At 66.7% G+C, this 226,993-nt stretch carries 202 protein-coding genes and 2 tRNA genes (2 of these 204 running past the window's edge); 75 read left to right on the forward strand and 129 right to left on the reverse strand.

Annotation, left to right across the window (positions count from 1 at the left end):
- The 10 genes from METRZ18153_RS0116985 to METRZ18153_RS0117030 form a co-directional block, all read left to right on the forward strand.
- Positions 1–888, forward strand: the 3' portion of a protein-coding gene (locus METRZ18153_RS0116985; protein WP_020165871.1) for a glycosyltransferase family 2 protein. Its footprint begins 75 nt before the window's first position; the window shows 888 of its 963 coding nt (coding positions 76–963); its start codon lies beyond the left edge, outside the window; it ends in the stop codon at positions 886–888.
- Positions 885–1,829, forward strand: a complete 945-nt coding sequence (locus METRZ18153_RS0116990) for a glycosyltransferase (protein ID WP_020165872.1) — start codon at positions 885–887, stop codon at positions 1,827–1,829. The genes METRZ18153_RS0116985 and METRZ18153_RS0116990 overlap by 4 nt, the downstream gene beginning before the upstream one ends.
- Before the next feature lie 16 nt (positions 1,830–1,845).
- The gene (locus tag METRZ18153_RS0116995) at positions 1,846–2,745 is read left to right on the forward strand and encodes a glycosyltransferase family 2 protein (RefSeq protein ID WP_020165873.1); all 900 of its coding nucleotides are present in this window, start codon (positions 1,846–1,848) and stop codon (positions 2,743–2,745) included.
- 10 nt (positions 2,746–2,755) lie between these two features.
- Complete coding sequence (locus METRZ18153_RS0117000; RefSeq protein WP_020165874.1) at positions 2,756–3,706, forward strand: sulfotransferase family protein; 951 nt, start codon at positions 2,756–2,758, stop codon at positions 3,704–3,706.
- Positions 3,703–4,596 carry a glycosyltransferase family 2 protein gene (locus tag METRZ18153_RS0117005; protein ID WP_020165875.1) on the forward strand — a complete coding sequence of 298 codons (894 nt, stop codon included), beginning with the start codon at positions 3,703–3,705 and terminating at the stop codon, positions 4,594–4,596. Before METRZ18153_RS0117000 ends, METRZ18153_RS0117005 begins: the two co-directional genes overlap by 4 nt.
- A gap of 7 nt (positions 4,597–4,603) precedes the next feature.
- Positions 4,604–5,455, forward strand: coding sequence for a glycosyltransferase family 2 protein (locus METRZ18153_RS0117010; RefSeq protein WP_020165876.1), 852 nt, complete (start codon positions 4,604–4,606; stop codon positions 5,453–5,455).
- Positions 5,452–7,077 (forward strand): asparagine synthetase B family protein, encoded by a 1,626-nt coding sequence (locus METRZ18153_RS0117015; protein ID WP_020165877.1) that lies wholly within the window; start codon positions 5,452–5,454, stop codon positions 7,075–7,077. The genes METRZ18153_RS0117010 and METRZ18153_RS0117015 overlap by 4 nt, the downstream gene beginning before the upstream one ends.
- A 99-nt stretch (positions 7,078–7,176) precedes the next feature.
- Positions 7,177–8,403 (forward strand): glycosyltransferase family 4 protein, encoded by a 1,227-nt coding sequence (locus tag METRZ18153_RS0117020; protein WP_020165878.1) that lies wholly within the window; start codon positions 7,177–7,179, stop codon positions 8,401–8,403.
- A gap of 55 nt (positions 8,404–8,458) precedes the next feature.
- Entirely contained in the window at positions 8,459–10,327 is a 1,869-nt protein-coding gene (locus tag METRZ18153_RS0117025) for an asparagine synthetase B family protein (protein ID WP_020165879.1), read from the forward strand.
- Complete coding sequence (locus tag METRZ18153_RS0117030; RefSeq protein WP_020165880.1) at positions 10,308–11,498, forward strand: glycosyltransferase family 4 protein; 1,191 nt, start codon at positions 10,308–10,310, stop codon at positions 11,496–11,498. Before METRZ18153_RS0117025 ends, METRZ18153_RS0117030 begins: the two co-directional genes overlap by 20 nt.
- Positions 11,499–11,512: 14 nt before the next feature.
- Here the strand turns inward: METRZ18153_RS0117030 and METRZ18153_RS0117035 are convergent, their stop codons facing one another.
- From METRZ18153_RS0117035 to METRZ18153_RS0117130, 20 genes are all read right to left on the reverse strand, one after another.
- Positions 11,513–12,376 carry an ATP-grasp fold amidoligase family protein gene (locus tag METRZ18153_RS0117035; RefSeq protein ID WP_020165881.1) on the reverse strand — a complete coding sequence of 288 codons (864 nt, stop codon included), beginning with the start codon at positions 12,374–12,376 and terminating at the stop codon, positions 11,513–11,515.
- Between the two features lie 16 nt (positions 12,377–12,392).
- On the reverse strand, positions 12,393–13,748 hold the full coding sequence (locus tag METRZ18153_RS0117040; RefSeq protein ID WP_020165882.1) for a putative O-glycosylation ligase, exosortase A system-associated: 1,356 nt from the start codon (positions 13,746–13,748) through the stop codon (positions 12,393–12,395).
- 15 nt (positions 13,749–13,763) lie between these two features.
- Complete coding sequence (locus METRZ18153_RS0117045; RefSeq protein WP_020165883.1) at positions 13,764–15,125, reverse strand: phenylacetate--CoA ligase family protein; 1,362 nt, start codon at positions 15,123–15,125, stop codon at positions 13,764–13,766.
- Positions 15,118–15,948 (reverse strand): sulfotransferase domain-containing protein, encoded by an 831-nt coding sequence (locus METRZ18153_RS0117050; protein ID WP_020165884.1) that lies wholly within the window; start codon positions 15,946–15,948, stop codon positions 15,118–15,120. The genes METRZ18153_RS0117045 and METRZ18153_RS0117050 overlap by 8 nt, the downstream gene beginning before the upstream one ends.
- Entirely contained in the window at positions 15,941–17,188 is a 1,248-nt protein-coding gene (locus METRZ18153_RS0117055) for a glycosyltransferase (protein WP_020165885.1), read from the reverse strand. Before METRZ18153_RS0117055 ends, METRZ18153_RS0117050 begins: the two co-directional genes overlap by 8 nt.
- Positions 17,185–18,399 carry a TIGR04063 family PEP-CTERM/XrtA system glycosyltransferase gene (locus METRZ18153_RS0117060; RefSeq protein WP_020165886.1) on the reverse strand — a complete coding sequence of 405 codons (1,215 nt, stop codon included), beginning with the start codon at positions 18,397–18,399 and terminating at the stop codon, positions 17,185–17,187. Before METRZ18153_RS0117060 ends, METRZ18153_RS0117055 begins: the two co-directional genes overlap by 4 nt.
- A 17-nt stretch (positions 18,400–18,416) precedes the next feature.
- Entirely contained in the window at positions 18,417–20,330 is a 1,914-nt protein-coding gene (locus tag METRZ18153_RS0117065; RefSeq protein ID WP_020165887.1) for an XrtA/PEP-CTERM system amidotransferase, read from the reverse strand.
- Between the two features lie 13 nt (positions 20,331–20,343).
- Positions 20,344–21,492 (reverse strand): TIGR03088 family PEP-CTERM/XrtA system glycosyltransferase, encoded by a 1,149-nt coding sequence (locus METRZ18153_RS0117070; protein WP_020165888.1) that lies wholly within the window; start codon positions 21,490–21,492, stop codon positions 20,344–20,346.
- Positions 21,489–23,006, reverse strand: a complete 1,518-nt coding sequence (gene xrtA / locus METRZ18153_RS0117075) for an exosortase A (protein ID WP_020165889.1) — start codon at positions 23,004–23,006, stop codon at positions 21,489–21,491. Before xrtA ends, METRZ18153_RS0117070 begins: the two co-directional genes overlap by 4 nt.
- Complete coding sequence (locus METRZ18153_RS0117080) at positions 22,993–24,255, reverse strand: TIGR03087 family PEP-CTERM/XrtA system glycosyltransferase (protein ID WP_020165890.1); 1,263 nt, start codon at positions 24,253–24,255, stop codon at positions 22,993–22,995. Before METRZ18153_RS0117080 ends, xrtA begins: the two co-directional genes overlap by 14 nt.
- Before the next feature lie 5 nt (positions 24,256–24,260).
- Positions 24,261–25,316, reverse strand: coding sequence for a FemAB family XrtA/PEP-CTERM system-associated protein (locus METRZ18153_RS0117085; protein ID WP_020165891.1), 1,056 nt, complete (start codon positions 25,314–25,316; stop codon positions 24,261–24,263).
- Entirely contained in the window at positions 25,306–26,160 is an 855-nt protein-coding gene (locus METRZ18153_RS0117090; protein ID WP_020165892.1) for an XrtA system polysaccharide deacetylase, read from the reverse strand. The genes METRZ18153_RS0117085 and METRZ18153_RS0117090 overlap by 11 nt, the downstream gene beginning before the upstream one ends.
- A 1-nt stretch (position 26,161) precedes the next feature.
- On the reverse strand, positions 26,162–27,310 hold the full coding sequence (gene wecB / locus METRZ18153_RS0117095) for a non-hydrolyzing UDP-N-acetylglucosamine 2-epimerase (protein ID WP_020165893.1): 1,149 nt from the start codon (positions 27,308–27,310) through the stop codon (positions 26,162–26,164).
- The gene (locus METRZ18153_RS0117100; protein ID WP_020165894.1) at positions 27,307–28,425 is read right to left on the reverse strand and encodes an XrtA/PEP-CTERM system-associated ATPase; all 1,119 of its coding nucleotides are present in this window, start codon (positions 28,423–28,425) and stop codon (positions 27,307–27,309) included. The genes wecB and METRZ18153_RS0117100 overlap by 4 nt, the downstream gene beginning before the upstream one ends.
- 82 nt (positions 28,426–28,507) lie before the next feature.
- On the reverse strand, positions 28,508–30,010 hold the full coding sequence (locus tag METRZ18153_RS0117105) for a TIGR03016 family PEP-CTERM system-associated outer membrane protein (RefSeq protein ID WP_020165895.1): 1,503 nt from the start codon (positions 30,008–30,010) through the stop codon (positions 28,508–28,510).
- A gap of 18 nt (positions 30,011–30,028) precedes the next feature.
- Positions 30,029–31,015 (reverse strand): XrtA-associated tyrosine autokinase, encoded by a 987-nt coding sequence (locus tag METRZ18153_RS0117110; RefSeq protein ID WP_020165896.1) that lies wholly within the window; start codon positions 31,013–31,015, stop codon positions 30,029–30,031.
- Between the two features lie 9 nt (positions 31,016–31,024).
- A complete protein-coding gene (locus METRZ18153_RS0117115) occupies positions 31,025–32,644 on the reverse strand; it encodes an XrtA system polysaccharide chain length determinant (protein WP_020165897.1) in 1,620 nt (539 codons plus the stop codon).
- 42 nt (positions 32,645–32,686) lie between these two features.
- Positions 32,687–33,313, reverse strand: a complete 627-nt coding sequence (locus METRZ18153_RS0117120; RefSeq protein ID WP_019916726.1) for an XrtA/PEP-CTERM system exopolysaccharide export protein — start codon at positions 33,311–33,313, stop codon at positions 32,687–32,689.
- 84 nt (positions 33,314–33,397) lie between these two features.
- Entirely contained in the window at positions 33,398–34,609 is a 1,212-nt protein-coding gene (locus METRZ18153_RS0117125) for an ABC transporter permease (RefSeq protein ID WP_020165899.1), read from the reverse strand.
- 5 nt (positions 34,610–34,614) lie between these two features.
- On the reverse strand, positions 34,615–35,844 hold the full coding sequence (locus METRZ18153_RS0117130) for an ABC transporter permease (RefSeq protein ID WP_020165900.1): 1,230 nt from the start codon (positions 35,842–35,844) through the stop codon (positions 34,615–34,617).
- A 110-nt stretch (positions 35,845–35,954) separates the two neighbouring features.
- Here METRZ18153_RS0117130 and METRZ18153_RS0117135 point away from each other — a divergent pair, with 110 nt between their 5' ends.
- The 3 genes from METRZ18153_RS0117135 to METRZ18153_RS0117145 all read left to right on the forward strand — a co-directional run bounded on the left by METRZ18153_RS0117135 (position 35,955) and on the right by METRZ18153_RS0117145 (position 39,120).
- On the forward strand, positions 35,955–36,830 hold the full coding sequence (locus METRZ18153_RS0117135; protein ID WP_020165901.1) for a ThiF family adenylyltransferase: 876 nt from the start codon (positions 35,955–35,957) through the stop codon (positions 36,828–36,830).
- A 24-nt stretch (positions 36,831–36,854) separates the two neighbouring features.
- Positions 36,855–37,925 (forward strand): nitroreductase family protein, encoded by a 1,071-nt coding sequence (locus METRZ18153_RS0117140; protein ID WP_020165902.1) that lies wholly within the window; start codon positions 36,855–36,857, stop codon positions 37,923–37,925.
- Between the two features lie 181 nt (positions 37,926–38,106).
- Positions 38,107–39,120 carry a PEP-CTERM sorting domain-containing protein gene (locus METRZ18153_RS0117145; protein ID WP_020165903.1) on the forward strand — a complete coding sequence of 338 codons (1,014 nt, stop codon included), beginning with the start codon at positions 38,107–38,109 and terminating at the stop codon, positions 39,118–39,120.
- A gap of 106 nt (positions 39,121–39,226) precedes the next feature.
- Here METRZ18153_RS0117145 and METRZ18153_RS0117150 read toward each other — a convergent pair whose 3' ends face one another.
- Genes METRZ18153_RS0117150 through METRZ18153_RS0117165 form a run of 4 tightly spaced genes read right to left on the reverse strand, consistent with a single transcriptional unit; the run spans position 39,227 to position 43,727 of the window.
- Entirely contained in the window at positions 39,227–40,522 is a 1,296-nt protein-coding gene (locus tag METRZ18153_RS0117150) for a glycosyltransferase (RefSeq protein WP_232416077.1), read from the reverse strand.
- The gene (locus METRZ18153_RS0117155; protein WP_020165905.1) at positions 40,429–41,562 is read right to left on the reverse strand and encodes an NAD-dependent epimerase/dehydratase family protein; all 1,134 of its coding nucleotides are present in this window, start codon (positions 41,560–41,562) and stop codon (positions 40,429–40,431) included. The genes METRZ18153_RS0117150 and METRZ18153_RS0117155 overlap by 94 nt, the downstream gene beginning before the upstream one ends.
- An 18-nt stretch (positions 41,563–41,580) precedes the next feature.
- Complete coding sequence (locus METRZ18153_RS0117160) at positions 41,581–42,978, reverse strand: DUF1302 family protein (protein ID WP_020165906.1); 1,398 nt, start codon at positions 42,976–42,978, stop codon at positions 41,581–41,583.
- On the reverse strand, positions 42,975–43,727 hold the full coding sequence (locus tag METRZ18153_RS0117165) for an ABC transporter ATP-binding protein (RefSeq protein WP_020165907.1): 753 nt from the start codon (positions 43,725–43,727) through the stop codon (positions 42,975–42,977). The genes METRZ18153_RS0117160 and METRZ18153_RS0117165 overlap by 4 nt, the downstream gene beginning before the upstream one ends.
- Before the next feature lie 53 nt (positions 43,728–43,780).
- Here METRZ18153_RS0117165 and METRZ18153_RS0117170 point away from each other — a divergent pair, with 53 nt between their 5' ends.
- Positions 43,781–44,593 carry an outer membrane lipoprotein-sorting protein gene (locus METRZ18153_RS0117170; RefSeq protein ID WP_020165908.1) on the forward strand — a complete coding sequence of 271 codons (813 nt, stop codon included), beginning with the start codon at positions 43,781–43,783 and terminating at the stop codon, positions 44,591–44,593.
- A 60-nt stretch (positions 44,594–44,653) separates the two neighbouring features.
- A complete protein-coding gene (locus METRZ18153_RS0117175) occupies positions 44,654–45,406 on the forward strand; it encodes a PEP-CTERM/exosortase system-associated acyltransferase (protein ID WP_029143847.1) in 753 nt (250 codons plus the stop codon).
- Between the two features lie 83 nt (positions 45,407–45,489).
- Here METRZ18153_RS0117175 and METRZ18153_RS0117180 read toward each other — a convergent pair.
- The 7 genes from METRZ18153_RS0117180 to METRZ18153_RS0117210 form a co-directional block, all read right to left on the reverse strand.
- Positions 45,490–45,565 (reverse strand) — tRNA-Phe (locus METRZ18153_RS0117180).
- A gap of 55 nt (positions 45,566–45,620) precedes the next feature.
- Positions 45,621–45,932 carry a hypothetical protein gene (locus METRZ18153_RS0117185; RefSeq protein ID WP_020165910.1) on the reverse strand — a complete coding sequence of 104 codons (312 nt, stop codon included), beginning with the start codon at positions 45,930–45,932 and terminating at the stop codon, positions 45,621–45,623.
- A gap of 8 nt (positions 45,933–45,940) precedes the next feature.
- Positions 45,941–47,419, reverse strand: a complete 1,479-nt coding sequence (locus tag METRZ18153_RS0117190) for a sensor histidine kinase (RefSeq protein ID WP_020165911.1) — start codon at positions 47,417–47,419, stop codon at positions 45,941–45,943.
- Entirely contained in the window at positions 47,406–48,080 is a 675-nt protein-coding gene (locus tag METRZ18153_RS0117195) for a response regulator (RefSeq protein ID WP_020165912.1), read from the reverse strand. Before METRZ18153_RS0117195 ends, METRZ18153_RS0117190 begins: the two co-directional genes overlap by 14 nt.
- Positions 48,081–48,462: 382 nt before the next feature.
- Positions 48,463–50,109 carry a chaperonin GroEL gene (gene groL, locus METRZ18153_RS0117200; protein ID WP_020165913.1) on the reverse strand — a complete coding sequence of 549 codons (1,647 nt, stop codon included), beginning with the start codon at positions 50,107–50,109 and terminating at the stop codon, positions 48,463–48,465.
- Between the two features lie 44 nt (positions 50,110–50,153).
- Positions 50,154–50,444 carry a co-chaperone GroES gene (gene groES / locus METRZ18153_RS0117205; protein WP_020165914.1) on the reverse strand — a complete coding sequence of 97 codons (291 nt, stop codon included), beginning with the start codon at positions 50,442–50,444 and terminating at the stop codon, positions 50,154–50,156.
- Between the two features lie 165 nt (positions 50,445–50,609).
- The gene (locus tag METRZ18153_RS0117210; RefSeq protein WP_029143848.1) at positions 50,610–52,298 is read right to left on the reverse strand and encodes a sensor domain-containing diguanylate cyclase; all 1,689 of its coding nucleotides are present in this window, start codon (positions 52,296–52,298) and stop codon (positions 50,610–50,612) included.
- A 145-nt stretch (positions 52,299–52,443) separates the two neighbouring features.
- Between METRZ18153_RS0117210 and tal the strand changes: the two genes are divergently transcribed.
- Together tal and METRZ18153_RS0117220 are read left to right on the forward strand one after the other, a co-directional pair.
- The gene (gene tal / locus METRZ18153_RS0117215; RefSeq protein ID WP_020165916.1) at positions 52,444–53,388 is read left to right on the forward strand and encodes a transaldolase; all 945 of its coding nucleotides are present in this window, start codon (positions 52,444–52,446) and stop codon (positions 53,386–53,388) included.
- Positions 53,385–53,609 carry a DUF1289 domain-containing protein gene (locus METRZ18153_RS0117220; RefSeq protein WP_020165917.1) on the forward strand — a complete coding sequence of 75 codons (225 nt, stop codon included), beginning with the start codon at positions 53,385–53,387 and terminating at the stop codon, positions 53,607–53,609. Before tal ends, METRZ18153_RS0117220 begins: the two co-directional genes overlap by 4 nt.
- Positions 53,610–53,616: 7 nt before the next feature.
- Here METRZ18153_RS0117220 and METRZ18153_RS0117225 read toward each other — a convergent pair whose 3' ends face one another.
- Complete coding sequence (locus METRZ18153_RS0117225) at positions 53,617–54,543, reverse strand: catechol 2,3-dioxygenase (protein ID WP_020165918.1); 927 nt, start codon at positions 54,541–54,543, stop codon at positions 53,617–53,619.
- Between the two features lie 218 nt (positions 54,544–54,761).
- Between METRZ18153_RS0117225 and METRZ18153_RS0117230 the strand changes: the two genes are divergently transcribed.
- Positions 54,762–56,483: a sigma-54-dependent Fis family transcriptional regulator gene (locus METRZ18153_RS0117230; RefSeq protein WP_020165919.1), complete on the forward strand. Its 1,722-nt coding sequence runs from the start codon at positions 54,762–54,764 to the stop codon at positions 56,481–56,483.
- Positions 56,484–56,688: 205 nt separating this feature from the next.
- Here the strand turns inward: METRZ18153_RS0117230 and METRZ18153_RS0117235 are convergent, their stop codons facing one another.
- The 17 genes from METRZ18153_RS0117235 to METRZ18153_RS0117310 form a co-directional block, all read right to left on the reverse strand.
- Complete coding sequence (locus tag METRZ18153_RS0117235; RefSeq protein ID WP_020165920.1) at positions 56,689–57,666, reverse strand: VTT domain-containing protein; 978 nt, start codon at positions 57,664–57,666, stop codon at positions 56,689–56,691.
- Positions 57,667–57,789: 123 nt separating this feature from the next.
- Complete coding sequence (locus METRZ18153_RS0117240) at positions 57,790–58,872, reverse strand: aromatic ring-hydroxylating dioxygenase subunit alpha (protein ID WP_020165921.1); 1,083 nt, start codon at positions 58,870–58,872, stop codon at positions 57,790–57,792.
- Positions 58,873–58,945: 73 nt separating this feature from the next.
- Positions 58,946–59,908 (reverse strand): PDR/VanB family oxidoreductase, encoded by a 963-nt coding sequence (locus METRZ18153_RS0117245; RefSeq protein ID WP_020165922.1) that lies wholly within the window; start codon positions 59,906–59,908, stop codon positions 58,946–58,948.
- Between the two features lie 406 nt (positions 59,909–60,314).
- Positions 60,315–61,616 carry a DUF1329 domain-containing protein gene (locus tag METRZ18153_RS0117250; protein ID WP_020165923.1) on the reverse strand — a complete coding sequence of 434 codons (1,302 nt, stop codon included), beginning with the start codon at positions 61,614–61,616 and terminating at the stop codon, positions 60,315–60,317.
- A gap of 53 nt (positions 61,617–61,669) precedes the next feature.
- The gene (locus METRZ18153_RS0117255) at positions 61,670–63,667 is read right to left on the reverse strand and encodes a DUF1302 family protein (RefSeq protein ID WP_029143849.1); all 1,998 of its coding nucleotides are present in this window, start codon (positions 63,665–63,667) and stop codon (positions 61,670–61,672) included.
- A 95-nt stretch (positions 63,668–63,762) separates the two neighbouring features.
- Positions 63,763–66,183, reverse strand: a complete 2,421-nt coding sequence (locus tag METRZ18153_RS0117260; protein WP_020165925.1) for an efflux RND transporter permease subunit — start codon at positions 66,181–66,183, stop codon at positions 63,763–63,765.
- Positions 66,180–66,647, reverse strand: coding sequence for a YCF48-related protein (locus tag METRZ18153_RS21185; RefSeq protein ID WP_232416078.1), 468 nt, complete (start codon positions 66,645–66,647; stop codon positions 66,180–66,182). Before METRZ18153_RS21185 ends, METRZ18153_RS0117260 begins: the two co-directional genes overlap by 4 nt.
- Positions 66,632–67,159, reverse strand: coding sequence for a WD40/YVTN/BNR-like repeat-containing protein (locus tag METRZ18153_RS21190; protein ID WP_232416079.1), 528 nt, complete (start codon positions 67,157–67,159; stop codon positions 66,632–66,634). Before METRZ18153_RS21190 ends, METRZ18153_RS21185 begins: the two co-directional genes overlap by 16 nt.
- A 68-nt stretch (positions 67,160–67,227) precedes the next feature.
- On the reverse strand, positions 67,228–67,458 hold the full coding sequence (locus METRZ18153_RS0117270) for a 4-oxalocrotonate tautomerase (RefSeq protein WP_332308879.1): 231 nt from the start codon (positions 67,456–67,458) through the stop codon (positions 67,228–67,230).
- Positions 67,449–68,237, reverse strand: a complete 789-nt coding sequence (dmpH, locus tag METRZ18153_RS0117275; RefSeq protein WP_020165927.1) for a 2-oxo-3-hexenedioate decarboxylase — start codon at positions 68,235–68,237, stop codon at positions 67,449–67,451. Before dmpH ends, METRZ18153_RS0117270 begins: the two co-directional genes overlap by 10 nt.
- A gap of 3 nt (positions 68,238–68,240) precedes the next feature.
- Positions 68,241–69,281 (reverse strand): 4-hydroxy-2-oxovalerate aldolase, encoded by a 1,041-nt coding sequence (gene dmpG, locus METRZ18153_RS0117280; protein WP_020165928.1) that lies wholly within the window; start codon positions 69,279–69,281, stop codon positions 68,241–68,243.
- Positions 69,282–69,298: 17 nt separating this feature from the next.
- Positions 69,299–70,216: an acetaldehyde dehydrogenase (acetylating) gene (locus tag METRZ18153_RS0117285; RefSeq protein ID WP_020165929.1), complete on the reverse strand. Its 918-nt coding sequence runs from the start codon at positions 70,214–70,216 to the stop codon at positions 69,299–69,301.
- The gene (locus METRZ18153_RS0117290; RefSeq protein WP_020165930.1) at positions 70,213–70,827 is read right to left on the reverse strand and encodes a carboxymuconolactone decarboxylase family protein; all 615 of its coding nucleotides are present in this window, start codon (positions 70,825–70,827) and stop codon (positions 70,213–70,215) included. The genes METRZ18153_RS0117285 and METRZ18153_RS0117290 overlap by 4 nt, the downstream gene beginning before the upstream one ends.
- 10 nt (positions 70,828–70,837) lie before the next feature.
- Positions 70,838–71,623 carry a 2-oxopent-4-enoate hydratase gene (gene dmpE / locus METRZ18153_RS0117295; protein ID WP_020165931.1) on the reverse strand — a complete coding sequence of 262 codons (786 nt, stop codon included), beginning with the start codon at positions 71,621–71,623 and terminating at the stop codon, positions 70,838–70,840.
- Between the two features lie 106 nt (positions 71,624–71,729).
- The gene (locus METRZ18153_RS0117300) at positions 71,730–72,557 is read right to left on the reverse strand and encodes an alpha/beta fold hydrolase (RefSeq protein WP_020165932.1); all 828 of its coding nucleotides are present in this window, start codon (positions 72,555–72,557) and stop codon (positions 71,730–71,732) included.
- A gap of 11 nt (positions 72,558–72,568) precedes the next feature.
- Complete coding sequence (locus tag METRZ18153_RS0117305; RefSeq protein ID WP_020165933.1) at positions 72,569–74,029, reverse strand: 2-hydroxymuconic semialdehyde dehydrogenase; 1,461 nt, start codon at positions 74,027–74,029, stop codon at positions 72,569–72,571.
- 27 nt (positions 74,030–74,056) lie between these two features.
- Positions 74,057–74,494 carry a GlcG/HbpS family heme-binding protein gene (locus METRZ18153_RS0117310; protein WP_020165934.1) on the reverse strand — a complete coding sequence of 146 codons (438 nt, stop codon included), beginning with the start codon at positions 74,492–74,494 and terminating at the stop codon, positions 74,057–74,059.
- A 190-nt stretch (positions 74,495–74,684) separates the two neighbouring features.
- Here METRZ18153_RS0117310 and METRZ18153_RS0117315 point away from each other — a divergent pair, with 190 nt between their 5' ends.
- Positions 74,685–75,425 carry a GntR family transcriptional regulator gene (locus METRZ18153_RS0117315; RefSeq protein WP_020165935.1) on the forward strand — a complete coding sequence of 247 codons (741 nt, stop codon included), beginning with the start codon at positions 74,685–74,687 and terminating at the stop codon, positions 75,423–75,425.
- Between the two features lie 95 nt (positions 75,426–75,520).
- Here METRZ18153_RS0117315 and METRZ18153_RS0117320 read toward each other — a convergent pair whose 3' ends face one another.
- The 10 genes from METRZ18153_RS0117320 to METRZ18153_RS0117365 form a co-directional block, all read right to left on the reverse strand.
- Positions 75,521–76,258, reverse strand: coding sequence for a PaeR7I family type II restriction endonuclease (locus tag METRZ18153_RS0117320; protein ID WP_020165936.1), 738 nt, complete (start codon positions 76,256–76,258; stop codon positions 75,521–75,523).
- A gap of 6 nt (positions 76,259–76,264) precedes the next feature.
- Positions 76,265–77,971 (reverse strand): Eco57I restriction-modification methylase domain-containing protein, encoded by a 1,707-nt coding sequence (locus tag METRZ18153_RS0117325; RefSeq protein WP_081629109.1) that lies wholly within the window; start codon positions 77,969–77,971, stop codon positions 76,265–76,267.
- A gap of 126 nt (positions 77,972–78,097) precedes the next feature.
- Complete coding sequence (locus tag METRZ18153_RS0117330; protein ID WP_020165938.1) at positions 78,098–78,433, reverse strand: 2Fe-2S iron-sulfur cluster binding domain-containing protein; 336 nt, start codon at positions 78,431–78,433, stop codon at positions 78,098–78,100.
- A 2-nt stretch (positions 78,434–78,435) separates the two neighbouring features.
- A complete protein-coding gene (locus METRZ18153_RS0117335; RefSeq protein WP_029143852.1) occupies positions 78,436–79,494 on the reverse strand; it encodes an NADH:ubiquinone reductase (Na(+)-transporting) subunit F in 1,059 nt (352 codons plus the stop codon).
- Complete coding sequence (locus tag METRZ18153_RS0117340; protein WP_020165940.1) at positions 79,494–79,853, reverse strand: phenol hydroxylase subunit P4; 360 nt, start codon at positions 79,851–79,853, stop codon at positions 79,494–79,496. Before METRZ18153_RS0117340 ends, METRZ18153_RS0117335 begins: the two co-directional genes overlap by 1 nt.
- Before the next feature lie 13 nt (positions 79,854–79,866).
- The gene (locus METRZ18153_RS0117345; RefSeq protein WP_020165941.1) at positions 79,867–81,420 is read right to left on the reverse strand and encodes an aromatic/alkene/methane monooxygenase hydroxylase/oxygenase subunit alpha; all 1,554 of its coding nucleotides are present in this window, start codon (positions 81,418–81,420) and stop codon (positions 79,867–79,869) included.
- 80 nt (positions 81,421–81,500) lie between these two features.
- Complete coding sequence (locus METRZ18153_RS0117350) at positions 81,501–81,770, reverse strand: MmoB/DmpM family protein (protein WP_020165942.1); 270 nt, start codon at positions 81,768–81,770, stop codon at positions 81,501–81,503.
- Positions 81,771–81,779: 9 nt separating this feature from the next.
- Complete coding sequence (locus METRZ18153_RS0117355; RefSeq protein ID WP_020165943.1) at positions 81,780–82,772, reverse strand: aromatic/alkene monooxygenase hydroxylase subunit beta; 993 nt, start codon at positions 82,770–82,772, stop codon at positions 81,780–81,782.
- A 42-nt stretch (positions 82,773–82,814) separates the two neighbouring features.
- Complete coding sequence (locus METRZ18153_RS0117360) at positions 82,815–83,078, reverse strand: phenol hydroxylase subunit (RefSeq protein ID WP_020165944.1); 264 nt, start codon at positions 83,076–83,078, stop codon at positions 82,815–82,817.
- A gap of 10 nt (positions 83,079–83,088) precedes the next feature.
- Complete coding sequence (locus METRZ18153_RS0117365) at positions 83,089–84,015, reverse strand: catechol 2,3-dioxygenase (RefSeq protein ID WP_020165945.1); 927 nt, start codon at positions 84,013–84,015, stop codon at positions 83,089–83,091.
- Positions 84,016–84,420: 405 nt separating this feature from the next.
- Here METRZ18153_RS0117365 and METRZ18153_RS0117370 point away from each other — a divergent pair, with 405 nt between their 5' ends.
- Positions 84,421–86,115, forward strand: a complete 1,695-nt coding sequence (locus METRZ18153_RS0117370) for a sigma-54-dependent Fis family transcriptional regulator (RefSeq protein ID WP_020165946.1) — start codon at positions 84,421–84,423, stop codon at positions 86,113–86,115.
- Between the two features lie 10 nt (positions 86,116–86,125).
- Here METRZ18153_RS0117370 and METRZ18153_RS0117375 read toward each other — a convergent pair whose 3' ends face one another.
- The 10 genes from METRZ18153_RS0117375 to rsxA all read right to left on the reverse strand — a co-directional run bounded on the left by METRZ18153_RS0117375 (position 86,126) and on the right by rsxA (position 95,271).
- Positions 86,126–87,382, reverse strand: coding sequence for a putative Na+/H+ antiporter (locus METRZ18153_RS0117375; RefSeq protein ID WP_020165947.1), 1,257 nt, complete (start codon positions 87,380–87,382; stop codon positions 86,126–86,128).
- Between the two features lie 85 nt (positions 87,383–87,467).
- Positions 87,468–88,274, reverse strand: coding sequence for an ankyrin repeat domain-containing protein (locus METRZ18153_RS0117380; protein WP_020165948.1), 807 nt, complete (start codon positions 88,272–88,274; stop codon positions 87,468–87,470).
- 41 nt (positions 88,275–88,315) lie between these two features.
- Entirely contained in the window at positions 88,316–89,938 is a 1,623-nt protein-coding gene (locus METRZ18153_RS0117385; protein ID WP_020165949.1) for a nitroreductase family protein, read from the reverse strand.
- On the reverse strand, positions 89,928–90,209 hold the full coding sequence (locus METRZ18153_RS0117390) for an RnfH family protein (protein WP_020165950.1): 282 nt from the start codon (positions 90,207–90,209) through the stop codon (positions 89,928–89,930). Before METRZ18153_RS0117390 ends, METRZ18153_RS0117385 begins: the two co-directional genes overlap by 11 nt.
- 21 nt (positions 90,210–90,230) lie before the next feature.
- A complete protein-coding gene (locus METRZ18153_RS0117395; RefSeq protein ID WP_020165951.1) occupies positions 90,231–90,908 on the reverse strand; it encodes an electron transport complex subunit E in 678 nt (225 codons plus the stop codon).
- Positions 90,908–91,543, reverse strand: coding sequence for an electron transport complex subunit RsxG (gene rsxG / locus METRZ18153_RS0117400; protein ID WP_020165952.1), 636 nt, complete (start codon positions 91,541–91,543; stop codon positions 90,908–90,910). The genes METRZ18153_RS0117395 and rsxG overlap by 1 nt, the downstream gene beginning before the upstream one ends.
- Positions 91,540–92,613 carry an RnfABCDGE type electron transport complex subunit D gene (locus tag METRZ18153_RS0117405; RefSeq protein ID WP_020165953.1) on the reverse strand — a complete coding sequence of 358 codons (1,074 nt, stop codon included), beginning with the start codon at positions 92,611–92,613 and terminating at the stop codon, positions 91,540–91,542. Before METRZ18153_RS0117405 ends, rsxG begins: the two co-directional genes overlap by 4 nt.
- Positions 92,610–94,112, reverse strand: coding sequence for an electron transport complex subunit RsxC (gene rsxC / locus METRZ18153_RS0117410; RefSeq protein WP_020165954.1), 1,503 nt, complete (start codon positions 94,110–94,112; stop codon positions 92,610–92,612). The genes METRZ18153_RS0117405 and rsxC overlap by 4 nt, the downstream gene beginning before the upstream one ends.
- A 3-nt stretch (positions 94,113–94,115) precedes the next feature.
- Positions 94,116–94,652 carry an RnfABCDGE type electron transport complex subunit B gene (locus METRZ18153_RS0117415; RefSeq protein ID WP_020165955.1) on the reverse strand — a complete coding sequence of 179 codons (537 nt, stop codon included), beginning with the start codon at positions 94,650–94,652 and terminating at the stop codon, positions 94,116–94,118.
- A gap of 28 nt (positions 94,653–94,680) precedes the next feature.
- Complete coding sequence (gene rsxA, locus METRZ18153_RS0117420; protein WP_019916661.1) at positions 94,681–95,271, reverse strand: electron transport complex subunit RsxA; 591 nt, start codon at positions 95,269–95,271, stop codon at positions 94,681–94,683.
- A 302-nt stretch (positions 95,272–95,573) separates the two neighbouring features.
- On the opposite strand from rsxA, the gene METRZ18153_RS0117425 reads away from it, so the two are divergent.
- From METRZ18153_RS0117425 to METRZ18153_RS0117480, 12 genes are all read left to right on the forward strand, one after another.
- Positions 95,574–96,782 carry an IscS subfamily cysteine desulfurase gene (locus METRZ18153_RS0117425; RefSeq protein WP_020165957.1) on the forward strand — a complete coding sequence of 403 codons (1,209 nt, stop codon included), beginning with the start codon at positions 95,574–95,576 and terminating at the stop codon, positions 96,780–96,782.
- Between the two features lie 78 nt (positions 96,783–96,860).
- A complete protein-coding gene (iscU, locus tag METRZ18153_RS0117430; RefSeq protein ID WP_020165958.1) occupies positions 96,861–97,265 on the forward strand; it encodes a Fe-S cluster assembly scaffold IscU in 405 nt (134 codons plus the stop codon).
- Positions 97,266–97,276: 11 nt separating this feature from the next.
- Positions 97,277–97,657, forward strand: coding sequence for an iron-sulfur cluster insertion protein ErpA (erpA, locus tag METRZ18153_RS0117435; protein WP_020165959.1), 381 nt, complete (start codon positions 97,277–97,279; stop codon positions 97,655–97,657).
- 10 nt (positions 97,658–97,667) lie between these two features.
- Positions 97,668–97,991: an iron-sulfur cluster assembly protein IscA gene (gene iscA / locus METRZ18153_RS0117440; protein WP_019916657.1), complete on the forward strand. Its 324-nt coding sequence runs from the start codon at positions 97,668–97,670 to the stop codon at positions 97,989–97,991.
- Between the two features lie 31 nt (positions 97,992–98,022).
- Positions 98,023–99,894, forward strand: coding sequence for a Fe-S protein assembly chaperone HscA (hscA, locus tag METRZ18153_RS0117445; RefSeq protein ID WP_020165960.1), 1,872 nt, complete (start codon positions 98,023–98,025; stop codon positions 99,892–99,894).
- A complete protein-coding gene (gene fdx / locus METRZ18153_RS0117450; protein ID WP_020165961.1) occupies positions 99,891–100,223 on the forward strand; it encodes an ISC system 2Fe-2S type ferredoxin in 333 nt (110 codons plus the stop codon). The genes hscA and fdx overlap by 4 nt, the downstream gene beginning before the upstream one ends.
- A 528-nt stretch (positions 100,224–100,751) precedes the next feature.
- On the forward strand, positions 100,752–101,891 hold the full coding sequence (gene nifV / locus METRZ18153_RS0117455; protein WP_020165962.1) for a homocitrate synthase: 1,140 nt from the start codon (positions 100,752–100,754) through the stop codon (positions 101,889–101,891).
- Positions 101,888–102,709, forward strand: a complete 822-nt coding sequence (cysE, locus tag METRZ18153_RS0117460) for a serine O-acetyltransferase (protein ID WP_020165963.1) — start codon at positions 101,888–101,890, stop codon at positions 102,707–102,709. The genes nifV and cysE overlap by 4 nt, the downstream gene beginning before the upstream one ends.
- A complete protein-coding gene (nifW, locus tag METRZ18153_RS0117465; protein ID WP_020165964.1) occupies positions 102,702–103,034 on the forward strand; it encodes a nitrogenase stabilizing/protective protein NifW in 333 nt (110 codons plus the stop codon). Before cysE ends, nifW begins: the two co-directional genes overlap by 8 nt.
- Positions 103,035–103,049: 15 nt before the next feature.
- Positions 103,050–103,499 carry a ferritin family protein gene (locus tag METRZ18153_RS0117470; protein ID WP_020165965.1) on the forward strand — a complete coding sequence of 150 codons (450 nt, stop codon included), beginning with the start codon at positions 103,050–103,052 and terminating at the stop codon, positions 103,497–103,499.
- A 22-nt stretch (positions 103,500–103,521) separates the two neighbouring features.
- Positions 103,522–103,845 carry a (2Fe-2S) ferredoxin domain-containing protein gene (locus METRZ18153_RS0117475; protein WP_020165966.1) on the forward strand — a complete coding sequence of 108 codons (324 nt, stop codon included), beginning with the start codon at positions 103,522–103,524 and terminating at the stop codon, positions 103,843–103,845.
- A complete protein-coding gene (locus tag METRZ18153_RS0117480) occupies positions 103,842–104,330 on the forward strand; it encodes a hypothetical protein (RefSeq protein WP_020165967.1) in 489 nt (162 codons plus the stop codon). Before METRZ18153_RS0117475 ends, METRZ18153_RS0117480 begins: the two co-directional genes overlap by 4 nt.
- Here METRZ18153_RS0117480 and METRZ18153_RS0117485 read toward each other — a convergent pair whose 3' ends face one another.
- The 3 genes from METRZ18153_RS0117485 to METRZ18153_RS0117495 are packed head-to-tail and all read right to left on the reverse strand — an operon-like array spanning position 104,331 to position 106,831.
- Complete coding sequence (locus tag METRZ18153_RS0117485) at positions 104,331–104,933, reverse strand: DUF938 domain-containing protein (RefSeq protein WP_020165968.1); 603 nt, start codon at positions 104,931–104,933, stop codon at positions 104,331–104,333.
- On the reverse strand, positions 104,930–105,466 hold the full coding sequence (locus METRZ18153_RS0117490; protein WP_020165969.1) for a GNAT family N-acetyltransferase: 537 nt from the start codon (positions 105,464–105,466) through the stop codon (positions 104,930–104,932). Before METRZ18153_RS0117490 ends, METRZ18153_RS0117485 begins: the two co-directional genes overlap by 4 nt.
- Positions 105,467–105,484: 18 nt before the next feature.
- On the reverse strand, positions 105,485–106,831 hold the full coding sequence (locus METRZ18153_RS0117495; RefSeq protein WP_020165970.1) for a (Fe-S)-binding protein: 1,347 nt from the start codon (positions 106,829–106,831) through the stop codon (positions 105,485–105,487).
- Between the two features lie 108 nt (positions 106,832–106,939).
- Between METRZ18153_RS0117495 and METRZ18153_RS0117500 the strand changes: the two genes are divergently transcribed.
- A complete protein-coding gene (locus tag METRZ18153_RS0117500; RefSeq protein WP_019916645.1) occupies positions 106,940–107,173 on the forward strand; it encodes an FmdB family zinc ribbon protein in 234 nt (77 codons plus the stop codon).
- 174 nt (positions 107,174–107,347) lie between these two features.
- Here the strand turns inward: METRZ18153_RS0117500 and METRZ18153_RS0117505 are convergent, their stop codons facing one another.
- The 8 genes from METRZ18153_RS0117505 to METRZ18153_RS0117540 all read right to left on the reverse strand — a co-directional run bounded on the left by METRZ18153_RS0117505 (position 107,348) and on the right by METRZ18153_RS0117540 (position 112,789).
- Complete coding sequence (locus METRZ18153_RS0117505) at positions 107,348–107,959, reverse strand: nitrogen fixation protein NifQ (protein ID WP_020165971.1); 612 nt, start codon at positions 107,957–107,959, stop codon at positions 107,348–107,350.
- 16 nt (positions 107,960–107,975) lie between these two features.
- Positions 107,976–108,284: a ferredoxin III, nif-specific gene (gene fdxB / locus METRZ18153_RS0117510; protein ID WP_019916643.1), complete on the reverse strand. Its 309-nt coding sequence runs from the start codon at positions 108,282–108,284 to the stop codon at positions 107,976–107,978.
- Positions 108,285–108,297: 13 nt separating this feature from the next.
- Complete coding sequence (locus tag METRZ18153_RS0117515) at positions 108,298–108,495, reverse strand: CCE_0567 family metalloprotein (protein WP_019916642.1); 198 nt, start codon at positions 108,493–108,495, stop codon at positions 108,298–108,300.
- Between the two features lie 10 nt (positions 108,496–108,505).
- Entirely contained in the window at positions 108,506–108,982 is a 477-nt protein-coding gene (locus METRZ18153_RS0117520; protein ID WP_019916641.1) for a NifX-associated nitrogen fixation protein, read from the reverse strand.
- Complete coding sequence (gene nifX / locus METRZ18153_RS0117525; RefSeq protein WP_020165972.1) at positions 108,975–109,388, reverse strand: nitrogen fixation protein NifX; 414 nt, start codon at positions 109,386–109,388, stop codon at positions 108,975–108,977. Before nifX ends, METRZ18153_RS0117520 begins: the two co-directional genes overlap by 8 nt.
- Positions 109,389–109,418: 30 nt before the next feature.
- Positions 109,419–110,858, reverse strand: a complete 1,440-nt coding sequence (nifN, locus tag METRZ18153_RS0117530; RefSeq protein WP_020165973.1) for a nitrogenase iron-molybdenum cofactor biosynthesis protein NifN — start codon at positions 110,856–110,858, stop codon at positions 109,419–109,421.
- 10 nt (positions 110,859–110,868) lie between these two features.
- The gene (gene nifE / locus METRZ18153_RS0117535; RefSeq protein ID WP_020165974.1) at positions 110,869–112,263 is read right to left on the reverse strand and encodes a nitrogenase iron-molybdenum cofactor biosynthesis protein NifE; all 1,395 of its coding nucleotides are present in this window, start codon (positions 112,261–112,263) and stop codon (positions 110,869–110,871) included.
- A 211-nt stretch (positions 112,264–112,474) separates the two neighbouring features.
- Positions 112,475–112,789: a hypothetical protein gene (locus METRZ18153_RS0117540; RefSeq protein WP_020165975.1), complete on the reverse strand. Its 315-nt coding sequence runs from the start codon at positions 112,787–112,789 to the stop codon at positions 112,475–112,477.
- Between the two features lie 105 nt (positions 112,790–112,894).
- On the opposite strand from METRZ18153_RS0117540, the gene METRZ18153_RS0117545 reads away from it, so the two are divergent.
- Genes METRZ18153_RS0117545 through METRZ18153_RS0117555 form a run of 3 tightly spaced genes read left to right on the forward strand, consistent with a single transcriptional unit; the run spans position 112,895 to position 115,588 of the window.
- The gene (locus tag METRZ18153_RS0117545) at positions 112,895–113,311 is read left to right on the forward strand and encodes a response regulator (protein WP_020165976.1); all 417 of its coding nucleotides are present in this window, start codon (positions 112,895–112,897) and stop codon (positions 113,309–113,311) included.
- Positions 113,312–113,321: 10 nt separating this feature from the next.
- Complete coding sequence (locus METRZ18153_RS0117550; RefSeq protein WP_020165977.1) at positions 113,322–115,034, forward strand: ATP-binding protein; 1,713 nt, start codon at positions 113,322–113,324, stop codon at positions 115,032–115,034.
- 11 nt (positions 115,035–115,045) lie between these two features.
- Positions 115,046–115,588, forward strand: coding sequence for a flavodoxin (locus METRZ18153_RS0117555; protein WP_019916634.1), 543 nt, complete (start codon positions 115,046–115,048; stop codon positions 115,586–115,588).
- 438 nt (positions 115,589–116,026) lie between these two features.
- Here the strand turns inward: METRZ18153_RS0117555 and nifK are convergent, their stop codons facing one another.
- From nifK to nifH, 3 genes are all read right to left on the reverse strand, one after another.
- Positions 116,027–117,586, reverse strand: coding sequence for a nitrogenase molybdenum-iron protein subunit beta (nifK, locus tag METRZ18153_RS0117560; RefSeq protein WP_020165978.1), 1,560 nt, complete (start codon positions 117,584–117,586; stop codon positions 116,027–116,029).
- Between the two features lie 110 nt (positions 117,587–117,696).
- On the reverse strand, positions 117,697–119,151 hold the full coding sequence (nifD, locus tag METRZ18153_RS0117565; protein WP_020165979.1) for a nitrogenase molybdenum-iron protein alpha chain: 1,455 nt from the start codon (positions 119,149–119,151) through the stop codon (positions 117,697–117,699).
- A gap of 109 nt (positions 119,152–119,260) precedes the next feature.
- Entirely contained in the window at positions 119,261–120,136 is an 876-nt protein-coding gene (nifH, locus tag METRZ18153_RS0117570; protein ID WP_029143855.1) for a nitrogenase iron protein, read from the reverse strand.
- 457 nt (positions 120,137–120,593) lie between these two features.
- On the opposite strand from nifH, the gene METRZ18153_RS0117575 reads away from it, so the two are divergent.
- The 3 genes from METRZ18153_RS0117575 (at position 120,594) to METRZ18153_RS0117585 (ending at position 122,176) form a co-directional block, all read left to right on the forward strand.
- On the forward strand, positions 120,594–121,061 hold the full coding sequence (locus tag METRZ18153_RS0117575; protein ID WP_043364310.1) for a group II truncated hemoglobin: 468 nt from the start codon (positions 120,594–120,596) through the stop codon (positions 121,059–121,061).
- A complete protein-coding gene (locus METRZ18153_RS0117580) occupies positions 121,042–121,635 on the forward strand; it encodes a hypothetical protein (protein ID WP_020165982.1) in 594 nt (197 codons plus the stop codon). The genes METRZ18153_RS0117575 and METRZ18153_RS0117580 overlap by 20 nt, the downstream gene beginning before the upstream one ends.
- A 109-nt stretch (positions 121,636–121,744) precedes the next feature.
- Positions 121,745–122,176 (forward strand): ArsC/Spx/MgsR family protein, encoded by a 432-nt coding sequence (locus METRZ18153_RS0117585; RefSeq protein ID WP_020165983.1) that lies wholly within the window; start codon positions 121,745–121,747, stop codon positions 122,174–122,176.
- Positions 122,177–122,204: 28 nt separating this feature from the next.
- Here METRZ18153_RS0117585 and METRZ18153_RS21020 read toward each other — a convergent pair whose 3' ends face one another.
- On the reverse strand, positions 122,205–122,366 hold the full coding sequence (locus tag METRZ18153_RS21020; RefSeq protein WP_198291268.1) for a hypothetical protein: 162 nt from the start codon (positions 122,364–122,366) through the stop codon (positions 122,205–122,207).
- Between the two features lie 22 nt (positions 122,367–122,388).
- Here METRZ18153_RS21020 and METRZ18153_RS0117595 point away from each other — a divergent pair, with 22 nt between their 5' ends.
- Positions 122,389–122,688, forward strand: a complete 300-nt coding sequence (locus tag METRZ18153_RS0117595; RefSeq protein ID WP_020165985.1) for a DUF6156 family protein — start codon at positions 122,389–122,391, stop codon at positions 122,686–122,688.
- Positions 122,689–122,700: 12 nt separating this feature from the next.
- Here METRZ18153_RS0117595 and METRZ18153_RS0117600 read toward each other — a convergent pair whose 3' ends face one another.
- The 17 genes from METRZ18153_RS0117600 to METRZ18153_RS0117680 all read right to left on the reverse strand — a co-directional run bounded on the left by METRZ18153_RS0117600 (position 122,701) and on the right by METRZ18153_RS0117680 (position 133,722).
- A complete protein-coding gene (locus tag METRZ18153_RS0117600; protein WP_020165986.1) occupies positions 122,701–123,066 on the reverse strand; it encodes a ribonuclease HepT family protein in 366 nt (121 codons plus the stop codon).
- A gap of 19 nt (positions 123,067–123,085) precedes the next feature.
- Positions 123,086–123,319: a hypothetical protein gene (locus tag METRZ18153_RS0117605; RefSeq protein WP_020165987.1), complete on the reverse strand. Its 234-nt coding sequence runs from the start codon at positions 123,317–123,319 to the stop codon at positions 123,086–123,088.
- Between the two features lie 50 nt (positions 123,320–123,369).
- A complete protein-coding gene (locus METRZ18153_RS0117610; RefSeq protein ID WP_020165988.1) occupies positions 123,370–123,666 on the reverse strand; it encodes a 2Fe-2S iron-sulfur cluster-binding protein in 297 nt (98 codons plus the stop codon).
- A 32-nt stretch (positions 123,667–123,698) separates the two neighbouring features.
- Complete coding sequence (locus METRZ18153_RS0117615; protein ID WP_232416080.1) at positions 123,699–124,532, reverse strand: SIR2 family NAD-dependent protein deacylase; 834 nt, start codon at positions 124,530–124,532, stop codon at positions 123,699–123,701.
- 21 nt (positions 124,533–124,553) lie between these two features.
- The gene (locus METRZ18153_RS0117620; RefSeq protein WP_024300787.1) at positions 124,554–125,702 is read right to left on the reverse strand and encodes a DegT/DnrJ/EryC1/StrS family aminotransferase; all 1,149 of its coding nucleotides are present in this window, start codon (positions 125,700–125,702) and stop codon (positions 124,554–124,556) included.
- A 14-nt stretch (positions 125,703–125,716) separates the two neighbouring features.
- The gene (locus METRZ18153_RS0117625; RefSeq protein ID WP_029143857.1) at positions 125,717–125,980 is read right to left on the reverse strand and encodes a hypothetical protein; all 264 of its coding nucleotides are present in this window, start codon (positions 125,978–125,980) and stop codon (positions 125,717–125,719) included.
- 1 nt (position 125,981) lies between these two features.
- Positions 125,982–126,197: a putative nitrogen fixation protein NifT gene (gene nifT / locus METRZ18153_RS0117630; RefSeq protein WP_019916619.1), complete on the reverse strand. Its 216-nt coding sequence runs from the start codon at positions 126,195–126,197 to the stop codon at positions 125,982–125,984.
- 30 nt (positions 126,198–126,227) lie between these two features.
- Positions 126,228–127,364 carry a cysteine desulfurase family protein gene (locus METRZ18153_RS0117635; RefSeq protein ID WP_020165991.1) on the reverse strand — a complete coding sequence of 379 codons (1,137 nt, stop codon included), beginning with the start codon at positions 127,362–127,364 and terminating at the stop codon, positions 126,228–126,230.
- Entirely contained in the window at positions 127,361–127,732 is a 372-nt protein-coding gene (locus METRZ18153_RS0117640) for a DUF3024 domain-containing protein (protein ID WP_019916617.1), read from the reverse strand. The genes METRZ18153_RS0117635 and METRZ18153_RS0117640 overlap by 4 nt, the downstream gene beginning before the upstream one ends.
- Positions 127,733–127,746: 14 nt before the next feature.
- Positions 127,747–128,016 (reverse strand): nitrogen fixation protein NifZ, encoded by a 270-nt coding sequence (locus METRZ18153_RS0117645; protein ID WP_029143858.1) that lies wholly within the window; start codon positions 128,014–128,016, stop codon positions 127,747–127,749.
- On the reverse strand, positions 128,009–128,362 hold the full coding sequence (locus METRZ18153_RS0117650; RefSeq protein ID WP_019916615.1) for a nitrogen fixation protein NifZ: 354 nt from the start codon (positions 128,360–128,362) through the stop codon (positions 128,009–128,011). Before METRZ18153_RS0117650 ends, METRZ18153_RS0117645 begins: the two co-directional genes overlap by 8 nt.
- The gene (locus METRZ18153_RS0117655; protein ID WP_232416081.1) at positions 128,355–129,155 is read right to left on the reverse strand and encodes a 4Fe4S-binding leucine-rich repeat protein; all 801 of its coding nucleotides are present in this window, start codon (positions 129,153–129,155) and stop codon (positions 128,355–128,357) included. The genes METRZ18153_RS0117650 and METRZ18153_RS0117655 overlap by 8 nt, the downstream gene beginning before the upstream one ends.
- Positions 129,152–129,712 (reverse strand): hypothetical protein, encoded by a 561-nt coding sequence (locus METRZ18153_RS0117660; protein WP_020165994.1) that lies wholly within the window; start codon positions 129,710–129,712, stop codon positions 129,152–129,154. Before METRZ18153_RS0117660 ends, METRZ18153_RS0117655 begins: the two co-directional genes overlap by 4 nt.
- A 10-nt stretch (positions 129,713–129,722) precedes the next feature.
- Positions 129,723–130,148 carry a HesB/IscA family protein gene (locus METRZ18153_RS0117665; protein WP_020165995.1) on the reverse strand — a complete coding sequence of 142 codons (426 nt, stop codon included), beginning with the start codon at positions 130,146–130,148 and terminating at the stop codon, positions 129,723–129,725.
- A gap of 7 nt (positions 130,149–130,155) precedes the next feature.
- Entirely contained in the window at positions 130,156–130,365 is a 210-nt protein-coding gene (locus METRZ18153_RS0117670) for a 4Fe-4S binding protein (protein WP_019916611.1), read from the reverse strand.
- Positions 130,366–130,418: 53 nt separating this feature from the next.
- Positions 130,419–131,993, reverse strand: a complete 1,575-nt coding sequence (gene nifB / locus METRZ18153_RS0117675) for a nitrogenase cofactor biosynthesis protein NifB (RefSeq protein WP_020165996.1) — start codon at positions 131,991–131,993, stop codon at positions 130,419–130,421.
- A gap of 166 nt (positions 131,994–132,159) precedes the next feature.
- Complete coding sequence (locus tag METRZ18153_RS0117680) at positions 132,160–133,722, reverse strand: flavin monoamine oxidase family protein (RefSeq protein ID WP_020165997.1); 1,563 nt, start codon at positions 133,720–133,722, stop codon at positions 132,160–132,162.
- A gap of 253 nt (positions 133,723–133,975) precedes the next feature.
- On the opposite strand from METRZ18153_RS0117680, the gene METRZ18153_RS0117685 reads away from it, so the two are divergent.
- Genes METRZ18153_RS0117685 through METRZ18153_RS0117695 form a run of 3 tightly spaced genes read left to right on the forward strand, consistent with a single transcriptional unit; the run spans position 133,976 to position 136,209 of the window.
- On the forward strand, positions 133,976–135,487 hold the full coding sequence (locus METRZ18153_RS0117685; RefSeq protein WP_020165998.1) for a protein adenylyltransferase SelO: 1,512 nt from the start codon (positions 133,976–133,978) through the stop codon (positions 135,485–135,487).
- Positions 135,488–135,517: 30 nt separating this feature from the next.
- A complete protein-coding gene (locus tag METRZ18153_RS0117690; RefSeq protein WP_020165999.1) occupies positions 135,518–135,952 on the forward strand; it encodes an Ohr family peroxiredoxin in 435 nt (144 codons plus the stop codon).
- A gap of 14 nt (positions 135,953–135,966) precedes the next feature.
- The gene (locus METRZ18153_RS0117695) at positions 135,967–136,209 is read left to right on the forward strand and encodes a hypothetical protein (protein ID WP_020166000.1); all 243 of its coding nucleotides are present in this window, start codon (positions 135,967–135,969) and stop codon (positions 136,207–136,209) included.
- 32 nt (positions 136,210–136,241) lie between these two features.
- Here the strand turns inward: METRZ18153_RS0117695 and nifA are convergent, their stop codons facing one another.
- Entirely contained in the window at positions 136,242–137,885 is a 1,644-nt protein-coding gene (gene nifA / locus METRZ18153_RS0117700; protein WP_020166001.1) for a nif-specific transcriptional activator NifA, read from the reverse strand.
- A 480-nt stretch (positions 137,886–138,365) separates the two neighbouring features.
- Here nifA and METRZ18153_RS0117705 point away from each other — a divergent pair, with 480 nt between their 5' ends.
- Positions 138,366–138,779, forward strand: a complete 414-nt coding sequence (locus METRZ18153_RS0117705) for a SoxR reducing system RseC family protein (protein ID WP_029143859.1) — start codon at positions 138,366–138,368, stop codon at positions 138,777–138,779.
- 9 nt (positions 138,780–138,788) lie between these two features.
- Here the strand turns inward: METRZ18153_RS0117705 and leuA are convergent, their stop codons facing one another.
- Positions 138,789–140,495 carry a 2-isopropylmalate synthase gene (leuA, locus tag METRZ18153_RS0117710; RefSeq protein ID WP_020166003.1) on the reverse strand — a complete coding sequence of 569 codons (1,707 nt, stop codon included), beginning with the start codon at positions 140,493–140,495 and terminating at the stop codon, positions 138,789–138,791.
- A 468-nt stretch (positions 140,496–140,963) separates the two neighbouring features.
- Here leuA and METRZ18153_RS0117720 point away from each other — a divergent pair, with 468 nt between their 5' ends.
- From METRZ18153_RS0117720 to METRZ18153_RS0117750, 7 genes are all read left to right on the forward strand, one after another.
- On the forward strand, positions 140,964–142,739 hold the full coding sequence (locus tag METRZ18153_RS0117720) for a glutamine--tRNA ligase/YqeY domain fusion protein (RefSeq protein ID WP_020166004.1): 1,776 nt from the start codon (positions 140,964–140,966) through the stop codon (positions 142,737–142,739).
- Between the two features lie 223 nt (positions 142,740–142,962).
- Positions 142,963–143,544, forward strand: coding sequence for a PEP-CTERM sorting domain-containing protein (locus tag METRZ18153_RS0117725; RefSeq protein WP_020166005.1), 582 nt, complete (start codon positions 142,963–142,965; stop codon positions 143,542–143,544).
- A 35-nt stretch (positions 143,545–143,579) separates the two neighbouring features.
- Entirely contained in the window at positions 143,580–144,137 is a 558-nt protein-coding gene (locus tag METRZ18153_RS0117730; protein ID WP_020166006.1) for a flavin reductase family protein, read from the forward strand.
- Positions 144,138–144,200: 63 nt separating this feature from the next.
- Positions 144,201–145,223, forward strand: coding sequence for a S1 family peptidase (locus tag METRZ18153_RS0117735; protein WP_020166007.1), 1,023 nt, complete (start codon positions 144,201–144,203; stop codon positions 145,221–145,223).
- A gap of 106 nt (positions 145,224–145,329) precedes the next feature.
- On the forward strand, positions 145,330–146,865 hold the full coding sequence (locus METRZ18153_RS0117740; protein ID WP_157257253.1) for a ShlB/FhaC/HecB family hemolysin secretion/activation protein: 1,536 nt from the start codon (positions 145,330–145,332) through the stop codon (positions 146,863–146,865).
- A gap of 185 nt (positions 146,866–147,050) precedes the next feature.
- On the forward strand, positions 147,051–165,395 hold the full coding sequence (locus tag METRZ18153_RS0117745; protein WP_029143862.1) for a filamentous hemagglutinin N-terminal domain-containing protein: 18,345 nt from the start codon (positions 147,051–147,053) through the stop codon (positions 165,393–165,395).
- A gap of 11 nt (positions 165,396–165,406) precedes the next feature.
- The gene (locus METRZ18153_RS0117750) at positions 165,407–166,186 is read left to right on the forward strand and encodes a FecR family protein (protein WP_232416082.1); all 780 of its coding nucleotides are present in this window, start codon (positions 165,407–165,409) and stop codon (positions 166,184–166,186) included.
- Between the two features lie 55 nt (positions 166,187–166,241).
- Here the strand turns inward: METRZ18153_RS0117750 and METRZ18153_RS0117755 are convergent, their stop codons facing one another.
- Both METRZ18153_RS0117755 and METRZ18153_RS0117760 read right to left on the reverse strand, forming a co-directional pair.
- Positions 166,242–166,955 carry a DsbC family protein gene (locus tag METRZ18153_RS0117755; RefSeq protein ID WP_020166010.1) on the reverse strand — a complete coding sequence of 238 codons (714 nt, stop codon included), beginning with the start codon at positions 166,953–166,955 and terminating at the stop codon, positions 166,242–166,244.
- A 48-nt stretch (positions 166,956–167,003) separates the two neighbouring features.
- Positions 167,004–168,170, reverse strand: a complete 1,167-nt coding sequence (locus METRZ18153_RS0117760) for a UbiH/UbiF family hydroxylase (protein ID WP_020166011.1) — start codon at positions 168,168–168,170, stop codon at positions 167,004–167,006.
- A 102-nt stretch (positions 168,171–168,272) separates the two neighbouring features.
- On the opposite strand from METRZ18153_RS0117760, the gene METRZ18153_RS0117765 reads away from it, so the two are divergent.
- A tRNA-Met gene (locus METRZ18153_RS0117765) sits at positions 168,273–168,349 on the forward strand.
- A 61-nt stretch (positions 168,350–168,410) separates the two neighbouring features.
- Here METRZ18153_RS0117765 and METRZ18153_RS0117770 read toward each other — a convergent pair.
- The 5 genes from METRZ18153_RS0117770 to METRZ18153_RS0117790 all read right to left on the reverse strand — a co-directional run bounded on the left by METRZ18153_RS0117770 (position 168,411) and on the right by METRZ18153_RS0117790 (position 179,010).
- Positions 168,411–170,933: a chemotaxis protein CheW gene (locus tag METRZ18153_RS0117770; protein ID WP_232416083.1), complete on the reverse strand. Its 2,523-nt coding sequence runs from the start codon at positions 170,931–170,933 to the stop codon at positions 168,411–168,413.
- Positions 170,934–171,149: 216 nt separating this feature from the next.
- Positions 171,150–171,671: a PepSY domain-containing protein gene (locus METRZ18153_RS0117775; protein ID WP_020166013.1), complete on the reverse strand. Its 522-nt coding sequence runs from the start codon at positions 171,669–171,671 to the stop codon at positions 171,150–171,152.
- Between the two features lie 207 nt (positions 171,672–171,878).
- A complete protein-coding gene (locus METRZ18153_RS0117780) occupies positions 171,879–172,400 on the reverse strand; it encodes a hypothetical protein (RefSeq protein WP_020166014.1) in 522 nt (173 codons plus the stop codon).
- Between the two features lie 242 nt (positions 172,401–172,642).
- Complete coding sequence (gene uvrA, locus METRZ18153_RS0117785; protein ID WP_198291220.1) at positions 172,643–178,219, reverse strand: excinuclease ABC subunit UvrA; 5,577 nt, start codon at positions 178,217–178,219, stop codon at positions 172,643–172,645.
- 128 nt (positions 178,220–178,347) lie between these two features.
- Entirely contained in the window at positions 178,348–179,010 is a 663-nt protein-coding gene (locus METRZ18153_RS0117790) for a S1 family peptidase (RefSeq protein WP_020166016.1), read from the reverse strand.
- Positions 179,011–179,127: 117 nt separating this feature from the next.
- On the opposite strand from METRZ18153_RS0117790, the gene METRZ18153_RS0117795 reads away from it, so the two are divergent.
- Complete coding sequence (locus tag METRZ18153_RS0117795; RefSeq protein ID WP_043364320.1) at positions 179,128–180,396, forward strand: dicarboxylate/amino acid:cation symporter; 1,269 nt, start codon at positions 179,128–179,130, stop codon at positions 180,394–180,396.
- Between the two features lie 49 nt (positions 180,397–180,445).
- Complete coding sequence (locus METRZ18153_RS0117800; protein ID WP_232416084.1) at positions 180,446–181,369, forward strand: ZIP family metal transporter; 924 nt, start codon at positions 180,446–180,448, stop codon at positions 181,367–181,369.
- Between the two features lie 136 nt (positions 181,370–181,505).
- Here the strand turns inward: METRZ18153_RS0117800 and mltA are convergent, their stop codons facing one another.
- The gene (mltA, locus tag METRZ18153_RS0117805) at positions 181,506–182,804 is read right to left on the reverse strand and encodes a murein transglycosylase A (RefSeq protein ID WP_029143864.1); all 1,299 of its coding nucleotides are present in this window, start codon (positions 182,802–182,804) and stop codon (positions 181,506–181,508) included.
- A gap of 101 nt (positions 182,805–182,905) precedes the next feature.
- Here mltA and METRZ18153_RS21025 point away from each other — a divergent pair, with 101 nt between their 5' ends.
- From METRZ18153_RS21025 to METRZ18153_RS0117870, 13 genes are all read left to right on the forward strand, one after another.
- Positions 182,906–183,055, forward strand: coding sequence for a hypothetical protein (locus METRZ18153_RS21025; RefSeq protein WP_020166020.1), 150 nt, complete (start codon positions 182,906–182,908; stop codon positions 183,053–183,055).
- Positions 183,042–183,920, forward strand: a complete 879-nt coding sequence (locus METRZ18153_RS0117815; protein WP_020166021.1) for an ATP-binding protein — start codon at positions 183,042–183,044, stop codon at positions 183,918–183,920. Before METRZ18153_RS21025 ends, METRZ18153_RS0117815 begins: the two co-directional genes overlap by 14 nt.
- The gene (locus METRZ18153_RS0117820) at positions 183,920–184,882 is read left to right on the forward strand and encodes a Nudix family hydrolase (protein ID WP_020166022.1); all 963 of its coding nucleotides are present in this window, start codon (positions 183,920–183,922) and stop codon (positions 184,880–184,882) included. The genes METRZ18153_RS0117815 and METRZ18153_RS0117820 overlap by 1 nt, the downstream gene beginning before the upstream one ends.
- A 3-nt stretch (positions 184,883–184,885) precedes the next feature.
- Positions 184,886–185,764: a TraB/GumN family protein gene (locus tag METRZ18153_RS0117825; protein WP_020166023.1), complete on the forward strand. Its 879-nt coding sequence runs from the start codon at positions 184,886–184,888 to the stop codon at positions 185,762–185,764.
- 93 nt (positions 185,765–185,857) lie between these two features.
- A complete protein-coding gene (locus METRZ18153_RS0117830; protein WP_020166024.1) occupies positions 185,858–187,891 on the forward strand; it encodes a methyl-accepting chemotaxis protein in 2,034 nt (677 codons plus the stop codon).
- Between the two features lie 25 nt (positions 187,892–187,916).
- Complete coding sequence (locus METRZ18153_RS0117835) at positions 187,917–189,620, forward strand: diguanylate cyclase (protein ID WP_020166025.1); 1,704 nt, start codon at positions 187,917–187,919, stop codon at positions 189,618–189,620.
- Positions 189,621–189,669: 49 nt separating this feature from the next.
- On the forward strand, positions 189,670–190,515 hold the full coding sequence (locus tag METRZ18153_RS0117840) for a 23S rRNA (adenine(2030)-N(6))-methyltransferase RlmJ (protein ID WP_020166026.1): 846 nt from the start codon (positions 189,670–189,672) through the stop codon (positions 190,513–190,515).
- A 9-nt stretch (positions 190,516–190,524) separates the two neighbouring features.
- Positions 190,525–190,965 carry a DUF2721 domain-containing protein gene (locus tag METRZ18153_RS0117845; RefSeq protein WP_020166027.1) on the forward strand — a complete coding sequence of 147 codons (441 nt, stop codon included), beginning with the start codon at positions 190,525–190,527 and terminating at the stop codon, positions 190,963–190,965.
- A gap of 78 nt (positions 190,966–191,043) precedes the next feature.
- Entirely contained in the window at positions 191,044–192,156 is a 1,113-nt protein-coding gene (locus METRZ18153_RS0117850) for an FIST N-terminal domain-containing protein (protein ID WP_020166028.1), read from the forward strand.
- A gap of 2 nt (positions 192,157–192,158) precedes the next feature.
- Entirely contained in the window at positions 192,159–193,268 is a 1,110-nt protein-coding gene (locus tag METRZ18153_RS0117855; RefSeq protein ID WP_020166029.1) for a sensor histidine kinase, read from the forward strand.
- Complete coding sequence (locus METRZ18153_RS0117860) at positions 193,259–194,365, forward strand: HDOD domain-containing protein (RefSeq protein WP_020166030.1); 1,107 nt, start codon at positions 193,259–193,261, stop codon at positions 194,363–194,365. Before METRZ18153_RS0117855 ends, METRZ18153_RS0117860 begins: the two co-directional genes overlap by 10 nt.
- Positions 194,358–195,485 carry a response regulator gene (locus METRZ18153_RS0117865; RefSeq protein ID WP_020166031.1) on the forward strand — a complete coding sequence of 376 codons (1,128 nt, stop codon included), beginning with the start codon at positions 194,358–194,360 and terminating at the stop codon, positions 195,483–195,485. The genes METRZ18153_RS0117860 and METRZ18153_RS0117865 overlap by 8 nt, the downstream gene beginning before the upstream one ends.
- Before the next feature lie 178 nt (positions 195,486–195,663).
- Positions 195,664–197,052 carry an alkaline phosphatase PhoX gene (locus METRZ18153_RS0117870; RefSeq protein ID WP_020166032.1) on the forward strand — a complete coding sequence of 463 codons (1,389 nt, stop codon included), beginning with the start codon at positions 195,664–195,666 and terminating at the stop codon, positions 197,050–197,052.
- 129 nt (positions 197,053–197,181) lie between these two features.
- Here the strand turns inward: METRZ18153_RS0117870 and recG are convergent, their stop codons facing one another.
- The 4 genes from recG to METRZ18153_RS0117890 form a co-directional block, all read right to left on the reverse strand.
- The gene (gene recG / locus METRZ18153_RS0117875; protein WP_020166033.1) at positions 197,182–199,218 is read right to left on the reverse strand and encodes an ATP-dependent DNA helicase RecG; all 2,037 of its coding nucleotides are present in this window, start codon (positions 199,216–199,218) and stop codon (positions 197,182–197,184) included.
- 41 nt (positions 199,219–199,259) lie between these two features.
- Complete coding sequence (locus METRZ18153_RS0117880) at positions 199,260–199,640, reverse strand: Rid family detoxifying hydrolase (RefSeq protein WP_020166034.1); 381 nt, start codon at positions 199,638–199,640, stop codon at positions 199,260–199,262.
- A gap of 116 nt (positions 199,641–199,756) precedes the next feature.
- Complete coding sequence (locus tag METRZ18153_RS0117885) at positions 199,757–200,506, reverse strand: SPOR domain-containing protein (protein ID WP_020166035.1); 750 nt, start codon at positions 200,504–200,506, stop codon at positions 199,757–199,759.
- The gene (locus tag METRZ18153_RS0117890; protein WP_020166036.1) at positions 200,503–200,961 is read right to left on the reverse strand and encodes a DUF2802 domain-containing protein; all 459 of its coding nucleotides are present in this window, start codon (positions 200,959–200,961) and stop codon (positions 200,503–200,505) included. The genes METRZ18153_RS0117885 and METRZ18153_RS0117890 overlap by 4 nt, the downstream gene beginning before the upstream one ends.
- A gap of 111 nt (positions 200,962–201,072) precedes the next feature.
- On the opposite strand from METRZ18153_RS0117890, the gene METRZ18153_RS0117895 reads away from it, so the two are divergent.
- Positions 201,073–201,822 carry a YdcF family protein gene (locus tag METRZ18153_RS0117895; protein WP_020166037.1) on the forward strand — a complete coding sequence of 250 codons (750 nt, stop codon included), beginning with the start codon at positions 201,073–201,075 and terminating at the stop codon, positions 201,820–201,822.
- Positions 201,823–201,829: 7 nt separating this feature from the next.
- Here the strand turns inward: METRZ18153_RS0117895 and METRZ18153_RS0117900 are convergent, their stop codons facing one another.
- The 8 genes from METRZ18153_RS0117900 to METRZ18153_RS0117935 all read right to left on the reverse strand — a co-directional run bounded on the left by METRZ18153_RS0117900 (position 201,830) and on the right by METRZ18153_RS0117935 (position 208,965).
- Entirely contained in the window at positions 201,830–202,570 is a 741-nt protein-coding gene (locus tag METRZ18153_RS0117900; RefSeq protein ID WP_020166038.1) for an SDR family NAD(P)-dependent oxidoreductase, read from the reverse strand.
- A 19-nt stretch (positions 202,571–202,589) separates the two neighbouring features.
- Complete coding sequence (locus tag METRZ18153_RS0117905; RefSeq protein ID WP_020166039.1) at positions 202,590–203,396, reverse strand: thiazole synthase; 807 nt, start codon at positions 203,394–203,396, stop codon at positions 202,590–202,592.
- Positions 203,397–203,399: 3 nt separating this feature from the next.
- A complete protein-coding gene (gene thiS / locus METRZ18153_RS0117910; RefSeq protein ID WP_019916557.1) occupies positions 203,400–203,618 on the reverse strand; it encodes a sulfur carrier protein ThiS in 219 nt (72 codons plus the stop codon).
- Positions 203,611–204,561: a lipoyl synthase gene (gene lipA / locus METRZ18153_RS0117915; protein ID WP_020166040.1), complete on the reverse strand. Its 951-nt coding sequence runs from the start codon at positions 204,559–204,561 to the stop codon at positions 203,611–203,613. Before lipA ends, thiS begins: the two co-directional genes overlap by 8 nt.
- Before the next feature lie 55 nt (positions 204,562–204,616).
- Positions 204,617–205,729, reverse strand: coding sequence for an acetoin dehydrogenase dihydrolipoyllysine-residue acetyltransferase subunit (locus METRZ18153_RS0117920; protein ID WP_020166041.1), 1,113 nt, complete (start codon positions 205,727–205,729; stop codon positions 204,617–204,619).
- Positions 205,729–206,739, reverse strand: a complete 1,011-nt coding sequence (locus tag METRZ18153_RS0117925) for an alpha-ketoacid dehydrogenase subunit beta (RefSeq protein WP_020166042.1) — start codon at positions 206,737–206,739, stop codon at positions 205,729–205,731. Before METRZ18153_RS0117925 ends, METRZ18153_RS0117920 begins: the two co-directional genes overlap by 1 nt.
- Positions 206,740–206,771: 32 nt before the next feature.
- Positions 206,772–207,746: a thiamine pyrophosphate-dependent dehydrogenase E1 component subunit alpha gene (locus METRZ18153_RS0117930; RefSeq protein WP_029143866.1), complete on the reverse strand. Its 975-nt coding sequence runs from the start codon at positions 207,744–207,746 to the stop codon at positions 206,772–206,774.
- A 139-nt stretch (positions 207,747–207,885) separates the two neighbouring features.
- Entirely contained in the window at positions 207,886–208,965 is a 1,080-nt protein-coding gene (locus METRZ18153_RS0117935; RefSeq protein WP_232416085.1) for an ATP-NAD kinase family protein, read from the reverse strand.
- Between the two features lie 297 nt (positions 208,966–209,262).
- Here METRZ18153_RS0117935 and METRZ18153_RS0117940 point away from each other — a divergent pair, with 297 nt between their 5' ends.
- Positions 209,263–211,374 (forward strand): sigma-54-dependent Fis family transcriptional regulator, encoded by a 2,112-nt coding sequence (locus tag METRZ18153_RS0117940; protein ID WP_020166046.1) that lies wholly within the window; start codon positions 209,263–209,265, stop codon positions 211,372–211,374.
- A 398-nt stretch (positions 211,375–211,772) separates the two neighbouring features.
- On the opposite strand, the gene METRZ18153_RS0117945 is transcribed toward METRZ18153_RS0117940, so the two are convergent.
- From METRZ18153_RS0117945 to METRZ18153_RS0117955, 3 genes are all read right to left on the reverse strand, one after another.
- A complete protein-coding gene (locus METRZ18153_RS0117945) occupies positions 211,773–212,195 on the reverse strand; it encodes a c-type cytochrome (protein ID WP_020166047.1) in 423 nt (140 codons plus the stop codon).
- Between the two features lie 268 nt (positions 212,196–212,463).
- Complete coding sequence (locus METRZ18153_RS0117950; protein ID WP_020166048.1) at positions 212,464–214,155, reverse strand: pyrroloquinoline quinone-dependent dehydrogenase; 1,692 nt, start codon at positions 214,153–214,155, stop codon at positions 212,464–212,466.
- A 78-nt stretch (positions 214,156–214,233) separates the two neighbouring features.
- Complete coding sequence (locus METRZ18153_RS0117955; protein WP_081629110.1) at positions 214,234–215,430, reverse strand: porin; 1,197 nt, start codon at positions 215,428–215,430, stop codon at positions 214,234–214,236.
- Between the two features lie 402 nt (positions 215,431–215,832).
- Between METRZ18153_RS0117955 and thiC the strand changes: the two genes are divergently transcribed.
- Positions 215,833–217,749 carry a phosphomethylpyrimidine synthase ThiC gene (gene thiC / locus METRZ18153_RS0117960; RefSeq protein WP_020166050.1) on the forward strand — a complete coding sequence of 639 codons (1,917 nt, stop codon included), beginning with the start codon at positions 215,833–215,835 and terminating at the stop codon, positions 217,747–217,749.
- 494 nt (positions 217,750–218,243) lie between these two features.
- On the opposite strand, the gene METRZ18153_RS0117965 is transcribed toward thiC, so the two are convergent.
- Complete coding sequence (locus METRZ18153_RS0117965) at positions 218,244–218,813, reverse strand: hypothetical protein (protein ID WP_020166051.1); 570 nt, start codon at positions 218,811–218,813, stop codon at positions 218,244–218,246.
- Between the two features lie 207 nt (positions 218,814–219,020).
- Between METRZ18153_RS0117965 and chrA the strand changes: the two genes are divergently transcribed.
- The 4 genes from chrA to METRZ18153_RS0117985 all read left to right on the forward strand — a co-directional run bounded on the left by chrA (position 219,021) and on the right by METRZ18153_RS0117985 (position 222,289).
- Positions 219,021–220,358: a chromate efflux transporter gene (gene chrA, locus METRZ18153_RS0117970; protein ID WP_020166052.1), complete on the forward strand. Its 1,338-nt coding sequence runs from the start codon at positions 219,021–219,023 to the stop codon at positions 220,356–220,358.
- Positions 220,359–220,729: 371 nt separating this feature from the next.
- Complete coding sequence (locus tag METRZ18153_RS0117975; RefSeq protein WP_020166053.1) at positions 220,730–221,482, forward strand: YkgJ family cysteine cluster protein; 753 nt, start codon at positions 220,730–220,732, stop codon at positions 221,480–221,482.
- A gap of 92 nt (positions 221,483–221,574) precedes the next feature.
- Positions 221,575–221,886 carry a hypothetical protein gene (locus METRZ18153_RS0117980; protein ID WP_020166054.1) on the forward strand — a complete coding sequence of 104 codons (312 nt, stop codon included), beginning with the start codon at positions 221,575–221,577 and terminating at the stop codon, positions 221,884–221,886.
- 28 nt (positions 221,887–221,914) lie between these two features.
- Positions 221,915–222,289: a carboxymuconolactone decarboxylase family protein gene (locus METRZ18153_RS0117985; RefSeq protein WP_019916536.1), complete on the forward strand. Its 375-nt coding sequence runs from the start codon at positions 221,915–221,917 to the stop codon at positions 222,287–222,289.
- Positions 222,290–222,638: 349 nt separating this feature from the next.
- Here METRZ18153_RS0117985 and METRZ18153_RS0117990 read toward each other — a convergent pair whose 3' ends face one another.
- Together METRZ18153_RS0117990 and METRZ18153_RS0117995 are read right to left on the reverse strand one after the other, a co-directional pair.
- A complete protein-coding gene (locus tag METRZ18153_RS0117990; protein ID WP_020166055.1) occupies positions 222,639–224,582 on the reverse strand; it encodes an ABC-F family ATP-binding cassette domain-containing protein in 1,944 nt (647 codons plus the stop codon).
- A gap of 195 nt (positions 224,583–224,777) precedes the next feature.
- Positions 224,778–225,890, reverse strand: coding sequence for a VIT1/CCC1 transporter family protein (locus METRZ18153_RS0117995; RefSeq protein WP_029143869.1), 1,113 nt, complete (start codon positions 225,888–225,890; stop codon positions 224,778–224,780).
- Between the two features lie 181 nt (positions 225,891–226,071).
- Between METRZ18153_RS0117995 and METRZ18153_RS0118000 the strand changes: the two genes are divergently transcribed.
- Positions 226,072–226,993, forward strand: partial view of a demethoxyubiquinone hydroxylase family protein gene (locus METRZ18153_RS0118000; protein ID WP_020166057.1) — the 5' portion only. It continues 11 nt past the right edge of the window; the window shows 922 of its 933 coding nt (coding positions 1–922); the start codon lies at positions 226,072–226,074; the stop codon falls past the right edge of the window.

Raw genomic sequence — 226,993 nt, forward strand, 5'->3', positions numbered from 1 at the left:
CAGGCGCAGACGCGCGGCGACTGGGAACTGATCATCGTCGACGACGGCTCGCGCGACGACTCCTGGCAGGTCATGCAGGCACTGGCCAACGCTGACCCGCGCATCGTGCCGCTGCAACAGACGAACGCCGGCGCGGCCGCCGCGCGCAATACCGGGCTGGCGCGGGCGCGCGGTCGCCTGCTGGCCTTCCTCGACTCGGACGACACCTGGCACCCGGAATTCCTCGAACGCATGTCGGCCGCGCTGGCCGGCCGCGAAGACGAAGCACTCGCCTACTGCGGCTGGCAGAACATCGGCGTCGGCCGCGAGGGCAGCAAGCCCTTCGTGCCGCCCGACTACGAGACACCGGACAAGGTCGAAGCACTGCTCGGCGGCTGCCGCTGGCCCATCCACGGCGCCATGCTCGGCATGGCGGCGATACGCCGCCACGGCGCCTTCGACACCGCGCTCAGTTCGTGCATGGATTACGACCTGTGGCTGCGGCTGGGCAGCGTGCTGCCTCTGGTGCGTGTCCCCGAGGTGCTGGCCTTCTACCACTTCCACGACGGCGAGCAGATCACCAAGAACCGCTCGCGCATCGCCTTCAACCATCTGCGCGCGCAGCGCAAGTTCCTCGCCGCCAACCCGGACATTGCCGACCGTCTGGGCCGGCACAAGGTACGCGACATCACCGACGGCGAACTGCTGCACCGCGCCTACACCAGCTACTGGAAGGGCGACCTGCTGACCGCGCGTCCACTGTTCCGCGCCGTCATGAAGAGCGGCTATGGCGGCGCAAAGGACTGGCTCTACATGTTGCCCGCCCTGCTGCCGCTGCCGCTGCACCGCCTGTTGCTGAACACCCGGCGCCGCCCGAATGCGGCAGATACCCGGAGCAAGTCGTCATGATCAGTTTCGCCTTCTGTACCTACAACCGCTCGGACCGGCTGGAGGCGCTGGTTGCCGCGATGCGCGCGCAGCAGTGTGCCGAGCCGTTCGAAATCCTCGTCATCAACAACAACAGCTGCGACGACACGCTGGCCGTGCTCGAACGTCTGGCCGCCCAGCCGGGCGTGCCGCTGCGCTACGTGACCGAATCGACCCAGGGCATCGTGCCAGCGCGCAACCGCGGCCTGGCCGAAGCGATGGACAGTGACATCCTGATCTACATGGACGACGACGAACTGCCGCATCCCGGGCTGGTCGAGGCGGCGCGGCACGCCATCCGCGAAGAAGGCGCGCAGTGCGCCGGCGGCCGCGTCGAGGTGAGCTTCGCGCCGGGCCAGCGCCCGCGCTGGCTGGAGAACAATCTGCTCGGCTTCCTCGCCGAGGTGAATCACGGCCCGGATGCGTTCTGGATCAAGGACGACACGACGCCGGTGTGGACCGCCAACGTCGCCTACGACATGCGCATCTTCCGCGAGGATCCGACCCTGCGCTTCGACAAGCGCTTCGACCGCGTCGGCAACGTGATAGGCGGCGGATCCGACGCGGTCATGTTCCGCGCCCTGCTCGAACGCAAGCTGAAGCTGCGCTATCGGCCGGACATGGTGGTCGACCATTTCGTCGAGACCTGGCGCCTGAAACGCAGCTACTTCCTGCGTCTGCATTACCGCGGCGGCCTGCGCTTCGGCGAACATCGGATGGAACGCGCGCCGAAGGAACTGTTCGGGGTACCGCCCTTCCTGCTGCGGCAGCTGCTGTCGCACACGGCACGCTGGCTGCGCATGTGGGTGACCGCTCAACCCGGCGCGCTGCGCCAGGGCATGAACGCGGCGCACACCTTCGGCATGCTGCGCGGCTACCGCCGCCGCGGCCGCAGCGGCGCGCCGCAAGGCAGCGCCGTCTGAGGCTTCGCGCTGCGCAATGCCGTCACTGACCATACTGATCTGCACGCATAACCGCCGCACGCTGCTGGCAAAGGCGCTGGCTTCGCTCGACGCGGCACGCCGGCCAGCGGGCTGGACGGTGCGCATCATGGTCATGGCAAACGCCTGCAGCGACGACACGCTGGACTGGCTGGCAACGCGCCAGCACGGCCTGCCACTGCTCGCCGACCACGAGCCAACGCCAGGCAAGTCGCACGCGCTGAACCGCGCGCTGACACGCATCGACAGCGACTGCATCGCCTTCGTCGACGACGACCACCGGGTCGATGCAGGCTATATCGAGGCGGTGTGCGCGGCGTTCGACCGCCATCCGGATGCCGCCCTGCTGTGCGGCCGCATCCTGCCCGACTGGGACGGCAGCGAGCCGGCATGGGCACGCGATACCGGGCCCTACCGCGTCTATCCGCTGCCGGTGCCGCGCTTCGATCTCGGCGACGAAGGCATGGAAGTACCGGTTGGCAGGGCGGTGCCCGGCGGCGGCAATCTGGCGGTGCGAACCGAGTGGGCGACCCGCATCGGCCGCTTCTCGACCGAACTGGGCCCGCAAGGACACGACCTCGGTGGCGCCGAGGACTTCGACTGGGTGACCCGCGGGCTGGCGATGGGCGCACGTCTCGTGTACGTACCCGACATGATCCAGTACCACTATGTCGATGGCGCGCGACTGCGCACCGGCTATGTCGTGCGCAAGGCCTTCATCCGCTCGTCGTCGGTCGCCCACGTCGAAGGCATCCGGCCGGCCGCCTACATGCTGCGCAAGGCGCTGGGCTATCTCGGCGCACTGGCGACCTCGCTGTCGTCCGACCGCCGCCGTCACTATCTCGTGCGTCTGGCCGCCTCGCTCGGCGAGTTGCACGGCGCGCTGAAGAATCGCTGAACGGACCCCGATGCTGAACAAACTGGCCAAGCTGCGCGATCCCGACATCGTCGCCAAGAACATCGTCGAACTGCAGCGCGACGCGCGCGGCCTGTGGTGGGACCTGACCCGCCCGACGCCGCAGCCGCCGGTCTTCCTGGTCGGCTGTTCGCGTTCCGGCACCACGGTCACCTTCGAAACCATAGGCGCGTCGAAACAGCTGGTGAACCTCGGTTTCGAAATCCCGCAGTTCTGGAACGAGCTGTACGGTCCGCTCAACAACGGCTGGCATTCGGAAGCCGCCGGCGCCGAACACGCGAAGCCCGAACACCGCGACGCCGCGCTGCGCTTCTTCTACCGCCGGCTGGGCGGTGGCCGCGTGCTCGACAAGACCTGCATCAACGTGATGCGCATCGGCTATCTGCACGCGCTGTTCCCGGAAGCGAAGTTCGTGTTCATCCAGCGCGACGGCCGCGACAACATCAGTTCGATGATCGATGGCTGGCGGCTCGGCCGCACCGACGGCGACTTCCATCTGTCGCAGTTCCTCGGCGACTTCCCGGAGCCGGTGGCGATCAATGGCGGCGAGTACACCGACTGGGCCTTCTTCCTCGCGCCCGGCTGGCAGGCCTACAACCACGCGCCGATCGAGGAGGTGTGCGCCTTCCAGTGGATCAGCGCCAACCAGCTCGCGCTCGACGCCGCAGCCGCGCTGCCGGCCGACCGCTGGATACATCTGCGCTACGAGGACCTGTTCGAGCGGCCGGTCGACATGTTCCGCGACGTCTATGCGCGGCTCGACCTCGATTTCACGACGGACATCGAACAGCGCTGCCGCACGCTGGACCAGCGGCCGACCAGCATCGTCAAGGGCAAGCCGGCGAGGGCGAAGTGGAAGCAGCAGAACCCGGAACTGATCGAGCGCATCCTCGACCGCATCGCGCCGATGCAGACCCGCCTCGGCTACGACACCGGCGCATGAGCACGCCGCGCGTCAGCATCGTCATGCCGGCGTACAACTGCGCCTGGTGCATAGACCGCGCGATCGATTCGGTACAGGCGCAGACCTTCACCGATTTCGAACTGATCGTCGTAGACGACGGCAGCACCGACGACACGCCCACCCTGCTCGCCCGCCGCGGCGACGCGCTGCGCGTGATCCGTCAGGACAACGCCGGCATGTCGGCCGCGCGCAACACCGGCATTGCCGCCGCACGCGGCGAATTCATCGCCTTTCTCGACAGCGACGACTGGTGGCGCCCGCACAAGCTCGCGCAGCAGGTTGCACTGCTCGACGCGGAACCCGACATCGGCTTCTGCTCGCACGCTACCGAACTGCAGTCGCCGGAGGGCGTCAAGGTCGGCGAATGGGACGGCCCGCCGGATGCCGGGAACCTCGTGGCACGCATACTCGGCGGTCACTCGGCGGTGGCCGGCGGCGCGTCGTCGGTAATGGTCAGGCGCGCGCTCCTCGAGCGCACCGGCGGCTTCGACGCCCGTCTGCGCGGCGCCGAAGACACCGATCAGTGGGTGCGCCTCGCCGCCGCCGGCCGCTACGCCTGCCTGCCCGATCTGCAGGTCGTGGTGACGCGCAATCCCGGCAGCGTCAGCCGCAACCGCGAGGCGATGCGCCGCGGCGCCCTCGACTGCCTGGACAAGAACCGCGCGCTGCTGCCTGTGGCGCAGCAGTCCGCCTTCTGGCGCAGCTGCCGTGCCAGCGTGCTGGCCGACTATGCCAAGTGGCGCTACCGCGACGGCGAGCGCGCGGCCGCGCTGCGCGATCTCGCACAGGCCTTCGCACTGGCACCGCTGGCGCGCGGCCGTCTCATCCTGTCACTGGCGCTGGCCATGCTGACCGGCCGCCCGATCTGACGCTGCCATGCTGAGCGTCGTCATCCCGGCGCACAACGCGGCCCGCTGGATCGCCGATGCGGTCGCCAGCGTGCAGGCCCAGCCGCTGTCGTCCGCACCCGACATCATCGTCGTCGCCAACCACTGCAGCGACAACACCTCGGACATCGCCCGCGCGGCCGGTGCCCGCGTCATCGACAGCCCGGCGCCCGGACCCGCCGCCGCACGCAATGCCGGCGTAGCCGCGGGCAGCGGCGAGTTCGTCGCCTTCCTCGACGCCGACGACCTGTGGCCGGCCGACAGCCTGCCAGCGCGACTCGCGCTGCTGGAAGCGACGCCCGATGCGGCGATGGTGTTCGGCGACTGCCGCCAGTTCGACGACGCCGGCGACGGCACGACTCGGCCACACGCACGGACGCTGTTCGAGCAGGGCGGTCTGGACACCAATTTCTTTGGCGACGCGGCGCGGGTGATCGATCCGCTCGACAAGCTGCTCGACGCCGACTTCGTCACTACCGGCAGCGTCGTGATGCGACGCCACGCCTTCGAGGCGCTCGGCGGTTTCGACAGCTCGCTCGCGCTGGTCGAGGATCTCGACCTGTGGCTGCGCTGCGCCGCACGTTTCCCGCTGCTGTGGCATCCGGGCCTGGCGCTGCTGCGCCGCCGTCATGACAGCAATCTGTCGCGCGACACCACGGCGATGCAGTATGCCTATATCGACGTGCTTGGCCGCCTCGCGCAATGGCCGCAGGCACAGCATCTCAAGGCGCGCATCGATGCGCTGCGCCGGCGCGAACTGCGCTCGCTGGCGCGACAATCCCTGTCCGCCGGTCACCCGCTGAGCGCGCTGCGTCAGTGGCTCAGGGCGGTATCGACATGAACGCGACGGCGCACGGACGTTTCGATCCGCGCAGCGGCCAACTGACGCTGTCGCCGGAATGGTCCCGGCCGTCTGCGGCAGCGGCGGATCTGCATCTCGCCGGCGAACTGTTCCGCGGCCAGACGCTGAACGACCCGCTGCGTGACGGCGTCGCGCCGGACGCCGACGGCCGTTACGCGCTGGTCGCCTGCGACAGCGCACAACGTCGCCTGCTGCTGGCGCGCGACCCGGCCGGCTCGGTGTCACTGTTCTGGCACCGCGACGCGCAGGGCTGCCTGCATTTCGCCACCGGTCTCGACACCCTGCTCGCCCGGTTGCCGACCCGGCCCGGCATGTCGCCGCGCGGACTCGACGAGTTCCTGCGCTTTCTCGACATCGCTGCGCCGAACACGATTCATGACGGCGTCTATGCGCTCGAAGCGGGTGCGGCGCTGTTGTTCGACAGCGACGGCGTACGCGCGCTGCCGCATGCGACAGCGCCGCCTTTGCCGGCCAGCTACGACGCGGCCTGCGACGACATCCACGACCGTCTGCTGGCCGCCATCGCTCGCCGGCTGGACGGCGCGCGCGCGCCGGCCACCTTCCTCAGCGGCGGCGTCGATTCGGCCCTGCTGTGTGCGCTGGCCCGGCACGGCGGTCACGCGATCGAAGCGTGGTCGGTCGGCTTCGACGACGCAACGCTGGACGAATCCGCCACCGCGGCGCGCATCGCCGACCACCTCGGCCTGCGCCACCACGTGCTGCGCCCCGACTTCGACGCACTGGAAGCCGTGTTCGAGCGGGCGCACGCGCAGGCCGAACAGCCCTACTGCGACCCCGCCGGCATGCCGACGCGGCTGCTGTACGAGGCATGCGCGCAGCAGTCCGACCGCGCGCTCGACGGCACCGGCGCCGAAGCACTGGCCGGACTGATGCCGGCGCGCTGGCGACGCATCGCCCACGATCACGTGGCCCGCGTCCCGGCGCCGCTGCGCCGCGCCATCGCCGGCACCGTGCAGGCACTGCCGCTGATCGACGGCTACGCGCGGATGTTCCGCTTCGACGTGGCGCAGGACCTGTTCATCCGCTGGAACGGCTTCAACACCGCCGACATCGCCCGCCTGACCGGTCGCGCGGCTGATCTGTCCGGTACCCGCTTCTACCGCGAGCACGCGGCGCTGGCCGGCAGTTCGCATCTGCAGCGCCTGTCGGTGCTGCAGGGCGAGGCGCAGCCGGACGACCGCATCCGTCAGGCCGCGCTGGCGACCGGCTTGCGTGTCGAGCACCCGTTCGGCGCCGCCGACGTCAGCCGCCTGCTGCAAGCGATGCCGGAGGCGTGGTGCTGGCAGGCAGGACGCGAAAAACGGCTGTTGCGCGACCTGCTGGCGCGGCACGTGCCCGAGGCGATCTGGGATACACCGAAGCGCGGCTTCAATATCGACCTCGTCGCGCTGCTGCGCGGCCACGACCATCGCATGGTGCGACGCCATCTGGGCGACGCGGGCGCCATCGAACGAACCGGCCTCGATCCGGCAGAAGTGGTCCGCTGGCGCGATCGCTTCATCGCCGGAGACGTAGGCGCCGCCCACCGCGTATGGGGGCTGATCAACCTCGCGGCGTGGCGGGCGCGGCACGACAGCTGACCGGGCGAACACCCTGCAGTGCGGCATCTTCCCTCGTCGCCGGGGCACAGGCTCGGCTACAGTAGGCGCCCATTACGCACCCGACCGCCTCCGGCCCGCATGAGCCTGCACAGCGCATCGAGCACACCGTCCCAGCAGGACCTCACGCCCGCCAGTCTGGCTGCGGCGCGGCCGCTGCGCGTGCTCATGTACTCGACCTATTTCCCGCCCGAGTTCAGCGGCGCGGCGCAGCAGGCGCTGATGCTGGCGCGGCAGTTGCGGAGGATCGGCCATCATGTCGAATTCGTGACGGTACGCTGGCGCGACCTGCCCGAGCACGACACGGTGGATGGCTTCCCGGTCACCCGCCTGTATGCCGGGCGCGGCGTGAAGCATCGCGAACTGCGGCTGTGGGCCAATCTGTGCGCCTATGTATGGCGCCGCCGCCACGAGTTCGACGTGCTGCACAGCCATGGCGCCTATTACACGAACGCCATCGTCGGTCCGCTGGCGCGTGCCGCCGGTCTGAAGTCCATCGTCAAGGCCAGTCTGGCCAACGACGATCTGCACGACATCGGCCGCACGCTGAGCGGTCGGCTGCACCGAGCGCTGCTGCGGCAGGTCGACGCCTGCGTCGCGATCAGCCGCGATCTGGTACGCGAATTCAACGACTGCGGACTGCCGGCCGAGCGCATTCACTATCTGCCGAACGGCGTCGACACCGCACTCTTTCACCCGGCCGACGCCGACGCCCGCACGGCGCTGCGCAGTGAGCTCGGGCTGCCGGCCGACGTGCCGGTGGCGCTGTACGCCGGTGTGATGGACGCGCGCAAGAACATCGAATGGCTGGCCACGCAGTGGGTGCAGCAGGACGCCTTCGGCACTGGCGCGCTGCTGGTCGCCGTCGGCCCGCAGAGCCGTGAGGACCCGAACGGCGAACTGATCGCCCGCCTCAACGCACTCGGCAGGCAGGCACCACAGCGTTTCATGCTGCGGCCGCGCAGTGCCGACGTCGAGCGCTATCTGCGCGCCGCCGACCTGCTGGTGCTGCCGTCGCATCGCGAAGGCCTGCCCAACGTGGTACTGGAAGCGATGGCCAGCGGCCTGCCCTGCGTCGCGGCCGACGTGAGCGGCACCCGCGATCTGGTGCAGCATGGCCGCACCGGTTACACCTATTCGCCGGATGATCCGCAGGCGCTGGCGCTGGCCGTCTGCAGCGGCCTGTCACCGGCCGGCCGCGCCTTGGGCGAGAACGGCCGGCGCATCGCCGAAGAGCAGTTCTCGCTTAACAGCGTCGCACAGGGATACAGCCGGCTGTATGACCGCCTGGTTGGAGCACAACGATGAAGACGTACCGCGCAAACGGCACCGGCGAGTGCGTCCGCACTGAAAAGGAAGAACGATGAGCAAGATCTGCGGCTGGCTTGACGGCCCGAATCCGCCCAATGCACCGCTCGACGATCGCACCGGGCTGATCGGCAGCATGGCCGAGCGGCTGGGTGGTCTGTCCGATGCCGGCGTGCAGTTCCGTCTCGGCGGCCGCGCCGCGGTGGCGGTGCGCGCCCGTCCCGGCGATACGGAAGTGTGCAAGGACGGCGACCTGCTGCTGGCGCTGGCCGGCAAGCCGTCGTGGGCGGACGCCGACCTCGCCGCGCGCGCCGCGCACACTGGCATGGCGCAGTCCCTGCTGCAGGCCTGGCGCGAGCGCGGCCCGGCATTGCTCGAATCGCTGCACGGACGCTTCTCGCTCGCGCTGGTCGACGGCGCGCGGCACGAAGCATTGCTCGCCATCGATCGCGTCGGCGCGCAGGAGCTGTGCTACGCGCTGCGCGGCAGCACGCTGGTGTTCGGTGCAACGACCGACGCGGTGACGGCGCACCCGGCGGTGCGCCCGGCGATCGATCCGCAGTCGCTGTACGACTACCTCTACTGCCACATGGTGCCAGCACCGGCCACCATCTACCGCGACGTATTCAAGCTGCTGCCGGCGCAATACGTGCATCTGCGCGACGGCGCTCTGCGCACCGGCTTCTACTGGAGCATGCCCTACGCCGACGACACGCCCGACGACTACGCCCGCTACGCGGCGCAGTTCCGCGAACTGCTCGAAGCGTCGGTGCGCGACGCGACCACCCGCGACAGCGTCGGCGCCTTTCTCAGCGGCGGCACCGACAGTTCGACCGTCGCCGGCATGATGGCCCGTGTTGCCGGTCGAGGCCCAGACACCTATTCCATTGGCTTCGACGCCGACGGCTTCGACGAGATGGAATTTGCGCGCATCGCCGCCGGTCATTTCGGCTGCACCGCCCACGAGTACTACGTCACCCCGGCCGACGTTGCCGAAGCGATCCCGAAGATCGCCGCCATCTACGACGAACCCTTCGGCAACGCTTCGGCGGTGCCGACCTATTTCTGCGCCCGCATGGCGCGCGCCGACGGCCGCACGCTGATGCTGGCCGGCGACGGTGGCGACGAGATCTTCGGTGGCAATGCGCGCTATGCAGATCAGGAAGTGTTCGAGCGCTACGGCCGTGTGCCGGCGCCGCTGCGCGCGCTGCTGAATGGCGTGCTCGGCCATCTGCCCGACGCACTGGCGGTCGGCGTGCTGCGCAAGGGTCGCAACTACGTGCAGCGCGCGAGCATTCCGCTGCCGGACCGGATGGAAGTGTTCAACCACGTCGAACGCGAGGGCGCATCGCGCATCCTGCCCGAGCGGCTGCTGCGCGGCATCGACCCGGATCACCCGCGCGCGATCGCGCGCGAGGTATACGGCCGCACGCGCTCGCAGGCGATGGTCAACCGCATGATGCATCTGGACCTGAAGCAGACGCTGGCCGACAGCGATCTGCGCAAGGTGTCGCGCATGTGCGAACTGGCCGACATCGAGGTGCATTACCCGCTGCTCGACGAGCGGCTGCTGGACTTCTCGGCCATGCTGCCGGCCGACTACAAGGTGCGCAATGGCCAGCTGCGCTGGTTCTTCAAGGACGCACTGAAGGACTTCCTGCCGCAGGCGACGATCACCAAATCCAAGCACGGCTTCGGTCTGCCCTTCGGCCTGTGGATGCAGCAGGACCCGCAGCTCAGCCGCATGGCACACGACGCGCTGGACGCGCTGGCGCAGCGCGGCGTCGTGCAGCCCGCCTTCGTCAAGCATCTGCTGGAGCGCCACCGCAGCGAACACGCCTCCTACTATGGCGTGATGATCTGGGTGCTGATGATGCTCGAACACTGGCTGGCCGCGCATCCGAATGCGCGACTGGACGGGTGAGGCGATGAACACGCCCGACGCACGATTCCTGGTCATCACCGAACTGTTCCAGCCCACCAAGGGCGGGACGGCGGTGTGGTTCGACGAGGTGTACCGCCGCATGGGCGGCGCCGGCACGCACATCCTGACCGCCGACGTGCCGGGTGCGGAAGAGCACGACCGCGCCAGCCCGAACACCATCCATCGTCTCGGGCTCAAGCGCTATCCGTGGCTGAGGCCGGAATCCCTTCCGGTCTATCTGGAGTTCTTCCTGAAGACGCTGAGCGTGGGCTGGCGTCATCCGGTCACCCAGATCCACGCTGGCCGCGTGCTGCCCGAAGGTCTGGTCGCCGTGCGCGCAGGCAGATTTCTGCGTCTGCCGGTCGTCATCTACGCGCACGGCGAGGAAATCACCACCTGGCGCCAGCCGCGTCGGGTCAAGGCGATGCGCGAGGCGTATTGCGGCGCGCAGCTGGTAATCGCCAACAGCGAATTCACCCGCGGTCTTCTGCTCGACATGGGCGTGCAGCCTGAACGTGTGGTCATCATCAATCCGGGTGTGGACACCGAGCGCTTCCGCCCGGGGCTGGATGGCTCGAAGCTGCGCGCCTCGCTCGGCCTGAAGCCGGAAGCCAAACTCATCCTGTCGGTCGGCCGGCTGTCGCGGCGCAAGGGTTTCGACTACGTGATGCAGTCGGTGCCGGAACTGGTGCGCCGCGGGCTGGACGTGCATCACGCGGTGATCGGCAAGGGCGAGGACGCCGAGTATCTTGCCGGCATCCGCGCCGCGTCGGAAATGCCGGAACGCATCCACCTGCTCGGCGGCGTCAGCGCCGACGATCTGCCGCTGTGGTACGCGGCAAGCGATCTGTTCGCGATGCCCAACCGCGACATCGGTGCCGACACCGAAGGTTTCGGCATGGTCTATATCGAGGCGGCGGCCTGCGGCCGGACCTCGCTGACCGGCATGGCCGGCGGCACCGGCTCGGCCGTGCTCGACGGCGAAACCGGCCTGCGCTGCGACGGCAATTCACTGCCCGCGGTGACTGAAGCGCTGTTCACGCTGCTCGACCCGGCAACCGGCTTCGGTGCGGCCTGCGCCGCCCGTGCCGAAACGCGGGCACATCGGGATTTCTCTTGGGCGGCGGTGATGCGGCAGACGGTGGAACACACACGCGACCTGAAACGCTGATACCGAGCCGCTGATCAGTTCGCCTGTTGCCAGAAGCGCCCGACGGTCAGGTCCCATTCGTCCGGACGGAAGCGCATGCGACCACCCAGCGGCGTGAAGGTCATTTCGCCGAAATAGACCTGTCCGTGCACGTTGTACAGATCGACGCGGACGAAATCGAAACCTTCGGCGAGACGGGCGCCGACTTCGAGCAGCCGGTCGAGATTGGCCGGGCGCGGCATGTCGAAGTCCTTCTGGTTGTCGCGGTAGCGGAAGGGCAGCAATGTCCAGTCGCGATCGTAGAAGGCGTTGATGCCATGCCGGCAGTCGTCGACCTGCACGAGCTGCGGCACGCCGTCAAAACACCACAGCTTGTAATCCAGAGGGCCGTTTTCCTGACCATCGTCGAGATAGGCCTCGATCACGACGCGCGGCTTGATCTTCGCGTAGTGATACTCGTGGTCGATCCAGTAGTAGTCCTTGCCCAGCCACTCCGTCAGCCGCGCGATGATTTCATCGCGGTCGAACGCGCCGTCGATCAGGATGTTGCCGCCGGAGCCATTGTTCGTCTTGATGACGCACTTCGGCGGCAGGCGGTCGAAAGGAATGCGCCGCGGGTCGGTGCCCGACCAGATCAGATCGACCAGATGAGCGTCGCCAACCTTCTCGCGCACATAGTCGCGCACCGCGAACTTGTCGCTGAGGCGTGAATAGAGTGCATTGCCGCGCCTGTTCACGACCAGCATGCGCTGCAGCACCTTTTCGGTGAAGCGCTCGACGCGTGCCGGGTCGAATGGGCGCCCGTGCACCTTCTGATAGCGCTTCATCAGTTGCGCTTCGCCGATCGCGCGTCTGTTCAGACGTCGGCGCAGGGTGCGCCAGGCCTCCATCAGATCCATGCAGGGACTCCCGTTCTCAACCCGGAGCACCGGGCTGGGCCGGTTGCGGTTTCGGCTTCCAGGGCCACAGCCGTGGAATGCGGCCGCCGGCGAACAGACCGGCCGGCCGCGCGCGAGCCCAGTCGGCGTCGGGCAGGCCCGAGATGCGCCGGCGGATCAGCCAGGTCGTGGCGACGACGATCACGATGAGGGTGTAGTAGTAATCGAAATAGGCCAGACCGAGGAAGAGGCCGGCGGTCGCGTAGGCGATGAGACTCACCTGGACCATGCGCATCATGTCCGCCACCCAGGCGATGTCGGGCATCTTGCGCGCCCGGCGGGCGCTCCAGCCTGCACTGAGCCAGGTGCACAGCCCCAGGGCAAAGAACAGCCCGAGCCCGATGTAACCGTGTTCGCCCAGCACTTCGAACACGACGCTGTGAACGTCGCGCACGTTCGTCGGATCAGGTGCATACATCGCGAATACCTGTCGCTTCCAGCACTCGAAACCGCCGCCGAAGATGCGGTCGTTCGCCATGTTGAAGCTGGTCCACCAGGCGTTGACCCGCCCCTGTGCAGACTTGTCCTCCTCGTGCGTCTCGATCGTACCCATGCGGTCGTACCAGGACTGAGGCATGAAGTTGGCGATCGCGTAGCCGGTCACGGCCAGCAGGATGGCGGTTTGTATCTTCTTGCGACTGTTCAGCCAGATAAAGACCGTCATCGACGCCATGCCCAGCAGCGCGCCACGCGATTGCGTGCCGATCGCCGCAAAGGCGGTCAGCACCACCCAGGTGGTCAGGAAGGCCTTGAGCAGCGGATTGGCCGCCCGCGAACGCATGAAGTAGAGCAGCGGCACCGTCATCGCCAGCGCCAGACCGATCTCGTTATTGCCGCCGATGAAGGTGCCTTGCGGACCCTGCACGCGGAACACGCCGCCGCGCAGGATGGTGAAGATGCCGCCCTTGAAGCCGTAGAAGCCGATGGACGCTGCCGACACCCAGACCAGCGCCTCGATGCGGTCGAAACTGCGCATCATCATCAGGGCGACGAAAATCATCAGCTGGATCTTCAGCACCTTGTCCAACTGGATCTGCGCATCGGCCGGGTAGATCGCCTGCGTCGTCGTGATGCACATCCAGATGACGAACATCGCGAGAATGATGCTCTCCCGCGTCCAGATGATCTTCTTGATCTCTTTCGAGAACATCAGCGACACCAGCGTGGTCAGCGCCACGATCATCGCGAACGGAAAGCTCAGCGAAAAACCATAGGCCAGCCGGTGCGGGTTCATCAGGCTGAGCCAAGTGAATACAAGGATGCCTATCCACGGCGAGCGCAGGATGAAGGGCAGCATGCCGAATACGGCAATGGTGACGACGATGTCACGCACGGCGTGCCACCTCGATCATGCAGCCACCTTGCTGACGACGTAGCGGAACTTGCCCGAGCCTTCGGCCGCGATCTGCGCGACGTGCTCGACCACGACCTCGACCGATTCGCCGAGCCGCGCCTTCATGCCGGCGCGGATGCGTGAATCGCCGTCGGCCGGGAAGCCGGGCTCGGTGACCACCTTGACGCGGGTGAGATCGAGACTTTCCTGCTCGATGCGGAAGCCGGCGACGCCGGGCATGTCGCGCACGATGTAGATCAAGGCCAGACCGTGCATCACCGTGCCGTCCCGGGCAACGATGAAGTCGGTACTGCGGCCCTGCACTTCCTTCAGTACCGGCAGCGTGCGGCCGCAGGCACAGGGCGCATCGTCTGGCGCCGCCAGTACACCGACGTCGCCGGTGCGGTAGCGCACGAAGGGGAAATCACGGGTGGCCAGATGGGTGACGACAATCTCGCCGGACTCGCCCGGCGGCAGCACCCGACCTTCGCGGTCGACGATTTCTACGATGAGGTCCTCGGCCGTGATGTGCAGCGAGCCGGACGGACACTGGTGGGCGATGAAGCCCGCGTCACGCCCGCCGTAGCCGTTGGCCACCGGCGCGCCGAAACTCTGCTCGATCAGCGTGCGCTGGTGGTCGTACAGCCGCTCCGACGTGACGAACACCACCTTGATGCCGAGATCGTCCATGCGCACACCCTGTCGTTGCGCGTGGCGGGCGATGTGGGCGAACGCCGACGGATAGCCGAACAGCATCCTCGGCCGCAGCGTGCGAATTTCGTCGATGAAGCCATCGACCTTCGCGTCGGACATTTCGAAAGCCGGCAGCAGCCGGGTACGCATCAGGCGATCGCGCAGCAGACGCACGCGGTCCTGCGCGCCCAGTTCGATCGGGCTGCCCCACAGCACGATTTCCGGGTCACCGATATCGACGCCCCACCAGCGGGTGGCCCGCCATTTGGCGGCGACGTCGCGGCTGACGCGTTCGAGACCGATGTAGAAGATGAGCGGCACGCCGCTCGACCCGCCGGTGTTGAAACGCGCCAGACCACGTGCGTCATCGGCCTTCAGCGCATCGGTGTGGGCGCGGATCAGCGGCTTGTCGAGGAAGGGCAGGCGCTGCAGATCGGTCAGGCTGGACATCGCAGCAGGATCGAAGCCGATGCGCGCGAACAGATCGCGGTAGTACGGAACGTGTGAAGCCGCATGCGTCAGCAGCGCGCGCAGCCGCTGCACGCGCAGCGCTTCCAGCCGCTCGCGCGGCCACCACTGGCTGTCCTCCATCGCACGCCGGTCAGCGACCGTGCTGTGCTTCTTCAGCCTTTCCTGCAGCGGAAAGACGAGGCCAGACACCAGACGGGTACGCAGATCAGGCATGCGTCCCCCGCACGGCGGCAAAGCGCGCCATCAGTTCGTCGCACAGCTGGGCAACAGCCGGTTCGACCGGCGGCGGCGCCTTCTTGCTGATCGAACTGGCGAACACCTTGCGCGTGATGAAGGGTGTGAACGGCAGGTCGATGAAGCGGAAGGCGGCTTCGCACTCCTCGACCGGACGGGTCACCAGCGATTCGTAGGACAGCAGCTTCACCCGCGGATTGCGGTCCAGCTTCATCTGGAAGAACAGCAGGTTGCGGAAATACCAGATCAGCGCGGCAGCGGTCGCCTCATTCATGTCGGGACGCCACAGCTCCCGCACCAGACGCAGCGTGTCGTCCGACATGCCGCCGGCGAACCACTCGCCATCGGCCTTGCCGCGCACGATGCGGTCGATCTGCTGCGAAAAGCGGCCGAAGGACACCAGCGCGGAATTCACCGCGTCACGGTATTCGCGCACGATCCACAAGGCCTTCGACGGCTGGAACTCGCTCATCAGCGCCGGCAGGCGGTCGAGTTCGCACAGGCACTTGATGACGAAGTGCGGCGCGCGCGACTGCTCGACCAGCCGACGGATCGCCGGCAGCTCGCGCATCATGTAGTTGTCGAAGGCGCGCGGGTCGCGCTCGTGATAGACGTCGGTCAGCATGCTGCGCTCGATCAGGTCCATCAGCATATTGGTGCCCGAACGCTGCATGCCGGCGACAAACACGTGACGGCGCGCGCCCGCTGCGCGCGGCAGGCGCTGCACGCACCACTTGGACGCAAGCAGGGTCCTGTACTCGATCTGCTCGCGCACGTGCGCCCATTTCGATGCTTCAGCCAACTCGTCTGACTCCTTCGTCGGTGGCGGCGACCGCTCCGCTGCGGTACAGCGCCCTGAACGCGGTGACCAGCGCGGCCACGCGTCCATCCCATTCATTGTCCCGCGCATAGGCCAGGATGGCATCCCGGTCCCAGTCGCGCGCGAGCGCGGCGGACAGCGCGGTCTGCAACGCGGCCGCGTCGCCGAAGGGTACGACGGTACCCAGTTCGTCGCGACAGACGACTTCGCGATTGCCGCCGACATCGGTCGTCACGACCGGCAGCCGGCAGGCCATCGCTTCGAGAAACACATTGGCCCAACCTTCATTGCGCGTCGCCAGTACGAACACATCGGCCGCCGACAGCGGCTGCTTGAGCGCCTCCGGCGGCATCGTGCCGAGAAAGCGCACGCAGTCCTCCAGCCCGAGTTCGCGCACCTGTTGCCTGAGCTGCGGCCCCCAGTCACCTTCGGCGCTGGCGCCACCGATGACCAGCAACTGCAGCTTCGGCACTTCGCGGCGCAGCGCCGGCAGCAGCTCGATCACACGGTGGAAGCCCTTGCGCTCGGTCAGGCCGCCGACGCTGATCAGCACCGTGGCGTCGGCCGGAATGCCCAGCGCGCGCCGCGCCTCGTCGCGGTCGACCGGATGGAACTTGCGCGTATCGACGCCATTGCCCACCACCTGCAGCTTGTCGCGGGCAATGCCCAGACCGGCGGCGATGTCGGCCAGCGACGAAGAGACCGAAAACACGCGGTCGGCGCGTTCGAGCGCGGCGTGCAGGCGCGCGCGCAGCCCCGGCGTACGTGCGTGTCGGGTTTCGGTTCCGCGCAGCGTGATCGTGAACGGCACGCGCAACCAGCGCGCCAGCAGACTGGCCGCATGACCATCGGGATACCCGAAGTGGGCGTCGAGCACATCCAGCTTCCCTTCGCGCCGCAGACGCGCCAGCGTGCCGCGCGCGCCGAGCGCCAGCAGCACGCCGTCGAGATTCTTGAACAGGCCGGGCACCGACAGGAAGCGCGGATGCAGCACCGTGACGCCCTGCTGCACCTCGACCCGCGGCACGTCGGGCCGGAAGTGCGGCCGGATCAGACGCAGCAGCGACTGGAACGGAAACCAGGGCACCGGCGCGACCACGGTCAGCGGCAGCTGTGCGCCTACGCGGAACATGCGCTCACGGATGAACACGCCCGCCTGCGGCTGCGCACTGTTCGGGAACAGCGTCGAGAATACGACGATGTGCGGCCCGTCCTGCGTCATGCAGCGGCACGGCCGGTCAGCCGGCCATAGACGTCGCGATAGCGCGCGACCGAGTTCGTCCAGTTGCGTTCGGTTTCGACATAACGACGGCCCGCCTCACGCAACTGCGGCCAGCGGTCCTGCATGGACAGCAGACGCAGCACGCTGCGCGCCAGATCATCTGCGTCGCCGGCACGGAACAGCATGCCGGTCTCGCCGTCGCGGATCAGCTCCTTGTGACCGCCAACGTCGGACGCCACCAGCAGCAGGCCCTGGGCCATCGCTTCAAGCGGCTTGAGCGGCGTCACCAGATCGGTCAGACGCATCGAATGGCGCGGATAGACCAGCACGTCGACCAGGCTGTAGTAGCGCTGCACCTGGGCGTGCGGCACGCGACCGGTGAATTTCACGTGGTCCTGCAGGCCGAGTTCCTGCGTCATCTTCTTCAGGTTCTCTTCCTGCGGACCACCGCCGGTCAGCAGCAGCGCGACATCCGGTGCCTGCTGAAGGATGGCCGGAAGCGCGCGCAGCAGCAGGTCCAGACCTTCGTAGGCGTAGAAGGAGCCGATGAAGCCGAGCACCCGCTTGCCGGTCAGACCCAGTTCGGCGCGCAGCGCATCGTCGCCGGGCACGCCGAAGGCGAAATTGTCGATGTCCACCGCGTTCGGGATGACGGTGATCTTCGACTCCGGCACGCCACGCGCGATCAGGTCACGCCGCAGGCCCTCGCAGATCGTCGTCACCGCATCGACCGTATGCACGGCGCGCGTTTCCATCGCGCGCGTCGCCCGGTAGCGCAGGCTGCCTTCGGTGGTAGTGCCGTGGTCGACCGCCGCGTCCTCCCAGAAAGCGCGGATTTCATAAACGACCGGAATATCCAGCCGGCGCCCGACCAGCAGCGCCGGAAAGGCATTCAGTACCGGCGAATGCGCGTGGATCACGTCCGGCTTCAGTTCAGTCGCCACCTCGAGCAGACGCTTTTCCAGCGCGCGCATCTGTGCGCGCTCGCGCAACACCGGCACACGGTCGATCGGGCCAGGCGTCCACGGCGTGCGGTGGAAGGTGAGGCCATCAACCTCCTCGACCAGCGGGCCGGGCGCGGTGTGCTTGACGCTGGTGACGTGGTGCGTGTCCCAGCCGAGCTTGCGCTGCTCGCGCAGGATGGCGGCGGTGCGGAAGGTGTAGCCGCTGTGCAGCGGAATCGAGTGATCCAGTACGTGCAGGATGCGCATCGGTATCGGTGTCTCTTTCAGGCGGCGGCACGGATGGCCGACGCTTCCTGGTTGCGCAGGAAGGCGTCGAACATGAGCAGGGTCCACAGCGACGCGCTGTAGTCGCGCAGGCCGGACTGGTGCGCGTCGACCAGGTGTTCGAGATAGGGGCGGTTGAACCAGCCGGTGTCGGCCAGACGGCTGCCGAGCACGGCATCGCGCACGCGCTGTTTCAGCGGGCCACGGAACCAGCGTGCCAGCGGCACCGAAAAGCCCATCTTCGGCCGGTACATGATGTCGTGCGGCAGATGCGGTTCGAGCGATTTCTTCAGCAGGTACTTGCCTTCCTGCCCGCGTATCTTCAGCGAGGCCGGCAGCGTGGCCACCCATTCGACCAGCGGATGGTCCATCAGCGGTTCACGCACTTCGAGCGAATGCGCCATGCTGGCGCGATCGACCTTGGTGTTGATGTCGCCGACCAGATAGGTGTTCAGATCGAGGTACTGCACCAGCGACAGCGGTTCGTCCGAGGTATGGCGCGCCGCGTGGCGGTGGAACACCTCGACCGCGTTGTAGCCACCGAGCGCCGCCTTCATCCGCGGGCTGAACAGCTGGGCGCGCATCGGGTCGCGCAGGATGGACACCGAGTGGAAATAGGCTTCCACCGAAGTGCGCGCCAGCGATTCGAAGGTGCTCTTGGCGCGGAACACACGCGGCGCCCAGTCGGCCTTTGGATAGATCTGACCCAGCGTACCGAACAGCGGCTTGCGCACGCCCAGCGGCAGGCGCGAACGCAGGCGCTCTTCCATCAGGTGCATGCGGTAGCGGCGGTAGCCGCCGAAGCTTTCGTCGCCGCCGTCGCCGGACAGCGCCACGGTCACGTGCTTGCGCGCCAGCTGGCACACGCGGTAGGTCGGCAGCGCCGAACTGTCGGCATAGGGCTCGTCATACAGCCAGGCCAGCGTGTCGATCAGGTCGAAGTCGTCGGACGCGACCATTTCGACGCGGTGGTTGGTGCGGTAGCGGTCGGCCACCTGCTGTGCGAACTTCGATTCGTCGAAGGCCGGATCGTCGAAGGCGATCGCACAGGTGTTCACCGGCGTGTCGGAGGACTGCGCCATCATCGCGACCACCGCCGACGAATCGACGCCGCCGGACAGGAAGGCGCCCAGCGGCACTTCGGAAATCATGCGCAGGCTGACCGATTCGCGCAGCCGGCGTATCAGCTCCTCTTCAGCCTGCACCTCGTCGATCTGTTCGACCTGGCCGAAGTCGACGTCCCAGTAGCGGCGCGGCGCCGGCGGCGTCTCGCCGCGGCGGATGCGCAGGCTGTGTGCCGGTTCCAGCTTGAAGGCGTGGCGGTAGATGGTGCGCGGGTCAGCCACGTAGCCGAGCGCGAAATACTCTTCGACTGCCAGCGGATCGAGATCGAGGTTCAGGCCGCCGTGCGCGGTCAGCGCCTTCAGCTCGGAGCCGAAGATGAGCTGGCCGTCGGGCAGCAGCGAATAGAACAGCGGCTTCACACCGAGGCGGTCGCGCGCGAGGAAAAGCACGTCCTGATTGCGATCGAACAACGCGAACGCGAACATGCCGCGGAAACGCTCGACGCAGGCTTCGCCCCACTGCTCCCAGGCGTGCACGATCACTTCGGTGTCGCTGCGCGTGCGGAAGGTGTGGCCGAGCGCGGTCAGCTCCGGAATCAGCGACTGGAAGTTGTAGATCTCGCCGTTGAACACGACGATGACCGAACCGTCCTCGTTGGCCAGCGGCTGCTGACCGCTCGCCACGTCGATGATGGACAGCCGGCGGTGACCGAGACCGACGCCGGGTTCGAGGTGCAGATCGCCCTCGTCCGGACCGCGGTGATGCTGCGCCTCGTTCATCCGGTGCAGCACGTCGCGACCTACATCACGCCGGTTGCGCGTGTCGAAAATGCCAACGAAACCGCACATGCGGGAAATCCTGTCAGGTGGTGGAGCTGCCGGGGCGACCTTGCTTCGCGGACAGCGCAAGATAGGCGTCGCGATACGCGGCAACCATGGCTTCAATGCTAAAGGAGGCCTCGATTTTCTGCCGTGATGCACTTCCGTGCGCATCCCGCAGCGCCGCATCGGATGCGTATTCCTGCACGCAGGCCGACAGCGCCGCGACGTCGCCGGGCACGAACAGCCGACCGTTGATGCCGTCGTCCACCAGTTCCGGCGTGCCGCCGACCGCAGTGGACACGATGGGCAGACCACAGGCCATCGCTTCGAGGATGGTGTTGGAAATGCCTTCGCCCAGCGAGGGCAGCACGAACAGGTCGAAGGCCTGCATCAGCTCCGGAATGTCCTTGCGCTCGCCAGTGAGCCAGGCGCGGTCGGCCACTCCGGCTTCGTCCAGCAGCGCCTGGCAGCCGGCGCGCTCGCCGCCGTCGCCGACGATGACCAGGCGCAGGCGCTCGCCACCCGGCTGCCGCGCAGCGTCGATGAAAGCGCGCACCAGGGTCGGGTAGTCCTTCACGCCGACCATGCGACCGACGCTGCCGATCACGAAGACGTCACCGCGAAAGGTCTCGGGCAAGACACTGCGTGAGGCATCGACACGCGGCCGGAAGCGCTGCTTGTCCACCCCGTTGTATATCTGCGTAACGCGCGCTGCATCGACGCCGATGGCTTCGCGCAGCCAGTTCTGCAGATCGCGACTGACCGTCAGATAGCGGTGGACGAAGGGACGCACCAGCCGGCGCAGCCGGTTGTAGCGCGTGTTGCTGCCGTCGAGGTCGAACACGTCGCGTCCGTGCTCGCCGTGGATGCGCACCGGCACGCCGGCCAGCCAGCCGATCAGCACCGCTTCCAGCGCCGACAGATTGCGCGTGTGCAGGATGTCGGGACGCAGCGCACGCAGCATCTTCCACAGTCGCAGGTAGTGCGCCGGGTCCTTGCCCGGTGCCTTCTTCACGTCGTGGAAGGTGACCCTCCCGTCGCGGATGCGCTCGACGAAGTGCGAGTAGCCCTGCAGACAGACCACGTGGTGCTCGAAATCACCTGGCGGAAAGTTGTTGAACAGGTTCACCATCCCGTTCTCCATGCCGCCGGTGCCGAAATGATGCACCACGTGAACGACCCGCTTCACGGCGCAGTCGCCTTGCCCAGGTGCGGTTCGATCACGGCGGCGAATGCGGCCAGCCGCGCGCGCGCCGCCGGATCCTCGCCCTGCTGCGGCGTCCACAGCACCACGGCGTAGCCGCTGTCCTCGCCGTCGAGCAGCAAGGACCGGGCGAACATGAGCTTGGCGCGCACGCTGCTGACGGTGGGCTCACCGCCGACGACAAACCAGTCGTGAATCAGCAGGCGCAGCGCGGTCGAGCGCAGGCGCGTCTCGCGCACCGGGTGCGCCGACGTGTCGATCACGCGCTCGCCGACGTTGGACCACGTGTCGTGCTCCTGCCGGATCATGAAGTTGCGCGAATTGATCAGTTCGGCGTCCTGTCGCTGGCGGCCGTACCAGGCCAGGTGAACGGCCACGACCTCGTCGCCGCGACGGTACTGCACGGAGCGCTCGCGGTCCGGGTTCTGGAAGGTGGGCCGCCAGTCGGTCAACGCCGGCCCGGCATCGAGCGCCCAGCCATCGCCCGGTTCGGCCGGCAGCGCCAGTTGCGGCGACGCCGGCAGTTCGCGCTGCGCCAGTTGCGCCGCGTAGAGCGGCGGCAGCAGCAGCACGAGCGCCGCTGCAGCCGCCGTCAGCGCGGTGCGCAGCATAGATACCGGCCGCAGCGCGACCGAGCCGGCGTCGGGCGCGACATCGTCGGCTTCCTTCTCCTGCCAGAACGAACCGACCCAGAACAGCAGCAGCATGATGACGCCGAAGAACACCCAGCCGTAGATGATGTGGTCAACACCAGTCGCCAGCTTCATGTCCGAATAGTGCGCGAGCAGCACGATCATCAACGCGCGGAAGCCGTTGGCAATGATGGGCACGACGAAGGACGCGACGATGAAGGCGGCGCGACGCCACAGCGTGCGATAGCTCAGGTAGGCGAACAGCGCGCCGACGGTCAGCGACGCGATCAGGTAACGCAGTCCGCTGCAGGCCTCGATCACCGACCAGCTGCCGGACGGCAGTTCGAAGAAGGTACCTTCGCGATAGACCGGGAAGCCGAGCAGTTGCAGCGACGCGACGGTGAAGTCGGCCGTGTAGTTCATCAGCGGCACCATCAGGCCTTCGCCCATCGGTACGCCGAGGAAGAGGAAGGCCAGCGGGTAGGCGATGACCCAGGCGACACGCCAGCCGAGAACGGCGACGACCAGCGACGGAATGCTGGCGACGAAGGCCAGCTGGCGCACCACCTGCACGCCGGCGACGTCGGCCACCAGCCAGCCAGCCAGCGACGCGGCCAGCGCAGCCAGCCCCCACGCGCTGGGTTGCGGCACGTGTGCCGCCAGCGCCGCCCGCTTGCGCCACACCAGCCAGAGGAAGATGGGCGGCACGATGAGGCCGTGCGCGAAGGTTTCCGATCGCCACCAGATCTCCGCCATCGATACGGCGGTACCCCAGTAGAGCCACAGCAGCAGTGCGAACAGCAGCAGGAATACCGGCCCGGCCGTCCGCCAGGACGCAGCACTGCGTCCGGTATCAGCCGCGGGCATGGAGGACGTCGGGTTGTACATCGGGTGTGCTTCCGTGTTGGGTTGAACGCGCCGGAGCAGGCGCATCGAGCCAGGCATCGAGCGCAGCCAGAGCGCTGTCCCAGCGGTAGACCAGCTCGATCCGGGCACGCGCCGCCTGGCCGATCGCCTGCGCGTAAGCAGGATCGAACAATGCCAGCACGCGCTCGGCGTAGCTGGCCGCGTCGGCGGCGAGGAAATCGCGCCCCGGCTGTGCGTCGAGGCTGGCCGACAGCGTATGCCAGACGACCACCGGCCGCGCCAGCGCCATCGCTTCCAGCACCTTGTTCTGGATGCCGCGCGCGACGCGCAGCGGCGCCACCGCGCAGGCAGCGTGGGCGACCCAGGGGCGCACGTCGTCGACGCGGCCGGTCACCGTGACGAAGCCGGTCTTCTCCAGTTCGCGCACGGCAGGCGCCGGATTCATGCCGACGACGAAGAAATGCGCGGCCGGCTCGACGGCACGGATGCGCGGCATCACCTCGTTGGCGAACCAGCAGGCGGCGTCGATATTGGGCCAGTAGTCCATCGCACCGGTAAACACGACCGGCTTCACGCCCGAGGCGTACGGGTTCGCGCCGGCGTTCGCCGGGTTGAAGAAGTCGACATCGACGCCATTGGGCAGCGCCTCGACGCGCCCCTTCAGCGTGGGCGCCAGCGATTCGAACAGCGCCACCTCGGCTGGCGTGACCAGCAGGCTGCGGTCGGCGGCGGCAACCACGCCCGCCTCGAAATCAAGCAGCGTGCGCGCTTCGCGCCGGTACAGCCAGGACATCGGCCACCGGTGGCGCGGCGCGTACTCGGACCACTTGGCCGAATCGACATCGACCAGATCGACGATGCGGTGCACCTGCGGATGGCGGTCGAGGTACTGCGCCATGGTCGAGCAGAACACGACCGCCTTCGTGATGCGGTGGCGGGCGATGGTGTCATCGACCCAGCGCTGCATCGCTGCCGACCGGTAGTAGACGACGCTGAGCGCTTCGCGGGTTGCCAGCGCGCGCAGCGACAGCAGCTTGCGGCTGCGCGGGGCGATGGTTTCGGTGTGCAGTTGCACGCACATCGCCGCCAGTTCGGGCAGGTGAGGCAGGTCGGCCGGGTCGTCGACGAAGGTGCCGACGTGCAGCGCATGGCGACGCGCCAGATGCTTCAGCAGGTGGAAGGAGCGGATCTTGTCGCCCTTGTTGGGCGGAAAGGGCAGCCGATGGGCGAGGAAGAGCAGCGGCTCCACGCCGGTCAGCCCAGATTGCGGACGATGAAGGGCCCGATCGTGTTCGCGAAGCTGCGCGGCATGCGGCGCCACACTTCGATCATCAGCCTGTACTTCGGGTTCGACGGGTTGTTGCGCGGCAGGCTGTCGCGCTTGTACAGGCAGTACTCGTAATGCAGCGGCGTCGGTTCGAAGCCCCAGTTCTTCTTGAACGAATAGGAACCGGTGCCCTGCTTGCTGCGACCGTAGTCGAACACGCGGATGCCGCGCTCGCAGGCGTGGCGCATCAGTTCCCAGTACTTGAAGTCGTTTGCCGCGAGGTCGCGCGCCGCCACCGCGTCGCCGGCGTAGTAGGGCAGGATTTCGTCTCGGAAATAGAAGCTCATGACGCTGCTGAGCAGCGCGCCGTCCGGCCCTTCGACCGTCATGACCGAACAGCGCTCGCCGAAGGTGCGGCGCAGCGTGTCGAAATAGCGGCGCGACATCGCCGGCGTGCCGTGGCGATGCACGTTGTCCGAATACAGCTCGAAGAAACGGCTGTTGTCGGCGTCGAACACCGCCTTCAGGCCGTTGTTGATGCCCTTGCGCACCATCGCGCGCTGCTTGCGCGGGATGGCTTTCATGTTCTCTTCGACGTCCGGCGAAATCTGCTTGCGGAAGGTGACGTACAGGTCTTCGGTCGGCCAGTCGGAATGGCGCGCCTCGACGTTGCGGAATTCGAGGTGATCGACGCCGAGCGACTGCGCGATGCGCTGCGCTTCCGTTTCGAGCGCCAGCGCCGCTTCGTCGTCATCCGCCGCGACACCGCCATAGACCCCGAAGGGCAGCGATACCAGCGAGTGGCCGAACAGCCGGCTCTTCACCTGGGCCAGCGGCAGCACGCCGCAGATGCGACCGCCACGCTCAGCCAGCAGGTAGTGCGTCGCGTGACCGAACACGTCGCGCATGATGTCGCGCCACTCGAACAAGTGAAAGAAGCTTGCCGTCGGGCAGGCTTCGACGAAGGCATTCCAGTTCGCGCGATCGGCGTCGGCCGGGGCGCGTACGGTGACTGCAGTCATGAATTCCGCCTCAGGCCGCACGGGCGATCTCCGGAAACACTTCGTCCATCCGGCCCCAGCGGAAATCACGCATCAGGCGGGCAAGACGGCCTTCGGTGCGGTGCAGGTTGATGTAGTGGCGGAAGCGCGACTTGGCATCGACGCCCTGCACGCGCGGCTGGTCGGCGTCGATTTCCCACGGATGGCAGTAGAACATCGCCGGCTTGCCGTCGCGCTTGTTCACCTGGCTCAGCAGCCAGCGCGAGGTGGCATAGGGCAGCAGGCGGAAGTAGCCGCCGCCGCCGGCCGGCAGGTTGCGGCTGCCCATGCGCACGGTGGTGACCGGCACTTCCATCAGACCGTCGCGCGACGCGAACGGGAAACGCGGCGCGTCCGGCATGCCGTAGTGGTCGTGCTTGACCGGATAGATGCTGGAGCTGTAGCGGTAGCCCGCCTGCGCGACGCAGTCGAGCGCCCACGGATTGGTGTGGCCGATCGAGAAACTGGGCGCACGGTAGCCGCGCACTTCGACACCGGTGATGTCTTCCAGCACCTTCTTGGCGCGCGTGATGTCATCGAGAAATTCGGCCGGCGACTGTTCGGTCGCACGCAGATGGGCGGTGCCGTGGCTGGCAATCTCGTGCCCGGCAGCGGCGATGCGCCTGACCATGTCCGGATGACGCTCGGCGATCCAGCCCAGCGTGAAAAAGGTGGCCCGGTTACCGCTGTCAGCCAGCAGCGCAAGGATGCGCTCGACATTGCGCTCGACGCGGCATTCGATCGAATCCCAGCGGCTGCGCTCGATATAGGGCGCCAGCGCCGACACCTGGAAGTAATCCTCGACGTCGACGGTAAAGGCGTTGCGGATATCGGTCCGGGCGCTCATGTCAGTGCGTGCTCCGCTGCAGCAGCCAGTCGTGCAGGTCGGCGGCGATGCGCTGGGCGGCATTGCCGTCCCAGTATTCGGGCACGCGACCGCGCTTGCCGCCGGTGGCGAGGATGTCGTCGAGGCTGCGCACGAACAGCGCCTCGTCGGCGCCGATGACGGTGTTCGTGCCCTGCTCCACCGTGATCGGCCGCTCGGTGTTCTCGCGCAAGGTCAGGCAGGGCACCGACAGCGCCGTCGTCTCTTCCTGCAGACCGCCGGAGTCGGTGATCATGACGGTCGCACCACTCATCAGGCCGAGCATTTCGAGATAGCCGAGCGGCGGCAGCAATGCGATGCGCGGATTGTCGAGCAGCGCACCGAGGCCGAACTTCTCCAGATTGCCGCGCGTGCGCGGATGGATCGCGAACAGCAGCGGCAGCCGTGCCGCCGCCTGCGTCAGCATCGCGGCCAGACGCTTCAGTTGTTCGGGATCGTCCACATTGCTCGGACGATGCAGCGTCACGACACCGTAGCGGCCGTCGGCGATCAGCGCCGGGTCGATGTCGTGCTCGGCCAGCGTCTTCGCCGGCGGCACCGCCAGCGCGCGGCTGGACAGCAGCGAATCGATCATCACGTTGCCGGCGAAATGCACCCACGAGGCGTCGACGCCTTCGCCAGTCAGATTGCCAAGCGCGCTGCGCTCGGTCGTGTACAGACGGTCGGAAATGCGATCGACGAGGATGCGGTTGATTTCCTCCGGCATCGCGCGGTCGCCGCTGCGCAGGCCGGCTTCGACATGCACCACCGGCACGTGCTTTTTCACCGCGACCAGCGCGCAGGCCAGCGTCGAATTGACGTCGCCCACGACCAGCACGCAGGACGGCTTGAGTTCATCGACCAGCGGTTCGAAGCGTTTCATGATCTCGGCGGTCTGCACCGCGTGCGTACCGGAGCCGACTTCGAGATTGTGGTGTGGCGTCGGCAGACGAAGCCCGCTGAACAGTCGCTCGTTCATCGCGTGATCGTAGTGCTGGCCGGTATGCACCAGCACCCACGGAATCGTCGGCACGTGCTCGTCGAAGGCGCGCAGGATGGGCGCCATCTTCATGTAGTTCGGCCGCGCCCCGACGACGCACAGCACCGGAGCGATCACCTGGGCAGCGCTCATTCCGCCTCCTTGTCCGCCTGCTCGGTCGAGCGCTCGGCGATTTCATACAGCAGGGCCAGTGTCTGTTCGAGCGTGCGCTCCATCCGTGACAGGCGTTCTTCGAGATTGCCCGCCTGATGCGCGTTCACGTAGTCGCGCACCCGCTGCGCCGAGTCGGCGTCGAGTCGGAACTGCGACATGTCGAGATCGAACAGCGCCGGCGAACCGCGCAGCCCGGCGCCGTTGAAAGCGGCGTGCGCCGCCGTGTCGGACGGCATCGGGCCGTCCGGCCGCTTGGCCATCGCGGCGGCAGCCGCGGCGTCGCCCGCTTCGTCCTTGATCTCGCTTACCACGCCGGCGACGTCCTGCGCAGTGAAGGCGGTTGCTCCGCCGAGGAAGCCGGCCAGCATCAGGCGGTCACACAAGGTGTTGATGCGCCGCGGCACGCCCTCGGTCGCCTTGAAGATCGCTTCGTGCGCGCCGGCCTGGAAAGCCGGGGACCCGCGCCAGCCGACGTGCTTCAGGCGGTGCTCGATATAGGCCTCGGTTTCGGCCGCGTCCATCGGCCCGAGGTGGTAGGACGCGATAACCCGCTGACGCAGCTGCTCCATGTGCGGGCTCTGCATCGTTTCACGGAATTCCGGCTGACCGACCAGGAAGCTCTGCAGCAACGCGTGCTCGCCGAGCTGGAAGTTCGACAGCATGCGCAGTTCCTCGACCGCGCGCGGTGTCAGGTTCTGCGCCTCATCGACGATGAGCAGTGCGCGCTTGCCGGCAGCGGTCAGCGACAGCAGGAACATTTCGATCGACAGCAGCAGGTCGGCTTTCTTCAGCTGCTTGTTCGGCAGGCCGAAGGCGGCAGCGACCAGTCGCAGCGTGTCTTCGGCGTCGAGGTGGGTGCTGACCAGCTGCGCCGCCACCACCTTCTTCGAATCAAGCTTCTGCAGCAGGCTGCGCACCAGCGTGGTCTTGCCGGCGCCGATCTCGCCGGTGATGACGATGAAGCCTTCGCTCTGATGCAGACCGTACTCGAGGTAGGCGAGCGCGCGCCGGTGGCCCTTGCTGCCGAAGAAGAACGACGGATCGGGATTGAGCTGGAAAGGCTTGCCGGAAAGACCGTAGAAAGACTCGTACATGGATCTCGATCGTTGGGTACCCGCCCCTCAGGGCTTCGGTGGCGCTGCACGGTTCGGCAGCCTGCGCATCACGGCGCCCGCGTCAGAAGAAGCGCGTACTCACCGTGGCGATCAGTGCATTTTCGTCTACATCGCCGGCGGCGACTGTGCCACGCATCATGCGCAGACCAATGGAGCCGCTGGTGTAGGCACCGAGCGCCGTGGAATAAGTCGCATTGAAGACGTTGCGCTCGGTCGTCGTGCGGGAGGTCACACGACCACTGGTGTCGAAAGAGTTCAGCGAAAAGTTCAGCGAGCTGACTGGCGAGAGCCGGTGCGACAGACCGATGGTCCAGCCCTTCTGGACAATGACCGAAGCCTCGGCAAAATCGCCGACCAGGGATCCGCCGACGGAGCCGATTCCGCTGTCGTTGGTCGACTGGTACATCGTGAACGACAGCGTGTTGCGGGCACCGGTATGCACCACGCCGAGCGACCAGCGCGAGCGCCGGTATTCGCGGTCGGTCAGGATGGGCGAATCGAGCGAACCGTAGCCCGGGATACGCCCGGCCAGCGCATCTGCACGGATCGCATCACGCCGCTCTTCCGGATCGGCGATGCTCGCGTAGGGCTCGACGAAGGCCAGCGTCTCGTACAGATCTTCCAGACCCGAACCTTCGAGCAAGGTGTCGATCCGGCTCACGATGTTGCGCGTGTAGGCCGCGTTGAAAGCTGTCCTGGGCAGACGATGCGACAGCTTGTAGTTGGCGGTACTGCCGTACGGCCGCTCGTCGTAATCAAGCGACAGAGCCGTGCGCTGCGACGGACGCCAGTCCAGGCCGCCGCCATAGGTGGCGCCGTCCCGCCGATTGCCTATCGTCGACTTTTCGTAGCCGTAGCGGCCGGTCAGTTCGATCTGGACATCCGGTTTGTAGATCAGCGAACCGACGATGCTCTCACGTTCGCTGTTGTTGGCATTGCCCGAGTCGGTCACGCGCGAACTGAGCACGCCCTTCCAGCTCAGCGTCGCCGGAGCGCCCTGCAGTGTGCCGGAGAACGTACGGGTGGTCAGTGCGCCCTCGCGGCGCGACGATTCACTGCGCGCGATGGTGTAGCTGGATTTCCATGTCGCGATGTCGCCGAGCCGGACCGTGCCGCGCATCGACGGCGACAGCGAGAACACCCGCGTCTCGGTCGAATCGCCCAGCGTGCTGTTCAGCAGGTTGGGCTGGGCGTTGAACACCGATCGCCGACGCTGCGTCTGACTCGCCTTGGCGTCGAGGAAGAAGAGGTCGTCGACGACCTCGAACGACCCGTTCGCGCTCATGTTGTTCGCGATGCGCGACGGGAAGGTGTCGTCCGCGTAATACATCATCCGCGGCGAGTAATTGGCATTGAGCTTCAGGCGCGGACTGCTGCGTCGCAGATCGACGGTCGGCGTGACTTCGGTCAGCACGTCGCTCGACGGCGCAACCGGCGAGAAGTTGATGTTGTCGGACACGATCATCTGTACCGACGCGCTGGTCGACAGGCGCCAGCCTTCGGCATGCGCCGAACCGAAACCGCTGGCGATGCCCAGGATGGCCAGGGAGATCGGGCGAAGCATCGGTCGTCCTGTCCTCATTCAACCCGCCTTGGCCGCGTCGCGATAACCGGTTTCGGAGCCGTAGCCGTAACCGTAACCGTAGTAACCGTAGTAGCCATCGGTACGGGCATAGCGCGCCTTGTTCAACACCAGCATCTTGACCGGGCAGCCCTGTACCTTGGCCAGCGCCTGCTTCACCATCGCGTGCGTGGTGCGCCCGGCCTCGACCACCATGACCAGTTGCCCCATCGATTGCGCAAGCACCGGCGCCTCGGTGGTCACCATCAGCGGCGGCGAATCGAAAATGATGATGCGGTCCGGATAGCGGTGCGCCAGTTCGACCAGCAGCGAACGCATCGCACCGCTGGCCAGCAGTTCGGTCGCGTTCTTGTGCGGCATGCCTGCCGGCAGCAGCGTGAGCTTCTCGACATTGGTACGGAGCAGCACGTCGGGCAGACCGACATCCTCGTCGAGCAGCACGTCCATCAGGCCCTTAGCGGGCGGCAGACCGAGCAGGTTCAGGATGGAGGGGCGCGCCACGTCGGCATCGACCAGCAGGACACGGTTGTCCAGTTCCATCGCGATGCTCATCGCGAGGTTGATCGAATTGAAGCTCTTGCCCTCACCCGGCACCGAACTGGTCACCATGATGAGGTTGCCGTTATCGACCGGCGCTGCACCCTTGCCGTGGGCGTTGGCCAGAATGGGGCGCTTGATCACGCGGAATTCTTCGGCGATCTGCGAACGCGGCGCCGACGGCACGACCAGACCCATCCCGTCGAGCCGCGCCAGATCGAGTTCGACGTAGCGGGATGAATCAATGGACGTTCCGCTCGCCACCTGCACCGGCGCGGCGACTTCACCCGCCGGCGGTACGGCGGCGACAGGTACCGCCGCAGGAGCGGGCGCGAGAACAGGCGCAGCCGCTGGCGGCGCCTCGGGCGCCGCTGCCGGTTCCTCGCCGATATCGACGCCCGCCCGCTTCAGGTGGGCCATTCGTTCGATTGCTTGTTCGATGATGCTCATGATCTATCCTCAGGCGCTGCGCATCACGAGCGACACGAAAGCCAGCATCGCCACATAGGCGGCCACCAGCCCGCCAAGACCGCCGAAGAACACGACGCTGCGGCGACGCTCGTAACGCTTGCGCTCGTTCGCGAGCAGCATGGACACCGAACCCAGCACCGGTACGCCGGCCACCTCGGCCAGCATCCGGCCGTCGTGGAACACCGGTCGCAGTTGCGATACGGCGAACGATGCTGCACCACCGACGACGATGGCCGCAGCCAGCACGACGGTCAGCAGGATGAGCCGGTTGGGCGCCGCCGGCTTGGGATCGACACGCGGCGGCTCGATCAGACGGAATTCCGCCACGCCGGTCGCGTCCATCTCTTCCGAAATCGAGGCCGATTCGCGGCGCGATACCAGGTTGTTGTAATTGGTCCGATGCACCTCGTAGTCGCGGTTGAGCTGGCTGAACTCCGCTTCCAGTTCCGGCACCAGTCGCGACGACTGCTTCAATGCGTCGAGACGCGTCTGATACTCGCCGACCCGCGCGCTCAGCGAGGCAACCGAGGCCTCGGCCGAAGCCAGTGCGACCTTGATCTGCTGGTAGACCGGATTGGGCATCTGCGCACCGCCGGTCGCCGCGGGCTTCGCTTCGGGCTTGGCGTCCGCCGGCTTGCTTGCGGCCTCCTTGGCCGCTTCGGCCGCGTGCTTTTCGATGATCTGCTTGCGCTCATCCTCGAGATTGCGGATGCGCGCGCGCAGTTGAAGAATGTCCGGGTGCTTGTCGGTGTAGCGCTGCAGCAGGCCTTCGACCTCGTTCTTCATGCCGGAGATGCGCATGTCGATCTCGGCGGTCGACGGGCCACCCGGGCCGGAGGGCGCGAAGGTCATGGCCGAATTGTCGGCACTGATGGTCGGTTCCTCGCCCAGCAGCTGGCGCTTCAGCGCATCCCGCGAATTGGTCGCCTCACGCAGGTCGAGCTGCGCCTGATTGAGCTGGGCCTGCACCTCGCCCAGGCTGCCGAAGTAGTCCTTCTGTCCGCCGCCCGGTCGCTCGAGGTTCTTGAGCTTGAACTCCTTCAGCCGGTTTTCCGCCTCCAGAAGCTTGGCCTCGTAGGCCTTGATCTGCTCTTCGATGAACTTGCGCGCCTGGTCCGCATCCTGTCGCTTGCTGCCGAGGCCGGATTCGACGAACAGTGTCACCATGGCCTGCACCACCTTCTGCGCCCGCGCCGGCTTCTGATCGCGATAGGACACGATGTAGAGGTTGTCGCGGCCGGAACTGGTGAGCTTCACGCTGGCAATCAGATCGTCGATCAGCTTTTCGCGTTCGGTCTTGGTCTTGGCCTCCAGATCGAGGTCAGCCATGCGGATCAGCTTCTCGATGTTCGGCCGGCTGATCAGCGTGCGGCTCAGCATGTTGATCTGCTGGTCGAGATTGGGCTGAACGGCGAGGCCTGACATCAGCGGACGCAGGATGGACTGGGTGTCGACATAGATCTTCGCCGACGCCTGGTACTGGTCCGGCAGCACGAGCACCACGCCCATGCCGATGATGCCGACCACCCAGGCGACCAGCAGCCCTATCCAGCGATAGCCCCACGCCGACCTGAGATAGCCAGAAAACTGGCGCAGAAAATCATCCACAGCTACACGATCCTTCCGGCGGACGCCTCATGACTGAGCTGCTCAGAACCAGCTCTGCGGAATGATGAGAATGTCACCCGGCTTGACGTCGACATTGGCCGTCACGTCGCCGCGGCGGACCAGGTCCTTCAGGCGCACGTTGTACTGCTTGTCGCCCTCGGAGGTCCGCAGGATGGTGGCCGCGTTGCCGTCGGCGAATTCGGTAATGCCGCCAACCGCGATCATCACGTCGAGCAGCGTCATCTTCTGCTTGTAGGCCAGCGCCTGCGGCTTGGCCGCCTCGCCGATCACGCGGATCTGCTCGCTGTAGGGACCGATGCCGCCGGCGACGATGACCGTCACGATGGGGTCACGGATGTACTTCGACAGCACCTGCTCGATCTCTCGCGCCAGCGTCGTGGGATCGCGGCCGGCAGCCGGCAGATCCTCGAACAGGGTGCCGGTGATCTTGCCGTCCGGGCGGATGGTGACCGTGGACGAGATTTCGGGATTGCGCCAGACGACGATGTTCACCGAGTCACCGGGGCCCAGGATGTAGTTGTAGTCGTCGCTGTAAGCCTGAGTCGGCGCGGCCGGATAGGGCGACGACGAGCAGGCCGTGAAGGCAAGCGGCACGAGCAGCAGCGCAAGCACGCGCAGTGCGGACATCAGACGGTCAGAACTCAACATTGCATCCTCCACAGGACAGCAGCCAGACAAGCCGCGAATCATAGCCAACGCATCCGGACGCGCGCTCTAATGCGTCACGACCGGTCAGATGTTGTACCGCAACGCATCGACGATGGGCGTACGCGAAACCTTGCGTGCCGGCAGCAAGGCCGCCACCACGGTCGCGCCCAATCCCACCGTGAAGGCCAGCAGCACGGTTTCGGGCAGCACACGTATCGACGCCGTGTACCCCACGTTCGAGTTCGGCGGCGGCGGCATCGGAATGCCCACCTCGCTGATCGCCAGCGCGACGAGCACCCCCAACACCACGCCGATCGCCGCGCCGGTCAGACCAAGCAGGGCATTTTCGGCGAGCACGAGCCGGAATACGTATCCTCGCGAATTTCCGAGCGCCATCAGCGTTCCGAATTCACCGACGCGCTCGAAGACACTCATGTTTACAGTATTGAAGACGCTCAGCAGCACCATGATCAGCACGATCCATTGCAGCACGCCGAACTGGGTGCGGTAGAGCTCCACGGTCTTCGAATAGAAATCCGAAAGCTGCACCCAGTCGCGGATGTCGAATCCCAGCGACGCCAGCTTGGGCACCAGCAGATCCTTCACCCGCCAGGTGTCCGCTGTCCGGTGCAGCAGCAGCACGATGGCGTTGGAACCATCGCGCGCAACCAGATTTCGAGCCGCCGCGATGGGAATCCTTACGGCACGGGCGTCGAAATCTTTCGAAAAGCTCTGGAAAACCCCGACCACCGCAAATTCCGTCGTGTTCAATGCGCCGTCGGCAGTGTTCATGATCAGCGTGACGGTGTCGCCCGGCGCCAGTGCCAGGGCCTTGGCGACGCCATCGCCGATCAGGATGCCGCCGGTGTCGCTGTCGCGCAGTGCCCGGCCAGCGGTGATCCGGACGAAGGTGCCGAGCCGGTTTTCCTTGTCCGGCTCCACACCCTCGCCCATGACCGCCCAGTCCGCCTTGCCGTTGTTCAGCAGGCCAGTGAAATTGACGCGCTGCAGCACCGCATCCGCCTCCGGCATGCGGGCAGCAAACTCGGCGACCTTGTCGGCGTCGTCGATCATGAACTTCTCGGGCGAACGCGCACCCTGCTCGTAGAAGCCGCTGCGGAAGACCTGCACGTGGCCGAGCTGGCTGTGTATGGTCGCTTCGCCCAGCTGCGTCAGCACATCGGCGACGAAGCCGCCGCTCAGTATCAGTCCGGCAACGCCAAAGACGATGGCGGCCAGAGTCATCGCTGTCCGCGATTTCTGCCGGAGGATGTTGCGGAGCGCGAGCTTGAACATGGCGTTCAGCGACTCTGCCGCAGTGCGTCGACGATATTCATGCGCGACGCTCGCCAGGCGGGGTAAAGACTGGACACGAAGGCACTGACCACGGCAATCGCCAGTGCCTTGGCGACGATGCCGAAAGTCAGGCGGATCTCGCCGTCGAACCCCTGCTCCATGCCGGGCGGCGGCGGCAGCGGAATGCCGACCGCCGAGATGGCCAGCGCCAGCGCACAACCGATGACCACCCCGAGCCCGCCGCCGACCAGACCGAGCATCACGCCCTCCGACATGAAGATGCGCCGTATGCGCGCCCGCGTCAGGCCCAGCGCCATGCAGGTGCCGATCTCGCTGACGCGCTCCATCACGCTCATCGACAGCGTGTTGGAAATGCTGAGCACGATGATCATCAGAATGATGAACTGCACGACATTGACCTGGCTGGCAAACAGATCGCGCGTCTTGTTGTAGAAGTCGGACAGGCGATACCAGGGCACCAGTTCGAAGTTCGCGGCCGGCAGCACCTTGCCCAGTTCGGCCAGCTTGGCGTCGGTCTTGTCGGTGTCGTCGAGCAGCACCAGCCACTGCTGCGCGCCATTCACCCGCACCAGTTGCTGCGCCAGCGCCAGCGGCATGCGCAGCGCCGAATCATCGTATTCCTTGCTGACGGAGATGAAGATGCCGACGACCGGCGCCTCGACCGCATTGACGTTGCCGGCGGCGGTCGTCGTCATCAGCACCACGGTGTCGCCGACATTGACGCCCAGGTTGGCCGCCAGTCCCCGCCCCATGATCATTTCGTTGACGCCGTCGGGCGACAGATTGCGCCCGCGCGATATCGTGACCGAACTCGACAGCACTGCCTCCGCCTTTGCAGAGACGCCCTGGCCGAGGAAGGCCAGCGTGTTGTCGCCCTTGCTCGCGAGCCCGTTGAAGCTGAGTCGTGGCGCCACGACCTTGACGCCTGCGCCCTGCTCGACCTTGCGCTGCGCTGCGTCCTCACCATCGATGACGAAACCGAAGGGATCGGAGGTGCCCCGTTCCACATACCCCGGTCGAACCACCTGGACGTGGCCAAGCTGCGACTTGATGGTGGATTCGCGCATGCCCTCCATCAGCCACTCGATGAACCCGGCTGACAGAATCATCGCAATCACGCCGAAGCTCACCGCGCCAATGGCAATCAGCGTGCGTCGCCCCTGGCGGAGCACGCTGCGCATCGCAAGCCAAAGGTCGAGCAGCCAAAACTTCATGCGAATTCAAGACTTCAGATGCTAAGGTATTGCCAGCATAACAGTTTTTACCTCACCATCCGATGTCCCGGAAGCGTGCCCCGCAGCCAACGGACATACAAGGCGACGCCATGAGCTCTGCTTTCAATTACGACGAGGCCTTCAGCCGCAACCTCGGCTGGTTCACCGAGGCCGAACAGGCCAGACTTCGGCGCAGCACGGTCGCCATCGCCGGCCTCGGCGGCGTCGGCGGCGCCCACCTGCTGACGCTGGCCCGGCTCGGCATCGGACGATTCCGTATCGCCGATTTCGATACCTTCGGTGTACACAACTTCAACCGGCAGGTCGGGGCCATGATGAGCACGGTCGACCGGCCCAAGATAGAGGTACTGGCCGAACAGGCGCGCGACATCAATCCCGAGGCCGACATAACGTGCTTTCCGGAAGGCGTGTCGCCGGAGCAGCCGGACGCCTTCCTGCAGGGCTGCGATGTCTATGTAGACGGCCTCGATTTCTTCGCCTTCTCCGCCCGCAGGTCCACCTTCGCAGCCTGCCATCGCCTGGGTATCCCGGCAGTGACGGCAGCCCCGCTCGGGATGGGCACCGGATTGCTCGTGTTTTCGCCGCGCGGCATGACTTTCGAGGACTACTTCCAGCTGGAAGGCCACGACGAGACCGAACAGGCGCTGCGATTCCTGGTCGGTCTGGCGCCTGCCGGACTGCATCGCCCCTATCTGGTCGAGCCCTGGCGCATCGATCTCGCGGCGCGCAAAGGCCCGTCGACGATGATCGGGTGCAATCTGTGCGCCGGCGTTGCCGCCGCTGAAACGGTCAAGCTTCTGCTCGGCCGCGGCGAAGTCCGGGCAGCGCCTTGGGCACTGCAGTTCGACGCCTACCGCAACCGGATGGTGCGCACCTGGCGCCCCGGCGGAAACCGGCACCCGCTGCAGCGGCTCATCCTTGCGCTCGGTCGGCGCCAGTTGCTGAAACAGATCAACGCGCGCTGAACACGCCGCCCACCGGAGAACCGAATGCCCACGATAGACAAGATCCTCGACCTCGCACGCTGGGCGCCGAGCGGCGACAACACCCAGATCTGGCGTTTCGAGGTGCTCGCCGACGATCACGTGCGGGTGCACGGTTTCGACACCCGGCACTGGTGCGTCTATGACCTTGAGGGGCACGCCAGCCAGATTGCGGTCGGCGCGATGCTGGAAACACTGTCCATTGCAGCAACTGCCCACGGCCTTCGCGCCGATATCGTTCGTCGGCCGGACACGCCGGACACTCATCTGCAGTTCGACATCAAGCTGGTCGCCGACCCGTCAGTCACACCCGACCCGCTGCTCCCGTGCATAACGACGCGCTCGGTGCAGCGCCGTGCGATGGGCAGCCGACCGTTGACGGACGAGGAGCGGCAAGCGCTCGAAGCAGCCGTGCTTCCCTACCGCATCGTCTGGTTTGGCGCATTCCGGGATCGGCTGCGCATCGCCAAGCTGAATTTCGACAGCGCGCAGATCCGCCTGACCATTCCGGAAGCCTTCCAGACCCACAGCCGCGTGATCGAGTGGGGCGCACGTTTCAGCGAGGACCGCATCCCCGAAGCAGCTGTCGGCGTCGACCCGCTCACCGGCAAGCTGATGCGTTTCGTCATGGCAAGCTGGAGTCGCGTCGAATTCTTTAACAGGTGGCTCTTCGGCACTTTCGCACCGCGGCTGCAACTCGATCTGATTCCGGGCATCGCCTGCTCGGCGCACGTCTTCATGATCGCCCCGACGCGCCCAGACCGCATCGACGATCACATCGCAACGGGCCGTGCCATGCAACGGCTCTGGCTGACGGTAGAAAAGCTGGGGCTCCAGTCACAGCCCGAGATGACGCCGCTCATCTTCAACCAGTACGCGCGGGCCGGGCGGCGATTCACGCAGAACGGCGACGCACTCGCCCGCGCCGACGATCTGGCGCAAAGGCTGGGCAGCCTGCTGCCGGGAGAGGACGTCGGACGAGCGGTCTGGGCGTGCCGCGTCGGACGCAGCCGAAACATCCCCGGCCGCTCATTGCGCCTGCCTCTTGAACGACTGCAGAACCAGGAAGAGTCTTGAAGCAGGACTGTCGGTGGACTTTACACGCGGCAGCAGAGCGCATCCGCCGACCGCCAGAAACCAGCCAGACACAGATTTTTTTGTTTTAAATTCAAAGAGCTAAAACACCACACAAAAACTGGCCCGCCGATTGCTTATAGCCAACCGTGGTTCTCCCAAGCCAACAAACGGAGTCAATGAAATGATCAAGTTCAAGCAAATTGCAGTTGCAGTGGCACTGGCAGGCACTTTCGCTGCCGCGCACGCTGCGCCGGTTTCGATCACCACGCCGAACGGCAACGTGAATGGCATCACCGCCTTCGACTGGGCACCGTCCCCGGTTCTGGCGCAAGGCGGCAACCAAGCCTTCGTCAACTTCATCAACAACCCCGCTGGTGGCACCGTTGAAGGCCTGAACGGTGGCATGGGTTACGGTTTCAACGTGTTCTCGCAAGGCCGTCTGGCCGTGCTGCAGGGCGGCACCGGTGCCGCTGTGAGCGGCCTGTACAACGGTTCGGGCAGCACTGCCGGCAAGTACGAAATCACCTTCGAACTGGCCTACCAGGAAGTCGTGACCACCGCCGTGAGCGTGCCGGGCGCCAACATCGCCGTGTTCGACTTCGCCAAGGTCCAGACCAACAACTACTTCCGTGTTTACGTGAAGGATCTGGATTCCGACGCAGCCGCCAACTACGCAGCCGGCACCGGCTTCAACACCGGCACGCTGGTGTTCGACGGCACGATCGCTCCGGGCGGTGCTGGTTCGGTGTCGAACTTCAATGCCAACACCGGCGCCCTGGGCACGGTCGGCAGCGATGGTCAGCCGCTCAACGGCACTTCGCCGCTGTCCGGTACGCCGTCGGTGACGGGTTCGGGCGCCACGCCGGAATTCGACCTGCTGACCGTTCTGCCGAACTTCATCGACACGGATTTCTGGAATGAAGAGCTGATCTCCTTCCTGGTGACCAACATCAGCCAGAACCTGCCGTTCCAGTCGGTTGATCCGTCGGCCATCATCGCCGGTGAAGTGCCGAACATCGGTGCAGTGAATGGCGGTACGGTCTGCGGCCCGACGGGTTGCGTTGCAGCCGGCCCGGACATCATCTTCCAGACCGACTTCAACGGTCCGGTGCAAGGCATCCCCGAGCCGGGCACGCTGGCTCTGGCCGGTCTGGCACTCGGTGGTCTGGCTCTGGCCCGCCGCCGCAAGGCCTGATTCAGGTAGTCGAAGCAGCATGAAAAACGGGAGCGAAAGCTCCCGTTTTTCTTTTGTGCGTTCGAAATCGCACGTTCCGAACCCGTTATTGCCCAGCCAGCCCGCTCTATGCCGATGCAACCAGCGCGTTCAGAATCGAGCGGGTATTGAAACTGGCGAAGTCCTGCTGGACCGCCTCGGCAGCTCGCCTGAAGTCCGCAGCTTCATCCCCGACCATGCGCCTGAGTGCGGTCCGCAGCTGTTCGTAGCTCACGTTGCCCGCACGCAATGAAATCCCCGCACCGGCATCGACCACACGCGACATGGTGAGGAACTGATCCATGTTCGAACACAGACCGATGACCGGCGTGCCGGTCGACAAGGCCTGATAGACCGTCGCACTTCCGCCATTGCAGATGACGAAATCTGCGCGCGCAGCGGCTTCGAGCCCCGGCAGATAATCGGCAACGAAACAATGCGGTCCGGGCGAAGCCACGTCCGAGCGCCCCGCCGTAGCCGTCATCGCATTGACCTGCACATCGGCCAGCGCGCGAAATACCTCCGGCAGCAGATCGACCCGCCCGGTGGAACCCAGCGTGACATAGGCAAGCGGCCCGGACGGCATCGACGTCCACCAGTCCGGCAGCGGCATCGAGGGCGACCAGATGATGGGCCCGATGAAATGGTGGTTGGGCGGACAGTCCGGACGCACCGGCACCAGACCCGGCGTGTCGGCGTAAAGCGTCAGATCGCCGTCGGTGTAGGCATGGCGCACATCGGGAAAGCCGCTCAAGCCGTGCTTTCTGCGTACCGCGTTGAGCGGCCCGGCGTGCAGTCGGAAGGCGAGCGGCTGCGCCAGCCGGAAAATCGGCTCTGCCAGCGCGGGTCCGAGCACACGGGTCAGAGTGATGTCCGGCAAGGGAAAGCGAGAATGCGCCGACCACGGGCTCCAGTGTGCATTGCAGAGCGCGAAGTAAGGGATGCCGACCAGGCGCGCCGACACGCTCAGCGACAGACGGAAGTCGCCGATGACCACATCGGGACGTTCGCGCTGCAGCAACGCGATGTCGGCCTCGACATAGCGCTCGAGCTCGGTGCGGGTATAGAGCGGTGCGCCGGCAGCGAGGCGATCGAGAAAGAGCTTGGCCGGAATGCTCTCCAGCCCCAGCCTGCGAAGATCCGTTCCGCGGAAGCACAGATCGAAGGCCGGTGCGGACGCGACCGACACCTCATGATGCGCCGCAAGACCCGATGCCAGCACGACGGGCCGGGCGACATGCGCGAGGGATACCGCCTCCGCCGCGAACAGAACGCGGCGGCGGGTCGACATCAGGCGCCCCCGGCGCGACCGAACAGGCCGAAGCGCGTCAGTTCGGCGACGGTCTGCTGATAGCGATCCTCCGATGGCTGCCCGCCCGCCCAAGCGGCGAACTCCGCCATGCCCTGATCAAGCGTACGCGCCGGCTCGTAACCGAGCACTGCGCGCGAGTGCGCCAGATCGGCAACGCACCCGAAGATGTCGCCGACACGGAACTCGCCCTTGTCCTCCATCGTTACCGGCTTGCCGACTGCACGTGCGAGCGCGTTGGCGATGTCGGCGATCGTGCTCGCCTCGCCGGCGCCGACATTGAAGACGGAGCCCGGCGCCACGTCGGCGACCAGCGCACGCATATTCGCCGCAACCACGTCGGACACATGCACGAAATCGCGCACCGGCAGGCCGCCCTCGTACACCGAGATCGGCTGACCGGCGCAGATGCGCGAATAGAAGATCGATACCACGCCGGTGTAGGGATTCTTCAGCGACTGACGCGAGCCGAAAACGTTGAAGTAACGCAGCACGACCGCCGGAATACCGAACGTGTTCGCCGCGTAGCGCACGTAATCTTCCTGATGCTTCTTGGTGATCGCATAGACCGAGAACGGCTCTGACACCTTGTCTTCCGGCGTCGGTACCGCGTCGAGATCATCGCCGCAAACCGGGCAGGGCATCGCGAACTTGCCCGCCTGCAGGCGCTCGCGCGAGCGAGCACCCGGAAACTGGGCGCCGTGCTCACGGCAGACATAGGCACCCTCGCCGTAGATCGCACGCGACGAAGACAGCACCAGCCGCTTCAGCACATGGCCACCCTTTACGATGCCCTCGATCAGGGTGGTCGTACCCAGCCCATTGACCCGCGCGTAATGGGTCATGTCGTACATGCTCTGGCCAACGCCGGTCAGCGCAGCGAAGTGGTAGACCGAGTCGATGCCGTCGAGCGCGCGCGCGACGTCGTCGGCATTGCAGACGTCACCGACCTGCAGTTCCACCTCAGGCGCGAGATAGGCCGGCCGTTGGCGGCTTTCGCCATGTATCTGCGGATCGAGAATGTCCAGCGCACGCACGCTGTGGCCGGCGGCCAGCAGCGCGTCCGCCGTGTGTGAGCCGATGAAGCCGGCACCGCCCGTGATCAGCACTCGCATGTGGCACCTCCGCCCGAATCAGAAGGAGTAGCGCAGCTCGCCGTAGTAGCGGTCCGAGTTGCCGAAACGCCCGAAATAGCCATTGGAATTGCCGCCGAACAGATCCGCACCGAACTGCGCGCGCCAGTTGGACTGCACGCGCCAGATCAGCTTGGGGCGGAACATGTAGTCGTTGCGTACCAGCGACTGCACCCACAGCAGTTCGCCTTCGAGCCGCTCGTCGAACTTGTGGTTGTACAGCACCGCCATGCCGTTCTCGCGCCGGCTCGCCAGCAGGTCTGGCGCCTTGTCCATGTGGGCGCGCTCGAAGTACTGGAGATTGAGCCGCGACTCCGACATGAAGGGAATATCGATGCCGATCGCGTAATCGACCATGTCCTGACGGACCAGTCCGTCGGGCCGTGCCGACAGCGGCGACACAGGGAGGTAGCGATCGTAGGTCAGCACCGCTTCGGCCTTCAGCAGAAAGCTGCCGAAGTCCTTGGTCAGCGTTGCACCATACTGATGAATCCAGTCGTGTCGCGGCGTGTAGACCACCGCAGTCGGGGCGACGAATCGACGACTGAAGGTCGGATTCACGTCCAGGCTACGGTAGTAGAAGGCAGCCAGATCCCAGCCCTGTACCAGGGTACCGACTCGGAGGCCGTAGTTCGAGTTGCTCAGCTTGCGATCCGGTCGCACCTGCGCGTCATAGGTCGCGCTGATGCCCTGCAGGTCGGGTTGCGTCAGGTAGAAATCGCCGCCGAAGCGGCCGATGTTGTCGACGCTCACGTAGGGCACCCAGATCAGCTCGGCGCGCCAGTCGTTCTTGAAGTACTCGGCGCGTGCCGCCCACTGCGGGATGCGCTGCTGGTCGAATTCCTGCGTGAAGAATTCGCGCATGTCACGCGCCGACACCACGTCGGCGAAGAACAGGCCGACCATTTCGCCCCACACGATGTGCTGGCGACCAAGGCGCAGTTCGACGTCGCCGACCGGCATGTCGAGATAGACCTCGCGCCACGCAAATTCGCTGCGCCGGTCGTCCCGTACCGCGGCCGGGTAGAAGTCGCTCTCCCAACCGTAGGCAAAGTCGTAATCGACGCGGCCCACGGCCTTCCACTTGATGCCCTGACCGAAACTGCCGCTGCGGCCGAGTTCGTTGCGCCAGCGCGCCTTCGACCAGTGGCTGTCGCCAGCCACCGTACGCGCCAGTTCGAATTGGCTGAAGCCGCGCCAGCCCGACATCGACGACGAGGCCTCCTCATCGGCCTTCGGCTTGCCCTGCGCATCGCTGGCTGCTTCGGGCGCCGGTTCGACGAACAGGTCATCGAGCGGATCGGCCGCCAGCGCGGGCCGGGCAACGAGCAGGATTGCCAGCGTCAGCGCTGCCAGGGGCAGGCGGCGCAAGGCGGAAAGTAAATCGAAGTGCGTCATGAAGCAGCCTGCAGAGTGGCGGATTTCGGGGGTTTGACGTAGGCCCATTCACCCGGTGATTTCTGTACGCCGAGCGCGGTCAGTTCGCCGTCCTCGATGCGTACCAGACGGTCGGCCATCGACATCACGCGCTTGTCGTGAGTGGAGAAGATGAAAGTGGTCTTCATCGTGCGGTTGATCTCGCGCATCAGCTCGAGTATCGAATCGCCGGTCTTTCGGTCGAGGTTGGCGGTCGGCTCGTCGGCCAGCACGATTGCCGGCTGCACCGCCAGCGCACGGGCAATCGCCACACGCTGGCGCTGTCCACCTGACAACTGGTTGGGTCGATGATGCATCTTCGGGCCCAGGCCGACGATGTCGAGAAAGTACTTCACCCGCTTCGCGCGCTCGTCCCTGCTGACCTCCGGCAACTGCAGCAGCGGATACTCGACGTTCTCGTAGGCCGACAGGACCGGCAGCAGATTGAAGGTCTGGAAGATGAAACCGATGGTGCGCGCGCGCAGACTGGCCAGTTCGTCCGGCGTCTGCCCCGACACGTCCTGACCGTTGATCAGGATCTGCCCCGAAGTCGGTGTATCGATGCAACCGATCAGGTTCAGCAGGGTCGACTTGCCACTGCCGGAGGGGCCGGCAATGGCAATGAACACGCCGTCCTCGATATCCAGCGTGATATTCTTCAACGCATTGACCTGCTGTCCGCCGAGCATGTAGCTGCGGCTCACATTCCGGATCTGGACGACGTTGTTCATCAGGAAGCCCGGTTCAGAAGACGGGTCATGCGCCCGGTGCTGGAGACAAAAAAATGAATGTTCCGAACACCCCGCTCGGCGTGCGCGAAGCCACCACCACCGGCCCATCGTCGCACCGGCGCAAGACGTTCGCGCGGATCCTTGCAACTGTTGCAGCTCTTGCGGCACCGTTCTGCATCGCGCCGTCCGCCTTTGCCCAAGATGCCGCGAGTATACTTGAAAAGGCCGACACCATCCGCTTCCCGCGGGAGCCCTTCCAGGTCGAGGTCAGCGTCACCTCGACCACGTCCAGCGGCGAAGAATTCCGCAAGTACCGCATCCTGTCCAAGGGCAACGAGAACACCATCGTGCAGACGGTCGAGCCGGCTTCCGAGCGCGGCCAGATACTGTTGATGAAGGCGCGCGACCTGTGGGTGTTCCTGCCCACCGTGTCGCAGCCGGTACGCCTTTCGCTGGCCCAGCGTCTGACCGGCCAGGTCGCCAACGGTGACCTGGCTCGCGCCAACTTCTCGGGCGACTACACGCCCAAGCTGCTGCGCACCGAGAAGCTCGATGGTCATGACCACCACGTGCTCGAACTGACGGCGGTCGATCGCGGCGTCACCTACTCGCGCGTGCTGCTCTGGGTGCGCACATCGAACAACGCACCTCACAAGGCCGAGTTCTATTCCCTGTCGGACAAGCTGCTGAAGACCTGCATCTATGATGAATACAAGACGCTGGGCGGCAAACTCCGCCCGACCCGTCTGGTCATGCAGGACGCACTGAAACAGGGCGAACAATCGACGCTCGAGTACGCGTCGATGCAGTTGCGCGACATACCCGACAAGGTGTTCGACAAGGAATACCTGAAGAAACTACAGTAAAGGTCAGCAGGCCACGCACGCGGGATGCACCCGCGGCGTCATACACGGTCGGACAACATCATGTTTCTGCTTGAAGTCGGAAACCTCAAGGAAAACTTCGCCAAGTACTTCGCGGTGGAAGCCGCGGTCGATGAGGCGATGAAGCACGAGGTCTATCGTGTCCGGCACGCAGTGTACTGCCAGGAACTCGGCTACGAAGCCACCAACCCCGACCTCGAGGAGACCGACAGCTTCGACGCGCACGCGCTGCAGATCGCGTTGCGCGCCCAGGCAAGTGGCCGCATCGTCGGCTGTGTGCGGCTGGTGCAGACAGACCCGGACGACCTCGCGAAACCACTCCCGTTCGAACATCTTTGCGAAACGGCAATCGACCGGAGCATCATCGACCCGGCCCGCGTCGACCGCCGGCGCATGGTGGAGATCTCCCGCCTCGCTGTACTGTCGGACTACCGCAAGCGTAAGGGCGACAGCAGCGGTCCGATCGCCATTTCGGAAGAGGACATGGGAACGCGGGACCAGCCCCGCTTCCCCTACATCCCGGTCGGCCTCTACCTCGGCCTGCTTGCCGCCGCGGAGTTGCACGACATCGAACATCTTTTCACGCTGACCGAGGCGCGCCTCGCCCGGCATCTGAGTGCGCTGGGCTTCCGCATCCACCTGATCGGCCAGGCGGTGGAGCACCGCGGCAAGCGCGTGCCGTCGGTCATCTACCGTAAGGAACTGATGGCACATCTGCCGCCGTTCATGCAGCCGCTGTACGACCAGTTGCTCGAGGAGATGCGCGGAAAATACAGGGCGCGGAACGCCGCATGAGCGCGTAACGTTTCCGGAGGGAGAAAAACAAAAAGGGCCGTCAGGCCCTTTTTGTTTGCGCGCAGAGAGCGCGTCTTGAATTCTGGTGGCCAAGGGCGGAATCGAACCACCGACACGCGGATTTTCAATCCGCTGCTCTACCAACTGAGCTACTTGGCCAAAGAGCCAGCGATATTAGTATCTGATCGCGTTTCTGTCAAAGGTTTTGCGTCGATCATTGCGCGCGCAGCATCGTTTCGGCAACCAGCGATATCTTGGCGATGATGAGCACGAGTTCAATCAGCAACAAGCCGAGGAAAGCCACGAAAGGCAGGTGGCGGTCAGGCACGAAGCGCGGCGTGACGTAACGGAACAGACGGAAAACGCGTGCGCCGACCTGATTGAATGCGCCGTAGATCAGGTTGCCGTGACGACGGCTGCCTGCGAGCAGGTAAAGCGCCGCCTGACCGATCAGCGTCAGCAGCACGATTTCGTTGAGCCCCTTCAGGACGACGACGGCGCGCAGTCCGATATCCAGCGTGTCCATGCCTGCCCTCAGACCGGCCACGGCAGCGCCGCGACGTCGTTCGGCACCGGTTCCACCACGCGCGGAAAGGACACGCGCACGATAAGCCCGCCATTGCCGGGCGCATCGAGCAGTTCGACCTCCGCGCGGTGCAGTTCCGCGATCTCGCGCACGATGGGCAGGCCAAGCCCGGAGCCCTCGACCTGCGTGCCGAGCACGCGATAGAAGCGCTCGAACACCCGTTGCCTGTCCTCGACCGGAATGCCGGGGCCGGTGTCCTCGATTTCCAGGATGGCGCGGATATCCGCCTTCAGTCGCACGGTGACAACCCCGCCGTAGGACGTGTACTTGATCGCGTTGTCGATCAGGTTCTTGAACATTTCGCCGAGCAGGACCGGATTGGCGTCGACGTGCAGCGCGACGTGCGCCCGCTCGAAGCCCAGGTCGATATGACGCCTGCGCGCCGCCGGCACCCAGTCGGCAATCAGCGATTCGAACAGCGCGTTCAGTTCCACCCGTTCGATCGCATGCACTTTCTCCGTGCTCGCTTCGGCGCGCGCCAGCGCGAGGAGCTGATTGATCAGGTGCCCTGCGCCAGTGGCGCTGACCAGTATCTGCTCCATGCAGGCACGGATCTGTGCCGGATCGTTTTCGAGCAGCGCCAGTTCTGCCTGGCTCTTCAGCCCGGTCAGCGGGGTGCGCATCTGGTGCGCAGCGTCGGCGATGAAGCGCTGCTGTGCAGCGAGATTCACCTCCAGCCGCAGCATCATGTCGTTCAACGCGTTGATCAGCGGACGCAGTTCTTCCGGTACGCGACGCACGTCGATCGGTGACAGGTCGGTCGGCCGCCGCTTCTCGATCACCGCCTGCAGCCGCTTCAACGGCCACAGCCCGCGGCCCAGACCGAAATAGACCAGCACGACGGCGATCGGAATGATGACGAACTGCGGCAGCAGCACACCGGACAGGATGCGCGAGGTCAGTGCTTCGCGCTTGTTCAGCGTCTCGGCCACCTGCACCGTCACGTAGGAACCGGGAATCGTGGTGACCGGCTGGAACATGTAGGCGATGCGCACGTCCTCGTTATTCACGCGGCCGCCGCGGAAATAGAGCTCGCCCGGCTTCCACGGCTTGTCGTCCGGTACGTCCGGCACTTCGCTGTCACCGGCCAGCAATTCGCCGGCACCGCCGAGCACCTGGTAGTAGATAATGTCTTCGCCGTCGATATGGAACAGATCGCGCATCTGCGGCGGCTTGACGAAGATGGCGCCGACCGGCGTGAAACGCACCTGCCGGCTCAGTTCGTAGACGCTGTCGCCGAGCACCTTGTCATAGGGCGCGTGCGCGATGTCGTCCGCCACGTTGTGGATGATGGCGATGCTGATCGGCCACACGAACATCAGCGGCGCGAGCATCCAGTCGAGGATTTCGCCGAACAGCGAGTTGTACTCACCAGTCCTTTCGCCGGATTTACCGCGACGGTTCTTCAGCTTGTCACGCGACGGCATCCGGTCTTTCCAGGCAGTAGCCCAGGCCGCGCAGCGTCACGATGCGCAGGCCGCTGTGCTCGATCTTCTTGCGCAGCCTGTGAACATAGACCTCGATGGCGTTGTTGCTCACCTCTTCGCCCCAGCCGCACAGATGGTCGACCAGCTGTTCCTTGTTGACCAGCCGGCCGGCGCGCAGCAGCAGCACCTCCAGCAACGCGGTCTCGCGCGCCGACAGTTCGATCGCCTGGCCATTGACGCTGGCCACGTGATCCGTCTGATCGTAGGCGAGGCTGCCGATCTCGATGCGGGTGGGCATGCCGGTGCCGCGCCGCGTCAGCGCGCGCACGCGCGCCTCGAGCTCGGGCAGTGCGAAAGGTTTGCACATGTAGTCGTCGGCGCCGGCATCGAGCCCGCGCACGCGGTCGTCGATGCCGTCCTGCGCGGTCAGTATCAGTACCGGCGTCGTGCACTTGCGCGCGCGCATGCGCTTGATCACCTCGATGCCGGACAGCTTGGGCAGGCCGATGTCGATGATGGCCAGATCGAAGCCCTGTCCATGCAGCGCCGCATCGGCTTCACCGCCGGTGGCCACGCTGTCCACCGCGTAACCGGCGCGGCGCAAGGCGCGCACCACCGCATCGGAAATGACCGGATCGTCCTCGGCAAGCAGGATATGCATAGCAAATCAGCCTTGCGGCCGCCTCCTCCATGAACGTCTTCTGCGTTCGCATTCGGGTTCGGGGTTTGAATAACCCCACCGGACACCAGTGTAAGGGAGATGTAAGCGCTCAAGAATAGTCTGCGCAGCGCTGTTCTTCTTTTGGTCCTCGGGGGCAAACCGGTCAGTCCGGCGCGCCCCGGGGAGCACCCTTCCCCTGCACGGGGTGCTCCCCACCCATTTTTCGGGCGTCAGTCCGAATCGCTCCCTCAGTTGTACTCGTTGCGCCGTCGCACATCCGTCGCGACTGCAGCCCGTGGACGAAAAAAGCCCGCACCGAAGTGCGGGCTTTCCGTGGTCTGGCAGACCGGGCCCGATCGCCTCTCGGCGACCGGAGCGGACATTACATGTCCATGCCCATGCCGCCCATGCCACCCATGCCGCCCGGCATGCCGCCGGCAGCCGGCTTGTCTTCGGCCAGCTCGGCCACCATGCAGTCGGTGGTGAGCATCAGCGAAGCAACCGAAGCGGCGTTCTGCAGTGCGGTGCGGGTAACCTTGGTCGGATCCAGCACGCCCATTTCGACCATGTCGCCGTACTCGCCCGAGGCGGCGTTGTAGCCGAAATTGCCCTTGCCTTCCTTCACCTTGGCCACGACCACGCTCGGCTCGTCGCCGGCGTTGGCCACGATCTGGCGCAGCGGCTCTTCGGCAGCGCGCATGATCAGCTTGATGCCAGCGTCCTGGTCGGCGTTGTCGCCGTGCAGGTCACCGAGGTTCTGCAGCGCGCGCACCAGGGCGACGCCGCCGCCGGCCACGATGCCTTCTTCAACGGCAGCGCGGGTGGCGTGCAGCGCGTCTTCGACGCGTGCCTTCTTTTCCTTCATTTCGACTTCGGTCGCGGCACCAACCTTGATCAGCGCAACACCGCCGGCCAGCTTGGCCTTGCGTTCCTGCAGCTTTTCACGGTCGTAGTCCGACGTGGCGGCGTCGATCTGGGTGTTGATATTGGCGACACGTGCGGTGATCGCGTCTTCGGTACCGGCGCCGTCGATGATGGTCGTTTCTTCCTTGCCCACTTCGATGCGCTTGGCCTGACCGAGGTCCTGCAGCGTGGCCTTTTCCAGCGACAGGCCGACTTCTTCGGCGATCACGGTGCCGCCGGTCAGGATGGCGATGTCTTCCAGCATGGCCTTGCGACGGTCGCCGAAGCCCGGGGCCTTGACGGCGACGGTCTTCAGGATGCCGCGGATGTTGTTCACCACCAGGGTGGCCAGCGCTTCGCCTTCGATGTCTTCGGCGATGATCAGCAGCGGACGACCGGCCTTGGCGACCTGTTCCAGCACCGGCAGCAGATCACGGATGTTGCTGATCTTCTTGTCGTGCAGCAGCACGAAGGGGCTGTCCAGAACGGCGATCTGGCGGTCCGGGTTGTTGATGAAGTACGGCGACAGGTAGCCGCGGTCGAACTGCATGCCCTCGACCACTTCCAGTTCGTCGTTCAGCGACTTGCCGTCTTCGACGGTGATGACGCCTTCCTTGCCGACCTTGTCCATCGCTTCGGCGATGCGGGCACCGACCGAGGTGTCCGAGTTGGCCGAGATCGAGCCGACCTGGGCGATTTCCTTGCTGGTCGAGCAGGGCTTCGAAATCTTCTTCAGCTCGCCGATGATGCCGGTCACGGCCTTGTCGATGCCGCGCTTCAGATCCATCGGGTTCATGCCGGCGGCCACGTACTTCATGCCTTCGCGCACGATGGCCTGGGCCAGCACGGTGGCGGTGGTGGTGCCGTCACCGGCGACGTCCGAGGTCTTGGAAGCGACTTCCTTGACCATCTGGGCGCCCATGTTCTCGAACTTGTCCTTCAGCTCGATTTCCTTGGCGACCGACACGCCGTCCTTGGTCACGGTCGGGGCGCCGAACGAGCGCTCCAGCACCACGTTACGGCCCTTCGGGCCCAGGGTCACCTTGACTGCATTGGCCAGCACATTGACGCCGGCGACCATGCGTTCGCGGGCGGAATCACCAAAACGTACCTCTTTTGCGGGCATATCTAACTCCTTGAGTATTCAGAAATTCAGAGCAAAGGAGGCGATCAGGCCTCGACCACGCCCATGATGTCTTCTTCACGCATGACGAGGAATTCCTCGCCTTCGACCTTGACCGACTGACCGGAATACTTGCCGAACAGCACGCGGTCGCCAGCCTTGACGGCCATCGGGCGAACCTTGCCGTCGTCCAGGATCTTGCCGGCGCCGACGGCGATGACCTCACCTTGATCCGGCTTTTCTGCGGCTGCATCGGGAATCACGATGCCCGAAGCGGTCTTGCGCTCTTCTTCCAGACGCTTGACCAGCACGCGGTCGTGCAACGGACGGATTTTCATGCAATGACTCCTTGAGATTGAAGGCGCGAACCAGTCGCGACGTTTGACGATATTCGGGGCGAAGCGACACAGCGCACCGCCGTGTTAGCACTCACTGCCAACGAGTGCTAATAGTAGTGGCGGGATGTTTCGATTTCAAGAGCGCGCGGACAATGACCGGCCGGATCAGCCGTCGGCCGTCTGTATCTGTTCGCTGACCAGGCGGTTGCGGCCGGCGCGTTTGGCCTCGTAGAGCATGGCGTCGGCGAGGCGGACGGCTGCGTCCTCGTCCTCGTGATCGGGCTGAGCCATGGCAAGGCCTATGCTCATCGTGACGACGCCGACCGCAGCAGTGGGGGACGCTTCAACTGCTCGCCGGATCTTCTCGCCGACGCGACAGGCGTCGTCCACAGAGGTGGCGGGCAGCAGCAGCAGAAACTCCTCGCCGCCGAAGCGGGCGACGAAATCGCTCTCCCGCAGCGCCGCCTTGAGCACCGCCGCGACGTGGCGCAACACCGCGTCGCCGGCCGGATGGCCATGACTGTCGTTGATACGCTTGAAGTGATCGATGTCGGCCACCAGCACCGCGTAGCCCTTGCGCGACCGCCGCATGCGGACGAATTCGTCGCGCAGGCGTTCGTTCGCCGCCAGCCGGTTGGGCAGACCGGTCAGCGCGTCGCGCCGCGCCTGATCGCGCAGTTCGTCGTTCAGCCGCGCCAGTTCGGCGGTGCGCTCGGCCACCTTGTGTTCGAGGTCGCGGTTGCTCGCCTCCAGCGCCTCGCGACGATGTATCAGGGTTGCCGCCATGCCGCGCAGCGCGTCGACGAGATGGCGCAGTTCGACCGATCCGGCCCCCACTTCGAGCGTGACACCCTCGTCGCCCTTCTCGATCCGGCGCGCCAGCGTCGCCAGCCGCTCCAGCGGCTGGCTCAGTCGCGACGCCACCACCCACGACAGCAGCAGCAGGATGGCCACCGCGAGCAGCGCAAACCCCAGCACCACCTTGCGCAGCGCCACCACGTCTTCCATCACGCGGTCGAGCGGCTGGCGGATGACGACCTGCCAGCCCAGCGGACTGGTCTGGATGATCTCGCGCACCGGTGCCATCGAGGTTACGTAGGCGGTGGTGCTCGACCAGTTGTCGATGAAGAAACCCGGACGCGTCGGGCGACCGCTCGGTTGCGGCACGGCGAGTCGACTGTCCTCCGGATAGATCACGTCGCCCTGCCCGTTGACGATGAGGATGTCCATGCCCACGCGCTCGGCGTTGCTCGGCCGCAGGACCTGCAGTACGGAGCCTGCCCAGTCCCAATGCACATGAGCGGCCAGCACACCGCGCAACTGCCCGTCCTCCCCGGACACCGGCACCGCGATGTCGATGAATCGCATCGGGCCCGCGCCTTTCTTCGGCAGCAGCTTGGCCAGCAGCAAGGCTTCATGCAGGTCGCCGATGAACACCCCGTCGAGCCCGCCCGCAAACCACGGCCTCTGCGACACGTTCTGCCCGAGCAGCAGATCGTGTGTGGCCGCCTGCACCACGCCGTCGAGGTCGGCAACGCCGATCCACGAATACTGCGGGTAGGATTTCTGCAGCCGCTCCAGGCTGCCGCGGAAGGCGCTGTCATCCAGCGGCTCGCGACGGAACAGTCGGGTGTCGGACAGCAGTTCGATCTCGCGGCGGCGCTCGTTCAGGCTTTCGGCCAGGACCGCGGACATTGCCGTCGCCAGTTCGTGTATCGCGTGGCCACGCTCGTTCAGCAACTGCTCCGCATAGACGTGGTTGATGTACAGATAGGCCGGAAGACCCACGATCAGCGCCAGGCCGCCGCACAGCAGCGCAAGGCGGTTACGGAAACTGCCGGGCATCAACGTCATCGGACTCGCTGTCTTGTACGTGCGGGAACCGAAACGATACGCGAACCGCTACGCGCACCCAAATGCACGATGGCGGACACCGGCGGCAGCCGACTCGCAATACACTCCCGACACACTTGGACTACGAACCTGACGGAGCATCCGCATGACCTCCCATCTCGAATCGCTGAAGCGGCATTCCATCGTCGTCGCCGACACCGGCGACATCGAATCCATCGCCCGCCTCAAGCCGCAGGATGCGACCACCAACCCGTCCCTGCTGCTGAAGTCGGCGCAGGACACCCGCTACCGGCCGCTGCTCGATACGGCGCTGGCGCAGGCGAAGGCCGCCGGTGAAGACCTGTCGGGCGCGATCGACCGGCTGTTCGTCGCCTTCGGCTGCGAAATCCTGAAGCACGTGCCCGGGCGGGTATCGACCGAAGTCGATCCGCGTCTCAGCTTCGACAGCGAAGCCAGCATCGCCAAGGCGCGCCACCTGATCGCACTGTACGAGGCGGCCGGCATCTCGCGCAGCCGTGTGCTGATCAAGGTCGCCAGCACCTGGGAAGGCATACGCGCGGCGGAAAAGCTCGAACGCGACGGCATCCACTGCAACCTGACGCTGCTGTTCGGCATGGCCCAGGCCATTGCCTGCGCCGACGCCGGCGTCACGCTGATCTCGCCTTTCGTCGGCCGCATCTACGACTGGTACTGCGCGCAGCAGAAGGTGACGGACATTCCGCTGGAGCAGGATCCGGGCGTCGCTTCGGTCACCCGCATATATAACTACTACAAGCAGCACGGCTACCACACCGAAGTGATGGGCGCGAGCTTCCGCAAGGTGGGTCAGGTCGAGGCGCTGGCCGGCTGCGACCTGCTCACCATCGCCCCCGACCTGCTGGACCAGATGGCCGCCCTGCCGGGCGAACTGGAGCGCCGGCTCGACCCGACCCGCACCACGCCGGCAGAGCGCGTCACGCTCGACGAACGTGCCTACCGCTGGCTGCACAACGAGGACGCGATGGCGGTGGAGAAGCTGTCGGACGGCATCCGCCGCTTCGACGTGGACGCGCGCAAGCTCGACGCCTTTGTTGCCGGCCTGATGCAATGAGCGAACAGCCGCCGGCCGACGAGCCGGACACGCCCTGCGTCGCCATCTGCAGCACATTGTTCGACGAGGTGTGCCGCGGCTGCGGCCGCACCGTCATGGAAGTGGCGAACTGGGTATTCATGACGGCGGAAGAGAAGCGTGCGGTATGGACGCGGATACGCGCCGAGGGCTATCCCCGGCGCGACATCCAAGGCCTGACCGACCGGCCTGAGCGGCGATAGCGACCGCTCAGGTGTGCACGTTCAGGAAGGCCTCGTTCAGCTTGCGGTCGTGATAGAAGATCGCGCGCCCGAGGTCTTCCACCATCCAGGTAATGACCGGCTTGTCCGGATAATGGATGTAGCCACCGGCGAACACCTCGTTGCGGTTGCCCGACGGGTCGAAGAAGTAGATCGTCGCGCCGCGCGTGATGCCGTGCCGCGTCGGCCCGATGTCCAGCGACACGTCGTTCTTCGAGATCAGGTCGGCCGCCCTGAGCACGTCGTTCCAAGTGTCGAGGATGAAGGAGCAGTGGTGGAACTTGCCCTTCTCCGGATTGCGGATGAAGGCGATGTCGTGCGGCTTGGTCGAGCAGGTCAGGAACACGCCCACCATCAGATCGCCGGCCATCACCTGCTCGGCGATCCTGAAGCCCAGCACCTCGGTGAACAGCTTCACCACGCCATCGACGTCGTCGCCGTACAGCAGGCAGTGGTCGAAGCGGGTCGGCTGCATGCCGATCAGGCCATCGGGCCAGGGGTCCGGATTCACGTCCGGCAGGCCGTTGCCCACCTTGTCCTTGCTCGCGAACAGTTCGATCGCGTGCCCGGTCGGCACCGTGAAGCGGAAGCGCCGGCCGGTATGCAGATGTTCGCCGGCCGGTATCCATTGCAGGTCGGTCGCCAGACGGCTGCCTTCGACCGCCGCCGCCAGACTGTCCAGCGTCGCCTCGCTGTCCACACGGAAGCCCATGTAGTCCATGCCCGGCGCATCCGCCTTGCGCAGCACCACGCTGTGGTGGTCGTGTTCATCCCAGGCCTTGAAGTACACGCGACCTTGCGCATCGCGCCCGGTCTCGATCAGGCCCAGTACCTGTCCGTAGTGTTTCACCGCCGCTTCCAGATCCGTCACCCTCAGGGCGACATGACCCGGACGCAGCACGCCGGTCATCGGCATATCTCCATCCTCCATCCGTTTATCGTGGCCCGGCTCGTGACCGGGCACCCAGCCAGTGCAATCGCCGTACCAGTCGGGCGGTCAAACGCAAGCCACTGTTCCTTCGAAGATTCATAAAAAATCTCGACATTTTTCAGCCGTGCTTTCATGATTTGGCGAAACCGGGCTGTCGGCCGATGCCGCATTTCCGGCAGCTTCCCTCACGAACGGATTCCGTCATGCCCCGCACACCGCACGGCCCGCTGACCGCCATCACCGACGCCATCGACGACCGCACGCTGGCAAAGAACGTCCACTTCGCGCCTGACAGTGGCCACATCCTGCTGTTCGGACAGCGCATGCTGCTGATGCATGGCGCTTCGGTGGCCACGCTGCGCCACGAACTGGTCGAGCGGCTGGGACTGGATCGCACCCGTGAACTGTTCACCCGCATCGGTTACCAGCAGGGCGTGGACGACGCGCGCTGCCTGCGCGAAGCCGAGGGCGGCGACCTGACACGCACGCTGGCGCTCGGCCCGCGGCTGCGCGAGATCGAAGGCTTCGTGCGCAACCAGGCTGTGGATCGCATGCAGTTCAATACCGACAGCGGCGAGTTCTGGGGCGATTACTACTGGCAGTCATCGTGGGAGGCGGAGGCGCATCTGCAGCACTTCGGCATCAGTGGTTCGCCCGCCTGCTGGATGATGACCGGCTATGCCAGCGGCTTCACGACGACGATGATGGGTCGTCCCATCCTGTGGCGCGAACTGGAATGCGTGGCCATGGGCCACGCGCGCTGCCGCGTGATCGGCCGGCCGCTGGAGGAGTGCGAGGACAGCGCCGACGACCTGAGCTTCCTGCGCATCGAGGACTTCGTGTCGGCGCCGCGCGGACGCCAGTCACCGGCCGATACCCCTGCGACGGCGAGCCTGCCCGATCTGGTCGGTGCCTCGGCCGGCTTCAACGCGGTCGCTCATCTGATACGCCGCGTCGCGCCGACCGACGCCACCGTGCTGTTCCTCGGCGAGAGCGGCGTCGGCAAGGAACGCTTCTCGAAAACCCTGCACGCCATCGGCCCGCGCGCGAACGGCCCCTTCATCGGCGTGAACTGCGCCGCCATCCCGGCCGAACTGGTGGAGGCCGAACTGTTCGGCGTCGAGCGCGGCGCCTTCACCGGCGCGCACGCCTCGCGACCGGGCAAGTTCGAGCGTGCGCACGGCGGCACCCTCTTCCTCGACGAAATCAGCAGCCTGCCGATGCCTGCCCAGGGCAAGCTGCTGCGTGCCCTGCAGGAAGGCGAGGTCGAGCGCGTCGGCGACACCCGCGTGCGGCCGGTGGACGTGCGCATCGTCGCCGCCGCCAACCGCGATCTGCGGGCCGAAGTGGCGGCCGGGCGCTTCCGCGAAGACCTGTTCTTCCGGCTCAACGTGTTCCCGATCGAGATACCGCCGCTGCGCGAACGGCGCGAGGACATCGCGCTGATGCTCAACGTGTTCGTCGAACGCTATGCAAAGCGCTTCCGCAAGCACATCGCCGGCCTCACCCAGCGCGCGGCCGAAGCACTGTGGGCCTACGACTGGCCGGGCAATGTGCGCGAACTGGAGAACATCGTCGAGCGTGCGGTCATCCTCGCCGACGACGGCGGCAACCTCGACGTGCAGCATCTCTTTTCCGGCGGCGAGCGGCTGACCCAACCGATGTTCAACCTGTCGGCCGGCGGCCGCCTCACGCGCGCCGCCGATGCGTCGGCGCCATCGACCGGCGCGCCGCCGGACGGCATTGATGCGCACATCGCCTCGCTGGTCGACGCTGGTCTTCGCTTCGACGAACTCGAACAGCGCCTGCTCGACCACGCGATGACGCGCACCGGCGGCAATCTGTCGGCAGCCGCCCGCCTGCTCGGGTTGAGGCGGGGGCAGTTCGAATACCGCGCGAAGAAGCGGGAAGCAGGGGCTGGCTGATGCCGCGCCGATGGTCGAGCAGGCTCGGCTCTTGCGGGAGCGACCTCTGGTCGTGATGCAGCATCAACGGGCCGCCGGCTTCGCTTCAGGCCGCCATTGCGAGCAAGCTCGCTCCAACAAAAGCCTGGCCGCGGCGGCTGATCCTGCACATTTCTGTGGGAGCGCCCTTGGCCGCGACAGGGCTGTCGCGAACCGTGGCTTCGTTTCAAAGGCTGCTGTCGCCAGCAAGCGCGCGGCCGTCAGACAGCGCTGATGATGCCCCCATCACTTCCACCCGATACCCCGCCGCCTGCCATCCTTCTATCCCGCCGCGCAGCGGTCGGGCATGGCGCAGGCCGGCCGCGTGCAGCTTCAGTGCCGCGCGCACCGCCGACACGTCGTTCGGGCAGGCGCAGTAGGTCACCAGCACGCCGTCCTTCGGCAGCCGGTGCGCGTGTGCGTCGATCTGTTCCAGCGTGATGCTCAGCGCGCCGGGAATGCGCACCGGCTCGGCATCGACGATGAGGCCAGAGCGCACATCGACCACCGTGACCGCGTCGCCGCGGTCGAGCATGGCCAGCAGTTCTTCCGGCGCCAGTCGCTCCGACTGCAGCTGACGCAGCGCCCGACGACGCTCGATCCAGCGCCAGCCGATGTAGAGCGCCAACAGCACGCCGACAAGGGCCGCTGCGTAGGCACCCAGTTCGGCCAAAGCATCGAGCACCGCCTCGATCTGCGTCGCGAACAGCAGGCCGATCACCAGCGCGGCGCCCGCCCACAGCACGGCGCCAGCAGTGTTGAACAGCATGAAGGCCGACGGCCGCATGCCCAGCGCGCCAGCCAGCGGCGGCGCAATCGTCGACAGCCCCGGCACGAACTTGGCGATCACCAGCGTCGCGATGCCGTAGCGGGTGAAGGTGGATTCGCTCTGCCGCACGCAGGTATCGGGCGACAGCGAAATGCGGCACAGCAGACGCAGCACGCGGTGGCCCTGCAGTCTGCCGGCGACGTACCACGCAAGGTCGCCGAGCGAGGACGCGGCCACCGCCACCAGCAATGCGAACACGCCGTACATCGGCTCGTCGACCACCCGCGCACCGGCCAGCATCACCAGCGGCATCGCCGGTATCGGCAGGCCCAGCTGTTCCGCCAGCACCACCAGGAAAATCAGCCACAGCCCGTACTGGGCCAGCAATTCGGTCACGCTCTTCTCCGGAATGAATTTCGGCCGTCACGATGACACGGATTCGTGACGGCCGAAAAGTCGTTCCAGACAGATGAGGACGATCGCCGGTGATTTCCAGCACGTCGTCACGGGGCGCCCGCGTCAGCCCACCGCGCGCAGCGTGCCCTTGCGTTCGGCCTCGATCAGCTTCTTCAGCAGCTTGCGCACGCGCACCGCGGCGATGTCGTTGCTCATCAACACCGGGTTCAGCGAGAAGAAATCGGTGGTGCCCATCTCGTCCTGCGTCGCCTGGATGACCGGGCCGTCCTCGTTCTCGAAGGCGGCGTGCATGGCCCGGATCTTCATCGCGTTGTATTCGGCGTTGTCGACGTCGTGGTTGCGCCGGGTCGCAAAGTAGTAATGCGTGCGGGTGGCCGATTCCGGTGTGCAGGTGTGCAGGTCGTACTGACCGGTGCAGTGATCGAGATCCAGCGGCCCCTCGCCCTGAATGGCGCCGACCGACAGCTGGATGTTGGCCGGCGGGGTCCAGGTGATGTCGAAGAAGTGGCGGGCGGGCGCGGCAGGATCCGGCAGGAAGTTCGCGAAGATGAGCATGGCCGGCTGCTGGCTCCACTCCCAGCGGGCGTTCACGCTGCCCGCGCCCTCCTTCACCGCCGGCACCAGCGGCGACAGCTGTCCGCGGGTGCTGATGATTTCGCTGTGCACGTGGTCGATGTGGCTCAGGTCCATCACGTTGTCGATGATGAGTTCGTAGTTCACGTCCATGCGCATATAGGTGTGCGCCAGCGCGGTCGAGGGCCCGTCGTCGAGCGGGCCGAAGTCCGGCAGCTTCGCCGGGTCGGCCAGTGCGGCCTCGCCCATCCAGATCCACACGAAGCCGTACCTCTCCAGCAGCGGAAAGCTGCGCACCTTCGCCGCCTTCGGGATCAGACCGTTGCCGTGCGGGTTGTGCGTGCAGGCGCCGCTGCAGTCGAAACGCAGCGCGTGATAGGCACACACGACCTCGTCGCCGATGCGCTTGCCCAGGTGCAGCGGCGCGAAGCGATGCGGGCAGCGGTCGTGCAGCGCGACCGGCACGCCATCCGCCTTGCGGTAGATGAGCACCGAGGTGTCGAGTATCCGGCGGTGGAACATGCCCTCCGCCGGCACCTCGCTCGACAGCGCGGCGACGTACCAGCAGTCCGTCAGGAATTCGACCTTCTTTTCCAGTGCTTTCGTTTCCATTCTGTTGTCTCCTCCGTCTTGTCGTGATGCGCCCGGCGGACACCGGGCGGTCCTGCAGGCCGGCTGGCTCCGGTCACAGATCGAGCACCAGCACAGCTGATTTCGAGCGCGAGCAGCACGGCGTGAAGCAGTCGTTTGCCGCTCTCTCCGCGTCGCTGAAGTACATGTCGCGGTGATCCGGTTCGCCAGCCAGCACGCGCGTCACGCAGGTGCCGCAGATGCCCTGTTCGCAGGACAGCGGCACTTCGACGTCGTGAGCGGCCAGTGCCGCCGCCACGGTCTGCCCGGCGGCCACCGGCACGACGCGGCCGCTGCGCGCGAGCTGCACGGCGAAGGCCTGGTCGCCGCTGCGCGCGCCGTCGGTCGCGGCGAAAGATTCGGCGTGGATGTTCGCGTCGGCCCAGCCGGCCGCGCGGGCGCTGTCGATCACGTGGTCCATGAAACCCGTCGGCCCGCATACGTACAGGTGCGTGTCGGCCGAGGACGCGGCCAGCACGGCCGCGGCATCAAGCTTCTGCCGCGCATCGCCGTCGTCGAAATGCAGGCGCACGCGGTCGGCCCAGGGTGCATCGCGCAGCCGGTCGAGGAAGGCGGCGCGCGCCGGCGAGCGGGCGCAGTAGTGCAAGGTAAAGTCGGAGCGGCCGTGCGCCAGCTGCTGCGCCATCGCCAGCATCGGCGTGATGCCGATGCCACCGGCGAACAGCAGCGAACGGCGCGCCGGCAGCAGCGCGAACAGGTTGCGCGGTACACCGATGCGGATGTGCATGCCGGCGTGCAGGTCGTCGTGCGCGCTGCGCGAGCCGCCGCGGCCGGTCGCTTCGCGCAGCACGCCCAGTTCGTACTGCCGCGCCTGCGCCGGGTCGCCGAGCAGCGAGTACTGGCGCACCAGGCCATTCGGCAGTTCGACGTCGATGTGGGCACCGGCCGCGAAGGCCGGCAGCGGCGTACCGGCCGGCGATTCGAGCACGATGTGGACGATGTCGTCGGCGACCCGCGCGTGGCGGGTGACGACGACCGGGATGTTCGGCGCGCTCATGTGCGGGCACCTTCGGCATGGGCGCGCGACCAAAGCGCGGCGCGGGGACTGTGCTGCATTCTTCCTCCGGATGTTCTTGTCGTGCGCGGCCGTCAGGCCACGCCGACTCCGGTTTTGCAACGAGCGTGCCAAGCTCATCCTGCAGCGCAAGCCATTGATTCGATGTCGATTACAAATATCAGCGCGGCATTCACCGCGCACTCCGGACGGCACTTCCGGATTTGTGAAATCCGCATTTCCGCATATGGAGAAGTGCCGCGGCACCACGACAGACGCACGCGACAGCGGCGAAAAAAAGCCCCGCCGCGGGGGGTACCGGGGCGGGGTGCTTCCCGACGAGCGGGAACGAGGAGTACTGCTCACATCATCGTTGGCGTCACGCGGACAGGCGTGACGGGGGCGGGCTTCAGTTGCCGCCGCGCATGTTCTGCACCTGGAACAGGTTGGCCGGGCTCAGCTTGGGATCGACCTTGCCCTTGAACTGGCCGGTCGTGCAGTGCTTGGCCTGCACGTCCACCATCGAGAAGGAGTCGTCGAGCGCAACACCGGTGCCCTTGTTGATCGGCAGGTGGAAGTCCGGGTGCGCCTTGCCGATGGTCCAGCTCTTCCACAGCTCGCCCTTGCGGTCGTACACCAGCGTGCGCGACGCGCCATAGACCTGCGCGTCGAAATGCATGATGCGCTTGCCGACCGGGTGGTTGCTGTTGACCGGCACCGCCTCGACGACGTGCACCTTGCGCAACTGCCAGGTGATGTCGGGGAAGCATTCGCCCTGACCGGTGAAGCTCACGTACTTGTAGCCGTCCTCTTCCTTGAATTCGTCCGACAGCTTCATGTCATTGTGCTTGTAGTAGGGCATCAGCAGGTTCTTCGTGCCGACGAACTTCCACTGCATGTCGGACACCCGGCTCTCATACCCCTCGAAGTCCTCGATCATCAGGTCGGAGCCGAGGAAGGAGTCGGTCACCTGGCCTGCCGCCAGGCGGCGCACGCGACGCTGGAAGCCGAGGTAGAGGTAGGCGTCGTCGAACTTGGTGTCGTCTTCGTACTTCTGTATCAGCAGCTGGGTGTTCTTCAGATCCTGCGGTTCCAGCACCTGGGCGTAGATGGCGCGGTAGAGATTGGCCGCGTTAGGCGATACCTCGGGCGTCGGCGCGTGGTCGGTGCGGTGCTTGAAGTTCAGGAAGAAGAAATTGAACTTCAGCGTCCGTTCGAGCTGGCCGGTCGTCATGTTGCGGTACTTCCAGTAGAACGGGTGGATGGCGGCGTTGTCGCCCCAGTTCGCGCCGTACTTGAAGTTCCACGCCACCTTTTCGCCGGCGCGCGGGTCGGAGGTGCTGGGCTCTTCCGGGAAAGGCCGGCCACCGGCAAAGCCTTCGATCTCGCCGGTCTTGGCCCCAAGCTTTGTCTTGTTCAGGTTCTTCCGGGTCGCCTCGACGTAGCCCTTGGGGTTGGGGAAGCTCAGCGTTTCACCAACCTTGATCTGGTACCAGCCGTTCTTCACCACCATGTACATGCCGGCGTCCAGCGCGTCCTTGAACTGGTCGACGTTGTCCTTGTTGATGGTCATGCCGGCACTGAGACCGGGGAAGGTCGGGAAGCCCTTCTTGTAAGGCTCGAAGGCGGTTTCGACATCGGCTTCGCTGGCGGCGAAGGCCTGGGTGCACAGTCCGGCTGCGAGCAGGCCGGCGGCGATCAGTTTGTTCATTGCGTGCGTCTCCTGTGAAGCCGGGGCGCACGCCCCGGCACTGCGGTGGAAGGTCAGAACTTGTAGCGAAGGGTTGCGTAGATCTCGTCCTCGGCCCACGCGGCACCGATCGGGCCGGCGCGGAAGCGGCCGAGAGGTTCGAGGCCGGCGAGGCCGCGCGAGAAGGCCTGGGTCGGATCGCCGCCGTAATTGCCCGAGGTGAAGGGCGGCCACGGATTGCAGGCGCGGCAGTCGTCGTACTTGTAGCGATCGTTGTCACTGCCCAGTTTCACGTTGGCGCCGATGGCGAACTTCAGGTTGTCGCTGAGCAGCCATTCGACCTGCGGAGCGGCCACCGTCGCCTGCGCGCGGAAGTCATGCGCGAAGATGATCTGCGGGCTCAGACGGTCGTTCTTCAGGAAGGCCTTGATCAGCAGCGTGCCGATCACGTTGTCCTCCCAGTCCGGGATGCCGATGCGGCCGCCCATCGGGCCGCGTTGGTCGTCGTGGTTGAAGATGTGCTGGTAGAACAGCTGACCGGAAATGAGCGTCGTGCGACGCGGATTGATGAAGGGGATGAAGGTCGGCCGGTCGACACCGATGACCGCACGGAACACGTTGTTCTTCGAGTAAAGCTCCGGCTTGGACGTGTTGGCGAATTCCTCGCCGTCGGTCAGCGCCGCCTCGACGCGCACCGCCGCGTTGGCAGCTTCCCACTCGAAGTCCATCGAACCGCCGATCAGGTTCACTCGCGGGAAGTGCATGTCGAACGAGATCAGGTAGGGCCAAGAGTCACGGAACTCGCCGGTGAAACCGTTGGTGCCGCGGCGCCCACCGCGCAGGCTTGGGAGCTGCGAGCGGTAGGTCAGTGCGTTCAGCGAGAAGGACAGACCGCTCTGGGTCACGCCTTCGTACTTCACGCCCAGTTGCGTGTTCTTCAGCTTCCAGCCCGGCAGATGCACGTCGGCCAGACCGATCTGGCCGGGGCCGAAGTCTGTCGCGAGATAGGAGCCAGGCACGCCCGGAATGTTGGCGAAGTTGGCCACCGTGCCGCCGTTGTCCCACAGGTTCTTCATGCCACGGAAGAAGCAGCCGGCGTCGAGGATGACGTTGGCCGTGCCGCACTGGCCGAGGTTGTTGGCGCGGAACTGGTCGAAGTTCCACACCACCTGCAGGTTGCGCTCCTGCATGGTTTCACTGCCGCCCATGCGGTACTCGGCCTGGACCATCCACATCGGAATGCGGATGTCTTCCAGCTCGTCATAGATGTTGTTTCGCGAGTAATCGACCGGGTTGATCACGTCGAGCACGCGGAACAGGTCGGTGCGGCCCCACACCACCTGCTGCTTGCCGATCTTGAGGAAGATCGAGCGCTGATCATCGAGCGCGAAGGTCTTCTTCACATAGGCTTCGCGGATGAAATCCAGACGCGAATTGAACTCGGGTGACTCCAGTTCCGACCGCTTCTTGTCGCCATAGCCACCGAAGTCGGTACAACCGCGGCTGTCGTAGTCGCAGGGACGCACCGGCACGCCGAAGGCGGCTCCGCCCTCCACATCGTGCCAGCGATCGCCGAGCACGCGCAGGCCGTCGTTCGGGTTGCGGTTCAGATCGAAGCCGAAGGAGGGCGTGTCGATCAGGCCGTTGTCACCGACCACGCCCTGACCGTGCGGCGTCGAGCGCGTGCCACCGAAGGCGCCGGCCGGATCGGTGGTGTCCAGGTTAATGGCGCCGCCGGCCTCCTTGCCGTATTGGTCGTCGTTGATGCGATAGACGCCGTCGAAGGTGCCCCGCAGCACGCCATGGAACTCCCAGCCGTTGCCGAGCGCCTTGTCCGCCTCGATCTGCAGCGTGTTGCGGAACTTCGAAAGACCGACAGTGCGGTTGGTGTTGTCCTTGCCGCGAAAACGGGTGTCGTTCTCGTAATAGACGTCGACCTTCCACTTGTCCTGGCTGCTGCCCAGGTCCGGCAGGTTGTCCTGCGCCATCGCGTTCAGTGCGGCGAGTGCGCACAGTGCCCCTCCCAGCCCGACACGGGCCGCGAGGTGGCTCCTCTTCTTGTATGTGTCCACCTTGTCCTCCTCCTGTTTGTCCTGCTATCGCACTGCTGACTCTCTCTGTTGTGGCCGGGCGGACGGACACCCGCCCGGCGGATTGAAGCTATCGGTCAGGCCGCCGCGCGGGCGACCTCGCGCGGCGCGTCGTCCTCTTCCAGCACACCGTCCTCGTCGTAGTGGGTGGCAACCACGAAGTGCGGGCGGAACACCACGCACCAGGCAGGCACGATGAGCATCGCGGCCAGCGCATTGACGACCAGCATGAAGGACAGCAGGACAGCGGCATCCGACTGGAAGCGCAGGTCGGACATGAAGATCCACATGACGACACCGGCGATCAGCGTCGCGGCGGTGAAGGACACGGCGTAGCCTGTGGTGGCGACCGCATTGACGACGGCGCGATGGATGTTGCGGGTGACCGCCATTTCCTCGCGGATGCGGTCCATGAAGTACACCGCGTAGTCGATGCCGACGCCGACGCCGACCGCGATCACCGGCACCGTGTTCACGCTGATGCCGATGTCGGCCCAGCCCATGTAGGCATAGGTCATGACGGTGGCGAACAGCATGGGCAGCACCATCAGCCAGCCGGCGTGCAGCGACTGGTAGTAGGCCATCACCAGGAGAAAGGCCAGCAGCATCACCGCCGGAATGATGATCATGTGGTCGGTGTGCAGCGCCTGGTTGGCCGCTGCGGTGACGCCGATGATGCCGCCGCCCAGTTCTATCTTCAGGCCGGGCACCTCGGCCTCGATGCGCGCCTTGCCCTCTTCGGCGAGCGCGACCACCCGGTTGATGGTTTCCGCCTGGTGGTCCTTGTAGAAGAACACCATGTTGGCTTCGTTCTCGTCCGGGTTGATGTACTCCTTCAGCGCCCCCGGAATCGGGCTGGACGCCATATAGGCGAACATCAGGCCGCCCACCTCGTCGGCGTTGTCCGGTATCTGCGCCCAGCGCGGATCGTCGTTGTGAGTGAGCTGGTTCACCACGCGCACCACGCCCGGCAACGCACGCGCGCCGCCCAGCGTCGGGTCGGACAGCATGTGCGCCTGGAAGCGCTCGATCGCGTGCATCACCTCGGGCCGCTTGATGCCGCCCTTCTCTTCGGTACGGGCGACGATGTGCAGCTCTTCCGAGCCGGGGAACAGCGTGTTGATGGCCGCCGTCGACACGTTGTAGTCGTGGTCGCGGTTGAGCAGCGGACTGCCGGGTTCGGACTCGCCGAGCTGCACCTTGGCCACGTACCAGCTGCCGACGACGACGCAGGCCAGCGACGCGAACAGGATGGCGCGCGCGCCACCGTCAGTGCCGCCGGTACGCGCCATCGCGTTGCCGAGGAAGTTGCGCACGCCCTCGTTGGCGTTCTCCATCGTCTTCGGCTGCGGCAGCACGGTCAGTGCCAGCGGCACCATGAAGTGCACCGTGAAGATGACCGAGAAACCCCAGAAGCCGGCGGCCAGGCCGAGCTTGTAGTTGAAGGGCGCGGCACCCAGCACCAGCACCGCGATGCCCACCGCGTCGACGATGATGGCCAGAGAACCAGGGCGGAACAGCGCATCCAGCGCGTTTCGCGCGGCCTGCTTGCCGTTCTTCACGATGGCCAGTTCCTCGTAGTAGCGCACCACCAGTTGCACGCCGTGCGAAGTGGCGCGGGCGGCGATCAGGAAGGGAATGGGCAGCGACAGCGGTTCGAGGTTGATGCCGGCCATGGCCATGAAGCCCAGGCCCCAGATCGACGACAGCGCAATGCCCAGCAGCGGCAGCGCGATGCCATAGAGGCGGCGGAAATACACGATCAGCAGCGTTGCCAGCAGCGCCAGCGTCCATGCCAGGATCTGCACGATCTGGTCGAGGTAGGTATAGACCCAGCCGGTCAGCACCGGATTGCCGGTCACGTGCACCTTGTGGCCGTCGCGCGCCAGCGTGTCGCGCACCTTCTGCAGCGCGGCGAAGGTTTCGACGTAGTCGAGCTCGCTCTCGTTGAGCTGCGCCTTGATCAGCGCCGCCTTGAAATCCGGCGACACCATCAGACCGAACAGGTTGGGATTGGCGATGACGTCGCGCTGCATCTGCGCGAGCTCGTCGGCCGAGTAGTTCTTCGCCGGGTCGTAGTAGGGCTGCGACACGAAGCTGCCCTCGGGGCTGAGGAACACCTTGCGCGCGGTGCGGTGGGTCAGCGAGGACACCAGGTTGTGGTTCACGCTGGGCAGGTTGTCCACGCCCTGCGTGGCTTCATGCACAAGTTTCAGCGTGTCGTTGTTGAAGATCGTGCCCTGCTCGACCTCGATCGCCATCACGATCATGTTGGCGCCGCCGAAGTTCTCCTTGATGCGGTTGTAGGTCTGGATGTAGCTGTGCTCCTGCGGCAGCAGGTCGGAGAAATCCGAATAGATGCGCAGCTTGGGCAGCGCCGCGGCGAAAGCCAGCGTTGCCAGGAAGATCAGGCTGAGCACGATCTTCGGGTTGGCGAAGATCCACTCTTCGGCCTTGTGCAGCGAGTGGGTGATGGACTTGCGGATCGGGGCGATCATTTCGCGGCTCCGGTTTTGGATGAGCCACCGTCGGCGACGGCACGCAGCAGGCCGCCAGGCCCGCCGATCAGAAGGGTGTTGTTCGCGGCGACCGAGGTGCCGGCCGCGAGCGGGACCGGCCGGGCGTCCGGGTAGGCCACGGCCACCCATTCCTCGCCCTGCAGACGCACCACCGCGCCACCGGCGCCGACCGCGTGCGGTGCGCCGGCGTGCATGAAGATGCGATACAGCGGTGCGCCGGCGCGATTCAGCTGCGGCGTCCAGGTCAGGCCGCCGTCGGTGGTGTGCACCACCTGCCCGGCCAGCCCGCTGACCCAGCCTTCGCTGGCCGACACGAACAGCGCCGCGTACGGGTAGAACTCCTCGGGCAGCGCACCACGCTTGGCCCAGGTCTGACCGCCGTCCGTCGTGACCACCACTGTGCCGAACTCGCCAGTGGCGAATCCGTTCAGTTCGTCGACCATCTCACCGTGGTGATCTGCAGGTCTTCCTGCAGGTCGGTCTTGACCCAGCTCTTGCCCTGGTCATCGCTGCGCACGATGAGCGCGCCGGTGCCGGCGACCCACCAGCGGCCCTGACGGTCGCAGTGCACGGCCAGCGCGGTGTGCGGTGCTTCCAGCGGCTGCGCGGTCCAGGCGGACAGCTGGGCGTCGGCCGTCCACAGCTTCCGGTAGAAATCGATGGCGATGAAGCGGCCGTCCGGGCACACGTCCATGCCGGTGATCGACGACGGCCCGGCGATGGGCTGCCGAGTCCAGCTGCGGCCGCCGTCTGAAGACACCAGCACCGCGCCGCTGCGGGTGCCGGCCGCGACCTTCTCGCCGTGCGCGGCCAGCGCCTGGATGGCGTCGTAACGCTGTACCGGCTTCTGCGCCTCGGCGCGCGCGGCCGACAGGTCGGGGGCCTGGGTGCAGCCTGTTGCGAACGGGGCGAGCGCAGCGCAGACGGCCAGCGCCCTGAATCCGTGATGGTTCATGTATTTCTCCTCCTTGCCCGGCTCTGCGGCCGGGTCGTCGATGGGCTAAGTCGTTTGGCGGTGCGCGGCTAGCGCCCGAGGTCCTTGGCGCTGACGCCGCCTATGCCCCAGTGGGACTTCGGCACCTCGACGATCATCACGCGCACCGCTTCACGCGGTGCGCCGACCGCCTCTACCAGCGCCTGCGTCACCTTCTCGATCACGGCGCGCTTCTGGTCCTCGGTCCGGCCCTCGATCAGGTTGATCTGTGCGAATGGCATGGTTCGTTTCTCCTGATTGCGAAGGGCGGTCAGACGAATCGGACGCTGGTCGAACCGAGCGACTGGATGCGCAGGCTGACGCTGTCGCCGGCCGCCACCGCGACCGCCTCGGTGATGCCGCCGGACAGGATGAGCGTGCCGGCCGGGATCTCCTCGCCGCGCCGGCCCAGCATGTTGGCCAGCATCGCGATCGCCGCCGCCGGGTGGCCGAGCACTGCTGCACCGGCGCCGAGCGCCACCGGCTGCCCGTTCTTTTCCAGCACGACGCCCAGTGTGCGCAGGTCCAGACCTTCGACCGGCGTGGCGGTACCGCCGACCACGAAGCGCGACGACGAGCAGTTGTCGGCGACCACGCTCTTCAGGTCGAACTTGAAGTCGCGGTAGCGCGAATCGATGATTTCGATCGCCGGCACCACGAAGTCGGTGGCAGCGAGCACCGCGGCGATGTGGCAGCCCGGGCCCCGCAGCGGCGCCTTGGTGACGAAGGCGATCTCCGGCTCGACCTTGGGGTGGATGAGCTTCTTGGTGTCGATGTCGCCGCCGTCGGCGACCGCGAAGTCATCGACCAGGAAGCCGAACACCGGGTCTTCGACGCCCATCTGCTTCATCTTGGCGCGTGAGGTGAGCCCCGCCTTCAGGCCGACGATGCGTGCGCCGCGCGCCAGCTTGCGGGCGCGTATCGCGTCCTGCACCGCGTAGGCGTCCTCCCAGTCCATGTCCGGGTGGTCGTCGGTGATCTTGGTGGTGTCGCGCGCTTCCAGCTCGCAGTTCTCGAGGCGCTCGGCGAGCAGCGCAATGGTGGTGCGGTCGAGGTTCATCGTTCAGCCCTCCGCCGCCGCGGTCGCCCGCTCGCGCGCCATCGTGATCGCGGTGTCCTCGATCATGTCCTCCTGACCGCCCACCATGCCGCGGCGACCCAGCTCCATCAGGATGTCGCGCGGCGCGATGCCGTACTTGGCACCGGCACGCTTGGCGAACAGCAGGAAGGAGGAGTAGACGCCGGCATAGCCCAGCGTCAGCGAGTCGCGGTCGATGCGCACCAGGTGCTCCATCATCGGCAGCACCAGGTCTTCGGCCACGTCCATGATGCGGTACAGATCGACGCCGGTTTCGATGCCCATCCGGTTGGCCACCGCGACGAACACCTCCAGCGGCGTGTTGCCGGCACCGGCCCCCAGACCGTTGGTCGAGCCGTCGATGCGGCTGGCACCGGCTTCGATCGCCGCCAGCGAATTCGACACGCCCATCGACATGTTGTGGTGGCCGTGAAAACCGATCTCGGTTTCGGGGCGCAATGCCTGGCGCACCGCGGTGACGCGCGCCGTCACGTCGTCCGGCAGCATGTAGCCGGCGGAGTCGGTCACGTACACGCAGTTGGCGCCGTAGCTTTCCATCAGCTTCGCCTGCGCGACGAGTTTGTCCGGCTCGATCATGTGGGCCATCATCAGGAAGCCCACGGTGTCCATGTCCAGCTTGCGCGCCAGACCGATGTGCTGTTCCGACACGTCGGCTTCGGTGCAGTGGGTGGCCACGCGTATCGTGTGCACGCCCAGCTCGTGCGCCATGCGCAGGTGGTCGACGGTGCCGATGCCCGGCAGCAGCAGCGCCGACACCTTGGTGTTCTTCATCGCCGGGATGACGGTGGAGAGGTACTCCTCGTCGCTGTGCAGCGGGAAGCCGTAGTTCACCGACGCACCACCGAGGCCGTCGCCGTGCGTCACCTCGATCAGCGGCATGCCCGCTTCGTCGAGGCCGCGCGCCACCGCCAGCATCTGGTCCAGCGTGATCTGGTGGCGCTTCGGATGCATGCCGTCGCGCAGCGTGTTGTCGTGCAGCGTGACCTTCTTGCCCTTGAGATTCATGGTCGTGTCCTTTGCGCTCAAGCGGGGACGGGCTCGAGCGAGAGCGAGCCGTTCAGGATTTCTTCGGCGAACATCTCGGCCGTGCGCGCGGCGGCGGCGGTCATGATGTCGAGATTGCCGGCGTACTTCGGCAGGTAGTCGCCGAGGCCGGCGACTTCCATGAAGATGGACACGCGGTGGGTGTCCATGTCGATGACCGGGCCATTGACCAGCCGGTAACCGGGCACGTAGGCCTGCACCTGGCGGATCATGTCGTGCACCGATTCCTCGATCTCGGCCGCGCGCGGCGCCGATTCGGTGATGCAGTGGATGGTGTCGCGCATGATCAGCGGCGGCTCGGCCGGGTTGATCACGATGATGGCCTTGCCCTTCGCCGCGCCGCCGACGCGCTCGATGGCGCCCGAGGTGGTGCGGGTGAATTCGTCGATGTTCTTGCGCGTACCGGGACCGACCGAGCGACTCGACACGGTGGCGACGATCTCTCCGTAGCTCACCGTCTGCACGCGCGACACCGCCGCCACCATCGGGATCGTCGCCTGGCCACCGCAGGTGACCATGTTCACGTTCATCTCGCGCTTGCCGACGTGTTCCTTCAGGTTCACCGGCGGCACGCAGAAGGGGCCAATGGCGGCGGGCGTCAGGTCGATCATCATCACGCCCAGCGCATTGAGCTTGCGCGAGTTCTCGGCATGCACGTAGGCGCTGGTGGCGTCGAAGGCGATCTGGATGCCGTCCGCCTTCACGTGCGGCAGCAGGCCGTCGACGCCGTCGCTGGTGGTCTTGATGCCCATGTCGCGGGCGCGCGCCAGGCCTTCCGACGCCGGGTCGATGCCGACCATCCAGACCGGCTCCAGCACCGGGCTGCGCTTCAGCTTGTAGAGCAGGTCGGTGCCGATATTGCCCGGCCCGATCAATGCACACTTGATCTTGTTCATGCAGGGATGTCCTCGTCTCCGGCGGCGTGCTTGCCGGCGGTCCAGCCGGTGTTCGCGAGCACGCTGCCGGCGGTTTGAAGGGGCTCGGACTCAAGCGTCGTTGCCAGTGAATCGTTCCAGCGGTTGAAGAAGCCGAACAGCGCGATCACGCCGAGCAGCTCGACGATCTGCCCTTCGCTCCAGTGCGCACGCAGGCGGGCGAACAGTTCGTCGCTCACGTCGTTCGGCTGGCTGGCGGCAGCCAGCGCGAAATCGAGTGCCACGCGTTCGGCATCGGAGAACAGCGGGCTGGTCCGGTAGTCGGCGATGGCCGCCATCTTTTCCGCGGCAACGCCGTGGCGCAGCGCGCTGGTGGCGGTATGCGCACGGCAGTACAGGCAGCCGGCCGCCATGCTGGCGACGTGACCGATCAGGCGCTTGAAGCCCAGATCGACCTCGCCCGCCGGGTCGTACACACCGCGGCTCAGCGCGATCAGGCCCTTCGCCAGCGCCGGCCGGTACGCCATCGTGCGCAGGCTGTTCGGCACGAAGCCGAGCGTGCGCTCGAAGAAGGCGAAGTCGGCCGCCATGTCCGGCGTGGACTCGATCGGCAGGGGCGCGATGCGTGCCATGGCGTCGGTCCTAGACGAAACGCACCGAGCAGCCGCCAAGGCCGCCGATGGCGATGCGCAGGCTGTCGCCCGCCTTGACCGGAATGAGGGCGGCGAGCGAACCGGACAGGATCACTTCACCAGCCTTGAGCGGAATGCCGAGCCGGCCCAGCGTGTTGGCGAGCCAGACGACGGCGTTGACCGGATGGCCGAGGGCGGCCGCGCCGGCACCGGTGCCGACGATGTCGCCGTTCAGCTCCAGCACCATGCCGCACAGGCCGAGGTCGAGATTGCGCGGAGACACCGCGCGGTCGCCGAGCACGAACACGCCGCAGGAGGCGTTGTCGGCCACCGTGTCCTGGATGCGGATCTTCCAGTCGGTGATGCGCGAATCGACGATTTCGAAGCAGGGCATCACGCACTCGGTAGCGCGCAGCACGTCGGCGCCGGTGACGCCGGGGCCCATGATGTCGTGCTTCAGGATGAAGGCGATCTCGCCTTCGGCGCGCGGCTGGATCAGCGAGTTCGCGGCGATCGATTCGCCCTCGTTGTAGATCATGCCGTCGAGCAGGTAGCCGAAGTCCGGCTGATGCACGTTCAGCATGTTCTGCACCACCTTCGAGGTGACGCCGATCTTCTTGCCGACGATGCGCTCACCGGCGTCCAGCCGGCGCGAAATCATGCGCTGCTGGATGTGGTAGGCATCCTCGATGGTGATGTCCGGCTCGCTGCTGGTCAGCGGCGCCACGGTTTCGCGGGTGGTGAGCGCGGCGTACAGCTCGTCGCCGTAGCGCTGGATCTTGTCGGCTTGCATCATCATCTGCTCCGTATCGTTATTGACCGCGCCGCGCCGCCCGCCGGGCCGCCCCAAGGGCGAGCGCAGCCCCCTTGGGGGGGCAGCGAGCGGAGTGAGCGTGGGGGTCTCATTCGTTTAGGAAGTCGCCCACCAGGCGCGCGAAACGCGCCGCGTGCTCGATCTGCGTCCAGTGGCCGCACTTGCCATACACGTGCAGTTGCGCGTTCGGTATCCACTGCGCCAGCGTGAGCGAGGTGTCGAGCGGGATGACCTGATCCTCGCGACCGTGGATCACCAGCGTTTCGTGCGGCAGCGCCTTGATGTCTTCCGCGCGGCTTGCCATCGCGTCGACCCAGCGCTGGCGAGGTGCCGGGAACATGGCGGAGAAGGATTCCTGGAAGCCCGGGCGGATCGACGCCTCGTAGCGCAGCTTCGCCAGTTCGTCGTTGGCCAGCGAGCGGTCGTAGGCGAACAGGTCGAGCAGGCCGCGCATCGTCTCGATCGACGGCGTGTAGCCCCACACCGCGTCGAGCGCCGGCGTGATGTCGAAGCGCACGCCGACGCTGCCCATCAGCACCAGGCGGCGGATGCGGTGCGGGTGACGGATGGCGACCTGGAGTGCCAGACCGCCACCGAAGCTGTTGCCAACCAGATCGGCGCGCTCGATGCCGAGCGCGTCCAGCATGCCGACGGCCTGGGCGACCCAGGTGTCCATGTCGTACCGAAGGTCGGGGCGGCGCTCGCTGTAGCCGAAGCCGGCCATGTCCGGCGCGATCACGCGGGCGCGTTCGGCCAGTGAAGGCATGACCAGTCGCCAGTTCGCCCAGGCGCTGACACCGGGGCCGGAGCCGTGCAGCATCAGCACCGGGAAGCCGCTGCCCAGGTCGTGATAGTTGGTCCTGATGCCGGCGGCGACGATGCTGCGGGCGACTTCGGGGTTGAGCGGTGCGTTCATGTCGTCGGTCCTCACAGCTTCACGCACACGTTCTTCAGCTCGGTGTAGAACTCGAGCGAATGCACGCCGCCTTCGCGGCCGATACCCGACTGCTTGGCACCGCCGAAGGGTGTGCGCAGGTCGCGCAGGAACCAGGAGTTCACCCACACCAGACCGGTGTCGAGTGCGGCAGCGACGCGGTGGCCGCGCGTGATGTCGGACGTCCACACCGAGGCGGCGAGGCCGTAGTTGGTGTCGTTGGCCATGCGGATCGCATCCTCTTCGCGATCGAAGGGGGCGATGTGGCAGCAGGGGCCGAAGATTTCCTCGCGCACGACGGCGGCGGTTTCCGGCAGACCGGTCCAGATCGTCGGTTGCACCCAGGCGCCGTCGGCCAGTTCGCCCGGCATGTCCGGTACGCCGCCGCCGGTGACGACGGTGGCGCCCTCTTCCACCGCGCGGCGGTAGTAGGACAGCACCTTCTGTCTGTGCTCGGCGGAGATCAGCGGCCCCATGCCGGTGGCTTCGTCCTCCGGCCGACCCATGACCAGCGCCTCGGCGCCCTGCTTCAACGCGGCAACGAAGCGCTCGAAGATCGGGCGCTCGACATAGACGCGTTCGGTCCCGAGGCAGACCTGACCGCAGTTGGCGAAGGCCGAGCGCAGCGTGCCGGCGATGGCGGCATCGAAGTCGCAGTCGGCGAACACGATGGCCGGGTTCTTGCCGCCCATTTCCAGCGATACCGGCCGTGCGCCGCCGGCGGCCGCCTTCATGATGGCTTCGCCGGTGCGCGTCTCGCCGGTGAAGGTGATGGCATTGACGCCCGGGTGGGTGGTCAGGAATTCGCCGGCCGAATCCGGGCCGAAACCATGCACCACGTTGTAGACGCCGGCCGGCACGCCGACCGCGTTCATTACCTCACCAAGCAGCGCCGCAGTCTGCGGCGTCTCTTCCGACGGTTTCACCACGACGGTGTTGCCGCAGGCCAGCGCCGGACCCACCTTCCAGGTCATCAGCAGCAGCGGCAGGTTCCACGGACACACCACGCCGACCACGCCGACCGGCTTGCGCAGCGCGTAATTGATCGCGCCACGGCCGTCCGGGGTGGCCATTTCGAAGAACTCGCCCGGCACGTTCTTGACCACGTCGGCGAAGATCTTGAAGTTGGCGGCACCGCGCGGAATGTCGAGGTGGCTGGCCAGGCTGACCGGCTTGCCGGTGTCGGCCACTTCGGCGGCGACGAAGTCGTCGAAGCGGCGGTTGATTTCATTGGCGACTGCGTACAGCAGTTCGGTGCGCTCGGTCACCGTCATGCGGCCCCACGGGCCTTCGAGCGCGGCACGCGCTGCGGCGACCGCGGCATTCACCTCGTCGCGCCCGGCTTCGCTGACCAAGGCGATGACGCGGTTGTCCAGCGGCGAGCGCTTGTCGAAGCGGCGGCCCTCGCGGCCGGCGACAAACTCGCCGTTGATGAAGTGGCTGATCTGTTTCATCGATCTCTTTCTTGTTGGAACGGCGCGTCAGCGCGCCGGGGTCAGGCTGAGCGCCGCGAGCGCGGCGCGGGCGCAGTCCTCGTCCTGCGTTTCGGAGCCGCCGGAAATGCCGATGCCGCCGATGCGCTCGCCGGCCACCACCAGCGGCAGGCCGCCGCCGAACATGACCATGCGCGGGCGCAGCGGCAGCCCCTGGCGGACTGCGTCGGAATGGGATGAGAGGGCGGCCGCCCAGTCGCCGGTCGGCAGGCCGAAGCTGGCGGCGGTGTAGGCCTTGTCGATCGCGATATCGACCGAGTGCAGCGGCGCGCCCGGCATGCGCAGGAAGGACACGAGCTGGCCGGCGCGATCGACCACCGCCGCATTGACGCAGGCGCCCACGGACGCCGCGTGCGCCACCGCCGCGCTGACCGCCGCCGATGCCGCCTCCCAGCCCACTGTCGATTGCCGTGCTGCCACGTCCATGTCGTCTCCTCCGCGGGGCCGCTGTATCGCGACCTCACGCTCATCGATATTCGATGGACTTAACGATATAAACCAATAATCTCGACGTCAACTATTTTTATCGAGATTTTTGGCTTTTCACGGAGAAAGTTCGGAACTAGAATGTCGGCATGTCCTTGCACGCCGTGCAGGGGTGCTCGGGAAAGTCTTTATGGAACAACTAATTACCGGTGACTTTGCGGCTAATGGCGAAGCCTACGAACCGAAGACGCTGGTCGATGGCGCGTATCGCCAGTTGCGGCGGGACATCATCGAAGGCCGTCACCCGCCAGGTACGAAGCTGCGCGTCGAGCACCTGAAGGACGAGTACGAGGTTGGCGCTGGGACGCTGCGCGAGGCACTGGCGCTGCTGGTGAGTGATTCGCTGGTGGTCGCCCAGGGCCAGCGCGGCTTCCGCGTGGCGCCGATTTCGCTGGCCGACATCGAGGACATCACGCGCACCCGCGTCATGCTCGAATGCGAGGCGTTGCGGCAAAGCATCACCAACGGCGACGAGGTGTGGGAAGGCAATCTGGTCAGCGCCTTCCATCTGCTGACGCGTGCGGAAGAAAAGCTGGCCGGCGACGTGGACGGAAGCGTGAACGAATGGGAAGAGCGCAACCGCGTGTTCCACGAAACGCTGATCGGTGCATGCACCTCGCGCTGGATACGCCACTTCCTGGCCATCCTGTACCGGCAATCGGAACGCTACCGCCGCATATCGGTCCTGAACCGGCCGGTACCGCAGGACGTGCACGAGGAGCACGAACACATCTTTAAAGCCGCCATCGCACGCGACGCTGACGAAGCGACGCGTGTACTGTCGGGCCACATCTGGCGCACCTTCCAGACCGTGGCCAGCGTGCCGCAGTTCGCGCAGGAACCGGCGAGGAAGGCGGCCAACGGCGGCTGAGGCCGACCTTTGCCGACCAGGGGTTGCAGCAAGGGGATTTCAGTTGTCGTGCCCGTCGTCCGCTTCACTGCCCTTCCCCCATCCTTCGCGCCTAATCAAATGCGCGATCCCTCCTCAGCAATGTGTGCCGCAAGTCGCCGAACGAAGGTCCCCAAACCGGTCAGTTCCGACATTTCTCCGAAGACGCCGGACGTTGCGGCGTCTCTGGACGACGTCATGACGCAGGCCGACGAGTAGACCTTCTCCTTGACCAGTCGCTGGCAAAGAATGTCGTATCGCCGCAGGTAAGATGCACCACGAAACTCCGGGAACACTGGGAAGTGAGGGCTCGTGTCCTTGACCGGATTTCTGGACTTGCCGCAATCCTCTACGAGCATGAGCCAGCCGATGAACGGCGGAGGCTGCTCACCGAAAGCACCCTCACGATAGGCAATCCATAAGTCGTGGCCGGTACCGATCGCCTCTTCGGCCCTATTATTGAAATTGTTTCCGAATGACGGTCCGATCTGACTTTTCAGTTCGATCGCGGCGATCAACCGCCCACCGTTCATTATCAACACGTCCCAGATCTTGGTCGGACGGAAATAGCCAGGAAGTGTGAGGACAGCGCGCTTGAGGTGCACCTCTGCCGATGGCAGCCCGTTCTTCGCAACGAGCGCCTGGATAAGCGGAACGAAGCCATCCATGTTCTTGCCCGAAAGGACGCCGCCACGTTCGCCGCGATCTGCCTTTCCGGATTGACGTTGACGCTCGGCAGCGCCACCGCGGCTTGTCCAAAACTCCTTTACCGCCCCGCGCGCACGGCGCTCGTAGTCGCACAATTCAAGAGCCATTAGGTCTCAGCGCCGCTGCGCATCCTCTTTTTCTATCAAAGCGATATCGCCCTCGCTCAGTCCGTAAAGTTCGGCAACAGCCCGATTGCACGCCGGAATGTCGAGAGCGTGAGCCGCCGCGCCAAGTCGCGATCGCATATCCGATGGAACATCCTTCCAGAACGGAAGCCTGATCCGCCGCAGATACTGCGCCTGAAACCGGAGAAAGCCGCCACGCATACGAGTGGAATACGAGGAGATGAAGAATCGCGTCAGGTCGGACAGCAAGACTGCCTGCAACGCCCGCAGATTCCATTCGTTCGCGGTCACGAAGTAAAGGTTGTGGTGTGGATAGAGCCGTCCATCATCGAACACGACCTGCGCGTGACCTTTGATGTCCGGAATCAGCAGCTTGGGCTCGGCTGCCAGAGATGGCGTAATCCTGTCTATGGTGCGGAACCACCGTGACGGGTCCTTCTTCGCCACGTGGCGATTCGCAATGATGTCGCGCCTCTGTTCCAGGAAAGCGCGCAACTTCGGATACGCGGCAAGATCGACCAGCCTTCCGTCGTCTTGGAAGGGATTGATAACTCCAAATCCGCGCCAACTCACTTCACCGCTGTCGATATCGCGCGTCATGGCAAGAGGCAGCTTGCGATCATCCTCAACGTCAAGTTCGTCCATGAGCCCGATGAAGGCTCTGTCGGCGCCCGTAGCAACGCCGATCCCCACTTTGCAGCCCGCCTTTTCCAGGGTGGGAAAGGCCCCTTCAAGACGACGAATCAGGGAAAGAGAATCCTCTTCGGCGAGCACCCATGGCTCGCCATCCGCGGGAAGACTTCTGATCAGACGGACATCGGAAGTTCCCTCGGAGCCACCATCCATCAGTCCGGATGTGAGCTCCGCCAATCTTTCAACATCCCTAACGACTGCAACGCGCGTCACTCCTGGCATCAAACGTGCGATCAGGGTAATCGCTGGGTATGCGATCACTTCGGAATGAAAGGCGGCTGCCTCGCTGAGATCGACATATGCCTTGAGCCGGAAACGCGTCGTGACGAGACGTCGCAAGGGCGCTCCGTACTTGTTCTTCATCCAGCGATCGGCACAGATGAAGCACAGCTCCCCGCCATCGGCGAGCAGTTCAAGCGCCCTCTGCATGAAAGGTACGTATAGATCTGCGCGATCGTAGAGCGTCGAGTAGCGCGCGCGGTACTCATTGAGCAGCGCTTCCGGAATCAACTCCTGCCGAACATAGGGCGGATTGCCCACGACGACGTCGAAAGCGCCCCGTATCGGCGACAACAGAAAGTCATCGCAAATGAGCCAGCGCCGGGCCAGATACAGCGAGCCCTCTTCCGTGTGACCGTAGGCCATAAGGGTCTGTACGACCTTGGCGAAAGTGGATTCATAAGTATCTCGATGCAGTTCGACCGCGCAAATGCAGTCCTCCAGCGCGAAGTCACGGCCAACCCTGCGAGCTGCTCTCAACAAGCGCTCGATTGCAGGTAGCAGGAAATCACCGGCACCAAATGACGGTTCGAGAAAACGGAGGCGGGTGAGATCCCGTTCTTCGGAGTACCCCGCAAGATCGAGCATGAAGTCGACAACCTCGCGACGCGTGTAGATCGCGCCACGCTCCTGGGTGCTCGAATCGTCCGCCAGTTGCCGGATCGCCGCTTCGACCGGGCAGTCGCCGAACAGACCGGGTTGGAATGCCAAAGGGGGCGTCATGGGAAGACCAGAGTTTCGCAAGCGCGAATACTACGGCTGAAAGCACTTCCGGTCATTCCTGCGCATGCCGGTCTGCCTCGATCCCGAGCCGAGAACCGGGTCGGAGCAGGCAGAAGACCTCTGCGGTCAGCCCTTTTCCGCCGCCTCCTGCTTCAGCGCCTCGACACTGCGCGCCATCTTGCCGACCACCTTCAGCTTCAGGTCACTGGTCGGATAGATGCGGCAGGCAAGCACGCACCGGCGGCGCTCGTCCTCCTCGCTGATTGCACTGCGGCTCATGACGCCAGCGGTGTAGGTGCCGGACAGCACTTCCACCTTGCACACGCCGCAGCCGCCCTGGCGGCAGCCGACCGGGATGCCACGGCCGCCCAGCGCCTCCATGCCGCGCAGCGCGTTCTGCGTGTCCGCACACAGATACTCGCGGCCGATGCCTTCGAGCACGATGCTGTACGAACGCCCCACGATCAGATCTTCCTGAACAGCGGGCTGCGTACCTGCTGCGCGTCGGCCGCCGAGAAGAACTTCTCGGTGTGGATGTCGCGCTCGAACAGCCGCCCCTGCATCAGTGCGTTGATGCAGGCGTCGATCATGACCGGCGGTCCGCACAGATAGGCCTGGTGGCCACGGAAGTCCTCGCGGAAGTGGGCCAGCGCCGCCTCGTGTGCGTAACCGCGGAAGCCCGCCCAGTCGCTGCCCGCCGGTTCGTCCGACAGCGCGGGCACGTAACTGAAGTTCGCGTGCGCCGCCGCCAGTGCGACGAAGTCGTCGTGGTAGTACAGCTCGGCGCGGTTGCGCGCGCCGTACACCAGCGTGATCGGCTGCGCGTAGCCCTTGGCCAGCAGGTCGAGAATCATTGACCGCGGGCTCGACAGCCCGGAGCCGCCGGCCATGAAGATGAGCGGCCTGGCGGCCGACTCGCGCACGAAGAAGCGGCCGTAAGGGCCGGACAGCTTCACCCGGTCGCCCGCCTGCAGCGACTCGTGTATCCAGGTGGTGCCGCGGCCGCCAGGGACTATGCGGATGTTCAGCTCGACTTCGTTGCCGTTCGACGGTGCATTGGCGAGCGAGAACGCGCGACTCATGCCGGCTTCGGCGCCGATGTCCAGATTGATGTACTGGCCGGCCTGGAAGTCGATCGGCCGGTCGAGCCGGATGAACAGCCCCTTGATCGTCGGCGTGAGCTGTTCGATGCGGGTCACCGTGCCGTTGAAATCCTCGACCGGAATGTTGCGCGCGTCCGGCTCCTCGTCGATGTCCGCCTCTATCGTCACGTCGCTCTGCAGCCGTGCGCAGCAGGCCAGGGTCTTGCCCTCCTCGCGCTCGAAATCCATCAGCGCGAAGTCGGACGCCTCGCCGTGGTCCACCTCGCCGTCGGTCACCTGCACCTTGCAGGTGGCGCACAGACCGTGACAACAGGCATGCGGCAGCCAGATGCCTGCCCGCAGGCAGGCATCCAGTACCGTCTGGTCGTCCTCGACCTCAAGCGTCTGGCCGAGCGGTTCTATGGTCAGCGCGTAAGCCATCAGCTGCACGATCCCTTGATGCCGGTCAGGCCAGGCGTGCGGAAGCGGATGGCGTCCTTGTGGCCGATGCCGTTCTCCGCCAGCGTGCGGTTGAAATGCGGCACCCACGGCTCGCCGGACTTCATCCACTCCACCTTCGACCAGTCGATCCTGGCCCAGTCCGGGTGATAGCCGTAGGCGCCGGGCAGCACCTTCTCGACGATGTCGCCGAAGCGCATGGTGGGCGGGAAAGGAAAGGTCAGCGGCGCGCAGAACATCAGGTGATCGTCCCAGCCGACGTACACGAGCTGGTTGCCGTGGAAGTTGTCGACCACGTCGCGCGGCACGCCGACGTAATCCTTCACTGCAGCGACTTGCATGTCTTCGTCCCCCTCAGTCGTTGCGCTTGGCCATGCCGCGCCAGGCTTCGAAGTTGCGATGGTCTTCCGAACCTTCGAACTCGCCGTTATCGTGACCGACGTTGAGCCGGTAGTACTCCAGCACCGCGGCCAGCGGATCGAAGCCGGGCGCAGTCGGGTCGGTGCCCTCCGGGAAGCAGTTACCCTGGTAGATCTGGTGCACCGGCAGCCAGGCCTGTACGTACTTCTCCGGCTCGTTGTCGAAGATGTGCTGGCAGTGGTCGGAGCAGAAGTGGTACTTGTTGCCCTTGTAGCTGCGCTCGCGGTAGCAGATCTTCGTCGGGTCGCCAGGCTCGGTGAACAGCATCGGAATCTGGCAGGTCTGACACAGCATGGGCAGCGTCTTGTTGTAGAAACGGTTGCCCTTTTCCTGCTGTTCGCGCCAGAACTCGAAGCGCGGCCGGTAGTACTTGTCGAAGGTGTCCGGGTACTTCTGCGACAGCCACTGCATTTCTTCTTCGGTCGGCATCCAGGTGTGGAAGTCGGTGGCGCCGCTGTAGTTGTAGAAAGCTGACCACACCTGGTGCGACAGGTGCTCCTTCTCCTGGCGGATCTGTTCGGCGCAGGCCGGCATCTTGATGCCGTAGCGGGCGAGGTCCTTGAACAGCGCGCCGCCGTTCTCCTCGAAATAGATTTCCCAGGCTTCCTTCCAGCTCATGACGCGCTTGGGCAGCATGTAGTCCATCATCATCGCGACGATGGACAGCAGGCGCACGCCGCGCCAGCACCACTTGTCTATCCAGCGCTGCATGATGGGCAGGTTGGCCGGGTCCTGCTCGAGGATGAACTTGATGCACTCCAGCCCCAGCGTCATGTGACGCGCTTCGTCCGACTGCGCCGAGAAGCCGAAGGTCATGGTGCCCATGTCGCCGTTGTAGGCCGCACCCGACACGAAAGGCACGAACAGCAGATTGGTCAGCACGTACTCGAAGGAGAAGCCGATCGACACGATGAATTCGAACGGACCGGCGGTGATCGCGTCGTCGAAGAAGCTCTTCGGGACCGACAGGTACCAGACGCGGTCGAACATGTGCGGCGCGTCGTGGAAGCCGTTGTAGTACTTGTTGTAATTCGACAGCGAATGGATCTGCGTCTGCGCGTGGCGCATTTCGTCGATCGCCTGCATCTGGCAGGCGACGCGCGCACCGGCGCCGGGGAAGGCGCGGCCGACGTGGGCGAAGCCACGATGCGCCATGTGCTCGAGCGGCGTCACCGCGGTCAGGAAGATCTTGATCGCGTTCAGGTAGCGCGCGTCGGTCACGCCGAGGTGGCCGTTGCTCTGGCTGTAGGCGTCGATGATGGCGTACAGCTTGCGCTCCTTCTCCGCCTGGTACTTCCAGTAGGCGTCCATAGTCAGCCGGAACGGGTCTTCCCACTTGTCCCAGTCGTGGATCTTGATGCCTTCGTAGTCGGCGTACGGATACACCTTCTCCTTCGGCTGATAGGTGGTGTCCCACGCCAGATCACGGGTCATCAGCGTGTAACGTTCCTTCAGGCCCAGCTTCTTCTTCGGTACCTGCATGTCCATCTGTACTTCTCCTCAATGACGGAGCGGGTGCGGCCTCTGCGGTGGGCCGTCCGTGTCCCGCGTTCTCCCTCGGGTATGACTCAGTCGTTCCAGTGCAGCGTGAATTCGTCGTCGCTTTCGTCGATATGGCCGGACAGCGATATCAGGTGCGTGTGCAGTTCCTGCAGGTCGAAGTCGCGGCCGATCAGTTCGGAGATCGACTCGCGCTTCACCGTCAGGTGACCTTCAGCGTCGATCTTGATCATCGCCGGCGACTCGACCGGCACCGCGTGCGGGTTGTCGGCGAGGATGGATTCGATGATCGGACGCGTGTCGTCGTTGGTCTGCAGCGCGATGAATACCTTGGACATGGCGCGACCTCAGGCCGGCACGCCGCACTTGGCGACGCGGGCCGCGAACTGCGTGGCGAGATCGTCGACCGCCGCGCCGGCACGCTCACCGAGCGCGCTTTGCGCCAGCGGCGTCACGGCCTCCAGCGCGCGCGCCTGCCAGGCGCTGACCCAGCCGCGCACCAGCGCCGCGTTGTCGGGCGATTCGGCGCAGGCGGTCTTGATCTGCGCATCGACCCACTTCGCGGTCTCGGCGTACCACTCGGTCATGAACTGCGTGAGCATGGCGACCGCGGTGCCGCCGCGCAGCGACAGTTCATCCTCGACCAGGGTCTTGTAGAACAGCGGGTACACGAGACCGTCGAGCACCAGGTTCTGCGCGATGAACAGCTCGAACCAGTCCTGCACCACCAGGCAGTCCTCGACATAGCGGCGCAAGCCCTGCCAGTCGGCGGCGTACAGCCAGTGTTCCTTCGCCGTGGCCAGCGACGAGGTGTCGCCGAGCAGCAGGCCGATGCGCGTCAGGTACTGGGCGATGGCCAGGTTGTCCATCGCGTGGAACATGCAGGGCTGGGTGATCGCCGTGCCGTAGCCGTAGGCGCAGATGGACGAGTTGTTCATGTTGGCGCCCCAGGCCACATGACGCAGCGGCAGCAGCATGTCGAGCGCCAGCCGGCGCACGTCCTCGGTCAGCAGCGCACCGAGGTTGCGCGACTCGACGAAGTCGAAGTTCGATTCGGCGGTGTCCTGCTGGCGCGCGCGCGCCAGCGTCCAGGCGCCGTAGTAGTACTGGCGAGGGTCCTTGAACGCGTACCAGTCCTTCATCGTGAGCCGGGTGCGCGAGGCGTCGAAGATTTCGCGGTCCGGGTCCCAGGTCGGGCGGTAGTGGAAGTTGGCGGTCGGCTGCAGGTCGAAAGTGCCTTCCTGATAGCGCGATGCGGGCTTGTCGCCGAAGCGCCGCGCGATATGCCCGTAGGTCTGTCGCTGCGGCTTGATTGATACGGTACGCAGATCGATCTGCATGCCTGTCTCCTCTGGTGTGTTCTTGTTCCGTCGTACCCGCGCTCACCGCGAGTCGCTGTTCAGTACATCGTCGAGTCGTGCCGACAGCGGCGAGTGCGGACCGGCATCGCTGCCGGGCTGACCGCCGGCGCCATCGAGCACGACCACGTCCTGCGCCGCGCAGAATTCGTCGAAAGCGGCGCGCGTGAGCATCATTTCGGCGAACAACTCCGGCTCGCCGAGTGCGAAATCGAACTCGACGAAGCCGTCGTCACGCTCGCCAGTGACACGCACGAACTTGCGGAAGGGATCGAATGCCGACGCCATGACGCTCACCTCAGGTGTGCACGTTGAGGAAGGCCTCGTTCAGCTTGCGGTCGTGATAGAAGATCGCCCGCCCGAGGTCTTCCACCATCCACGTGATGACCGGCTTGTCCGGGTAATAGATGTAGCCGCCAGCGAACACTTCGTTGCGGTTGCCCGACGGGTCGAAGAAATAGATGGTCGCGCCGCGCGTGATGCCGTGCCGCGTCGGCCCGATGTCCAGCGACACGTCGTGCTTCGAGATCAGGTCCGCCGCGCGCAGCACGTCGTTCCAGGTGTCGAGAATGAAGGAGCAGTGGTGGAAGCGACCCTTCTCCGGGTTGCGGATGAAGGCGATGTCGTGCGGTTTCGTTGAACAGGTCAGGAACACGCCCACCATCACGTCACCGGCCATCACCTGTTCGGCGATGGTGAAGCCCAGCACCTCGGTGAACAGCTTCACCACGCCATCGACGTCGTCGCCGTACAGCAGGCAATGGTCGAAGCGGGTCGGCTGCATGCCCACCAGGCCGTCCGGCCACGGGTCCGGGTTCACGTCCGGCAGGCCGTTGCCCACCTTGTCCTTGGTCGCGAACAGTTCGATCGCGTGCCCGGTCGGCACCGTGAAGCGGAAGCGGCGGCCGGTATGCAGATGTTCGCCGGCCGGTATCCATTGCAGGTCGGTCGCCAGACGGCTGCCTTCGACTTCGGCGGCCAGCCTGTCCAGCGTGTCCTCGCTGTCAACGCGGAAACCCATGTAGTCCATGCCCGGAGCATCCGCCTTGCGCAGCACCACGCTGTGGTGGTCGTGTTCGTCCCAGGCCTTGAAATACACCCGACCCTGAGCATCCCGCCCGGTCTCGATCAGGCCCAGTACCTGCCCGTAATGCTTTACCGCGGCTTCCAGGTCCGTCACGCGTAGCGCGACATGACCCGGGCGCAGCACGCCCGTCATCGGCATTTCTCCGTCCTCCTTTGTTGTGTGGTGCGTGCTGCGGCGCACCAGCGGTTCGGAAAGGCAGGAAGCAGGAGAGCCCTTGCCGAAACACCGGATGCAGCCGTCAGCCGCACCCTCTCCTATCCAAGAAGCGTGCCATACTCGATAATCAACAAAAATCTCGATATTTGGCGGTTTTGGGCGGGCGAGAGTACAGTCCTCTCGTCCACTGCTTGATGAGTTGATGAAGCACCCGAAGAGGTGTTCACCAACTGATGAACGCGTCAGGCGGAAGAAGACCGGCCACTCGGGTCACCCGGCATCACGGAAGAAGCCGGACCGGCTCGCAGGAGGTCGAACAGGCGCTGCGGCGCAACATCGGCACGCCGGCCTGGCGTGACCGGCACCGGTCTGGAGGAGGCACGGGCAATGGGTACGATCAAATACCCGCACAACAGCGATCTGCGTCGGCTGGTCAGGTTCTCGGCCGACGACGGACTGATCTGGCTGGCGGAAAACCGCATGCTGCTGATGCATTGCGTCGCCATGTCGGCGCTGCGCGCGCAGCTCATCAGGTCGGTCGGGCCGGAATCGGCGCGCCGCATCCTGACCCGCATGGGCTACGAATCCGGCATGCGCGACGCCGAACTGGCGCGCACGATACGGCCGGACCAGAACCCGATCGAATCCTTCTTCGTCGGCCCGCAGTTGCACATGCTGGAAGGCAGCGTGCAGGTGACGCCGGTGCACATCCATATCGATGTGCGCAGCGGCGAGTTCGACGGCGAATTCCTGTGGGAGCACTCGTGGGAAGCCGAATTCCATCTGCGCGAATTCGGTCAGGCCGCCGACCCGGTGTGCTGGATGCAGATCGGCTACGCCTCGGGCTACACCTCGGCCTTCATGGGCCGCATGGTGCTGTACAAGGAAACCGAGTGCGCCTGCTGTGGCGCCAACCACTGCCGCATCGTCGGCAAGCCGGTCGAGGAATGGGAGGACGGCGAACAGTACGCCCGCTATTTCGAGCCGGAGAACCGCATCGCCCACCTGCCCCCGGCCGCCTGGGCCGGTGTCGCCCAGCGCGACGACAAGGTCGATGCGCCGACCCCGCCCGACCTGATCGGCAGTTCGGCCAGCTTCCGCCGCGCCTATGAACTGATGCTGCGCGCCGCCGGCACCACGGTGACCGTGCTGCTGCTGGGCGAGACCGGCGTCGGCAAGGAACGCTTCGCCCGCGTGCTGCACCAGATGAGTCCGCGCAAGGACGCGCCCTTCGTCGCGGTCAATTGCGCCGCCATCCCGAACGACCTGATCGAATCCGAACTGTTCGGCGTCGAGAAGGGCGCCTTCACCGGCGCCCACGCCTCACGCGCCGGCAAGTTCGAGCGCGCCGAAGGCGGCACGCTGTTCCTCGACGAGATCGGCGAAATGCCGCTCGCCGCCCAGGCCAAGCTGCTGCGCGCGCTGCAGGAAGGCGAGATCGAGCGGCTCGGCGACGAGCGCACGCGCAAGGTGAATGTGCGCGTGGTGGCCGCCACCAACGTCGATCTGGCGCAGGCGGTGAAGGAAGGCCGCTTCCGGCCCGACCTGTACTACCGGGTGCATGTATATCCGATACACATCCCGCCGCTGCGCGACCGGCTGGCCGACCTGCGCCTGCTGGTCGATACGCTGGTGGCGAAATTCAACCGGGCCCACGGCAAGCATGTGCAGGGCGTGTCGGACAAGGGCTTCCAGGCGCTGCACGCCCACCACTGGCCGGGCAATGTGCGCGAACTGGAAAACGTGATCGAGCGTGGCGTGGTGCTGGCGCCGCAGCAGGGCTGGATCGAGGCGCACCACCTCTTCCTGTCTCTGGAAGCGGTGCTGGCACGCGAATCCGGCATTTCCGCCTGCGGCAAGCTGGAAGAAGGCTGCGGCGACACGGTGCGCGAACATCTGGTGGAGCAGATCCTGCGCAGCGGCATTCCGCTGGAGGAGCTGGAGCAGCAGCTGATGAAGGCCTGCGTCGATCAGGAGGGCGGCAATATCGCCCGCGCCGCGCGCCGGCTCGGCATGTCGCGGCCCAAGCTCAGTTACCGGCTGCAGCGCAGCGAAGGCGAAACCGAAGCGGCGGATTCCTGAGCCGGCACGCTCAGAGCAGCTGGAAAGCCAGGATGGCGACGATGGTCGGCGGCAGCGCGGTCACGAACAGGCCAAGGGGATTGATCGCCTCGTCGTCGAAATGGCCGCGCAGGATCGCGAAACCGGCCGGATTGGGCGCGTTGGCGATCACCGTCAGCCCACCGCCGGTCACGGCACCGGCTACCAGCGAGTACTTGAAGGCCTCGTCCGTGCCCTCGACCAGCGAACCCAGGTAGGTCAGTGCGGCGTTGTCGGTGATCGCGGTCAGCGCGGTGGCGCCGAAGTAAAGCGCCGTGCTGTCCATGCCGGTCAGCGCGGCCTGCAGCCACCCCTGCTGCAGCGCCCCCAGGGTAACCAGGCCGGCGAGGAAGAAGCCCACCATCAGGCCCTCGCGCAACATCAGCCGGTCGTGGTAGTGCCGGTAGGCCTCGGCCACGCCGAGGAAGAGCAGGAACAGTCCGACGAACACCACCGGATGGTGGGCGAAGTAAACGATGCCGGCGAGAAACAACACGTGCAGAAGCATCAGTGAGCGCGGCACGGTGCGGTCGCTGCTGCGCGTATCCACGTGCAGCGACCTCAGCTCGCGCGCGAACAGCAGCGTTGCCACGCCGGCATTGACGAACACGGCGATCGCCGACTTCCAGCCGAAGTGGCCCAGCATGTACCACATGTCCCAGTTCCACTTGCCGGCCACCATCAGCACCGGCGGCGCGGCGAAGTGAGTGAGCGTGCCGCCGATCGACACATTCACGAACAGCGCGCCCAGGGTGACGTACTTCAGGCGGTGCGAAATCTTCCTGCTGTAGACGTTGTCGCGCAGCATCAGCGCCGCCAGCGTCATCGCCGCCGGCTCGGTGATGAAGGAGCCGAGCAGCGGAAGCACGGACAGGCAGACGAAATGGAAGGCGACGCTGTCGGGCGCCGGGATGTAGCGCGCCAGCATGCGAGCGCCCGCCTTGCACAGTTCGAGCACCGGCCGGCTGGCCGCCACCACCATGATGACGAACACGAAGGCCGGCTCGGTGTAGTCCAGCGCTTCCAGATAGCCGGCCGCACTGCCGGCGCCACCGGTGAGCGCCACGAAGGCCAGCAGCACGAAGGCCCAGAAGCCGAACACCACTTCGACCTCGCCGAGCAGATGCCAGATGCCGGCGTGACCGGGCTGCAGATGCGCGAGGTGCTCGAAATACCGGGTCAGGAAGGTGTGTGCGACGGCGACCGCGAACAGCGCAGTGCCGACCGTCTGGAGCGTGCCCGGAGTCATCGCGAATCCTTGCTTCGGCTGGGTTGGAATGAAGGCGTGCGCAGGCGTCGTGCGGTGACGCCGGGAGCTGCCTTCGTCGGGGTGCTCATGCGACGGTGTGCCGCAGCAGCTGCAGGCATTCGACGGTCGAAGCAAGATCGGCGGCGAGATAGTCGTCGTCGGTGCGCAGCAGCGGGTCCGCCCCCAGATCGAGCAGCAGCGCCAGCATCACGTGCCTGCCGCTCGACGCGCAGTACATCAGCGTGGTGGCACCGGTGTCGTTGCGGTTGTCGAGGTCTATGCCGGCGCCGGCCAGCGCGCGCACGACATCGACGTTGCCGCCGACACAGGCCAGCCACAGCGCGTTGTTGCCGTCGGCGTTGCGGCAGCCGACGTCGGCGCCGGCCGCCAGCAGTTCGTCCACCAGTGCCGCCTCGCCGTCGAGCGCGGCCCGCATCAGCGGCGTCAGTCCGTGCGCGATCGCACCATCGAGATTGCGCGGGTCGAAGCCATTCGATTCGATCAGCGCGCGCAGCGCCGGCGATGCGTCCGGCGGCAGCGCACAGCCGTCGCGGCCGACCGCCAGCCGGTCGAGCGCATTGGCCAGCGGCGCGTGGCCACCATCGACGCTGTACACCTCGGGGTAGCGGAAATCGCTGAAGCGCTCGGCCCAGCTCTGGCTCGCGTTGCCGTGATAGCAGTAGATGAGCACCGGCGTCGGCCGCGCCACGGTCTGCAGCACATCGCCGAACGCGGCGTCGCTCAGGTGGCGTGCGCCGTCGATGTGGCTGCGCTCGAAACTGGCGCGGTCGCGTGTGTCGAACAGCGCCAGCGCCGGCAGACGGCCGCTGCGGTGGCGGGCGATCAGATCGGCCGCCTGGGCGGCGGAAATGCGGCGGTAGGTCGTGCTCACTGTTCAGCCCTCCGGCCGATGCGCCGACGTCCTGACGGACCTCATGCGGCCATCGGCTCCTGTTCGGCACCCGCGTAGGCAGGCGTGGTTTCGATGCGCGCGTCGTCGACGGCGCGGCCCATCGTGAAGTGATAGATCGTGCGAAAGCGCTCGTCTTCGAGGCCGAGCAGCTCGTGCACCGCGTCGTCGAAGAAGCAGCCGATGCCGGTGCCGCGCAGCCCCAGCGCTTCGGCTTCGGTATAGAGCTGCTGGCCGATCAGGCCGGCCTGACGGTGCAGCGCGCGGTAGGCGGCCGGCGATGCTTCAAGTGCGGCATCGAATTCGCACAGCATGCCGAGCGCGAAACACGAGGTCGATGCGATGTCCTGATGGCAGTGCAGGCTGCGCGCCAGCCGGGCCAGCGCTGGCGGTGCCATCGTGGCGAGCAGGCGCAGGTCGCTGCGCAGACCGTCGACCGGCGTCAGCGGATACAGCGCAGCGAGCAGCGGCAGCACACCGCCCTCGGCCGGACCGCGCGGCAGCAGATAGACACCGGGCGCAAGGCCGTCGACCCGGTGCACGAACAGCAGCAGATCGATCCGGCGCTCGTCAGGCAGTGCGTCCCAGGGTGCGGCGCGGCAGGGCTGAAGACGCTCCAGCACGCCGTCGAATTCGTCGCGCGTCATCATGTGTCGGCCGTCGAAACGCTGCGCACTGCGCCGCCCGAGCAGCACATGCCCGACCGAGCGGCCGCACGGCGCCGCCACCGCGCGCGACTGCGCCGGCAGCTCACCACGCGGCAGCGCATCGCGCGTCGCCTCGGCGATGTCGTCGATCACCGGCCAGCGGTACATCGGATGTGCGTCTATCGTGCTCGCGCGCCCGTGCCAGCGCTCGACCGTGCGCACCGGCAGCGGCCCGGGCAGATGGCCGATGCCGACCCCGAACAGCAGTTCGGCCTCTTCCACTTCGGTGGCCTGGTCACGCCGCGCCGGGAAATCGGGCAGGCGATCCAGCCCCAATGCAGCCGCCAGCAGATCAACGCGTACCGGCTGCACGGCGAGCGACCAGCCGAGCACGGCCGCCGCGTTGCGCAGTGCGGCCGTCGCGTGGCCGACGTCGAGCTGGCAGTAGCGGAAGGCGCGTTCGCCGTACTTCCATGCCTCGCGCCACATGACCGAACTGAGCGCGAGGTGCAGGCCGGGCGCGCCACCGGGCTCGAAGGCGGCGCGCTGTTCCAGCGCGTGCACTTCGGGCAGGTAGTGCCAGAGGCCATCCTCCAGCCCCGGCACGCCGACTGCGAACACCCAGCCCTCGACCGGGTGCAGATTGCCGCTGGACGGATTGGCGCGCACCGCCCAGCGGTCGGGCCCGGTCGACTTCCAGGCGGTCAGGCCGAGAGCCAGATGCAGCAGCGCACCCAGTGCGGACAGCGTGCAGGGCAAGGGCGGCAGACCGGTGTCGAGCATGCGCCAGTCCAGACGCAAGCGGGCGGTGACCGGACTGTCGTCGTCGGTGGCCAGCGGCAACGCCATCCGCGGCGCGCCTTCGTAGTGACGGAAGGGCGATGGCTGCGCGTCCCAGTCCAGCGTTTCCGGGCCGGCAGCGTAGCCGGCAAAGCGGTGGATGGTGCGACGGTGGTAATCACGCACGCGGCTGCGTGCGCGCACGGCGTCATTCGTCATCGTCGTCGTCGGCACCGTTGCGCCGCGGCACCGTTTCCGGGTCGCAGATGATGGGGCGATAGATTTCGATGCGGTCGCCCGGTCGCAGCGCAGCGTCCTTCTTCACCACCTTGCCGAACACGCCCACCTTGGCCCTGTCGATGTCGATGTCCGGACAGCGTTCGAGTATTCCGGAGCGCAGGATGCCTTCGGACACCGTGCAGCCGTCCGGCACCTCCACCTGCATCCACACACGGTCGGTCGGCCCGACCCACGCCACGCCTATCTTCATCGCGTCGCCCTCATCCAGTCCTCATTGCGCAGCCGGCGCCGGCACGCCAGCCGGCTGCCGCGATTCCGACCAGTGCTGCAGACGGCGCCGTGCGGCGATCAGCAGCCCCAGCACGAGGAAGCCGCCGGGCGGCAGGATCATGAACAGCGCCCCGGCGTCCGCCACCTTCGTTTCGAGAAAGGCGAACTGCGGACCGAGCAGCAGCGACGCGCCCGCGAACAGCGTGCCGGCACCGGTCACCTCGCGCACCGCGCCCATCAGCGTCAGCGCCAGCGTGAAGCCCAGCCCGGTGGCCAGCCCGTCGAACGCCGACAGCGCCACCGCGTGACGCGACGCAAAGGCCTCGGCCCGACCGAGCACCGCGCAGTTCACGACGATGAGCGCGATGAAGATGCCGAGCACCTTGTACAGGTCGTGGAACCAGGCGTTCAGACACAGATCGACCAGCGTCACCATGCCGGCGATGAGCACGATGAACACCGGGATGCGGACCTCGTCGCTGACCCAGTGCCGCAGCGACGAGATGAGCACGTTCGACATCAGCAGCACGGCGGTCGTCGCCAGCCCCATGCCGAGCCCGTTGGTCGCGCTGCTGGTCACCGCCATGGTCGGGCACAGGCCCAGCATCTGGCCGAGCACCGCGTTGTTGTCCCATACGCCGTCACGCATGACGGCCTTCACGTTCGGGCTGTCGCTCATCACTGTCCTCCTCCGGCGGGCGCCGCGTCGCCGATCAGCTCGGCCCGGTGTGCGGCGAAGAATTCAAGTCCCTTCCTGACCGTGCCGACCACCGCACGCGGCGTGATGGTCGCGCCGGCGAACTGGTCGAACACGCCACCGTCCTTCTTCACCGCCCAGCGGGCCGGCTCCGGCTGCTGCAGCGACTTGCCTTCGAAGGAGCGTATCCAGTCGTTGCGTGCGACTTCTATCTTGTCGCCCAGACCCGGCGTCTCGGTGTGCTTGGTCACGCGCACGCCGACCACGCGGCCGTCGACGTCGACCGCCATCAGCAGCACGATGCGGCCGCCATAGCCGTTGCCCGACATTTCGTACAGCACCGCCCGCAGCGCGCCGCCCTTGCGCGCCCGATGCACGGTCAGCGCAGCGCCGTCGGGGCCGGCCAGCTGCAGCGTATCGGTCAGCAGATTGTTGTCCGCGTAGCCGGCGGGCAGGATCTGTTCCAGCTGCTGACGGGTGTCGTCGGCAGCCGCCTGTTCGATGCGCTCGGCGGTCGCGCTGTGACTGAACGCGAGCACCGCGGTGGTCACCAGCATCACCACACCGAGCGACAGGCCGGGAAACCAGACGGTATCGGGTAGGCGTCGTTCGCTCATCGCGGAAGCTCCTGCACGCGTCGCGCCGGCAGCGACTTGCCACGGATGCTGCGGCCGAATATGCGTGGCCGCGCCCACAGGTCGAGTACCGGGGTCACCGCATTCATCAGCAGCACGGCGAAACCCACGCCCTCGGGATAACCGCCCCAGGTGCGGATCAGCCAGGTCAGCAGGCCGGCGCCGAGGGCGAATATCCACTGCCCGAACGGTGCGCTGGGCGAGGTGACGTAGTCGGTCGCGATGAAGAAGGCGCCGAGCATCGCGCCGCCCGACAGCAGGTGGGCCAGCGGCGGCAGATAGTGGTCGGGCGCAATGCCATGTGCGATCGCCGCCGGCAGGCACAGGCCGGCCAGGAAACCGAGCGGTATGCGCAGGCCGATCACGCGTTTGGCCACCAGGAACAGTCCGCCCAGCAGCACCCACAGCGACGCGGTCTCGCCAAGGCTGCCGGCGCGTTCGCCGGACGCGCCCTGAGCGGTGGCGAAGCCGGACATCGCCTCGGCCAGTACCGTGCCGCGCCCCAGCTCCGTCTTCACGTTGCCGAGCAGCGAAGCGCTGGTGTAGGCGTCGGGCACGCCACCTGACAGGCCGATGTGCACCGCCTGCATCAGATCTGTACCCTGGCTCAGCATCTGCGGATTGACCCACTGCGTCATCAGCACCGGGAAGGACACCAGCAGCACGGTGCGCCCGACCATGGCCGGGTTGAACACGTTACAGCCGAGACCGCCGAACACCTGCTTGGCGATCACGATGGCGATGACGCCGCCCAGCGCGCCCAGCCACCAGGGCGCCCACGGCGGCATCGACAACGCCAGCAGCCACCCGGTCAGCGCCGCCGAGCCGTCGAACAGCACCGGCATGACGCGCCGCCCGGCCCAGCGCAGGCACAGCGCCTCCGACAGCACGCAGGACAGCACGGTCACGGCCCACAGGCAGAATGCCGGCCAGCCGAACTGCCAGAAGCCGGCCAGCGTGGCCGGCAGCAGCGCCAGCATGACCAGGCCCATGATCTGGCCGCTGGTGCGCGAAGCCACCGCATGCGGTGACGCATGTATAGGGGTGTTCATGCGGTGGTCTCCTTGCGGGCCGCTTCGGCGGCGGCCGCCGCCGCCGCGCGTTCGGCCTTGCGCCGGGCGTGTGCCTCGGCCTTCTCGCGCGCTTCCTGCTCGACGCGGGCAGCGCGCGCCTCGGTCAGTTCACGCACCCGGTCGAGCTTGCGGCCCTCGCGCTCACGCGCCCACAGCTCGCCCTTGCCGTGGTTGAAGTACTGCACCAGCGGAATGCGCGACGGGCAGACGAAGCCGCAGGCACCGCAGGTGAGGCAGTCGCCCAGGCCGATGTCCTCGGCGCGGCCCAGTTCGTTGGCGTGGATGAGCGCCGCCATGTCCAGCGGCATCAGCCCGACCGGACAGGCACTCACGCAGCTGCCGCAGCGTATGCAGGCGCTCGGTTCGCGCTCGCCGACCTCGGCGGCAGTCAGCGCCAGCGCGCCGCTCGATCCCTTGACCACCGGCGTGTCGATGTCCGGCACGCCGACGCCCATCATCGGACCGCCGACCACCACCCGCGCCGGCGCGCCACGCAGACCGCCGCAGCGTTCGAACAGCCAGGACAGCGGCGTACCCAGACGCACACGCAGATTGCGCGGCGCCGTCACCGCGCCGCCGGCCACGGTGACCACGCGTTCGGTCAGTGGCTCGCCGTAGCGCAGCGCGCGCTGCACGGCGTAGGCGGTGCCGACGTTGTGCACGACGATGCCGACGTCGGCGGCGCGACCGTCGGCCGGCGCCTCGATGCCGGTCAGCGTCTGGATGAGCTGGCGGTCAGCGCCCATCGGGTAGCGGCTGGGAATGCGCACCACCGACACCTCGGGGAAGGGGTGGGCGGCCACCTTCATCGCCGCAATCGCCTCCGGCTTGTTGTCCTCGATGCCCACCAGCACGCGCTGCGCGCCGGTCGATCGCATGATCAGGCGTGCGCCCTCGATGATGTCGGCCGCGCATTCCTGCATCAGCCGGTCGTCACAGGACAGATAGGGCTCGCATTCGCTGCCGTTCAGAATGACGGTGTCGATCTGGCTGCGCCGTCCCAGCTCCAGCTTGACCGCCGACGGAAAGCTGGCGCCGCCGAGACCGACGATGCCCGCTGCGGCAACGCGGCGCGTTATCTCGTCCGGCGCCAGCGTGATCGGATAGGGCTCGGCGTGCCGCTCCGTCCATTGATCCAGCCCGTCGGGATGCAGCGTGATCGCCGGCCCCCCCAGACCGGCCGGATGCGCCATCGAGGCTTCGCCGATGGCGGCGATGACGCCGGAGGTCGGTGCGTGCAGCGGCGCCGAAATGCGCCCTCCGGCTTCTGCGATCAGCTGGCCGCGCAACACGGTGTCGCCGATCTTCACCACCGGCCGGGCCGGTGCACCGGAGTGCTGCGACAGCGGGATGACCAGCGCCGGCGGCAGTCCGGCGTCGACGATATCCAGTGTCGCCGCGGGAAACTTGTGGCTGTCAGGATGCACGCCCCAGCGCTGGAGCAGGCGGCGTATCGGCGGAATGACGATGTGTGCCATGGCTCAGGCCGCCAGCGCCGGTTTCGGCATCACCCAGGTACCCACCGTCAGCGGCATCGGCTGCATCGTGATGGCGCCGGTCGGGCACTTCTCGGCGCACTGGTTGCAGCCGGTGCAGGCGTCCTCGAACACACCGTGCAACTGCTTCATCGCGCCGATAATGGCGTCCGACGGACACAGCCGGTAGCACTTGGTACAGCCTATGCACAGCGCGTCCTCGATCACCGCGATCAAGGGCACGTCATCGACCTCGTCGGCATCGAGCGCGATGCCCAGGTGCTCGGCGATGGCCAGCGCCACCACCTTGCCGCCGGGCGGACAGCAGGTCGGCGACGCGGTGCCGGCGACGATGGCCTCGGCCGCACCGGCGCAGCCCGGAAAGCCGCACTGGCCGCAGTTGGCGGCCGGCAGCATGTCCTCGACCTCCTTCACCCGGCTGTCGCCCTCGACGGCAAAGCGCCGGGCCGCCACGCCGAGCACGATGCCGAGCCCGGAGCCGATCGCAGTCAGACTCATGACCGCGGTAATCATCTGTTCCATCGCGCTACCTCCCGTTCGGTGCGGCGCATCAGCCGCCGCCTGCCGGCACCAGGCCGGTGAAACCCATGAAAGCCAGCGCCAGCAGGCTGGCCGTGATGAAAGCGACCGGCGGTCCGGCGAAGGTCTGCGGCACGCGCATCAGCGCCAGTCGTTCGCGCAGGCCAGCGAACAGGATCATCACCAGCGTGAAGCCGGCGCCCGAGCCGAAGCCGCCGAGCACGCTCATGCCGAGGCCATGACCGGCCTGCGCGTTGAGCAGCGGAATGCCGAGCACCGCACAGTTGGTGGTGATCAGCGGCAGATAGATGCCGAGCACGCGGTGCAGGTCGGGCAGCGTCTTGTGCATGGCCATTTCGACGAACTGCACGACGGCGGCGATGACCACGATGTAGGCGAGGATGCGCAGGTAGCCGAGCCCGAAAGGCAGCAGCAAGGCGTGTTCGAGCGCCCAGGCGGCCATCGCCGACAGCGTCATCACGAAGGTGGTGGCCAGACCCATGCCGAAGGCGCTGTCGATCTTCTTCGACACGCCCATGAAGGGGCACAGTCCGAGAAAGCGGACCAGCACCACGTTATTGACCAGCACCAGGCCGATCAGGGTCATCAACACTTCGCTCATGGCGACCTCCTGACCGGCCTCAATGCATGCGCTGTGCCAGATGACGTCGTCACGGGTGGTGAGTGCCCGGCGCGGCGAGCCGCTGCTGTTGTGATCGCACGCGACCCGCCCCCGCGCGTACACGTGCGCATGCATGCGTGCGCGGCGACCGCGTCGGCAACGCGACAAACTCGACAGACGCTGTCGCGACAGCCGGACATGCGCCGGTCGAAAATCCACAAGTGGTTGATCCAGATCAATTTTCAAAACCGGCCCGCAACTTGCTGAGAGGGATGCAACCCCCTCATGCAGGAGAAGCCGACATGAATCGCCCGATCTATCTGGACTACGCCGCCACCACCCCGGTCGACCCGCGTGTGGTGGGCAAGATGATGCCCTGGCTGTTCGACAACTTCGGCAATCCGGCCAGCCGCTCGCACGCCTATGGCTGGGCGGCGGAGGAAGCCGTCGAACTGGCGCGCGAACAGGTGGCCGCGCTGATCGGTGCCGATCCGCGCGAAATCGTCTGGACCTCTGGCGCGACCGAGTCGAACAACCTGGCGATCAAGGGCGCGATGCAGTTCCACGCCGGCCGCGGCAGGCACGTGGTGACCGTGAAGACCGAGCACAAGTCGGTGCTCGACACGGTGCGCGAACTGGAACGCAGCGGCTGCGAAGTGACACTGCTCGACGTGCAGGAGAACGGCCTGCTCGACATCGAGGCCTTCCGCGCCGCGCTGCGGCCCGACACCGTGCTCGCCTCGGTCATGTTCGTGAACAACGAGACCGGCGTCATCCAGGACATCGCCGCGCTGGGCGCGATCTGCCGTGAGAAGGGCGTGCTGTTCCACGTCGATGGCGCGCAGGCCACCGGCAAGGTGGCCTTCGACCTGGACGAACTGCCGGTCGACATGATGTCGCTGTCGGCGCACAAGACCTACGGCCCGAAAGGCATCGGCGCGCTCTACGTGTGCCGCAAGCCGCGCGTGCGCATCGACGCCATCATCCACGGCGGCGGCCACGAGCGGGGCATGCGCTCGGGCACGCTGCCGACACACCAGATCGTCGGCATGGGCGAAGCCTATTGGCTCACGCGCGAGAACATGGGCGCCGAGAACGAACGCATCCGCATGCTGCGCGACCGCCTGCTGAACGGGCTCAGCACGCTCGACCAGGTGTTCGTCAATGGCGACATGGAACGTCGCGTACCGCACAACCTGAACATCAGCTTCAACTTCGTCGAAGGCGAATCGCTGCTGATGGGCATGAAGGACATCGCGGTGTCGTCCGGTTCGGCCTGTACCTCGGCCAGCCTGGAACCGTCCTACGTGCTGCGCGCGATGGGCCGCAGCGACGAACTGGCGCACAGCTCCATCCGCTTCTCGATCGGCCGCTTCACCACGCAGCAGGAGGTGGACTCGGCAATCGAGCAGGTGTCGACCGCGGTGCGCAAGCTGCGCGAACTGTCGCCGCTGTGGGACATGCACAGCGCCGGCATCGACCTGTCGACCGTGCAGTGGGCATCGCACTGAGGGCATCGCACTGAGGGCCTCGCACTGAGGGCCTCGCACTGAACACCTTCCTCCACAACGACTGAACGGAGAACAACCATGGCATACAGCGACAAGGTGCTCGACCACTACGACAACCCGCGCAACGTCGGGTCCTACGCGGCGGACGACGAAGGCGTCGGCACCGGCATGGTCGGCGCGCCGGCCTGCGGCGACGTGATGCGGCTGCAGATCAAGGTCGGCGCCAACGGCATCATCGAGGACGCCAAGTTCAAGACCTATGGCTGCGGCTCGGCCATCGCGTCGAGTTCGCTGGTGACCGAATGGGTCAAGGGCAAGACGCTGGACGAAGCGCTGGCGATCAAAAACACCGAGATCGCCGAAGAACTGGCGCTGCCGCCGGTGAAGATCCACTGCTCCATCCTCGCCGAAGACGCGATCAAGGCGGCCGTGGCCGACTACCGCACCCGGCAGACCGCCCCCGACACCGTCGAAGCCGCCTGAAAGGACACGCCATGAGCACGCTTGCCGAAAGTACCGTCGCCCCGACCACCACGCTGCCGCTGCCTTCGCCGATCAAGTTCTGCGAAGCCGCTGCAGCAAAGGTCGCCGACCTGATCGCCGAAGAGGGCAACCCGGCGCTGAAGCTGCGCGTCTATGTGACCGGCGGAGGCTGTTCCGGCTTCCAGTACGGCTTCGCCTTCGAGGAAGGCGTGAACGAAGACGACACGCCCATCGTCACCGACGGCGTCACGCTGCTGGTCGATCCGATGAGCATGCAGTACCTGATGGGCGCAGAGATCGATTTCGAGGACGGCCTGGAAGGTTCGCGCTTCGTCATCCGCAATCCGAACGCGACCTCGTCCTGCGGCTGCGGCAGCTCCTTCTCGATGTGAGGTGACGGACATGACCATCACGCTCAGCGAGGCCGCCGCGCGGCACGTGCAGAAAAGCCTGGTCAAGCGCGGCCAGGGTGTGGGCCTGCGGCTGGCGGTGAAGACCAGCGGCTGTTCCGGCCTCGCCTACGCGATCGAGTTCGCCGACGCGCTGCAGCCCGAGGACATCCAGTTCGCCAGCCACGGCGTGACGCTGCTGGTCGACCCGAAAAGCCTGCCCTTCCTCGACGGCACCGAGCTGGACTTCGTGCGCGAAGGCCTGAATGAAGGTTTCAAGTTCAACAACCCCAATGTGAAGTCGGCCTGCGGCTGCGGCGAAAGCTTCGGCGTCTGAGTTCGCACCACGTAAACCGGAGCACGCCAACATGGCCCTGCTGCAGATCGCCGAACCGGGCATGAGTGCCGCGCCCCACCAGCACAGGCTGGCCGTGGGCATAGACCTGGGCACTACGAATTCGCTGGTCGCGACCGTCGCCAGCGGCCTCACCCGCGTGCTGCCGGACGACGACGGGCGCATGCTGCTGCCGTCCGTGGTGCGCTACGCCGAGGACGGCATCGTGGTCGGACACGAGGCGCAGTCGGCGCAGACCGAGGACCCGTGCAACACCATCGTTTCGGTCAAGCGCTTCATGGGTCGCTCGCTGGCCGACGTCGACGCGTCCACCACGCCCTACGCACTGGTCGACACGCCGGGCATGGTGAGCCTGGATACGCGCGCCGGCGTGCGCTCGCCGGTCGAAGTGTCGGCCGAGATACTGCGCACCTTGCGCGACCGCGCCGAAGCTTCGCTCGGCGGCGATCTGGTCGGCGCGGTCATCACCGTGCCCGCCTATTTCGATGACGCGCAGCGCCAGGCCACCAAGGACGCCGCGCGCCTGGCCGGCCTGAACGTGCTGCGCCTGCTCAACGAACCTACTGCAGCCGCCATCGCCTACGGTCTGGATCGTGCCGCCCACGGCACCTTCGCCATCTACGACCTCGGCGGCGGCACTTTCGACATATCGGTCCTGAAGCTTTCACAGGGCATGTTCGAGGTGCTGGCGACCGCAGGTGACGCCGCGCTCGGCGGCGACGACTTCGACCACCGGATCGCCGACTGGCTGCGGCAGCAACTGGCACTCGCAGCGCCTTCCGCCGGCGAAACGCGCATGATGCTGGCGCGGGCGCGTAGCGCCAAGGAAGCGCTGTCGAGTGCCCCGGTCACGAAGATTGCACTGACGCTGGACGACGGTCGCAGCGTCTCCTTCGACCTGTCGCGCGAGCAGTTCGAACTGCTCACCGGCGACCTGGTGTCGCGCAGCATGGCGCCGGTGCGCCGCGCACTGCGCGACGCCGGCGTCGCCGCCGACGAGGTCGACGGCGTGGTGATGGTGGGCGGCTCGACGCGGATGCCGCAGGTGCGCGCCGCAGTGCGCAAGCTGTTCGGCCAGGAGCCGCTGACCGATCTCGACCCCGACCAGGTGGTGGCCATCGGCGCCGCGATACAGGCCGACGTGCTGGCCGGCAACAAACCGGCCGGCGAAGAGAGCTGGCTGCTGCTCGACGTATGCCCGCTGTCGCTCGGACTGGAAACGATGGGCGGCCTGGTCGAGAAGGTGATTCCGCGCAACTCGACGATACCGGCCGCACGCGCGCAGGAATTCACGACCTACAAGGACGGCCAGACCGCGATGGCCATCCACGTCGTTCAGGGCGAACGCGAACTGGTGAGCGACTGCCGTTCGCTGGCGCGCTTCGAACTGCGCGGCATCCCGCCCATGGTGGCCGGCGCGGCGCGCATCCGTATCACCTTCCAGATCGACGCTGACGGCCTGCTGTCGGTGTCGGCGCGCGAACAGACCAGCGGCGTCGAATCGCACATCGAGGTCAAGCCGTCCTACGGTCTGAGCGACGCGCAGATCGCCGACATGCTGATCGACGCCTACGGCAAGGCCGACAGCGACATGGCGGCGCGCATGCTGCGCGAGGCGCAGGTCGAGGCGCGCCGGCTGGTCGACGCCACCGAAGCGGCGCTGGCCGAAGACGGTCACGCACTGCTGACGCACGACCAGTTCGTCGCCATCCAGGCCGCGATGTATGCGCTGGCCGAAGCGCTCGAAGCCGGCGACGACAGCACCAAGCTCAAGCTGCTGAGCGAGGCGCTGAACGCCGCCACCACCGAGTTCGCCGGCCTGCGCATGAACGCCGGCATACGGCGCGCGCTGTCGGGCACCCGCGTGTCGGAGCTGCAATCGTGAGCACGCTCACCGTACTGCCGCATCCGCAGCTATGCCCGGACGGCGCCCGCATCGAGGTTGCCGCCGGCACCTCGATCTGCGACGCGCTGCTGGCGCACGACATCGCGATCGAGCACGCCTGCGAGAAGGTCGCCGCCTGTTCGACCTGCCACGTCTATCTGCGCGCCGGCGCCGCCTCGCTCAACGAAGCCGACGACGACGAGGAAGACCAGCTCGACGACGCCTGGGGCGTTCAGCCCGCCTCCCGCCTCGCCTGCTGCGCCCGCCTCGGCAGCGCCGACGTCACCATCGAACTGCCGCTGCACACGCGCAACCTCGCGCGCGAGTAAGCAGCCCCCTGCCAGCAAGGGTTCTGTGGGAGGGGTCTTCTGACCCCGACAGCAGCCTGGATCGAAGCCGGCGAACCTCAGCGGCCGCATCGCGGCCAAGGCCGCTCCCACAAAAAATTCCCTGTCGACGGCACGGGCGAGGGTTCTGTGGGAAGGGTCTTCCGACCCCGATAGCAGCCTGGATCGAAGCAGACGAACCTCAGCGGCCGCATCGCGGCCAAGGCCGCTCCCACAAAAAATTCCCTGTCGACGGCACGGGCGAGGGTTCTGTGGGAGGGGTCTTCCGACCCCGACAGCAGCCTGGATCGAAGCCGGCGGACCGCAACGGCCGCATCGCGGCCTGTATCGAAACCCAAGGCAGAACACCTGTTGCAAACGGGACATTCACGACAGCCTCGCCACGGGCGACGGACATGTCGCATGCGCGACATCGTGACACGCGCGAAACCTCCATCAACATCAATCACTTGCATCGCGCCATTACCGTGGCACAGCGCTTGCTGAATGCTCTGCAGGAGGTCCGACGACATGGCAGCCGCATTCATCATCAACGACACCACGCTGCGCGACGGCGAGCAGACGGCCGGCGTGGCCTTCACCGCCGACGAGAAGTGCGCGATTGCGGACGCCCTCGATCAGGCCGGTGTACCGGAGATGGAAATCGGCATCCCGGCCATGGGCGCTGCCGAGATCGATGTGATCGAACGCATCGCGACACTCGGCCTGAACGCGCGACTGATGGTGTGGGCGCGCATGACGGACAGCGACCTCAAAGCCGCGCTGCGCTGCCCGGTGGACATCGTGCATATGTCGCTGCCGGTGTCGGACCTGCAGATCGCCGGCAAGCTGCGGCGCAACCGCGACTGGGTAATCGAGCAGATCCGTCCGCACGTCGAGCGCGCACTCGATGCCGGCGTCGAGGTGAGCGTCGGCATGGAAGACGCGTCGCGCGGCGACATCGACTTCCTCTGTCGCGTCGCGGAAGAGGCGCAGATGGCCGGCGCACGCCGCATCCGCATCGCCGACACGCTGGGCATACTCGATCCCTTCGGCACCTATGTGCTGGTGTCGCAGCTGCGCCGGGCGATCGACCTCGAAATCGAGATGCACGCGCACAACGACCTCGGCCTGGCCACCGCCAACACGCTGGCCGCCTTCCGCGCTGGCGCGACGCACGCCAACACGACAGTGAATGGCCTCGGCGAGCGCGCCGGCAACGCGCCGCTGGAAGAGGTGGTGATGGCGCTGCGCCACGTCCACGGCATCGACAGTGGCGTCTCGTCGCAGTCGCTGCTGCCGATCTCGCGCCTGGTCGAACGTGCCTCCGGGCGCGCCATCGCCGCCAACAAGAGCATCGTCGGCGACGCCGTGTTCACGCATGAGTCCGGCATCCACGTCGACGGCCTGATCAAGAATCCGCGCAACTACCAGAGCTTCGACCCGGCCGAACTGGGGCGCGCCCATCGTCTGGTGCTGGGCAAGCATTCGGGCTCGCACGCCGTGCTGGAAGCCTGTGCGCGGCTCGGGCTGTATCCGTCCGACGTGGAGGTCGCGCACATCATCGAGCGCATACGCGCCTACGCGACGGCCAACAAGCAGTCGCCGGATGCCACGCAACTGAAGGCCTTCTACCTCGAAGCGGCGCAGCCGCTGCCGGAGGCGTCATGAGCGGCGAACAGGGCACGGCGGGCGCGCTGTCGCCGGCGGCAGCAGCCGTACCCGGGCTGTTCGCGATGCTGCGCGAGGACGTGAACTGCGTGTTCGACCGCGACCCGGCGGCGCGCAACAAGCTCGAACTGCTCACCATCTATCCGGGCATACAGGCGCTGGTGGCGCACCGCTTCGCGCACGCGATGTGGCGGCGCGGTCTGCGCTACCTGCCTCGCCTGCTGTCCTTCCTGTCGCGCCTGCTCACCAATGTCGACATCCACCCGGGCGCGCGCATCGGCCGCCGTTTCTTCATCGACCACGGCGCCTGTGTCGTGATCGGCGAGACGGCGGAGATCGGCGACGACGTGACGCTGTACCACGGCGTCACGCTGGGCGGCACGACCTGGAATCCGGGCAAGCGTCACCCGACGCTGAGCGACGGCGTCGTGGTCGGCGCCGGCGCCAAGATACTTGGACCGATCACCGTCGGCGAGCGCGCGCGCGTCGCCGCCAACTCGGTGGTGATCGAGGACGTGACGCCCGGCATGACCGTGGTCGGCATTCCCGGCCGCATGGTGCTGCCGAAGAGCCAGCGCCGCATCACGGCCGGCGGCATCGACCTCGACCACCACCAGATGCCGGACCCGGTGGGCAAGGCCATCGCCTGCCTGCTCGAACGCATCGCCGACCTCGAGCGCGACGTCGTGCGCCTGGCCGGCGAGCGCAGCACCGCCCAGGGCATCTGCAGCGACTGCGACGACACCTGTTCCCAACCCGCTTTCGACGGCAGCACCCACGCGGCCGCCGCACACATAGGAGTGACCCGTCATGGATGATCTGACCCAGCGCCTGGCCAAGCTGTCGTCGGCCGAAGATTTCCTCGAATTCTTTGCGCTGCCCTTCGACCAGGGTGTCGTCAACGTGAACCGCCTGCACATCCTGAAACGCTTCTACCAGTACCTGCGCAGCGAGAAAGGTCTGGCCGACGGCGACGAGGGCGTGGTCTATGCGCGCTACCGCGGCCTGCTGTCGCGCGCCTATGAGGATTTCGTGAAATCCACACCGGCGCAGGAAAAGGTGTTCAAGGTGTTCCAGGAAGCGGACGGTCAGCAGCGCGTGTCGCTCGACAGCCTGCGCGCCACGCTGCCCTCGGTCGCCTGAGCGGAAGGACCCATCATGCACGACAGCGACATGTTCCTTGCCAGCGTCAACGCGCTCGAAAGCGAAGCGGCGCTGCATTACGAAAAGGCTGCTCGGCACGCGCTCGATGCGGGCGACACCGAGCTCGAAGCCTTCTTCCACAATCTGGCCGAGCTGGCGCGCATGGAGGCGCACGAGGCGCTGTCAGGCAAGCCGCTGCCGGTGGCCGCCAACCTGCCGCGCATCCGGCCGATCGAGATCGAGAAGCCGCGCACCGCCGTGAAGGTGATCAGCGACGAGATGCTCGACCTGCACATGGCGCTTGAACGTGCGCTGGACCTGAAGCGGCGCAGCCACAGCTACTACGCAATGATGGCCATCCTCGCGCCCGACCCCGGCCTGCGCAAGATGGCGCGCGCCTTCGAACACGACGACGCGGCCCATCTCGGCGAGATCGAACGCTGGATCGCCCGCCTCACCGCCTGACCCCCATCCGGAGAACCGCACCATGCCGAAGCCGCAGAAACACGTTTTCGTCTGTTCGCAGCAACGCCCGCCGGGCCACCCGCGCGGCTCCTGTGCGCACAAGGGCGGCACCGAGGTGCTGCAGACCTTCTGGGCGGAACTGCAGAAGCGCAACTGCTTCGACCGCGTCGCCATCACCTACTCCGGTTGCCTCGGCCCCTGCGACCAGGGCATCAATGTCGTGGTCTATCCGGACGCGGTGATGTACTCGAACGTGAGCAAGGACGACGTCGGCGAAATCTTCGACAGCCACCTGCTCGGCGGCGCGCCGGTCGAGCGCCTCTTGGCACCGGAGATGGTCTGGTGAATCTGTTTACCGGCGAAACGTCGGACGAGTACTTCGGCGGCACGGTGCCGCAGTCGGTGCGCCGCCTGTTCGACGAGGCGGCCGGCGCGCCGCCGCAGCGCATCGAGGCGCTGCTGTGGACGGCGCAGGCGAGCGCACCGGAATGTCTGCCGGTGTACTACCTGCTGTACAAGTTCCACGCCGGTCGCCGGCAGTTCGATCTGGCCGAGAAGGCCGCCACCCGCGGCATCACGGTGGCCGGCCGGCAGGCCGGGCTGGACGCCGACTGGCGTCGCGTGCAGCCCGGCGACGCCGATTTCGCCGCCACCGGCCCGGCGCGCTTCTGGCTGTTCAGCCTGAAGGCGCTGGCTTTCATCTGCCTGCGCAGCGGTCGCAGCGACGATGCGCGCGCGCTGGTCGAGCACATCGGCCGTCTGGATCCGACGCACGGTCTCGGCGGCGAAGTGATCGCCTCGCTGCTCGACGGCAGCACCGGCACACGCTGATCAGCGCGCGAACACCAGACAGCGGTTGTTGGCCGGCATCTCGTCATCGGCGAGCAGTGACAACCCGGCCAGCCGGGCCAGTGCCTCCACCGTTTCGAAGTCGCGTATGCCGCGATGCGGCGCGCCCTCGCGCAGCGAACGGTCGAAGGCCGCGTTGCTGTCGCTGGTGAAACGGCCGCCGTAGTTGAACGGGCCGTAGATGACAAGCGTGGCCGACGGCGCGAGCACCGCCCGCAGCGCGGCGAACATCTTCTCGACTTCGTGCCAGGCCATGATGTGCAGCGTGTTGGCGGTGAACACCGCGTCGAAATGCGCGACCGGCCAGCGGCCGCAGACGTCGAGTTCGAGCGGCAGCGGCGTGTTCGGCAGCGCCGCCTCGTCCAGCCACATGCGCAGACCGGGCAGCGCCTCGGCGCGCTCGCTGCACTGCCACTGCAGGTGCGGCAGCGCGGCGGCGAAATGCACCGCGTGCTGGCCAGTGCCGCTGCCGATCTCCAGTACCTGACGACGCCCGGCGAAATGCACGCGCAGGCGTTCGAGAATGACGTCGCGGTTGCGCTCGCACGACGGCGCGAACGGCTTTTCGGTCAGTGAACGAGTCATCTGCGCACTTTCGCATGAAGCAGCACGTCGCGCGGCTCGGGCGACAGATTGGGGTGCAGGATGTAGCGGCCGAGCCGCGCCTCCAGCGGCAGGCCGGCGCGCGCCAGCGTGCGCGACGAACGCTCGTTGTCGGCATCGCAGACGGCATCCACGCGGCACACCGTCGCATGACTGAAGGCTTCCTCCACCAGCGCCTGCAGCGCCTCGCAAGCCAGCCCCTGCCCCCACAGATGGCGCGCCAGCGCGAAGCCCAGGCGCAGCGCATGGCCCTGGCCGATCAGCTGGAACAGCCCGCCGGCCTCGCCGTCGTCGGCCAGCAGCACCCAGCTGCGGGCGACGTCGCGCTGCCAGCGCGCGAGTTCGTGCGAAATCTGCCGGCGCGTCTGCGTCAGTTCGGTATGCGTGGTCCAGCCAAGATAGCGCGTCACCTCGGCATCGCCGCTGATGCCGGCGAACAGCGCCGGCGCGTCGCCGGGCTGCGGCTTGCGCAGCCGGCAACGCACGGTGCGCAGTTCTTCCGGCCAGGCACTCATCGTCGGCTCATCACCGGCTCAAGGCGCGCGCAGCGCGCGCTGCAGCACGCAGGCGATGTGCTCGCCCTCGCGCTGCGCGCCGTCGCGTATCTGGTGGCGGCAGCTGCTGCCATTGGCGATCAGCAGCGCGTCGGCATCGAGCGCGCGCACCGCCGGCAGCAGCGCCAGCTCGGCCATGCGCATCGACATGTCGTGATGTTCCGCCTCGAAGCCGAAACTGCCGGCCATGCCGCAACAGCCGGATTCGATGGAATGGCTGTCCAGCCCGCGCACCAGTCCAAGCACCTTGCGCATCGCCTTCATCGCGCCGAAGGCCTTCTGGTGACAGTGGCCGTGCACTGCGGCGCGCGTACCGGGGGGCAGTTGCAGATCGAGCGCGAGCCGCTTCGCGTCGTGTTCGCGGGCGATGAATTCCTCGAACAGCAGCGCCGCCTTCGCCACCGGTGCCACGCGCTCGCCCAGGCCCAGCGCGTGATACTCGTCGCGCAGCATCAGCAGACAGGACGGCTCCAGCCCGATCACCGGCATGCCGCGTTCGACCAGCGGCGCCAGCGCGTCGAGCAGTCGGCCGGCTTCGCGTCGTGCGTCGGCGACCAGGCCCTGCGACAGCCAGGTGCGGCCGCAGCACAGCGGCGCTTCGCCGGCGGCAGGACGCACCACATGCACGCGACAGCCGGCGGCCACCAGCACATCGACCGCCGCTTCGGCGATCGCCGGATCGATGCGATTGGAGAAGGTGTCGACCAGCAGCGCCACCTCGCGCCCGCCCTCCGCACCGTAAGCCGGCAGCGTGTGCGGCGCGAGAAAGGGCCGCGCCGCGATGCGCGGCAGCGAACGCCGGCGGGCGATGCCGCTCACGCGTTCGATCAGCGCCCCCATCCCGGGCACTGCAGTGGCGAGCTGCCACGGCCGCTGCAGCCAGCGCATCAGCCCGAGCCAGCGCGGCAGCGTGGCAAACAGGCGCTCGCGCAGCGGCACCCGCCCCTGCGCCCGCCAGCGCTGAGCGCGCGCTTCGGTGCGCAGCAGCGCCATGTCGGTGCCGTTCGGGCACTCCCGCTTGCAGCCCTTGCAGCCGACGCACAGATCCATCGCCGCCGCCAGTTCGGCACCGACGAAAGGATGCGTGCCCAGCTCGCCGTTCAGCGCCGCCTTCAGCGTCTGTGCGCGGTGGAAGGTCGAATGCACCGGATCGCCGGTGACGCGGAAGCTCGGGCACATGACGCCGTTGCCGTCGCGCTGGCACTGGCGGTTGCCGATGCACACCGACGCCGCCTTGCCAAAGCTGCCGCCCTGCGCCGGCAGTTGCGCATAGGCGTCGCCGGCGCCGTAGCTGTCGTAGGCCGACCAATCGAGTTCTGTCTGCACTGTCGCTTCTCCGTCTGACGACGACTCCGTGCAAGACCGGTGCCAAGCCGCCCGCCCCGGACCTGTTCTTGCTTTTAGCGGATATCGATACCGAAACGGAGTCCCGCCATGCCTCTGCACGACTTTCACTGTCGCAAATGCGACAAGACCTTCGAACGCCTGGTGCGAAGCGATACGCAGATCGTCTGCCCGGCCTGCGGCAGCGATCAGGTGGACAAGCTGCTGTCTGCACCCCAACCGCCGGGCCGCAGCAAAGCCATCATCGCGGCCGGCCGCGCGGCGGCGGCGCGCGAAGGACACTTCAGCAACTACTCGGCGGCGGAGCGGGCGAAGGTGAAGTAGAGGCGGTGCCGGCAGTCCTGGGCGGCCTCAGCCGGCCGCTATCGCGAGCACGCTCGCTCCCACAGAACCCTCCCTGGAAGCCGCTCGGGCGCGCTGTCGTGGGAGCGAGCGTGCTCGCGATGCAGCCTGTGCAGCGCGACGACCTCGCTTCCAACAACCACAGTGGTCAGGTACTCAGTCCTCCGGACCGAAGCACACCGCGTAGTCGGTGCACACCCCGCAGCTGGGCGCCTTGCAGACGCGGATCTGTTCGCGCTCGCACAGCTGCTTGTAGAGGAACTTCTTCCACTTCATGTCCTGCGCATTGCGTTCGGCCAGCGAAGTGAAGCGGCCGTGCATCAGTTCGGACAGCATGGCGCGCGAGGTCAGGTCCATGTCCTGCCACAGGTGGTCGGCGCCAAGGCAGCCGGTGGCCACCGCATGCGCAAGCCACAGGTGATCCTGATCGACGATGGACAGATGCTCGCGCAGCAGCGTCACCACGTCGTCCATCTCGATCGCTTCGGCAAACTCGGCGGGCGTCGTCGCGTGCAGCGCCGGCAGCCACTCGGCACCGGGGAAATGGCGCGCCAGCAGGCGGCGCGTTTCCGACACGTCGATACCGTACAGCGGCAGGCACTGCAGCCCGCGCTGCGTCCAGCTGCGGCCGATCACGCCGGCGAGCACGCGCGGCACCAGATCGTCGGGCCGGCGCGCCAGCTTCAGCAGCAGGCCGCGGAAGCCGCCGGGCGCGGCCGGCAGTGGCCAGACGGGTCGCAGCGGTGCGGTCGGAAAGAGCGTAGGCATCGCCGTCGTCCCGCGCTCACACCTCGACCGGCGCGTGCGTGTAGCACTTCTTCGGGCAGACCTTGGAACAGGCCTGACAGCCCACGCAGTTCACCTGGCGCGAGATGGTCATCACCTTGCGCTCGTACTCCTCGTCGTCATCCTCGTTGTCCGGATCGACTACGACGATGTCGCCGTCCTCGGTGACACCGGCGAGCTGCAGCACGTCGTTGGCACAGACCTTCACGCAGCGCGCGCAGCCGATACAGGTGTCCTGGTTCAGACTGGACACGAACTTCGGCGTCCAGATTTCGCCGCTGGGCAGCGTGACGGAAAATGCAGCCATGATGCGTCCTTCCTCAGGCGGTCGCGGCCGCCAGTTCCTTGCGCGCAGCCATCAGCGACTGGTGCGCGTCGTAGGCGACCTGCGCGACTTCGAGGATCTTCTCCCAGTTGGTCGGCAGTTCTTCCGACAGATCGTGCAGGTCCATCTTGGCCTGCGTTGCCTGCGCGTTGAGCTTCTTCACCCGTGTCTTCAGTGCGTCGACGTCTTCCATCGCTTCGTCCTCAGCCCCAGTTGGCGACTTCGTTGTACTTGTTCACCATGCCGACGCCCTCGTCGACGAACTTCTGCCCCGCCTCGGCCAGCTTCGCGTAGGTCGGGAAACCGAAGCGGTGGGCGTCGCGCAGCTGCTTGTTCACCGCGATCAGGCGACCGGCGATCAGCACCATGCGGCCGAAGCCCTCGTGCGACATCTTCATCATCGGCGTCACCATCACCTTGGTGGCACGCTCGATCGACAACCCGACCGCGTTGTAGAACAGCTCGATGCGCCACAGCGTTTCCGGGTCCGGGTCGCCCATGATGGGCAGCGCGCGGCGCGCCTCGGCGCTCAGGATGTAGGGTTCGAGCAGCTGCGCGTCGCTCTTGCCTTCCCAGGCGCCGTGCATGTCCTGCGCGCGGTACTGCTTGATCAGTTCGCTCAGGAAGGGTGATGCCAGCGCTGCGCTGTCCTCGGCGCTCAGTTCCAGTGTTTCAGCCATGTTCTTCCACCTCGTCTTCAAAATCGAAACTGCGTGCTTCGTCCTTCTGCAGCGCCTTGCGCAGCCACGGCGGCGGCGTGCCGCGCAGCACTTCCTGCAGCTTGTCCAGGATGTCCATGATGGGCTCCGGCTGATTCACCTTGATCGGGTGGATCTTGCTGGCGACCACGCGCGCGGCGGCCGAGCCGCCGATGGCGGCGACATAGACGATGGCGACGTCCTTGATCGCCTCCAGCTTGGGCGCGAGCTTGTCCTCGTCGCCGTCCTCGTCCAGCTTGCCGCCGAAGTCGAAGTCCTCGACGTGGTGGTAGCCGGCCTTGTCGATCTCGTACACGGCGAGGTGTTTGGCCCAGCCGAAGTGCGCGTCGACGCGCTGCTTGTCCTGGGTGGCGAAGGCGATCTTCATGCGCTGCTCCTCGGTGGATGGGCGACCGGCTCAGGTGCCGGACGCAACGGTTTCAGGAATTTCGGCGGACGATGCGCAGCCGCAGCCGCCGCTGCTGCAGGCGGAGGCCTGGCTGACCTCGCTCGCCGCGACGATGCTCTCCTGCGGCAGCGGCCAGTCCTCAGGCGTGTTCACGTGCTCGTCGGCGAGGAAGGTGTTGGCCCAGCCGAGTATCAGTTCGCGCGTGCCGCGGTAGCCGACACGCAGTACGTGCGCCGCGCCCAGCCGGTCGAACATCGGCAGGCCCTCGCGCAGCAGCGGAATGCCCAGTCGCGCCGCCGGCTGCCGGCCATGCGCATGCGTGATCAGCAGTTCGGCGCCGGCCGCCTTGGCGCGCATTTCCAGATCCTCGAGATCGCCGAGCAGCACTTCGGCACAGGGCACGGCTTCGAGCACGCGCGACGGCGTGGTGCTGACGGCCGCCACCACTTCGGCGCCCATTTCGGCGGCGGTGGTCGCCAGTGCGTAGAGCAGGTCCGGTTCGGCGCCGATGGCCATCTTCCTGCCGCCGACCCAGAAGTGGGCGTCCAGCATCACGTCCAGCAGCTGGGTACGCGCACGGCGGTATTTCGGCGGCACCGGACGGCCGGACAGTTCCGACAGGTACTGCAGGAAGTCGTCTACCGCGGCCAGTCCGGTCAGCCGGTCGAATACGCGGAAGGGCACGCCGCAGCGTTCCTCGATCGCCGCCGCGGCGGCGTCCATGCGCGCGCCGACGGCGAGGGTGGCGGCCGCTGCGCCGACCCGGCGCAGCGTGTCGACGCGGGTGCCGCCCAGCGTGGTCGGCGTGAAGTTGTCCGGAATGTGACCGTCGAGCGAACCGGAAATATCGGGCAGCACCTGCACGCGCAAGTCGAAGGCTTCGATGGTTTCGCGCAGTTCCTCGATGTCGGCCGGCGTCAGGTGTGCGCCCGGCAGCAGGTTCACCAGGCCGGCGTCGCGATCGCAGGGCTGCGCGAAGGCGTCGATCACGGCCAGCACCGCCTTGCCCCAGCCGTCCTCGAAGGCGCCGACGTAGTCCGGCGTCGATACGTAGACGATCTCGGTACCGGTCAGCGCCTCGCCGTGCTTGCGGCGGATCAGGTTCAGGTAGCCATCGACGTCGTCGCCCTTGGTTTCGGTCAGACCGGTCGAGGCGATGGCGATCAGTGCCGGATTGGCGCGCTTCTTGATGTTCAGCACCGCCTGTTCGATGTTCTCCAGCCCGCCGAGGATGGTGCTCACCTCGTTCATCGCCGTGGTCTGCATCGGGATCGCCTCCTTGAAGTGGCGAACCAGCAGTACCAGGCCGAACGAGGTGCAGCCCTGCGAGCCATGCATCATGGGCATGCAGTTGTCCAGGCCCATGAAGGCGTAGCACGCGCCCAGAGGCTGGCTCATCTTGAGCGGATTGACCGTGCAGGCCTTCTTCGATTCGATGACGGTGGCCATGGCGTGATCCTCAGGCGACCGCCACGTCCCAGGGCGCCGGCCGGCGCACCTGTTCCCAGATCGGGTTGTACAGCGCCTTGTCGATTTCGCGCACCAGATCGACCATGCCTTCGTAGCCCGCGTAGGCGTGGTGGCGTTCCTGGTTGATGTCCAGCCAGGGCATCTTGGCCTTCAGCGCGATGAACTGGCTGCGCCCGCCGGACAGCATGATGTCGGCCTTGGCGTCCTTCAGCATCGCGTACATTTCACGCGGCGTCATGTCATCGATCATGTGCGCGTCCTGGCCCATCAGCTCCTTGATCTTTTCCTTGTCTTCCTTGGTCGATTTCTTGACGCTGGTGCCGACGATTTCCAGACCGGCTTCCTGCAGCGCGGCCACCACCGACCAGCTTTTCACGCCGCCGGTGATCAGCAGCACCTTCTTGCCTTCGAGCCGCGGGCGATAGGCAGCGATACGCTCGAAGGCACGCTTCTCCTCGACCGCGATCAGCGCTTCGGTGCGTGCCTTCAGCTCTTCCGGCGCGCCCTTCTCGACCAGCAGGCGGGCGATTTCGCGCAGCGTTTCCGACATGTCGCCGATGCCGTAGAACGAGCCTTCGAAGAAGGGGATGTCGTAGCGCTCGTCCATCTTGCGCGCGATGTTGATCATCGACTTCGAGCACACCATCATCGCCGCCTTGGCGCGGTGGCTGTAGGCGACTTCCTTGTAGCGGCCGTCGCCGGAGATACAGGACAGGATGCGCACGCCGAGCGCATCGAGCAGCGGCTTCACCTGCCACAGTTCGCCGGCCAGGTTGTACTCGCCGATAATGTTGATGTCGTAGGGCGTGACGAAGTCCGGCTCTTCGGTACCGATCACGTAGTCGAGCAGCGCTTCGGCGCCCAGCTTGTTTCCGAGGTTCTTCGGCCCGACGAAGCCCGGCGAATTGACCGGGATGACCGGCTTGCCGAACTTCTCCGACGCCTTCTTGCACACCGCTTCGATGTCGTCGCCGATCAGCGCGGTGACACAGGTCTGGTAGACGAACACCGCCGGCGGGTCGTACTTCTCGATGATTTCCTTGACCGACTTGAACAGCCGCTTCTCGCCGCCGTAGATGACATCCAGTTCGTTGATGTCGGTGGTGAAGCCGGTGCGGTAGAGCTGCGAGGTGCTGGACGAGGAATTGCGGTTGTCCCAGGAATTGCCCTCGCAGGCGATCGGCCCGTGCACCAGGTGGGCCACATCGACGATGGGCTGCAGCGCGACCTTGGCGCCGTCGAAGGCACAGCCGCCGGCGGCCGCACCGGGCGACAGCTGCTTGGTACAGCCCTTCTTCTTTTCCTTGGCCGACTTGTTCTGGTTGTGCTCGCAGGCAGGTTCTTCGAACACGTCCTGGATCTTTGCCGATACGCGTGCATCCATGGCCCACCTTCCTTCCTGTCAGGGTCGGCGCGCAAGGCGCTGTCGGAGCTCACTCAGCAGGATTGATGCCAGAGCAGGCGCACGGCGCAGAGGTCCCCGGAAATCAGTCATCTGCGGTCCGCCGGGTCGCCGGAGGGCAACCCGGCCCGACAAAGGCTGGTCGTTTTGCGACATGCAATGTCGGGTTTGGCGGACCGCCACGACGCCAGCACTACTCGATGCCCTCCATGCGCGCCTTGTTGTGGATGGCCGACTGCAACCGCTTGGCGATGCCCATCGGGCTGGCGTCGAAACTGCGATGCGCCTCGGTCAGCGCGTCCTGCGCGACCTGTGCTTCCTCCAGCGTCAGCGGAATGCGCCCGGCCACATGGGTGGCGCCCGGCACCGCTTTCGCGATGGCCTGGCGGTTCGGATGTTCGGACAGCGGAACCAGCCCGCCCGCCTCCGGCTTGCCCTCCAGACAGACCACGCCCTCGATCACCTCGACCCGCCGTCCGTCCATCGTCGTCTTGATCAGTACGCCCATTGCGACCTCCTTCGAATGAATGACAAAGGCAGAGAAGCGAAAGCCATGCCGCGTTTGGAACGAAGCTTGCTCGGACCGGGAAGACGACAGACAGGGAGAGTCCTCATGCAGATCGGCGTAGACAGTCAGCGCGCAGTCGAGAACAAGCGCGTGTTCGTGGTCGATGACGACGACGTGGTCGGCACCGCCTTGCAGTTCATGCTGGCCGACGAGATGGAAACCCATGTGTTCGCCGACCTCGCGTCGGCACTCACGGTGGCCGCGGCGACACCGCCCGATCTGGTGCTGCTCGGCGCCGGACTGCTGGCCGGCGACGCGGTGACGCGCCTGCGCGCGGTGCTGCCGCAGGTGCGCATCCTGATCGTCTGCAGCGATGCCGACGACGACGCTGTCCGTCAGGCGCTGGCGGCCGGCGCACAGAGCACGCTGCTGCGTCCGCTCAAGGTCGAGAACGTGCGGCGCAAGGTAGACGCCCAGCTCGGCCGGCGCGCGGCGCTGGAAATCCCGGTCGTCACCCGCTGAGGACGCGGCGATGAAGGTGACGATAGAGGCGCCGCAGATCGAGTCGATGGCCGACGCCTTTCCCGATCTGGCCAGCCTGCGCGACCAACTGCAGTACTGCGACAGGGTCGAGGTGCCGGTGTCGCGGCTGTCCATCGACGCGCTGCGCTTCCTCGGCCGGCTCTACGCCGACGCCGGCCCGGCCATGCTGGAGCGCGCGACCGCGCTGACCACGCTGGCCGACGCGCTGGAAGGCGACGGCCGCCGCTTCGACAGCAACGACCTGGAACAGCTGGTGCCGGCACTCGCCCGCCATCTGGCCGACGGTGCCATCCGCGGCTGGCTGTTCACCGCCAACCAGGTCACCCGGCCACTGCCCTGGGTGGTGAGCCGGCTCGACTACACGCCGGCCAACAACGAAGAGACGGGCAAGGTATTCATCGAACTGAAGGCCAATGTGAAGGCGACGCTGGCTACCTCGGTCATCCGCATCTACGGCGCGGACATCACCGGCAAGACGGTGGGCGAGGTGCTTGCGGCCAAGGGCTTCCTGAAGGAAACGCCGGCGCTGATCGCCGCCTGCGACACGGTGACCGCACGCTACATCGAGTGGCGCGCGCGCTACGGCGAACAGTTCTCGGCCACCGGCACCGGCTTCCACGCCGAAGACCCGAGTGCCACCCATCGCGACACCGACTGGTCACGCAAGGATCAGGTCGTGCTGTCGGCCAGCGGCGGCACGGCCCGCCTGGTCAATGACGAAGCCATCCTGCCGGCACGCACGCTGCTGCTCGAAGCACCGGGCGACATCCTCGGCCCCTATCTGCGCAAGGCGGCGAAGAGCAACCGCTACGAGGCGGAAGACGAGGTCGAAGCGTCGCGCGATGCAATCCCCGAAGGTCTGTTCTCGCAGCTGCCGGTGCATCCCTATGTGCTCATGTTCCACCTCGACCTGCACCAGCATCTGTGGGTGCATGTGGACGACATGGCGCCCTATGCCTACCAGCCCGCACTGAAGCAGAAGCTGGTGCTGCCGCCGGAACAGACCGACCTGATCGACATCCTGACCGCCGAGATGGACGTGCTGATGGACGACATCGTGGCCGGCAAGTCGGGCGGCACCACCGTGCTGTGCGCAGGGCCTCCGGGCGTGGGCAAGACGCTGACCGCCGAGGTGTACTCGGAAATCATCCGCCGGCCGCTCTACCGCGTGCACTCCGGCCAGCTCGGGCTGAACGTCGCGCAGATGGAAGGCGCGCTCAAGCAAGCGCTGACGCGCGCCCAGCGCTGGGGCGCGGTGATGCTGATCGACGAGGCCGACGTCTATATCAAGCGGCGCGAGGACGACATGACGATGAATGCGGTCGTCGGCGTGTTCCTGCGCGTGCTCGAGTACTTCAACGGCCTGCTCTTCCTGACCACCAACCGGGTGGACGACATCGACGAAGCCATCGTGTCGCGCTGCATCGCGCTCATCCGCTACCACGCGCCGGACGAAGCGGCACGCCGTCGCATCTGGCAGGTGATGGCAACGCAGTTCGGGCTCGCGCTGGACGACGGCATGGTCGAGGCACTGGCCGTGCTGTTTCCGGACGCCTCCGGCCGCGACATCAAGGGTCTGGCCAAGCTGGCGGCGAAGTACTGTCAGCACAAGGCCTGCGCGCCAACGCTGGAGGTATTCCAGCGCTGCGCCATCTTCCGCGGCATGGACGCCGCATACACCTCCCCCGCAACACTCAACTGAATGGATCTGTCATGGCACGCATCGGACTTTTCTTCGGCACCAACAGCGGCAGCACGCGCAAGATCGCGAAGCAGATCAAGAAGCGCTTCGACGACGACACGATGGCCGAGCCGGTCAACATCAACAAGGCAACGGTGGACGACCTGCTCGCCTACGACTACCTGATCCTCGGCACGCCGACGCTGGGCGACGGCCTGCTGCCCGGCATCGAGGCGGAATGCGACGACGAGAGCTGGGCCGAGGCGCTGGTCAAGTTCAAGGGCACCAGCTTCGCCGGCAAGACGGTGGCGCTGTTCGGCCTCGGCGACCAGGACACCTACGGTCACGAGTTCGTCGACGGTCTGATCCTGCTGTACGACTTCTTCAAGGACGCGGGTGCAAAGATCGTCGGCGCCTGGCCCACCGACGGCTACGACTTCACCGAGTCGCAGTCGGTCATCGACGACAAGTTCGTCGGCCTGGCCATCGACCAGGACATCCAGCCCGAACTGACGGCCGAACGTGTCGACGGCTGGCTTAAGCTCATCGCTCCCGAGTTCGGTCTGAGCATCTGAGCGCAACACGGCGTCGGTCGGCGACTGCGCCGACCGGCGCCCCCAGTCGCGGCCAAGGCCGCTCCCACAACAAACGCGCCCGACCTGCTGCCCGAGCCTCGGCGGGGTTCTGTGGGAAGGGTCTTCTGATCCCGACGGCACTCTGCATTCAAGCCTGCGGACCGCGACGGCCCTGTCGCGGCCAAGGCCGCTCCCACAGGGAACGCACCCGACCTGCTGCCCGAGCCTGGGCAGGGGTTCTGTGGGAGGGGTCTTGACCCCGACAACAGCCTGTATCGAGGCCTGCGGACCGCGACGGCCCATTTCGCGAGGGCCGCTCCCACAGGGGTAATTCGCCACACCTGCTGCCGGAGCCCGGGCCGATGCCTGCACACCCTGCCCCAAAAAAGACGCCGCGCCGGCACGATGGGTGCCGGCGCGGCGTGAGAGGACGCTGTATCAGCGGATGATGTCGTACGAGTAGTCGGTCTTGCCCGGAACGATGGTGTTCACGTCGATCGACTCGAAGAACTCGTCGAGCAGCATCACCAGCACGCGCATGCCGCCTTCGTAGCCCCAGATCGGGTAGCGATGGTAGTGGTGACGATCGAAGATCGGGAACACCATGCGGATCAGCGGAGTGCCGGTGTCACGCTCCAGGTACTTGCCGTAGGTGTTGCCGATCAGGAAGTCGACCGGCTCGGTGTAGAGCAGCGAACGCATGTGCCACAGGTCGCGCTTCGGGTACACCTTGCAGCCGGCGCCGTAGGGGGAGCTGTCGAGCAGCTTCTGCACCTTGGCTTCCCATTCCTTCTCGCCGTTGGTGGCCAGGATGTGTGCCGGCTCGGCACCCAGTTCCAGCAGGAACTCGGTCAGGCCCAGCATCATGTCCGGATCGCCGTACATCGCGTAGCGCTTGCCGTGCAGGTGAGCCTGCGAATCGGCCATCGCGTCAACCAGGTAACCGCGCTCCTTCTCCAGCACTTCGGGGATGGGCTTGCCGGTGAGGCGCGACAGTTCCATCAGGAACTTGTCGGTGCCGGCGACGCCGATCGGGCTGTTCAACAGCACCACTTCCTGACCGTGCTCGGCGATGAACTTCGCGGTCTTTTCGCAGCAGAACTCCTGGAAGATGACCGTGGCCTTGGCGTTGATCGCGCGCTCGACCGTTTCCTTGGTGGTGCCGCCCTCGTACATGCGGAATTCGCCGTCGGTCGGCGTATTCCAGACTTCGGACGGATCGCACAGGATGTTGTAGTCGATCTCGAACAGGTCGAGGATGCGCTTCATTTCCTTCATGTTGCCGACGACGAAGCCGTCGAAGCCGAAGATGAAGTTGATCGACTCATCCGCCTTGCGCTCGAGCTTGGCGGCGGTGTCGGCCTTGCCGTCCCAGAAGTGACGCAGGATGCCGAGCAGCGCGTTGTCGTAGCCGGTGATGTGGCTGCCGACGAAGGCCGGCGTGTGAGCGAACGGCACGTCGAACTCGGCCGGCACGCTGCCCTTTTCCTTCGAGGTCTTGATGAAGGCGTTCAGGTCGTCACCGATCACTTCCGCCATGCAGGTGGTCGACACCGCGATCATGTCCGGCTTGTACAGGTTGTACGAGTTGGCCAGGCCGTCGATCATGTTGTTCAGGCCGCCGAACACCGCCGCGTCCTCGGTCATCGACGACGACACGCAGGAGGTCGGCTCCTTGAAGTGACGCGAGAAGTGCGAACGGTAGTAGGCGACACAGCCTTGCGAGCCATGCACGAAGGACAGCGTCTTGTGGAAGCCGTTGGCGACATAGACGGCACCCAGCGGCTGGCAGGCCTTGGCCGGATTGACCGTGAGCGCTTCACGGGCGAAGTTCTTCTGCTTGTAGTCCTCGGTCTTGGTCCACTCGACGATCTCCTGGATCTTGGCGTCGGCGTGGTTGAACTCGAACTGGGACTTCTTGTCCGCCAGCATCTGCTGGTATTCCGGTTCGCGGAACAGCAGTTCGTGGTCGAGGATCTTGTCGGCTGATTGAGGCATGTTGAACACTCCTGAGTGTAGGGTGGGCAGGGGCTGCGCCCCGCCCTGCGACACGGATGTCGGGAACGGTGGGTTTCGGTGCCCTCAACCCACCCTACGTTGCACTGCGCTTACTTCTTCCACGGAGCCTTGGTCAGGCCCCAGATCGGCGAGCTGATCGCCATGTCCATGTCGCGGGCAAAGATGGCGAAGCCGTCGTAGCCGTGGTACGGACCGGAGTAGTCCCAGCTGTGCATCTGACGGAAGGGCACGCCCATCTTCTGGAACACGTACTTTTCCTTGATGCCGGAACCGACCAGGTCGGGCTTCACCTTCTCGACGAACTTCTCGAACTCGTAGCCGGTGACGTCGTCATAGATCAGCGTGCCGTCCTTGACGTAATGCGTGGTGCGCTGATAGTCGTCGTTGTGGCCGAATTCGTAGCCGGTGCCGACCACTTCCATGCCCAGATCCTCATAGGCACCGATGACGTGACGCGGGCGCAGACCGCCAACGAACAGCATCACCTTCTTGCCTTCCAGGCGCGGACGGTACTTGTCGATCACCGCCTGCATCAGCGGCTTGTACTTGGCGATCACCTTCTCGGTGTTCTCCTTGATCTTGTCGTCGAAGTGCGAGGCGATCTCGCGCAGCGACTCCTCGATCTTGGACGGGCCGAAGAAGTTGTATTCCACCCAGGGAATGCCGTACTTCTCTTCCATGTGCCGCGAGATGTAGTTCATCGAGCGGTAGCAGTGCAGCACGTTGAGCTTGGCCTTCGGCGTGTTCTCCAGCTCGGCGATGGTGCCGTCGCCCGACCACTGGGCGATCACGCGCAGACCCATCTCTTCCAGCAGGATGCGGCTCGACCAGGCGTCGCCACCGATGTTGTAGTCACCGATGATGGCCACGTCGTACGGGGTCGACACGAAGTCCGGGCGCTTGTCCTCGGTCTTGTCGAACACCCAGTCGCGGATCGCGTCGTTGGCGATGTGGTGACCCAGCGACTGGCTCACGCCGCGGAAGCCCTCGCAGCGCACCGGCACGATGGTGTGGCCGGCGTATTCCTTCGACTTCTTCTTCGACACCGCTTCGATGTCGTCGCCGATCAGGCCGATCGGGCACTCGGACTGCACCGAAATGCCCTTGTTGAGCGGGAACAGCTGCTGGATCTCGTCCATGATGACTTCCAGCTTCTTGTCACCGCCGAACACGATGTCCTTCTCCTGGAAATCGGAGGTGAACTGCATCGTGACGAAGGTATCCACACCGGTGACTCCGATGTAGTAGTTGCGGCGAGCCGCCCACGAGTACTGGCCGCAGCCGACCGGGCCGTGCGAGATGTGGATCATGTCCTTGATCGGACCCCACACCACGCCCTTGGAACCTGCGTAAGCACAGCCGCGGATGGTCATCACGCCGGGCAGCGACTTGATGTTCGACTTCACGCCGCAGTCGGGCTTGCCTTCTTCGTGCACGTTGAGGTGCTTGGCGCGCTTCTTCGCGGTCTTCTCGGGATAGGCCTTCAGCACTTCTTCGATCAGCGCTGCGTTCTGGGCCTTCTTTTCGTCTATGGTCATGCTCATTTGATCACTCCTTGTCGAGAGCTGAGGGTAGAGAACCACGGTTGTCGCCGGCGGCGGCCGGGAGCCTGCGGGCGACGCCCGCGGCTCCCGACCCTCGACTCTCGGGTGCTCAGGCGGCAGCGGCGGCCTTGCCGACTTCCGATTCGTCGACCTGCTTCATGATCCCGTGCTCCATCAGCAGGTCTTCGAGCTGGTCCATCGTGATCGGCGTCGGGATGGTGCCGTTGCCGGCGTTGGCGTGAACCTTCTGCGCCAGGTCGCGGTACTCGTTGGCCTGCTTCGAGTCCGGCGCGTACTCGAGCACCGTCATGCGACGCAGTTCGGCGTGCTGGACGATGTTGTCGCGCGGCACGAAGTGGATCAGCTTGGAACCCAGCATCTTGGCCAGCGATTCGGCCAGTTCCAGTTCCTTGTCGGTCTGGCGCTCGTTGCACACCAGGCCGCCCAGACGCACGCCACCCGAATTGGCGTACTTCAGAATGCCCTTGGAGATGTTGTTGGCAGCGTACATGGCCATCATTTCGCCGGACATGACGATGTAGATTTCCTGCGCCTTGTTTTCGCGAATCGGCATCGCGAAGCCACCGCACACGACGTCGCCCAGCACGTCGTAGGACACGTAGTCGACGCCGTCATAGGCGCCGTTCTCTTCGAGGAAGTTGATCGAGGTGATGACACCGCGACCGGCGCAGCCGACGCCGGGTTCCGGGCCACCGGATTCGACACAGCGGATGTCGCGGTAGCCGATCTTCATGACGTCCTCGAGCTCCAGGTCCTCGACCGAACCGGCTTCGGCGGCCAGCGACAGGATGGTGTCCTGTGCCTTTGCGTGCAGGATCAGGCGGGTCGAGTCGGCCTTCGGGTCGCAGCCGACGATGAGGATCTTCTGACCCATTTCGGCCAGAGCGGCCAGGGTGTTCTGGGAGGTGGTCGACTTGCCGATGCCGCCCTTGCCGTAGAAGGCGATTTGTCTGAGAGATGCCATGTTTGATTCTCCTGAGTCGATGAACAGTTGATTGCCGCTGACCAAGTGATCATTGGCCACGTACCGCGCCACCGGATGCAGCCCCTTGTGCCCATTGTTGGTCTTCGTGGTCAGCCATTGGCGGCAAGTCATGGTCGGTGCATGGCCTGTTCAGCAACAGCCGTGCCATTCCCGATGCATTCTCGGTAAACGGCGTACAGACGTCGTTTAAGAGATTCAGATCAGCGTTTCGATGGGTCGGCCGGCGGTACGACAAACGCGACAATCAGCCCAGCGCTGTGAGGATTGACCGGGCTGCGACAGAGCCGACACAGACTTCCCTCTGCTCTGTGGTCCATGCGCCATCGGGCGCGCCGGCGGGCGTTCCGGCGCGCAGTCCGGCGTGATGCCGGACAGAGAAGACGCAACGGGTACGGCACTTGCTGTGGTCACGCATCCGCCCAGCAAAGACACGTCCATGTCCACGCAAGAACCCGTCGTTCCAGCCGCCGCGCCTTCGGTCAGTTCGACCGCAGGTACGCAGAACCCGCACTTCGCCCGCATCGGCGGCGAAGCGGCGATCATTCAGTTGGTCGAGCGCTTCTATGCACACATGAGCGAACGCCCTGACGCACAGGGCATACGCGCCATGCACGGTGTCGACCTGACCGACGTCAAGCGCGTGCTGGTGAACTACCTCGTCGAATGGATGGGCGGTCCGCAGCGCTACTCGGTCGAACGTGGCCATCCGCGTCTGCGACGCAAGCACCTCGCATTCGCGATCGGCCCGGCCGAACGCGACGCGTGGATGAACTGCATGCGCGCCGCCCTGCAGGAAGTCGTCAGCGACGGCGAACTGCGCATGCAACTGGAGCAGGCCTTTTTCAAGACCGCGGATTTCATCCGCAACGATCAGGGGAATCACCATGAGCATCACCATCGCTAGCTCCGCCTTTGCCGCACTGGAAAACGAAAAGCGGCTGCTCAATGCCGTATTCAAGGGTCCGACGCACAAGCCGGGCCGTGTCGGCTTCCGCGGCGACATCGCACTGAAGTTCGCGCAGCAGTTCGCAGACGAGGCCCGTCCGCCCGAGATCAGCAGCGACCAGGTGATGGCCGCCGCGCATGAGGGCGAGACGCACATCGCCTTCCTGACCTGCTTCCTGCTGTCCTTCGAGTACCTGAAGATGCTGGCCGAGGTGCTGGGCGATGCGCTGTCGCCGCAAGGCAAGTACTTCCTGTTCTGCGACAACATCGACCTGTCGAAGAAGTACCAGGTGCAGTACGGCGGCGCGACCTTCTACGTGCTGCCGATCGACGAAGCCACCGTCTACAACGAGACGCTCGAACTGCTCTATCTGGAGAAGAACGACCTGAAGAAGCTCGACACCGCCGGCAAGCTGGACGCGGTCGTCGACGCCGCGATGAAGTTCACCGGCAAGTTCCCGGAAATCAGCTACGAAGAAGGCCTGAAGCTGATGGGCCCGGTGCGCAATCTGTACGAGAACCGTCCGGTCTGAGGTGAAAGCGCCCGCGTTCGCTCCGCCGCCAGTGGCGGGACGGCTCTGCAGGGCCACCCGCTCGTCCGGCGCATCGCCGCTCACCGCCAGACATTGACGGATCGCTGACATGGCTCACGTCGTCTTCTTTGAGAAGCCGGGCTGTACCGGCAACGCGCGGCAGAAGCAGTGGCTGCTCGATGCGGGCCATCTGCTGACGGTGCGCAGCCTGCTGACCGAGCCATGGACGGCGGAGTCCTTGCTCGACTTCCTCGACCCCTTGCCGGTGGCCGACTGGTTCAACCGCGCTGCGCGACGCGTGAAGAGTGGCGAGGTGCGGCCCGAATCGCTCGGCCGGGCAGAGGCGCTGGCGCTGTTGCTGGCCGAGCCGCTGCTGATACGGCGGCCGCTGCTGCAGGTTGGCGCGGAGCGGCGGGTCGGTTTCGATCCGCCGGCAGTGGACCGCTGGATAGGGCTGACGCCGGACGCCGCGGCACGGCTGCGTGAAACGTCGGAGGGCTGTGCTGCCGGCGGACTGCGATCGTGCCGCCCGCCGGAATGAAGACAGTTCGCTCGGGCGGCGACGCCGCTCAGTCCGGCGTCATGTCTGGCTGCAGCACCACCTCGTCGGGCAGCACGCCACCGTTGCCCAGCAGTTCCAGCGCACCGAGCGGGGAGTAGCCGTCGTCACCTTCGAGCAGCACGGTGGCGTCGGCCGGCAGCCCCTGCAAGGCCACGATCAACTGTTTCACTGTCATCGACATCCGCTCACCCATGTCCTCGCCATCGCTCCCCCCTTCGCCCTCGACGATCAGCCGCTACTTCCTCACCTACCGCGGCGTGAAACTCCCGCTGCAGTTCGCCGAAGAACTGCAGCCGGATGCGCTGCGCAACCGCAACACCTGGTTCCAGGTCGACTACGACGCAGCCGGTCGCATCGTGCGCGCCGAGAAGAAGGTCTACGGTGAAACCGAAATGCGTCACGAATACAGCTGGAGCGCCGACGGCCGTCTGCTGCGCGCCTGCATCGTCATCGGTGACGAAGAGCCGCAGGTGATCGACTTCCCCGCCTGAACGGCACGCACCTCAGCCGGCGAACGCAAACAGCGCCGGTTCGCGCTGGCGGTAGAGCCGCAGCCACATCAGCGTGGCCGGCACCAGCGAAGTGAGGGCGAACCACAGCGTGTCGTCGCTGGCCGGCCCCTGGTCGGGCAAGGCGCGCGCCAGCAGCGACCAGCCGGCCCAGTCGATCTCCGGCAGACGGCGGCTGGCTTCCATCGGCAGGCCATCCATCAGACGGGCGATGATCAGCAGCAGGCGGCCCACCTCGGCGCGGGTCAACCGCGACGACAGGAACTCGTCGCGCTCCAGCCCTTCGCCGAGGATGAGCACGCCGCTGCAGGCCTCGTCCAGCATGGCCAGCGACGCGGCGCTGAACAGCGCTTCGGTCATGGTTCCGTGCGCTCCGGGCTCAGGCGCCGATGCGGTACTCGTAGTTCAGCCGTGTCATCTTGCCCACGGCGCCGCACTTGACGCAGCGCCAGCCGGCCGAGAAGGCCTGATTGGTACAGCTGTCGTCGTAGGTCTGGCGGCAGCCGACATGGCCGCACTCGCACTGGAAGGTCTGGCCGTTGCACTTGCCGGCAGCGCCGAGGCGGTTGCCGTTACAGAGGCCGCGATCGGCCTTGATTGCGTCGTAACTCATGATGATGTTCTTCCCGTTGTCCGGTTCTTGTCGGGGTGGCGTGGACGCGATCAGACGAAGCTGAGCAGCTCGACCGTCACGTTCTCTTCGCCCATCTGCGCCTGACAGGCCAGGCGCGATTTCGAGCTGACGCCGACCAGCGCGTCGAGCTTCTCGTTCTCTGCACGGGTCGTCTTCGACAGGCTCTTGCGGCCCTCGTTGACCGCGATGTGACAGGCGCCGCACTGCGCCTGGCCGCCGCACTTGCTGATCAGCTTCTCGCCGGCGGACAGGATGGCGGCAAGCAGGGTGGTTCCGGGAGCGACGTCGAGCGCCTTTCCGGACGGCATGATGGTGAGCTGTGGCATGGCGTTATCTCCTTGTCGGTGGGTGAATCGGGTCAGGCCGCCTGCGCCGGCAAGGCGGCGAGGCTGTCCAGCGGCAGCGCGATGCGCGTGATGTTCTGTTCGGCCAGGAACTTCGCTTCCATGCGCGTCGGCTCGTCGGGCAGCAGCGCCCAGTGGCGATCGCTGGAGCGCTTCATGATCTGGCGCGCGAACGAGCGGGTGAGCTGATCGTTGAAGCGGCAACCGAGGAAGAGGAAGCTGCGGCCGCTGCGCAGCGCCTGCACCTCCTGCGGGATCGGCGTCTGGATGTCGATCTCGGTCAGTACTTCGACATAGTCCGAATCCGACACGAGGTAGTTGCCCGCCGGGCTGGTCGAGCCGATCGGCTTGTACAGCAGCGTCGCCCAGTCGGGCGCGCGATCGGGCAGCGGATTGCCGTCGCGGTCATACCAGCCGGTCCAGTTGCCGAAATGTTCGGACTGCGACAGCCCCTGCACTTCGCCCCACTTGACGCCGGCTTCGTGCAGCGCGGTCGACATCGCCTCGTCGTACCAGGTGTCGACGATGAGCGGCAGATTCAGACTCGCCAGCCAGGCATGCAGCGGCGAGGCCGAGGGGGCTGCGGCGAAGGCGTTGTTCATCAGATCGACCACCGTCTTGCGGTGCTTGAAGTTCTCGATGAACTGCGCGGCCTGGGTCAGCCGGCTGCGTATCTTGTGCGGCACGGTCACCTTGGCGGTGAGCAGCGCGACCAGCGCCTCCGGCGTGCCGGGCACCGCGTACTGCGGCACCAGCGACAGCATGCCGGGGCCCAGATAGGGTACGACGCGGCCGGCGCGCAGCCCTGCTTCGATCTCGGCGGGCAATTGGGTCAGGGGGGATGTCATGACTCGTCCTCGTAACGCGGTTCAGTAGATGGCGGCACCGGCGCCGACGTTGGTGGCCGCGTCCTTCAGCGTCTTCACCACGAAGCGCACTTCGTCCTGCTCGATGAAGCCGTGGAAGGGCAAGGCCAGCGAGCGGTCGGCGATGCGGTCGGTGTTGGCGAGCTGGCCGCGCTTGTAGCCGTAGCTCTGGTAATGGAACTGCTGGTGCAGCGGCCGGCTGTAAGCGGCCGCCTCGATCGCTTCGGTGTCGAGATCCTCGATCAGCTGCGCGCGCGCGCTGGCGGTGAAGCGCTTGCCCAGATGCACGACGTAGAGCATCCAGTGCACCTCATCGACGTCCTGCGCCAGATAGGGCGGCTTGATGCCCTCGAAGGTCTGCATCTGTTCGTGGTACCAGACCTCGACCTGCTTGCGCCGCGCGTGGATCTCGTCGATGCGCTCAGCCTGGGCGATGCCGATGGCCGCGGTGACGTCACTCATGTTGGCCGAGAAGGGCACGCGGCTGCCGACCGACACCGAGTTGCGATCGCTCAGCCCGTGCGCACGCAGGTAGCGCAGTTCGCTGGCCAGACGTGCGTCGTCGGTCAGCACCATGCCGCCCTCGCCGCAGTTCAGCGCCAACGGTTGCGAGAAGTCGAAGATGGACAGGTCGCCGAAGGTGCCGACCAGTTCGCCGAGGTAGCGCGAGCCGATCGCTTCGGTCGAATCCTCGATCAGCGCAAGCCCATGCGCGTCGGCAATGTCGCGCAGCGGCTTCCACGCGGCCGGATGGCCGTTGCAGTTGTTGCCGATGATGGCGCGCGTGTTCGGCGTGATGCGCGTCAGCACCGATTCCGGCGCCACCGCACCGGACCAGTAGTCGATGTCGGCCAGCACCGGCGTGGCACCCGCATGCACGATGGCGTGCGCGATGTGGTGCCAGCTGTAGGCGCTGGCGATCACTTCGTCGCCCGGGCCGATGCCGAGCGCGCGCAGCGCCATCCAGGCACCTGCCATGCCGCTCGACACGGCCACCGCGTAGCGGCGCCCGTGCAGGTCGGCGAACACCGACTCGAAAGCTTCCACCATCGGGCCGCCCGACAGCCGGCCGGAACGCATCACCTGCTCCACCAGCTGAGCTTCGCGTTCGCCGACGTCGGCGAGTGAAAGCGGTATCCAGTCGCTGTCCATGTTCATCTCCCGGTTCAGGTGTGCTGGGTCAGCACGATGCCGTGCGCTGCCAGCGGGTCGGGCGTAACCGACCAGCAATGTCCGTCGCTGTGCATCAGGAAAAGATCGCGGTCGCCGATGCGCAGCGCGGGCTTCTCGCCGCGCATGTCGAATGCGTCGACCGCCGAGGCGCGGACGCCGGGCAGAGCGAGGCGCACGCCGGCAATGGCCTCGCCCAGCGTCGGTGCCGCCAGCGCGATGCGGGCGATCTCGCCCAACTGATCTGCACTCAGCGCCACGTCACTCGCGTCCGCCGGTCAGGCGGGCCTCCACCGTGATCGGCAGCCGGGTGTCGGCGGCCATCTCGGGCAGGTCCAGCGTCCACCCGTTGGCGAGCGTGATCTGGCCGCCCCACATGTCCGGGCGCTCCATCTGCACGATGGGTTCTTCCAGGTCCTTCTTCGGCACGTAGAGCGACAGTTCGCCCTTGCTGCTCTTGCGGATCATGACTTTCATGGCGGACTTCCTCGTGGTGACGTGTCGACTTCAGGCCGCCGCGGCGGCCGTTTCGGATTGCAGACTGCGCAGTACATGGACGACGCGGGCGAGGTGTTCGCCGTCGGTATCGCGACCCAGCGACAGGCGGATCGCCTCGCGTGCGAGCGCCGGCGACACGCCCATCGCGGCCAGCACGTGCGACGGCTCGCTGCCGCCGGACGAACAGGCTGCCCCCGATGCGGCGAGGATGCCTTCGCGCTCCAGCCGGCCCAGCAGACGGTCGGCCGACTGGCCCGCAACGGCGATGAAAAGCGTGTTGGGCAGGCGCGGCGCGCCTTCGCCGAACACCGTCAGGCCGGTCAGCGTTTCGCGCAGCGCGTCTTCGAGCGCGTCGCGCAGCGCGCCCAGGCGCAGCGTTTCGGCCTGCATCGTCGCGCGCGCCTGACGCGCCGCGACGGCAAAGCCGGCGATGCCCGGCATGTTCTCGGTGCCGCCGCGGCGGCCGCGCTCCTGCTGGCCCGGCAGCAGCGCCGGCCAGCTCAGTCCCTTGCGAACGACGAGCGCGCCGCAGCCCTTGGGTCCGCCGAACTTGTGGGCGGACATCGACATCAGGTCCACGCCCCAGCCGGCGAAATCCAGCGGTAGCCGGCCGGCCTGCTGGGTGGCATCCACATGCAGCGGCACGGCGGCCGCGCGCGCGGCGGCGGCCACCTCGACCACCGGCTGCAGCACGCCGGTCTCGTTGTTCGCCGCCATCACCGACAGCAGCGCGGCCGGGCGTTCGAGCGCGGCGTGCAGTGCGTCGAGACGCAGCACACCGCGCCCATCCACCGGCAGCAGTTCGACCTCGACACCGAAGTCGCGCATGCGTTGCGCCGCCTTCAGGAAGCCGGCATGCTCGACCGCCGACAGCAGCACCCGCGGCGGCACACCGGGGCGCGACAGCGCGCCAGCGAGCACCTGGTTGTTCGCCTCGGTGGCGCCGCTGGTGAACACCACCTCGACCGGCTGCGCGCCGGCCAGCGCCGCCACCTCGGCGCGCGCGGCTGTCAGCGCCGACTTCGCGCGCTGGCCAAAGCCGTGTTTGGACGAGGGATTGCCCCAGCCATCGCGCAGGCAGTCGGTCACCGCCTCGATCACCTCGGGCAGCGGCGGTGTGGTCGCGTTGTGGTCGAGGTAGATCATGGCCAGAACACCCGGTGCGGGTCGTGCACGATGAGGTCGAGCAGGCGGTCCAGGCTGTTCGAGCGCGAGTGCTGCACCCAGCCACCGAGCAGATGGTCGCAGGCATAGAGCACCCAGCTCGCGTCCTCGTGGCGGATGCGCGCGATATCTATCGTTCCGCCCTCGGGGTCGACATTGCGCGAGCAACAGGGGCTGGTGATGATCCAGCCGTCGTCGGTGTCGTGCAGTGCCGGATGCACGTAGCGATAGCGCTCGCGTGCCGCCAGCGCGCGCAGCACGCGCCGGCGCAGCAGTTCGGTCTCGGCGACGACCACGCTGCCGACGGGCGCCGGCGCGTTGCGGAGCGGGCTCAGGGCATGGACGTTCATCGCGCGCGCACCGGTCAGACCGGCGCGATCTCCTCTTCCAGCACGCCGATCACGCAGGGGCGCGGCGCGCCATCGACGCCGCTCGGACCGTCGGCGAATTCGACCATGTAGATCGGAATGTTGGCTTCTTCGTGGTGGCCGATCTGCACCACCTCGCCGGCCGCCCCCTCTGCCACCAGCAGTGCGTCCAGCGGCACCTCGGGATGGGAGCCATCGTTGAACAGGTCTATCGTCGCGGCGACGCGCTGACCCCAGCGGAACTTCGGTTCGCGCAATTCAAACACCGTCGCCTCCCACCTTGATGGCTGCCAGTTGATGGACGCGCTCGCCCAGCACCTCGACCACGTGCGGCGGCAGGTTGTCGAGCGACACCAGTTCGCGCCCGCGCATGCCGACCCGGTGGCCGGTGCCGAGGAATTCGACGGCGTAGATGTAGTACTGCTGCAGGAAGGTGCCGATCGACGTGACGAAGCCGACGTCGCCCTTCTTCGCCAGCACCTCGCCGATGTCCTTGCCGCAATAGGTGCCGTCGTTGCGTATCGTGTAGCGGCTCACCACGCGCTCGCCGTACTTGAATACCGGCGGCGCGGTCAGTTCGACGGTATCGCTGTCGCGACTGATGTCACCCATGTCGATCTCCTTGTTCCCGATCCAGTTCGTTCAGGCGCGCGCACGCTTCGGCGCGCACATCCGCTTCCTCGTCGCCGGCCGACATCTGCAGCGCAAGCGCACGGCCGGCGCGGCCGGCCACCAGCCAGCGCACCTCCCAGGCGGGGTCGTGCGCCATGCGGTAGAGCTGGGCCGTCGGCAGCCGCTGCGCCACCTCCTTGCGTATCGATATCTCCGGGTCGTCGCACATGCGCAGCAGCGCCGGCATGTCCAGCCGTCGCACCGCCTCCAGCCTGACCTCGGGATCGCTGTCGTCGAGCATGCGCGGCAGCAGCGCTGCCGGCAGGCGCTGCGCCACCAGCTTGCGCACGTAGTAGTCCTCGTCGCCGGCCATGGCGAGCAGTTCTCGCCCTTCGAGCCGCATGGCGACGCGGATGCGCACTTCGCGATGCGGGTCGTCGCGCAGCTTCACCACCTGCGCCAGCGGCAGGCGCACCGCCACCGACAGGCGCACCGTCTCGTCCTCGTCGTCGATCAGCGACTGCAGGCGGAACACGTCGGCACGGCGGCAGGCGATGGCGCGCACTTCAAAATAGGGGTGATGCAGGAAGGTATTGCTGAGGTCGGGATTCCAGCGGAAGAAGCGGTCGATGCGCTTGGCGTAGCGGTCCTGCACGCAGGCGCGCCCGCGCTCGCAGCGGGCACCGAGCAGTTCGGCGTCGCAGAGCGAACAGTCGAGATCGTCGCCGCTCCAGGCCAGCGGCGGAATATCGTCCGACGGATCGTACGAGGCCTGCGGCAGCGTGCTCATCATGGCGCGGCTCCAAGCGCTGTCGCGATGTCCGGGCAGTCCTCGTAACCGAGGTCATCGCGTCCCATGCGCGCAAGCACGTCGCCTATCACCCGGTGACCGACCTTGTCCTCCGGATCCATCACCGCCAGCCTGGCCAGCGCGGCGCGACCGACGTCGAGTTCGCCCAGACGCGCGCTCAGATAGGCGTAGCCCTTGAGCGAGAACAGCCAGAAGCGCGGCATCGGCTCCAGCGCGCGAAAGCGCGCGTCGGCCTCGACTCGCCGCCAGTCCGCCGGCAGACCGAGCGCCGCCGCCGCACAGGCGATGGCGCGCTCGCCGACGTCGCGCGCCGCGCGCAGCCGGTTGCCATAGAAGTGGAAGCGATAGAGCGCGATCAGCGTCGCCGGGTGCGAAGGCGCGAGTGCGTGCGCCTCGTCGAGCAAGGCCTGCGCCTCGGCAACGCGGTTGCGGATCAGGCCGGCGCGCGCGATCAGCGCTTCGGCCTCGGGCGGCAGCCCGCGACCGAGCACGGCGAGGCCGGGATCGGCCAGATCGTCGTGGGCATCGATCGCCTGCATGACCGCCTCCTCAACCGCGACGGATGCTGTCGAGGCCGACCGTCGCGACGCCGGGCATCGCGTGGCCGTGGCCGTGACCGTGTGCGTGCTGCTGCACGCCCGGTGCGCCGGCCGGTGCGCTGCTGCTGCATGCGCACGGTGCCTGGTTCGGGTTGATGAAGGTGAGCCCGCTCTTGGTCGGCGTGTCGGCGAAATCGACGGTCACGCCTTCGAGCAGCAGGCGCGACTCGGCCGGCAGGAACAGCCGCACACCGGAGGCCTCGACCACCGAGTCGCCGCTCAGTGGTGCCGCCACGACCGTGAACTCGGAGTTCAGGCCGGAGCAGCCGCCGGCGCTGACCAGCAGGCGAAAGCCGGCACCTTCCGGTTCGCCGGAAAAGCGCACCATGCGCTGGATGAATTTCGCCGCAGCCGGCGTCAGGGTCAGTTGGGTCATGTTGTCCTCAGGCAGCCTGGGTCTGGAGTGGGAGGATGCAGTCGTCGATCGGGCACACCGCGACGCACTGCGGGGTGTCGTAATCGCCTTCGCATTCGGTGCATTTGTCGGGATCGATGACAAACAGGTTCTTGAGCTCGCTGATCGCCTCGTTCGGGCATTCCGGCTCACAGGCCGAACAGCCCGTACAGAGGTTGGCAATGATCTTCAAAGACATGGTTCTCTCCTTTCGTTCGGACCGCGGCACTCGCCGCGGTCCATCCGGAAACGTCAGGCGGCTGCGGTGAAGGCGCCCTGGCGGATCGATGCGTCGCCGCGCTCGGCGTGCGCGATCTCGCCGCGTGCAACCCGGCCGGTGTAGTCGGCGAACCACGACAGCGCGGCCTTCTCGATGAACTCGTCGGCATAGGCGTCGACCGGCTCGATGCCCGCGCCCTTCAGTTCGTCGCGCGGGCAGGCGCCGATCTTCGAAACCAGCACGGCGTGGCAGTCGTTGATCGCATTGACGATGGAGGGCAGCTGTTCGTCCTCGCCGTAGCCGCCCTGGCAGTACAGGTCGACCCGACGGTGACCGACGAACAGCGCTTCGCCCGCCGACACCTCGAAGATCTGGAACTCGTCGGCATGACCGAAGTGCTGGTTCACCCGGCCGCCACCCGTCGTGGCGACGGCGACCAGCACCTTGATGTCCTTCGCCGCCTCGTTGCCTTCGGTCGCGGCCAGCGCTTCGACCTTGGCTGCATGCTGCGCCTGACGCTCGGCTTCGACGCGCTCCTGGTAGGTACGGCGGCGGTCGAGGTCATAGACCACTTCCATCTCTTCGATCTTGTCGAGCGTGAATTCCTCGCTGCGGTCCTCGCCCAGCAGGCCGACCGCGTCGGCGCGGCACTGGCGGCAGTGGCGCATCAGGTTGGCGCCACCCATGCAGGCGTCCTGCACCGCCTTCAGCTCCTGCGCCGTGGGGCCACGCTGGCCGGTCAGGCCGAACACGGTGCCGTGCTCGGCTTCGGAAATGAGCGGCATGATGTTGTGCAGGAAGGCGCCGCGCGCCTTGACCGCCTTGTTCACCTCGATCATGTGTGCGTCATTGATGCCCGGGATGAGCACCGAGTTGATCTTGGTGAGCACGCCGCGGGCAGTCAGCATCTCCAGCCCCTTCATCTGCTGCTCGTGCAGGATGCGCGAGGCCTCGACGCCGGTGATGCGCTTGTGATCCCAGAAGATCCACGGGTAGATCTTGGCGCCGATCTCCGGATCGACCATGTTGATCGTGATGGTCACGTGGTCGATGTTGTACTTGCAGATCTCGTCGACCAGATCGGGCAGCGCCAGACCGTTGGTCGACAGACAGAGCTTGATGTCCGGCGCCTGCTCCTGGAGCATGCGGAAGGTGTCGAAGGTCTTCTTCGGGTTGGCCAGCGAGTCGCCGGGACCGGCCACGCCGAGCACCGTCATCTGCGGAATTTCGCTGGCCACCGCGACCACTTTCTTGACCGCCTGTTCCGGCGTCAGCTTCTGCGACACGACGCCCGGGCGCGACTCGTTCGAACAGTCGTACTTGCGGTTGCAGTAGTTGCACTGGATGTTGCAGGCCGGCGCCACCGCGACGTGCATGCGGGCGTAGTGGTGATGCGCCTCTTCCGAATAACAGGGGTGGTTCTTCACCTTCTCCCACACGTGGGCCGGCATGTCGTCGGGCCCGGCGGACGTTCCGCAGCTGGCCTTGCCTTCGCCGCCGGAGGTGCCACAGCCGACGTGAGCCGGCGCTTCCGCCGGGGTGGCCAGCACGTTGTGGCTGGACTTCAGGTCAGCCAGGCTGACATAGCTCGCTGCTGCACTTTCCATGACCTACTCCTTGTTCTGCTGACGCGCGATGTGGGCTGGCAGACGAGGGATAGCCATTTCCGTGCCAAAGTGATTTCGTCATTCGATTCATTGACTTGGCGCGATCCGGACAGGATTCGTCCGGTGGTCGGAAACCTACGCTTGCGACAAAGCACACAAAGCGGCGTCAGCCACGCACCGGCATGCGGTCGACCAGCATCTGGTTCAGCGACTGGGCGAATGCGCGCCAGGCGAGCGCGAGGTCGTGGCGGATGCGCGCGACGTAGTCGGGCGACGGCGCGTGTTCGTCCGGAAAGTTGGAAAGCGCACAGGACGTACGGTTGTGCTGCAGCGCCTCGCCCACCAGCCCGTCGCTGAAGCCGGAGAAGGGCGCCAGCAGCGACGGCGTCAGCGCACAGCGGCCGCGCTCGATGGCGACCTCACTCAGGTCGAAGTCCAGCGTCTCGAGCCGGCGCAGCGCCTCGGCATACACGTGGTCGACAACCGCACACAGCACGGCGTGCGTCATGTCGATACTGCGCTGTGCGCTCAGTGCGCGCACCACGCTCTGCCGGTACAGCTCGCCGGCCTGATTGCGCAGCGCGCCCACCCAGTCGACGAACTCGGCAACGCTGCCGTCGTTGGCCGGCGACGGCGGCAAGGCGAGCGGTACCCCGACGAGGCGGGCGGCGACGCGCGCCGCGGCATCCAGAGCGCCCTCGAGATAGCCAGCGCCGCGCGTGGCCGTCTCGCTGCCGGCCAGGTGCAGGCGGCCTGACCAGTGCGGTGCGGCAAGCAGCGGCACGTCGTCCTCCGGATGCCCGCCGGGCTCGGCCAGGTCGAGCGCGCTGCATGTCATCGGCTCGCGGGCCCAGTCGCGCAGATGCAGGTCGCCCGCTTCCACCGCCGGGCCGAACAGCTGCGCGAACTGACTGCGCACCATCAGTTCGAGCGCCGGTGCGCTGGCCGCGCGCAGGGCCGGCGACAGTGCGACAAAGCCGCCCAGCGCAGCCGCCTCTCCGGTGCCGTCGCAGGCATCGAACACCTCGCCGAGTACCGCCTGCGGATGCGACACGAAGGCGTTGCCGGAAAGTCCGTCGCTGCGCCAGTGCGCGCGATCACAACGCACGAAGGCCTTGGCCTGCGCCGCCATCCAGGTCGGCTGGTCCTGCATCGCCTGACGCAGCGGCGCGTCGAGCGCCGGCTCGAACACGATCTGTTCCGCCGCCAGCCGCGGCGGCAGCGCGAGCACGACGCTGCGCGCCGCGATGACGAAGGACTCACCACCCCCGGTGCAGTGCACCTCGACGCGGTCGCTGCGTGCGACCAGCCGGCGGACGGTGCAGCCGGTGCGCAGACGGTCGTGCGACAGCCGGCGCAGCAAGGCACCGGTCAGCGCCGCCATGCCTCCGACCAGCCGCCGCGCGCCATTGTGTATCGCCGCGCTGCCGAGCGCTTCCGGATTGCCATCCGGCTGCTGCAGATGCAGCACGACGCCCTCGTCATGCTGCGGAAAGGTTTCCAGCCCCAGATCCGCGATCAGCCTGACCATGCGCGGCTGCGACTGCGGCCAGTACCAGCCGGGGCCGAGATCGAGGGCAGCCGCCCCCGCTGTTGCGGGGACCGTATCCACGCGCCCGCCGGCGCGCGGCCGTGCCTCGACCAGCAGCACGCTGCGTCCGGCCGCTTCGAGCCGGCGGGTGATCTCGAGGCCGCACAGTCCGGCACCGACGATGAGGGTATCGAGCATGGGATCACTCCTTCGAACATCAGATGCACGGGGTCAGCAAGCATCGCGCCACCACCGACGACACCGCCGCACGTCGGCTGTTGCTGGCGTCGGCACGACAGGCGCGTCGCGTTTGTCGCAGTTGCAACAGCGCCGCATGCAATCGACCGACACCGCGACCCGGCATGCCAGGGGCCACTGCCGCACCGCGCCGTCATCCGTCCGTCGCTTGCCCGATTCTTGCTGCGCGTCGTGATCATTGCGGAATGCACTCATGAACGCGCCCCTGTCCCGACCTCCGCTGTCCGCGCTCGAATCGCTGCGCCTGGGCAGCCGCTATGCCCGCCTGCCGGACGCCTTTCACACGCGGCTGGCGCCGGCACCGCTGCCGTCGCCGCATCTGGTTGCCGCCAGCGCGGACGTTGCGGCGTTGATCGGACTCGATCCGGCCGAGACGATGCGCCCCGAATTCGTCGAACTGTTCTCCGGCAACCGCCTGCCCGATGGCGCGGAGCCGCTGGCCGCGGTCTACGGTGGCCACCAGTTCGGCAGCTGGTCGGGTCGTCTGGGCGACGGCCGCGCCCATCTGCTCGGCGACGTCGATACACCGCACGGCCGGCTGGAACTGCAGCTGAAGGGCGCCGGCCCGACGCCCTACTCGCGCTTTTCCGATGGCCGCGCAGTGCTGCGCTCGTCGATCCGCGAATTCCTCTGTTCGGAAGCGATGGCCGCGCTCGGCGTGCCGACCACCCGCGCACTGTGCGTGATCGGATCGCCGCTGCCGGTACAGCGCGAGCAGACGGAAACCGCCGCCGTCGTCACCCGCGTTGCGCCGAGCTTCGTGCGCTTCGGCAGCTTCGAGCACTTCACGGCGGAAGACGACGTCGCCTCGCTGCGCACGCTGGCCGACCACGTGATCGATCACTTCCGGCCGCAGCTGCGCGATACGTCGCAGCCTTGTGCCGCGCTGCTGGCCGACATCGCGCAGCGCACCGGCGAGCTGGTCGCGCACTGGCAGGCGATCGGCTTCATGCACGGCGTGATGAACACCGACAACATGTCGGCGCTGGGGCTGACGCTGGACTACGGGCCGTTCGCCTTCATGGACACCTTCGATGCCGGTCGCATCTGCAATCACTCCGACACCTGGGGGCGCTACGCCTTCCGCACCCAGCCGCGCATCGCACAGTGGAACCTCTATGTGCTGGCCGATGCCTTCGGTCCGCTGATCGGCCATCCGGACCGAACGCGTGCGCTGGTCGATGACCACTTCCAGCCGGCCTTCGACGCGCGCTTCGGCGCCCTGATGAGGCAACGCCTCGGCTTCGCCACCGCGCAGCGAGGTGACGACGACTTCATCGGTGCAACGCTCGGTCTGCTGCAACTGCAGCGCGTCGATTACACCCTCTTCTTCCGTGCCCTGAGTCGCCTGCCCGGCAGCGTTGGGCGCGAGGATCGCGCAGCGCGCGACGCGCCGCTGCGCGACCTGTTCGTCGATCGCGAAGCCTGCGACGCCTGGCTGCTCGGCTGGCGCGCACGGCTGGCCGGCGAAGGCAGCGTCGATGCGCTGCGCCAGCCCGCCATGCTCGCCACCAACCCGTGCTACGTGCTGCGCAACTGGATGGCCGAGTCGGCGATCCGGCACGCCCGCGACGGCGATTTCGGCGAGGTGCGGGCGCTGCTCGACTGCCTGCGCCGCCCCTTCGACGAACGTCCGCAGTACGCGCACTACACCGCGCCGCCGCCCGACTGGGCTGACGGACTGACCGTCAGCTGTTCGAGCTGACGATACCGACCATCCACACCGGGAGCTGTCATGGACCTCATCTACAAAACCCGCATCTTCAGCCAGGGTGGCCGCAATGGCCGCGTGCAGAGCGAAGACGGCCTGCTGAAGCTGGACCTCGCCGCACCGGCGGAAATGGGCGGCAAGAAGCAGGGCGTCAATCCGGAACAGCTGTTCGCCGCCGCCTATGCCGCCTGTTTCGAGAATTCGGTACGCCACATCGTCCGCGCCGACCGACTGCCGGTGAAGGGCTGCATGGTCGAAGCCGAGGTGTCGCTGTTCAAGAACTTCGAGGAGGCCTACCGCATGGCCATCCGCTTTACCGCCGTCCTGCATGGCATCGACCAGCCGACCGCCGATTCGCTGGTGGAGCGCGCGCTCAAGGTGTGCCCCTACACCGATGCGACGAAGAACAACGTGACCGTCAGCGCCACCGCGGTGCTGGAAGATCCGGCGCTGGCGTGAAGGGAGCAGCGGTCATGACGTCGGAAACCGGATACTTCATCGACTGGAACGGCAACGCGCGCAGCGTGCAGGACGCCGGCGGCAACTTCACGGTCGAGGTCGACATGCCGTCGAAGTACGTGGCGCTCTATTCGAAGGGCGGCACACTGATGCACGAGGCGACCTTCTACCGCACGCTGGAGGACATCGCGAAGAAGGGCATCACCGCTGAATTGGTGCCCGGCTCCCACCCTTGGGGCATGCGCAACGAGTGGTGATCGGGCAGCGGGGCGTACGCCTCGCTGCCCCGTCAGAAGCGCCGCACCTCGATGTCGTACTTCTTCAGCGCATAGCCCATCTGCCGCGGCGTGATATTGAGCAGGCGGGCGGCCTTGGCCTGCACCCAGCCACACTGTTCCATCGCCCACACGAGACGGTCGCGTTCGCCGTCCGGCTTGTCATCGGACGGCGCCGGGCGGGACACCGGCGCCGCGTCGCCCGGCGGACTACAGGACTCGGCATCGCTGTCGGTGGACTCGTTGGCCACCGGCGACACCGCGTCGTCCTTCTTCACGAAATGCAGCACCTGCGTCAGGCAGCGATTGACCGAACAGGGGAAGTCCGACGCCTCGATCGCGTCGTGATGCGCCATCGTCGCGGTGCGCTCGATGCAGTTCTCCAGCTCGCGCACATTGCCCGGCCAGTAACAGTGCATCATCACCGCCTGCCCGCCCTGGGTCAGCTTCATGTTGCGGTCGTTCTCGCGGTTGAAGCGCTCCAGGAAGTGCTGCGTCAGTGCCGGAATGTCCTCGCGCCGCTCGCGCAGCGCCGGCAGGAAGATGCTCACCACATTGATGCGGAAGTACAGGTCGGCGCGGAAGGTGCCGGCCGCCACCATTTTTTCGAGGTTGCGGTTGGTCGCGCAGATCAGCCTCACATCGACCTTGATCGGCTTGCTGCCGCCGACGCGCTCGAACTCGCGCTCCTGCAGCACGCGCAGCAGCTTGGTCTGGAAAGCCGGCGAAATGTCGCCGATCTCGTCAAGGAAGAGCGTGCCGCCGTCGGCCAGTTCGAAACGCCCCTTGCGTTCGCCGGTGGCACCGGTGAAGGAGCCCTTCTCGTGACCGAACAGTTCCGATTCGAGCAGCGACTCGGACAGCGCCGCGCAATTGAGCTTGATGAAGGGGCCGGACTTGCGGGTGGACAGTTCGTGAATGGCGCGGGCAATCACTTCCTTGCCGGTGCCGCTTTCGCCGCGCAGCAGCACGGTCGACCGCGACGGCGCAACCTGGTGCGCCTCGGCGAACACCTGCTGCATGCGCGGCGAGGTGCCAACCACGTTGTCCAGCTTGAAGCGGCCGCGCGGCGCCTCGCGCCGCGCCTGCTTGGCCTGGTGCAGCAGACGTTCGTGCTCGTCGGTCACCACGCGCTGCAGGGCCACCGACTGCCCCATCAGATTGGCCGCCATCGACAGCACGCGCACGTCGCTTCCGAAGCCGCCGCGGCGCGATACCACGCGGTCGGCACACAGCACGCCCAGCATGTCGGCACCTGCACGTATCGGCACGCCGATGAAGGCGATGGTTTCGTCACCGGCGTCGTCGAGCGCGCCAGTGCGGTTCAGGAACAGCGGCTCGACCGAAATGTCCGGCACCACGACCGGCGAGCCGGAGGCGAACACGCGGCCGATGATGCCTTCGCCCGACCGGTAGCGCCCGCTCGACCATTCCTTGACCGACAGGCCGACTGCCGCAGCAAGGCTAAGCGCCTCGCCGCCGTCCTCGACCAGCGCAATCATCATGCGTCTGAAGTCGAGGTAGTGCGACAGCACGTTCAGTGCTTCGCGCAGGGTCTTCGTTACGTCCAGCGACGAGCTGAGTATCTTGCTCAGCTCGTACACGGTCACCAGTTCAACATTCGCGCGCGCATTCGTTTCGATGCCGTTCGCAGTCATGACAGCCCCCGATTGCTTCCCGAGGCGATTCCGGTCGTGCCGGTACGCCCTTTCATTCAGTGGCCCCTGCGTCCTTTTCTTATTGTCGGGGATCGGTCGGCAGTACTGCCGGCCACGGCGGAAATCCGCATGCGCTTCTCCACGCCTTGCAGCATCAAGCAAGGCGCGTACCCAGTGTCACAAAGCGGTCAATCGCAGGACGCCCGCGTAACAGCGCGCAGGAAAGCCGTTTGCGGGCAGGTACTTGGAAAGGGGAAGGGCGATCGGCCGGCGGGCGTGTCCGCTTTGGTGCAAGGCGTCACAAAACGGTGCTGCGACAGCGCTTGTCGGACTTGTCGCAAACAGCACAGGACGGCCCCCGCACCCCGTCAGCGATGAAATGCAGCGAAAGCTCACCGGACCGGCGTCGACGGCGGCAAGCGGATCGGTAAGCGGCGGCTGGCACGAGGATTGCGAGACAGCCGCCGGGAGGGAAGAGATATGACGGTCAGGGATACCCGGGTGGTGCAGGTCGACGGCACCCGCGTCACCGTCGGCGTCGAGAGCGCAACGGCCTGCAGCGGCTGCCGCTCGCAAACCGTCTGTGGCAGCGCGCCGAACACGCTGCATCAGCTCGAACTGCCCTCTGCGCAGGCCGCTTCGCTGCGCCCGGGCGACCTGGTCGCACTTGGCATCGACGACGACGCGCCGCTACGCGCCGTGATGCTGGCCTATCTGCCGCCGCTGGCCGGCCTGCTCGGCGGCATCGGCGCCGGCAGTCTGGCCGGCCTGCCGGATGTCGCCGTGCTGGCCTGTGGCGGCAGTGGTCTCTGCTTCGGTGCAGTCATCGCCCGCCTGCTCGCCGGCCACTGGCGGGAGAGCTGGCGGCCCAGAATCTGCGGCAGCGGTGACTGAGACCTGCGCTCAGGCCAGCGCCGGCGGCATGGTCGAGGCGAGGAAGTCGCGGCGCGCCGCCGGATCGAGCTTGGCGCAGGCCCGGTTGAGCCCGCTCAGGATGGCCAGCACCGACGCCGTCACGATGTTCCGGTGCATGCCGGCGCCGAAAGTGCTGCCCGGAAGCCCGTCGATGACGAATTCGGCGAAAGCCACCGCCGCCGCGTCAGCGCCGTGGCCGATCGCGCGCTCCTCGTAGTCGTGCAGGCGGGCGGGCACCTTGAGCGCATCGATCACGGCAGCGATCGGGCCATTGCCGCGGCCCGACAGCGTACGTTCGACGCCCTCGACCTTAACCATCAGTTCGATGCCCTGCTCGTCGCCGATCTCGCGCAGATGATGGGTGACATACTCGAACGGAACCGCTGGCTCGAAGTACTGCTGCGCGAACAGCTTCCAGATGTCGGCAGCGCGCACTTCCTGTCCGCTGGTGTCGGTGAGCTGCTGCACCGCGGTGCTGAACTCGACCTGCAGGCGACGCGGCAAGGTGACGCCGTATTCGCTTTCGAGCAGGAAGGCCACGCCGCCCTTGCCCGACTGGCTGTTCACGCGAATGATCGAATCGTAGGTGCGACCGACGTCGGCCGGATCGACCGGCAGATAGGGCACTTCCCAAATGGCGTCCGGCTGCTGCGCGGCGAGGCCCTTGCGGATCGCGTCCTGGTGCGAACCGGAGAAGGCGGTGAATACGAGGTCGCCGGCGTAGGGGTGGCGTGCATGCACTGGAATCTGCGTGCACTGTTCGACCGTCCGCGCGATATCGTTGATGCGCGAGAAATCGAGGCCCGGATCCACGCCCTGCGTGTAGAGGTTGAGCGCAAGCGTCACCAGATCGACGTTGCCGGTGCGCTCACCGTGGCCGAACAGGCAGCCTTCGACCCGGTCGGCACCGGCCATCACCGCCAGTTCGGCCGCCGCCACCGCGGTGCCGCGGTCGTTGTGCGGATGCACGCTGAGGATGACCGACTCGCGCTTGGCAAGATTGCGGTGCATCCACTCGATCTGGTCGGCGTAGTGATTGGGCGTGGCCACCTCCACCGTCGCCGGCAGGTTCAGGATGACCGGCCGCTCAGGCGTGCCGCCCCAGGCCTCGACCACGGCGTCGCACACCTCCTTGGCGAAGTCGAGTTCGGTCGCGGTGAACGTTTCCGGGCTGTACTGGAAGGTCCACTCGGTTTCCGGCTGCGCGTCGGTCAGGCGCTTGATGAGCAGGGTGCTGTCGACCGCGAGCTGCTTCACTTCGTCGCGGCTCATGTCGAACACGACGCGGCGGAAGGTGGGCGAGGTTGCGTTGTAAACATGCACGATGGCGCGCTTCGCGCCGCGCAAGGATTCGATGGTGCGTTCGATCAGGTGCGGCCGCGCCTGGGTGAGCACCTCGATGGTCACGTCGTCCGGGATGTGGCCGCCTTCGATCAGCGTGCGCACGAAGCTGAAGTCGGTGTCGGACGCCGACGGGAAGGCGACTTCGATCTGCTTGAAACCGATGTCGACCAGCATCTTGAACATGCGCATCTTGCGCTCGCCGTTCATCGGCTCGAACAGCGCCTGGTTGCCGTCGCGCAGATCGGTCGACATCCAGATCGGCGCGCGGGTAATGGTTTTCGACGGCCACTGTCGATCGGCGAGCGCGATCGGGGTGACGGGACGGTACTTCGTATTCGGCTGCTTCAACATGATGTGCTCCGGCAAATGGGAAGGATGCGTGGCCGGAATGCAGGGCTGTCAGGCGGCCACGGGTTTCCTGGCCTGACAACCGCTGCGCAGTCGCAGCATCGGGAAGGTTTGAAACAGCTCGAACATGATGGGAACGCTCCGGGAAAACGGAATTCACCTCCCGGTCCATCGACCGGAGGCAGGCACTGCACGACAGGAGGGGGAGTTTTATGTGCGCGCGGGGCGCAGCAGCAGACCCGACGCGAGCAGCGTCGAGGAGAGGAACAGCAGTTGGGTCTGGTGCGAGAGCATGGGCTCGACCATAGGCAAGCCGCGAAAAGCTGTCAAGCCTGAATTTCGCCAGCAAGCAGCTAGAATTGTGTTCTTTCGCCAGACCGCGGTCTGGCCCAAGCATGGAGCGGACATCCTGCAGGCTGCCGCTCCTGCTCTGGCAACGACACTCATCCTCAGATTTCTCTGCTGCCCACCATGTCCGAACGCAACGCTCCCGCACCGGCTTCCAATTTCCTGCGTGCCGTCATCGAGAAGGATCTGGCCAATGGCACCTACGCCAGCCGCCGCTGGGCACGCAGCCCGGGCGACGCCGCCCATCATGCCTCCGGCGAGCCGGACCCGGCGAAGATCCGCACGCGCTTCCCGCCGGAGCCGAACGGCTATCTGCACGTCGGCCACGCCAAGTCCATCTGCCTGAATTTCGGCTTGGCGCGCGATTACGGCGGCGTCTGCCACATGCGCTTCGACGACACCAATCCGGAAAAGGAAAGCGTCGAGTACGTCGAATCGATCAAGGACGCGGTGCAGTGGCTGGGCTTCGGCTGGGACGCCTTCGGCGCTTCGCAGCTCTACTTCGCCAGCGACTACTTCGACTTCATGTACCGCGCGGCGGAATATCTGATCACCGCCGGCCACGCCTACATCGACCAGCAGACGCCGGACGAGATGCGCGCCAACCGAGGCACACTGACCGAGCCGGGCAAGGATTCACCGTGGCGCAATCGTCCGGCCGACGAATCGCTGGCGCTGTTTCGCGAGATGCGCGACGGTAAGCACCCGGACGGCGCCATGGTGCTGCGCGCGAAAATCGACATGGCCAGCCCCAACATCAATATGCGCGACCCGGCCATCTACCGGATCAAGCACGCGCACCACCACAACACCGGCGACAAGTGGTGCATCTACCCGATGTACACCTACGCCCACCCGCTGGAAGACGCAGTCGAGGGCATCACCCACTCGATCTGCACGCTGGAGTTCGAAGATCAGCGGCCGTTCTACGACTGGGTGCTGGAACGTCTGGCCGAAGGCGGTCTGCTGGCTCACCCGCTGCCCAAGCAGTACGAATTCGCACGGCTCAACCTGACCTATGTCGTCACCAGCAAGCGCAAGCTGATGCAGCTGGTGACCGAAAAACATGTCAGCGGCTGGGACGACCCGCGCATGCCCACCATCGTCGGCCTGCGCCGCCGTGGCTACACGCCGGAGGCGCTGCAGCTGTTCGCCGAGCGCATCGGCGTGTCCAAGGCCGATTCGTGGATCGACTATTCGACGCTGGAAGGCGCGCTGCGTGACGACCTCGACGGCCGCGCCGCCCGTGCGATGGCGGTACTCGACCCGCTCAAGCTCAAGCTCACCAACTGGGACGCACTGTTCGCCGGCAAGGAGGTCGAGCCCTGCTCCGCGCCGGTGCATCCGCACCACCCGGAGCGCGGCACGCGCAGCTTCAACCTGACACGCGAAGTGTGGATCGAGCGTGAAGACTTCATGGAGGAGGCGCCCAAGGGCTACCACCGCCTGTTCCCGGGCAACAAGGCGCGGTTGAAGTACGGCTACGTGATCGAATGCACCGGTTGCGAGAAGGACGCCGACGGCCGCATCACCGCAGTGCTCGCGACCCTCGTGCCGGACACCAAGAGCGGCACGCCGGGCGCCGACAGCGTCAAGGTGAAGGGCGTCATCACCTGGGTGAGCGTTAGCGAAGGCCTGTCGGCCGAAGTGCGGCTGTACGACCGGCTGTTCACCGAAGCGCACCCGGACGCCGGCGGCCGCGACTTCCTGACCGTGATGAATCCGGATTCGGTGAAATCGGTACAGGCCTTCGTCGAACCCGGCCTGACTGCCGCCGCGGCCGACGACAAGTTCCAGTTCGAGCGCCACGGTTACTTCGTCGCCGACCGCATCGATTCAGTCGAAGGCCGCCCGGTGTTCAACCGGGCCGTCACATTGAAGGACAGCTGGAGCCGCTGAGATCGGGACAAACCGACGGCGGCGCCCGGCGCGGCGTCGGTTTTTTTTACATCCACGTCGGCCCGCCCCGGGGCTGGAACGGCTGCAAGGCTCGCTGCGCCTCGAACCGTGCCAATGCAGCGATGCAGGCACACAGCTTGCTAACAGTTTTTGACATTTTTGAATCCGTCTGCCAATCCGGCCCGTGACGGGTGACGACAACCTTCGAGCAGGGAGTGTCCCGATGAAATCGATGCGCAGCCTCTTCGCCGCAACGCTGTTTGCCACGGCCCTGCCGGCACTCGCCGTGATCCCCAACGTGACCGACCAGGAGTCGTCCGAGCGCAACAACCTGATCGCAACCTTCGGTCAGAGCGGACTGGCGCAGTCCTTCAAGCAGATGGCGGAGAACGTGTCCGGCGCCGGGATCTACCTCCTCCTCGCCAGCCCGGAGGAGTCGGCGAACGTGACCATCGAACTGTGGAGCAAGCTGCCCAACCAAGGCGGCAGCCTGCTGGCCGGCGGCTCGGCACTCGGTCTTGGTCAGGGCTGGGTGGACGTGTTCTGGACGCCCGTGACAGTTACGCCGGGGGACACCTACTACCTGGTCTTCTCCGGCCCGTCCGCATTGGGTCTGGCGGGCAGCACGCTGAACCCCTACCCGAACGGACAGACGTTCGCGACCTCGGGCTATGCTGGCTTCCCCAACTTCGACTACGCCTTCCGCACTTTCGCTGCGGCCGTCCCCGAGCCCTCGACCTGGGCTTCGATGATGGGCGGCCTCGGCCTGCTCGCGCTGCTTGCTGCGGCCCGCCGCCGCGCCTGATCCCTCCGGGGAGCGCAATAGCACTCCCCTGCTCCATGCCCATCCAGGACGTCCCCCTCCCGCAGGCTTACCGGCTGCTCAACCACGGCCCCACCGTGCTGGTGAGTAGCGCGGCCGGCGCGCGCCGCAACGTGATGGCGGCGGCGTGGTGCATGCCGCTCGATTTCGAACCGCCCAAGATCGTCGTCGTGATCGACAAATCGACCTTCACGCGCGAGCTGATCAGCGCATCGGGCGAGTTCGCGATCAATGTTCCGCCGCGCGCGCTGCTCGACGCCACGGTCGCGGCCGGCAGCGACAGCGGCCGCGAGGCGGACAAGTTCGCGGCGCTGGATCTGCCCACCTTCGCGGCGACGCAGATCGCCGCGCCGCTGGTCGGCGGCTGCGTCGCTTGGCTCGAATGCAAGGTCGTACCGGAAGCCCACAACCAGGACCGCTACGACCTGTTCATCGGCGAGGTCGTGGCAGCGCGCGCGGACAGCCGCGTGTTCCGCAACGGGCGCTGGCATTTCGACGACGACACGCTGCGCACGCTGCACCACGTCGCCGGCGGCGCCTTCTTCATGACCGGTGAGGCCGTCGGCGGCAGCTGAACTTTCGCACCGGTAGCACGCTCCCAAGACGGCTGTTCACACAACCTCGTCGATGGAGCCGCCATGCGCCGCCTGCTCGCCTCGTCCTGCTGTCTGCTGGCCCTGAACGCCCACGCCGGTGGTTCGGCCAGCGAATTCGGATCCGCCTTCTATACCGGCCTGTCGATCAGCGTGGTGCAGGTGCGCGTTGCCAACGGGGCCGGCAAGGGTTTCTTCGGTTCGGGGGTCGTGGTGGCGGAGAACGAGGTCGTCACCAACTGTCACGTCACGCGTCAGGGCGTGCGCGTCGAGGTTGCCAAGGGCGCGCTGGTGTTTCCGGTGTTCGGCCAGAAGATCGACATGGCGAACGACCTCTGCCTGCTGCGCACCTCGCCGATGCCGCTGCGCACCGTCGCGCTGCGCGACGCGGCGTCGGTCAGACCCGGCGAGAAGTCGTTCTACTACGGCTACTCGGGAGGGATAGAAGCCTTCTTCGCACCGGGGCGGGTGGCAACGCTGCATCCGCACGACGGCAGTGCGGTGTTCGAAACGTCCAGCGGTTTCGCGCTCGGTGGCAGTGGCGGCGGACTGTTCGACGCCGACGGTCGCCTGATCGGCATCACCACCTTCCTCGCCTCCGGCCACTCGGGTGGCTACTTCGCGATGCCGGCCGACCTGATCCACCGGCTGCGCAAGCAGCCCGAATCCGACATCGCGCCGATATCCGGGCTGGCACTGTGGGAGCGGCCGGACGCGGAGCAGCCCTGGTTCCTGCGGGTGGCGCGGCTCGGCGCGCTGTCGCGCTGGCAGTCCGCCGCCGATCTGGCGCTGGAATGGACACGCGCTGAACCCGACAACGCCGATGCCTGGCATCAGGCCGGCGTTGCGCTGCTGCGCGACCAGCGGCCGGTCGAGGCAAACGAGGCGCTGCAGCGCGCCCGCATGCTGTCGCCGGACCACCCGGACGTGCTCTTCCATCAGGCACTGGCGCTGGCGCGCAGCGGCTCGACCGAGGCTGCCCGCGAAGCGCGGGACCGGCTGGCCCTCGCGGACGCCGAGCTGCTGGGCAAACTGGATCAGGCCTTAGACTGTTCGGCCTACTGCTAAAGACATACAAACACACTAAACTCCGTCGAATACAAGAACTTGAAGATCGACGGGGTCCTCGGTGTCGCCCAGACTTTCCCTGCTGCTGTGCATCTGTGCAGTCCAGTTGTCGTTCGCCGACGCGCGCGCCGAGGAGAGTGCCGACGGCCCCCGCTTCGAGGTGCGCGCCTACTCGCTGGCCGGCGGAACGGTTTTCCGGCCGGGGGAAATCGACGCCATGCTGTCGCCCTATACCGGCGCCGAAGTCGGCTTCGGACAGCTCGAAGCGGCGCGCGCCGCACTGCAGGCCGCCTACCACCAGCGCGGCTTCGGCGCAGCCCAGGTCAGCATTCCGGAACAGGAACTGAGTGGCGGCACCGTCGTGCTGGAAGTTCTGGAACCCAAGCTGACCGAAATCACGCTGCAGGGCGCCAAACACCACGACGAACAGAACATCCGCGCCAGCCTGCCCGCTCTGGCCGACGGCCGCATGCCGAACACGACCGACGTGGCGCGCCAGTTGTCGCTGGCCAACGAGAATTCGTCGAAGCAGACCGATGTGACCTTCAAGTCCGGCCGCAAGCCGGGCGAGATCGCGGCGACGATTTCCGTGGCCGACGACAAGCCGCTGCGCCGCTTCGTCACCGTGGACAACAGCGGCACGCCATCGACCGGCACCCACCGCGTCGCCATCGGGCTGCAGCACGCCAACCTGTTCAACCGCGACCATGTGGCGACCTTCCAGTACACGACTTCGATAGAGAAGCCGTCCGAAGTCACCATCTTCGGCCTTGGCTACCGCATTCCGCTGTATAGCAGCGGCAATTCGATCGATCTGGTCGCCGGTTACTCGAGCGTGAATTCGGGCCAGGTGCAGGTGCTGAATTCAACGGCCAGCGTGTCCGGCGCCGGCCGCATCTTTTCCGCCCGCTACAACTGGCACCTGCCACGCGATGGGGAGCTGACGCAGCGCGTCAGCCTGGCGGCCGACTGGCGCGATTTCGACAGCAGCTTCGTCCTGGAGAATGTGCCGGGCAGTCTGGTGCCGCGGGTGATCACCCATCCGGTCAGCCTGTCGTGGAGCGGAAACTGGCGCAACGATCTGCGCGAAGCGGGCCTGAACGTCAGCTATGCGCGCAACCTGCCCGGTGGCGAACATGGCCGCGACAGCGATTTCGCCGCCTCGCGCGGCGGCGCCAACGCGCGCTTCGCGGTGATCCGGGCCGGCGCCTCCTGGCTGCAGCTGCTGTCCCGGGACTGGCGCGTGCGTCTGCAGGCACAGGCGCAATACACGAACGACGAGCTGGTTTCGGGCGAACAGTTCGGTATCGGCGGCGCCGATTCGGTGCGCGGTCTGCGCGAGCGCGTGCTCGCCGACGACCGCGGCTGGCGTGTCAGTGCCGATCTCGATACGCCGGCCTGGGTGCACGACACCTGGGTCATGCGCGGCGTGCTGTTCGCCGACACCGCCCACCTCTATCGCGTGCGGCCGCTGGCCGGAGAAGACGCAAGTCAGGCAGTTTTTTCGGCGGGCGTGGGGCTGCGCGTCAACTTTTCCACGTGGCTATCTGGGCGGATCGACTACGCTCAACTTATTGACGGAGCAGGAAGATACGACTCCGGAAGCCACCGCGTGCACGCAACGTTCAGCCTGAACTTCTGACCGCCTGAAAGCCACCTCCCGGTGGCGTGCGGCCGGTTCCGGCGAAACACCCCGAATCGCGAAAACTCGCGCATGCAACGTCTGCCTGCGCGACACAAAGCAGCAGCAGCACGGGCACCGGACCTTGCGTCGCGAACACACGCGCATCCTGTTCACGGCCCGTTTCAGAAGAACTTGAGGCCGAAATGAACAAGGGTCGCTACAGACTGGTTTTCTCCGACGAACACCGCAGCTATGTGCCGGTACCGGAAGAGACCTGTGCGCGCGGCAAGAACAGTGGCGGTCGCGCGCTGCGCCGACTGGTTGCGGCCATGGCGGCAGCGCTGCCCGGCCTGGTCATCGCCAATCCGACCGGGCACCAGATCGTGCAGGGCCAGGTCGGCATCCAGGCCCAGGGCAGCACGCTGAACATCACGGCCAGCGACCGCGCCATCATCAACTGGAAGCAGTTCTCCATCCAGCCGGGTGAAACCACCCGCTTCATCCAGCCGCACTCGACCGCCACCGTACTCAACCGCGTGGTCGGGCAGGATCCGTCGCAGATACTGGGCAACCTGATCGCCAACGGGCGCGTGTTCCTGATCAACCCGAACGGCGTGCTGTTCGGCGCCGGCGCCAAGGTCGACACCGCAGGGCTGGTCGCCTCAACGCTGAACATCAGCAACGAGGACTTCACCGCCGGGCGCCTGAAGTTCAACGCCGAAGGCGCGGCCGGCAAGCTGCGCAACGAAGGCACGCTGAAGACCACCGGCGGCCCGTTGCTGCTGATCGCCACCGACATCGAGAACACCGGCCTGATCACTGCCGACAACGGCGACATCGTGCTCGCCGCCGGCAAGAGCGTAGAAATCGCCGACCCGCATCAGCCCGCACTGCGGGTGCGGGTCGAGGCGGGCGGCGAGGCGATCAACCTCGGTCAGCTGATCGCCCGTGGCGGCAACGTCGGCATGTTCGGTGCGGCGCTGACGCAGGCCGGCAAGATCAGCGCCACCGGTGCGCACCGCACCGCCGACGGCCGCATCGTGCTGCGCGGGTCGAAGTCGGTCACGCTGACCGCACAGTCGGAAACGACAGCAAAGACCGCCGACGGTGCTGGCGGCGACATCGATATCGCCGCACCGGAGGTGAAGATCGAGGCCGGCGCCCTGGTCGAGGCCAGCGGCACCCAGGGCGGCCGCATCGACATCGCGGCCACGCAGAAGGCGAGCGTCGACGGCACGCTGCGCGCCACAGGCACGCTGCCAGTTGCTGCCGCTCCTGCACCGGCCCCGGCAAGCACGGCCGAGGACATCGAACTGCCCGCGACCGGGTCCGGCCCGGCGCCCGTCGCGACGACGAGCGAAGCCGCCGGCAAGGGCGGCCACATCGAAGTCACCGCCGACACCGTGCTGGTCGGTGGCACGGCCACGCTGGACGCCTCCGGCGACACCGGCGGCGGCTCGGTGCTGGTTGGCGGCGACTGGCAGGGCGCCAATCCGCAGGTACGCAATGCCCAGGTGAGCTGGATAGGCAGCGGCGCCCGCCTGCTGGCCGACGCGCTGTTCGAGGGCGATGGCGGCAAGGTGGTCGTGTGGGCCGACCAGGCCACCGCCTTCCACGGCAACATCTGGGCGCGCGGCGGCGAGCGCGGCGGCAATGGCGGCCAGGTCGAGGTGTCGGGCAAGGTCGCCCTGCTCTATCGCGGGCGCACCGACACCTCGGCGGCACGCGGCCGCAACGGCGTGCTGCTGCTCGACCCGCTGGCGATGGTGATCCAGGGTGGCAGCGGCGACGGATCGAACGATGGCAGCCTGACCTTCAACGGCGGCGCGCCAGGCACCCTCACCGCCGAGGCGCTGGGCCCGACGGTAATCTACGAAAGCGAAATCGAGGAACAGAGCAAGACCACCGACATCATCCTGCGCGCTCAACGTTCGGTGACGGTGGGCACCTCGCAGTTCAGCTACACCGGCAGCGGCAATGCCGCCGGCGAAACGGCGGGCCAGCTCACGCTGGCCGAAGGCAGCAGTCTGCTGATCGAAACGCGCAACCTCGGCGCGGGAGAAGGCGGCGCCAGTGCCGGCATCGACCTGGTCACCGGCGGCTGGCATGGCGCAGGCCTGCGCATCGTCACCCAGGGCGACGGCAGCATCACGATGCAGACCGGCTACAGCAATGGCAGCGCCGTCGGCGACCAGCGCGCCGACATCATCCTGCCGGTGCTGCAGGCGGCAGGCGGCGGCATCCTGATCCGCGCCGGCAGCAGTTCGACCGTGGACCTGCGCGGCAGCAGCTACAACTCGGGCGCCGGCATCGAAATCGAAGCGGGCACTGTCACTGGCGGCGTTACCTTCAACGCGGCCGACGGCACGCACATCGACGGCGACTACAGCGCGTCATCGGGCACGCTCACCTTCAATGGCGCCGCATCGTCGATCAGCGGACGCCTGACGCTGGCCGCCAACCTCGGCGGCAATTCCGCGCTGACGCTGGGCGACCTGCTGTGGCAAGGCGGTCAGATGCTGAGCGGCGCCACCACGACGCTGACCGGCAGCGGCCTGATCGACAACAGCGCCGCCTACCGCTACCTCGATCGCCGGCTCGACGTGACCGGCCAGCTCGAATTCGCGAACAGCGCCGGTTACGACCTGTACGTGCGCGATGGCGGGCGACTGAACATCAGTGCCGGCGGCAGCGTCGGTACCGCCAGCGCCAACGGCTTCCTGCGCCTGACCGCGTCGGCCGGCACCGCCACATTCAGTGCGGAAAGCGGCGCCAGCCTGAGTCTGGGCGACGGCAGCACGTTCAACCTGTCTTCCGACGGCGCCGCCGGCAACCTCATCGCCGGCAGCTTCACCACCACCGGCAACGGCGTGCTGCTGCTGGCGGCCGGTCGGATAAACACCGGTGCCGATACGACCATCAGCGGCAGTGGCTCGCTGCGTCTGGCGAACTCCGGCGTGATCGGCGGCAGCCACCTACTCACGGTCGGTACGCTGTTCGACTGGCGTGGCGGCAGCATGGACGGCAGCGGCAGCACGGTGCTGAGCAGCAATGGCCTGATCGATAACAGCAGCGCCTACCGCTACCTGCAGCGCACGTTGCGCATCGACGGCAGGCTGACGCTGGACAACCCGACCGGCTATGACCTGCGCATCGGCAACGGCGGGCGTCTGCACATCGGTTCGACCGGCACGCTCGCCACCGGCACGACGAACGGCTTCATCTACATGCAGGCCGGCACCGGCGGCACGGCTACGTTGAGCGCCGATGCCGGCGGTCGCATCGACGTCGCTGACGGCACCCTGCTGACGCTGCGCAGCGACAGCAGCAGTGGCAACCAGCTGTCAGGCTCCTTCGATCTCGACGGCGCCGGCGTGCTGCACCTGGACAGCGGCGCCTTCAATGTCGACGGCAACGCGACCTTCGGCGGTGACGGCCTGCTGCGCATGAGCGGCGGCGGGGCGATCAACGGCAGCGGCACGCTGATTATCGCCAGCGATTTCGACTGGCGCGGCGGCCGCTTCGGCGGCAGCGGCACCACCCGCCTGACCGGCGACGCCGTCATCGACAACACCTCGGCCTACAAGTACGTAAGCCGCAGGATCGAAGTGTCCGGCAATCTCACCTTTGGCAATTCGACCGGCTACGACCTGCGCATCGAGAACGGCGGCTCACTGCATCTGGCGGCCGGCGGACGGCTGTCGACCAGCAGCAGCGGCCTCATCTACATGCAGGCAGGCAGCGGCGGCAACGCGGCGTTCTCTGCCGCCGCCGGTTCCGCGATCACGGTCGGCACCGGCACCACGCTCACGCTGCGCAGCGACGGCAACGCCGGCAACACGCTGGGCGGGCAGTTCGTGCTCGATGGCGACGGCGCGCTGCACATCGATTCCGGCGTATTCACGACCTCCGCCACCAGCAGCTTCGGCGGCACCGGCCTGCTGCGCATCAGCGGTGGCACGACCTTGAGCATCGATCACGCGTCGACCATTTCGACGCAGTTCCGCTTCGAGGGCGGCACGCTGGGCGGAAGCGGCAATCTGCTGATCAGCGGTCCGATGACCTGGGCCGGTGGCACGCTGGCGGGCAGCGGCACCACCACTGTCAGTGGCACGGCGGTCATCGACAACACCTCGGCCTACAAATATCTGTCGCGTCGCCTGGTCATCGCCGGCAATCTGGAATTCGGCAACAGCAGCGGTTACTACCTGCAGATCAACAACGGCGGCACGCTGCACCTCGGGGCCACCGGGCGCCTGTTCACCACGGCTGCCAGCGGCCTGATCTACATGGCGGCGGGCAGCGGCGGCACCGCCACCTTCAGCGCGGACGACGGCGCGCGCCTCGATGCGGCAAGCGGCTTCGACATGACGCTGCGCAGTGACGGCAACAGCGGCAACCGCATCGCCGGCAGCTTCGAACTGGGCGGCAGCGGCGATCTGCACCTCGATTCCGGCGTGATCGGCACCGGTGCCACAACCCGCTTCGACGGCAGTGGCCGGCTGCGCCTCAGCGGCGGCGCCACGTTCAACGCCAATCACGCACTGACCATCGATTCCGCCTTCCGCATGGAAGGCGGCACGCTCGGCGGCAGCGGCAACGTAGACATCGGTGGCGCCTTCACCTGGGCTGGCGGCACGATGACCGGCAGCGGCACGACCACCGTCGGCGGCAACGGCACGATAGACAACACCAGTGCCTACAAGTACCTCGGCCGCCGGCTCGACGTCACCGGCAGTCTGGTCTTCGGCAACACCAGCGGCTATTACCTGCAGTTGAACAATGGCGGTCATCTGCACGTCGCCGCTGGCGGGTCGCTGGGCACTTCCGCCAGCAACGGCCTCATCTATCTGGCGTCGGGCAACGGCGGCAGCGCACTGTTCAGCGCCGATGCCGACGGCGATATCGTGCTCGGCGCCGGTACCGAACTGACCCTACGCGCCGACGGCAATGTCGGCAACCGCCTGGCCGGCAGCTTCGACCTCAATGGCGAAGGACAGCTGCATCTCGATTCGGGCATGGTGAGCGTCGATACCGACAGCGCCTTCACCGGTGACGGCCGCCTGCTGCTGTCAGGTGGCGGAACGCTGGCCGGCAGCGCGGTGCTGTCGATCGCGTCGGCCTTCGACTGGACTGGGGGCGGATCGATGAGCGGCAGCGGCACCACCCGCCTGCTGCGCGACGTGACGCTGTCCGGCAGCGGCACACGAATCCTCAACCGCACGCTGGAGATTGCGGCCGGCCGCACGCTGGCCGTCGGCGACGGCGTCACGCTGCAGCGCTCGGCCAGCAACGGTGGCAGCGGCGGCATCGTTGCGCTGGGCCTGTTCACGAAGTCCGCCGGCACCGGCACCGCGTATGTGCACTACCTCGACATCAGCGGCAATCTGTCGGCCAGCAGCGGCATCCTGTCGCTGACCGGCAACACGCAGGGCACCAGCCTCGGCAACGCGTCATTCTCGACCAGCGGCAGCGGTTCGCTGCGCCTCGACTCGGGCCTGTTCACGCTGACCAACGGTCAGGTGGCCACCGTTTCCGCCGGCAGCCTCGAGTTGCACGGCGCCACGCTGTCCACCGCAGGCAACGCATCCATCGTTGGCAGTGGCACCTTCCGCCAGGTGGCGGGCACGCTGGACGGTGCCGGTACGCTGACCATCGCGTCGGGTTTCGACTGGACCGGCGGCACCATGGCCGGCAGCGGCACGACGCGCCTGGCCACCTCGGCCAGCCTGAGCGGCAACGCGACGCGCACACTCAACCGAACCCTCGAAATCGCCGCCGGCCACACGCTCAATCTCGGCGACGACGTGCTGATACAGCGCTCGACCAGCAATGGCGGCAGCGGCGGCATCGTCGCCCTCGGCACCGTATCGAAGTCCGCCGGCAGCGGCGTCGCCTACATCCGCTACCTCGACCTGCGCGGCAATTTCACCGCAGGCAGCGGCGTGCTGTCGATCTACGGCAATACGGCGGGCAGCAGCATCGCCGGCGCCGTGTTCTCGTCCACCGGCAGCGCACGCGTGCGGGCGGACTCCGGCCTGCTGACACTGAACAGCGGCGAATCGGCGAGCATCGGCAGTGGTCTGTTCGAGCTGTCCGGCGCGACGCTGAGCACCAGCGGCAACAGCGCGATCAACGGGTCGGGTCTGCTGAGCTTCACCTCCGGATCGATCAATGGTGTCGGCACACTGAGCGTGAACACCGGATTCGACTGGAGCAGCGGCAGCATGGGCGGCGGCGGCGTCACGCGCCTGAATGGCAGCAGTCGCTTCCTGACCACCAGCGCCAAGACGCTGACACGAACGCTGGAAATCGCCGGCACCGCGCGGACGACCTCGGCTACCAGCGCTCTGCAGATCCAGGACGGCGGCCGCGTGTCCGTACTCGCGTCCGGCGAGTTCGAGATCGCTGGCGGTACCGGCTTCACCTTCAGTGGCAGCGGGCGCATCGACAACGCCGGCCTGCTGCGCAAGACCGGCACCGCGGCCGTGACGCTGGCGATGCCGCTGACCAACAGCGGCACGCTGCGGGTCGAGGAAGGCGTGCTCACCGCCAGCGCCTTCCCGGTCAATGCCGGCACGCTGGATGTGTTCAACGGTGCCACGCTGATCGCCGGCGCGCTGCAGAACGACGGCGTCGTCCAGGGCAGCGGCACGATCAATCTCGGCGGCGCCACGCTGACCAACGCCGGCACGCTGCGCCCGGGCGGCAACGGCGCAGCCGGCACGCTGACCCTCACCGGCCACTACGCCCAGACCGCCAGCGGCGTCATCGAGGCCGACGTGCTGGGCACGCTCGCGGCCGAGCAGGACCACCTGGTCGTCAGCGGCAACGCCGCACTCGACGGCGACCTGCGCCTCGCACCGGCCAACGGCCTGAGCTTCGGCGCGCAGGATCGCTACACCGTGCTGTCCTGCGGTGCCGACGGCTGCCTCAGCGGCACGTTCGACACTGTGGACAGCGGCACACTGGGCCTCACCGCCACCAGTTTCTCGAACGCCATCAGCTTCGCCACCGGCAGCATCGCCAGCACCTGGATAGCGCAGTCCTCCGGCTTCTGGGACGTCGCGTCGAACTGGGCTGGCGGCTTCATTCCGGGCGCACAGAACGACGTGGTGATCGATCAGGCAGGCGACCTGACCGTCACCGTGCGCAACACCTCGCCGGCCAGCAACTTCGTCGTCAACAGTCTTTATTCGAACGAGAACATCGTCATCAGCGGCAGCACGCTGACGCTGGTCGACGACTCGGTCATCAACGGCCGCCTGACCATGTCGGGCGGCACGCTGAACATCGGCACCCAGCTGGAAACCGGCGCCCTGACACTGAGCGGCGGCACCATTGCCGGTGGCCGCCTGATCACCGCCGGCAGCGGCAGCGCGATGAGCGGCGGCACGCTGAGTGCGCTGCAGCTGATGCTGGGATCGCAACTGAGGGCGACCGGCGGCACGCTGTCGAATGTCACGCTGTCGCGACTGGGCAGCGCTGCGGATGCCGGCAAGGTACTGATCGCCAACAACGGCGACCTGAACATCGTCGGCGCACTCACGCTGGACAACGCCGAAGTCACTCTCGCCTCCAGCGGCAACTCGACCTTCCTGCGCGGCACCTCGGGCGCATGGTCCATCGGTGGCAACGGCTCCATCCTCTTCGGCGGGTCACACAACGCCGTGCGCGCAGCGAACTACCTCGGCTATGGCTCCGGCTCCTACTCGCTGTCCATCGGCGCCGGCGTCACCGTCGCCGGCTCCAACGGCGGCCACATCTATTTCGGCAACAACGGCTCCAACGCCGGCACCATTTCCGCGAACACCGCCGGCAAGGAAATCCTCGTCCAGAGCTGGGCCACCACCGATACCTGGAACAACTCCGGCACCCTGCGTGCCAACGGCGGCATCCTCACCACCGCAGACACCTGGTCCAGCTCCGGCACCCTCAGGCTCGATTCCGGCATCCTCTTCCTCGGCGGCTCCTTCAATACTGCCTCCTTCAACACCCTCGTCCGCCCGGCCGACGCCGACCGCGGCGCGCTCAACCTCGTCGGCACGCTCAACAACGCCAACTCGACTCTGCTGCTCAACGGCGCGACCGGCGCCCTCGCCTCCGGCGGCACCATTTCCGGTGGCGTCGTGCGCATCAACAACGCCGACGGCGGCGCGCTCAACACCGGCTACGCCGGCTTCTCCGGTTCGTCCTTCGGCGGCAGCAACGGCGCGGCGCTTGCCAACGTCACCCTCGCCAATGTCGCCGGCGTCGCCGACAGCGGCCGCATGACCATCGCCAACAACGGCGACCTGAACATCGTCGGCGCACTCACGCTGGACAACGCCGAAGTCACTCTCGCCTCCAGCGGCAACTCGACCTTCCTGCGCGGCACCTCGGGTGCCTGGTCCATCGGTGGCAACGGCTCCATCCTCTTCGGCGGGTCGCACAACGCCGTGCGCGCAGCGAACTACCTCGGCTATGGCTCCGGCTCCTACTCGCTGTCCATCGGCGCCGGTGTCACCGTCGCCGGCTCCAACGGCGGCCACATCTATTTCGGCAACAACGGCTCCAACGCCGGCACCATTTCCGCGAACACCGCCGGCAAGGAAATTTCGCTGAACAGCTGGGCCAGCACGGACGTGTGGACCAACACGGGCACGCTGCGCCTGGCCGGCGGTCGCTTCCACGCGGGCGACAGCTTCATCAGCACGGGCCTGCTGCGCGGCGCCGGCACCTTCGACGCCAGCGGACGCACGCTGACCAATACCGGAACGATATTCGCCGAGGGCGGCGTGCTGAACCTGAGCGGCAATCTGGTGCTGACGCAGGACAGCACGCTGCGTATCGACATTGGCGGGCGCACGCGCGGCAGCGAGTACGGTGCCGTAGATGTCTCGGGCGGCCTCACCTTCGGAGGTACGCTGCAGGCCACGCACGTGAATGGATTCACCCCGGGCAGCACTGAGGCGTTCCGCGTGCTGCGTTTCGGCTCGCGCGTCGGCAGTTCGCAGTTCGCATCGCTCGACGTGCCGGCCGGCTTCGGCTATGGCAGCTACTACGGCAACGGCAATTTCCTGCTGGGTGTCGGTTCGGCACTGACCGGCATCAACGAGTGGATCAGCAATGCAAGTGGCGACTGGGCCACCGGTACCAACTGGTCACTCGGCGTGGCGCCCAACGACCCGACACAGACCGTCATCGCGGACCGCGTCGGCGTGACGCCGACGATCACGATATCGAGCGGCGACTGGTCCGTCGGCTCGCTGCTGTCGGAAGAGAACCTGACGATGAGCGGCGGCACCCTCACCGTCGCCGGCCTCACCCGCGTCACCGGCAGCCTGACGCTCAACGGCAGCAGCCGGCTCACTGCACAGGGGCCGCTCGACCTTGATCTGATCACGCTGAACAGCAGCAGCCAGTTCGTCGCGAACACTGCCGGTCACATCGCAAGCTTCGTGCAGAACAACGGCACCAGCACCTTCGCCGGCGCCGGGCTGGCGTTCGACGCGATCGACATCCGCGGCGGCACGGTCAACTACAACGCGGCACTTGCGCTGCCTTCGTCGCTGCTGCGAGTGGCTGGCCACACCGCCAATCTGAACGCCGACCAGGGACAGACGCGGATCGAGGTGGTGTCGGGTACCTTGAACCTGAACCTGAGCAGCCTGAGCTCCGACGTTGCGCTCAGCGGCGGCACCCTGAACGTTGCCGGCTCGACCGCAGCAAGCGGCGATTTTGACTGGACCGGCGGCAACATCGGCGGCGGCGGCACCTTCACGCTGAGTGGCGTACTGAACGTGGGCGGCGGCAGCAACTCCTTCGGACTGAACGACACGACGCTGGTACACACCAATGCCAGCGGCAACAGCCGCATCGCCAAGACGGGCGGCTATTTCTACCTCAGCGGAACCAGCGAACTGCGCAATGCCGCAGGCGCCGTGCTGACGGTGGATACCAGCGGCGGCAACTTCGGCACCTATTACAGCAGCGGCGCAGGCGGGACCTTGCACAACCAGGGCACGCTGAACAAGACCGGCAGCGGCGCCCTCTACATCTACAACCCGACCCGCCTGCAACAGGCCGGTCAGCTCAACCTCCAGCAGGGCAGCATCATCGTCCAGGGCGGCAGCGGCCATCTGCTGTCCGGCAACACCGCTCTGGCGGACGGTACCGCGCTGCAGCTCACCGGTTCGCACACCAGCACGATCAGCGCCACGGCACGTTTCTCCGGTGACGGTCAGTTGCTGCACGAGTCCGGTACGTTGACGCTGGCCGATGGCGCGCGCATCGACGTGGCCTATACGCAGGCATCCGGCACGCTGTCACTGACCGGCTCGGCAACGATGAACGACGACTTCATCTGGAACAGCGGCACCGTGCGGGCGGCCGATCTGGCCACCGCGGGTACGCTGACACTGAATGGCGCATTCATCCAGAGCGGCAACACCACGGTCTATCTGCGCGACGGCCTGCAGATGCTGCACACGAACACCGCCGGCGACAGCCGCATTGCCAACGCGTCGAGCAGCGGTTTCAACGTCGAGAACGGTGCCGTATTCCGCAATACCGGCGTGCTCACGCTGGATACCGCCGGTGCCGGCAGCATCATGTACATCGACCACGACGCGGGCAGCGGCGGTCGCTTCGAGAACGCCGGCACCCTGGTCAAGAGCGGCGACGGTCGCGTCGACTTCGGCAGTTACGGCTCCCTCGCCTTCAACCAGAGCGGCAGCTTCGCGGTGAACGCCGGCACGGTGGAGTTCGGTGGCACGTCGATCGCGCTCGGCGGCAGCATGGCCATCGCCGACGGCGCACGCGTGCTGGTGCGCGCCGGGAGCACGACCACCGCCAGCGGCTTCGCCGTCAATGGCAATGGCGTTCTGGCCGTCGGCGGCGGCACGCTGGTGCTGGGTCATGGCACGACGGTCGCCGCCGACGTCGAACTGAGCAGCGGCACGCTGTCCATCGGCAGCGCCAACGCCGCCGAGGTGACCGGCGACCTGAGCTGGACCGGTGGCACGATCAACGGCGGCGGCACGCTGACGCAACGCGGCCGCTTCCTGCAGACCGGCAACACGACGGTCTATCTGCGCGACGGCACGCTGCTCGACCACGTCAATGTGAGCGGCGACAGCCGCATCGCCAACACGTCAGCCAGCGGCTTCAATCTCGAGAACGGCGCCGTGTTCCGTAACAGCGGCGTACTGCGGCTGGACGTGGCCGGCAGCAGCAGCGTCATGTACATCGACCACGACTCCGGCAGCGCCGGAAGCTTCGTGAATACCGGCACGCTGATCAAGTCGGGCAGCGGTCGCCTCGACTTCGGCAGCTTCGGCCTGGCCGCGCTGACGCAGAACGGTACGCTGCAGATCGAACAGGGGCGCGTCACGCTTGGTGTGATCAGCACGACCGCGCCGGCTCATCTGCTCGCAGGCCAGCACGTCATCGGCGCCAACGGCAGCCTTGAAATCGTCGCCGCCCCGGGAACCACGGTAACGGCCAACGCGGCCGCGGCAGCGACCTTCTCTGGCAGCGGTCCGCTGATGATCAGTGGCGGAACGCTGATGCTGGCCGACGGCCTTGACCTCGGCATCACCGTGCGGCAGAGCGGCGGCTATCTCGCCGGCAGCGGCGACAACGCGCTGACGGGTCGCTACGAATGGACCGGTGGCGATGTCAGCGGCAGTGGCACGCTGACCGTGAGCGGCGTGCTGCAGCTCTCCGGCGGCAACTCGTTCGGTCTCAACGGCCGCTCCATGGTGCATACCAACGCCTCCGGCAACAGCAGCCTCTACAAGCCGGGCGGCTATTTCTATCTCGGCGGTAACGCCACCTTCACCAATGCCGCCGGCGCGACGCTTTACATCGATACCGCCAGCAACACCAATGGCGGCGCCTGGTACCAGAGCGGCAGCGCCGGCAGCTTCGTCAATGCCGGCACGCTGGTGAAGCAGGGCAACGGCACCTTCAATTTCTGGAGCCCGATCCGCTTCGTCAACACCGGCAGCTTCACCGTGGCGCAGGGCGCTGTCATGGCCGACGGTTTCACGAACAACCCGGGTGTGCTGCAACTGCTGTCCGGCACCAGCTTCAGTACCAGCGGCAGCGCACTGACCAGCACCGGCACCATCGCCGGCCACGGCACGCTGATCGTCGGCAGCACCGGTCTGCTCAATCGAGGCGTCGTCGCGCCGGGCGGCGCGGACACCGTCGGCACGCTGCGCATCACCGGGCAGTACGTGCAGGGAGCCGACGGCACACTGCAGATCGAGCGCGGCAGCGCCGGCACGGACGCGCTGATCGTCAGTGGCGCGGCCACGCTGGGCGGCACGCTGGCGGTCACCCAGCTGGCCGGCTACCAGCCGGCAGCGCTGCAGACCGACATCGTCAGCGCCAACACACTGAGCGGCAGCTTCGCCAGCGTCACGCTGCCTTCCGGCTACAGCACGCTGACGGTCGGCAACCGCCACGTGCTCAGCTATGCCGGCGCGATCTGCGGCGGCGTCTGCTGGGACGGCGGCGCCGGCACACTGCTGTGGACGGACGCCGCGAACTGGACGACCGATCTGCTGCCCGGCACCACCGACCTGGTGTTCATCGACCTCGAAAACGGCGTCAATGTGCAGCTCACCGGCGGCACGCACACCATTGCGTCGCTGACGACGACAGTCGGCAACACGCTCACGCTGAGCGGCGGCGCCCTGACGCTGAGTGGCGGCACCTCGGGACAGGCGGCGTCCGCGCTGGCCGGCGATCTGGTCATCGGCGGCGGCAGCTTCACCGCCAACGCACAGACCTCGATCGCCCGTCTGCTGCTGTCCGCCGGCAGCTTCGGCGGCAGCGGCGCGGTCACCTTCACCGGCGCCGGATCGAGCTGGACCGGTGGCGACATGGTCGGCAGCGGCAGTTCCATCTTCGCTGCCGGGTCGACCTTCGAATACGCAGCCGGCACGCGCAGTTCGACCCGACGCGTCGACGTCCGCCAGGGTGCGACCGTCCGTAACGCGAGCGGATCGATGACGCTGACCGGCGGCGCGAGCAACGCCGGCGTCATCGACGTCGCGCTCGGTGCCACCGTGCGCTATGGCGGCAGCGCGAGCTACCTGCTCGACACGACCGGCCAGTTCGACGGCGGCGGTCGCATCGAATTCATCGACTCGGCGATGGCCACCGCGGCGTCGACCGCACCGGCGATTGCCGACGGCAGCTTCACCGTGCGCGTGCAGGACGCGGCCCGCTTCACGATGACCGCGCCGACCTCGATCGCCAATCTCGAACTGGCGGGCAACGGCCTGGTCACCGCACAGGCGGGCTTCCAGGCCGCGACGGTGACCCAGACCGGCGGCACGCTGACGGTGAACGCGGCGTCCGCCATCGGCCGCTACAACTGGAACGGCGGCACCTTCGCCGGCAGCGGCAGCGCCACACTCACCGGACAGAGCAGCTGGACGCGCGGCACGCTGACCGGCAACCTCGTCATCGCCAACGGCGCCACGCTGACCCTCAGCACCACCGGCAGCGACGACGTGCAGGGCACCAGCTACAAGCGCTTCGGCGCCGGTTCGCTCAGCAACTTCGGCACGCTGGCCTGGCAGGAAGGCCATATCGACGTCGTCGGCAATGCCCGCGTCGACAACGCCGGCCTGATCGCCATCAGCGGCAACTACAGCTTCGGCGACCGCTCGGTCGGCGTCGGCACGCTGACGCTGAACAACCTTGCCAGCGGCACGATCAACAAGAGCGGCGGCGGCGAAACGAGCATCGGCACCCTCGGCATACCCGGCGGCACGGCGAACTACGCAGTCGTGACCAACAACGGCCGGATCAACGTCGCCAGCGGCAGCCTGCGCTTCGGCATCGGCTACGCGGGCGCCCCGGGCGGCGGCAGTTTCACGCACAACGGTGAGATCGACGTGTTCGCCGGCGCGCTGCTCGAGTTCGGCGGCAGCCTCACGCACAATGGCAGCACCTTCATCGACAGCGGCGCGACGCTGCGCCGCATTGGCGGCTTCACCAACGCCGCCAGCGGCCTGCTCGAAGGCTTCGGCACGCTGGACGTCGGTGCCGGCAACACGCTGCGCAACGACGGCACGCTGCATGTCGGCGACCTGTTCAACAACGTCTACACGCACGGCACGATGCGGGTGACCGGCAACTACGTGCAGGGCAGCGGCGGCCGGTTGCTGATGGCCGTCGGCGGCAACGCAGCCGGCGAATACGACCAGCTGGCCGTCAACGGCAGCGCCACGCTGGGCGGTGCTCTGGTCGTATCGGAAGCGCCGGGCTACGTTCGCGAAACCGTGGCCATCGACCTGATCACCACCGGCGCTGGCGTGAGCAACAGCTTCGCCACGGTGACGCTGCCCGACGCCGGCTACGCGACCTCGATTGCCGGCAATGCCCTCCGTCTCAGCTACAACGCGCTCGTGTGCGGCGGCATCTGCTGGGACGGCGGCGCCGGCACCAATCTGTGGACCGACGCGGCAAACTGGACCGGCGACGTGCTGCCCGGCGTGAACGATCTGGTATTCATTGCGCTCGGTGGTGGCAGCAGCGTGCTGCTGAACAGCGGCTCGCACACCATCGCCGGCCTGAATACGAGCGCCGGCAACCACCTGACGATCAACGGAGCGTCGCTGACGCTGGCCAGCCTCGATTCGACTCTGGGCGGCAATCTCACGCTCGGTGGCGGTGCGCGTGTCACGCTCGGCAGCGACGTCGCCGTCGATTTCGGCGGCGCGCTGAACTGGACCAGCGCCGCCACGCTTGCCGGCGGCACGCTCAACCTGCTCGGCGGTTCGACCGCGACACTGAACGCGAACACCAACGGCGGCCACCTGACGCTCAGCGGCATCACCATAAACAACGCGGGAACGGTGAATTACGCCAGCGAAGGCCGCCAGCTGCTGATCAACGACGGCACGACCTTCAACAACAGCGGTCGCTTCAACTTCACGACGGACGGCGACGTCACCGAAAACTCGGGCTTCGGCGGCAACTTCAACAACAGCGGCACCGTCGCCAAGACCGGCGGCAGCGGCAACAGCGCTTTCACCAGCTTCGTCCGCTTCAACAATCTCGACGGCGGGACGGTCGACTCGGGTACCGGCAGCCTGCTGCTGCAGACCGGCGGCGATCATGCCGGCGCCTTCAACATCGTCGGCAGCAATGTGCGGTTCAACGGCGGCGCGCACACCTTCGCCACCGGCTCCACGCTGAACGGCATCGCCAACTTCGGTGGCGCGACGGTCAATCTGTCCGGCGCCACAGTGGACGGTCAGCTCAATCTGCAAGGCGGCACGATCAACCAGGCGGCAGGCACGGCACTGAACGTCGATGGCGCGATGCGCTGGGACGCCAGTGCGACGATCAGCGGTGGCACGCTGAATCTGCTGGCTGGATCCAGCACCACGTTGCGCGCCCACACGAACGGTGGTCACCTGACGCTCAGCGGCGTCACCGTCAACAACATGGGCACCGTGAACTACGCCAGCGAAGGTCGCCAGCTGCTGATCAACGACGGCACGACCTTCAACAACAGCGGTCGCTTCAACTTCACGACGGACGGCGACGTCACCGAAAACTCGGGCTTCGGCGGCAATTTCAACAACAGCGGAACGCTCGCCAAGACCGGCGGTTCGGGCAGCAGTGGTTTCGCCAGCTTCGTCCGCTTCAACAATCTCGACGGCGGGACGGTCGACTCGGGCACCGGCAGCCTGCTGCTGCAGACTGGCGGCAACCACGCCGGCGTCTTCAACATCGTCGGCAGCAATGTGCGCTTCAACGCCGGCACGCACACCTTCGCCACCGGCGCCACGCTGAACGGCATCGCCAACTTCGGCGGCGCGACGGTCAATCTGTCCGGCGCCCGCATTCAGGGCGCATTGAATCTGTCGGGCGGCACGCTCAACCTGGCCCGGAACAGCGCGCTGGACATCGCCGGCACGATGAACTGGGACAGCGCCGCCAGCATATCCGGTGGCGGCGAACTGAATCTGCTGGCCGGCACGATCGCCACGCTGCGCGCGCACACCAACGGCGGCCACCTGACGCTGAGCGGCGTCACCGTCAACAACATGGGCACCGTGAACTACGCCAGCGAAGGTCGCCAGCTGCTGATCAACGACAGCACGACCTTCAACAACAGCGGTCGCTTCAACTTCACCACCGACGGCGACATCACCGAGAACTCGGGCTCCGGCGGCAACTTAAACAACAGCGGCACAATTGCCAAGACAAGCGGCACGGGTCGCAGCGGCTTCGCCAGTTTCGTCCGGCTGGTCGACCAGGGCGGGAGCTATCGCGCCGACAGCGGCACGCTCGACCTGTCCGCGCTCTCCACACTGAGCGGCCGGATGGACATCGCAGCGGGGGCGCGCATCGTTACCGGGGCCCTGAGCAACGGCGGCATCATCGCCGGCAACGGTACGCTGGACCTCGGCGGTGCGCTGCTGACCAACCGGGGCGTACTGCAGCCGGGCGGCGCCGGCACAGTCGGCACGCTGACCGTGATCGGCGGACTGCAGCAGGACGAGCTGGGCCGCATCGAAGCGGAATTCGCCGGCACGGCCGCCGGCCAGTACGACGTACTCGATGTGCGGGGCAATACATTGCTCGACGGCGTGCTGGCGATCCAGGCGATCAATGGCGCCCAACCGTCCCAGAGCATGGGGCTGGCGATGGTGACGGCCGGCGGCACGCTGGAGGCGTCGTCGCTGGCGCTGTCTGCACCCAGCGGCAACTATTCGCTGACACGGACCGCGTCGACGGTCCGCCTGGGCTTCACCAACTGCGCCATCGGCATCTGCTGGGACGGTGGGGCTGGCACGTCGAACTGGCTGGATGCGGCCAACTGGACCGGTGACGTGTTGCCCGGCCTGAACGATCTGGTGTTCATCAACCTCGCCGGCGGCGCCGACGTCGTGCTGAACGCGAACCCGGCCCTCACGCTGGCCGGTCTGACCATAGGCGACGCCAACGCACTGACGCTGACCGGTGGCACGCTGAACGCGCCGACCACGATCCTGAATGGCGGCACCTTGTCGTTGACCGGGGGCACGCTGAACTTCGGCGCCGCACTGAACAACGCCGGTACGCTGAACTACGCCGGTGGCACGCTGACCGGAAATCTGTTCACCAACAACGGCACGCTGAACGTGCTGCCGGGCAGCAGCGGCAACCTGACGACGACACGGCTGAACAATACCGGCAGCATCGTCGTCGATGCCAACCGCACGGTCGAGTTCGGCAGCGGCGGCGGCATGATCTTCGCCAACGACGGCAACGTGCAGGTGCGCAGCGGCACGCTGTCGGTGCTCGCTCACGACACCGACCTGTCCGGTCCCGGCGCCGACAGCGGCGACTACACGGTCAACGCCGGTGCCACGCTGCGCTTCCGCGACGCCTTCCGCGACTTCGGTCCGGGTTCGTCGATCACCGGTGGCGGCGACGTCGAATTCACCGCTTTCTCCGGCGGCCTGTTCAACGTCAACGGCGTCTATTCGGTCGGCGGCACCACGCGCGTCAGCGGCAATACGCTGGTCAATTTCAACAGCAACGCCAGCTTCGGCACGCTTGATCTGGCCGGCAACATCGGCGGCACCGGCTCGCTGACCGTTGCCGAGAACCTCGTCTGGACCTCGGGTTCGATCGGCGGCGCCGGCCGCAGTGTGATCGTCAATGGCGATGCGCTGCTGGACGGCGCATCGCTCAACCTCGCGGGTGCACGCCTGACGATCGCCGACAGCGGGCTGATCGATGCCGGCACCCGGCTCAACATGAGCAGCGGCGCGCAACTCATCGTCGCCAGCGGCGCGTCGCTCGGCGTGGGCAGCAACGCCGCGGTCGGTGGCAGCGGCAGTCTGGTGAACCGCGGCACGCTCGAAGGTACGGTGGGTGGTGGCAGCTCGAACATCGGCGTGCTGCTGTCGAACTTCGGTGAAGTCAGCGCCAGTTCGGGCAATCTGGGCCTGACTGGCGGCATCGCGAATACCGGTGCCGGCAGCTTCGTCATCGGTGCCGACGCGACGATGGAACTGGGCGGCGACCTGCCTCCGGACATCTTCGACCGCATCGGCGGCGCCGGCACGCTGAGCTTCTCTCCGACATCACAGCCGGTGATCAACCGCAGTTACGCCGCGCAGGGCGGCACGCCATTCAGCTTCAGTCTGCGCTCGGGCGCCGTGCTGACCGGTCTGCCGCAGAACGGCACGGTCAGTGGAGAAGCCGCCGGCTGGATCTATACGGCGAACGCTGGCTTCAACGGCACCGACAGCGCCCGCTTCACGCTGAGCCTGGGCAGCGGCACTGCCGTGTTCAACATCAGTTTTGCCGTCACGTCGGAACCGGCCGTGACACAGCCGCAGGTGCAAGTGATCGCCACCACGCTGCTGCCGGAAGTGTTCCAGCCGCCGCGCATCGTGCTGCCGTCGACGCCGCCGCAAATCAGCGCGCCGATCAATGTCGCGAGCGTGGATGCACTGAGCGACATCGCCACCGCGTCGGGCCCGCAGTTCGACCAGCCGCTGCGCGACTTCCGCGCCAGCCGCCTGCAGTGCCGTTAAGGAGTCCGTCAATGAACGCCCGCATTCCCAACCCCCGAATGCTCATGCTGGCAGCGGCATTCGTCGCCGCGCCGCTGGCTGCGCAGACCACGCCGACGCCGGCCGCCGGCCGCGTGAGCTATCTGTCCGGCACGATGTACGTGCAGACGGCCGACAACAAAACGCGCATCCTCGGTCGCGATTCGTCGATCTACAGCGGCGACGTCATCACCACCGAAAAGACCACGGTGGCGCGCATCGAATTCGGTGACGGCTCGTCGCTCGCGCTGAAGCCACGCAGCCAGGTGAAGATCGACGGCTACGCCTTCGACGAGGCGAAGCCGGAAAAGGACAGCCTGCTGTACAGCCTGGTGAAAGGCGGCCTGCGTGCGGTAACCGGCCTGATCGGCAAACGCAACCGCGAGGGCTATCGCGCGAGCACGGTCACCGCCACCATAGGCATACGCGGCACGCGCTTCGGCATGCTGCTGTGCGACGAGAATACGAAGGACGATCCGGCCTGTCTCAAGGCGCTCGAAGAAGCGAAGGACGGCAAGTCGGGCGAGCCGGCGCTGGTGTTCGACGTCGAGGAGGGCAGTATCGAAGTGAAGAACGACGCCGGCAGCAAGACCTTCGACGTCGGTCAGGCCGGCGTCGTGTCGAGCAGCAAGTCGGCGCCGCAGCCGCTGCCCGAAAATCCGGGTCTGAACGAGTCGCTGCCCTCGTCCACCGCGGCCCGTCCAGGTCCGGCCGGGATGAATGGCAGTACTGGCCTGGGCAGCGATTCAGACGCGTCCTGCACGGTGCAGTAACGCGCACTTCTGAAAGAAAGGACGCCAGCGGCGCCCTTTCACGCGTAAACGGACCTTACTTCACACCCGCCATGCGCTTTTCGAGTTGCGCCACCGGCACATAGCCGGGAATGCGCTCGCCATTGCTGAGGAAGATGGTCGGCGTGCCGCGCACGCGATACTTTTCACCCAGCGCAACCGACTTCTGCAGACCGGCGGTGTCACACGCGGCCGTTGCGGCGGCCGGCGCGACATTGGCCGTCATCCAGTCGCTCCACGCCTTCTGGCGGTCACCGGCACACCAGATCGCTTCCGACTTCTTCTGCGAATCCGGGCCGAGCACCGGCGTCAGGAAGGTGTAGACGGTCACGTCGTTCAGCGTCAGCAGTTCCTTCGCCAGCTTCTTGCAGTAGCCGCAGTTCGGGTCTTCGAAAGTGGCGATGACGCGCTTGCCGTTGCCGCGCACCTGCTTGATCGCGACGTCCAGCGGCAGCTCGGCGAAGTTGATCGCCGACAGCTGGTTCACGCGGGCCTGGGTGATGTTCTGGCGCGTCTTCGCGTCGAGGATTTCGCCGAGGATGAGGTAGTTGGCCTTCTCGTCGGTGTAGAGAATTTCTCCGCCGACGCGCACTTCATACAGACCCAGATACGGCGTCTTGGTCACGCCTTCGACCTTGGCACCGGCGCCCAGCGTAGACTCGACTGCGGCCTTGATCGTGTCTTCCGGCCCCGCCCAGGCGGTTGATGCAGCCAGTGCGCACAGCAGCGCTGCGGTGTGCTTGATGGACATGTAGTTTCCTTGTGAGGGCGCGCATCGTTGCGCGCCGGTTGTGAGTACTCAGCCGAGTGCGTAGCGTACCAGCGCATTCCTTACGACAGGCAGGCGCCGGGTCAGGTTCAGTCCGCTGTTGCGTAGCCAGGACAGCGCCGGCCACCGCGGCCGGAACAGCTCGTGCAGCGCGTGCGTGGTGAGCTGCATCGCATTCACCTCTTCCGCCCGCTTGCGTTCGTAACGGCGCAGCAGCCGCACGTCGCCGAGCACGCTGCGGTCGGCGCCGGCCAGCACTTCGGCCAGCACGCGCACATCGGCAAACCCCAGATTGACGCCGTGACCGGACAGCGGATGGATCGCATGCGCCGCGTCGCCGACCAGCGCCACGCCGGGCGCGACCACCTTGGGCACCTGCATCAGCCGCAGCGGAAACCCGGCTGCCGGCGTCACCACTTCGAGCGCACCGAGCACGTGATCGCCGGCAGCGGCTACCTGTGTTGCCAGCGTAGCGGCGTCGTATTGCAGCAATTCGCGCGCGGTCGCTTCCGGCGCGGACCACACCATGGACATGTGCTGATCGGGCAGCGGCAGGAAGGCGAGCACGCCGTCAGGCCTGAACCACTGCCAGGCGGTGCCCAGATGCGGTTTCTCGCAGCGGAAGTTGGCGACGACGCCCAGTTCCTCGTAATCGGTGAAGCGCGCCTCCAGCCCCGATTGCGCGCGCACCCAGGAATTGACGCCATCGGCCCCGACCACCAGCGCGGCGTCGAGTACCCGGCCATCCTCCAGCGCCAGCCGCGAGCGACCGTCGGCAACGGTCAGCGACAGCGGCCGCGCCGGACACAGCAGGGTCACGTTGGCCTGCCGCTTGACGCCTTCCCACAGTTCGCGGGCGATCAGGCTGGATTCGGCGATCCACGCCAGTTCGCCGACCCCGACGTCGAAGGCGGAAAAGTCGAGCCGCGCTCCGCGGTCGCCGAACACCTCGATGCGCGTCATCGGCTGCAGGCGACCGCTGTCCAGATGCGCCCAGGCGCCGACCGCATCAAGAAAGCGCGCGCTCGACGGGCTGACCGCATACACCCGCGCATCCCAGCCACCGACCGGCCACTCGGGCATGCGCCCCTCGACCAGTGCCACCGAAAGCTGCGAACGGCGCAAGGCCGCGCACAGCGCGAGTCCGGGCAGGCCGGCGCCCACCACCACGACATCGAATTCAAGGTCCCGCTGCATCAGTGCGAACCCATCCAGGAGAAATCAACCCGCGATTGTCCGGCCGCTGCGCCGTCCTTGACAAGTACCGGTGTCTAAACGACAATCCGCGTCCTTTCGCGTGGTGATGTAGCTCAGCTGGTTAGAGCGACGGATTCATAATCCGTAGGTCGAGGGTTCAAGTCCCCCCATCACCACCACTCCGGTTGCAGAGAAAAGCCCGATCCGCGGATCGGGCTTTTTTTCGTCCAGCCGCCGCGATCAGGCGCTCAGCACTTCGTCCTGCAGCATGCAGTCGGCGTCCGACAGCTCGCCACGGACCTGGTCGCGCAGCATGTCGTAGAGCGCGTCGAGGTCGAGTGCGGACACCAGCGGGCGGTCGCGGCCGGTGATAATGAGACGGTCGAGCCAGCGGAAGCGCCCGGCGACCATCTCGGGAACCGGCCGGATGTCGTTCGGACCGCACTCGGTCACGCTGATCAGATCGTCCACCACCAGCCCGAGGCGACCACGCGCACAGTGCGTGACGACGACGTGACCGCGGCCGTCTGCGCGCGGCAGGTCGAAGAACACCCGCAGATTGACCACCGGCACGTGTTCCAGCCCGCCCGCATCGTCGAGCGGCAGCACGCCGGCCACCAGTCCTTCGCCACTGCCGATCCGGCGCACGCGATCGATGTCGGCGGCCTCCAGCACCCGGGCCGCACTCACCGCGAGATGCCGGTCGTCGAGGCGGAACACCGCGAACTCTTCACCCTCGCCGGGGCGGACGCCGCTTTCCGTTTCACCCGGGCCGGCGTCCGTGTCGCGGGCGGTCGCGGAGGCCTCCGGCAGCGCCAGAGCGACGACGGCGACCAGATCGTTACGGTAATCACCGGTCGTCTTGTATTCGCGATAGCCAGCCGACAGCGCGACACCGGCCATATGGCGCACGCCATCGAAATCGATCAGCGCGTGGCGACTGGCGCCGGCGTCTAGACCGACCGCGAGCTCGCCCAGATCCAGCCGGCTTCCCGGCGCGAGATCCGGTCGCGTGCTGGCGACGATGCGGCCATCGCGCTCGCAGAAAGCGGCCCACACGCCGTCGCGCGCCGGCAGCAGTTCACTCAGCATGGCCCTGAACTCGCGCGCCGATTCGAACACGATGCCGATGCCGCCGACCACGCGCGTGTCGTCGGCTGGCGCGCGGATGGCCGCGTGGTAGATGTAGGTCGGCGCGTCGCGATGCAGCGGACTGGCCTCGAACGGCGACACGGCATAGCTCTGCGTGCTGGTCAGCCGGTTCACCGCATCGACGACACGGCCGTCGACCTGCCGGCCGATGGTGTCGTCCGCCGCGCCGGACAGCGTGCTGGACGCGACGATGCGCCCGTCCGCGCCATATACGAAGAGCCGGTCATACACCGTGTAGAGCCGGTTGATGTCGTCGAGCAGTGCGCCGAGCGATGGGCCGCCGCGACCGCTGGCGAGCGCCTCGCGCAAGGCCGGCGCCAGCGCCCACCAGCGGCAGTCGTTGGCGCGCTCGTACAGATTGCGGTCCATCACGTCCATCATCAGCCGCGACACGAACTGCAGATCCTGCAGCGTCGAGGACATGATGGTGTCGGACAGCGCAGCCAGCGCACGCGAGAACACTGCGCGCATGCGCTCGCCGGTTTCGCTGATCTGCTGCAGCATGGACTTCAGCTTCAGCGAATCTCCACGACGCCCGCCAGCCATCACCTGTCCATTCCAGACGACCCGGTTCAGCGCGTCCTTGATCGCCCCCGCCTGCGCCTCGATGGCTGCCAGTTCGCCGCAGTTCAGGCCGGACGACTGTGCCCCCGCCCCTTGCAGCGCGACCGCCTCTTCGCGAAAGGCCGATTCGGCCGGCACCATGACATGACCGCGCCAGCCAGGGCCCGCGTAGCCCTGGTAGCCAGTCGCCTCGCAGGTGCAGGCGATGTACTCGCGACCGCCGAAGTCGATCAGCGCACCGCCGGCGCCGGTCGCGGCCTCCGGTGTGCGGCCCAGCGGCACGTGGTCGGGATCGCTGCTGGCAATGACGTGTCCGCCGGCATCGAGCAGCAGCATGACCGCCCGATCGCGCGGGCGACGGAAGGTACGGAAGATGCCGGCCATTTCGTCGTCGAAGCGGAAGGACAGACAAAGCACGCCCAGCGCCCGCCCGTCGGTGTCGTCGATGCGTCGCGCGTACACCAGCGCGCGCTCGCGTCCCGGCAGCAGCGCGCAGCGCCCGAAGTGTTCGATGTAACCCGGTGCCGCGAGCGCGCGTTCGAGCAGCGACGGATCGCCGGCCATCGCTTCGGCCGACGCGCCGATGGCAGCACGTACCTCACCGCGCAGATCGAGCACGAAGATGGCGTCGTACACCGAGTACTTGCGGATGTACTCGTGCAGACGTGCCTCCAGCCGCTCACGGCCGTTCGCGCCGGCGCGAAGGAAACTGCGGATGTCGTCGTCGGTCGCGAGAAAGCCAACGTCGGCCGTGCGCTCATACAGATTGCGCACCACCACATCGACGACCGCGCGCGCCCGTGCGCGCATCTGCAGCACCACCTTGTTGACGTTCTCGGCAGCCAGCGCGCGAACCAGTTCGGTTTCCAGCCGCCCGAAGGCCTCGCGGGTGCTGGCCATGGCCGGCAGGATGGTCTTGGCCTCGGCCGGGCAGACCATCTTGGCCGTGGTCTCTATCAGTCGCCAGGTGAAGCGCAGTTCGGACAGTTCGCGCTCGCAGGCGAGCACGCTGCGCATGTGTGGAAGCAAGGATTGCGGACAGTACATCGGTCGCTCCGTTCTGGTGGATTACAGCTCAGAACGGCAACGAACTCTGGAAGTTAAGCAATTGATTGAAAATCACTTTTCAGGTGCATTGATGCACCACTTGGGCGCACTTCCGGCGCCTTTGAGAGGCAGCACGCCCCGTTGCAGGGCAAAAAAAACAGGGCGGTCGTGACCGCCCTGTCTCTCAGGTCCGCGCCGCGGACCTGCCGACCGGCATCACTCCTTGCCGATCTGCCACTTCTCGTCCGACTGCGACACCACTTCGCCGGATTCGGTATCGACTTCAAGCTTCACTTCCTTGCCGTCGGCAGTCTTGATGTCGAACTCGTAAGAACCCTTGCCGTCCGGTTCGATTTCGTACTCGACCTCGACGATTTCGCCCGGCACCTTCTTCAGCGCGATCTCACGTGCCGCAGCCTCGTTCACCTTGGCGCCGGCGAACTTCGGGTGATCCTTGGTCACTTCTTCCTCGACCTCGACCACCTTGCCCGACTTGCCGGAGCACTCGACATCCCAGGCCTTGCCATCGGGCGTCTCGATATCGAATTCGTAGATGTAACCTTCGCCGGCTTCCTTCTTCAGTTCGACCTTGACGATCTGGCCGGACTTGGCCTTCAGTGCCGCCTTCATGCACTTTTCGAGGCCTGCCGAGGTCTTCGGCATGTGATGTTCCGCGAATGCGGGGGCGGCGATGCCCGCAGTGATGAGCAGGGTAGCCAGCAGGTGAGCGCTCTTCATGGTGTGTTCTCCTTTTTCGGTGTGCCAGAATGGGGTCCGCAGCGTGTTGCGCTGCAGTATCCGAAGTCTAGCCCTCACCCGGGAAAGTTTCCCGGAAGCCACCCAGAAGCGTGACAAATTGGGATATTTTCCCGGCTATATCGGGAAAATATCCCTGTCTCCCGGGACACAGTGCTCCCGGGTCGAACAGTGTGCCCCTGCAGCAAATCAGTCGCGCCCCCGGCCATTGCCGTTTCCGTTGCCCGGGCCACCGTGCCCGCGACCGCCCTTGTCGTGTTTGTCGTGCTTGCCACCGCGATGGTCGTCGTAGCCGCCACGGCGGTGATCGTCGCGGTCGTGCCGATCGTAATGCCGATGCCCGTCGTGGTGATCGTGGCGCACCTCGCGGTAAGCGTGGCGCTCGCGGTAGCGCGGCACATAGACGTCGTTGTACCAGCTGTCCTGCACGAAATAGACCGGCCGCCCACAGGCCTCGTAACGACCGCAGTACTTGCGCCAGTTCTTGGCATGGCCCGGCGGTACGTGCATATAGACCGGCGGCGGCAGATGCGGGCCGGACACGATGACCACCGGCTGCGGGTAGATCAGACGCGGGCGCGGGTAATAGTCACCGATGTCGATATGGCCATAGAAGCCAGGCTGTCCGATCGAGATCGACACACCGACGTCGGCGGCCAGCGCCGGCAGCGCGGACAGGACCAGAGCGGCAGTCATCATCATCTTTTTCATCGTCGTGTCTCCGCGTAATAAACAGTGATTTCAACGGGTGCGGAGGGCTGGGCGCAGACTGCCACGTGTAATCGACATGCTTCAAATCGTTACCGGACGCGCGCCAGACTCCAGACCCGCTGTCACACCCTGCATTCTGGTTGCCGGCCGTCGCCCGGCTTGTAGGAATCGGCGAAGGCGGGCGGCGGCGGCGGCCGACGTCACCTGCCCGAGTGGCCGATCGACAAGGAAAGTGCGAGCTGTCAGCGATGCCGCGCGGCGCGGAAACGCGCCAGTTCGCGAGCCGTGTGCGATGTGGCAGCGTGCGCCAGCAGATCGGCCGGCGCACCGGCCGCCACCACGCGACCGCCGCCGTCGCCGCCTTCCGGGCCGAGATCGATGATCCAGTCCGCCTCGGCCATCAGGTCGAGGTCGTGCTCGATCACCACGACCGAATGGCCGGCATCGACCAGCCTGTGCAGCACGCCGATCAGCTTGGCGATGTCGGCCATGTGCAGGCCGGTGGTCGGCTCGTCCAGCACGTAAAGCGTGTGCGGATTGCCGCGGCCGCGCCGCGCGTTGGCGGGGTCACTGGCGTCGGCCGGCGACTTCGCCAGTTCGGTCACCAGCTTCATGCGCTGCGCCTCGCCACCGGACAGCGTCGGGCTGTGCTGGCCCAGCGTCAGATAGCCCAGCCCCACCTCCTGCATCAGCTTCAGCGTGTCGGCGAGCTTGCGATGGGCAGCGAAGAATTCGACTGCCTCGTCCACGCTCATCGCCAGCACGTCGGCAATGCTCTTGCCGCGCCAGATGACCGCGCGCGTTTCCAAGTTGAAGCGCGCGCCGTTGCAGGCCTCGCACAGCACGCGCACGTCCGGCAGGAAGGACATTTCGATCTGCCGCAGGCCCTGCCCCTCGCACACCGTGCAGCGTCCTGGGCCGGTGTTGAACGAGAAGCGCGCGGCGGTGAAGCCGCGTTCGCGCGCGTCCTGGGTGTCGGCGTACAGCTTTCGTATCTGGTCCCAGAAGCCGATGTAGGTGGCCGGGCAGGAGCGCGGCGTCTTGCCGATCGGCGTCTGGTCGACTTCGAGCACGCGGCCAAGCGCGCCCCAGCCTTCGATGTCGGCGCAGCCGGTCAGTGTGGCCTTGGGGTCGTTCAGCCGCGCAGCCACGCCATCGCGCAGCACGTCGCGCGCAAGTGAGGACTTGCCGGAGCCGGACACACCGGTCATCACCACCAGCCGACCGAGCGGCACCTGCACGTCCATGCCCTTCAGGTTGTGCAGCGTGGCGCCGCGCACCAGCAGCGACGGCGTGTCGTCGGTGACCGGCCGACGCGCCCTGAAACTGTGATCCAGCGGGCGGGCGAGGAAGCGGCCGGTGATGGATTCCGGCTGCTTTGCCAGATCGCTGGCGTGGCCTTCTGCGATCACCTCGCCGCCGAGCCGGCCGGCGCCCGGGCCGAGGTCGATCACGTGGTCGGCGCGCAAGATCGTGTCCTCGTCGTGCTCGACCACCAGCAGCGTGTTGCCCTTGTCGCGCAGCTTCACCAGCGTGTCGAGCAGTACCTGGTTGTCGCGCGGATGCAGGCCTATGGTCGGTTCGTCCAGCACGTAGCAGACGCCGCGCAGATTCGAGCCGAGCTGGGCCGCCAGCCGGATGCGCTGCGCCTCGCCGCCGGACAGCGTGGGCGCCGCACGGTCCAGCGACAGGTAACCGAGGCCCACTTCGCTGAGGAAGTGCAGCCGGCTGTTCAGCTCCGCGATCACGTCGCGCGCGATCTCGCCCTCGCGGCCTTCGAGCGACCAGCCGGCGATGGCGGTCTGCAGCGCCGACACCGGCTGCGCACTCAGCTGCGCGATGGACTGGCCGAACAGCTTCACGTTACGCGCGACCGGATTCAGCCGCTCGCCGTGGCAGGCCGGACATTCTTCCGGTTCCCCTTCCTGCCACTCGTTCCAGGTCGCTTCCTCGCCGGTCTGTTCGGCGTCGAAACCCTGCAGCTTGAGGCCGGTGCCCATGCACTTCGGACACCAGCCGTGCTTGGAGTTGAACGAGAACAGGCGCGGGTCGAGCTCGGCGAAACCGGTACCGCAGCTCGGGCAGGCGCGCTGGGTCGAGTACACCTCGACGGTCGGCAGCGGCGCGTCCGGCTGACCGAGGCGGTCCAGCGGCGACATCAGGTGCAGCACGCCCTTGCCGTGTTCCAGCGCCTGCCGCACCGCGTCGCGCAGCGTGCGCTCGTCACGCTCGTTCACGACGAAATCGCGGATCGGCAGTTCTATCGTGTGTTCCTTGAAGCGGTCCAGCCGCGGCCAGGGCGAGGTCGGCAGGAATTCGCCATCGACCCGCAGATGGGTATGACCGTGCGACTTCGCCCAGCGCGCCAGTTCGGTGTAGTAGCCCTTGCGGTTGATCACCAGTGGCGCCAGCAGGCCGATATGCTGGCCGCGCCGCTCGCGCAGGATGCGCGCCACCATCGCGTCCTCGCTCTGCGGCGCGATCGCACAGCCGCAGTCCGGGCAGTGCTGCACGCCCAGCTTCACGTACATCAGGCGCAGGAAGTGGTAGATCTCGGTCTGCGTGGCCACCGTGCTCTTGCGACCGCCGCGGCTGGTGCGCTGCGCGATCGCCACCGCCGGCGGAATGCCGAACACGCCGTCGACGTCGGGCTTGCTCTCCGGCTGCACGAACTGGCGTGCGTAGGCGTTCAGCGACTCGAGGTAGCGCCGCTGCCCCTCGCCGAACACGATGTCGAAAGCGAGCGTCGATTTGCCGGAGCCGGACACGCCGGTCACCACGGTGAAGCGCTCGCGCGGAATGTCGACCTCGATGTTCTTCAGGTTGTGCTCGCGTGCACGGTGCACGACGATGCTGTTCGCGGCGCGGGCACGCAATGCGCTGTGCGCCGCGTCCTGCTGCTCGACCGGCGCCACCTCGTGCGCGGCCTGCGAGAAGGTATCCGCCAGCCGGTACTCGGCCAGCGCGCGCCCGGTATGCGATGCAGCGCAGCCGATGATCTGCGCCGGCGTGCCTTCGAACACGAGCTGGCCGCCATCCTCGCCCGCCTCGGGACCGAGGTCGATCAGCCAGTCGGCCGCCGCGATCACGTCGAGGTTGTGCTCGATCACCAACACCGTGTGGCCGGCGTCGAGCAGCTTGGCAAAGGCGCCGAGCAGGCGTGCGATGTCGTCGAAGTGCAGGCCGGTGGTCGGCTCATCAAGCAGGAAAAGCTTTCCGCCCTCTGCAGAACCTTTCTTCGCGCCCTTGGCGCCTTTCACGTTCGCCGCCTCGGCCAGGAAGCCGGCCAGCTTCAGCCGCTGCGCCTCGCCGCCGGACAGCGTGGGCACCGGCTGGCCCAGTGTCACGTAGTCCAGACCGACGTCGATCAGCGCCTGCAGGCCGTTCACCGCCGCGTCGACGTGGCGCTTCAGCGTGCGCTCGTGCGTGGCCAGTTCGGACAGCCAGTCGCGCGCGTCGCGCACCGTCATCGCCAGCACCTCGGAAATGCTGCGCCCGTCGAGCCGGATCTCACGCACTTCGGCGCGGTAGCGGCTGCCGTCGCAGTCCGGGCAGCGCAGGTACACGTCGGACAGGAACTGCATTTCGACGTGTTCGAAACCGGTGCCGCCGCAGGTCGGGCAACGGCCCTTGCCGGCGTTGAACGAGAAGGTGCCGGCGGTGTAGCCGCGCTGCTTCGCCTCGGCCTGCAGCGCGAACAGTTCGCGCATCGGGTCGAAAGCGCCGACGTGGGTGACCGGGTTGGAGCGCGCGCTCTTGCCGATCGGCGACTGGTCCACCATCACCACGTCGGCGATATGTTCCAGCCCTTCGAGTGCGTCGTGTTCGCCGGCCGCTTCGGTCGGCCGGCCGTAGTGCTTCAGCAGCGCCGGGTGCAGCACGTCCTGGATCAGCGTGGACTTGCCGGAGCCGGACACGCCGGTCACCGCGACCAGCCGCCCGAGCGGGATGGCGATGTCGACGTTCTTCAGGTTGTGCGCACGCGCGCCGCGCAGCAGCAGGCGCGGCGTGACGGCATCGACCGCCCGGCGGCTGCCGAGCGCGGCATCGACCTTGCGGCGGCCAGCCAGGTAGTCGGCGGTCAGCGTGTCGGCGCCGGCCATCGCGGCCGGCGCGCCGTCGAACACGATGTGCCCGCCGCGCGTGCCGGCACCCGGGCCGATGTCGAGCAGGCGGTCGGCGTGACGCATGATCTGCGGGTCGTGCTCGACCACCACCAGCGTGTTGCCGGCGTCCTTCAGTCGCTGCATCACGCCGATCACCCGCTCCATGTCGCGCGGGTGCAGGCCGATCGACGGCTCGTCCAGCACGAACAGCGTGTTCACCAGCGACGTGCCGAGCGCGGTCGTCAGGTTGATGCGCTGCACCTCGCCGCCGGACAGCGTGCGCGACTGCCGGTCGAGGTTCAGATAGCCCAGGCCGACCGTGCACAGATAGCCGAGCCGGGTACGGATTTCCGCCATCAGTTCTTCGGTGGCCGAATCCAGCGGCGGCGGCAGGACCAGCGCGTCCATCATCGCGCGCAGCTTCACCACCGGCCAACGCATCAGGTCATGTATCGACTGGCCTTCTATCTTCCACAGCGCCGCGTCCGGCTTGAGCCGGCTGCCGCCGCAGGCCGGGCACGGCGTATAGGCCCGGTAGCGCGACAGCAGCACCCGGATGTGCATCTTGTAGGCCTTGGTTTCCAGCCACTCGAAGAAGTGACGCACGCCATACCAGGTACCCGGCCAGGACTTCTGCCAGCTCTTCCATTTCGGGTCGCCTTCGAGCACCCACTGGCGGTGTTCAGGCGACAGCTCGTTGAACGGTACATCGAGCGGCACACCGTACTTCGGCGCCAGCTTTTCCAGGTCGGTCTGGCACTCGTTGTAGGACTCGGTCTGCCAGGGCTTCACCGCACCGCCGCGCAAGGTCTTGCGGCCGTCCGGAATGACCAGGCCGAAATCGATGCCGATGACGCGGCCGAAACCGCGGCAGGTTTCGCAGGCGCCGATCGGCGAATTGAACGAGAAGGTGGCCGGCATGGCCGGGCTGTAGGCGATGTCGCAGTCGGCGCAGTGCAGCGTGTTCGAGAAGGCCCAGCGCTCGCCGCCCTCGCTGTCCAGCAGCTGCACGTGCATGCGGCCGTGACCGAGCTTCAGCGCCGCCTCGACCGCCTCGGCGATGCGCGATTCGCCGGCATTGCCGGCGCGGAAACGGTCCTGCACGACCTGCAGCACATTGCCTTCGCGCGCGTGGATGCGGGTGTAGCCCTGGCGCTCCAGCCAGCCCTGCACTTCGGCGTCGGTGAAGTTGTCGGGCACGGTGACCGGCGCGGTCACCGCCAGCCGCGGATCACCGGCGGCTGCGGCACGTTCGGCGATCCGGTGTGCGATGCGGTCGGCGCTGTCGGCCTGCACCGGCTTGCCGCAGCAGCGGCAGTGCAGCGTGGCCACCCGGGCAAACAGCAGTTTCAGGTGATCGTTCAGTTCGGTCATCGTGCCGACCGTCGAACGCGAAGTGCGCACCTGGTTGGTCTGGTCGATCGCGATGGCCGGCGGCACGCCTTCGATGCGGTCCACCTGAGGCGCGTCCATGCGGTCGAGGAACTGCCGCGCGTAGGGCGAGAAGGTTTCGACGTAGCGGCGCTGGCCTTCGGCATACAGCGTGTCGAACACCAGCGAGGACTTGCCGGAACCGGACACGCCGGTCACGACCGTGAGCTTGCCGAGCGGAAAGTCGACGTCGAGGTTCTTCAGATTGTTCTGCCGCACGCCACGCAGGCGGATGGCGGCTTCGGGCGCGGCGGCCACGGGACGATAGCTTTTGCGGGACACGATGGACGGAGTTCGGTGAGTTGGTCGCGAGCTTAGCAGCGACGACGGATTCTGCAGGCGCGGCGCCAACGGCGATGGGCAACCGGGCACGCGCCGGCGGTCGACACCGCGGCCGCGATCGCGTGCAATCAGCGTTCCCGTGGCCGCAGGAAGTCCGGCATGTCGGCCGGCGCGGCCCTCCAGAACGGTACCGTGCGCGCGGCGTCGATATCGGCCTCCAGCCATTCGATCGGGATCGCGTAGCGCTCCTCGCCGGCGGTCTTCGCGACGAAGGCGAGGATGCCGACCAGTTCGCCGGCCACGTTGAACAGGCCGCCGCCGCTGTCACCGATCGCGAATGGCACGCTCACCTGCATCACCGGCGCGCCGTCCATGTCGAAGGTCTTGTCCAGCGCGCCGACCAGCAGACGCACATCCACGCCGTAGGCGCCATTGAAGCCAAGCAGCCGGTCACCCGGCTTCAGGTCACCGGCACGGGCGATCTTGGCCGCCGGGGCCGCCAGTTCCGGCACCGACAGCACGCACAGGTCGCGCCAGTCGTCGCGGCGCAGCACGCTGGCGGGCTTCGCCACGTACTGATAACTGGCCTTCAGCGACTTCGCGCCGGCGATCACGTGACAGGCGGTCGCCACCCGCTGCCCCGGCAGTACGACGCCGCTGCCGATCGAAATGGAGCCGTCCGGCTGTTCCGCCTGCACCCGCACGGTCGTCTGGATAGCGGTGGCGATATTCATCGCCTGCGCCGAACAGGCGGTAAAGGCGAATCCGAGGGCGGCGATCGTTGTTCTCATAGCGGGCTCCGGTCGGCAGGCTCAAATGCTGGCTGCGCTTCCGACTTCGGCCCACGCACTTGGTTTCATCGGTGGGCGCCAATGGTATGGTCGGGAAAAATCGCGGAGAAAATGCGCATGCGGCTGACGATGAACACGCAGATCCTGATCGGCGCGCTGGTCGGCGTCGGTCTTGGCCTCGCCCTCGGCGCGCAGCCGGACAATGCCACGACACGCGTGCAGGGGCTTTACCTCGCCGGGCTGATCGGCGGCATCTTCATCGCGCTGCTGAAGATGGTGCTGGTGCCGCTGGTGTTCTCGTCCATCGTCGTCGGTGTGGCCCACCTGCGCGAGCACGGCAACATCCGCCGCGTCTGGGTGACCACGCTGCTGTTCTACCTGCTCACCGTCACCATCGCCGTCATTCTGGGCATTACGGCGGCCAATGTATTCAAGCCCGGCGCCGGCATGCACCTCGACATGTTCGCCGACGCGCTGGCCGGCTTTCAGGCCAAGCAGCTGCCGTTTCCCGACTTCGTCCAGCAGTTCCTGACCGGTCTGTTCAAGAACCCGTTCTCCGCACTGGCCGGCGGCGACATCGTCGCGCTGGTGGTGTTCGCGCTCATCCTCGGCATCGCGCTGGTGCAGGCCGGCGACCGCTACCCGATCATCAATCGCGGCATGGAGGAGATGCAGGACCTGTCGCTGCGCATCGTCGGCGCCATCATGAAACTGGCCCCTTGGGGCATCGCCGCGCTGCTGGCCAGACTGATCGCGACACAGGATCTGGCGCTGCTGGAGACGATGGCGCGCTTCGTCGCGGTCGTGCTCGGCACCACGCTGTTCCACGGCGTCGTCGTGCTGCCCGGCCTGCTGTGGCTGATCACCCGCGTCACACCGCTGGCGCTGTGGCGCGGCGGCCGCGAATCCTTCCTGACCGCGCTGGCCACCAGCTCCAGTTCTGCAACGATGCCGATCACGATGCGCGTGACGCAGACGAACTTCGGCGTGCGCCCGGCCACCGTCGGCTTCGTCGTGCCGGTCGGCACGACGATGAACATGGATGGCACGGCGCTGTACGAGGCGGCCGCAGCGCTGTTCATTGCCAGCCTGGTCGGCATCGAACTGAGCGCCGGCCAGCAGATCGTCGTCTGCGTGATGTCCATGCTGGCTGCGGTCGGCGCACCGGGCATCCCGAGTGCCGGCATGGTCACGATGGTGATGGTGCTGCAGTCGGTCGGGCTGCCGGCCGAGGCGATCGCCATCCTGCTGCCGATAGACCGGCTGCTCGATGCGGTCCGCACGGTAGTCAATGTCGAGGGCGACATCGTCGGCAGCATCGTGGTCGACCACGTCGCCGGCGCAGACGCGCCTCACGATCCAGCGAATCTTGAGGCGCGCGCCTGAGGGGCGCATTTATGATGCAGTGCACGAACACGCCTTCGCGATGACCGCCATGGACCCGACCCCCGCCACCTCGCCGGGCGCACCGCGCCCCGGCCCGCTCTTCCCCTGGATGCGTCTCGACCCGGCGTTGCAGTTCCTGCTGATGATAGGGCTGGCCGCGGTGCTGGCCCTGCTGTCCTGGGCCTTCGCCGACTCGCGCGCGCCGCAGGCCATGCATCTGGGCCTGCTGGCCGGACTGGCCGGCTTCGCCGCCACCGCCATCGGTGCGGCACCGGCGCTGGGCCTGCGCTCGCTCGGCCAGCGCGGCTCCGACGTGCTGCTTGGCTTCGGTGCCGGCATGATGCTGGCCGCCTCCTCGTTCTCGCTCATCGTGCCCGGCCTGGCAGCAGGCGAAGACCTGACCGGCTCGCGCAGCCTGGGCGCAGCGGTCGTGGTGACCGGCATGGCGCTCGGCGTCTGGCTGATGATGATGCTCGACGCGATGACGCCGCACGAACACGAGCACTGCGGCAGTTGCGGCCCGGAAACGCGGATGGGCCGCGTCTGGCTGTTCGTGAACGCCATCGCGCTGCACAACCTGCCGGAAGGCATGGCGATGGGCGTGTCCTTCTCGCAGGCGGACATGGCGGTCGGCCTGCCGCTGTCGACGGCGATCGCGATACAGGACATTCCGGAGGGCCTCGCCGTCGCGGTCGCGCTGCGCGCGGTCGGCATGTCGCCACTGAAGGCGGTGGGCATCGCGGCGCTGAGCGGCTTCATGGAACCGCTGGGCGCGCTGATCGGCGTCGGGCTGTCCAGCAGCTTCGCGCTGTTCTACCCCGGCGGGCTCGGCCTCGCCGCCGGCGCGATGATTTTCGTCGTGTCGCACGAAGTCATCCCGGAAACCCACCGCAACGGCCACGAGAAAGCGGCCACGCTGGGGTTGATGGCGGGTTTCATGGTGATGATGGTGCTCGATACGACCCTGGGCTGACGGCCCAACTCCCGCCGCGATCCGGGCGTTTTTTTCGTGGGAGCGACCTCTGGTCGCGATGCGGCTTCGGCAGGCCGCAGGCTTCGATTCAGGCCGTATCGCGAGCAAGCTCGCTCCCACAAACGCCCGGCCCCGCTCAGTTACCCGGCGTCACGCCATTAGGCAGCAGCACCCACATCCGGCCCTGCTGCTTCATCTTCCCCGCCAGGGCGCCGGCTTCCGGGCCGAAACCCCAGAAGAAGTCTGCGCGTACGCCGCCCTTGATGGCGCCGCCGGTGTCCTGCGCCATCATGAGCCGGCGCAGCGGCTGGCTGCTGTTCGGGCGCGTGGTGTCCAGCCACACCGGCGCGCCGAGCGGGACGCTGCGCGGATCGATGGCGACGACGCGGCCGCTGGCGATGGGTACGCCCAGCGCACCAAGCGGACCTTCGGGCAGGCCGGGCGCCTGCTTGCCTATCGGCAGTTCGCGGAAGAACACATAGCTCGGATTGGCCGCCATCATGGTCGCCACGCGCGACGGATTGGCGCGCGCCCATTCGCGTATGCCCTGCATCGACGCCTGTTCGAGCTTCAGCTCGCCCTGGTCCACCAGCCAGCGGCCGATGGACTGGTAAGGGTGACCGTTCTGGTCGGCATAACCGACGCGCACCCGACTGCCGTCCGGCAACTCCACCTGCCCCGAACCCTGCACCTGCAGGAAGAACACGTCGATCGCGTCGGCCGCCCAGAACAGCGCCTTGCGGTCGAGTTCGGCGGCGCGGGCATCCAGTTCGGCACGCGTCCAGTAGGGCACGACCTTGCGACCATCGAGCCGGCCGCGCAGCCGCATGTTCTTCAGATCGGGATGCACGCTGGCCAGATCGATCACCAGCAGGTCGTCCGGCACGGCGTGAATCGCGTACTTGTATGCGCCGCCGCGCGTGCGGCTGGCCTTCAGCAGCGGTTCGTAATAGCCGGTGACCAGGCCCTGGTCGCTGCCGTCGCCATTGAGCAGCTGCCAGGGGCGGAAAAAGGATTCATAGAACGCCCGCACCGCGGCGCGGTCTGTCGCATCGAGCATGACCAGCGCGGCGCAGGGCTCCGCCCAGCCCGGCTTGTTCGCCACCGCGCTGCACGATGCGCGCAGCGCCGGCAGGGATTCGCGCAGGTCGTCGTCGCTCCAGCCTTCGAGCGCGACCCAGTCGGCCGCCACCAGCTTCGGTGGCAGCGGCTTCGCCTCGGGAGCCGGCGGCGGCGGACACACCGGGCATGCGGCGCAGGCCGGGCATGCCGGACAGCTCTGCGGAACGGGCTGTGGCGCAGGCGGACACACCGGGGCGGCGACCGGCGCCGGCTCCACGCGGGGCGCCGGCTTCGGCGTGCCGGCACAGGCCGCCAGCAGCAAAGACACACACATCAGGACACCTGCGCTGCGCAGGCGGATTTGCTGGAACATCGGGATTTATTTAGATTGGTGCGCCCGCGAGCGCCGAGTGCGCAATGATAACGAGCACCCGCCCGAGAGGCGGGTGCGACGACAACGAAAGCTTCATTCCCATGTGGTTATTCCTGCTTGAAGCCGGCACCGCGCTGGCGCTTTTCCTGTTCATCCTGTGGTGGACCCTGCCCAAGAAGGAAAAGGACTCCGCCGACGACAACGGCACCACCCCGTCCGGCAACAAGGAGGGTGACCGTGAACAACCGTGATGGTTTCGAAAGCCTGATTGCGCGCGCGCACGCGCTGTTCGACCGGCTGGAGCAGATCCTGCCGCCGGCACCGGTCGAACCGGACTGGAAGGCGATCGCCTTCCGCTGGCGTCGCAGCAACGGCCGCGGCCGGCTGGAAGCGGTCGCCCATCCGCACAAGCTGCGCCTGACCGACCTGCGCGACATCGACGTGCAGAAAGCGCGCATCAAGGCCAACACGCAGCAGTTCGTCGATGGCAAACCGGCCAACAACGTGCTGCTGACCGGCGCCCGCGGCACTGGCAAGAGCTCGCTGGTGAAGGCGCTGCTGAACGAATACGCGAAGAAGGGCCTGCGTCTGATCGAGGTCGACCGCGACGATCTGACCGACCTGCCGGACATCACCGACCTGATCGCCAGCCGGCCCGAGCGCTTCATCATCTACTGCGACGACCTGTCCTTCGAATCCGGCGAACCCGGCTACAAGGCGCTGAAGAGCATTCTGGACGGCTCGGTGTCGGCGGTGCTCGACAACGTGCTCATCTACGCAACGTCCAATCGCCGCCACCTGATGCCCGAGTACTTCTCGGAGAACCGGGAGGCGAAGCACGTCGACGGCGAAGTGCACCCGGGCGAGGCAATCGAGGAAAAGGTGTCGCTGTCCGAACGCTTCGGGCTGTGGCTGTCCTTCTACCCCTTCGACCAGGACGCCTACCTGAACATCGTGAACCACTGGCTCAAGAGATTCGGCCTGAGCGCAGCCGACATCGAAGCGGCGCGCAGCGCCGCGCTGCTGTGGTCGCTCGAACGCGGCGCCCGCAGCGGCCGCGTCGCCTGGCAGTTCGCGCGCGACTGGGCGGGGCAGCACGCCGCGCGGGGCAAGTAATGAGCGAACGCAAGCAGGTGGCCGTGGCAGCCGCCGTCATCTTCCGCGACGGCACTCAGGGTCGCACTGAGGGCCGGGAATTCCTGCTCGGCCAGCGCGCGCCCGGCACCTTCTACCCGGGCTACTGGGAATTCCCGGGTGGCAAGGTGGAAAAGGGCGAGGCGCCGGCCGACGCGCTGAAGCGCGAACTGGACGAGGAACTGGGCATCCACGTCGAACACTGCACGCCGTGGATCACGCTGACACACGAGTACGAGCACGCCCACGTGCGGCTGCACTTCTTCCGCGTCGAGCGCTGGAGCGGCCGCGTGCATGACCACGTGCACAGTGCACTGGCCTGGCAGACGGCCGACGCGCTCACCGTGTCGCCGATGCTGCCGGCCAATGGTCCGGTAATGAAATCGCTGCGCCTGCCGTCGCGGATGGCGGTGACACACGCCTTCCAGATCGGCACCGCCGCCCAGCTCGACGCAATCCACCAGGCCTGCCGCCGCGGCCGGCTGCTGCTGCAGATCCGTGAACCGGTGCTCGACGCGCCGGCGCTCGGTTTCGCGCGTGAGGCGATACGGATTGCGCACGAACATGGCTGCCCGGTGGTGCTGAATGGCAGCTTCGAAATGGCGAAAGAGCTCGGCGCCGACGGCGTGCACCTGAAGGCCGCCCAGCTGGCGGGGCTCGCCGCGCGGCCCGATTTCGAGTGGGTGGGCGCCTCCTGCCACACGGCGGACGAGCTGGCGCAGGCGGTTCGCCTGGGCCTGGACTACGCAGTCGCCGGTTCGGTGCTGCCGACCGCCAGCCACCCGGGTGGCGACACATTGGGCTGGGACGGCCTCGCGGCGCTGGTCGCCGGCAGCCCGCTGCCGGTGTTCGCCATCGGCGGCCTCGACGACAGCCATCTTGCGCGCGCCCAGGACTGCGGCGCGCACGGTATCGCCGCCATCCGCGGCGCCTGGGTGCTGTAAACAATGGATCGCCGCCGCTTCCTGCTGCAGCTCGCCGCACTCGCCGTCCTGCCGTCGCAACTGCGCGCGGCGGAAGCGGACTATTCGCGCGGGCTGCTGTGGGCGGTGCACAGCGGCAACGCGCCGGTGAGCCACCTCTACGGCACGCTGCACAGTGGCGATCCGCGCGTACTTGCGCGCGCGGCGCCGCTGCGCGCACGCATTGCCGAGGCCCGTCTTTTCATGCCGGAACTGGTGACCGACGCCGAAGCGGTGTCCATCTACCAGGCGGCCAGCGTCTATGGCAGCGACGACCTGCCGCGCCGGGTCGGCCGGGCGAAGTGGCCGCGCATCGAAAAGATGCTGGCGCTGCACGGCGTCGATTCGCGAGTCGCGGTGCGGCTGCGCCCGTGGGCGGCGCTCTTGACGCTGCTGCAGCCGGTGGCCGCGCAGCAACCGTCGCTCGACGAAGCGCTGATCTCGCTGGCGCGCGCGCAGAAGGTGACCGTGCGGCCGCTGGAACAGGTGCAGGAGCAGATAGACGCCATCGCGCTGCTGCCGGAGAAGACCCAGATCGCGCTGCTGATCGACGCCGCACGCCGGCACGACCGCCTGCAGGCCGCGATCGAACCGATGACCGTCGCCTGGCTGGCCGGCGAGGTGGGCGAACTGTCGCGCATCAACAGCGGGCTGATGTCCGAAGACCCGGCGCTGCGCGAGCATGCCCGGCTGTTCATGCAGTCCCTGCTCGGCGCGCGCAACGCCCGCTTCACCGAGCGGCTGCTGCCGGAAATTCAGGCCGGCGGCGTGTTTTCCGCCTTCGGCGCCTCCCACCTTGCAGGCCCCGACGGCGTGCTCGCGCGCCTCGCTGCGGCAGGCTGTCGAATTGAATCAGTGACTTGACGCTCCAGTTTTTAACAATCGTGCCGTTATCCAGACACGATGAATCGTCCGACACGGGCATCCCGCCCGGTACGGATGCACAGGAGACGAGCCATGATTTCATTCAACCGTATGTCGGTTGTCAGCCAGCTCTCGATTTCGATCGGCCTGCTCTGCGCGGTCATTTTTGTCGCACTGATTGCGGTCGTGTCGGTATCGAGCAATCGCGCTGCGATGGAGCAGACCCAGAGCGCCCTCGGCGATCAGGCCGACGCGACGGCAAAGCTGCTCGATCTGAGCTACGAGAACGCACTGGCCAATGCGGCCAAGGGCATGGCGGCGCTGAAGGGCGCCCTGGGCACCGTCACCGTTGACGACGACACCGTGGCCATGGGCAAGTATCCGGCCGTGCGCGTGGCGCGTGCGGGCGGCAACGTACTCAACGGTGACGAAGCCCGGATGAAATCAACGCGGGATCTGATCGGCGCCGATCCGGCCGTGATGGTGCGCGTAGGCGACGAATTCGTCCGCGTGGCGACACTGCTCAAGGACGCCGAGGGCCGTTCGCAGGCCGGCGTCGCGATCAAGAGCGGACCGGATACCGCGGCACTGCTCAAGGGCGACAGCTACCAGGGCGTGGTGATGCGCAACGGGCGCTTCTACATTTCCTCGCTCGAACCGATCAAGGACGCCGCCGGTCGCGTGGTCGGCGCGCTGTCCGCACGCGTCGACGTGCAGCAGGGCATCGATCAACTGTTCGAATCGCTGAAGTCCATCCGTGTCGGCGAAACCGGCTACATCCACGTGCTCCGGCCGGGCGAAAGCGCCGATGACACGACCATGCTGTTCCACCCGGTGCACGCCGGCAAGACGGTGAAGGAAATCGGCAACGACACGCTGACCCGCATCATCGGCGAACAGATCAGCACGAAGAATGGCGACCACATCTACGACTGGCCGCGCGAAGACGGCTCGCTGGCGCCGAAGATCGCGGCCTACCGCCTGTCGGACAACTGGGGCTGGATCGTATCGTCCGGCGCTCACGTCGAGGAATTCACGCGCTCGAACATCCAGCTGCGCAATCTGCTGATCGGCATCTGCGTCGCCTCGGCACTGATGTTCGCCGCCCTGACCTGGTGGCTGGCACGCAGCCGGCTGAGCCGCCTGAACAAGGTGTCTGCCGCGATGACCCGGCTCGGCAACGGCGACTTCAGCCAGCGCCTTGACGTGGTGACTGGCACGACGCACAACGAACTGGACCTGATTTCAATCCAGATGAACGAAGCGACGCGCAAGACCGCCGCGCTGATCACCGCCACCGCCGAGGCGGCGCGGGCGGTCGGCAATGCGGCGCGGGAACTGCGCGCCGGATCGAGCGAAGTAGTGAATGGCTCGACCGAGCAGAGCAGTGCGGCCGCCGGCCTGGCAGCCGCGATCGAGGAACTGTCGGTCAGCATCACGCACGTGGCCGACAGCGCCGGGGTCGCCGACGGCATCACGCGCGAGGCGCGCAGCGCTGCCTCCCAGGGCGAACAGAAGCTGTCCAGCATGGTCGAGGGCATGCAGCGCATCGCCGCCGAGATCGGCGACGCCTCGTCGGCAGTGACCGATCTGGCCGGTCGCACACGGGAAATCTCGAACGTCGGCCGCATCATTCAGGAAATCGCCGAACAGACCAATCTGCTGGCGCTCAACGCGGCAATCGAAGCGGCGCGCGCCGGCGAATCCGGCCGCGGCTTTGCGGTCGTCGCCGACGAGGTGCGCAAGCTGGCCGAGCGCACGGCCGCGTCGACGCAGGAGATCGCCAATATGGTGAGCAGCGTGCAGGCGGACGCCGACAAGGTGGTACGCCGCATCGGCGAGGTCAGCGGTCAGGTCGGTGCCGGCGTGACGCTGGCCACCGAAGCGGGCGAGGTGTTGCGCGTGATCAGCGAACAGAGCGAACGCACCGCTGCGGCGATGAAGGAAATCGCCGCCGCGACGCGCGAGCAGAGCAGCGCCAGCCAGTCGGTGGCGCAGGGCGTCGAACGCATCGCCGGCATGGCCGAGCAGAACGCAGACATCACCCGTCGCGCCGACGGCCAGACACACGGGCTCGAAGTGCTGGCCGGCCAGTTGCAGGACAACGTCGGCCGCTTCGTGGTCTGAGCGCCGCCAACCGGACCCCCGCGTCTTGTCCAGCCTGCTTCGATCCAGCCTGCGCCGACGCGGCGTCATCTGGATATTCTGCCTGCTGGTCATCGCCGGCAACTCGGCCTGGGTGTTGCAGAGCATGGACACCCTGGTCGAGGCCAAGACCCCGGTCGAACACGTACAGAACCGGCTGCGCACCAGCCGCGTGCTGCTGGAAACGCTGCTCGAAGCGGAGTCCAGCCTGCGCGGCTACCTGCTGACCGGTGACCGGCGCTTCCTGCAGCCCTATCACAGCGCCCTGACCACACTGCAACGCGTACGCGGCGAGGTGTCGCGGCTGATGTCCGAAGACCCGGCACACGCGCGCCGCGTGCCGGAACTGGACCAGGCCATCGACGACAAGCTGGCCGAACTGGACGAGAAGGCGACGCTTTACATTCAGGGAGACCGTGAGGCCGCACTGCAGCGCGTGGCCGAAGGTCACGGCCGCGAGCGGATGGAACGGGTGCGTCGGCTGATGGACGACTACCGCACCGCCGAACAGGCCATCCTCGACGTGCATTTCGCCCGCCAGGCCGAAGCCATCCGCCACGCCTATCTCACCTTCACCATCTCGACCGCGATCAGCGTGCTGCTGGTCGTACTGGTCGCCTGGCTGATACGCAATTCGGCACGCAGCAGCGCGCAGGCAGAAGCGGAACTGCAGTCGCGCAACCATGCGCTCGCCGACGCACTGGACAGCACGGCACGGCAGAGCGCGCACAGCAACGCGCTGTCCGAACTCGGGCGCTTCCTGCAGTCGTCACGCGACATGGACGAGGCGATGGCGCTGCTCGACCACTACCTGCCCCAGGTCTTCGCAATACCGGCCGGCGCGCTCTACCTGACCGCCGCATCGCGCAACCAGTTGCGACTGGCCTGCCAGTGGGGCGACATTCCGAACGACGAGTTCTTCGAACCGGGTGACTGCTGGGGCCTGCGCCGCGGCCAGCCCTACACGCAACCGGATACCGAAGCACCCACCCGCTGCGCTCACCTGCACGCCCCCGAGAACGCCGGCAGCCGCTGCCTGCCGATCACCGCGCACGGCGAGGTGATCGGTCTGATCAGCCTGCATGGCCGCGGTCACGAGCACGCGCTCAGCGAAGAACAGCTGGCGCAGACGCTGGAGCAGGTGGCACTGTCCATAGGCAACCTGCAGCTGCGCGAGACGCTGCGCCAGCAGTCGGTGCGCGACGCGCTGACCGGCCTGTCCAACCGGCGCTACCTCGAGGAATCGCTGGCGCGCGAATGCGCGCGTGCGCAGCGCAAGAACCTGCCGGTCGCGGTATTCATGATCGACGTCGATCACTTCAAGCAGTTCAACGACAGGCACGGCCACGAAGCCGGCGACGCCGTGCTGCGCACGGTCGGCCGGCTGCTGCGCGACCATGCGCGCGAATCGGACATCGCCGCGCGCTACGGCGGCGAGGAATTCACGCTGGTGCTGCCGGAAGCCGACCGCGACGCCGCGCTTGCCCGCGCCGAAATGCTGCGGGCCGCCGTCGAGAACCTCGAACTGAGCTTTCATGGCAACGCGCTCGGCACGCTGACCGTCTCGATCGGCGTCGCCCTCTACCCGCGACACGGCCACTCGCCGACCGATCTGATGCGGGCCGCCGACCAGGCCCTGTACATCGCCAAGCGGAACGGACGCAATCGCGCACACCTGGCGGAGAGCGGCAGCCCGGCCATCGCCGCCTGAGCGTCGGCGGCGCAGCGTATACTCGCGCTCGCCCATACATCGACACACCATGCTCAGCTACCGCCACGCCTTCCACGCCGGCAATCCGGCCGACGTACTGAAGCACTTCGTACTGGTCGAACTGCTGCAGTACCTGAACCAGAAGGACAAACCCTACTGGTACATCGACACGCATGCCGGCGCCGGCGGCTATGCGCTGGACAGCGGCTACGCGGCAAAGAACGCCGAGTACGCCGAGGGCATCGGCAAGCTGTGGGCCGCGCCAGACCTGCCGGCGGCGCTCGGCACCTATGTCGACGTCGTGCGCGCCTTCAATGAAGGCGAGGCGCTGCGCGCCTATCCCGGTTCGCCGATGATCGCGCGCGCCCTGCTGCGCGAGCACGACCGGATGAAGCTGTTCGAACTGCACACGACCGACAACAAGCTGCTCAACGCCGCCTTCGCCGACGCCGGCCGCAGCGTGCGCATCGAGAAGCTGGACGGTTTTTCCAACCTGAGGTCGCTGCTGCCGCCGCCGCCGCGGCGCGCGCTGGTGCTGATCGACCCACCCTACGAAATGCGCGAGGACTACCGCTACGCCTTCGAAACGCTGCGCGACGCGGTCACCCGCTTTCCGACCGGCACCTACTGCCTGTGGTACCCGCAGCTGCAGCGCATGGAGTCACGCGACCTACCGGCCAAGCTCAAGCGCATGAAGATAGACGCCTGGCTGCACGTGTCGCTGACCACGCGCACACCGTCGCCCGACGGTTTCGGCATGCACGGCAGCGGACTGTTCATCGTCAATCCGCCGTGGACGTTGCCGGCCACGCTGAAGGCGACGATGCCCTGGCTCACGAAGACGCTGGCCATCGACGCCGGTGCGAAGTTCGAACTCGATTTCAAGATTCCGTAAGGCCCTGCCATGGTGCTGCAGACCTCGATCGACGCGATCACCCATGCCATCGGCCTCGCCGTAGCGCCGGTGTTCCTGCTCACCGCCATCGCCACGCTGATCACCACGCTGAACAACCGGCTCGGTCGCATCATCGACCGCCGCCGCGTCGTGCTGGCGCGCGGTGGCCAGCAATGCGAAGACGAAACGATGAGCAATGCCACCGAGCTCGAACTGCTGTCGCGGCGTGCGAAGCTGGTCTATCTGGCCATCCTGTTTGCCGTCGCCTCGGCGCTGATGGTCTGTCTGGTCGTGTCCTGCGCCTTCTTCGGCGTGCTGTTCACGGTAGTGCTGGCCGATCTGCTGGCCGGCTTCTTCGTGCTCGCCATGCTGGCGCTGATCACGTCGCTGAGCCTCTTCCTGCGCGAAGTGTTCGTCGCGGTCTTCACGGCCACCCACGCCAACCGCTGACACCCCGACACAATCGGCATCTAAAGCCCTCCAGAGCGCCGGCCGTTGACCCTGTGCACAAGGTCGACGGAGGGCTCCATGGCGATCAACACCTGCTACGGCGCCAGCGCGTCGGCCGATCCGGTCCGCGCGGTGGCCGAACTGGCGGCACAGACCGGCAGCACCGACAAGGACGGACTGCTGTTCTTCTGCTCGCCGGATTTCGACCTCGCGGCGCTGGGTCGCGAACTGGCGCGGACCTACAGGTGCCCGACGGTCGGCTGCACCTCGTCCGGCCACTTCGGCCCGGCAGGCTTCCAGCGCTCGGGCATCATCGGCGTCACCTTTTCGGGCGGCGGACTGCGCCTGCGCACCTATCCGGTGACCCCGCTGGCCGCCTACGTCGACCAGGTGAGCTGCATCGCCGAGGACATCCGCGCCCGGTCGGACGCGACACCCGATCTGAACCGCTTCGGCATGCTGCTGGTGGATGGCCTGTCGATGGCCGAGGAAAGGCTGGTCGCCGCGCTCTACCAGCACGTCGGCAACCTGCCGCTGATCGGCGGTTCGGCCGGCGACAACCTGAAGTTCGAACACACCTACGTCTACACGGACGGCCTCTTCCTGAGCGATGCCGCAGTGTTCACGCTGTTCGAGACCACCCATCCGGTGGCCACCATCAAGACCCAGCATTTCGCGGCCGGCGACACGGAGCTGGTCATCACGAGCGCCGACCCCGAGCGGCGCATCATTCATGAAATGAATGGCGAACCCGCCGCCACCGCCTATGCTGAAGCGATAGATCAGCGCATCGAGGCGCTGACGCCCGCGGTGTTCTCGCGCCATCCTCTGGTGCTGCAGCTCGGCGGCGATGCCTATGTGCGATCGATCCAGAAGGTGAACGATGACCTGTCGCTGTCCTGCTACTGCGCCATCGACGAAGGTCTCGTCGTATCGATCGGCCATGTACTCGACCCCTTGCAGACGGTCGCCGACGCGATGGCCGAGCTGCACCGCACGGTGCCCGATCCGGCACTGGTGCTCGGCTGCGACTGCATACTGCGTCGGCTGGAGTTCGAGCAGACAGCGATCGATGGCGACATGAGCAGCCTGATGGCAGCCAACCGGCTGTTCGGCTTCTACACCTATGGCGAGCAGTACAACGGCCTGCACGTGAATCAGACGCTGACCGCCGTGGCGATCGGAGGATAGACATGCCCAGCCTGCCACAATCCGATATCGAGGCGCGCCTGAGCGAACTGGAGCACAAGCTGCTCGCGCGCGACAAGACGATAGACGCCCTGAAGCGGCGCCTCGCCCAGCAGGACGAAGGCATGCGCAACTCGCCGTTCGCGCTGCTCGAACAGAACATCAGCCTGGCCAACGTGGTCGCCCGCAAGACCGGTGAACTTGAGCAGGAAAGACAGGCGCTGCAGAAAACGCTGGGCGAGCTGCGACAGACGCAGACGCAGCTCCTGCAGTCGCAGAAGATGGAATCGATCGGCCAGCTGGCCGCCGGCATCGCGCACGAGATCAACACCCCGACGCAGTACGTGGCCGACAACATGAGCTTCATCGACATGGCCACCACCTCGCTGCTGGCGCTGGCCGACCGCAGCGTCGCGGTGATCGCCGCCCTGCGTGCCGGCGACTCCGACCCCGCGCTGCTGGCGGACTTCGACGCCACCCTGCGCCGCACCAAGCTCGACTACCTGCGCCGGCAGATCCCGGACGCGCTCGCCCAGTCGAAGGAGGGGCTGGAACACATCGCGCGCATCGTCAGCGCGATGAAGGCCTTCTCGCATCCGTCGGGCGTCGACAAGGTCGCGGTGGACATCCGCGAGGTCATCGCAACCACGGTCACCGTCGCCCGCAGCGAATGGAAGTATGTGGCCGAGATCGAGACGCAGGTCGATGACGACCTGCCGGACCTGCCTTGCCGACGTGACCTGATCGGTCAGGCACTGCTGAACCTGGTCGTGAACGCCGCGCACGCCATTGCCGAAACGCTGTCCGAGGGCGTGCGCGACAAGGGACTGATCCGGATCACGGCGACACGCTTCGGCGACCGGCACATCGACCTCAGTGTCGCCGACGACGGCCCCGGCATCCCGCCGGACATACGCGAACGCATCTTCGAACCCTTCTTCACGACCAAGCCGGTCGGCAAGGGCACCGGACAGGGTCTGGCCATGGTCTACACCACTGTGGTCGACCAGCACGGCGGCGAAATCCTGTGCGAATCGGACGTCGGTCGTGGCACCCGCTTCACGATGCGCTTGCCGCTGTGCATCGACAACGACGAGGCAGCGTCATGCAGGTAGTGTTCGTAGACGACGAAAGCCGCGTGCTGGCCGGCATCGAGCGCACGCTGGTGATGCGCGAAACCGACTGGGCGTGCCGCTTCTTCACCAGCGGCCAAGCGGCGCTCGACGCACTGGAAACCGAGCCGGCCGACGTCGTCGTGTCCGACATGCGCATGCCCTTCATGGACGGCGCCGCACTGCTCGGCGCCGTGCGCGACCGCTGGCCGGGCACGCTGCGCATCATCCTGTCCGGCCAGTGCGACACCGCGTCGACGCTGCGCATGCTCGACGTCGCCCACCAGTTCGTATCCAAGCCCTGCGACAACGCGGTGCTGCTGGCCGCGGTAGAGGCGGCGCTGGCGCTGCGTGCGATGTTCCGCGACGCCTCGGTGATCGACGTGATCGGTCGCGTGAACCGGTTGCCCAGCGCGCCGCGCATCTTTGCCGAACTGACCCGGCTGCTTGCCGATCCGGCCAGCGACAGCCGTCACGTCGCCCGCCTGCTGAGCAGCGACCCCGCCCTCAGCGCGCGCATCATGCAACTGGCCGGTTCCGCCTACTTCACGCTGGGCGCGCGCATCACCAGCATCAACGACGCCATCACCCGTCTCGGCATCGATCAGGTGCGGCTGCTCGTGCTCGCCTCGCAGGTGTTCGCCGACGCCGCGACCGATCCTTTCGTCGATCACCTGCAGCGGCGCGCGCTGCAGGCGTCCTGCCTGGCCGACCGCATCACCGCCGGCCGCCGCGGCGGTGTCGCCGCCACGGCCGCGCTGCTGGCGCGCATCGGCCTGCTGGTGGAGCCGCTGCGCAGCGAAACGATGCAGGACGCCACCACCGTCTGCGACACACCGCTGCACGCCGCGGTCGGCGCCTATCTGCTGGGCCTGTGGGGCCTGCCGATGGACATCGTCGACGCCGTCGCGCGGCACACCCACCCGGATCGCGCAGCCGCCACCGGCTTCGGTCTGGCCGGCACCGTGCACGTCGCGGTCGCTCTGGCCAACGGCCAGACGCCGGACCTCGCCTATCTCGAACGCGCCGGCGTAATCGATCAGTGGCCGCAGTGGCAGGCCTACAACGCAGCACTCACCACGGACCATGACGATGACTGAAGACACCCTGCCGCGCGTGCTCTGCGTCGATGACGAACCGAACCTGCTGGCCGCGATGGAACGGACGCTGCACAGCCGATTCGACGTGGTGACCGCCAATGGCGGCACTGCCGGGCTCGACGCCATCCAACTCGGCGAGCCCTTCGCCGTCATCGTGTCGGACATGCGCATGCCGGGCATGGATGGCGCCACCTTCCTCGCACAAGCGCGCGAACAGGCGCCCGATGCCGTGCGCATCCTGCTCACCGGTCAGGCCGACGTCGAGTCGTCGATCGCCGCCATCAATCGCGGCGCCATCTTCCGCTACCTGTGCAAGCCCTGCCCGTCCGACGTGCTGATCGCTGCGCTGGACGACGCCGTGCGTCACTACAACCGCATGCGGGCCGAGCGCGAACTGCTCGAAACCACGCTCACCGCGGCGGTGAATACGCTGACTGAAGTGCTCGCCATGGTGGCGCCCTGGGCTTTCCAGCGCGCCACGTTCGCGCACTCGGCAGTGCAGCACGCGCTGTCGCGGCTGGACTGGTCGGACGGCTGGATCTACAGCATCGCCGCTGCGCTGAGCCAGCTCGGCTGCGTCGGCATACCGCCCGAACTGATGCAGGCCGATGCCGCGCAACGTCATCTCGGCCCCGACGAAAAGAAGCTGCTGCGCGAACACCCCGAGGTGGCGAGCCGGCTCGTGGCCGCCATTCCGCGGCTGGACCTGGCCGCCGAGATCATCCGCTACCAGTCCGACAACCCGCCGCCCGATGCGCCGCTCGAAGTGATCCGCGGTGCGCCGCTGCTGCGCGCTGCGCTCGAGCTTGAGCGCGACTGGTCGCGCACCAAGGCGACGCGCAGCCCGCGCGAAGTGCTGCGCGCCGTGCAGCCGCCGGTGCCCGACTACATCGTCAGGGCACTGGCCGACTTCCGCAGCGAGGTGAGCCACCACCGCGCGGCGCGCGTGCGCGACCTGGTGCCAGGCTGGGTCGTGGACGAAGACGTACGCTGCACGAACGGCATGATGGTGCTGTCGCGCGGCCACGAACTGACCGATACCGCGATCGCCGCGCTCAGTCGCCTGCTTGCAGCCCAGGCCATACGCGAACCGATACGTGTGCGCAGCCGCGCCGACTGATGCGCCGGCCGACCTGCATCACGGATCGCCGGCCAGCGCATTAAGAACGGTTAACAAATCATGCGCCGTTCGGCGCAGCGCGCCGGCCGATCTGCATCACGGGATTTGAACGCGCGCTGGCTACCCTGACCCTCACCTTGTCTTCTGCAAGGCGTTCATTCAATCAGGGAGTCCGACAATGCAGCCCCGCAAGCTCGCCATAGCCGCCGCCATTGGCCTGATGGGCGTTTCCGCCCAGCAGGCTTCTGCGGCCGACAACACCTACTTCGACAACTTCACCGCCCTGCCCGGCAACGTCGCCGCCGGCTCTCTGCCGGAAAGCGCGCCGCTGCAGCTGTCCTCGCCGTTGTTCTCGCAGAAGGTACTGGCCGACCGCGTCACGCAGCTCGCCAACGGCCAGTCGAACAGCGGCAACTGGGACATGATCACCGCCAACGAAACCGGCGCCGATGCTGGCCGCTATCTCTACGCCCCGTTTGAAACCGGCGCCGGTGGCGTGCAACGCACCGACCTGTGGACCGGCATCACCAAGACCATCGTGCAGTCGGGCACCCAGGGCTTCGTGGCTGGCGACTTCTCGCGCTGGACGCCGTGGGGCACCTACCTGACCGCAGAAGAGTCGTGGGGCAGCGGCAGCAGCAAGGGCCGTCTGTTCGAAGTGACGAACCCGCTGGCCGACACCGCCAGCGCTGACTTCGTGCATCGCAATGTGGTGCCGCGCGTGTCGCACGAAGGCGGTGCGTTCGACAAGAACAAGAGCTTCTACTTCATCGACGAATTCAACGGCGGCTCGATCTACAAGTACGTGTCGGCCGCACCGGGCGCGACCACCGGTGACAGCTACTTCGACAAGGGCCAGACCTTCGTGCTGAAGGCCAATGGCGGCAACAACGCCAACGCCGTCGGCGCCGCCAGCTGGGAAGCCATCACCACCGCGACCGGCACCCCGCTGGCCAGCACCGTGAACGCCATGGTGAACGTCGGTGGCGGCACCTTCTCGATGGACGGGCGTGCCGCAGCCGACATGGTCGGCGGCACCAACTACCAGCGTCCGGAAGATCTCGAACTGCAGGTGCTGGCCAACGGCGACGAAGTGCTCTACATCGCCACCACGACCACCCACGAGGTGTATTCGCTCAATCTGGCGACCAACGAAATGAAGCTGTTTGCCAGCCGGGCGACCTTCAGTTCGGTCACCGGTGCCGCCGTCGGCAGCGAATTCACCAACCCGGACAATCTGGCCATCGATGCCAACGGCAACATCTACATCATCGAGGACCAACCGGGCGGTCGTGCCGACATCTGGTTCGCGCAGGATGCGGACCGCGACGGCGTCGCCGAATCGCTGAGCCGCTGGGCTTCGCTATCGACCGAAGGTGCCGAGCCGACGGGCCTGTACTTCGACAAGTTCAACCCGAACGTCGCCTATGTGAACATCCAGCACCCGAACAGCGGCAACGACACGCTGCTGCAGATCACCGCGGTGCCGGAACCGGAAAGCTACGCCATGTTCCTGGCCGGCCTCGGTCTGCTGGGCATGATCGCGCGCCGCCGCACCCGCGTCTGAACGTCGCTGCCGGGATCGGTCGACACCCGATCCATGCGTCGCACGCGGATGAACGCGCTGTGAGGCAGGGACCGGACATTGACCGGGCCCCGCACGCGGGACATCGGGAGGGCTCAGGCCCTCCCTTTTTTACGCTTTCAGCAGATCCTCGCGCCCGGCCAGCCAGCGTTCCAGATGACGGTCGGCGGCCGCGACGTGGTCACGCAGCAGCGTATCGGCCGCCTCGCGCGCCAGTTCGACCAAAGCCTCGTCGATCACCAGATCGGCAAAGCGGAGCAGCGGCTGGCCGGACTGTCGGCTGCCGATGAACTCACCAGGACCGCGCAACTTCAGGTCCTCGGCGGCGATCATGAAGCCGTCGGTGTAGGCGTGAATGACGCGCAGCCGCTCGCGTGCGGTCTGCGACAGCGGCCCTTCATACAGCAGCACGCAGGCCGATTCGCGGCTGCCGCGCCCGACCCGGCCGCGCAGCTGGTGCAGCTGCGACAGACCGAAACGCTCGGCGTGCTCGATCACCATCAGGCTTGCGTTCGGCACATCGACACCGACCTCGATCACCGTGGTGGCGACCAGCAGATGGGTGTCGCCAGCGACGAAGCCGGCCATCACCGCCGCCTTCTCGTCCGGTTTCATGCGGCCATGCACCAGCCCCACCTTCAGTTCCGGGCAGGCGGCCAGCAGTTGCGCGTGGGTGTCGATCGCGGTCTGCAGCTGGAGCGTTTCCGATTCCTCGATCAGCGGGCACACCCAGTAGGCCTGGGCACCGGCGGCACAGGCATCGCGCACGCGCTCGATCACCTGCTCGCGGCGGGACGCCGAAATGAGCTTGGTCAGCACCGGCGTGCGGCCGGGCGGCAGTTCGTCGATCACCGACACGTCGAGGTCGGCGTAATAGCTCATCGCCAGCGTGCGCGGTATCGGTGTCGCGCTCATCATCAGCTGGTGCGGACTCACGTCGCCCGCCTTGGCACGCAGCGCGAGCCGCTGGCGTACGCCGAAGCGGTGCTGTTCGTCGACCACCGCAACGCCCAGTCGCGCGAAATCGACCGCGTCCTCGATCAATGCGTGCGTGCCGACCGCGATCGGCGCCGCACCGCTGGCGATGGCTTCCTTCATCGCCCGCTTGTCGCGTGCCTTCAGGCTGCCCGACAGCCAGGCCACCTGTATGCCCAGCGGCGCCAGCCAGTCGGCCAGCTTGCGGAAGTGCTGCTCGGCGAGGATTTCGGTCGGCGCCATGAAGGCCGCCTGGTAGCCGGCTTCGACCGCACGCAGACAGGCCAGCGCCGCCACCACGGTCTTGCCGGAGCCGACGTCACCCTGCAGCAGCCGCTGCATCGGATACGGCTGCGACAGGTCGGCGGCGATCTCCGCCCAGGCGCGCGCCTGCGCGCCGGTCAGCGCGAACGGCAGCCGCTGCAGGAAGCGGTCTATCAGCGAACCGTCGGTCTGCGCGGGCTGCGGCAGCACCGGCGCGTCGCGGCTGCGCCGGGCGGCGTGCGCGCGCTTCAGGCTCAGTTGCTGCGCCAGCAGCTCGTCGAACTTGATGCGGCGCCAGGCCGGCGCCAGCCGCTCGTCGAGGTCGCGCAGCGATTCGCCCGGCCGTGGCCGGTGCAGTGCCTGCACCGCGGCGCCGAAAGGCACCAGCGCGTAGTGGCGGCGCAGCGCGTCGGGCAGGCTGTCGGCGAGATCGGTGCGCTCCAGCGCGTCGTCGATGGCGCGGCGCAGGCTGGCCTGCGACAGGCCCGCGGTGGCCGGATAGACCGGCGTCAGCCGGTCCGGCAGCGGTGTGTCGTCGCCGACGTTGCGCACCCGAGGGTGCAGCATTTCGGCGCCGAAGAAGCCGGGGTTGATATCGCCGAACAGGCGCACCCGCTTGCCGGGTGCCAGCTGTTTCTGCTGCGACGGATAGAAGTTGAAGAAGCGCAGCGTGACGGTGCCGCTGTCGTCGGCGGCGGTCACCACCAGCTGGCGGCGCGGCCGGAACTTCACTTCCGCCTGCGTCACCTCGACCTCGACCTGCACCGGCTGGCCGGCGCGCGCCAGCGCCACCGGCGTGATGCGCGTCTCGTCCTCGTAGCGCAGCGGGAAATGCAGGACGAGCGCGGCATCCGAGCCGAGGCCCATCTTGTCGAGCGCGGCCGAAAGCGCTTCGCTGCGGGTACTCATGCGGAGGGCAGGACGGCCGGGACAGGCCTGGCCAAGCAGTGTCAGTCGATCACCAGCACCGCATCGACCTCGACCAGCGCACCACGTGGCAGCGCCGCCACGCCGACCGCGGCACGCGCCGGGAAGGGCTGGTTGAAGTAGCGGGTCATCGCCTCATTCACCTTGGCGAAGTTGCCGAGGTCGGTCAGGAACACGTTCACCTTGACCGCGTTATCCAGCGTGGCGCCGGCCGCCGCGGCGACCGCCTTCAGGTTGTCGAACACGCGGGCGATCTGCGCGTCGATGCCGTCGGCCATGGTCATGGTGGCCGGATCGAGGCCGATCTGGCCCGACATGTAGACGGTGTTGCCGACCTTGACCGCCTGCGAATAGGTGCCGATCGCGGCGGGTGCGTCGGGGGTCGAAACGATGGTGCGCGACATGCGAAGTCTCCGGAAGCGTTGTGAATGAATGCTGCGCGGCATACCGGCCGCGGAAGGCCAGTGTGCCGGACGTCGCCGGATTATCGCGGATTCGGTGGCGATGGGGGCGTCGGCACTCAGCGCGGCGCCGAAGCCGGCCGCAGCGCGGTCGGCGGCCCGCTGTCCATGCCGAGCGCGCGCAGGCGCTGCCGTGCCTGGTCGGCCTCGGCGCGCGACTTGAACGGCCCGATGTGCACGCGCGCCTCGATCTGCGACGGAATGCCGTTCAGCGCAAGCCGGGCGCGGATCTCTTCGGCGTTGGCGACGTTGCTGAACACGCCCACCTGCACGACATAACCGGAGCCGGCGACCGCCGGCGAACGGGCGATGGCCGGTGCCGGCTGCGGCGCGGCGTCGGCCGGCGCGGCGGCCGGCCTGGACGGCGCCGCGGCAGGGGGCGCTGCAGCGGAGGGCGCGGCACGGGGCGGCAGCGGCGCCCCCGGGCGCGCGGTCGATTCGGGCACCGCCGGTTCCGGCTGCGCAGCCGGCGCAGGCTGCGCATCGGTGGCGGCATCGGGCAGCGGCGGCGGCGTGTCCTGCATAGCCGCCGTCGTCGCGTCGACCGCCGGCGTTTCCTCGGGCGGCAGCGTCGGCAGGGCGGTGGCCTCCTCGGCCGCCGGCGTTTCGGCGGGCGGCGGCGTGACCGCGGCCACCGGTTCGTCGTCGGTCTCCGGGGCGCGGCGGCTGGCGTCGAACAGGGCCAGTCCGCCGATCAGCATCGCGATCAGGCCGCCAGCGACGATCACCCGGCGCAGCAGCGCACTGCGCTGTTCGGCCGCCTCCTGCTCGTCGTTGCCGCGCACGGTCACGCTGTCGGTCGCACTCATGTCCTGTCTCCCATGCCACGGCTCTGCGCCAGCGTACGTACCAGTTCGGCCTCGCCGACCGACATGTCGCACTGTTCCGCGATGTCCTCGGCACTGAGGCCGCGCGCCGCCAGTGACAGCGCCTCGCTGTACTGCGGCGCGACCGGCGGCAGCTGATTGACGGTTTCGAGCCGGCGGCTGACGCCGTCCAGCCTGTCCTCGATCAGGTCGAGCCGGGTTTCCAGCGCCTGCATCAGCGGCGCCAGCCGGGCATCGAGCAGCATGTCGAGTTCGGCCTGCAGGTCCACCGGTGGGGGTGGCACGGGAGCCTCGGGTGCGGGCGGTGGTGCGGCTTCGGCGGTGCGGCGGGCGTTGAGCATGGACAGGCGCACCAGCGCATAGCCCATGTAGCCGGCAAGAATGACGAGCGCGACCAGCGCTGCTTCCTTCCAGCCGATTGCCGACAGATCGATCAAATCCCCGCTCCGTGTGGTCTGCGCGCGCGTCCGGCGCGTCGCTGCGTGCATGCAACGCCGCCGTGCGGCGTGTTGGCCCGGATAATAAGGCTTTTTCACTGGCACGCGCCCATGCCGAGTTCCTTGCTGTTCCTGCTGAAGAAGACCGTGGCGGTGTTGCTGCTGCCGCCGACCAGCCTGCTGCTGATGGCCGTGCTCGGCCTGCTGCTGATGCGCCGCCACCGCCGGGCCGGCATGACGCTGGCCGCCACCGGGGTACTGACGCTGTATGCGTTGTGCCTGCCGGCGCTGGCCGGATGGCTGGAGCGCAGCACCTATTACAGCGGCGCGGCACAGCCATTGACCGGAGCCGGTGCCATCGTCGTACTCGGTGCAGGCACCGCCGACAACCTGGTGGACTATGACGGACAGACGGTGAATGGCTGGGCGCTGGAGCGCGTGCGCGCCGGCGCACGACTGGCGAAGCGCACCGGCCTGCCGGTGCTGGTCAGCGGCGGCGTGGTGTGGGACGGACGCCCGGAAGGCGAACTGATGCGCGAAGCGATGAGCGACTTCGGCGTGGACGTGCGCTGGGTCGAATCGGCCTCGCGCGACACCGCCGACAACGCGCGGCTGTCGGCGCTGCTGCTGCGCGACGCCGGGATCACCCGCGTCGCACTGGTGACGCATGCGATGCACATGCGTCGTTCGATGGAGGAATTCCGTCGTGCCGGACTGGACCCGGTCGCTGCGCCAACGATGATCCGCCGCCCCGGCACATGGGAATTCAGCGACTTCATCCCATCGTCGCGCGCGCTGCAGCAGTCCGGCTGGGCGCTGCACGAGTGGCTGGGCTGGCTGGCGCAGAAACTGCGCCCCTAGCCCCTAATTAGAGCTTGGTCCCGCCGCTGACGTCGATCACCTGACCGGTGGTCCAGGCGCCATCCGGGCCGACCAGGAAGGACACGACGCCGGCCACGCGGTCGGGCGTGCCGACGCCGGCCAGTGCCTGCATCGACTGCACCGCCTCCGCGCCGCCATTCTCCAGCAGACCGGTGGTGAGCCGCGTTTCGATCACGCCGGGCGCCACCGCATTGACGGTGATGCCGCGCTCGCCGAGCGACGCCGCCAGTTGCAGCGTCAGCACATCGACGAAGCCCTTGGTCGCCGAGTAGGCCGGAATGCCAGGAAAGGCAGTGCGGGCGACGATGCTGGACAGGTTCACGATGCGACCGCCGTCGCGCAGCTTGGGCAACAGGTATTTGGTGACGAAGAACAGCGAGCGCATGTTCACGTTCGACAGACGGTCGTAACTGCCTTCGCTCATGTCCTCGATCGCCTCGAAGGGCGCGATGCCGGCGTTGTTCACCAGCACGTCGATATGCGGTTCGGCCAGCGTGTCCGCCAGATACTGCGGCCCGTCGGACATCGACAGATCGGCCTGCAGCAGCGTGGCGCTGCCGCCTGCGCGTTCGATCGCCGCGCACACGTCGCGCGCCTCTGCGGCACCGTGGGCGTAATGGACGACGACGTGAAAGCCGTCGCGTGCCAGGCGCTGCGCAATCGCCGCGCCGATGCCGCGCGAGGCGCCGGTGACCAGCGCGACACGGCGCTTCTTCGATGCAGACATGGTGATTCCTCCCTTATGTTTATTGGATGAGGCCGGTCTGCGGCGACGAGGCCGCGGCCCGGTAAGGCAGCTTTTCCATGCGGCCGGCGAGGAAGGCCTCGCGGCCGGCGATGACGCCGTGGCGCATCGCCGCGGCCATGCGCACCGGGTCGCGTGCGTGCGCGATGGCGGTGTTCATCAGCACGCCGTCGCAGCCCAGTTCCATCGCCACCGCGGCGTCCGACGCGGTACCGATGCCGGCGTCGACGATGACCGGCACCTTGGCGTCGTTGATGATGATTCCGATGTTCCACGGGTTCAGGATGCCCATGCCGGAACCGATCAGGCTGGCCAGCGGCATGATGGCCACACAGCCCATGCTTTCCAGCACGCGCGCCTGTATCGGGTCGTCCGAGCAATAGACCATGACGCGGAAGCCGTCGCGGATCAGCGTTTCGGCGGCGCGCAGCGTTTCCGGCATGTTGGGGTACAGCGACTTCGGATCGCCCAGCACTTCGAGCTTGATCAGGTCGTGGCCGTCGAGCAGTTCGCGCGCCAGGCGCAGCGTGCGCACCGCGTCGTCGGCGGTGTAGCAGCCGGCCGAATTGGGCAGCAGCGTGTAGCGCCCGGTCGGCAGCACGTCGAGCAGGCCGGGTTCGCCGTTGTTGCGGTTCAGCGGCGTGCGCCGGATCGCCACGGTGACGATATCGGCGCCGCTGGCGTCGAGCGCACGGGCGGTTTCGTCCAACGTGCGGTACTTGCCGGTGCCCACCAGCAGGCGCGACGCAAAGGGCTGGCCGCCGATCACGAGCGGATCGGTCAGCGGTGTAGCAGCGGGTGAATTCATGGTCTAGCCGCCTCCGACGGCGATGACGATTTCGACGCGGTCGCCCGGGCTCAGCGCCGCATGGTCGAACACGCTGCGCGGCACGATTTCGCCGTTGCGCTCGACCGCGATGCGCTTGCCGCGCAAGGCCATGCGGTCGAGCAGATCGCCCACCGTGCGCGCATCGTCGAGCGGCTCGTGCTGGCCGTTCACGATGACGGTGTGGGCGCTGGCGTCAGCCATGGTGCTCATGCGCGGCGTGCAGCACGTCGGCGCGGTAGGACGAACGCACCAGCGGGCCGGCGGCGACTTCGCTGAAACCCAGTTCGAGCGCGATGGCACGCAGCGCATCGAAGCGCTCCGGCGTGATGTACTCGATCACCGGCAGATGGGCCGGCGACGGTCGCAGGTACTGGCCCAGCGTCAGCAGGTCGCAGCCGTGCGCGCGCAGGTCGCGCATCACCTCGACCACTTCCGCCTCGGTTTCGCCGAGCCCCAGCATCAGGCCGGTCTTGGTCGGCACGCCGGGGAAGCGCTGGCCGAAGTCGCGCAGCAGCCTGAGCGAACCTTCGTAGTTCGCGCCCGGCCTGACCTCGCGGTACAGGCGGGGCACGGTTTCCATGTTGTGGTTGAACACGTCCGGCGGCGACACCGCCAGCGCGTCCAGTGCGGCCGCCTCGCGGCCGCGGAAATCGGGGGTGAGCACCTCGATCGTGATGTCGGGGCTCAATGCGCGGATGTCGGCCATGCACTGCGCGAAATGCGCCGCGCCGCCATCGCGCAGGTCGTCGCGGTCCACCGAGGTGATGACCACGTAGCGCAGCTTCATCGCCGCCACCGTGCGCGCCAGGCGCTGCGGTTCGTCGGCATCGGGCGGCAGCGGCCGGCCGTGCGACACGTCGCAGAAGGGGCAGCGGCGCGTGCAGATGGCGCCGAGAATCATGAAGGTCGCCGTGCCGCGGCCGAAGCACTCGCCGATGTTCGGGCAGGCCGCTTCCTCGCACACGGTGTGCAGCGCGTGTTCGCGCAGCACGCCCTGCAGCGCGCGCACCGCTGGCGTGTCCTGGTCGCGGCCGCGCAGCCAGGCGGGCTTGGTCGGCGAGGCGACATCCTCGCGCACCTTGACCGGAATGCGGGCGAGCTTGTCGCGTCCGCGCAGGCCTTCGCCTGCAACAGCTGTGCTCATGATGGAATCCGTAAAAATGGCCGCCGCAGGAGAGGCTGCGGCGGCCGGTGGTGCATCAGCCGATGAACTCGCCGATCAGCTTGTTCACTTCGCCTGCCGCTTCGAGCTGGACCATGTGGCCCTGGCCCGGCATCACCTTCACGGTCGCGCCCGGGATCGCCGTGGCGTGAGAGGACGGGATGACACGGTCGTTTTCGCCCCAGATCACCAGCGTCGGCTTGCCGGCCGCGGCCGAAGCAAGCTGCTCGGCCTGACGGCCGCCGGCGAACAGGCCGCCGGCCAGCGTTGCGAGCGCGCTGTCGACGCCTTCGAGGCGCTTGAACTTGAGCATGTCGTCGATCATCGAGCGGGTGACCAGCGACTCGTCGGAGTACAGCTGCGCCAGCACCGGCTTCAGCGCGTTGCGCGAAGCGGCGGCGACGAAGCCGTCGATGTAGGCACCGTTGATCTCGTTGCCCAGACCGGCGCTGGCGATCAGCGACAGCGACTTCACCTTGTTCGGCGCGCGCTTGGCGATCGCCAGGCAGACGCCGCCGCCCATCGAGTGGCCGGCCAGGTGGGCGCACTCGAGACCGACTGCGTCCATGAAGCCGATGACGACTTCAGCCAGACCGTCGAGCGAGGCGATGCCGGTCACCTTGGTCGTGCTACCGTGACCCGGCAGGTCGAGCGCATACACCGCACGCGACTCGGACAGCGGCGAGTGGTTGAACAGCCAGTTGTTCAGATCGCCACCGAAGCCATGGACCAGCAGCAGCGGGTCCTTGCCGGCCACGTCCTCGCCCAGCTTGAGGTAGCGCACCTCGACATTGCCGACCTTGACCGTCTGCGTCTGCGGACCGGAGTCAGCGTCGTCGGCGGACGGCGGCACGAACTCGGCCTGGAAGCGGGCGATCACCGCATCGATCTCGGCGTCGGAAGCTCCCTTGTCGGCGACGATGCCGAGCAGCGCACCGACCGGCAGCACTTCGTCCGGCTGGGCGACCTGACGGCGCAGCACGCCGGACACCGACGCCTCGACGGCACCGGAAATCTTCTCGCTCTCGACCTCGATGATTTCCTCACCCGGGTCTATCGTGTCACCGACTTCCTTCAGCCAAAGGTTGACCTTCCCCTCCTGCATGGAAAGGCCCCACTTGGGCATGGTGACGGTATGGATTGCGGACATCAGCGATACTCCTTGACCTTCATCACGGCTTCTTCGATGCGTGCCGGACTGGGGATGTAAAGATCTTCAAGCGAAGCGGCGAACGGCACCGGAACGTGCGGTGCAGTCACCATCTGGATCGGCGCCTTGAGCGCGCCGAAAGCTTCCTGCGCGACGATGGACGAGATGTCCGACGCCATGCTGCAGCGGGGGTTGGATTCATCGACGACGACCAGGCGACCGGTGCGCTCGACGCTTTCGAGAATCGTGTCGGTGTCGAGCGGCGAGGTCGTGCGCGGATCGATGATTTCGCACTGGATGCCCTTCTTACGCAGGTTGCCGGCGGCTTCCTTCGCGTAATGCACCATGCGGCCCATCGCGACGATGGTCACGTCGTCGCCTTCCTGCACCACGGCGGCTTCGCCGAAGGGGACGATGTAGCTCTCGGCCGGCACGTCGCCTTCCATCGTGTAGAGCGCCTTGTGCTCCAGGAAGATGACCGGGTCATTGTCGCGGATCGACTGGATCAGCAGGCCCTTGGCGTCGTACGGGTTCGACGGGATGACCACCTTCAGGCCGGGGATGTGCGTGAACACGTTGTACAGGCACTGCGAGTGCTGGGCGGCAGCGCGGAAGCCGGCGCCGTACATCGCGCGGATGACGACCGGGGTCTTGGCCTTGCCGCCGAACATGTACTTGAACTTGGCAGCCTGGTTGAAGATCTGGTCGAAGCAGACGCCCATGAAGTCGATGAACATCAGCTCGGCGACCGGACGCAGGCCGTTGCAGGCGGCACCGACGGCGGCGCCGACGTAGCCCGATTCGGAGATCGGGGTGTCGAGCACGCGGCCCGGGTGCTTCGCGTACAGGCCCTTGGTCACGCCGAGCACGCCGCCCCAGGCGTCCTGCTCGCCGGGCGAACCTTCGCCACCGGCGACGTCCTCACCCATGATGATGACGCTCGGGTCGCGCGACATTTCCTGATCCAGCGCCTCGTTGATGGCCTGCTGGTAAGTGATCTTTCTTGCCATTCTGTTTTCTCCTGTCAGCGTATGGCGCGGGTTCAGTAAGAGATGTAGACGTCGGCCATCAGGGCCTCGGGCGGCGGCAGCGGGTCAGCCTTCGCCTTTACCACTGAGTCGTCGATCATCGTCTTAACTTCGCGGTCGATGGCTTCGATGTCGGCCATGGTCAGTTCGCCGCGCGACGTCACGCGCTTGGCGAACTGCATCAGGCAATCCTTGGTTTCGCGCAGCTTCTGCACTTCGCCCGGTGCGCGGTAGGTCTGCTGGTCGCCTTCGAAGTGGCCGTAGTAGCGCGACAGCTTCACTTCGAGCAGGGTCGGGCCGCCGCCTTCGCGGGCGCGCTTGATCGCCTCGCCGGCCGCTTCGTACACCGCGAAGAAATCGAAACCATCGACGATGACGCCCGGCATGCCGAAGGCACTGGCGCGGTCGGCGATGTTCTCGACAGCCACCGAGAAGGTGCTCGAGGTCGCTTCCGCGTAGCCGTTGTTCTCGGCCACGAAAATGACCGGCAGCTTCCACACCGAAGCGAGGTTCATCGCTTCGAAAATGGTGCCCTGGTTGGACGCGCCGTCGCCGAAGAAGCACACGCCGACGTTGTTCTCACCGCGGATCTTGGACGCGAGTGCGGTGCCGCAGATCAGCGGGCCACCGCCACCGACGATGCCGTTGGCGCCGAGCATGCCCACCTCGAGGTCGGCGATGTGCATCGAGCCGCCCTTGCCCTTGCAGGTACCGGTGGCCTTGCCCCAGATCTCGGCCATCATGCCGACGGGATCAACGCCCTTGGCGATGCAGTGGCCGTGACCGCGGTGGGTCGAGGCGATGTAGTCGTTGCGGTTGAGGTGCATGCAGATGCCGGTCGCCGAAGCTTCCTCGCCCGCATACAGATGGACGAAACCGGGGATTTCGCCGGTGGCGAAATCGACGTGCACGCGCTCCTCGAAATCGCGGATGGTGCGCATGGTCCGGTAAGCCTGCAGAAGGGCTTCCCTGTTCAAAGGACTGGTCATGAGTGCTCCTCTTTGTTGTGGACAGAAATGCCCGCGGTTCTCCGGCAGCTGCGGGCGGATGGCTGATCGAGCCTGGGGCGGAGCGCGGCGCCGTCGTTGGCGCCGGCTCCGTGGAGAGCGATGAAGGGGAGCGCGCGCGTCATGCGGCACCTCCCGCGTAGTGGCGCAGCAGTCGGTGCTGCGCCGCGTGGGTGAGCGTGGCGGCGACGTCGATGGTCTGCGGGCCGTTCGGGTCGAGGCTGATTTCGATGCGGCTGCCGGTGTGAAACTCGATCTCGCGCTCGCCATCGAGTGCGATGGTTCCGCTGCGACCGGTCAGCACCACCGGTTCGTGCGGCGACAGATGCGCGTAGTCGCGCACCCCGACTTCGGCCACCAGGCCGGGCGCGATTGCCGCATGCACGCGGCGCGGCGTATCGCCGGTCGGCGCGCAGCGCACGTGCAGGCCGTGTGCTGCGGCGCGCGTGACAGGTTCGAGCTGACCGGCGATGGCCGACAGGCCGATGCCGTCGGCGGCGGCGAAGGTGACGAACAGCTCCTCGACCAGCGCGCTGTCCCAGACCGCACGCGAGCCCACGTACTCATGACCGGTGAAGCAGGCGTCGACCAGCGCGATGTCGTCGCGGTCGTCGCAGCGCACGCGCAGCAGCTTGTTGCGGCGCAGGCCGGCCGCGGCCGGCACCGCGCCGGTCGCGATCAGGCCGGCGGCCAGTCCGGCCACCGTGGCCTCGCGCATTTCCGGAAAGGCGTTGTTGGTGCCGGTCGACAGCGCCAGCAGCGGCACCTGGCCGCAGCGCTTGGCCACCGCGCGGTGAGTGCCGTCGCCGCCGAGCACGATGATGGCGGACACACCCGCCGCGCACATCGCCTCGGTGGCATGCAGCGTGTCGTCGATCGATTCGGACACGGTCATGTCGATGAAGCGAACGCGCCGCCCTTCGGTCGACCGGCCGTCGAGACCGAGCGCGCGATACACCAGGCCGGAGATCGAGCCCTTGTCCGGCATGAGCAGCACGTGCTCGACACCGGCCGCTTCGAGGCCGGCGATGGCGCGCACGATCATGCTGGCCTTCTCCGCGTTCGGGAACACCGAAGCGCGTGAGGTCAGACGACGGATGTCCCTGCCCGATGCCGGGTTGGCAATGATGCCGACGCTGACCGGGGGGGAAGAACTGGGCGACACGACGATGCGACTCCTGAACGAGGTTTGAGCCCTCATTGCATCTGTCGTGCCAGCGCCTCGTCGCCCATCGGCGTTCTGGCGACAAGCCGATGATTCGTAAGAGGTCTGTCACGCCCATCGTCATAGGCCGTCGTTGATCGACCGGCACACGCCGGCCGATGAGACGCCGGACACCCGGCGCACTGAGACAGCTGTCTCAGTTTTCGGAGACATTCGTCGCGTTGCTTTCGGACGCGGCAGGGCCTAACCTCACGCAACAAAAAGGGAAACCTTCCCGCACACGGCAACAGCCGGTGACGGGGGGTTCGCAAGTCCACCACGGAGGAGACGGACATGAGACAAGGTCGAGAAATCGCCGACCATGTCGGACGCGTGATGAACATCGTCGAAGGACGATCGCGCCCGGCACAGACTGACCCGGCTTACGAGCGCCTCGCGCGCTCCTGGCGCAGGTCGCTGAACAAGCACTCCATCGACCCCGGCCTGTCGTCGGTTCCCAAGGTCGTCACCGCCTACGAACTGCGCGAGCACCGCGAGCGCATCGAAACCTTCATGCGCATCGCACGTGAGGGCGTAGAGCGGCTGCACCACGAGCTACTGCCGGCCAACTACTGCGTGCTGCTGACCGACGCCACCGGCGTCACCGTCGACTACCGCACCGTGCCGGCGCTGGAGAAGGAGTTCAAGGACGAGGGCTTCCGCAACGGCACCTGCTGGGCGGAAGAGCACGAGGGCACCTGCGGCGTCGGCACCACGCTGGCCGACCGTCAGCCCACCCTGGTTCACCGTGGTGAGCACTTCCGTTCGCACAACACGCAATTCACCTGCAGCTCGGCACCGATACTCGGGCTGCAGGACGAGCCGATCGCCGTGCTCGATGCCTCGGCGCTGTATTCGCCGGACGCCCGCGAAAGCCAGCTGCTGGTGTTCCGCATGGTGTGCGACAAGGCGCGCCTGATCGAGGACGCCTACGCGCACTACAGCCTGCGCACCTACTGGACGCTGCAGCTCGGCCAGGTCGCCGAATTCATGCCGGTCGAAACCGACTACCTGATCGCCTTCGACGACGACGGCCGCATCGTCGGCGGCAACCGCCGCGCCCGCCAGGAACTGATCAATCACAACGGCCGCCACGCCGAGTTCCTGCACGACCTGTTCGAGTGCACCGCCAGCGACATCATGGTGTCGGCGCACGCCAGCCCGGGCACGCCCTTCCCGCTGCGCATGATGGCCACCGGGCGCCGCCTGTTCGCCGTGCTGCGCGCGCCGAACGCACGCTCGCTTGCCCAGGTCACGCAGGCCAAGCCGGTCATTACCGCCGACGACGTGACCGCACCGCGCGGCTTCCGTCATCTGGCGCTGGGCGATCCGCGGGTCAAGGCCAACGTCGCCTGCGCCGTGAAAGTGGCCAACCGCGACATCCCGGTCATGCTGCTGGGCGAGACCGGCACCGGCAAGGAAGCGTTCGCGCGCGCCATCCACGACTTCAGCGACCGCGCCAAGCAGCCCTTCGTGGCGCTGAACTGCGCGGCGATTCCGGAGAGCCTGATCGAGAGCGAACTGTTCGGCTACCGCGACGGTGCCTTCACCGGCGCCCGCAGCAAGGGTGCCAAGGGCAAGATCCTGCAGTCGGACGGCGGCACCCTCTTCCTCGACGAAATCGGCGACATGCCGCTGTCGCTGCAGAGCCGCCTGCTGCGCGTGCTGGCCGAAGGCGAAGTGGTGCCGCTGGGTGCCGAACAGCCGACGCCGGTGAACCTGCACGTGGTCTGCGCCACCCACCAGGACCTGCCGGAGCTGGTGCGCCAGGGACGCTTCCGCGAAGATCTGTTCTACCGCCTCAACGGCGCCAGCTTCATGCTGCCGCCGCTGCGCAACCGCGAAGACAAGCGCGAGCTGATACAGCTGGTGCTGCGCGAGGAATGTGCGGCGATGGGCCGCGAGGAACTGCGCATACCGGAAGAGACGATGGCGCGCCTGCTGAGCTACGACTGGCCGGGCAACATCCGCCAGCTGCGCCACGCCATCCGCTACGCCTGCGCGATCGCCGACGGCACACAGGTCACCATCGAGCACTTCCCGCAGGAACTGCGCACCAACAACCACAGCCCGCGCGCCACGCTGCAGCCGCCGCCGCAGCAGCAGATTCCGCAACCGGCGCAGCAGACCCCTGCGATCGCGTCGCCACAGGCCGCGGCACCGCGCGGCGTCGGCGGTGCAGTACCCGATCCGTGCGAACTGCGCGACGGCGAGCCGCTCAACGAGGCCTGCCTGCAGCTGCGCCAGAAGATGCTCGACGCGCTGCGTCGCAACCACTGGCGGGTGACCGAAACGGCGCGCCAGCTGGGCATGTCGCGCGCCACCTTCTACCGCAAGATGGCGCGGCTGCGCATCGTCGCACCGAACTATCTGGACGGTGAGGAGCGGATGGTCGAGAACGGCTGAGTCCGCGGCACGGACGAGAAAAGGGGCGCATCAGGCGCCCCTTTTCTTTTGCATCCGGGATGAGTGAGGCCTCACTGCTTCATGCGTCAGAGGACCGCTTCCGCATGACGTCCGAGTTGGCGCGCGTGCTCCAGTGGGAGCGGCCTTGGCCGCGACGCGGCGATTGCTGGCCGCCGGCTTCGGCATTGGCCGCAGTCGGGGTCAGAAGACCCCTCCCACAGAATCCTGACCTGGGCTCCGGTCGCGGATCAGAGGCGATCCCTGTGGGAGCGGCCTTGGCCGCGACGCGGCGCTTGCGGGCCGCAGTCCTTGATACGGCGCGCTGTCGCTGCCGGAGGACCGCTCACGGATTCAGCGACAGCGCCCGGACGTTCTCGCGTTCCGCGGAACGCCGGCGATCACTGCGTGCCGAGGAACTTGATGTAGGCAACCAGTTCCCAGATCTGGTCCGGCGAGAAGGCCTGGCCCCAGGGCGGCATGATGTCGGAGCCGCGACGACCATGGAAAATCGTCTTGAAGGCCTCGGCGTCCGGCAGATCCTTGCGGCCCTTGAAGTCGGGAGCGCGCCCGCCGACGCCTTCGGAGCCGTGGCAATAGCCGGCACAGGTCTTGTTGAAACGCTTCTTGCCGGCGGCGATGCGCTCGGGGTCGGTCAGTTCGAACGACGGTTGCGGCAGCGCTTCGGCGGCAGCTTCGGCATTGGCGAGCACCGGCGAGCTGAGGGTCTGCAGCACGAGTGCGCTGCCCGCAAAAACGACCGTCCGAAGACCGGCGGAGATGGAGAAGGCACGGGTCGTGCCGCTGAGCTTGCGTGTAGTCATGGTTCTGCTTTCCTGCCCGGTTGAAACAATGGTTCTGATTTTCATGCGCACATTGAACCCACCCGTCCCGAGACCGGGATGCGCCATCCGCTCGAACCTGTCTGCAGGCTCAACGCGCGGGACGACGGGAGGGTTGAATCTGGGCATGCGACGAGGGAGTCTGCACAAAAAAAGACAGGCGGTCACTCCCGTTACCGCCCGTAAATGAGGAGACTTACAACACCCCGCCGTGTGTCCGCACGACGGGGTGGGTGACGCACTTACTTCCTTACTCCAGCGTGAAGGCAACCATCGCCGCACCACCCGGCAGATCCTTGATCTGCGGGAAGGCACCGGCCAGGAAGCCCGGGGCATGCGAACCGAGACCGGTCGGGAAGACGATGTACTGCTTGCCCTTGACCGAGTAGCTGACCGGGCCGCCACGCAGACCGGAGCCGGCGTTGAAGGTCCACAGTTCCTTGCCGGTGTCGGCGTCGTAACCGTAGATCTTGCCTTCCATGTCACCGGTGAATACCAGACCACCGGCGGTGGTCAGCACCGACGACAGCGGCGGCAGGTCGTACTTGATCGACCACTTGCGCTTGCCGGTGATCGGGTCACGCGCGTCCAGGCGACCGTGCGGCTTGGTGCCCGGCGGCGGTACCAGCTTGATCGACTCGATACCCAGCGACAGCGAGGACACGGCCTTCAGGTTGTCCGGATCGTCCTTGCCGGCGACCACTTCGTTACACACTTCCATCGCGTGCGAGTACCACAGGCCGGTGCCCGGGTTGTAGGCGCCGTGGTTCCAGCTGCGCGCACCGAGCAGGTTCGGGCAGAAGGTCTTCACCTTGTCGACTTCCGGGTAGATCGGATCGATCAGCGCGCCGGTCTTCGGGTCGATGCCCTTGACCCAGTTCACGTTCTCGGCGAACTGCCACACGTTCTCGAGCTTGCCGTCCTTCTTGTCCATCACGAACACGAAGCCGCCCTTGTTCAGGTGCACGATGACGTCCTTGCCGTCCTTCTGCACCACCAGCGCCTCGTAGGCCGAGTCGTAGTCCCACGAATCGTTCGGCACTTCCTGACGGTGCCACTTCACCTTGCCGGTCTTCGGATCGAGCGCGAGCAGCGTGGCGGTGTAGAGGTTGTCGCCCTTGCGGTCGTAGTTGTAGTAGTCGGGTGCGGCGTTCGACGTACCAATGTAGATGGTGTCGGTCTTGGCGTCGTAGGTGCCCGGCATCCAGGCGCTGCCGCCGCCGACCTTGCCGCTGTCGCCCGGCCAGCTCTTCGGATCGTTCTTGATCACGTCGAAGGTCCACACCGGCTTGCCGGTGTCGGCGTTCACCGCGTAGATCTTGCCCGAGATCGGCTGGTCGCCGCCGGTGGTGCCGCCGAACAGCACGTTGCCGGCCAGCTGCGGCGGCGCCGAGAACAGTGCGCCGTACTGGTTCTTCGGATCGGTGAGCTGCGTCGACCACACTTCCTTGCCCGTCTTCTGGTCGAGCGCGATGAAGCGGCCGTCCAGCGTGCCGACGTACACCTTGCCGCGGCCCACGGTCACGCCGCGGCTGGCCGCACCGTAGAACACCTGGTCGACGATCTTGTCGAGCTTGGGTGCGTATTGCCAGATGGTCTTGCCGGTGGCCGCGTCGATGGCCCACACGTTGTTGTTGGCCGAGATCGAGTACATCACGCCGTCGATCACGATGGGCGTGGCCTGCAGACCGTGCGTGATGGTGCCCGGCTGGTGGATCCACGCCACCTTGAGCTTCTTCACGTTGTCACGGTTGATCTGGTTCAGCGGGCTGAAGCGCCAGGCGTTGCTGGTGCGGTGGTATTGCGGCCAGTTGTTCGGATCTTCGAAGCCGGGGCCGCTCTGCGCAACGGCCGGGCTCACTGCAAACACCGACAGCATCGACGCAGCGGCTACGGCGGCGGCGGATGCGGTCAGGCGGAACTGCTTGCGAATCGAATTCATCGATCAGGTCTCCTTGGTTTTTAGAATGCGGCGGCGGGTTTCCACACCCTGCCGCCGTTTGCTGCAGACGCGAGCGCCTTAGAACATGAAGTTCAGACCGACGTTGAGCAGCGTGCTCTTCTCACCCGCCGTCACGCCCGCTGCGACGATGCTGGTACGCAGCGTTGCGCCCGGGTCGGCATCGGCGAAGGCGGCCTGAATGTACAGCGTGGTGTCGGGGCGCCACTGGTAGTCATTGCTGATCACGATGAACTTGGTTTCATCGCTCTTGTTGGCGTCGTCCTTGTTCAGATAGAAGGCGAGCGTAGCCGAGTTCTTGGCGCTCCACTTCCAGTCCAGACCGGTACCGAAGCCATTGACGTCGAACAGCTGGTTGCCCGCCGTGTTGTCGTTCTTGGCGTTCATCCAGTTGTTCTTCCAGGTGAAGTCGCCGAACGGAATGGCGAAGCCGAGCGAGGTGTGATCGACCACCTTCTTGCCGGACTGCTCGTCGTGGAAGGCCTGGTAGGAACCGGACAGCGTGATCGGACCGTTGTAGGTCAGACCCAGCGCGTAGGCGCTATTGTCCTTGAAGTCGCCGGCCTGACCGCCGAAGGAGTACAGCACACCCATGGTGACCGGACCCCAGGTGTTGCGGTATTGCACGGCGTTGTTCATGAAGATGCCAACGTCGTTGTTCGTGTTGCGACCGCTGCCGTTGTTCGGGTTGAAGGTCGTGAACAGCTGACCGTAGGCCCAGGCGTACAGGTTGGAGAACTGCTCCTTGAACGCGCGCGGTTCGGTGCCGATGTGGGCCAGCAGCGCCGGGCCGTACTGACGGCCGAGGGTCAGGCTACCCCAGTCGCCGCGCACACCCAGGTTGGCCTGACGACGGAACAGCGGGGTGTTGATGCCGCCGGGGCCGGTGCCCGACGCGTCGCCGGTGCCGTGCAGGAAACCGTTGTTGGTGTCGAAGTGCGATTCGAGGTTGAAGAAGGCGGTCAGGTTCACGTCGAGCTCGCGCTCACCCTTGAAGCCGATGACCGTTTGACGCAGACCGCTGGTTTCCATCGACGTCTTGCTGTCACCGGTCGCGTTCGCATCGCTGTTATAGAGCATGCCGACGTCGATGATGCCGAACATCGACAGTTTGGTACCACCGAATTCGCCAATGACGATGTCGGCCATCGCCGGCGTCGACATCACACAGAGTGCAGCCACGGCGGCAGCGCCAGCCGTGAGCTTGCGGGTTTGGGTAAAGGTGCTGTTCAGCGACTTGCGTCCAGTTCTTGTCATGTTCCCCTCCTAGGTGATGCTGTTGATTGGTCCTGGTTGAATGCGGCGCCTGCATGTTCGGGTCACCGTCGGAGGGCTTAAGGCAGCATTCATGCCACTGAAGCAATTGCCCGCAAACCCGCATGGACACTGGGGGTATGCCTACGAGATCGCGGAGGGCTGCGACAGCTGTACGGGTGAGACGCCTGAAAGCTGCGACAGCTGTCTCGACATCGAAGGGGGCGGTGGTGAGATAGTTGAGACAGCCGGCGCACGCGCCGCAGGCTGGGGCTTACGGGCACGACGGTCGGGCCACGTCGCGTGGCCTGGAACTTGCGTTGTCGTACCGACGAGGTGCGGTAGACGCACCCCTCGCATACCTAGTCGAAGAAAAACCGGACTGCAGCAAGAACAGGAGCTTCCATGAACGCCAAAGACACCTTCCTCGCCGACCAGGCGCACGTCGACGAAGCGGCGATCGCGCCGCTGCCCAATTCGCGCAAGATCCACATCGAAGGCTCCCGCCCGGACATCCGCGTGCCGATGCGCGAAATCTCTCAGGCCGACACGCCCACCGGCTTCGGCGGCGAGAAGAACCCGCCGGTCTTCGTCTACGACTGTTCCGGCCCCTACACCGACCCGAAGGCCGCTATCGACATCCGCCGTGGCCTGCCCGCGCTGCGCGCACGCTGGATCGAAGAACGCGGCGACACCGAGCAGCTCACCGACCTCTCCTCCGAATTCGGCCGCATCCGCGCCGCCGATGCCGCGCTCGACGACCTGCGCTTCCCCGGCCTGCACCGCCACCCGCGCCGTGCCAAGGCCGGCCGCAACGTGACCCAGATGCACTACGCCCGCCAGGGCATCATCACGCCGGAGATGGAGTTCATCGCCATTCGCGAGAACATGAACCGCGCCGCCTACGTCGAGAGCCTGCGCGCGACCGGCCCGACCGGCGAGAAGATGGCCAAGCTGCTCACCCGCCAGCATCCGGGCCAGAGCTTCGGCGCGTCGATCCCGGCCGAGATCACCCCTGAGTTCGTCCGCGACGAAGTCGCCCGCGGTCGCGCCATCATCCCGAACAACATCAATCACCCGGAGAGCGAGCCGATGATCATCGGCCGCAACTTCCTGGTGAAGATCAACGCCAACATCGGCAACTCCGCACTCGGCTCCTCGATCAACGAGGAAGTCGACAAGATGACCTGGGCCATCCGCTGGGGCGGGGACACGGTGATGGATCTGTCGACCGGCAAGAACATCCACGAAACCCGCGAGTGGATCATCCGCAACAGCCCGGTACCGATCGGCACCGTGCCCATCTACCAGGCGCTGGAGAAGGTCGACGGGCGCGCCGAAGAGCTCACCTGGGAAATCTTCAAGGACACGCTGATCGAGCAGGCCGAACAGGGGGTGGATTACTTCACCATCCACGCAGGTGTCTTGCTGCGCTACGTGCCGATGACCGCCAACCGGATGACCGGCATCGTGTCGCGTGGTGGTTCGATCATGGCCAAGTGGTGTCTGGCTCACCACAAGGAGAGCTTCCTCTACACCCACTTCGAAGAGATCTGCGAAATCATGAAGGCCTACGACGTGGCCTTCTCGCTCGGCGACGGCCTGCGTCCGGGTTCGATCTACGATGCCAACGACGACGCGCAACTGGGTGAGCTGAAGACGCTGGGCGAGCTCACCGACATCGCCTGGAAGCACGACGTGCAGGTGATGATCGAAGGTCCGGGTCACGTGCCCATGCACCTGATCAAGGAGAACATGGACCTGCAGCTCGAGTACTGCAAGGAAGCGCCCTTCTACACGCTGGGTCCGCTGACCACCGACATCGCCCCGGGCTACGATCACATCACCAGCGGCATCGGTGCGGCGCAGATCGGCTGGTACGGCACGGCCATGCTCTGTTACGTGACGCCGAAGGAGCACCTGGGGCTGCCGGACAAGGACGACGTGAAGGAAGGCATCATCACCTACAAGCTCGCCGCCCACGCCGCCGACCTCGCCAAGGGTCACCCGGGCGCGCAGATCCGCGACAACGCGCTGTCGAAGGCGCGCTACGAGTTCCGCTGGGACGACCAGTTCAACCTGGGTCTGGATCCGGACAAGGCGAAGAGCTTCCACGACGAGACGCTGCCGAAGGAATCGGCCAAGGTGGCGCACTTCTGCTCGATGTGTGGCCCGCACTTCTGCTCGATGAAGATCACGCAGGACGTGCGCGACTTCGCCGCCAAGCAGGGTCTCAATGAGGACGAAGCGCTCGCGAAGGGCATGGAAGTGAAGGCGGTCGAGTTCGTGAAGTCGGGCGCGGAGATCTATCAGAAGGTGTGAGGCGGAGGGCCGCCTCTCTGTGGGAGCGAGCTTGCTCGCGATACAGCGGTGATCGAAGGCACCGACTCCGCTTCGGGCTGCTATCGCGAGCAAGCTCGCTCCCACAAAAACGGGCTCCGGTGACGAAGGGGGGCGATCCTTGCGGGAGCGGCTTTGGCCGCAACAGGGCCTCTGCTATCGGCGGGCTTCGATGCAGGCTGCCGTCGGGGTCAAGACCCCTCCCACAGAACCCCGGCCCGTGCTCAGCCGGGTGCCGGGCGCATCCCCTGTGGGAGCGGCCTTGGCCGCGACGGGGACGCGGCCAGCCGCAGGTCGCGATTCAGACCACCGTCGCAAGCCACACTCGCTTCCACTGAGGGGCAGGTTTTCGATCGGCCTGCTGAGTCCGCCTGATACAGGCGAGACAGGTCGACCGGTCAACTGTCTCACCGGCGTCTCGTCGCATCCGGACCGCGAGGCGGTCCGGATGCCTTGCGGTGTGCTGCGGGCGCCGCTTACTGCAGCGCCTTGATCTGTTCCGGCGTCAGTCCTTTCAATGCATCGGCCGCCGACTTGCGCGCCAGGTCGCGGTCGGTTTCGATGATGGCGTGCACCGAATTCATCACCTTGTCATTGGCCGCTGCCGCCTCTTCCTTCGTGATCTGGCCTGCGGCCAGGCGCTCGCAGGTGCGGTACAGCGACTCGCGCAGGAAGGACAGCATCTGCGCGCGCTCGGCCAGGCGGACGACATTGGCATCGACCTGCCCGTTGCCCGCCGCCTTGCCGGAGGCTTCCAGCTGGGCGATCAGCTTGAGCGTGCTGTCGGCGCCGGGTTCGGTGCAGCCCGGTCCCATGCGCGCCGCGCGCGAAGCGGCGACCGTCTTTTCGTCGGACGTACCGCCACCGCCAAAGAGCGGCTTGGCTTCGGACGACGGGGGCATCGAGCTGCGGGAGTGTTCGTACTTAGCCCAGTAATTCTTGTGGGTCTCCGTCGAGTTGTCGCGAGCGGCCGTCGACGAGCCCAGGCCGGAACAGCCTGCCAGCAGCACGGCGACGCAGCACGCGGTCATCAGCGAAGATTTCATGGTGACTCCTTTGTTTTCGAGTAGTAGGTAATGTGACCCGTCGCCGACCAGCAGCCGATTGCCGGAACGCTCCTCTACGTCACGGCAGACAACGCGTCGATCGCTACCTGCAAGATGCGGGCCAGCAACCAGTCATTGCAGGGCGGCGTCCGCAGGGCAGAATGCGCACCTGATCGACATTCCGTGCCTGCCCGCCACCTGCCGCCGATGACCGCTCCTCGACCCGCCAGCGTTACTTTCCGTGAAGCCTTCCTGTTCTGGCTCAAGCTGGGTTTCATCAGCTTCGGCGGGCCGGCCGGCCAGATTTCGATCATGCACCAGGAGCTGGTCGAGAACCGGCGCTGGATTTCCGAACGCCGCTTCCTGCACGCGCTGAACTACTGCATGGTGCTGCCGGGCCCCGAGGCGCAGCAGCTCGCGACCTATATCGGCTGGTTGATGCACCGCAGCTGGGGCGGCATCGTCGCTGGCGCGCTGTTCGTGCTGCCGTCGCTGTTCATCCTTATCGCTCTGTCATGGGTCTACATCGCCTTCGGTGACGTGCCGCTGGTGGCCGGGCTGTTCTACGGCATCAAGCCGGCTGTCACCGCCATCGTCGTGCAGGCGGCCTGGCGCATCGGCGGGCGGGCGCTGAAGAACCGGACTCTGTGGGCCATCGCCGCCGCGTCCTTCCTAGCCATCTTCGCGCTGAACATTCCCTTCCCTGCCATCGTCGCCGGCGCCGCACTGATCGGCTACATCGGCGGCCGCGTCGCACCGACGACTTTCCGCACCGGCGGCGGACACGGCGCAAAGCACGCTTCCTACGGCCCGGCGCTGATCGACGACGACACGCCGACGCCGGAACATGCGCGCTTCCGCTGGACGCGACTGATGCGCGTCGCCATCGTCGGCGCATTGCTCTGGGTGGTACCGATGGCCCTGCTGGCGGGTCTGCTCGGCTGGTCGCACACGCTGACGCAGATGGGCTGGTTCTTCACCAAGGCCGCGCTGCTCACCTTCGGCGGCGCCTACGCGGTGCTGCCCTACGTCTATCAGGGCGCGGTCGGCCACTACGGCTGGCTGACGCCGACGCAGATGATCGACGGCCTCGCCCTCGGCGAAACCACGCCCGGCCCGCTCATCATGGTGGTGGCCTTCGTGGGTTTCGTCGGCGGGTATGTGAAGGCGGTGTTCGGACCGGACAGCCTCTTCGTCGCCGGCGCAGTCGCTGCGTCCCTGGTGACCTGGTTCACCTTCCTGCCCTCCTTCCTGTTCATCCTCGCAGGCGGGCCGCTGGTCGAATCGACGCACGACGACCTCAAGTTCACCGCGCCACTGACCGCCATCACCGCCGCCGTGGTCGGCGTCGTGCTCAACCTCGCACTGTTCTTCGGTTACCACGTGCTGTGGCCGCAGGGCTTCGGCGGCAGCTTCGAGTGGATGTCGGCGCTGATCGCCGTCGGCGCCGCCATCGCGCTGTTCCGCTTCAAGGCGAACGTGATCCACGTGATCGGCGCGTGCGCGGTGATCGGGCTGGTGCTGCAGCTGACCGTCAGCCGCTGACAGCCCTTTGTGGGAAGCACCCTGGCCGCGACAGCGCTGCTGCGGTCAGCCGGCTTCGATGCAGGCCGCTGTCGGGGTCAGAAGCCCCCTCCCACAGAAGCCAGGCTCCGGCAGCGGATCGGGCGCGTTTCCTGTGGGAGCGGCCTTGGCCGCGACACGGCCTCTGCGGTCCGCCGGCTTCGGCCCCGGCCGCTGTCGGGGTCAGAAGCCCCCTCCCACAGAAGCCCCGCCGCCCTCGCGAACACGTCCGCCTGCTCGGCCAATATGAACTTCCCGCTGCACGCGCGTCCCGTTTGCGCTGCATCAACCCGGCGCGCCGTCCGCCTTCGTACAGTGGCACGCAGACCCTATCCGCCCGGAGTGTGCACGCCATGACCGCCGACGACGACAACCTGCGCTTCTTCCGCGCACGTCACGCGACCTTTTCACAGATTCTGGCGTCGCAACGCGACGACGACGCACTGCTCGCGCAGTTGCTGGGCGAGGCTTTCGACAACTTCGAACAGGCGCTGCAGGCGCGGATGGACGCCGGTGCGCCGGTCGCCTGCGACCGCGGCTGCGCGACCTGCTGCACGGTGCGCGTCACCGCCACCGCGCCCGAGGTGCTGCACATCGCACGCCATCTGCGCGAAGCCGACCCGGCGGTATGTGCCCGGCTGGTACGTCGTCTCGCCGCCGCCGACGACGACACGCGCGACGCCGATGCCGACGACCGCGTTGCGCTGCGGGCGACCTGCCCCTTCATCGACGACGACGGCGCCTGTGCGATCTACGCGGTGCGCCCGCTCGCCTGTCGCGGCCACGCCTCGCACGACCGCACCGCGTGCGATCGCGCGGCCTGCGGCGAGATCGACGACATTCCGTACTCGGTCGCCCACCGCATGGTGCGCAGCCTGGTGCAGAACGCGCTGCAGTCGGCGCTGCGCGACGCCGGCTGCAGCTGGGCTTCGTACGAGCTGAATCACGCGCTGATGCTGGCGCTCGCCGCGCCGGAATCGGAAGCGGACTGGCTGGCCGGCGACGACGTGTTCGCCGACTCGCAGGTGAACGACGTCAGCCCGGCCGAGATGGCGCGCACCTTCGACTGGCTGAAAGCACCGGGCGTGCGCATCCCGGCCGGCTAGCGCGGCATGACGCAGGCTTTGCCGAGCGGCGCAGCTTTGTTCATCATGTGCGGGCGATACGCCATCGCACCTACCCAACGGGAGAGATCGACATGAACAAGATGATCATCGCCGCACTGACCGCCCTGCTCGCCTGTGGCAGCGCTCTGGCCGCCGACGCCAGCCCGGATGCCGCCGCCGACTCGAAGTGCGAAGCCGCCGCCATCGACAAGAACGGCAAGCCGCTGGTCGGCGCCGCCAAGTCCTCCTTCATGCAGAAATGCCATCGCGAAGCCATGCACAAGACCGACTGCGAAGCGCGTGCGCTGAGCAAGGACGGCAAGCCGCTGGCCGGCGCAGCGAAGAACTCCTTCATGCGCAAGTGCGAAGAAGACATGAAGCAGGCCGCACCGGCCGGCAAGTGAAAACACACCTGACCGGAGCCGTCACGCCGTGAGCGAACAGAAAAAACCGGGCGTGCAGGTACGCCGCGAAGTCATGGGCGACGATTTCGTCGACCGTGCCCTCGGCAACGCCACAGAATTCAATCAGCCCCTGCAGGACTTCATCAACGAGCACGCCTGGGGCGCGGTGTGGAACCGCGATGGTCTGGACCGCCGCACCCGCAGTCTGGTCACGCTGGCCGCACTGACCGCGCTGAAGAGCCCGCACGAGCTGAAGGGCCACGTGCGCGGCGCGCTGAACAATGGCTGCACGGTCGAGGAAATCCGCGAAACGCTGCTGCATTGTGCGGTTTACGCAGGTGTCCCGGCCGCCGGCGAAGCGTTCCGCGCAGCGCAGGAAGTGCTGGATTCGTATCGGCTGTGAACCGCTGAGGGCTGATCGACCGCCCCATCGCGAGCAAGCTCGCTCCCACGAAAGCACTCCCCGACCGCCGCCGGAGCCGCGTTCTTGTGGGAGCGAGCTTGCTCGCGATGCGGCCGCTGCGGTCCACAGGCTTCGATACGGGCCGCTGTCGGGGTCAGAAGACCCCTCCTACAAGATCCAGCCTCCCAGCCGCAGACGAGCGTGGCCTCTGTGGGAGCGGCCTTGGCCGCGACACGGCCGGCGCAATCCGCAGGCTTCGGTACTAGCTGCTGTCGGGGTCAAGACCCCTCCCACAGAACCTTGGCCTGTCGCCAGCCGGCGATTCAGCGCACCGACGCCGCCAGCAGGATCAGCCCGCCGCCTCGATCTGCTCCGACACCTCGAGCCAGCGCATTTCCTGCGCTTCGAGTTCTTCGTCCACCTTCTGCAGCTCGACGCCGACTTCGCCGATTTCCTTCGGCGGCAGCGGACTGGCGAGCTTGGCGGTCAGTGCGTGCTTCTTCGTCTGCAGTTCGAGGATGCGCTGTTCGAGCTTGCCGAGCTCGTTCTTCAGCGCCTTGAGGTTCACCGGCGCCTTCTTGACCGGCGCAGCGACCGGCGGCGCCTGCACGACGGGCGCGGCTTCGGCCGGAGCGGCCTTCATCGAATCCTTCAGCACTTCGCGCGCGCGCTTCGCTTCGTCCAGCAGGTAGCGCTGGTAGTCGTCGAGGTCGCCGTCGAACGGTTCGATGCCGCCGCGCGACACCAGCCAGAACTCGTCGCACACCGAACGCAGCAGCGAGCGGTCGTGGCTCACCAGCATCACCGTGCCTTCGAATTCGTTCAGCGCCACCGCCAGCGCCTCGCGCGTGGCGAGGTCGAGGTGGTTGGTCGGTTCGTCCATCAGCAGCAGGTTGGGGCGCTGCCACACGAGCATGCACAGCACCAGCCGCGCCTTCTCGCCGCCGCTCATGGTGCCGACCGCCTGCTTCACCATGTCGCCGCTGAAGTTGAAGGTGCCGAGGAAGTTGCGCAGGTCCTGCTCGCGGCCGCTCTGCCCGGCGGGCAGGCCTTCGCGCGCCATGCGCGTCATGTGTTCGAGCGGATTGTCCTGCGGGCGCAGCACGTCCAGTTCCTGCTGCGCGAAGTAGCCGATGGTCAGCCCCTTGCCTTCGGTCACGCGGCCGGCGATTGGCGCCAGCGCGCGGGCGATGGTTTTGACCGCGGTCGACTTGCCCTGGCCGTTGGCGCCCAGTATGCCGATGCGCTGGCCGGCCATGACCGACTTGTTCACGTTGCGCACGATCACCGTCGGCGGCGTGCCGGCGGGTGCGTCGGCCGGCGGCGGATAGCCGAAGCTCGCCTCTTCCATCACCAGCATCGGGTTGGGCAGGTTGGCCGGCTCCTTGAACTCGAAGTTGAAGTCGGCGGTGGCCAGCATGGGCGCCAGCTTCTCCATGCGGTCGAGCGCCTTGACCCGGCTCTGCGCCTGCTTGGCCTTGCTCGCCTTGGCCTTGAAACGGGCGATGAACTTCTGCAGGTGGGCGATCTTGTCCTGCTGCTTCGCGTAGGCGTTCTGCTGCAGTTCCATCTGCTGCGCGCGCATGTCTTCGAAGGTGCTGTAGTTGCCGCCGTAGCGCGTGAGCTTGCCGGCGTCGATGTGCAGCGTCACGTTGGTGATGGCGTCGAGGAATTCGCGGTCGTGGCTGATCACCACCAGCGTGCCTTCGTAGCGCTTGAGCCACGATTCCAGCCACACCAGCGCGTCCAGATCCAGGTGGTTGGTCGGTTCGTCGAGCAGCAGCAGGTCGGACGGACACATCAGCGCGCGCGCCAGCTGCAGGCGCATGCGCCAGCCGCCGGAAAAGCTGTTCACCGGATTGCACATCTGGTCAGCGGTGAAGCCCAGACCGAGGATGAGCGCCTGCGCTCGTGACTGCGCGTCGTGCGCGCCGGCGTCGTGCAGCGCCATGTAGGCGTAGGCCATGCGCTCGCCGTCGTCGGTGGCTTCGGCGGCCTGCACTTCCTTCTGCGCGGCGAGCAGCGCGGTGTCGCCCTCGATCACGAAATCGGTGGCCGGCTGGTCGGTTTCCGGCATGTCCTGCGCCACCTGCGCCATGCGCCACTGCGCCGGCATGCTGAACTCACCGCCGTCTTCGTGCAGCGTGCCGTTGAGCAGCGCGAACAGCGTCGACTTGCCGGCGCCGTTGCGGCCGACCAGGCCAACCTTCTCGCCCGGATTGATGGTGGCGGTGGCGCCATCGAGCAGCACCTTGGCGCTGCGGCGAAGGACGACGTTTCTGAGCGTGATCATGCGGGTGAAACTCCAGCGGGTTCTCCCGCAGGGCAAACGGCGGCAGGACGTGGGGATGAGCGGATGCGCGGGCGGCCCGGCGCGGATCGCCGGCTGCCGGAGCAGCGGCGGAGCGACGCATATATATAGGCGCCGCCGGGGGCGGAGTATCGGGGGCGGCGGGGGTGGCCGTCAATCGAGGGCCGGCCGGCCCGCTCAGGCCAGCGACACCCCGATCAGCGCGCCGGTGCCGTAGGTGACGCCCGCCGCCGCGGCGCCAATCAGCACCTGACGCAGCACCGAAAACACCGGGCCGCGCCCGCTGAACAGCGAAGTCGCCAGCCCTATCGCGGCCAGTGCAGCCGCCGACAGGCCGCCGCTCCACAGCATGCCGGGCAGACCCGCGGTGAAGAAGAAGGGCAGCACCGGGAACAGCGCACCAGCCGCGAACAGCATGAAGGAAAAGCCGGCCGCGCTCCACGGGTTGCCGCCCAGCTCGGCCGGATCGATGCCCAGTTCCTCGCGCATCAGCGTGTCCAGCGCCGCCTTCTTGTCGCGCATCAGTTCGGTCGCCACGCGCTGCGCATCCTCGCGGGCCAAGCCCTTGGCCTGGAAGATGAGCGCCAGCTCCTTGCGCTCGGCCTCCGGCGTCTCTTCCAGTTCGGCGGCCTCGGCCGCCATCTGCGCCTGCGCGAACTCGCGCGAATTGGTGACCGACAGCCATTCGCCCAGCGCCATCGACACCGCACCGGCGATCAGGCCGGCCAGCCCGGTCAGCAGGATGGTCTGCGCCGGCGCACCGGCGCCGGCCACGCCCATCACCAGGCAGAGGTTGGACACCAGCCCGTCGTTCGCGCCCAACACCGACGCCCGCAGTTCGTTACCCGAGCCGCCGCGGTGCCAGCGCTCGCCCTTGGCGATGGCGGCACCACTCATGCCGCGCGGCTGGCTCACCGCCGCCTCCAGCACCGCCGCGTGCGAACGCTCTTCCGCCGACAGCGACGCCGCGTCGGCCTGGCCGGCGTACTTGTCGCGGTCGGCGAATTCGGCGGTCGCCACCGACGGCAGCACGAAGGATGGCCCGAAGCGCTTCGCCAGCGCCGCCAGCACGCGCGTGCGGAAGCTCGGCCGGAACGCCTCCGGCCTGACACCTGCAGCCTCGAGCTTGCTGCGCCACAGCTGCGCATGTGCCGCCTCGGCCTCCGCCAGCTGGCGGAACAGGTCGCGCCGGACCGGATCGGACTCGGCCTCCGCCAGCGCGGCGTAAAGCGCGGCGCCGTCGAGCTCGTCGCGCAGATTGGACTGGTAACGGTCAGCGGAAGCGGTCATGGCGTGCGAAGGCAAAGCGAAGCCGCGATGGTGCCCGATCCGTGCGCCGGTGTGCGGCGCAGCCGTCGCCCCGAAGACGGGAACCCTGACCGCCGGGTGCCCGTCAATGCCGCGTAACGCGTTACGCCGGCGGCAGACGATCTTCGCCGCCACCGCGCCCCGACCACCCGGAGGAACTGCCTTGAACGCGCCAGAACAGCCGGACACGCTGACCGTGCTTTACGACGGCGGATGCCCCTTGTGCCGGCGCGAGATCGCGCACGTGAAGGGGCTGGCGGACCGGCGGCAGGACAGTGCGCTGTGCTTTGTCGACATCAGTGCCGACGCGCCCGACAGCGCGTGTTTCGCGGCCGAGCGGACGGCCTTGCTCGCGCGCTTCCACGTGCAGCGCGCCAACGGCTCGCGGCTGGACGGCGCCGCCGCCTTCGTCGCGATGTGGGCCCGCCTGCCCGGCTGGCGCTGGCTGGCACGCCTGGCGCAGCTCCCCGGCGTGCTGCCACTGCTGGAGCGGGCCTATTGCGGCTTCCTGCGCGTCCGGCCGTGGCTGCAGGCGCGGGCCCGTCGCTTCGAACCGGCTGCAGCGGCGCAGGCGCTGTCGCCCTGGCTCGCGCGCGAACTGCGTTCGGACCACGCCGGCGAAACCGGCGCGGTATTCATCTACCGAGGCATCGCGGCAGTCGCCCGATGGCGGGGCGATGAGGTGCTGGAGGCCTTTGCACGACGTCACGGCGACACCGAAACAGAACACCTGCGCCTGATCGAGAGCTGGCTGCCGCCGCCGCAGCGCAGTCGCCTGCTCGGCCCGTGGCGCGTCGCCGGCTGGCTGACCGGCGCCCTGCCCGCACTGTTCGGTCGACGCGCCACCTGGGCCACCATTGCCGCGGTCGAAACCTTCGTCGATCGCCACTACCAGCAGCAGATCGATTACCTGCACGCCCACGGCGGGCCCGACGGACTGCTGCCGCTGCTGCTGCACTGTCAAGCTGACGAGCGCGCGCACCGGGACGAGGCCACGTCGCTGCAGGTCAGCCCCGCACCGTGGCCGCTGCGCGTCTGGTGCGCGCTGGTTGGCGCCGGCTCGGCCGCCGCCGTAATGGTCGCGC

Origin of the sequence: Methyloversatilis discipulorum (assembly GCF_000385375.1) — a bacterium.
GTDB classification, from domain to species: Bacteria; Pseudomonadota; Gammaproteobacteria; order Burkholderiales; family Rhodocyclaceae; genus Methyloversatilis; species Methyloversatilis discipulorum_A.

Bases quoted from the DNA above. Each gene is read 5' to 3' on its own strand.
- METRZ18153_RS0117825 (WP_020166023.1), top strand. From the start codon at position 184,886: ATGGATCGCCGCCGCTTCCTGCTGCAGCTCGCCGCACTCGCCGTCCTG.
- METRZ18153_RS0117225 (WP_020165918.1), bottom strand. From the start codon at position 54,543: ATGCCGATGACCGGCGTGCTGCGTCCGGGTCATGTCGCCCTGAGGGTG.
- METRZ18153_RS0117105 (WP_020165895.1), bottom strand. From the start codon at position 30,010: ATGCTTCGCCCGATCTCCCTGGCCATCCTGGGCATCGCCAGCGGTTTC.
- METRZ18153_RS0117515 (WP_019916642.1), bottom strand. From the start codon at position 108,495: ATGGAAGACGTCGACGCACTGAAGACACGGGTGAAGAAGCTCAACGCG.
- METRZ18153_RS0117575 (WP_043364310.1), top strand. From the start codon at position 120,594: ATGTCCACGCAAGAACCCGTCGTTCCAGCCGCCGCGCCTTCGGTCAGT.
- METRZ18153_RS0117680 (WP_020165997.1), bottom strand. From the start codon at position 133,722: ATGCTCGATACCCTCATCGTCGGTGCCGGACTGTGCGGCCTCGAGATC.
- METRZ18153_RS0117670 (WP_019916611.1), bottom strand. From the start codon at position 130,365: ATGTCTTTGAAGATCATTGCCAACCTCTGTACGGGCTGTTCGGCCTGT.
- METRZ18153_RS0117580 (WP_020165982.1), top strand. From the start codon at position 121,042: ATGAGCATCACCATCGCTAGCTCCGCCTTTGCCGCACTGGAAAACGAA.
- METRZ18153_RS0117800 (WP_232416084.1), top strand. From the start codon at position 180,446: ATGGACCCGACCCCCGCCACCTCGCCGGGCGCACCGCGCCCCGGCCCG.
- METRZ18153_RS0117425 (WP_020165957.1), top strand. From the start codon at position 95,574: ATGAATCGCCCGATCTATCTGGACTACGCCGCCACCACCCCGGTCGAC.
- METRZ18153_RS0117345 (WP_020165941.1), bottom strand. From the start codon at position 81,420: ATGGACATGCAGGTACCGAAGAAGAAGCTGGGCCTGAAGGAACGTTAC.
- xrtA (WP_020165889.1), bottom strand. From the start codon at position 23,006: ATGCCCGCGGCTGATACCGGACGCAGTGCTGCGTCCTGGCGGACGGCC.
- METRZ18153_RS0117750 (WP_232416082.1), top strand. From the start codon at position 165,407: ATGAACGCCCGCATTCCCAACCCCCGAATGCTCATGCTGGCAGCGGCA.
- METRZ18153_RS0117545 (WP_020165976.1), top strand. From the start codon at position 112,895: ATGCAGATCGGCGTAGACAGTCAGCGCGCAGTCGAGAACAAGCGCGTG.
- thiS (WP_019916557.1), bottom strand. From the start codon at position 203,618: ATGGCTGACGCCAGCGCCCACACCGTCATCGTGAACGGCCAGCACGAG.
- METRZ18153_RS0117555 (WP_019916634.1), top strand. From the start codon at position 115,046: ATGGCACGCATCGGACTTTTCTTCGGCACCAACAGCGGCAGCACGCGC.
- METRZ18153_RS0117540 (WP_020165975.1), bottom strand. From the start codon at position 112,789: ATGGGCGTACTGATCAAGACGACGATGGACGGACGGCGGGTCGAGGTG.
- METRZ18153_RS0117895 (WP_020166037.1), top strand. From the start codon at position 201,073: ATGCCGAGTTCCTTGCTGTTCCTGCTGAAGAAGACCGTGGCGGTGTTG.
- leuA (WP_020166003.1), bottom strand. From the start codon at position 140,495: ATGTTGAAGCAGCCGAATACGAAGTACCGTCCCGTCACCCCGATCGCG.
- METRZ18153_RS0117820 (WP_020166022.1), top strand. From the start codon at position 183,920: ATGAGCGAACGCAAGCAGGTGGCCGTGGCAGCCGCCGTCATCTTCCGC.
- METRZ18153_RS0117850 (WP_020166028.1), top strand. From the start codon at position 191,044: ATGGCGATCAACACCTGCTACGGCGCCAGCGCGTCGGCCGATCCGGTC.
- METRZ18153_RS0117035 (WP_020165881.1), bottom strand. From the start codon at position 12,376: ATGGATCTGATGGAGGCCTGGCGCACCCTGCGCCGACGTCTGAACAGA.
- METRZ18153_RS0117240 (WP_020165921.1), bottom strand. From the start codon at position 58,872: ATGGAAACGAAAGCACTGGAAAAGAAGGTCGAATTCCTGACGGACTGC.
- METRZ18153_RS0117250 (WP_020165923.1), bottom strand. From the start codon at position 61,616: ATGAACAAACTGATCGCCGCCGGCCTGCTCGCAGCCGGACTGTGCACC.
- METRZ18153_RS0117025 (WP_020165879.1), top strand. From the start codon at position 8,459: ATGAGCAAGATCTGCGGCTGGCTTGACGGCCCGAATCCGCCCAATGCA.
- METRZ18153_RS0117360 (WP_020165944.1), bottom strand. From the start codon at position 83,078: ATGGCGTCGGCATTCGATCCCTTCCGCAAGTTCGTGCGTGTCACTGGC.
- METRZ18153_RS0117325 (WP_081629109.1), bottom strand. From the start codon at position 77,971: ATGACGCCCCCTTTGGCATTCCAACCCGGTCTGTTCGGCGACTGCCCG.
- METRZ18153_RS0117260 (WP_020165925.1), bottom strand. From the start codon at position 66,183: ATGATCGCCCCGATCCGCAAGTCCATCACCCACTCGCTGCACAAGGCC.
- METRZ18153_RS0117690 (WP_020165999.1), top strand. From the start codon at position 135,518: ATGGACCTCATCTACAAAACCCGCATCTTCAGCCAGGGTGGCCGCAAT.
- METRZ18153_RS0117830 (WP_020166024.1), top strand. From the start codon at position 185,858: ATGATTTCATTCAACCGTATGTCGGTTGTCAGCCAGCTCTCGATTTCG.
- METRZ18153_RS0117905 (WP_020166039.1), bottom strand. From the start codon at position 203,396: ATGAATTCACCCGCTGCTACACCGCTGACCGATCCGCTCGTGATCGGC.
- METRZ18153_RS0117900 (WP_020166038.1), bottom strand. From the start codon at position 202,570: ATGTCTGCATCGAAGAAGCGCCGTGTCGCGCTGGTCACCGGCGCCTCG.
- METRZ18153_RS0117485 (WP_020165968.1), bottom strand. From the start codon at position 104,933: ATGACTCGTTCACTGACCGAAAAGCCGTTCGCGCCGTCGTGCGAGCGC.
- METRZ18153_RS0117020 (WP_020165878.1), top strand. From the start codon at position 7,177: ATGAGCCTGCACAGCGCATCGAGCACACCGTCCCAGCAGGACCTCACG.
- METRZ18153_RS0117135 (WP_020165901.1), top strand. From the start codon at position 35,955: ATGAGCTCTGCTTTCAATTACGACGAGGCCTTCAGCCGCAACCTCGGC.
- METRZ18153_RS0117320 (WP_020165936.1), bottom strand. From the start codon at position 76,258: ATGGCTCTTGAATTGTGCGACTACGAGCGCCGTGCGCGCGGGGCGGTA.
- chrA (WP_020166052.1), top strand. From the start codon at position 219,021: ATGACCGCTCCTCGACCCGCCAGCGTTACTTTCCGTGAAGCCTTCCTG.
- METRZ18153_RS0117945 (WP_020166047.1), bottom strand. From the start codon at position 212,195: ATGACTACACGCAAGCTCAGCGGCACGACCCGTGCCTTCTCCATCTCC.
- METRZ18153_RS0117310 (WP_020165934.1), bottom strand. From the start codon at position 74,494: ATGGACGTGGCAGCACGGCAATCGACAGTGGGCTGGGAGGCGGCATCG.
- METRZ18153_RS0117190 (WP_020165911.1), bottom strand. From the start codon at position 47,419: ATGCCGTCGCGTGACAAGCTGAAGAACCGTCGCGGTAAATCCGGCGAA.
- METRZ18153_RS0117060 (WP_020165886.1), bottom strand. From the start codon at position 18,399: ATGCGCATCCTGCACGTACTGGATCACTCGATTCCGCTGCACAGCGGC.
- METRZ18153_RS0117860 (WP_020166030.1), top strand. From the start codon at position 193,259: ATGCAGGTAGTGTTCGTAGACGACGAAAGCCGCGTGCTGGCCGGCATC.
- METRZ18153_RS0117230 (WP_020165919.1), top strand. From the start codon at position 54,762: ATGCCCCGCACACCGCACGGCCCGCTGACCGCCATCACCGACGCCATC.
- METRZ18153_RS0117385 (WP_020165949.1), bottom strand. From the start codon at position 89,938: ATGACGAATGACGCCGTGCGCGCACGCAGCCGCGTGCGTGATTACCAC.
- METRZ18153_RS0117100 (WP_020165894.1), bottom strand. From the start codon at position 28,425: ATGTACGAGTCTTTCTACGGTCTTTCCGGCAAGCCTTTCCAGCTCAAT.
- METRZ18153_RS21190 (WP_232416079.1), bottom strand. From the start codon at position 67,159: ATGAACCATCACGGATTCAGGGCGCTGGCCGTCTGCGCTGCGCTCGCC.
- METRZ18153_RS0117165 (WP_020165907.1), bottom strand. From the start codon at position 43,727: ATGAACAACGTCGTCCAGATCCGGAATGTGAGCCGCAGCTACATGCTC.
- METRZ18153_RS0117125 (WP_020165899.1), bottom strand. From the start codon at position 34,609: ATGTTCAAGCTCGCGCTCCGCAACATCCTCCGGCAGAAATCGCGGACA.
- METRZ18153_RS0117470 (WP_020165965.1), top strand. From the start codon at position 103,050: ATGCACGACAGCGACATGTTCCTTGCCAGCGTCAACGCGCTCGAAAGC.
- METRZ18153_RS0117130 (WP_020165900.1), bottom strand. From the start codon at position 35,844: ATGAAGTTTTGGCTGCTCGACCTTTGGCTTGCGATGCGCAGCGTGCTC.
- METRZ18153_RS0117880 (WP_020166034.1), bottom strand. From the start codon at position 199,640: ATGTCGCGCACCATCGTTTCGACCCCCGACGCACCCGCCGCGATCGGC.
- METRZ18153_RS0117030 (WP_020165880.1), top strand. From the start codon at position 10,308: ATGCGCGACTGGACGGGTGAGGCGATGAACACGCCCGACGCACGATTC.
- METRZ18153_RS0117640 (WP_019916617.1), bottom strand. From the start codon at position 127,732: ATGAACGTCCATGCCCTGAGCCCGCTCCGCAACGCGCCGGCGCCCGTC.
- nifX (WP_020165972.1), bottom strand. From the start codon at position 109,388: ATGAAGATCGCCTTCGCCACCCAGGACAAGCAGCGCGTCGACGCGCAC.
- METRZ18153_RS0117045 (WP_020165883.1), bottom strand. From the start codon at position 15,125: ATGCCTGATCTGCGTACCCGTCTGGTGTCTGGCCTCGTCTTTCCGCTG.
- METRZ18153_RS21185 (WP_232416078.1), bottom strand. From the start codon at position 66,647: ATGGTCGACGAACTGAACGGATTCGCCACTGGCGAGTTCGGCACAGTG.
- METRZ18153_RS0117155 (WP_020165905.1), bottom strand. From the start codon at position 41,562: ATGCGAGTGCTGATCACGGGCGGTGCCGGCTTCATCGGCTCACACACG.
- METRZ18153_RS0117605 (WP_020165987.1), bottom strand. From the start codon at position 123,319: ATGAGTTACGACGCAATCAAGGCCGATCGCGGCCTCTGTAACGGCAAC.
- METRZ18153_RS0117585 (WP_020165983.1), top strand. From the start codon at position 121,745: ATGGCTCACGTCGTCTTCTTTGAGAAGCCGGGCTGTACCGGCAACGCG.
- METRZ18153_RS0117775 (WP_020166013.1), bottom strand. From the start codon at position 171,671: ATGAAGAGCGCTCACCTGCTGGCTACCCTGCTCATCACTGCGGGCATC.
- METRZ18153_RS0117795 (WP_043364320.1), top strand. From the start codon at position 179,128: ATGCGGCTGACGATGAACACGCAGATCCTGATCGGCGCGCTGGTCGGC.
- METRZ18153_RS0117600 (WP_020165986.1), bottom strand. From the start codon at position 123,066: ATGACCGAAGCGCTGTTCAGCGCCGCGTCGCTGGCCATGCTGGACGAG.
- METRZ18153_RS0117395 (WP_020165951.1), bottom strand. From the start codon at position 90,908: ATGAGCGACAGCCCGAACGTGAAGGCCGTCATGCGTGACGGCGTATGG.
- METRZ18153_RS0117635 (WP_020165991.1), bottom strand. From the start codon at position 127,364: ATGATCTACCTCGACCACAACGCGACCACACCGCCGCTGCCCGAGGTG.
- METRZ18153_RS0117160 (WP_020165906.1), bottom strand. From the start codon at position 42,978: ATGACGCACTTCGATTTACTTTCCGCCTTGCGCCGCCTGCCCCTGGCA.
- rsxA (WP_019916661.1), bottom strand. From the start codon at position 95,271: ATGAGCGAAGTGTTGATGACCCTGATCGGCCTGGTGCTGGTCAATAAC.
- METRZ18153_RS0117610 (WP_020165988.1), bottom strand. From the start codon at position 123,666: ATGCCACAGCTCACCATCATGCCGTCCGGAAAGGCGCTCGACGTCGCT.
- METRZ18153_RS0117355 (WP_020165943.1), bottom strand. From the start codon at position 82,772: ATGCAGATCGATCTGCGTACCGTATCAATCAAGCCGCAGCGACAGACC.
- METRZ18153_RS0117145 (WP_020165903.1), top strand. From the start codon at position 38,107: ATGATCAAGTTCAAGCAAATTGCAGTTGCAGTGGCACTGGCAGGCACT.
- METRZ18153_RS0117990 (WP_020166055.1), bottom strand. From the start codon at position 224,582: ATGATCACGCTCAGAAACGTCGTCCTTCGCCGCAGCGCCAAGGTGCTG.
- wecB (WP_020165893.1), bottom strand. From the start codon at position 27,310: ATGAGCGCTGCCCAGGTGATCGCTCCGGTGCTGTGCGTCGTCGGGGCG.
- METRZ18153_RS0117760 (WP_020166011.1), bottom strand. From the start codon at position 168,170: ATGCAGCGGGACCTTGAATTCGATGTCGTGGTGGTGGGCGCCGGCCTG.
- METRZ18153_RS0117955 (WP_081629110.1), bottom strand. From the start codon at position 215,430: ATGACAAGAACTGGACGCAAGTCGCTGAACAGCACCTTTACCCAAACC.
- METRZ18153_RS0117010 (WP_020165876.1), top strand. From the start codon at position 4,604: ATGCTGAGCGTCGTCATCCCGGCGCACAACGCGGCCCGCTGGATCGCC.
- METRZ18153_RS0117335 (WP_029143852.1), bottom strand. From the start codon at position 79,494: ATGGCTTACGCGCTGACCATAGAACCGCTCGGCCAGACGCTTGAGGTC.
- METRZ18153_RS0117920 (WP_020166041.1), bottom strand. From the start codon at position 205,729: ATGTCCGCAATCCATACCGTCACCATGCCCAAGTGGGGCCTTTCCATG.
- METRZ18153_RS0117490 (WP_020165969.1), bottom strand. From the start codon at position 105,466: ATGAGTGCCTGGCCGGAAGAACTGCGCACCGTGCGTTGCCGGCTGCGC.
- METRZ18153_RS0117790 (WP_020166016.1), bottom strand. From the start codon at position 179,010: ATGAGAACAACGATCGCCGCCCTCGGATTCGCCTTTACCGCCTGTTCG.
- METRZ18153_RS0117720 (WP_020166004.1), top strand. From the start codon at position 140,964: ATGTCCGAACGCAACGCTCCCGCACCGGCTTCCAATTTCCTGCGTGCC.
- METRZ18153_RS0117140 (WP_020165902.1), top strand. From the start codon at position 36,855: ATGCCCACGATAGACAAGATCCTCGACCTCGCACGCTGGGCGCCGAGC.
- METRZ18153_RS0117725 (WP_020166005.1), top strand. From the start codon at position 142,963: ATGAAATCGATGCGCAGCCTCTTCGCCGCAACGCTGTTTGCCACGGCC.
- cysE (WP_020165963.1), top strand. From the start codon at position 101,888: ATGAGCGGCGAACAGGGCACGGCGGGCGCGCTGTCGCCGGCGGCAGCA.
- iscA (WP_019916657.1), top strand. From the start codon at position 97,668: ATGACCATCACGCTCAGCGAGGCCGCCGCGCGGCACGTGCAGAAAAGC.
- METRZ18153_RS0117650 (WP_019916615.1), bottom strand. From the start codon at position 128,362: ATGGGTGACATCAGTCGCGACAGCGATACCGTCGAACTGACCGCGCCG.
- METRZ18153_RS0117520 (WP_019916641.1), bottom strand. From the start codon at position 108,982: ATGGCTGAAACACTGGAACTGAGCGCCGAGGACAGCGCAGCGCTGGCA.
- METRZ18153_RS0117655 (WP_232416081.1), bottom strand. From the start codon at position 129,155: ATGATGAGCACGCTGCCGCAGGCCTCGTACGATCCGTCGGACGATATT.
- METRZ18153_RS0117305 (WP_020165933.1), bottom strand. From the start codon at position 74,029: ATGAAACAGATCAGCCACTTCATCAACGGCGAGTTTGTCGCCGGCCGC.
- METRZ18153_RS21025 (WP_020166020.1), top strand. From the start codon at position 182,906: ATGTGGTTATTCCTGCTTGAAGCCGGCACCGCGCTGGCGCTTTTCCTG.
- mltA (WP_029143864.1), bottom strand. From the start codon at position 182,804: ATGTTCCAGCAAATCCGCCTGCGCAGCGCAGGTGTCCTGATGTGTGTG.
- METRZ18153_RS0117000 (WP_020165874.1), top strand. From the start codon at position 2,756: ATGCTGAACAAACTGGCCAAGCTGCGCGATCCCGACATCGTCGCCAAG.
- METRZ18153_RS0116995 (WP_020165873.1), top strand. From the start codon at position 1,846: ATGCCGTCACTGACCATACTGATCTGCACGCATAACCGCCGCACGCTG.
- METRZ18153_RS0117005 (WP_020165875.1), top strand. From the start codon at position 3,703: ATGAGCACGCCGCGCGTCAGCATCGTCATGCCGGCGTACAACTGCGCC.
- METRZ18153_RS0117870 (WP_020166032.1), top strand. From the start codon at position 195,664: ATGCAGCCCCGCAAGCTCGCCATAGCCGCCGCCATTGGCCTGATGGGC.
- dmpE (WP_020165931.1), bottom strand. From the start codon at position 71,623: ATGATGCAAGCCGACAAGATCCAGCGCTACGGCGACGAGCTGTACGCC.
- METRZ18153_RS0117950 (WP_020166048.1), bottom strand. From the start codon at position 214,155: ATGAATTCGATTCGCAAGCAGTTCCGCCTGACCGCATCCGCCGCCGCC.
- METRZ18153_RS0117185 (WP_020165910.1), bottom strand. From the start codon at position 45,932: ATGGACACGCTGGATATCGGACTGCGCGCCGTCGTCGTCCTGAAGGGG.
- groL (WP_020165913.1), bottom strand. From the start codon at position 50,109: ATGCCCGCAAAAGAGGTACGTTTTGGTGATTCCGCCCGCGAACGCATG.
- dmpG (WP_020165928.1), bottom strand. From the start codon at position 69,281: ATGAATCTCAAGGGCAAGAAGGTCACGCTGCACGACAACACGCTGCGC.
- iscU (WP_020165958.1), top strand. From the start codon at position 96,861: ATGGCATACAGCGACAAGGTGCTCGACCACTACGACAACCCGCGCAAC.
- nifT (WP_019916619.1), bottom strand. From the start codon at position 126,197: ATGAAAGTCATGATCCGCAAGAGCAGCAAGGGCGAACTGTCGCTCTAC.
- METRZ18153_RS0117170 (WP_020165908.1), top strand. From the start codon at position 43,781: ATGAATGTTCCGAACACCCCGCTCGGCGTGCGCGAAGCCACCACCACC.
- nifK (WP_020165978.1), bottom strand. From the start codon at position 117,586: ATGCCTCAATCAGCCGACAAGATCCTCGACCACGAACTGCTGTTCCGC.
- METRZ18153_RS0117615 (WP_232416080.1), bottom strand. From the start codon at position 124,532: ATGACATCCCCCCTGACCCAATTGCCCGCCGAGATCGAAGCAGGGCTG.
- METRZ18153_RS0117660 (WP_020165994.1), bottom strand. From the start codon at position 129,712: ATGCAGGCGATCGATGCCCACGACGATCTGGCCGATCCCGGCCTCGCC.
- METRZ18153_RS0117925 (WP_020166042.1), bottom strand. From the start codon at position 206,739: ATGGCAAGAAAGATCACTTACCAGCAGGCCATCAACGAGGCGCTGGAT.
- erpA (WP_020165959.1), top strand. From the start codon at position 97,277: ATGAGCACGCTTGCCGAAAGTACCGTCGCCCCGACCACCACGCTGCCG.
- METRZ18153_RS0117365 (WP_020165945.1), bottom strand. From the start codon at position 84,015: ATGCCGATGACGGGCGTGCTGCGCCCGGGTCATGTCGCGCTACGCGTG.
- METRZ18153_RS0117090 (WP_020165892.1), bottom strand. From the start codon at position 26,160: ATGAGCGCCCGGACCGATATCCGCAACGCCTTTACCGTCGACGTCGAG.
- nifH (WP_029143855.1), bottom strand. From the start codon at position 120,136: ATGGCATCTCTCAGACAAATCGCCTTCTACGGCAAGGGCGGCATCGGC.
- METRZ18153_RS0117415 (WP_020165955.1), bottom strand. From the start codon at position 94,652: ATGGAACAGATGATTACCGCGGTCATGAGTCTGACTGCGATCGGCTCC.
- METRZ18153_RS0117770 (WP_232416083.1), bottom strand. From the start codon at position 170,933: ATGTACTGTCCGCAATCCTTGCTTCCACACATGCGCAGCGTGCTCGCC.
- METRZ18153_RS0117865 (WP_020166031.1), top strand. From the start codon at position 194,358: ATGACTGAAGACACCCTGCCGCGCGTGCTCTGCGTCGATGACGAACCG.
- METRZ18153_RS0117350 (WP_020165942.1), bottom strand. From the start codon at position 81,770: ATGTCCAAGGTATTCATCGCGCTGCAGACCAACGACGACACGCGTCCG.
- METRZ18153_RS0117285 (WP_020165929.1), bottom strand. From the start codon at position 70,216: ATGAACAAGATCAAGTGTGCATTGATCGGGCCGGGCAATATCGGCACC.
- METRZ18153_RS0117695 (WP_020166000.1), top strand. From the start codon at position 135,967: ATGACGTCGGAAACCGGATACTTCATCGACTGGAACGGCAACGCGCGC.
- METRZ18153_RS0116990 (WP_020165872.1), top strand. From the start codon at position 885: ATGATCAGTTTCGCCTTCTGTACCTACAACCGCTCGGACCGGCTGGAG.
- METRZ18153_RS0117220 (WP_020165917.1), top strand. From the start codon at position 53,385: ATGAGCGAACAGCCGCCGGCCGACGAGCCGGACACGCCCTGCGTCGCC.
- nifA (WP_020166001.1), bottom strand. From the start codon at position 137,885: ATGACTGCGAACGGCATCGAAACGAATGCGCGCGCGAATGTTGAACTG.
- METRZ18153_RS0117995 (WP_029143869.1), bottom strand. From the start codon at position 225,890: ATGACCGCTTCCGCTGACCGTTACCAGTCCAATCTGCGCGACGAGCTC.
- METRZ18153_RS0117930 (WP_029143866.1), bottom strand. From the start codon at position 207,746: ATGACCAGTCCTTTGAACAGGGAAGCCCTTCTGCAGGCTTACCGGACC.
- thiC (WP_020166050.1), top strand. From the start codon at position 215,833: ATGAACGCCAAAGACACCTTCCTCGCCGACCAGGCGCACGTCGACGAA.
- METRZ18153_RS0117290 (WP_020165930.1), bottom strand. From the start codon at position 70,827: ATGGCACGCATCGCGCCCCTGCCGATCGAGTCCACGCCGGACATGGCG.
- METRZ18153_RS0117055 (WP_020165885.1), bottom strand. From the start codon at position 17,188: ATGACGCAGGACGGGCCGCACATCGTCGTATTCTCGACGCTGTTCCCG.
- hscA (WP_020165960.1), top strand. From the start codon at position 98,023: ATGGCCCTGCTGCAGATCGCCGAACCGGGCATGAGTGCCGCGCCCCAC.
- rsxG (WP_020165952.1), bottom strand. From the start codon at position 91,543: ATGAGCGAACGACGCCTACCCGATACCGTCTGGTTTCCCGGCCTGTCG.
- METRZ18153_RS0117935 (WP_232416085.1), bottom strand. From the start codon at position 208,965: ATGAGGGCTCAAACCTCGTTCAGGAGTCGCATCGTCGTGTCGCCCAGT.
- METRZ18153_RS0117855 (WP_020166029.1), top strand. From the start codon at position 192,159: ATGCCCAGCCTGCCACAATCCGATATCGAGGCGCGCCTGAGCGAACTG.
- METRZ18153_RS0117120 (WP_019916726.1), bottom strand. From the start codon at position 33,313: ATGTTGAGTTCTGACCGTCTGATGTCCGCACTGCGCGTGCTTGCGCTG.
- lipA (WP_020166040.1), bottom strand. From the start codon at position 204,561: ATGAGCACAGCTGTTGCAGGCGAAGGCCTGCGCGGACGCGACAAGCTC.
- METRZ18153_RS0117505 (WP_020165971.1), bottom strand. From the start codon at position 107,959: ATGCCTACGCTCTTTCCGACCGCACCGCTGCGACCCGTCTGGCCACTG.
- groES (WP_020165914.1), bottom strand. From the start codon at position 50,444: ATGAAAATCCGTCCGTTGCACGACCGCGTGCTGGTCAAGCGTCTGGAA.
- METRZ18153_RS0117210 (WP_029143848.1), bottom strand. From the start codon at position 52,298: ATGACGTTGATGCCCGGCAGTTTCCGTAACCGCCTTGCGCTGCTGTGC.
- fdxB (WP_019916643.1), bottom strand. From the start codon at position 108,284: ATGGCTGCATTTTCCGTCACGCTGCCCAGCGGCGAAATCTGGACGCCG.
- METRZ18153_RS0117665 (WP_020165995.1), bottom strand. From the start codon at position 130,148: ATGACCCAACTGACCCTGACGCCGGCTGCGGCGAAATTCATCCAGCGC.
- METRZ18153_RS0117110 (WP_020165896.1), bottom strand. From the start codon at position 31,015: ATGAGCATCATCGAACAAGCAATCGAACGAATGGCCCACCTGAAGCGG.
- METRZ18153_RS0117300 (WP_020165932.1), bottom strand. From the start codon at position 72,557: ATGAACGCACCGCTCAACCCCGAAGTCGCCCGCAGCATCGTCGCCGCC.
- METRZ18153_RS0117705 (WP_029143859.1), top strand. From the start codon at position 138,366: ATGACGGTCAGGGATACCCGGGTGGTGCAGGTCGACGGCACCCGCGTC.
- nifE (WP_020165974.1), bottom strand. From the start codon at position 112,263: ATGGATGCACGCGTATCGGCAAAGATCCAGGACGTGTTCGAAGAACCT.
- METRZ18153_RS0117405 (WP_020165953.1), bottom strand. From the start codon at position 92,613: ATGAACACCCCTATACATGCGTCACCGCATGCGGTGGCTTCGCGCACC.
- METRZ18153_RS0117340 (WP_020165940.1), bottom strand. From the start codon at position 79,853: ATGCAAGTCGCTGCAGTGAAGGATTACGTCGGCGTGCCGCGCGACGTG.
- tal (WP_020165916.1), top strand. From the start codon at position 52,444: ATGACCTCCCATCTCGAATCGCTGAAGCGGCATTCCATCGTCGTCGCC.
- rsxC (WP_020165954.1), bottom strand. From the start codon at position 94,112: ATGGCACACATCGTCATTCCGCCGATACGCCGCCTGCTCCAGCGCTGG.
- METRZ18153_RS0117475 (WP_020165966.1), top strand. From the start codon at position 103,522: ATGCCGAAGCCGCAGAAACACGTTTTCGTCTGTTCGCAGCAACGCCCG.
- METRZ18153_RS0117840 (WP_020166026.1), top strand. From the start codon at position 189,670: ATGCTCAGCTACCGCCACGCCTTCCACGCCGGCAATCCGGCCGACGTA.
- METRZ18153_RS0117550 (WP_020165977.1), top strand. From the start codon at position 113,322: ATGAAGGTGACGATAGAGGCGCCGCAGATCGAGTCGATGGCCGACGCC.
- METRZ18153_RS0117845 (WP_020166027.1), top strand. From the start codon at position 190,525: ATGGTGCTGCAGACCTCGATCGACGCGATCACCCATGCCATCGGCCTC.
- nifW (WP_020165964.1), top strand. From the start codon at position 102,702: ATGGATGATCTGACCCAGCGCCTGGCCAAGCTGTCGTCGGCCGAAGAT.
- nifB (WP_020165996.1), bottom strand. From the start codon at position 131,993: ATGGAAAGTGCAGCAGCGAGCTATGTCAGCCTGGCTGACCTGAAGTCC.
- METRZ18153_RS0117965 (WP_020166051.1), bottom strand. From the start codon at position 218,813: ATGAAATCTTCGCTGATGACCGCGTGCTGCGTCGCCGTGCTGCTGGCA.
- METRZ18153_RS0117780 (WP_020166014.1), bottom strand. From the start codon at position 172,400: ATGAAAAAGATGATGATGACTGCCGCTCTGGTCCTGTCCGCGCTGCCG.
- METRZ18153_RS0117735 (WP_020166007.1), top strand. From the start codon at position 144,201: ATGCGCCGCCTGCTCGCCTCGTCCTGCTGTCTGCTGGCCCTGAACGCC.
- METRZ18153_RS0117245 (WP_020165922.1), bottom strand. From the start codon at position 59,908: ATGAGCGCGCCGAACATCCCGGTCGTCGTCACCCGCCACGCGCGGGTC.
- METRZ18153_RS0117195 (WP_020165912.1), bottom strand. From the start codon at position 48,080: ATGCATATCCTGCTTGCCGAGGACGATCCGGTCATTTCCGATGCGGTG.
- METRZ18153_RS0117175 (WP_029143847.1), top strand. From the start codon at position 44,654: ATGTTTCTGCTTGAAGTCGGAAACCTCAAGGAAAACTTCGCCAAGTAC.
- METRZ18153_RS0117370 (WP_020165946.1), top strand. From the start codon at position 84,421: ATGGGTACGATCAAATACCCGCACAACAGCGATCTGCGTCGGCTGGTC.
- METRZ18153_RS0117315 (WP_020165935.1), top strand. From the start codon at position 74,685: ATGGAACAACTAATTACCGGTGACTTTGCGGCTAATGGCGAAGCCTAC.
- METRZ18153_RS0117755 (WP_020166010.1), bottom strand. From the start codon at position 166,955: ATGTCCATCAAGCACACCGCAGCGCTGCTGTGCGCACTGGCTGCATCA.
- METRZ18153_RS0117730 (WP_020166006.1), top strand. From the start codon at position 143,580: ATGCCCATCCAGGACGTCCCCCTCCCGCAGGCTTACCGGCTGCTCAAC.
- METRZ18153_RS0117390 (WP_020165950.1), bottom strand. From the start codon at position 90,209: ATGAAGATAGGCGTGGCGTGGGTCGGGCCGACCGACCGTGTGTGGATG.
- METRZ18153_RS0117500 (WP_019916645.1), top strand. From the start codon at position 106,940: ATGCCTCTGCACGACTTTCACTGTCGCAAATGCGACAAGACCTTCGAA.
- METRZ18153_RS0117980 (WP_020166054.1), top strand. From the start codon at position 221,575: ATGAACAAGATGATCATCGCCGCACTGACCGCCCTGCTCGCCTGTGGC.
- METRZ18153_RS0117595 (WP_020165985.1), top strand. From the start codon at position 122,389: ATGTCCTCGCCATCGCTCCCCCCTTCGCCCTCGACGATCAGCCGCTAC.
- METRZ18153_RS0117885 (WP_020166035.1), bottom strand. From the start codon at position 200,506: ATGAGTGCGACCGACAGCGTGACCGTGCGCGGCAACGACGAGCAGGAG.
- METRZ18153_RS0117375 (WP_020165947.1), bottom strand. From the start codon at position 87,382: ATGACTCCGGGCACGCTCCAGACGGTCGGCACTGCGCTGTTCGCGGTC.
- METRZ18153_RS0117940 (WP_020166046.1), top strand. From the start codon at position 209,263: ATGAGACAAGGTCGAGAAATCGCCGACCATGTCGGACGCGTGATGAAC.
- METRZ18153_RS0117015 (WP_020165877.1), top strand. From the start codon at position 5,452: ATGAACGCGACGGCGCACGGACGTTTCGATCCGCGCAGCGGCCAACTG.
- METRZ18153_RS0117065 (WP_020165887.1), bottom strand. From the start codon at position 20,330: ATGTGCGGTTTCGTTGGCATTTTCGACACGCGCAACCGGCGTGATGTA.
- dmpH (WP_020165927.1), bottom strand. From the start codon at position 68,237: ATGAACCTCGACCGCACCACCATTGCGCTGCTCGCCGAGCGCCTCGAG.
- METRZ18153_RS0117975 (WP_020166053.1), top strand. From the start codon at position 220,730: ATGACCGCCGACGACGACAACCTGCGCTTCTTCCGCGCACGTCACGCG.
- METRZ18153_RS0117685 (WP_020165998.1), top strand. From the start codon at position 133,976: ATGAACGCGCCCCTGTCCCGACCTCCGCTGTCCGCGCTCGAATCGCTG.
- METRZ18153_RS0117620 (WP_024300787.1), bottom strand. From the start codon at position 125,702: ATGGACAGCGACTGGATACCGCTTTCACTCGCCGACGTCGGCGAACGC.
- nifV (WP_020165962.1), top strand. From the start codon at position 100,752: ATGGCAGCCGCATTCATCATCAACGACACCACGCTGCGCGACGGCGAG.
- recG (WP_020166033.1), bottom strand. From the start codon at position 199,218: ATGAGTACCCGCAGCGAAGCGCTTTCGGCCGCGCTCGACAAGATGGGC.
- METRZ18153_RS0117745 (WP_029143862.1), top strand. From the start codon at position 147,051: ATGAACAAGGGTCGCTACAGACTGGTTTTCTCCGACGAACACCGCAGC.
- nifN (WP_020165973.1), bottom strand. From the start codon at position 110,858: ATGGCCACCGTCATCGAATCGAAGAAGGCCTGCACGGTCAATCCGCTC.
- nifD (WP_020165979.1), bottom strand. From the start codon at position 119,151: ATGAGCATGACCATAGACGAAAAGAAGGCCCAGAACGCAGCGCTGATC.